The sequence below is a fragment of the Novosphingobium sp. BL-S-21 genome, assembly GCF_055521655.1.
Genome location: NZ_CM145495.1, coordinates 1,011,887 through 1,241,059, shown reverse-complemented (window position 1 = coordinate 1,241,059; position 229,173 = coordinate 1,011,887). Strand labels below are relative to the sequence as shown.

At 65.5% G+C, this 229,173-nt stretch carries 189 protein-coding genes, 1 tRNA gene, 1 pseudogene and 1 riboswitch (2 of these 192 only partly in view); of the genes and pseudogenes, 81 read left to right on the top strand and 110 right to left on the bottom strand.

The features are described from left to right. From ACZ1J6_RS04880 to ACZ1J6_RS04830, 11 genes are all read right to left on the bottom strand, one after another. Window positions 1-2,087, bottom strand: partial view of a TonB-dependent receptor gene (locus ACZ1J6_RS04880; protein ID WP_465127053.1) — the 5' portion only. The gene continues 475 nt to the left of window position 1, outside the view; only the first 2,087 of its 2,562 coding nucleotides appear in the window; its start codon is at window positions 2,085-2,087; its stop codon lies beyond the left edge, outside the window. 459 nt (window positions 2,088-2,546) lie between these two features. After that, window positions 2,547-3,674 (bottom strand): alpha-hydroxy acid oxidase, encoded by a 1,128-nt coding sequence (locus tag ACZ1J6_RS04875; RefSeq protein WP_465127052.1) that lies wholly within the window; start codon window positions 3,672-3,674, stop codon window positions 2,547-2,549. Further along, entirely contained in the window at window positions 3,671-4,351 is a 681-nt protein-coding gene (locus ACZ1J6_RS04870; protein ID WP_465127051.1) for a Fe2+-dependent dioxygenase, read from the bottom strand. Before ACZ1J6_RS04870 ends, ACZ1J6_RS04875 begins: the two co-directional genes overlap by 4 nt. Before the next feature lie 101 nt (window positions 4,352-4,452). Beyond that, complete coding sequence (locus tag ACZ1J6_RS04865) at window positions 4,453-6,858, bottom strand: TonB-dependent receptor (RefSeq protein ID WP_465127050.1); 2,406 nt, start codon at window positions 6,856-6,858, stop codon at window positions 4,453-4,455. Window positions 6,859-6,983: 125 nt separating this feature from the next. After that, window positions 6,984-8,003 carry an FAD:protein FMN transferase gene (locus ACZ1J6_RS04860; protein WP_465127049.1) on the bottom strand — a complete coding sequence of 340 codons (1,020 nt, stop codon included), beginning with the start codon at window positions 8,001-8,003 and terminating at the stop codon, window positions 6,984-6,986. Window positions 8,004-8,020: 17 nt separating this feature from the next. Continuing rightward, on the bottom strand, window positions 8,021-8,905 hold the full coding sequence (locus ACZ1J6_RS04855; RefSeq protein ID WP_465127048.1) for a DUF4198 domain-containing protein: 885 nt from the start codon (window positions 8,903-8,905) through the stop codon (window positions 8,021-8,023). Window positions 8,906-8,962: 57 nt separating this feature from the next. Continuing rightward, window positions 8,963-9,466 (bottom strand): DUF2271 domain-containing protein, encoded by a 504-nt coding sequence (locus ACZ1J6_RS04850; protein WP_465127047.1) that lies wholly within the window; start codon window positions 9,464-9,466, stop codon window positions 8,963-8,965. Window positions 9,467-9,481: 15 nt separating this feature from the next. After that, window positions 9,482-10,261, bottom strand: a complete 780-nt coding sequence (locus ACZ1J6_RS04845) for a PepSY-associated TM helix domain-containing protein (RefSeq protein WP_465127046.1) — start codon at window positions 10,259-10,261, stop codon at window positions 9,482-9,484. A gap of 237 nt (window positions 10,262-10,498) precedes the next feature. After that, window positions 10,499-12,013: a glycoside hydrolase family 27 protein gene (locus ACZ1J6_RS04840; protein ID WP_465127045.1), complete on the bottom strand. Its 1,515-nt coding sequence runs from the start codon at window positions 12,011-12,013 to the stop codon at window positions 10,499-10,501. 56 nt (window positions 12,014-12,069) lie between these two features. Next, window positions 12,070-13,488 (bottom strand): amino acid permease, encoded by a 1,419-nt coding sequence (locus tag ACZ1J6_RS04835; RefSeq protein WP_134095591.1) that lies wholly within the window; start codon window positions 13,486-13,488, stop codon window positions 12,070-12,072. 20 nt (window positions 13,489-13,508) lie between these two features. Then, complete coding sequence (locus ACZ1J6_RS04830) at window positions 13,509-14,165, bottom strand: GntR family transcriptional regulator (protein WP_132265838.1); 657 nt, start codon at window positions 14,163-14,165, stop codon at window positions 13,509-13,511. A 264-nt stretch (window positions 14,166-14,429) separates the two neighbouring features. Here ACZ1J6_RS04830 and ACZ1J6_RS04825 point away from each other — a divergent pair, with 264 nt between their 5' ends. Continuing rightward, entirely contained in the window at window positions 14,430-15,650 is a 1,221-nt protein-coding gene (locus ACZ1J6_RS04825; RefSeq protein WP_465127044.1) for an NAD(P)/FAD-dependent oxidoreductase, read from the top strand. Window positions 15,651-15,662: 12 nt separating this feature from the next. Then, window positions 15,663-16,853, top strand: a complete 1,191-nt coding sequence (locus tag ACZ1J6_RS04820; protein WP_314466536.1) for a Xaa-Pro peptidase family protein — start codon at window positions 15,663-15,665, stop codon at window positions 16,851-16,853. Between the two features lie 15 nt (window positions 16,854-16,868). Here the strand turns inward: ACZ1J6_RS04820 and ACZ1J6_RS04815 are convergent, their stop codons facing one another. Further along, window positions 16,869-18,641: an SLC13 family permease gene (locus ACZ1J6_RS04815; protein WP_132265832.1), complete on the bottom strand. Its 1,773-nt coding sequence runs from the start codon at window positions 18,639-18,641 to the stop codon at window positions 16,869-16,871. A 270-nt stretch (window positions 18,642-18,911) separates the two neighbouring features. On the opposite strand from ACZ1J6_RS04815, the gene ACZ1J6_RS04810 reads away from it, so the two are divergent. The 6 genes from ACZ1J6_RS04810 to ACZ1J6_RS04785 all read left to right on the top strand — a co-directional run bounded on the left by ACZ1J6_RS04810 (window position 18,912) and on the right by ACZ1J6_RS04785 (window position 26,536). Then, entirely contained in the window at window positions 18,912-20,633 is a 1,722-nt protein-coding gene (locus ACZ1J6_RS04810) for a GGDEF domain-containing protein (RefSeq protein ID WP_465127043.1), read from the top strand. Window positions 20,634-20,749: 116 nt separating this feature from the next. Next, complete coding sequence (locus tag ACZ1J6_RS04805) at window positions 20,750-22,351, top strand: hypothetical protein (RefSeq protein ID WP_465127042.1); 1,602 nt, start codon at window positions 20,750-20,752, stop codon at window positions 22,349-22,351. A 101-nt stretch (window positions 22,352-22,452) separates the two neighbouring features. Continuing rightward, entirely contained in the window at window positions 22,453-22,977 is a 525-nt protein-coding gene (locus ACZ1J6_RS04800) for a Csu type fimbrial protein (RefSeq protein ID WP_465127041.1), read from the top strand. 35 nt (window positions 22,978-23,012) lie between these two features. Further along, window positions 23,013-23,738 (top strand): fimbrial biogenesis chaperone, encoded by a 726-nt coding sequence (locus ACZ1J6_RS04795; protein ID WP_465127040.1) that lies wholly within the window; start codon window positions 23,013-23,015, stop codon window positions 23,736-23,738. Window positions 23,739-23,750: 12 nt separating this feature from the next. Continuing rightward, window positions 23,751-26,060 carry a fimbria/pilus outer membrane usher protein gene (locus ACZ1J6_RS04790; protein WP_465127039.1) on the top strand — a complete coding sequence of 770 codons (2,310 nt, stop codon included), beginning with the start codon at window positions 23,751-23,753 and terminating at the stop codon, window positions 26,058-26,060. Then, window positions 26,057-26,536 carry a Csu type fimbrial protein gene (locus ACZ1J6_RS04785; RefSeq protein WP_465127038.1) on the top strand — a complete coding sequence of 160 codons (480 nt, stop codon included), beginning with the start codon at window positions 26,057-26,059 and terminating at the stop codon, window positions 26,534-26,536. The genes ACZ1J6_RS04790 and ACZ1J6_RS04785 overlap by 4 nt, the downstream gene beginning before the upstream one ends. Before the next feature lie 15 nt (window positions 26,537-26,551). Here ACZ1J6_RS04785 and ACZ1J6_RS04780 read toward each other — a convergent pair whose 3' ends face one another. From ACZ1J6_RS04780 to ACZ1J6_RS04765, 4 genes are all read right to left on the bottom strand, one after another. Then, window positions 26,552-27,778 carry a glycoside hydrolase family 27 protein gene (locus tag ACZ1J6_RS04780; RefSeq protein WP_465127037.1) on the bottom strand — a complete coding sequence of 409 codons (1,227 nt, stop codon included), beginning with the start codon at window positions 27,776-27,778 and terminating at the stop codon, window positions 26,552-26,554. 23 nt (window positions 27,779-27,801) lie between these two features. Beyond that, window positions 27,802-30,240, bottom strand: coding sequence for a glycoside hydrolase family 3 protein (locus ACZ1J6_RS04775; protein WP_465127036.1), 2,439 nt, complete (start codon window positions 30,238-30,240; stop codon window positions 27,802-27,804). Between the two features lie 9 nt (window positions 30,241-30,249). Beyond that, window positions 30,250-31,803: a tryptophan halogenase family protein gene (locus ACZ1J6_RS04770; RefSeq protein WP_465127035.1), complete on the bottom strand. Its 1,554-nt coding sequence runs from the start codon at window positions 31,801-31,803 to the stop codon at window positions 30,250-30,252. Window positions 31,804-31,900: 97 nt separating this feature from the next. Beyond that, window positions 31,901-35,017 (bottom strand): TonB-dependent receptor, encoded by a 3,117-nt coding sequence (locus tag ACZ1J6_RS04765; protein ID WP_134095581.1) that lies wholly within the window; start codon window positions 35,015-35,017, stop codon window positions 31,901-31,903. A 216-nt stretch (window positions 35,018-35,233) separates the two neighbouring features. Here ACZ1J6_RS04765 and ACZ1J6_RS04760 point away from each other — a divergent pair, with 216 nt between their 5' ends. Both ACZ1J6_RS04760 and ACZ1J6_RS04755 read left to right on the top strand, forming a co-directional pair. Beyond that, complete coding sequence (locus tag ACZ1J6_RS04760) at window positions 35,234-36,478, top strand: ROK family protein (RefSeq protein WP_465127034.1); 1,245 nt, start codon at window positions 35,234-35,236, stop codon at window positions 36,476-36,478. Between the two features lie 171 nt (window positions 36,479-36,649). Then, window positions 36,650-37,564, top strand: coding sequence for an ROK family protein (locus tag ACZ1J6_RS04755; protein ID WP_465127434.1), 915 nt, complete (start codon window positions 36,650-36,652; stop codon window positions 37,562-37,564). Window positions 37,565-37,568: 4 nt separating this feature from the next. Here the strand turns inward: ACZ1J6_RS04755 and ACZ1J6_RS04750 are convergent, their stop codons facing one another. From ACZ1J6_RS04750 to ACZ1J6_RS04740, 3 genes are read right to left on the bottom strand one after another with little or no spacing between them, the layout of a single operon-like run. Then, a complete protein-coding gene (locus tag ACZ1J6_RS04750) occupies window positions 37,569-39,020 on the bottom strand; it encodes a carboxylesterase/lipase family protein (RefSeq protein ID WP_465127033.1) in 1,452 nt (483 codons plus the stop codon). Further along, window positions 39,017-39,805 carry a GDSL-type esterase/lipase family protein gene (locus tag ACZ1J6_RS04745; protein ID WP_465127032.1) on the bottom strand — a complete coding sequence of 263 codons (789 nt, stop codon included), beginning with the start codon at window positions 39,803-39,805 and terminating at the stop codon, window positions 39,017-39,019. Before ACZ1J6_RS04745 ends, ACZ1J6_RS04750 begins: the two co-directional genes overlap by 4 nt. 2 nt (window positions 39,806-39,807) lie before the next feature. Next, complete coding sequence (locus ACZ1J6_RS04740) at window positions 39,808-43,182, bottom strand: glycosyl hydrolase 2 galactose-binding domain-containing protein (protein ID WP_465127031.1); 3,375 nt, start codon at window positions 43,180-43,182, stop codon at window positions 39,808-39,810. A 248-nt stretch (window positions 43,183-43,430) separates the two neighbouring features. Here ACZ1J6_RS04740 and ACZ1J6_RS04735 point away from each other — a divergent pair, with 248 nt between their 5' ends. The 7 genes from ACZ1J6_RS04735 (at window position 43,431) to cobA (ending at window position 51,940) form a co-directional block, all read left to right on the top strand. Next, window positions 43,431-44,012, top strand: coding sequence for an ANTAR domain-containing response regulator (locus tag ACZ1J6_RS04735; protein ID WP_465127030.1), 582 nt, complete (start codon window positions 43,431-43,433; stop codon window positions 44,010-44,012). Then, window positions 44,009-45,223: an ABC transporter substrate-binding protein gene (locus tag ACZ1J6_RS04730; RefSeq protein ID WP_132265804.1), complete on the top strand. Its 1,215-nt coding sequence runs from the start codon at window positions 44,009-44,011 to the stop codon at window positions 45,221-45,223. The genes ACZ1J6_RS04735 and ACZ1J6_RS04730 overlap by 4 nt, the downstream gene beginning before the upstream one ends. A 276-nt stretch (window positions 45,224-45,499) precedes the next feature. After that, window positions 45,500-46,777, top strand: a complete 1,278-nt coding sequence (locus ACZ1J6_RS04725; protein WP_132265802.1) for a nitrate/nitrite transporter — start codon at window positions 45,500-45,502, stop codon at window positions 46,775-46,777. 67 nt (window positions 46,778-46,844) lie between these two features. Continuing rightward, a complete protein-coding gene (locus tag ACZ1J6_RS04720) occupies window positions 46,845-48,050 on the top strand; it encodes a hypothetical protein (RefSeq protein WP_465127029.1) in 1,206 nt (401 codons plus the stop codon). Between the two features lie 220 nt (window positions 48,051-48,270). After that, window positions 48,271-50,787, top strand: coding sequence for a nitrite reductase large subunit NirB (nirB, locus tag ACZ1J6_RS04715; protein ID WP_465127028.1), 2,517 nt, complete (start codon window positions 48,271-48,273; stop codon window positions 50,785-50,787). 5 nt (window positions 50,788-50,792) lie between these two features. Next, window positions 50,793-51,128, top strand: a complete 336-nt coding sequence (gene nirD / locus ACZ1J6_RS04710) for a nitrite reductase small subunit NirD (RefSeq protein ID WP_132265797.1) — start codon at window positions 50,793-50,795, stop codon at window positions 51,126-51,128. Further along, a complete protein-coding gene (cobA, locus tag ACZ1J6_RS04705) occupies window positions 51,128-51,940 on the top strand; it encodes a uroporphyrinogen-III C-methyltransferase (RefSeq protein ID WP_431567618.1) in 813 nt (270 codons plus the stop codon). The genes nirD and cobA overlap by 1 nt, the downstream gene beginning before the upstream one ends. A gap of 21 nt (window positions 51,941-51,961) precedes the next feature. On the opposite strand, the gene ACZ1J6_RS04700 is transcribed toward cobA, so the two are convergent. After that, window positions 51,962-52,840 (bottom strand): tyrosine-protein phosphatase, encoded by an 879-nt coding sequence (locus ACZ1J6_RS04700; RefSeq protein ID WP_465127027.1) that lies wholly within the window; start codon window positions 52,838-52,840, stop codon window positions 51,962-51,964. Between the two features lie 22 nt (window positions 52,841-52,862). Continuing rightward, entirely contained in the window at window positions 52,863-55,142 is a 2,280-nt protein-coding gene (locus tag ACZ1J6_RS04695) for a TonB-dependent receptor (RefSeq protein WP_465127026.1), read from the bottom strand. Window positions 55,143-55,487: 345 nt separating this feature from the next. Here ACZ1J6_RS04695 and ACZ1J6_RS04690 point away from each other — a divergent pair, with 345 nt between their 5' ends. Beyond that, entirely contained in the window at window positions 55,488-56,540 is a 1,053-nt protein-coding gene (locus ACZ1J6_RS04690; RefSeq protein ID WP_465127448.1) for a TetR/AcrR family transcriptional regulator, read from the top strand. Between the two features lie 70 nt (window positions 56,541-56,610). On the opposite strand, the gene ACZ1J6_RS04685 is transcribed toward ACZ1J6_RS04690, so the two are convergent. From ACZ1J6_RS04685 to ACZ1J6_RS04630, 12 genes are all read right to left on the bottom strand, one after another. Continuing rightward, window positions 56,611-57,459 carry a TorF family putative porin gene (locus tag ACZ1J6_RS04685; protein WP_132265790.1) on the bottom strand — a complete coding sequence of 283 codons (849 nt, stop codon included), beginning with the start codon at window positions 57,457-57,459 and terminating at the stop codon, window positions 56,611-56,613. 264 nt (window positions 57,460-57,723) lie between these two features. Continuing rightward, on the bottom strand, window positions 57,724-59,268 hold the full coding sequence (locus ACZ1J6_RS04680) for a SulP family inorganic anion transporter (protein WP_132265788.1): 1,545 nt from the start codon (window positions 59,266-59,268) through the stop codon (window positions 57,724-57,726). After that, entirely contained in the window at window positions 59,265-59,954 is a 690-nt protein-coding gene (locus ACZ1J6_RS04675; RefSeq protein WP_132265786.1) for a carbonic anhydrase, read from the bottom strand. The genes ACZ1J6_RS04680 and ACZ1J6_RS04675 overlap by 4 nt, the downstream gene beginning before the upstream one ends. Window positions 59,955-60,233: 279 nt before the next feature. Continuing rightward, window positions 60,234-61,553 carry an ATP-binding protein gene (locus ACZ1J6_RS04670; RefSeq protein ID WP_243841167.1) on the bottom strand — a complete coding sequence of 440 codons (1,320 nt, stop codon included), beginning with the start codon at window positions 61,551-61,553 and terminating at the stop codon, window positions 60,234-60,236. Window positions 61,554-61,558: 5 nt separating this feature from the next. Beyond that, window positions 61,559-62,299, bottom strand: coding sequence for a response regulator transcription factor (locus tag ACZ1J6_RS04665; protein ID WP_132266225.1), 741 nt, complete (start codon window positions 62,297-62,299; stop codon window positions 61,559-61,561). A gap of 171 nt (window positions 62,300-62,470) precedes the next feature. Next, the gene (locus tag ACZ1J6_RS04660; protein WP_465127025.1) at window positions 62,471-62,734 is read right to left on the bottom strand and encodes a hypothetical protein; all 264 of its coding nucleotides are present in this window, start codon (window positions 62,732-62,734) and stop codon (window positions 62,471-62,473) included. Window positions 62,735-62,874: 140 nt separating this feature from the next. Next, window positions 62,875-63,948 (bottom strand): cell wall hydrolase, encoded by a 1,074-nt coding sequence (locus ACZ1J6_RS04655; RefSeq protein ID WP_465127024.1) that lies wholly within the window; start codon window positions 63,946-63,948, stop codon window positions 62,875-62,877. A gap of 19 nt (window positions 63,949-63,967) precedes the next feature. Continuing rightward, window positions 63,968-65,275, bottom strand: coding sequence for a type III PLP-dependent enzyme (locus ACZ1J6_RS04650; protein ID WP_465127023.1), 1,308 nt, complete (start codon window positions 65,273-65,275; stop codon window positions 63,968-63,970). Further along, window positions 65,272-65,511, bottom strand: coding sequence for an acyl carrier protein (locus tag ACZ1J6_RS04645; RefSeq protein WP_132265778.1), 240 nt, complete (start codon window positions 65,509-65,511; stop codon window positions 65,272-65,274). Before ACZ1J6_RS04645 ends, ACZ1J6_RS04650 begins: the two co-directional genes overlap by 4 nt. A gap of 28 nt (window positions 65,512-65,539) precedes the next feature. Then, window positions 65,540-67,102: an AMP-binding protein gene (locus ACZ1J6_RS04640; RefSeq protein WP_465127022.1), complete on the bottom strand. Its 1,563-nt coding sequence runs from the start codon at window positions 67,100-67,102 to the stop codon at window positions 65,540-65,542. Next, complete coding sequence (locus tag ACZ1J6_RS04635; RefSeq protein WP_134095567.1) at window positions 67,099-67,701, bottom strand: serine acetyltransferase; 603 nt, start codon at window positions 67,699-67,701, stop codon at window positions 67,099-67,101. The genes ACZ1J6_RS04640 and ACZ1J6_RS04635 overlap by 4 nt, the downstream gene beginning before the upstream one ends. Then, window positions 67,649-68,740: a glycosyltransferase family 61 protein gene (locus ACZ1J6_RS04630; RefSeq protein ID WP_465127021.1), complete on the bottom strand. Its 1,092-nt coding sequence runs from the start codon at window positions 68,738-68,740 to the stop codon at window positions 67,649-67,651. Before ACZ1J6_RS04630 ends, ACZ1J6_RS04635 begins: the two co-directional genes overlap by 53 nt. 213 nt (window positions 68,741-68,953) lie before the next feature. Here ACZ1J6_RS04630 and ACZ1J6_RS04625 point away from each other — a divergent pair, with 213 nt between their 5' ends. Then, window positions 68,954-70,324 carry a glycosyltransferase gene (locus tag ACZ1J6_RS04625; protein WP_465127020.1) on the top strand — a complete coding sequence of 457 codons (1,371 nt, stop codon included), beginning with the start codon at window positions 68,954-68,956 and terminating at the stop codon, window positions 70,322-70,324. Here the strand turns inward: ACZ1J6_RS04625 and ACZ1J6_RS04620 are convergent. From ACZ1J6_RS04620 to ACZ1J6_RS04595, 6 genes are all read right to left on the bottom strand, one after another. Continuing rightward, window positions 70,301-71,614, bottom strand: a complete 1,314-nt coding sequence (locus tag ACZ1J6_RS04620; protein WP_465127019.1) for a glycosyltransferase family 4 protein — start codon at window positions 71,612-71,614, stop codon at window positions 70,301-70,303. The two genes, ACZ1J6_RS04625 and ACZ1J6_RS04620, sit on opposite strands and share 24 nt — an antisense overlap. 17 nt (window positions 71,615-71,631) lie before the next feature. Continuing rightward, window positions 71,632-72,588 carry a hypothetical protein gene (locus tag ACZ1J6_RS04615; RefSeq protein WP_465127018.1) on the bottom strand — a complete coding sequence of 319 codons (957 nt, stop codon included), beginning with the start codon at window positions 72,586-72,588 and terminating at the stop codon, window positions 71,632-71,634. 76 nt (window positions 72,589-72,664) lie between these two features. Continuing rightward, complete coding sequence (locus ACZ1J6_RS04610; protein ID WP_465127017.1) at window positions 72,665-73,477, bottom strand: CpsD/CapB family tyrosine-protein kinase; 813 nt, start codon at window positions 73,475-73,477, stop codon at window positions 72,665-72,667. Continuing rightward, window positions 73,474-75,012 carry a GumC family protein gene (locus tag ACZ1J6_RS04605; RefSeq protein ID WP_465127016.1) on the bottom strand — a complete coding sequence of 513 codons (1,539 nt, stop codon included), beginning with the start codon at window positions 75,010-75,012 and terminating at the stop codon, window positions 73,474-73,476. The genes ACZ1J6_RS04610 and ACZ1J6_RS04605 overlap by 4 nt, the downstream gene beginning before the upstream one ends. Beyond that, window positions 75,009-76,112, bottom strand: a complete 1,104-nt coding sequence (locus ACZ1J6_RS04600; protein WP_465127015.1) for a hypothetical protein — start codon at window positions 76,110-76,112, stop codon at window positions 75,009-75,011. Before ACZ1J6_RS04600 ends, ACZ1J6_RS04605 begins: the two co-directional genes overlap by 4 nt. Window positions 76,113-76,171: 59 nt before the next feature. Continuing rightward, window positions 76,172-76,855 carry a polysaccharide biosynthesis/export family protein gene (locus tag ACZ1J6_RS04595; protein ID WP_465127014.1) on the bottom strand — a complete coding sequence of 228 codons (684 nt, stop codon included), beginning with the start codon at window positions 76,853-76,855 and terminating at the stop codon, window positions 76,172-76,174. Window positions 76,856-77,158: 303 nt separating this feature from the next. Between ACZ1J6_RS04595 and ACZ1J6_RS04590 the strand changes: the two genes are divergently transcribed. The 4 genes from ACZ1J6_RS04590 (at window position 77,159) to ACZ1J6_RS04575 (ending at window position 83,659) form a co-directional block, all read left to right on the top strand. Next, window positions 77,159-78,058, top strand: coding sequence for a WecB/TagA/CpsF family glycosyltransferase (locus ACZ1J6_RS04590; protein ID WP_465127013.1), 900 nt, complete (start codon window positions 77,159-77,161; stop codon window positions 78,056-78,058). A 71-nt stretch (window positions 78,059-78,129) separates the two neighbouring features. Continuing rightward, a complete protein-coding gene (locus tag ACZ1J6_RS04585) occupies window positions 78,130-79,617 on the top strand; it encodes a hypothetical protein (protein ID WP_465127012.1) in 1,488 nt (495 codons plus the stop codon). Beyond that, the gene (locus ACZ1J6_RS04580; RefSeq protein ID WP_465127011.1) at window positions 79,614-81,179 is read left to right on the top strand and encodes an O-antigen ligase family protein; all 1,566 of its coding nucleotides are present in this window, start codon (window positions 79,614-79,616) and stop codon (window positions 81,177-81,179) included. The genes ACZ1J6_RS04585 and ACZ1J6_RS04580 overlap by 4 nt, the downstream gene beginning before the upstream one ends. Window positions 81,180-81,469: 290 nt before the next feature. Beyond that, entirely contained in the window at window positions 81,470-83,659 is a 2,190-nt protein-coding gene (locus tag ACZ1J6_RS04575) for a TonB-dependent receptor (protein ID WP_465127010.1), read from the top strand. A 65-nt stretch (window positions 83,660-83,724) separates the two neighbouring features. Here ACZ1J6_RS04575 and ACZ1J6_RS04570 read toward each other — a convergent pair whose 3' ends face one another. After that, window positions 83,725-84,357 carry a class GN sortase gene (locus ACZ1J6_RS04570; protein ID WP_465127009.1) on the bottom strand — a complete coding sequence of 211 codons (633 nt, stop codon included), beginning with the start codon at window positions 84,355-84,357 and terminating at the stop codon, window positions 83,725-83,727. Further along, window positions 84,354-86,570 carry a marine proteobacterial sortase target protein gene (locus tag ACZ1J6_RS04565; protein ID WP_465127008.1) on the bottom strand — a complete coding sequence of 739 codons (2,217 nt, stop codon included), beginning with the start codon at window positions 86,568-86,570 and terminating at the stop codon, window positions 84,354-84,356. Before ACZ1J6_RS04565 ends, ACZ1J6_RS04570 begins: the two co-directional genes overlap by 4 nt. 181 nt (window positions 86,571-86,751) lie before the next feature. Between ACZ1J6_RS04565 and ACZ1J6_RS04560 the strand changes: the two genes are divergently transcribed. Beyond that, window positions 86,752-87,531, top strand: a complete 780-nt coding sequence (locus ACZ1J6_RS04560; RefSeq protein ID WP_465127007.1) for a helix-turn-helix domain-containing protein — start codon at window positions 86,752-86,754, stop codon at window positions 87,529-87,531. A gap of 15 nt (window positions 87,532-87,546) precedes the next feature. Here ACZ1J6_RS04560 and ACZ1J6_RS04555 read toward each other — a convergent pair whose 3' ends face one another. Further along, window positions 87,547-89,001, bottom strand: coding sequence for a CYTH and CHAD domain-containing protein (locus ACZ1J6_RS04555; RefSeq protein WP_465127006.1), 1,455 nt, complete (start codon window positions 88,999-89,001; stop codon window positions 87,547-87,549). A gap of 306 nt (window positions 89,002-89,307) precedes the next feature. On the opposite strand from ACZ1J6_RS04555, the gene ACZ1J6_RS04550 reads away from it, so the two are divergent. Further along, entirely contained in the window at window positions 89,308-89,787 is a 480-nt protein-coding gene (locus tag ACZ1J6_RS04550; RefSeq protein WP_431567593.1) for a carboxymuconolactone decarboxylase family protein, read from the top strand. Between the two features lie 45 nt (window positions 89,788-89,832). On the opposite strand, the gene ACZ1J6_RS04545 is transcribed toward ACZ1J6_RS04550, so the two are convergent. Both ACZ1J6_RS04545 and ACZ1J6_RS04540 read right to left on the bottom strand, forming a co-directional pair. Next, on the bottom strand, window positions 89,833-90,321 hold the full coding sequence (locus ACZ1J6_RS04545) for an RrF2 family transcriptional regulator (protein ID WP_465127005.1): 489 nt from the start codon (window positions 90,319-90,321) through the stop codon (window positions 89,833-89,835). Window positions 90,322-90,424: 103 nt separating this feature from the next. Then, window positions 90,425-92,740 carry a TonB-dependent receptor gene (locus ACZ1J6_RS04540; RefSeq protein ID WP_465127004.1) on the bottom strand — a complete coding sequence of 772 codons (2,316 nt, stop codon included), beginning with the start codon at window positions 92,738-92,740 and terminating at the stop codon, window positions 90,425-90,427. 259 nt (window positions 92,741-92,999) lie between these two features. Between ACZ1J6_RS04540 and ACZ1J6_RS04535 the strand changes: the two genes are divergently transcribed. Beyond that, complete coding sequence (locus ACZ1J6_RS04535; RefSeq protein ID WP_465127003.1) at window positions 93,000-95,234, top strand: TonB-dependent hemoglobin/transferrin/lactoferrin family receptor; 2,235 nt, start codon at window positions 93,000-93,002, stop codon at window positions 95,232-95,234. A 65-nt stretch (window positions 95,235-95,299) separates the two neighbouring features. Next, window positions 95,300-95,935, top strand: a complete 636-nt coding sequence (locus ACZ1J6_RS04530) for a biliverdin-producing heme oxygenase (protein ID WP_465127002.1) — start codon at window positions 95,300-95,302, stop codon at window positions 95,933-95,935. 15 nt (window positions 95,936-95,950) lie between these two features. On the opposite strand, the gene ubiM is transcribed toward ACZ1J6_RS04530, so the two are convergent. The 6 genes from ubiM to ACZ1J6_RS04500 form a co-directional block, all read right to left on the bottom strand. Then, entirely contained in the window at window positions 95,951-97,126 is a 1,176-nt protein-coding gene (ubiM, locus tag ACZ1J6_RS04525) for a 5-demethoxyubiquinol-8 5-hydroxylase UbiM (RefSeq protein WP_465127001.1), read from the bottom strand. Window positions 97,127-97,207: 81 nt separating this feature from the next. Beyond that, entirely contained in the window at window positions 97,208-98,737 is a 1,530-nt protein-coding gene (locus tag ACZ1J6_RS04520; RefSeq protein ID WP_465127000.1) for an MDR family MFS transporter, read from the bottom strand. 165 nt (window positions 98,738-98,902) lie between these two features. Next, on the bottom strand, window positions 98,903-99,580 hold the full coding sequence (locus ACZ1J6_RS04515; RefSeq protein ID WP_431567705.1) for a hypothetical protein: 678 nt from the start codon (window positions 99,578-99,580) through the stop codon (window positions 98,903-98,905). Window positions 99,581-99,765: 185 nt separating this feature from the next. Continuing rightward, the gene (locus tag ACZ1J6_RS04510; protein WP_465126999.1) at window positions 99,766-101,385 is read right to left on the bottom strand and encodes a phospholipase D family protein; all 1,620 of its coding nucleotides are present in this window, start codon (window positions 101,383-101,385) and stop codon (window positions 99,766-99,768) included. Between the two features lie 34 nt (window positions 101,386-101,419). Then, complete coding sequence (locus ACZ1J6_RS04505; RefSeq protein WP_465126998.1) at window positions 101,420-102,223, bottom strand: DeoR/GlpR family DNA-binding transcription regulator; 804 nt, start codon at window positions 102,221-102,223, stop codon at window positions 101,420-101,422. Window positions 102,224-102,280: 57 nt separating this feature from the next. After that, entirely contained in the window at window positions 102,281-103,825 is a 1,545-nt protein-coding gene (locus tag ACZ1J6_RS04500; protein ID WP_465126997.1) for a glycerol-3-phosphate dehydrogenase, read from the bottom strand. Window positions 103,826-103,968: 143 nt separating this feature from the next. Between ACZ1J6_RS04500 and ACZ1J6_RS04495 the strand changes: the two genes are divergently transcribed. The 3 genes from ACZ1J6_RS04495 (at window position 103,969) to ACZ1J6_RS04485 (ending at window position 107,748) form a co-directional block, all read left to right on the top strand. Further along, the gene (locus ACZ1J6_RS04495; RefSeq protein ID WP_465126996.1) at window positions 103,969-104,733 is read left to right on the top strand and encodes an MIP/aquaporin family protein; all 765 of its coding nucleotides are present in this window, start codon (window positions 103,969-103,971) and stop codon (window positions 104,731-104,733) included. A gap of 94 nt (window positions 104,734-104,827) precedes the next feature. After that, window positions 104,828-106,318 (top strand): glycerol kinase GlpK, encoded by a 1,491-nt coding sequence (glpK, locus tag ACZ1J6_RS04490; protein ID WP_465126995.1) that lies wholly within the window; start codon window positions 104,828-104,830, stop codon window positions 106,316-106,318. Window positions 106,319-106,416: 98 nt separating this feature from the next. After that, window positions 106,417-107,748: an Hsp70 family protein gene (locus ACZ1J6_RS04485; RefSeq protein ID WP_465126994.1), complete on the top strand. Its 1,332-nt coding sequence runs from the start codon at window positions 106,417-106,419 to the stop codon at window positions 107,746-107,748. A gap of 28 nt (window positions 107,749-107,776) precedes the next feature. On the opposite strand, the gene tenA is transcribed toward ACZ1J6_RS04485, so the two are convergent. The 6 genes from tenA to ACZ1J6_RS04455 form a co-directional block, all read right to left on the bottom strand. After that, entirely contained in the window at window positions 107,777-108,439 is a 663-nt protein-coding gene (gene tenA / locus ACZ1J6_RS04480; protein WP_314466435.1) for a thiaminase II, read from the bottom strand. A 44-nt stretch (window positions 108,440-108,483) separates the two neighbouring features. Next, entirely contained in the window at window positions 108,484-109,296 is an 813-nt protein-coding gene (locus ACZ1J6_RS04475) for a S1/P1 nuclease (RefSeq protein WP_465126993.1), read from the bottom strand. Window positions 109,297-109,363: 67 nt separating this feature from the next. Continuing rightward, window positions 109,364-110,146, bottom strand: a complete 783-nt coding sequence (locus tag ACZ1J6_RS04470) for a hypothetical protein (protein WP_465126992.1) — start codon at window positions 110,144-110,146, stop codon at window positions 109,364-109,366. Window positions 110,147-110,206: 60 nt separating this feature from the next. Further along, window positions 110,207-110,596, bottom strand: a complete 390-nt coding sequence (gene gloA2 / locus ACZ1J6_RS04465; RefSeq protein WP_465126991.1) for an SMU1112c/YaeR family gloxylase I-like metalloprotein — start codon at window positions 110,594-110,596, stop codon at window positions 110,207-110,209. Between the two features lie 122 nt (window positions 110,597-110,718). Further along, entirely contained in the window at window positions 110,719-111,237 is a 519-nt protein-coding gene (locus ACZ1J6_RS04460; protein ID WP_465126990.1) for a hypothetical protein, read from the bottom strand. Between the two features lie 69 nt (window positions 111,238-111,306). Next, a complete protein-coding gene (locus ACZ1J6_RS04455; RefSeq protein ID WP_243654207.1) occupies window positions 111,307-111,954 on the bottom strand; it encodes a hypothetical protein in 648 nt (215 codons plus the stop codon). A 251-nt stretch (window positions 111,955-112,205) separates the two neighbouring features. Here ACZ1J6_RS04455 and ACZ1J6_RS04450 point away from each other — a divergent pair, with 251 nt between their 5' ends. Next, window positions 112,206-112,964, top strand: a complete 759-nt coding sequence (locus ACZ1J6_RS04450; protein WP_465126989.1) for an enoyl-CoA hydratase — start codon at window positions 112,206-112,208, stop codon at window positions 112,962-112,964. 6 nt (window positions 112,965-112,970) lie between these two features. Here the strand turns inward: ACZ1J6_RS04450 and ACZ1J6_RS04445 are convergent, their stop codons facing one another. From ACZ1J6_RS04445 to ACZ1J6_RS04430, 4 genes are all read right to left on the bottom strand, one after another. Beyond that, a complete protein-coding gene (locus ACZ1J6_RS04445) occupies window positions 112,971-114,275 on the bottom strand; it encodes a replication-associated recombination protein A (RefSeq protein ID WP_465126988.1) in 1,305 nt (434 codons plus the stop codon). Between the two features lie 27 nt (window positions 114,276-114,302). Then, window positions 114,303-114,602: a hypothetical protein gene (locus ACZ1J6_RS04440; RefSeq protein WP_132265711.1), complete on the bottom strand. Its 300-nt coding sequence runs from the start codon at window positions 114,600-114,602 to the stop codon at window positions 114,303-114,305. Window positions 114,603-114,723: 121 nt separating this feature from the next. Beyond that, a complete protein-coding gene (locus ACZ1J6_RS04435; protein WP_465126987.1) occupies window positions 114,724-116,559 on the bottom strand; it encodes a sensor domain-containing diguanylate cyclase in 1,836 nt (611 codons plus the stop codon). A 97-nt stretch (window positions 116,560-116,656) separates the two neighbouring features. After that, on the bottom strand, window positions 116,657-117,553 hold the full coding sequence (locus ACZ1J6_RS04430) for a LysR family transcriptional regulator (protein ID WP_431567572.1): 897 nt from the start codon (window positions 117,551-117,553) through the stop codon (window positions 116,657-116,659). A gap of 100 nt (window positions 117,554-117,653) precedes the next feature. Here ACZ1J6_RS04430 and ACZ1J6_RS04425 point away from each other — a divergent pair, with 100 nt between their 5' ends. Both ACZ1J6_RS04425 and ACZ1J6_RS04420 read left to right on the top strand, forming a co-directional pair. Next, window positions 117,654-118,454, top strand: a complete 801-nt coding sequence (locus ACZ1J6_RS04425; protein ID WP_431567571.1) for an alpha/beta fold hydrolase — start codon at window positions 117,654-117,656, stop codon at window positions 118,452-118,454. A gap of 94 nt (window positions 118,455-118,548) precedes the next feature. Then, window positions 118,549-119,823, top strand: coding sequence for an MFS transporter (locus ACZ1J6_RS04420; protein ID WP_431567570.1), 1,275 nt, complete (start codon window positions 118,549-118,551; stop codon window positions 119,821-119,823). Between the two features lie 48 nt (window positions 119,824-119,871). Here the strand turns inward: ACZ1J6_RS04420 and ACZ1J6_RS04415 are convergent, their stop codons facing one another. Next, window positions 119,872-120,990, bottom strand: coding sequence for an NADH:flavin oxidoreductase (locus ACZ1J6_RS04415; RefSeq protein WP_314466412.1), 1,119 nt, complete (start codon window positions 120,988-120,990; stop codon window positions 119,872-119,874). A 102-nt stretch (window positions 120,991-121,092) separates the two neighbouring features. On the opposite strand from ACZ1J6_RS04415, the gene ACZ1J6_RS04410 reads away from it, so the two are divergent. Next, the gene (locus tag ACZ1J6_RS04410; protein WP_132265702.1) at window positions 121,093-121,455 is read left to right on the top strand and encodes a winged helix-turn-helix transcriptional regulator; all 363 of its coding nucleotides are present in this window, start codon (window positions 121,093-121,095) and stop codon (window positions 121,453-121,455) included. Window positions 121,456-121,468: 13 nt separating this feature from the next. On the opposite strand, the gene ACZ1J6_RS04405 is transcribed toward ACZ1J6_RS04410, so the two are convergent. Both ACZ1J6_RS04405 and ACZ1J6_RS04400 read right to left on the bottom strand, forming a co-directional pair. Next, window positions 121,469-121,891 (bottom strand): hypothetical protein, encoded by a 423-nt coding sequence (locus tag ACZ1J6_RS04405; RefSeq protein WP_132265701.1) that lies wholly within the window; start codon window positions 121,889-121,891, stop codon window positions 121,469-121,471. A gap of 217 nt (window positions 121,892-122,108) precedes the next feature. After that, window positions 122,109-122,576, bottom strand: coding sequence for an outer membrane protein (locus ACZ1J6_RS04400; protein ID WP_132265699.1), 468 nt, complete (start codon window positions 122,574-122,576; stop codon window positions 122,109-122,111). Between the two features lie 401 nt (window positions 122,577-122,977). On the opposite strand from ACZ1J6_RS04400, the gene ACZ1J6_RS04395 reads away from it, so the two are divergent. Further along, window positions 122,978-125,242, top strand: a complete 2,265-nt coding sequence (locus ACZ1J6_RS04395) for an NADP-dependent malic enzyme (protein ID WP_431567568.1) — start codon at window positions 122,978-122,980, stop codon at window positions 125,240-125,242. Window positions 125,243-125,528: 286 nt separating this feature from the next. On the opposite strand, the gene ACZ1J6_RS04390 is transcribed toward ACZ1J6_RS04395, so the two are convergent. Together ACZ1J6_RS04390 and ACZ1J6_RS04385 are read right to left on the bottom strand one after the other, a co-directional pair. Next, complete coding sequence (locus ACZ1J6_RS04390; protein ID WP_132265696.1) at window positions 125,529-125,792, bottom strand: hypothetical protein; 264 nt, start codon at window positions 125,790-125,792, stop codon at window positions 125,529-125,531. A 173-nt stretch (window positions 125,793-125,965) separates the two neighbouring features. Continuing rightward, the gene (locus ACZ1J6_RS04385) at window positions 125,966-126,580 is read right to left on the bottom strand and encodes a TetR/AcrR family transcriptional regulator (RefSeq protein ID WP_243654205.1); all 615 of its coding nucleotides are present in this window, start codon (window positions 126,578-126,580) and stop codon (window positions 125,966-125,968) included. Between the two features lie 104 nt (window positions 126,581-126,684). On the opposite strand from ACZ1J6_RS04385, the gene ACZ1J6_RS04380 reads away from it, so the two are divergent. From ACZ1J6_RS04380 to ACZ1J6_RS04355, 6 genes are all read left to right on the top strand, one after another. After that, window positions 126,685-127,914, top strand: a complete 1,230-nt coding sequence (locus ACZ1J6_RS04380) for an efflux RND transporter periplasmic adaptor subunit (RefSeq protein ID WP_465126986.1) — start codon at window positions 126,685-126,687, stop codon at window positions 127,912-127,914. Window positions 127,915-127,920: 6 nt separating this feature from the next. After that, window positions 127,921-131,118, top strand: coding sequence for an efflux RND transporter permease subunit (locus tag ACZ1J6_RS04375; RefSeq protein WP_132265692.1), 3,198 nt, complete (start codon window positions 127,921-127,923; stop codon window positions 131,116-131,118). Window positions 131,119-131,120: 2 nt separating this feature from the next. Beyond that, window positions 131,121-132,608, top strand: coding sequence for an efflux transporter outer membrane subunit (locus ACZ1J6_RS04370; RefSeq protein WP_465126985.1), 1,488 nt, complete (start codon window positions 131,121-131,123; stop codon window positions 132,606-132,608). A 131-nt stretch (window positions 132,609-132,739) separates the two neighbouring features. Continuing rightward, entirely contained in the window at window positions 132,740-133,648 is a 909-nt protein-coding gene (locus ACZ1J6_RS04365; RefSeq protein WP_465126984.1) for a LysR family transcriptional regulator, read from the top strand. A gap of 141 nt (window positions 133,649-133,789) precedes the next feature. Further along, entirely contained in the window at window positions 133,790-134,839 is a 1,050-nt protein-coding gene (locus tag ACZ1J6_RS04360) for an NAD(P)-dependent alcohol dehydrogenase (protein WP_134095520.1), read from the top strand. A 259-nt stretch (window positions 134,840-135,098) separates the two neighbouring features. Next, window positions 135,099-136,493: an ISNCY family transposase gene (locus ACZ1J6_RS04355; protein ID WP_431566760.1), complete on the top strand. Its 1,395-nt coding sequence runs from the start codon at window positions 135,099-135,101 to the stop codon at window positions 136,491-136,493. Window positions 136,494-137,125: 632 nt separating this feature from the next. On the opposite strand, the gene ACZ1J6_RS04350 is transcribed toward ACZ1J6_RS04355, so the two are convergent. Then, window positions 137,126-139,363 (bottom strand): spermidine synthase, encoded by a 2,238-nt coding sequence (locus ACZ1J6_RS04350; protein WP_431568972.1) that lies wholly within the window; start codon window positions 139,361-139,363, stop codon window positions 137,126-137,128. A 128-nt stretch (window positions 139,364-139,491) separates the two neighbouring features. Between ACZ1J6_RS04350 and ACZ1J6_RS04345 the strand changes: the two genes are divergently transcribed. Beyond that, a complete protein-coding gene (locus ACZ1J6_RS04345) occupies window positions 139,492-139,827 on the top strand; it encodes a hypothetical protein (RefSeq protein ID WP_431568973.1) in 336 nt (111 codons plus the stop codon). Between the two features lie 216 nt (window positions 139,828-140,043). Here the strand turns inward: ACZ1J6_RS04345 and ACZ1J6_RS04340 are convergent, their stop codons facing one another. Beyond that, a complete protein-coding gene (locus ACZ1J6_RS04340) occupies window positions 140,044-140,802 on the bottom strand; it encodes an SDR family oxidoreductase (protein WP_431568974.1) in 759 nt (252 codons plus the stop codon). Between the two features lie 229 nt (window positions 140,803-141,031). On the opposite strand from ACZ1J6_RS04340, the gene ACZ1J6_RS04335 reads away from it, so the two are divergent. The 4 genes from ACZ1J6_RS04335 to ACZ1J6_RS04320 all read left to right on the top strand — a co-directional run bounded on the left by ACZ1J6_RS04335 (window position 141,032) and on the right by ACZ1J6_RS04320 (window position 143,041). Then, window positions 141,032-141,541, top strand: coding sequence for a hemerythrin domain-containing protein (locus tag ACZ1J6_RS04335; protein ID WP_431568975.1), 510 nt, complete (start codon window positions 141,032-141,034; stop codon window positions 141,539-141,541). Beyond that, window positions 141,541-141,714, top strand: a complete 174-nt coding sequence (locus ACZ1J6_RS04330; RefSeq protein ID WP_431568976.1) for a hypothetical protein — start codon at window positions 141,541-141,543, stop codon at window positions 141,712-141,714. Before ACZ1J6_RS04335 ends, ACZ1J6_RS04330 begins: the two co-directional genes overlap by 1 nt. A gap of 62 nt (window positions 141,715-141,776) precedes the next feature. After that, window positions 141,777-142,457: a guanitoxin biosynthesis heme-dependent pre-guanitoxin N-hydroxylase GntA gene (gene gntA / locus ACZ1J6_RS04325; RefSeq protein WP_431568977.1), complete on the top strand. Its 681-nt coding sequence runs from the start codon at window positions 141,777-141,779 to the stop codon at window positions 142,455-142,457. Window positions 142,458-142,462: 5 nt separating this feature from the next. Then, window positions 142,463-143,041 (top strand): DUF1989 domain-containing protein, encoded by a 579-nt coding sequence (locus ACZ1J6_RS04320; RefSeq protein ID WP_431569115.1) that lies wholly within the window; start codon window positions 142,463-142,465, stop codon window positions 143,039-143,041. A gap of 5 nt (window positions 143,042-143,046) precedes the next feature. On the opposite strand, the gene ACZ1J6_RS04315 is transcribed toward ACZ1J6_RS04320, so the two are convergent. Then, window positions 143,047-144,330, bottom strand: coding sequence for a cystathionine gamma-synthase family protein (locus ACZ1J6_RS04315; protein WP_431568978.1), 1,284 nt, complete (start codon window positions 144,328-144,330; stop codon window positions 143,047-143,049). 90 nt (window positions 144,331-144,420) lie between these two features. Beyond that, window positions 144,421-144,945, bottom strand: coding sequence for a hypothetical protein (locus ACZ1J6_RS04310; RefSeq protein ID WP_465126983.1), 525 nt, complete (start codon window positions 144,943-144,945; stop codon window positions 144,421-144,423). A gap of 151 nt (window positions 144,946-145,096) precedes the next feature. Here ACZ1J6_RS04310 and ACZ1J6_RS04305 point away from each other — a divergent pair, with 151 nt between their 5' ends. The 3 genes from ACZ1J6_RS04305 (at window position 145,097) to ACZ1J6_RS04295 (ending at window position 146,251) form a co-directional block, all read left to right on the top strand. Continuing rightward, window positions 145,097-145,330, top strand: coding sequence for a hypothetical protein (locus ACZ1J6_RS04305; RefSeq protein ID WP_132265673.1), 234 nt, complete (start codon window positions 145,097-145,099; stop codon window positions 145,328-145,330). A 25-nt stretch (window positions 145,331-145,355) separates the two neighbouring features. Then, the gene (locus ACZ1J6_RS04300) at window positions 145,356-145,625 is read left to right on the top strand and encodes a DUF6356 family protein (RefSeq protein ID WP_132265671.1); all 270 of its coding nucleotides are present in this window, start codon (window positions 145,356-145,358) and stop codon (window positions 145,623-145,625) included. Between the two features lie 149 nt (window positions 145,626-145,774). Then, a complete protein-coding gene (locus ACZ1J6_RS04295; RefSeq protein WP_134095510.1) occupies window positions 145,775-146,251 on the top strand; it encodes a MarR family winged helix-turn-helix transcriptional regulator in 477 nt (158 codons plus the stop codon). 34 nt (window positions 146,252-146,285) lie between these two features. Here ACZ1J6_RS04295 and ACZ1J6_RS04290 read toward each other — a convergent pair whose 3' ends face one another. Both ACZ1J6_RS04290 and ACZ1J6_RS04285 read right to left on the bottom strand, forming a co-directional pair. Further along, on the bottom strand, window positions 146,286-147,050 hold the full coding sequence (locus ACZ1J6_RS04290) for a CbtA family protein (RefSeq protein ID WP_431568979.1): 765 nt from the start codon (window positions 147,048-147,050) through the stop codon (window positions 146,286-146,288). Between the two features lie 10 nt (window positions 147,051-147,060). Further along, the gene (locus ACZ1J6_RS04285) at window positions 147,061-147,288 is read right to left on the bottom strand and encodes a CbtB domain-containing protein (RefSeq protein ID WP_132265665.1); all 228 of its coding nucleotides are present in this window, start codon (window positions 147,286-147,288) and stop codon (window positions 147,061-147,063) included. Between the two features lie 196 nt (window positions 147,289-147,484). Between ACZ1J6_RS04285 and ACZ1J6_RS04280 the strand changes: the two genes are divergently transcribed. The 5 genes from ACZ1J6_RS04280 (at window position 147,485) to bluB (ending at window position 154,694) form a co-directional block, all read left to right on the top strand. Further along, on the top strand, window positions 147,485-148,066 hold the full coding sequence (locus tag ACZ1J6_RS04280; RefSeq protein WP_431568980.1) for a histidine phosphatase family protein: 582 nt from the start codon (window positions 147,485-147,487) through the stop codon (window positions 148,064-148,066). A 32-nt stretch (window positions 148,067-148,098) separates the two neighbouring features. Beyond that, a riboswitch (cobalamin riboswitch) is annotated at window positions 148,099-148,341 on the top strand. A 189-nt stretch (window positions 148,342-148,530) separates the two neighbouring features. Continuing rightward, window positions 148,531-149,580: a cobalamin biosynthesis protein CobW gene (cobW, locus tag ACZ1J6_RS04275; RefSeq protein ID WP_431568981.1), complete on the top strand. Its 1,050-nt coding sequence runs from the start codon at window positions 148,531-148,533 to the stop codon at window positions 149,578-149,580. Window positions 149,581-149,725: 145 nt separating this feature from the next. Further along, window positions 149,726-153,448: a cobaltochelatase subunit CobN gene (gene cobN, locus ACZ1J6_RS04270; protein ID WP_431568982.1), complete on the top strand. Its 3,723-nt coding sequence runs from the start codon at window positions 149,726-149,728 to the stop codon at window positions 153,446-153,448. A 2-nt stretch (window positions 153,449-153,450) separates the two neighbouring features. Continuing rightward, window positions 153,451-154,056, top strand: a complete 606-nt coding sequence (gene cobO / locus ACZ1J6_RS04265) for a cob(I)yrinic acid a,c-diamide adenosyltransferase (RefSeq protein WP_134095504.1) — start codon at window positions 153,451-153,453, stop codon at window positions 154,054-154,056. Window positions 154,057-154,058: 2 nt separating this feature from the next. Continuing rightward, window positions 154,059-154,694, top strand: a complete 636-nt coding sequence (bluB, locus tag ACZ1J6_RS04260; protein ID WP_431568983.1) for a 5,6-dimethylbenzimidazole synthase — start codon at window positions 154,059-154,061, stop codon at window positions 154,692-154,694. Here bluB and ACZ1J6_RS04255 read toward each other — a convergent pair. Beyond that, the gene (locus ACZ1J6_RS04255; protein ID WP_431568984.1) at window positions 154,681-155,553 is read right to left on the bottom strand and encodes an ABC transporter substrate-binding protein; all 873 of its coding nucleotides are present in this window, start codon (window positions 155,551-155,553) and stop codon (window positions 154,681-154,683) included. The genes bluB and ACZ1J6_RS04255 overlap by 14 nt on opposite strands. 71 nt (window positions 155,554-155,624) lie before the next feature. On the opposite strand from ACZ1J6_RS04255, the gene ACZ1J6_RS04250 reads away from it, so the two are divergent. Continuing rightward, window positions 155,625-156,650 carry a FecCD family ABC transporter permease gene (locus ACZ1J6_RS04250; protein WP_431568985.1) on the top strand — a complete coding sequence of 342 codons (1,026 nt, stop codon included), beginning with the start codon at window positions 155,625-155,627 and terminating at the stop codon, window positions 156,648-156,650. After that, entirely contained in the window at window positions 156,644-157,423 is a 780-nt protein-coding gene (locus tag ACZ1J6_RS04245; protein WP_431568986.1) for an ABC transporter ATP-binding protein, read from the top strand. Before ACZ1J6_RS04250 ends, ACZ1J6_RS04245 begins: the two co-directional genes overlap by 7 nt. Before the next feature lie 46 nt (window positions 157,424-157,469). Here the strand turns inward: ACZ1J6_RS04245 and ACZ1J6_RS04240 are convergent, their stop codons facing one another. The 3 genes from ACZ1J6_RS04240 to ACZ1J6_RS04230 all read right to left on the bottom strand — a co-directional run bounded on the left by ACZ1J6_RS04240 (window position 157,470) and on the right by ACZ1J6_RS04230 (window position 161,367). Beyond that, window positions 157,470-158,468, bottom strand: coding sequence for a 4-hydroxyproline epimerase (locus tag ACZ1J6_RS04240; protein WP_431568987.1), 999 nt, complete (start codon window positions 158,466-158,468; stop codon window positions 157,470-157,472). Between the two features lie 10 nt (window positions 158,469-158,478). Beyond that, window positions 158,479-159,393 (bottom strand): dihydrodipicolinate synthase family protein, encoded by a 915-nt coding sequence (locus ACZ1J6_RS04235; protein WP_132265652.1) that lies wholly within the window; start codon window positions 159,391-159,393, stop codon window positions 158,479-158,481. A 225-nt stretch (window positions 159,394-159,618) separates the two neighbouring features. Next, window positions 159,619-161,367, bottom strand: a complete 1,749-nt coding sequence (locus ACZ1J6_RS04230; RefSeq protein WP_431568988.1) for a cytochrome c biogenesis protein DipZ — start codon at window positions 161,365-161,367, stop codon at window positions 159,619-159,621. Window positions 161,368-161,521: 154 nt separating this feature from the next. Here ACZ1J6_RS04230 and msrA point away from each other — a divergent pair, with 154 nt between their 5' ends. Continuing rightward, window positions 161,522-162,235, top strand: coding sequence for a peptide-methionine (S)-S-oxide reductase MsrA (gene msrA / locus ACZ1J6_RS04225; RefSeq protein WP_431568989.1), 714 nt, complete (start codon window positions 161,522-161,524; stop codon window positions 162,233-162,235). Next, window positions 162,232-162,732: a peptide-methionine (R)-S-oxide reductase MsrB gene (gene msrB / locus ACZ1J6_RS04220; RefSeq protein WP_132265646.1), complete on the top strand. Its 501-nt coding sequence runs from the start codon at window positions 162,232-162,234 to the stop codon at window positions 162,730-162,732. Before msrA ends, msrB begins: the two co-directional genes overlap by 4 nt. Before the next feature lie 35 nt (window positions 162,733-162,767). On the opposite strand, the gene ACZ1J6_RS04215 is transcribed toward msrB, so the two are convergent. The 12 genes from ACZ1J6_RS04215 to ACZ1J6_RS04160 form a co-directional block, all read right to left on the bottom strand. Then, a complete protein-coding gene (locus ACZ1J6_RS04215; RefSeq protein WP_431568990.1) occupies window positions 162,768-163,730 on the bottom strand; it encodes a glycosyltransferase family 2 protein in 963 nt (320 codons plus the stop codon). A gap of 48 nt (window positions 163,731-163,778) precedes the next feature. Further along, window positions 163,779-164,768 (bottom strand): phosphoribosyltransferase, encoded by a 990-nt coding sequence (locus tag ACZ1J6_RS04210; protein WP_431568991.1) that lies wholly within the window; start codon window positions 164,766-164,768, stop codon window positions 163,779-163,781. A gap of 22 nt (window positions 164,769-164,790) precedes the next feature. Further along, on the bottom strand, window positions 164,791-165,783 hold the full coding sequence (locus ACZ1J6_RS04205; protein WP_431568992.1) for a glycosyltransferase family 4 protein: 993 nt from the start codon (window positions 165,781-165,783) through the stop codon (window positions 164,791-164,793). A 48-nt stretch (window positions 165,784-165,831) separates the two neighbouring features. Beyond that, the gene (locus ACZ1J6_RS04200; protein ID WP_431568993.1) at window positions 165,832-166,779 is read right to left on the bottom strand and encodes a glycosyltransferase family 2 protein; all 948 of its coding nucleotides are present in this window, start codon (window positions 166,777-166,779) and stop codon (window positions 165,832-165,834) included. Between the two features lie 98 nt (window positions 166,780-166,877). Continuing rightward, a complete protein-coding gene (locus ACZ1J6_RS04195; RefSeq protein WP_465126982.1) occupies window positions 166,878-167,792 on the bottom strand; it encodes a hypothetical protein in 915 nt (304 codons plus the stop codon). A 205-nt stretch (window positions 167,793-167,997) separates the two neighbouring features. Continuing rightward, complete coding sequence (locus ACZ1J6_RS04190) at window positions 167,998-168,291, bottom strand: plasmid stabilization protein (protein WP_132265634.1); 294 nt, start codon at window positions 168,289-168,291, stop codon at window positions 167,998-168,000. A 172-nt stretch (window positions 168,292-168,463) separates the two neighbouring features. Then, window positions 168,464-169,111 (bottom strand): YbhB/YbcL family Raf kinase inhibitor-like protein, encoded by a 648-nt coding sequence (locus ACZ1J6_RS04185; RefSeq protein ID WP_431568994.1) that lies wholly within the window; start codon window positions 169,109-169,111, stop codon window positions 168,464-168,466. Between the two features lie 67 nt (window positions 169,112-169,178). After that, entirely contained in the window at window positions 169,179-169,436 is a 258-nt protein-coding gene (locus ACZ1J6_RS04180; protein ID WP_431568995.1) for a hypothetical protein, read from the bottom strand. Between the two features lie 60 nt (window positions 169,437-169,496). After that, window positions 169,497-169,700, bottom strand: coding sequence for a hypothetical protein (locus tag ACZ1J6_RS04175; RefSeq protein ID WP_431568996.1), 204 nt, complete (start codon window positions 169,698-169,700; stop codon window positions 169,497-169,499). Window positions 169,701-169,783: 83 nt separating this feature from the next. Continuing rightward, window positions 169,784-173,944, bottom strand: coding sequence for a molybdopterin-dependent oxidoreductase (locus ACZ1J6_RS04170; RefSeq protein ID WP_431568997.1), 4,161 nt, complete (start codon window positions 173,942-173,944; stop codon window positions 169,784-169,786). A gap of 209 nt (window positions 173,945-174,153) precedes the next feature. Beyond that, the gene (locus tag ACZ1J6_RS04165) at window positions 174,154-174,951 is read right to left on the bottom strand and encodes a transporter (protein WP_431568998.1); all 798 of its coding nucleotides are present in this window, start codon (window positions 174,949-174,951) and stop codon (window positions 174,154-174,156) included. Window positions 174,952-175,033: 82 nt separating this feature from the next. Beyond that, window positions 175,034-176,194: a hypothetical protein gene (locus tag ACZ1J6_RS04160; protein WP_431568999.1), complete on the bottom strand. Its 1,161-nt coding sequence runs from the start codon at window positions 176,192-176,194 to the stop codon at window positions 175,034-175,036. A gap of 203 nt (window positions 176,195-176,397) precedes the next feature. Between ACZ1J6_RS04160 and ACZ1J6_RS04155 the strand changes: the two genes are divergently transcribed. The 3 genes from ACZ1J6_RS04155 (at window position 176,398) to ACZ1J6_RS04145 (ending at window position 178,920) form a co-directional block, all read left to right on the top strand. After that, entirely contained in the window at window positions 176,398-177,465 is a 1,068-nt protein-coding gene (locus tag ACZ1J6_RS04155; protein WP_431569000.1) for an acyltransferase family protein, read from the top strand. A gap of 202 nt (window positions 177,466-177,667) precedes the next feature. Next, on the top strand, window positions 177,668-178,426 hold the full coding sequence (locus ACZ1J6_RS04150) for a LuxR C-terminal-related transcriptional regulator (RefSeq protein ID WP_431569001.1): 759 nt from the start codon (window positions 177,668-177,670) through the stop codon (window positions 178,424-178,426). A 266-nt stretch (window positions 178,427-178,692) separates the two neighbouring features. Then, on the top strand, window positions 178,693-178,920 hold the full coding sequence (locus ACZ1J6_RS04145) for a response regulator transcription factor (protein WP_031342197.1): 228 nt from the start codon (window positions 178,693-178,695) through the stop codon (window positions 178,918-178,920). Here ACZ1J6_RS04145 and ACZ1J6_RS04140 read toward each other — a convergent pair. The 7 genes from ACZ1J6_RS04140 to ACZ1J6_RS04110 form a co-directional block, all read right to left on the bottom strand. Next, the gene (locus tag ACZ1J6_RS04140) at window positions 178,886-179,599 is read right to left on the bottom strand and encodes a 4'-phosphopantetheinyl transferase family protein (RefSeq protein ID WP_465126981.1); all 714 of its coding nucleotides are present in this window, start codon (window positions 179,597-179,599) and stop codon (window positions 178,886-178,888) included. The genes ACZ1J6_RS04145 and ACZ1J6_RS04140 overlap by 35 nt on opposite strands. A gap of 47 nt (window positions 179,600-179,646) precedes the next feature. Continuing rightward, entirely contained in the window at window positions 179,647-180,624 is a 978-nt protein-coding gene (locus ACZ1J6_RS04135; protein ID WP_431569003.1) for a glycosyltransferase family 2 protein, read from the bottom strand. Continuing rightward, window positions 180,621-187,061 (bottom strand): SDR family NAD(P)-dependent oxidoreductase, encoded by a 6,441-nt coding sequence (locus ACZ1J6_RS04130; RefSeq protein ID WP_465127431.1) that lies wholly within the window; start codon window positions 187,059-187,061, stop codon window positions 180,621-180,623. The genes ACZ1J6_RS04135 and ACZ1J6_RS04130 overlap by 4 nt, the downstream gene beginning before the upstream one ends. Window positions 187,062-187,064: 3 nt before the next feature. After that, window positions 187,065-191,765, bottom strand: a complete 4,701-nt coding sequence (locus ACZ1J6_RS04125) for a MupA/Atu3671 family FMN-dependent luciferase-like monooxygenase (protein ID WP_431569005.1) — start codon at window positions 191,763-191,765, stop codon at window positions 187,065-187,067. A gap of 124 nt (window positions 191,766-191,889) precedes the next feature. Beyond that, window positions 191,890-192,804 (bottom strand): glycosyltransferase family 2 protein, encoded by a 915-nt coding sequence (locus ACZ1J6_RS04120; protein WP_465127430.1) that lies wholly within the window; start codon window positions 192,802-192,804, stop codon window positions 191,890-191,892. After that, on the bottom strand, window positions 192,801-193,973 hold the full coding sequence (locus ACZ1J6_RS04115; protein ID WP_465127429.1) for a glycosyltransferase family 2 protein: 1,173 nt from the start codon (window positions 193,971-193,973) through the stop codon (window positions 192,801-192,803). The genes ACZ1J6_RS04120 and ACZ1J6_RS04115 overlap by 4 nt, the downstream gene beginning before the upstream one ends. Then, window positions 193,973-194,836 (bottom strand): 2OG-Fe(II) oxygenase, encoded by an 864-nt coding sequence (locus ACZ1J6_RS04110; protein ID WP_314466319.1) that lies wholly within the window; start codon window positions 194,834-194,836, stop codon window positions 193,973-193,975. The genes ACZ1J6_RS04115 and ACZ1J6_RS04110 overlap by 1 nt, the downstream gene beginning before the upstream one ends. Window positions 194,837-195,000: 164 nt before the next feature. On the opposite strand from ACZ1J6_RS04110, the gene ACZ1J6_RS04105 reads away from it, so the two are divergent. Continuing rightward, on the top strand, window positions 195,001-196,224 hold the full coding sequence (locus tag ACZ1J6_RS04105) for a glycosyltransferase family 4 protein (protein ID WP_431569009.1): 1,224 nt from the start codon (window positions 195,001-195,003) through the stop codon (window positions 196,222-196,224). Continuing rightward, window positions 196,221-197,603 carry an oligosaccharide flippase family protein gene (locus ACZ1J6_RS04100; protein ID WP_431569010.1) on the top strand — a complete coding sequence of 461 codons (1,383 nt, stop codon included), beginning with the start codon at window positions 196,221-196,223 and terminating at the stop codon, window positions 197,601-197,603. The genes ACZ1J6_RS04105 and ACZ1J6_RS04100 overlap by 4 nt, the downstream gene beginning before the upstream one ends. Before the next feature lie 104 nt (window positions 197,604-197,707). On the opposite strand, the gene ssb is transcribed toward ACZ1J6_RS04100, so the two are convergent. From ssb to ACZ1J6_RS04075, 5 genes are all read right to left on the bottom strand, one after another. Next, complete coding sequence (gene ssb, locus ACZ1J6_RS04095; protein WP_132265600.1) at window positions 197,708-198,304, bottom strand: single-stranded DNA-binding protein; 597 nt, start codon at window positions 198,302-198,304, stop codon at window positions 197,708-197,710. A gap of 81 nt (window positions 198,305-198,385) precedes the next feature. Further along, window positions 198,386-200,230, bottom strand: coding sequence for a ferrous iron transporter B (gene feoB / locus ACZ1J6_RS04090; protein ID WP_431569011.1), 1,845 nt, complete (start codon window positions 200,228-200,230; stop codon window positions 198,386-198,388). After that, a complete protein-coding gene (locus tag ACZ1J6_RS04085) occupies window positions 200,227-200,466 on the bottom strand; it encodes a FeoA family protein (protein WP_132265596.1) in 240 nt (79 codons plus the stop codon). Before ACZ1J6_RS04085 ends, feoB begins: the two co-directional genes overlap by 4 nt. Window positions 200,467-200,623: 157 nt before the next feature. Continuing rightward, the gene (locus ACZ1J6_RS04080) at window positions 200,624-201,277 is read right to left on the bottom strand and encodes a COQ9 family protein (protein ID WP_132266196.1); all 654 of its coding nucleotides are present in this window, start codon (window positions 201,275-201,277) and stop codon (window positions 200,624-200,626) included. Window positions 201,278-201,285: 8 nt separating this feature from the next. Next, entirely contained in the window at window positions 201,286-201,843 is a 558-nt protein-coding gene (locus tag ACZ1J6_RS04075) for an ankyrin repeat domain-containing protein (protein WP_243841158.1), read from the bottom strand. A gap of 187 nt (window positions 201,844-202,030) precedes the next feature. Here ACZ1J6_RS04075 and ACZ1J6_RS04070 point away from each other — a divergent pair, with 187 nt between their 5' ends. Genes ACZ1J6_RS04070 through ACZ1J6_RS04045 form a run of 6 tightly spaced genes read left to right on the top strand, consistent with a single transcriptional unit; the run spans window position 202,031 to window position 206,050 of the window. After that, a complete protein-coding gene (locus ACZ1J6_RS04070; protein ID WP_465127428.1) occupies window positions 202,031-202,645 on the top strand; it encodes an SCO family protein in 615 nt (204 codons plus the stop codon). Next, window positions 202,633-203,139, top strand: a complete 507-nt coding sequence (locus ACZ1J6_RS04065; RefSeq protein WP_165921382.1) for a YcgN family cysteine cluster protein — start codon at window positions 202,633-202,635, stop codon at window positions 203,137-203,139. Before ACZ1J6_RS04070 ends, ACZ1J6_RS04065 begins: the two co-directional genes overlap by 13 nt. Before the next feature lie 3 nt (window positions 203,140-203,142). Continuing rightward, window positions 203,143-203,868, top strand: a complete 726-nt coding sequence (locus tag ACZ1J6_RS04060; RefSeq protein ID WP_314466300.1) for a M48 family metallopeptidase — start codon at window positions 203,143-203,145, stop codon at window positions 203,866-203,868. A gap of 33 nt (window positions 203,869-203,901) precedes the next feature. Continuing rightward, a complete protein-coding gene (locus ACZ1J6_RS04055; RefSeq protein ID WP_431569013.1) occupies window positions 203,902-204,399 on the top strand; it encodes a hypothetical protein in 498 nt (165 codons plus the stop codon). Window positions 204,400-204,431: 32 nt separating this feature from the next. After that, the gene (gene ribD / locus ACZ1J6_RS04050) at window positions 204,432-205,430 is read left to right on the top strand and encodes a bifunctional diaminohydroxyphosphoribosylaminopyrimidine deaminase/5-amino-6-(5-phosphoribosylamino)uracil reductase RibD (protein ID WP_431569014.1); all 999 of its coding nucleotides are present in this window, start codon (window positions 204,432-204,434) and stop codon (window positions 205,428-205,430) included. Between the two features lie 2 nt (window positions 205,431-205,432). Then, window positions 205,433-206,050 carry a riboflavin synthase gene (locus ACZ1J6_RS04045; protein WP_134095473.1) on the top strand — a complete coding sequence of 206 codons (618 nt, stop codon included), beginning with the start codon at window positions 205,433-205,435 and terminating at the stop codon, window positions 206,048-206,050. A gap of 62 nt (window positions 206,051-206,112) precedes the next feature. Here ACZ1J6_RS04045 and ACZ1J6_RS04040 read toward each other — a convergent pair whose 3' ends face one another. The 3 genes from ACZ1J6_RS04040 to ACZ1J6_RS04030 all read right to left on the bottom strand — a co-directional run bounded on the left by ACZ1J6_RS04040 (window position 206,113) and on the right by ACZ1J6_RS04030 (window position 208,848). Next, window positions 206,113-206,646: a GNAT family N-acetyltransferase gene (locus ACZ1J6_RS04040; protein WP_431569015.1), complete on the bottom strand. Its 534-nt coding sequence runs from the start codon at window positions 206,644-206,646 to the stop codon at window positions 206,113-206,115. Continuing rightward, window positions 206,647-207,825 (bottom strand): amino acid aminotransferase, encoded by a 1,179-nt coding sequence (locus ACZ1J6_RS04035; protein WP_431569016.1) that lies wholly within the window; start codon window positions 207,823-207,825, stop codon window positions 206,647-206,649. A 207-nt stretch (window positions 207,826-208,032) separates the two neighbouring features. After that, window positions 208,033-208,848 carry a DUF1134 domain-containing protein gene (locus ACZ1J6_RS04030; RefSeq protein WP_431569017.1) on the bottom strand — a complete coding sequence of 272 codons (816 nt, stop codon included), beginning with the start codon at window positions 208,846-208,848 and terminating at the stop codon, window positions 208,033-208,035. Window positions 208,849-209,105: 257 nt separating this feature from the next. Here ACZ1J6_RS04030 and ACZ1J6_RS04025 point away from each other — a divergent pair. Next, window positions 209,106-209,197: transfer RNA gene (locus tag ACZ1J6_RS04025), tRNA-Ser, on the top strand. 248 nt (window positions 209,198-209,445) lie between these two features. Here ACZ1J6_RS04025 and ACZ1J6_RS04020 read toward each other — a convergent pair. Next, a complete protein-coding gene (locus tag ACZ1J6_RS04020; RefSeq protein ID WP_465127427.1) occupies window positions 209,446-209,844 on the bottom strand; it encodes a hypothetical protein in 399 nt (132 codons plus the stop codon). 60 nt (window positions 209,845-209,904) lie between these two features. Continuing rightward, complete coding sequence (locus ACZ1J6_RS04015) at window positions 209,905-211,251, bottom strand: TonB-dependent receptor domain-containing protein (protein WP_465127426.1); 1,347 nt, start codon at window positions 211,249-211,251, stop codon at window positions 209,905-209,907. A gap of 92 nt (window positions 211,252-211,343) precedes the next feature. Here ACZ1J6_RS04015 and ACZ1J6_RS04010 point away from each other — a divergent pair, with 92 nt between their 5' ends. Continuing rightward, on the top strand, window positions 211,344-212,081 hold the full coding sequence (locus ACZ1J6_RS04010; protein WP_431569018.1) for a FadR/GntR family transcriptional regulator: 738 nt from the start codon (window positions 211,344-211,346) through the stop codon (window positions 212,079-212,081). A gap of 133 nt (window positions 212,082-212,214) precedes the next feature. Here the strand turns inward: ACZ1J6_RS04010 and ACZ1J6_RS04005 are convergent, their stop codons facing one another. Continuing rightward, window positions 212,215-212,769 carry a hypothetical protein gene (locus tag ACZ1J6_RS04005; RefSeq protein WP_431569117.1) on the bottom strand — a complete coding sequence of 185 codons (555 nt, stop codon included), beginning with the start codon at window positions 212,767-212,769 and terminating at the stop codon, window positions 212,215-212,217. A 370-nt stretch (window positions 212,770-213,139) separates the two neighbouring features. On the opposite strand from ACZ1J6_RS04005, the gene ACZ1J6_RS04000 reads away from it, so the two are divergent. Continuing rightward, on the top strand, window positions 213,140-213,913 hold the full coding sequence (locus ACZ1J6_RS04000; protein WP_431569019.1) for a methyltransferase domain-containing protein: 774 nt from the start codon (window positions 213,140-213,142) through the stop codon (window positions 213,911-213,913). A gap of 318 nt (window positions 213,914-214,231) precedes the next feature. Here ACZ1J6_RS04000 and ACZ1J6_RS03995 read toward each other — a convergent pair whose 3' ends face one another. Continuing rightward, on the bottom strand, window positions 214,232-215,389 hold the full coding sequence (locus ACZ1J6_RS03995) for an MFS transporter (protein ID WP_431569020.1): 1,158 nt from the start codon (window positions 215,387-215,389) through the stop codon (window positions 214,232-214,234). A gap of 180 nt (window positions 215,390-215,569) precedes the next feature. Here ACZ1J6_RS03995 and ACZ1J6_RS03990 point away from each other — a divergent pair, with 180 nt between their 5' ends. Further along, window positions 215,570-215,992 carry a winged helix-turn-helix transcriptional regulator gene (locus tag ACZ1J6_RS03990; protein WP_431569021.1) on the top strand — a complete coding sequence of 141 codons (423 nt, stop codon included), beginning with the start codon at window positions 215,570-215,572 and terminating at the stop codon, window positions 215,990-215,992. A gap of 28 nt (window positions 215,993-216,020) precedes the next feature. Here the strand turns inward: ACZ1J6_RS03990 and ACZ1J6_RS03985 are convergent. Both ACZ1J6_RS03985 and ACZ1J6_RS03980 read right to left on the bottom strand, forming a co-directional pair. Beyond that, window positions 216,021-216,131 (bottom strand): annotated as a pseudogene (locus ACZ1J6_RS03985) (LysR family transcriptional regulator); the annotation flags it as partial. Window positions 216,132-216,179: 48 nt separating this feature from the next. Beyond that, window positions 216,180-217,085 (bottom strand): DMT family transporter, encoded by a 906-nt coding sequence (locus ACZ1J6_RS03980; RefSeq protein ID WP_431569022.1) that lies wholly within the window; start codon window positions 217,083-217,085, stop codon window positions 216,180-216,182. A gap of 11 nt (window positions 217,086-217,096) precedes the next feature. On the opposite strand from ACZ1J6_RS03980, the gene ACZ1J6_RS03975 reads away from it, so the two are divergent. The 6 genes from ACZ1J6_RS03975 (at window position 217,097) to ACZ1J6_RS03950 (ending at window position 223,163) form a co-directional block, all read left to right on the top strand. After that, window positions 217,097-217,666 carry a helix-turn-helix domain-containing protein gene (locus ACZ1J6_RS03975; protein ID WP_431569023.1) on the top strand — a complete coding sequence of 190 codons (570 nt, stop codon included), beginning with the start codon at window positions 217,097-217,099 and terminating at the stop codon, window positions 217,664-217,666. A gap of 282 nt (window positions 217,667-217,948) precedes the next feature. Beyond that, a complete protein-coding gene (locus ACZ1J6_RS03970; protein ID WP_431569024.1) occupies window positions 217,949-219,337 on the top strand; it encodes a hypothetical protein in 1,389 nt (462 codons plus the stop codon). Further along, on the top strand, window positions 219,334-220,854 hold the full coding sequence (locus tag ACZ1J6_RS03965; protein ID WP_465127425.1) for an acyl-CoA reductase: 1,521 nt from the start codon (window positions 219,334-219,336) through the stop codon (window positions 220,852-220,854). The genes ACZ1J6_RS03970 and ACZ1J6_RS03965 overlap by 4 nt, the downstream gene beginning before the upstream one ends. Continuing rightward, a complete protein-coding gene (locus ACZ1J6_RS03960; RefSeq protein ID WP_431569026.1) occupies window positions 220,824-221,780 on the top strand; it encodes a LysR family transcriptional regulator in 957 nt (318 codons plus the stop codon). Before ACZ1J6_RS03965 ends, ACZ1J6_RS03960 begins: the two co-directional genes overlap by 31 nt. A 19-nt stretch (window positions 221,781-221,799) precedes the next feature. Continuing rightward, complete coding sequence (locus ACZ1J6_RS03955; RefSeq protein ID WP_465127424.1) at window positions 221,800-222,546, top strand: SDR family NAD(P)-dependent oxidoreductase; 747 nt, start codon at window positions 221,800-221,802, stop codon at window positions 222,544-222,546. Beyond that, window positions 222,543-223,163, top strand: coding sequence for an alpha/beta hydrolase (locus ACZ1J6_RS03950; RefSeq protein WP_431569028.1), 621 nt, complete (start codon window positions 222,543-222,545; stop codon window positions 223,161-223,163). The genes ACZ1J6_RS03955 and ACZ1J6_RS03950 overlap by 4 nt, the downstream gene beginning before the upstream one ends. Window positions 223,164-223,410: 247 nt before the next feature. Here the strand turns inward: ACZ1J6_RS03950 and ACZ1J6_RS03945 are convergent, their stop codons facing one another. Next, window positions 223,411-223,692, bottom strand: coding sequence for a hypothetical protein (locus ACZ1J6_RS03945; RefSeq protein ID WP_431569029.1), 282 nt, complete (start codon window positions 223,690-223,692; stop codon window positions 223,411-223,413). Between the two features lie 303 nt (window positions 223,693-223,995). Here ACZ1J6_RS03945 and ACZ1J6_RS03940 point away from each other — a divergent pair, with 303 nt between their 5' ends. Then, entirely contained in the window at window positions 223,996-225,867 is a 1,872-nt protein-coding gene (locus ACZ1J6_RS03940) for an FUSC family protein (RefSeq protein ID WP_431569030.1), read from the top strand. A gap of 21 nt (window positions 225,868-225,888) precedes the next feature. Here the strand turns inward: ACZ1J6_RS03940 and xdhC are convergent, their stop codons facing one another. Continuing rightward, window positions 225,889-226,803: a xanthine dehydrogenase accessory protein XdhC gene (gene xdhC, locus ACZ1J6_RS03935; protein ID WP_431569031.1), complete on the bottom strand. Its 915-nt coding sequence runs from the start codon at window positions 226,801-226,803 to the stop codon at window positions 225,889-225,891. A 346-nt stretch (window positions 226,804-227,149) separates the two neighbouring features. Here xdhC and ACZ1J6_RS03930 point away from each other — a divergent pair, with 346 nt between their 5' ends. Further along, window positions 227,150-229,173, top strand: partial view of a TonB-dependent receptor domain-containing protein gene (locus ACZ1J6_RS03930; protein ID WP_431569032.1) — the 5' portion only. The gene runs 730 nt beyond the window's last position; only the first 2,024 of its 2,754 coding nucleotides appear in the window; it begins with the start codon at window positions 227,150-227,152; its stop codon lies off the right edge, out of view.

Genomic DNA, 229,173 nt, shown 5'->3' with positions numbered 1-229,173 from the left:
TCGCGCAGCACGACGCGGTCCGAGAAGACCCAGGTGTGATAGAGCGAGAACGTCAAGCGTCCGCCGCGTCCGCCGCCACCGCCGAACCCGCCGCCGCCGAAACCACCGCGACCGCCGAAACCACCGCCGCCCGGGCCGCGTCCTTCGCCGCCACTCCGCCCTTCGCCGCCGCCGGCCTCCGTCCCGCCGCTGTTGCCGGGAGCGCTCGCCGCTGCATCGGGCGAGGCGCCGCCCGGCGCGTCACGCCCGGCTGCGGCGGTGTCGCCCTCGCCGGGCGGCGGCGGCGGCGCGTCGTTGTCACCCCCGCGGCGACCGGGAAAGCCGTTCGGGAAGCGCTTGCGCATGCTTTCGCGCATGGCATCGATCTGCGATTGCGGCGTCTTGAGCGACTTCGTGAAGGTGATGCCCATGCGCAGCTGGGACTTGTCCTCGCTGGCGATGTTGATCGGTCGCAAGTCCACGGCGACCAGTTCGCCGTCGGCATCGCGGGCGAAGCGTTCGGGGAAGGCCGCGACCACGGCCGGGGTCGCGCCGGGCAGGGCGGTCACCTGATTGCGCTGCCAGGTGCGATTATAGTCGAGGTTGAGCGTGATGTTGGGATCGTTCAGCCGGAACGTCCCGCCCAGTCTGAAATTGCGCATGCCCGCCGCCTTCAGGTCGGGATTGCCGCCGGTCACTGCCGTCACCCGCACGGATTCGCCGCGCGTATAGTCGAAGATGTCGACATTGGCCGTAGTGATAACGGCGCCGCCGAGCTGTGCGGCCGTGGGGGCGTTCTGGTCGTCGCGGTAGCTGGCGATCAGGCTGAACTGGCTCGTGGGGTTCCAGGTCAGGCCGCCGCCGAACGTGCGCAAGGTCCCGAAATCGCCGATCTGGCGCACGGCGGCATTGGCGTTGAGCGAGATCCGGCCCGCACCCGGGAACAGCGGCACGGCGCGGCTGCTGAGCGGAATGTCGATGTTGATGGAGGCCTCGCCCTGGTCGCGGCCGACGCTGGTGGGCTGGGAGATGCCGAGGCGGGTCACCGTGCCGTCCGAACGGTCGAGATTGCCGCCCAGTTTCATCGTCGTGTTCACGGCGCCCGCGGGCAGTTGCAGGGGCGAGGTGGTGGCGACGAGGTTGAGTTCGGCGCTGTCGGTGGAATTGCGCGTCTGGTTCACCGGCAGGAAGTCGAGGAATTCCCCGGCGACCGGCAGCGAGGGATCGGCCAGCGGATCGCCCGCGGCTACGGCTGCAGCATAGTCGGCCAGGTTCAGCGGCCGCTGCTGGATCGAGCGGGTGTCGCTGTGGTCGTAGTTGCCGATTACGCTCCACTGCCATTTCTGGGTGGTGCCGTTCAGTGTCAGCCCGAGGTGGCCGGTCTGGGTGCTGTTGCTGTTGCGCAAGGGCGAAAGCCCGTCGACGGTCGGCAGGAAGGTCTCGTCCGCGGTGCCGCTGGCATAAGGGCTGCCGCCGGGGATAGTGACGTTGGGCACCGCGCTACCGCGCAAAGCCTGGGTGTCGGTGGTGGTGGCCTCGCCGTTGAGCGTGGCGATCCAGACATGGGATAGCGGCTTGGCCCAGGTTCCGGTGAGCGTCAGCGCTTCCAATTCCGGGCGAAGCGTGCGGTTGTTGCCGTCGCCGCCGCTTGTGGCCAGGCCGCGCTGGGCCTCGGTGATCGGATTGGCGTGCGAATAGTTGGCGTCGATATTGACGCGTTCGCCGCGGCGGATCGCCAGGAAATCGCCCTTGGTATTGACGCCCAGGCCGTCCCCCTGGGTGCCCAGCTTGCCGCCGCCTTCGACGGCGAAGGCGCGGAAACGCTGCCGCAGGATGATGTTGACGACCTTCTGAGTGGCCGAATAACCGTACTTGAGGGCCACTTCCTCGGGCAGGATCTCGACGCGCTGGATCGCCTCGGTCGGGATCGTTCCAACTTCGCGGAAGCTGGCGATGCGACGGCCTTCCAGCAGCACGACCGGCGCACCGCCGCCCGCGCTCTCGGTTTGCGGCGCCAGTTCTTCGAGCAGCTCGGTGACACTGGAAACACCCAGGGCGCGCACGTCGCCGGCATTGAAAGTCACTTCGGGCGCGATATCGCCGATCACCGAGCCGCGCGGTTTCTGCCCTGCGACGACGATCTCGAATTCTTCGCCGCTTTCTTCGGGGGCGGTGTGGACCGGAGCGCTCGTTACAGGAGCGCTCGTAACAGGGGCGCTCGTCGTGGGAGCATTCGCCGCAGGTATATTCGTCGCAGGTGTTTGTTGGGCCGGTGTGGACGTCGAATTCGCGGCAGTGCCGGAAGTCGATTGCGCATGAGCAGAGACGACAGGCCATGCCACCAGGGCGGCCGACGCCAGCAGACCGAAACGGAGTCGCACCACTTTCGTAATTCCCTCATCTTGTTTTGTTGCTGCCATGACAAAGTTCGCGCCCTTTGGGGCGTCTCAATTTGTATTAATTGGTGACAGCGCCGCACCACTTGCCGCCTCGCCTAACCGAGCGGCGGGGGTGGCATGCCTTTGCGGAGATTTACGGGAGATGAGTGGGCGCGGGAAAGCGCGGTATCACGCGCTGGAAAGGGTAATGACTCGCTCCCGCGTGATATCGGCAAGCCTGGGGCAGCCGAGCCCTGCCATGGTCACTTCCAGCTCGGTGCGCAGCAGGTGGATCGCATGGGCGACCCCCGGCATTCCGGCGACTGCCAGGGCGTGCATCTGCGGCCTGCCGATCAGCACGGAGCGGGCGCCGAGCGCCAGAGCCTTGACCATGTCCGTGCCCGACCGGAATCCGCCATCCACCAACAGCGGTATGCGGCCGTCCACCGCGGCCGCCACATCCTCGATCATGTCGAGCGCACTCGGCAGCCCGTCGAGCACCCGGCCGCCGTGGTTCGAGACGATCAGGCCGTCCGCGCCGAGGTCCACGGCGCGGCGGGCGTCTTCGCCCAGGACCATGCCCTTGACCAGGATCGGCAGGCGCGTCGCTTCGCGAAGCCAGGCCAGGTCCTCCCAGCGCGGCGCGGCATCGGCCAGCGGCGTGCCGAGCAGGATGCGCCCGCCTGGGGTGGCGGTATGGCGGGGCATCGGCATGCCGGCGAGGTTCGCCGCGGAGACCCCCGGCGGCAGGGTCATGCCGGAGAGCTTGATCGCCGCATCGATGGTGAGCACGATCGCTTCGTAACCGGCGCCTTCCGCGCGCCGGACCAGATCGAGGCTGTGGCGGCGGTCCGGCTGAAGGTAGAGCTGGAACCACAAGGGCGCTCCGTCCTTGCCGAGTTCCCCGGCGAAGGAACGGCCCGCTTCGGCAATCTCCTCCAGCGTGAAGCTGGCAAGCGTGCTGACGATCATGCCGGTGTCGAGCGCCGTGGCGGCGCGGACGACCGCCAGTTCACCGTCGGGATGGGCCAGGCGCTGATAGGCCAGCGGGGCCAGCATCAGCGGGGCTGCGTGACGGCGTCCGAACAGGTCGAGCGCAGTCTCGCCGCCGCGCAGGTCCGCCATGGCGCGGGGGAGCAAACCCCGGCGGGCGAAAGCGGTGCGGTTGAGGCGCAGCGTCTGCCCTTCGCCCGAGCCTTCCTCCAGATGGCGCCAGGCCTCGACCGTGAAGTGATCGGCCGCGCGGCGGGCATAGTCGGCAAGGCTGCGCAAGTTCGCCGGGATCTGCGTCAAAGGCGGCAAGGGGCCCTCGCTCACGTCGAGGACCATTGGCGCAGGAGGTTGTGGTAGACCTGCGTGAGCGTGTCGACCGAGGCGTGTTCCGGATGATCGACGACGACGCCCTGGATCGCGCCGTCGAGTTCGAGCAGCAGCCGGCGGCGTTCGGGCGAGGCGACGAAGCTCTGGGTCCAGAAGAACGAAACGAGACGCGTGCCGCGCGTCACCGGGGCGACGCGGTGCAGGCTGCTGCCGGGATAGACGACCAGGTGCCCGGCCGGCAGCTTGACGCTGTGGGTGCCGAACATGTCCTCTATCACCAGCTCGCCGCCGTCATAGGTCTCGGGGTCGCTGAGGAACAGGGTGCCGGAGATGTCACTGCGCAAGTGCTCGCCGGTGCCGGGGATCGGGAAGATCGCGTTGTCGACGTGGTTGCCGTAATGCCCGCGCCCGTCGTAGCGGCTGAAGCGGGGCTGGAGCACCCGCTGCGGCAGGGCGGCGGCGATGAACAGCGGCGTCTGCATGAGCCGCGCCAGCACGCGGTCGGCAAGTTGCTTTGCCAGGGGGTGGCCGAGCGGAAGCTGCTCGTTTTCCTTGACCTGCGCCGCGCGGTGACCGGCGGTGGCGCGGCCGTCCGCCCAATCGGCGCCTTCGAGTGTTGTGCGAATTTCGCGCACTTCCTGGGGCGAGAAAAGCTCTGGAATTTCGATGACCATGCGGCTTCTCTTGCCGAATTCCCGGGCGCTGGCAATCGCTGCGAATGAATTGCAGGAACCCGGCGGACGCCCGAAGGCGCCCGCCGGGCCGTTGGGACCTGTTACATCTTCGCGGTGAGGGTCAGCACTGCCGAGCGGGCGTCGCCGGGCGTGGCCCAGCCCACACCGTTGCCGCGGATGCGGGTGTAGTAGAGCTTGTCGCCGATGTTCTTGACGTTGAGCTGCGCCGAGAAGTTGGGCGAGAAGTCATAGGCCAGGTAGGCCTGGTGGATCAGGAAGTCGTCGGACTTGACGGCGCCTGCGGTCGGCGTTGCCACGGCTAGGACGAAGCCGTCCTGGTACGTGAGGCCGTAGCCCACGGTGAGGCCGAAGGGCAGGCGATAGGTGGTGAAGAGGCTACCCGAGTTCTTGGGCGTCTGCGGCAGGTACTGCCCGCCGCCCGGGTTCGGATTGGCGGGGCTGTTGGTGCAGGTTCCGGTTCCGGGGTTCGCGAGGCACGCATCGGAGACGGACTGCAGCAGCTTCGACTTGAGATAGGTATAGTTCGCCGTGATCGTCCAGGCCGGGGTAATCGTGCCCGAGGCGCCGAGCGCAATGCCGTCCACGCGCGACTTGCCATCGAGCTGCTGGTCGGGAACGGTCGGATCGCCGGAGATGACGGCGTATTTGTCGCGCTCGTTGCGGAAGGCCGAGGCGGTCAGCAGCAGGCCGCCGTCGAACAGCTCGCCCTTGACGCCGATCTCATAGTTTTTCGCCGATTCCGGATTGACGTTGCAGGTCGAGGAGGTCGCCCCGTTCTCGCCGGAATTCGTGCAGGCACCGTTGACCGAGTTCTTGGAGGGGGTGCGGGAATTGCCGTAGGCCGCGTAGATGCTGACGTCTTCGACCGGCTTGTAGTTCAGGCCCACGCGGTAGGAGAACAGCGTGTCGGCATTGCGGGTCCTGATGCCCGGCGTCACCTGGCCCTGGGTCACGGTCGCCGTGGTGGAGGGCGCTATCGCATCGGTGCGGGTGGTGCCCACATTGCGCTCCACGCGGGCACCCGCGCTGAGTTCGAACTTGCCCAGCTTCATCGTGTCGAACAGGTAGCCTGCGACGTTGGTCTGCTCACCCACGGTGTGGCCGGTCCGGATGAAATTGACCGGGCCCGTGTAGACATTGCTGCCATACGTGAAGTTCGCGGAGGCCGGACCAGCGATGACCTCGTTAGGATTGTCGATATTCATGAGCGGCAGGCGGGCGAAGGCAGCCGTGCCATCGGCATTGCGCAGGACATTGCCATTGTAGAGGTCGTACTTCTCCCAGGTCGCCGCGCCGCCGATGTCGATGGTGTGCTCGATCGCGCCGGTGTTGAACACCGCCTTGAGGTCGATCTGGTCGAACATCAGCTGGTTGCGGGTATCGCGCGTCGTGCCGCGCGGCCCGGTGGGATAGTAGTAGCCCGCCGGAACCGGTGTCGAGATCCCGGTGACCGTGCAGGCCGCGCCGGTCGGGGTCACGCCGCTGGCCAGGCACCAGGTGCCCTGCGGCGGATCGACTTGCGTCAGCTGGCGCGAATCCTGCCAGCGGGCAAGGTTGCGGACGGAGACGGTGTCGCTCACCTCATGCTCGAAGATCGCGGTGAGCTGGTCGACGTTGATGCGCTGCTTGTCGACATTGCGGAAGCCGAAATAGTCGCTGCGATGAACGCCCGGCAGACCCGATCCCGCGTAGTAGGGCAGACCGTACTGGGGAATGTTCCGGTCTTCCTGGTGGTTGTATTGCAGCGTGAGGCTGGTCGGGCTGTCGATGCCGATCGTGACCGAGGGCGCCACGCCCCAGCGCTTGTAGTCCTCGACATCCCGGCCTGGCACGTCGTTGCGGTGCCACATGGCGTTGAGGCGGAAAGCCACGAGGTCGTTGACGCGCTTGTTGAGATCCACGGTGGCGCGATAGTAATTGTCAGTGCCGATCCCGGCCGTCGCCAAGTACGCATCGTCGGCCTTCGGCCGCTTGGTGACGATGTTGATGTTGCCGCCCGTCGAACCGGCGCCGGAAATCACCGAATTGGCGCCGTTCGTCACCTCGATCTGTTCGAGATTGTAGGAATCGGTGCGGGTGATCTGGGCGCTGTCGCGCACGCCGTCGACCGTAATGTCGTTGCTGGCGCTGTATCCGCGGAAGGTGATGTTGTCGCCGGGGCCGGTGCCGCCTTCGCCGGCGCCGAAGGTGATGCCGGGAACCGTCGAAAGGACGTCGCGCAAGGTGAGCAGGTTCTGCTGCTCGATCACTTCACCCGAAAGCACGGTGATCGTCTGCGGCGTGTCGAGGACGGGGCGGGTGCGCTTCGGCGATTCCAGCACGCGTCCGGGCTTCTCGTCGATTGCGGTATCGCTGACGGTCACGCCGCCCAGCACGCGCTGTCCATCAGCCTGCTGGGCCTGCGCGGCGGGGGCAAGAGCCGGGGCGATACACGAAAGCGCGAGGAAAGTGCGGCGCGCAGCCGCCGACGAAGGCTTGAAAGACATAATTCCCCTCATGACCGGATAATTCCGTTGCTGCTTCCGATAATGAGAGTCATTCGCATTCGCAATATGCTTTGTTACATTTGTATCGCTTTTGTTGCAAACGCGCCCCGGCGTTGGCTGACGCTTCAGGAAGGGGCGGTTTCGTTGTCGTCTACGATGAGTTCTTGAAGCGCCGGGCTGAGCCATTCCTGGATCCCATCGGCACTGCGGATCAACGCACGGACCGCAAGGTTCTGCCGCAAGGCCAGAGCGCGCATGGCCTCCGCAGGCTCGACGCAGAGCGCGGTCGCCCAGGCATCGGCGAGCATGGCGGAGCGATGGATGACGCTGACCGCCATGGCCGTCTCGACCGGAATCCCGGTGCGCGGATCTATCGTATGACGCCCGCGAACGTAGTCGCCCGATGTGGCGACGGCGAGTTGGTGCAGGGCGATGCGCAAAGGCGCGACCCCGGCTGCGGGCATCTCCAGGTCGACCCACCAGGGATCGCCGTCCGGCCGCAGCCCGGCGCCCACCAGCTCGCCGCCGATCTCGACGAGGAAATGGTTGCAACCCCGTCGCCGCAGGAGCGCGGCCAGCGCGTCGACGGCATAGCCCTTGGCGATGCCCGAGAGATCCAGACGCAGGCCGCCCGGTTGCCGGAGCCGCTGCCGATCGTGGTCGAAGTCCAGGCGGCGATAGCCCGAGAGCTGGCGCGCATGGGACAAGGCCTCGGCGGAGGGTGGTCCGGCGACCCCCACTGGCCCATGGCCCCAGAGATCGATGAGGCACCCGATGGCCGGATCGAAAGCGCCCGCGCAGACTTCGGCGACCGCCAAGGCCGCTGTCATCACGGCAGCGAAGTCCTGCGGCAGCGCGGTCCAGGTTCCGGCGGCAGAGCGATTGAAGTGGCCGAGCACGGAGTCCGCCCGCCAGTGGCTCATCTGCGCGAGAATGTCTTCAAGCCGGGCGGCAATGGCGGCGTCCAGTCCGGCCCGGTCGAAGCCGGCGGGAGCGGCGAGGCGCAGGCGCCAGTTCGTCCCCATCGTCTCTCCGGCGAGATCGACGACGGGAGCGTCCTGAAGCCAATCGGCCAGGCAGGCGGCGTCGATCTCGAGCGGAACGGCCAGGCGCGGGATCGTCCCCGCGCCTGGTGCGATCGGCATGGAAGCGTCGTTGCCGATCAGGGCGCGACGACTTCCACGGTGGCCGTGTAGCTCATCCGGCGCTCGCTCGCGCGCTTCTCGCTGGGCTTGGCGTCTGCGGCGCTGGCGTTGATCCAGTACATCCCGGCAACCGGCCACTTGACGTGTAGCACGCCGTCGGCGCCCGTCGTCAGTTCCTGCGCCTGCTCGGCTTCGCGGTACTTCTTGCTGCCCGGAACGACCGTGACTTTCACCCCGGCGGCGGGCTTGCCGTCGACCAGGAAGCGGAACTGGCCTTCTTCGTTGGAGACCAGTTCGTCGGGGTGCGTGATCGGCTCGATCTCGAGGCCCTTGCCGGTTGCCGTGAACACGGTCTTGGTGGGGGCGTCGGCGGTGACGTAAATGTAGTTGGCGGCAAGCGTCTCGACGAGCTTCACGTCGGTGGCATTGGCGGGGATGTCGGCGACATTCTCGACCCGCCGGGCAGGAGCGGCTCCCTGTGCGCCGGGGCCACCGGGGCCACCGGCACCGGGCGCACCCATCGGCCTGCCGCGGCCGCCGAGGCGCCATTCCTCGCCGTTCACCTTGAAGGTGCCCATCACGCCGGAGCGCTGAGTGCCGATCTTCCACGTTCCGGGCTTGTCGATTTTCACGTCGAAGGTCGAACGGTAACGCCCCGTGGCGGGGTTCTCGAGCTTGCCCACACTGCCGTCCGGTGCCCAGACGGTGACCTGGTCGGGGCTCATCGGGAAGTGATCGGGATAGAACAGGTCGTTGGAGACGGCGGCGTCCACGGTCACGTATTCATCGGTTCCCGCTACGGTGGTCGTGGACGGCAGAAGCCACTGACGATGGGCCGAGGCGGGCGAAGCGAGAACCGCAGCGACGGCGGCGGAGGCGATCAGGATATGGTTTCTACGCATTGAAAATCCTTGAAGATCGTATTCCATTATACTGGAAAATAGGGAAAATCGCGTTGATCAGCGTACCGTGACGGCACCCAGCTCGCTGCTGCCGGAGGCCGAGCCGCCCTTCTTTACGGGAACCGAAATCGGCACCGAAACGAGTTCGCGTCCGCCCGTCTCGCGCGCAGCTTCGACCTTGAGGACATAATCGCCGGGGGCAAGGTTGGCGGGGAGAGGGACCTGGTAGGTGCCCGGTGCGCGGGTGGCGCCGCTCAGGCCATCGGCGGGGAGTTGCATCGAGCGGCCGCCCTTGCGCCACCAGGTGCGCAAGTCGGCCAGCCACTTGGTGCCGGACTCGCGACCGGCCTTCTTGACGTCGTACCAGACGAAGACCGTTCGCGCGGCGCCTCCGGCGGCCGGCTCCAGCCAGCCGACCACGTAAGGCCGGTGGTATTCCGCGACCTTGACGCGCGGGATGGTGATGCTGACCGTGGCAGCAGCGGCCGGGGCGGCCATCGTGCCGGCGACGAGCGCCGGGGCCATCAGGGAAAGCGCGGGCATTACCTTCGATGTCGTCATCGGTGCCTTCTTGTCTCAGTGGATGAATATCAGGGCGATCGCGAGCGGGATCAGCAGGCTCAGCCCCACCAGCGGCCAGGTCGAGGGCCGATGCCTGGCGTGAAGCTGGAGCAGGAACAGGCCCGTCACCGTGAAGATCACGCAGGCCGCCGCGAAGAGATCGATGAACCAGAACCACACGGAGCCGGTGTTGCGACCCTTGTGGAGGTCATTCAGATAGGAAATCGCGCCGCGCCGCGTCACTTCGGCGGAAACGGTGCCGTTCGAACGGTCGATGCTGACCCAGGCATCGCGGCCCGGGCCGGGCATGGCGACATAGACCTCGTCTTCAGCCGACCAGTCCGCCGCAAAGCCCGAGGGATCGAGAGGAACGGCTGCCGCCACGGCTTTCGCCACCTCGGGGGGGAGTGCCCCGTTCCCGTCGCCCGGGGGCGGCAGGCGGCGCAGAAGGGAAGGTGCGATCTTGCCCTGGCTTTGCACGACTTGCGGTTCGGCGCCGATCGAGGCGGCGTGGTTGAGCGTGATCCCGGTGATCGCGAAAAGGAACATGCCGGCCAGCGAAACGGCCGCGCTTACCCAATGCCACGTATGCAACTGCTTGAGCCAGAAGGCACGCGCCTTCTTGTTTTTCTTCTTGCTCGAAGCGCTCTGCCGGGCAGGCTTCGTCGAGCGACCGGAAGATGCGTGCGACGCGGGCGAAGATGCTTTGCCGAGACCGTCGGAGGACGCCGGGTCCACTTTGTCCAGCACTTCGAGAGTTTCGCCCTGGCCGCCCAACTCGCTCGTTTCCCTCATGAAGAGGGGGCATGCGCGGCGATGCGAATATCGAATCCCGGCCCCCTCATGGCCGAGCCATTACTGCAAGTGCGAATGCCTCGCAATAACAAAGACTGCTGTGATGATGAGGATCGCTGCTGCGACCCTGGACCAAGGTGACATGCCGACCCACGCAAGGAGGACTTGCTCCTGCGCGGGTCGGCATGTCGATTTAGAAAGTCAGTTAGACACCAACCTGAACCAGCTGATTTAAAGTCATTGTTTAAAAGTCAGCATCACGGCGCCGCGGGGTGGAACCGTGTAGCTGGAGGGCAGCCTGGACGATTTCGCGCCGGTCCAAAGATCCTCGATTTGAGAAACGGTGGCAAGAGCGGCATCGGCCGGGGTAAGGGCCAGCGAAGCGGCGGTATCGCCGCGGTTGAACAGGGCCAGGGCGACCTGGCCATTGGCCAGCGGCTTGGCCCATACTTCCATGGAGCCCACTTTGCGCACGGCCTTGCCCTGTACGCCCTTGGCATCCTGGTCCACCGCGATGACGCGGCGATTGGTAAGCATGGCCAGCGTGGCGGCATCGGTTTCGCGCAAGTCATGGCCCATCATCAGCGGCGCGGCGGACATGGCCCAGAGTGTCATGTGAGTGCGATATTCGTCCGCCGACATCCCGCCATTGCCGACTTCCAGCATGTCCGGATCGTTCCAGCCATGCGGACCGGCCCATTCGGGCTTGCCGTTCTTGTCGAACCCGATCTTCGCCATCGTCGGATAGTCATCGGTAATGTCGCCCGTCGTGCGCCAGAGCTGTCCGCCAACATCGCGGCCCCAGCTGCCCACGTCGAAGCGGCCATATTCGCAGAGCGAGAAAATGAACTCGCGGCCCGTCGCCTGGAGCGCCGCGCCCATCTCATAGTAGCTGCGCTTCACGGTGTCCGCGTCGTCATAGAACCATTCGCCGGAGCACAAGTCGTACTTCAGGTAATCGAAGCCCCAGTCGGCGAACGTCTGGGCGTCGGTCTTGACGTGGCCGTAGCTGCCTTCGAAGCCAGCGCATGTGCGCGGGCCCTGCGAAGAGTAGATGCCGATCTTCAGGCCCTTGGAATGGACGTAGTCGGTCAGGGCCTTCATGTCCGGGAACTTGGCGTTGGGCTGGAGTACGCCATTGGCGTCACGCTTGCCTTGCCAGCCGTCATCGATGTTGACGTAGATGTAACCGGCATCGCGAAGGCCCGATGAAACCATGGCATCGGCCATGGCGCGCACGGTCTTGTCGTCGATATGTTCGGCGAACTTGTTCCAACTGCTCCAGCCCATCGGCGGGGTGGCGGCGAGCGGGCTGGGGATCGGGGCGCCGAGCGGTGGCAGTGCCGCGAACTGGAAGGCGCGGGCTTTCGCCTCGGCAGCCTTGCCGCGACGGCCCTTGCTGTCGACATCGGTTTCCCAGATCCGCCCCTTGAGGTGTGCCTGGCCGTCCTCCAGCGCGACGCTCCAGGGGCGGGCGAGGTGTTCCTTGTCGTTGAGGTTTCGGGCCTCGAACTTCAGCTCGCCGTTCTCGACGCGCGGGTTGATCATCTCGACCGGGCCGTACCACTTGGTGGTGACTTTGCCCTCGATCCTGCCGCCCCGGGAGGTGACTTCCATCATCGTCACGCCGGGCGTGGGCGGGGTATCGTCGAACACCCAGACACCGTCATAGGCGGTCTTCGCCAGGGCAGGCGAGGCAAGGGAAAGACTGGTGCCGAGAAGGGCAGCGGCCATGAAAAGGGCGCGTTTCATCGCGATCTCCTGGAGACTTGCAGGGAACTGTTGAGAAGGATTCGAGGTTTGCCGCGTCAGACGGTCGCGGCGGCTTCCCGGCCTGCCTCGCTGCGGCGACGACCGTAGAGGAAGTAGACCAGCAGGCCGATCACGTTCCAGGCACCGAAGCGGACGAGGGTGCTTTCGGGCAGGCTGAACAGCAGGTAGGCGCAGCCCAGGATCGTCAGGGTGCCGATAAGATAGGGCTGCGGGCAGCGGAACAGGCGGGTCAGTTCAGGCGAACGACGCCGCAGGATCATCAGGCAGGCACCGACCGAGATGAAGGCGATCAGCGTGCCGGCATTGGCCAGCTCCGCGATCTCGTCGAGCCGGAAGATGCCGGCGACGATGGCGATCGAAATGCCGGTCATCAGCGTGATGCGGGTCGGCGCACCGGTGCGGGGGCTGATCTTCGCGAGGCTGCGGGGCAGCAGGCCGTCACGGGCCATGACGAAGAACACGCGGCTCTGGCCATACATCATGACGAGGATCACCGAGGGCAGGGCGAGCACGGCGGCCAGCGCGATCAGGTGCGCGGCGACGGGCTGGCCGAGCTGGCGCAGGACGAGAGCCAGCGGCTCGGGCGAATTGGCGAGCTGCTGGAAGGGAAGGGCGCCGATGGCGGTGATGGCGACGGCCATGTAGATGAAGGTGCAGACCACCATCGAGCCAACGATGCCGATGGTCAGGTCGCGCCCGGGGTTCTTCGCTTCCTCGGCCGAAGTGGCGACCGCGTCGAAGCCGTAGAAGGCGAAGAAGACGATGGCGGCGGCCGCCATCACCCCGCGCTTCTGGCCTTCCACTTCGGTGCTGCCGAAGCCGTAGGGCATGAAGGGCTCCAGATTGCCGCCATGGAAGGCCGGCAGGGCCATGACGACGAAGATCGTCAGCGCCACGAGCTTGATGATGACCAGAACGATGTTGAGCGTCGCGCTTTCCCGCGTGCCGGCAATCAGCATGCCCATCACCGCCAGGGCCACCAGCACGGCAGGCATGTTGACGATGCCGCCGCCATGCGGGCCGACCAGCAGCGCGTGGGGCAGGTGAATGCCTGCCGACTCTATCCAGCCGACCAGATAGCCGGACCAGCCGACCGCCACCGTGGAGCAGGCCAGCGAATATTCGAGGATGAGGCTCCAGCCCACGATCCAGGCAATCGTCTCACCCATGGCGGCATAGGAAAACGTATAGGCGCTACCCGCGGCGGGGATCATCGTCGCCATTTCGGCATAGGCCAGCGCCGCGCAGGCGCAGACGGCCCCGGCGATCGCGAAGGCCAGGATCACGGCCGGGCCGGCACGCTCTGCGCCGACACCGGTGAGGGTGTAGATCCCGGTGCCGACGATCGCGCCGACGCCGAGTGCAATCAGGTGAGGCCAGCTCAGGGTCTTGGCCAGGGAATGCCCGGATTCGCGTTGTGAGAGTTTTTCTATCGATTTACGCGGTCCGAGCATGGATCCCCCTGGTTATGGTCTCAGCCTGTCTGGCTGGCGGTAAAATGAGCGCGCAAGTCGTCGAGCGTGCTGGCGATGTGCTGGGTGAGCAGTGTCTTCACCTGCTCCGCATCCGCGGCGAGCCAGGCGTCGAGCAGGTCACGGTGTTCCATATGCGCGCGGTCGCCGCGCCCGGCCGGTTCGAGGTGCGCGATGACATAGCGCTCCGCGAGCACTTCGAGGCGTTCGACGAGCTGCGTGGTCAGCAGGCGCTTGCCGGGGCGCACCAGCGAGACATGATATTCGCGGTTGCGGACGGCGACGTCGCTGAGATTGTCCTTGGCGGCCGCGTCGAGCACTTCGAAAGCCTTGACCGCGGCCTTGCGGTCCTCGTCGTCGGCCTGGGTGCAGGCATAGGCCGCGGCGGCCGGTTCGGTCGCGAGGCGCAGCAGGTAGATCTCCTCCGCCTGGTCGCTGGACATCGGGCGCACGAACCAGCCGCGATTGGCCTGGCTGGTCAGCAATCCCTCGTGTTCGAGCCGTGCCAGAGCCTCGCGCAGCGGTATCTTGCTGACGCCGAGTTCGGCAGCCAGGGCATCCTGCCGGACCGGCTCCATGACGGGGAGCTTTCCTTCGACGATCCTTTCGCGGATCACGTCGAAAATGCGTTCGGCAAGGGTGCGGACGACGATTGTCACCAGTGAATCTCCATACAGGTCTCGACGGCGCGAAACGCCGTCGATCTAACGTATACGGTAGATGATCGCCAATGGTGCTGCAATCGGACCTTTTCTGCCGAGCCATTGCCTTTTGTTAGTCCCGACCGGACACCGCCCCGGCGAACCGGGGGGCGGAGATTTCGGTGGATCGAGACGTTCATGGCGCGGTGCAAAGCCTTGTGCGAACGGGCGGTGATTGATATATGGTATACGATATAGTCTGACTTATGCAACGGAGTTTTTGTGGCGTCGATTGGAATTGTCGGTGGCGGGGTGGTCGGGCTTTGCGCGGGCATCGAATTGCTCGATGCCGGGCGCCAGGTTGCGATCGTCGATGACGACGCCGCCGGCGCGTCAGCCTCCTGGGGCAATGCCGGGCATATCGCGGTGGAGCAGGTGGAGCCGCTGGCCTCTATGAGCATGGTGCGCAGTCTTCCGCAGCGGCTGTTCCTGCGCGGCGGCCCCTTGGCCTTTCCTCCGTCGGCTCTGGCGCAGTGGGTGCCTTTCGGCTTGCGTTTGCTCTCGGCTGCTCGTCCCGCCAACTTCCGCAAGGGCTGTGAGGCTCTGGCGCCGCTGCTGGCCAGATCGATGCCGGCCTGGGTCGCGACCGCCGAGCGCATCGGTGCACCCGATCTGCTGCGGCAGGACGGGCACTTCGTCGTCTGGCATGACGCGCGCGCCGCACGCGAGGGCCATGCTTCGTGGCAATCGTCCGAGACCGGCTCGGCCGAGGTCCACGCCGCCACGGAGGCCGAACTGGCGCTGCTGTCCGGCTTGACCGATCGACCGGCGGCCGGCGCGATCCGCTTTTCGGGAAGCGGCCAGATCGCCGATCTTGGAGAGTTGCGGCAGGCCCTGCGCAAGGCCTTCACCGATCGCGGCGGTATCCTCGTAGCGCAGCGCGGCGAACTGCGCCTTGCCGGCCAGAGGGTGGAGATCGGCGGGGTCGATGCCGATCAGGTGCTGGTCTGCGCGGGCGTGCGCTCACGCGAACTGATGGAGTACCTTGGCCACAAGGTGCCGATGATCGCCGAGCGCGGTTATCATGTCCGCGCCGATGCCAGCCGCTGGCCCGCGGATCTGCCGCCCGTGGTCTTCGAGGAGCGCTCGATGATCGTCACGCGCTATCGCGGCGCGGTTCAGGCCGCGAGCTTCGTGGAACTGGGCAAGGTCGACGCCCCTGCCGATCCGCGCAAATGGGAGCGCCTGGAGCGCCACGTTTCGGAACTGGGCCTGCCGATCGAGGGACCGTTCCGTCGCTGGATGGGTTGCCGCCCTACTTTGCCGGACTATCTTCCTGCCATCGGCCGCTCGACGAAGGCATCCAATCTCTTCTATGCCTTCGGCCATCAGCACCTGGGGCTTACACTGGCGCCGATCACGGCGCGGCTGGTCGCGGCGATGGTCGCAGGCGGGCAGCCGGAACTGCCGCTCGCGCCCTTCGACATCCAGCGTTTCGCATAAAGGAAGAATGACATGATTGGCGGATCGACCGCAGACATCGAACTGGCCGGCCTCACGGCCTGGGCCGACCGCGCCCCGGCCATCGCCGTGCCGGAGCGCGAGGCGCGGATGGAGCGCGCCCGCGAACTGACCGACCGACTGGGCGCCGATGCACTGCTCGTCAATGCAGGCGCCTCGCTGCGCTACTTCTCGGGGCTGCCCTGGGGGCAGACCGAACGCCTGGTGGCCATGATCGTGGCGCCCGGTCGCCAGCCGATCATGATCTGTCCGCATTTCGAGATCGGTACCCTGGAGGCGGATCTGGCGATCCCCGTGGACATCCGCTCCTGGCAGGAAGACGAGGATCCGGTCGCGCTGGTGGTCGGCGTCCTGGCCGAACTGGGCGCGAAGACGGTGGCGATCGATCCTGAACTGCCGTTCCATTTCGCCGAGCGCATCCGCCAGGGCAGCCCGGCCCGGCCGGTCGACGCCATGCCGGTGATAAAGCAGTGCCGCATGGTCAAGTCGGCCGCGGAACTGGCGCTGATGCAGCAGGCGAAGAACATGACGCTGCTGGTCCATCAGGCTGCAGCCCGCATCCTGCGCCCCGGTATCCGGCAGAGCGAAGTGGTCCACTTCATCGATGCGGCGCACCGCAAGCTCGGCGCCAGCGGCTCCAGCTTCTGCATCGTCCAGTTCGGTGAAGCGACGGCCTATCCGCACGGGCTTCCGGGCGACCGCGAGCTTCAGGAAGGCCAGCTCGTGCTGGTCGATACCGGCTGCACCATCCAGGGCTATCATTCCGACATCACCCGCACTTACGCGTTCGGCGCGGTTTCCGACGAGATCCGCCGCATATGGGATATCGAAAAGGAGGCGCAGCAGGCCGCCTTCGACGCCGTGCGTCCCGGCGAGCCTTGCGAGTCGGTCGATTATGCCGCCCGCTTGGTGCTCGAAAAGGCGGGACTTGGCCCCGACTACGCCCTGCCGGGCCTGCCGCACCGCACCGGCCACGGCATCGGGCTCTCGATCCACGAGCCGGCCTACCTCGTGCGCGGCGACAAGACGCCGCTGGAGCCCGGCATGTGCTTCTCGAACGAGCCGATGATCGTCGTTCCGCAGAAGTTCGGGGTGCGCCTGGAAGACCACATGTACGTCACCGAAACCGGCGCGCAGTGGTTCACCCGGCCGCAGGTCTCGATCGACCGTCCTTTCGCGGCGTGAGGAGAGTGGCTGCGGTCACAGCGGCCAGCAATACATGATGAGGGGCGTCCCCAGCAGGAGCACGAGCACCGAAAGGGGCGCCCCCAGCCGGGCATAGTCGCCGAACCGATAGCCGCCCGGCCCCATTACCAGCGTATTGCACTGGTGGCCGATCGGCGTGAGGAAATCGCATCCCGCGCCGATCGCCGTGGCCATCAGGAAAGCGTCGGGCCGGTAGCCGAGGTCCTTGGCGAAGACGGCCGCGATAGGCGCCACGACCAGGACCGTCGCGGCATTGTTGAGGAAGGGCGTCACCGCCATCGAGGCGGCGAGCACCATCGCCACGGCGCCCCAGGGCGGCATATCCCGTGCCAGGTGCGAGAGTTCGGTGGCCAGAATGTTCGAGGCGCCGGTGGTCTGCAGCGTTTCGCTGACCGGGATCAGCGCCCCCAGCATGATGAGGATCGGCCATTCTACGGCCTCGTAGGCATCGTTCACGGGCAGTGCCCCGGTGATGATCACGGCGCCCGCTGCGGCGAAGAACGCCACGGCCACCGGCACAAGCCCGAGCGCCGTGGTGAGCATCGCCGTGGCCAGGATGACAAGGGCCAGCCAACTGCTGCGATTCATGCCGAGCCGGATCTGCCGCTGCGCCAGCGGCAGGACGCCGAGCTGGCGCAGGCGGCCGGGCATCTCGCTGAGCACGCCCTGAAGCACGATGACATCGCCGGCCTGGATCACGACATTGCCCGGCTTGTTGCGCAGGATTTGCCCGCGCCGGGAAATGGCCACGAGGCGCAGGCCCATCCTCTCCTTCAGCATCAGCCGTCCCGCGGTGCTGCCCACGAAGGCGGATTCCGCCATGATCACGCCTTCGATCACGCCGATCTCGTCTCGGGCGCCGGCATGTTCGTCGTCGTCCTCGTGATCGTCGAGCGTGAGCTGCGAGCGGGCGATGGCGCGTTCCAGGGCGTCTGGATCGCCGGATAGGATCAGCACGTCGCCTTCGACTATGTGCATGGCCGGATGGACGTCGCCGCGCAGTCCCGAACGCAGGACGGCGGTGACTTCGATTTCGTTGTCGTGACTGGCAGTGAAATCCTCGATGGTCTCGCCGATGGCCTTCGATTCCTCCGAGACGGTCGCCTCGGTGGTGTAGTCGGAAATGTTCAGCGCTTCGCCCATGGTCGCGGCGGCGCGGCGGTCGGCCGGGACGAGGCGGTAACCGAAGCGCAGGAACAGCAGGCCCATCACCAGCATGCCCAGGCCGGTGGGAAGATAGTCGAACATGCGGAACGGTTCGCCGGTCATTTCCTCGCGCACCCGGCTGACGATGATGTTCGGCGAAGTGCCGATCATCGTCGTCAGGCCGCCCAGCAGCGAGGCGAAGGCCATCGGCATCAGGAAGCGCGAAGGGTTGGTCTTGCTGCGCCGCGCGAGCTGGGACGCGGCAGGCATCATCATCGCCAGCGCGCCGATGTTCTTGATGAGGCCCGACGCCACGCCGACGGCCGAAGTCAGCACGAACAGCTGCGAGCCCGGCTTGTGTACCCATTGGCTGACGAGCGTGACCGCACGCTCCACCAGCCCGGTCCGCTGCACGGCCGCCGAGAGCACCAGCGCCGAGGCGATGATGATGACGATATCGTCCGCGAAGCCGGTAAACGCCTTTTCCGGTGGCACCAGCCCCAGCGCAAGCGCCGCCATCAGGGCTATGATCGCCGTGACGTCGTAGCGGAAACGACCCCAGATGAAGAGAATCATCATGCCGCATAGGGTGGCGACGGAAAGCCACTGGTTCAGGGTCATTCTATCTCGCTTTGGTTCGGCCGGTCGTCCGGTACAGACGCTAAATGCTCGAAAGCGCAGGCGGTGCCGCATGACGGATCGGCCTTGGCGATATGGCGCAAGGAGGGTGAGGGCCCAGGTCATTTCCGAAGCCGGAACGCAGCAGTCCAGCGTCATCGGCGGAGGCTGACAATTAGCCGAACCTGGTTAATCCGGTAACCTTGTTGAAGGCGCAAATGTGCCATAGGTCGCGGCGCAATGGTTTGCGACTCGCCCTTTTTGCGCTTTTTTATGCGTACCTTGACCCTCCTTTGCGCCGTGGCGGCCATGGGATGGACAAGCGCGGCGTCGGCCGAGGTGCTTCGTATCGGCCATCCCCTGTGCCATGCCGTGAGCCCTGCCGTGCCGGGCAGCGATGCCATTCCCGAAAATTTCGCCTGCGACGGTCAGCCCGAGGGGTACCAGAAGGGCACGCTCTGGCTTCATGCGCTCCTCCCGCCGGGGGCGGACGAGCGCGACGATCTTTCGCTGATCATTCACAGCTCCCGGTTCGACCGACTGGTCGTCTACTTCTCCTATGCCGATGGCGCGATCGAGCGACAGGATGTGCGCAGCGGCGATTTCGGCACGCACTGGCGCGCCGGCGGTCAGCTGGCCTTTCGCGCGCCGCACCGCGACGTGCCGCTGGTCGGCGTGACCATGCGTTTCGACAAAGTGGCGAGCGCCGGGCTTCTGCGGATGCGCCTGGTCGGACGCGGCGAAGAGAGCACGCAGACTACCGGCCTTGCCACGTCGATCGGTGCCGCGCTGGTGCTGCTCCTGGCGGGGGCGATCTACAATGCCTCGCTGGCGGTGGCGGTGCGGCGGCAGTTCTCGGCATGGCAGGCGGGCTGGGCGGCCTGCATGATCCTTTGGGGCGGCTGCTGGTCGCAGCTCCACCTGTTCTTCTTTCCGCGCATGGCCGGCGCGCTTTCCTCACAGATCTGCACGGGCCTGTCGTGCCTGGCGATCTGTCTGGCGACGCTGAGCGCCGTCACCGCGCTTGACAGCCATAGCGTCAACCGCTGGCTGCGGCGCGCCGCACTCTGGCTGACGGGCGGGGTTGCCGCGCTGGGCCTGCCGCTCTCGCTCATGCGCTCCGGGCCGATCGAGACACTCGGCAGCCTGCTGGGGGTGCTGATCCTGGCCAACCTGCTTGCGGTGGCCTGCTGCATCGGCCAGGCCTGGAGGCGCGGAAGCGCCGAGGCGCGCAGCTTTGCAGGCGCCTGGTCGGTGCCGATGCTGGTGCTCGCCTCCACCGAATTCGTCGACACGGACAGGATGTTCTGGGGCGGCGGATCGCAGATCCTCGTGCTTTTCGCCGCAGCCTGGCAGACGCTCTGGCTCTCGATCGCGGCATCGCGCTCCCATGCCCGCCTGCGGATCGAGCGCGACATGGCGCGCCGCGCGGAAGCCCAGGCCCAGGAACTGGCGCGCCGGGATGCGCTGACGGGCCTGCCCAATCGGCGCGGCTTCATCGAACGGGTCGGCACTGTGCTCGAAACCTCGCAGGAGCAGGGGCAGGTCGTGGGTCTGCTGCTGATCGACGTGGACTGGTTCAAGTCGATCAACGACGTCTACGGCCATGAGGCGGGAGACGTGGTGCTCGCAGCAATCGCGCGGCGCATCGCGCCTTACGAAAGCCCCAGTTGCACGGTCGCCCGCCTTGGCGGCGAGGAATTCGCGGTCATGGTCGCCGGGCTAGAGGGTTTCGCGCTGATACGCTTCGCCGAGACGCTGCGCCAGGAGATCTCCGCTTGCGAGCACGGCGATCTCATCGGCCAGCGCAAGGTCACGGTCAGCATCGGCATCGCGGAAGCCTCCACGGGCGGCGATTTTCGCTCGCTCTATCGCCTGGCGGACGAGGCGCTCTATGAAGCGAAGCGACAGGGCCGGGACCAGGTCGCCATTCGCCTGCTGGACGAACCTGAGCCCACAGCAGACGATCTCGGCCAGGTCGCGCTCGGCAGTTGAGCCGGCGCCGCGCAGCCGATGCTGTTCAAACCGGATCCATCGCCGCTTGCATGCCTTCGACGGGTCGGTAAATAACCCACGGATATTACCGGGGGGTGATTCAAGTAATGCGATCGATGATCATGGCCTGTCTGCTGGCCCTGTTCCTGTTTCCGGGCGCGGCGCGCGCGGAATGGCTGGAAGCATCCAGCGACCATTTCGTCATTTATGCCGAGGACAACGAGCGCGACTTGCGCAAGTTTTCCGACCAGCTCGAACGCTACCACGCCGCGATGGCGCTGCTGTTCCACGTCAAGGCGCCGCCGCCCAGTCCATCGAACCGGGTCACGGTCTATGTCGTGGGCAGCGAGCAGGCGGTCAGGAAGATCTACGGCGCCAACAGCAAGTACATCGGCGGTTTCTATCTTCCGCGCGCCGGTGGATCGCTGGCGATCATACCCCGGGTCGATGCCGCGAAAAGCACCACTGACGGGTCGATGACCACACTGCTTCACGAATATGCCCACCACTTCATGATCTCGGCCACGGCGATGCAGCGGCCGAAGTGGTTTACGGAGGGCGCGGCGGAGTTCTTTTCTTCCAGCAGCTTTTCGTCGGACGGCAGCATGGTGGTGGGCCGCCCGGCGCTTCACCGTGCCGGGGAACTGTTCTACGCGCCCGACGTCAAGGTGGCCGATCTTCTGGATCCGACCGCTTACGACAAGCGCACTCATCGCAACTATGACGCATTCTACGGCAAGAGCTGGCTGCTCTATCATTACCTGACCTTCGACCCGTCCCGCCAAGGCCAGTTCTCGCGCTATCTTCAGCTGCTCGATCAGGGGAAGGGGCAGCGCGAAGCCGCAGCCGAGGCCTTCGGCGATTTCGAAAAGCTTGAGAAGGATGTCGAGCGCTACCTCATGCGCCCGAAGATGAGCGCTCTGCCGATAGCAGGGGACAGGCTCATCGTCGGCCCGATCACCGTACGCAGGCTGACTGCTGGCGAAGCCGCCATCATGCCGGTGCGGATCCGGTCCAAGCGCGGCGTGGACGAGGACAGCGCCAAGAGCGTGGTCGCCGAGGCCCGGGCCATCGCTGCCCAATATCCGCGCGACGTCGCCGTGCTGGGTGAACTCGCCGAAGCCGAATATGACGCGGGGAACGACAAGGAAACGATTGCCGCGGCCGATGCGGCCCTGGCGGTCGATCCGTCGCAGACGAATGCCTACATCCAGAAAGGCTATGCGCTGTTTCGCGAGGCCCAGGACACGGATGGAGACAAGGCGCTTGCCTATCGCCGTGCCCGGGCGCCGTTCGTGGCGCTCAACAGGCTGGAGAACGATCATCCCTTGCCGCTGATCTATTATTATCGCAGCTTCGTGGAGCAGGGGGAGCAGCCCCCGAAATTGGCCATCGACGGGTTGATCCATGCCGTGGAACTGGCGCCTTTCGATTTCGGCCTGCGCATGAACCTGGGCTGGGCGCTGATCCGCTTGGGGCGCGTTGATGATGCCAAGATCATTCTGGCGCCGGTGGCCTTCAATCCGCACGGCGGCGGCATGGCCCAGCGCGCCACGGAAATGATCGCGCGGCTGGACAAGGACCCCAGCTGGAAGGGCCCCGAAAGCAGTGCCGGTCTCGATGACGATGGCGAAGACGGAGAAGGCGAGGATTCCGGCGGCGCATCGAAGCCCGGGGCAAGCACACCCAAGGGGGCGACAGCGCCCGCCGGATCGTGAGCCGCGCGCCTTCGATCTGAAGCAAGTCCTACCGGGAACTCCGCAAAAGCCGAAATGCCGGCCCCACGGATTCTCAAGGGCTTTCCAATAGATGCGTCCTCATGAACAAGGACCGCATCTCACTTCGCCGAGGAGCCGGCGCCGCTGCGGCAGCATTCGCGGCCGTGCTCGCTTCCTCGATTTCGACCAATGCCTTCGCGGCGACGGCCACGGCCCCCATGGCCGTGACGGCCACGGTGCAGTCTGCCTGCATCGTCGCCGTCACCCCGCTGGCCTTCGGGGCCTATGACCCCACATCGGGTTCGGCCAAGGACGGCACCAGCACGATAACGGTGACCTGCACCAGCGGCACGTCCTTCACGGTGGGACTGAATGGCGGATCGACCAGCGGCGCCACGGTCACGACGCGCCAGATGGTCAATGGCGCCAGCCGCCTGAACTACGCCCTCTATAGCGACGTCAGCCATTCGACCAACTGGGGCAACACCCCTGGCGGCGACACGCCGACTGCCACCATGGCCACCGCGGTGCCGAGCATTCTCACCGTCTATGGCCGTGTCGGCGCCTCCCAGAACGTCCCGGCGGGGGCCTATACCGACAGCGTTACCGTCACGGTCAATTATTGACGATGAACCCCGCCCCGTCCCGGTACCGGCGTCTCTTGCGGCGGATTCTGGCTGCGCTCGCCCTCGCGGCAGGACTGTTCGCGTCGGGCTCATCCGCGGTCGCCAGCGCCTTGCGGGTAACGCCGATCCGGATCGAGTTGCAGCCGGACAAGCGGTTCTGCGCCCTGACCCTGGCCAACGACGGTGACCTTCCCGTCAGCGTGCAAGTGCGCGGCTTTCGCTGGTCTCGCGGCGAGCAGGGCGAAGACCTGCTAGAACCCGTGGCCGGGTTTTCGATCAATCCCACGATCGTCACCCTGGCGGGACAGGAAACCCGCCTGATCCGGTGCAGTCTGCCGGTGGCCGAAGGGCCGGCGGAGCAGACGTGGCGCTTGTTGTTCGACGAACTCGCCACGCCTGACACGCCCGTCGGGCCGGGTGAAATTCGCACTCTTCTTCGCATCAGCGTGCCGATTTTCCGGGCGCCGCGCGGCGCCGAACCCGCGCTGGACTGGACTTTCCGGCACGATCCCGGTGGCGGGATTGCGGCCGTGATCGTCAATCGCGGCCAGCGTCACGTCAGGGTGCTGTCCATCTCCATGACGGCGACTTCGGGCGAGACAGTCCGTCTCGACCGCGGCGGCTACATCCTTGCGGGCGGCCGCCTCGCCTTTCCACTACCACCTTCGTTCCCCGTCTCGATTGCGGAACTCCGGGTGCAGACGGATGAAGGAAACCTCATTCCGACCCGGCTCGCCGAAGCGACCGGCACGGGCCAGTGAGGGCCAGCCGGCATGCGGCTGCCTTCGCGGCTCTGGCCGGGGCTGGCGGTCTCGGCCCTCGCGCTTGGCGTCGCGGTTCCCGCGGTTCGCGCCCAGGAGAGTACCGGCCCCTTGCCGGTCGACGTCGTGCTGAACGGGCGTGACATGCAGCGGCCAGCGCTGGCCGTGCTGCAAGCGGGACGCGTGCTTGTGCGGATCGAGGACTTACGGGATCTCGGCATCGTAACGGTCTTCGACGATGATCTCCTGATCGAGGGTGAGCGCTATCTCGATGTCGATGGGGAAGCCGGACTGTCGGCAAGGCTCGATCCGCAGGGCACCGCGCTGCTTCTCGACGTCGATCCTCGCCATTTGCCGCGCAGGCATGTTGCCGCGAAGGAACGGGGCGTGCCAGTGGCCGCGGCGGTTCCCGTGGCGTTCATCGACTACGACCTCAACTTCTCCGACCAGCGCGGCCATACCCAGGCATCCGCCGTTCTCGATGCCGGTGTTTCCGGCGCCTGGGGAGTGATCGGCAGCAGCGCACTGATCGACAGCCAGCGTACGCGCGTGGTCCGCCTCGACACGGCTTTCGTCCGGGATTTCCCCGAGCGAAACTTGCGCCTCGCCGTGGGCGATACGTACACCCGCGCTTCGCCCTGGAGCCAGCCCGCCCGCTTCGGCGGCATCCGGTTCGGCACGGACTTCTCGCTGGACCCTTCGCTGATCACTTATCCGGTTCCGTCGCTGGCGGGCAGTGCGCTGTTGCCCTCGACCGTCGAACTGGCATCGCGCTCGTCCCGCCAATCCCTGTCCGTCGAGCCGGGCCGCTTCGCCTTCGACTATCGGCCGCGCTTCACCGGGGCGGGTGAGGTGACCATGATCGTGCGCGATCTCGCTGGAACCGAGCGCACCGTTACCCGCAGCTTCTATTCGAGCACCGCGCTCCTACGTCCCGACATATCCGAATTCTCGCTGGAGGCCGGCGCCCTCCGACAGGACTACGGCTGGAGCAGCCTTTCCTACGGCGCGCCCTTCGTGGCGGCGTCTTACCGCCGCGGGCTGTCAACGGTGGTGACGCTGGAAGGGCGCGCCGAAGCCGGTGCTGCCACGCGCATGGCCGGGGCGGGCCTGACCTGGGTGATTCAGCCGCTCGGCGAACTGCGTGTGGATGCGGCGGGATCGCAAGGCGAGGCGGGGTGGGGTAGGCTCTATCAGGTGCAGTTTCAAAGGCTTGCGCCGGGTTACTCGATAACGGCGAGCTACCGCGGGGCGGGGGCCGGTTTTCGCCAGGTAGGCGATCTGCGCCGGGGTCGAGCGGCGACACGCGAACTGGCCATATCCGGCAGCATCGTGATGGGCCGGTTCGGAGGGTTCAACGCAAGCTATCTGCGTAGTGAGGAAGGCAAGATCCGGCGTTCGATCGCCTCGGCCGGTTATTCGGTCAATCTCGGGCGCGCGTTCCTCTCCATCGGCGCGCAGCGTTTCGATCGCGGGGACGGCACCGACATGTCCGTTTTCGGCAGCCTTACCCTGCCGCTCGGGGGGCGCCGACATGCCGGGTTCTTCGCCGACAACGACCGCATGGCCGCCACGTTCGAGAAAGTCGCTCCGGCGGGGACAGGGCTGGGCTATCGAGCGGCTGTCGGGCGCGAAACGGGAAGGGGGGCATGGTTCGAGGGCGCGGCGACCCTGCGTTCGTCGACCGGACAGCTGGACATGGCGGCGACGCGGCGCAGCGGCGCCGTCATGACGCGCGTGGAAGCGCGCGGCGCGCTCGTGGCGACCGGCGGCGGCCTGCTGATGGCGACGCCCAGTGTCGACGATGGACTGGCGATCGTCGAGGTGCCAGGAGGCGAGCGCATTCCGGTCTTCCTGGAGAACCAGCCGGTGGCCGCAAGAGCGGGCGGCGGCCGGCCGGCGATCGTCACCGGTCTCCAGCCTTATGTCGCCAACCGGATCTCGGTCGACCCGGAAGCCTTGCCGATCACCGGCGAACTGGGCGGGGTGGAACAAGTGGTGGCGCCGGGGTGGCGTCAGGCTGCCCGCGTCGTGTTCGGTGCTCGCGAGGTTCATCCCGCGCGGCTGCGGCTCGTGGACGAGAACGGCTCGACCCTGCCACCGGGCTTGGCAGTGAGCCTGGGATCGGGGGAGGAGCCGACCGTTACGGGCTATGACGGCGAAGTGTTCCTGAACGATTTCGAGCCTGGCGCCCCGCTGGTGGTCCTGCGCAGCGGCGTGACCGCCTGCCGTGCAGTGCTTCCCGCAGCGATGGTGCAGGATCCCCTGGCAAGGGCGACGCAGGTCATCTGCCGATCGTATTCGACGGAGTCGCATAAATGACGCGCAAGTTTATGATGATATTAGCATTTTTTGCCGTCATGGCACCGGAAGGCTCGGCTTGGGCCTTGTGCGTGCTCTGCTCGTGTTCGGCGTCGACACCGGGGCTTGCTTTCGGTCCTTACGATCCGACATCGAACAGTCCGCGCGATTCCAACGCGACGGTCTCGATCAACTGCACAGGCGTGGCGGCCTTGCTGGGGACGATCGATATTGCGCTGAGCCCCGGAGGATCGAACAGCATTCCGAACCGCAGGCTGATCCAGGGCGCGGACAGGCTGACCTACAACATCTATTCGGATTCCAACTATACCACACTCTGGGGTGACGGTTCAGGTGGCACTACCGGCGTGAGCCTCCCGTTCAATGGGCTGCTGACGTATGCCGCCACCGTCACGGCTTACGGGCGCATCCCCGCGCATCAGTATGTGCGCGCGGGGGCCTATACCGATACCGTGACGATCACGGTCACTTATTGAGCGGGCGCCGGCCGATCACGGCGTCAAGGTGACCATCACCACATCGTGGGGGGCGACCGTGGCAGAATAGCTGCCCTTCATCGCGCCCAGCTCCCTGTGGGCCCAGAGATCCCGCAGCTTGAGCGACTGGTCGGCCGGATAGTCCAGCTGCGCCCAGTTCACCGTCAGCTTTACAGGCGCCTCGCCGCGATTGAACAGCAGTGCGGCGCGCTTGCCGTCCGCCAGGGTGCGGACCCAGACTTCGCCGTTCCCATCCCTGGCGATGCGGCGGCCCTGGCGGCCCAGCTTGTCCTGATCGACGGCGATGACATCCCTGTTAAGCAGGATCGCCTTCGTCTCCGGGGTCATGTTTGCCACGTCGTTGCCGGCAATCAGCGGCGAGGCCATCATGGCCCAGAGCGAGAAGTGGCTGCGGTATTCGGTGGTGGTCATGCCGCCGTTGCCGACTTCCAGCATGTCCGGATCGTTCCAGTGCCCCGGCGCGGCATAGGGCCAGAGCGGCTCGTTGAGATCGACGATATCGAGCATGCCCAGCGCATAGCCGTGCTTGCCGGACCACTTGTCGGTAATGTCGCCGGTGGTGCGCCACATGTTGCCGATCTTCGAGGCCCAGAGCCACGGCTTGTTCGTGCCCCATTCGCAGAGCGAGAGGAGCACATCGCGCCCCGTGGAGCGCAGCGCGTCCGACATCAGCGCATAGGCTTCTTCCGCGTTGCGGCTGCCGGTACTGCACCAGTCGTACTTCAGGTAATCGACGCCCCACGACGCGTAAGTGATCGCGTCCTGATATTCGTGGCCCTGGCTGCCGGGGCGGCCGCCGCAGGTCTTAGTGCCGGCATCCGAATAGATGCCGAACTTCAGACCCTTGGAATGCACGTAATCCGCCGTGGCCTTGATCCCCGAGGGGAAAGCCTTGGTATTGGCGGTGATGAAGCCCTTGGCGTCACGCTCGCCATGCCAGCAGTCGTCGATGACGAGGTAGTTGTAGCCCGCGTCCTTCATGCCGGTGGCGACGATCGCGTCCGCCGTATTGCGGATCGTCTTTTCCGAGATATTGCAGGCGAACTTGTTCCAGCTATTCCAGCCCATCGGCGGAGTCTGCACCAAGCCATTGGCCACGCGCGCCGGGTCCTGCGAAGGCGGAAGCCGGTTCTGATCGACTTCCTCCGCCAGAGCGGGGCAGGTGAGCGCCACGGGAGCAAGGCTCAGGGCGAGCGCGGCGAACTTCGCAAAACGCGGCATGATAGGCGTTCTCTCTTTTCGGCTTAATTGGGGCAGATCGCGCCAGTGGGATCGGCATCGAGCTTGACGGTGGCGACCGAGATCGTGTCGCCCGCATTGCCTTGCAGCACGAAGGGACGCGCGATCTTCGTCATGTCCGCGCCAGCCTTGGCGAAGCAGGAGAGCGAGACCTTGACGCTGCTCCATTGGCCGGGCGCGCCGGTGAAGACCTTGCCGCCGTCGAGGAAGGTGGTGCCTACCGCCAGCTTCGGCGCAGCGGCTCCCTTGGCATCGACGCGGTAGTCGATGCGCAGGCTGAGCATCGCATTGCTCTGGCGATTGAGATCGACCGTGGGGCCTTCGATGCGCACTTCGCCGGGGCCGGAGAAAGTGAGCTGACGCGCACCTTCCTGCGTGCCGCCGCCATCGACGTTCTTCACCGCGACCGCACCGCCTGTGGCGAGCTTCCACGGGGCGAGCACCTTGCCCGGCAGGTAGTAGACCGAAACGTTCGAGAGCGAGGCATCAAGCCCGGCCACTTCGCTCAGCTGCGGGACCGCGGTCTTGTCCTTGTAGGTCAGGCCATAGCCATAGGCGAACTGCGGATCGTAACCCGGCTGGCCCACGTTGTTGGCGAACTGGCCCGCGTTCTTCGGCCAGGAGTAGCTGAGTTTGCCGCGGAAATCCTTGTTCGGCGTGCCGTCCTTCCTGGCGACCAGCACGTCGGCCAACCCTTCGCCCTCGGAACCGGGCAGGAACGCGGCGACGAAAGCGTCGGACTGGTTGATTTCCGGATTCACCCAGAGCGCGCGGCCCGAGATGAAGACCGAGACGACCGGAATGCCCGCCGCCTTCAGTGCCTTCAATTGCGCCAGCGCTTGCTTGTCGCCCGGCTGGAATTCCAGCGTGGAGATGTCGCCGACCATTTCGGCGTAAGGCGTCTCGCCGAAGACGACCACGGCGACGTCGGGCTTCGGCCCGGTCGCCTTGCCATCGGCGCTCAGCGTGGCAGTGCCGCCCGCAGCCTCGATCGCGGACTTGAGCCCGCCCCAGATCGAAGTGGCACCGGGGAAGTCGGCATTGGTGTTGCCGGTGCCCTGCCAAGACATCGTCCAGCCGCCGGTCTGCATGCCGATATCGTCGGCATGGGTGCCGGTGACGAGCACTTTCTGGCCCGGCTTGATCGGCAGCAGCGCGCCGTTGTTCTTCAGCAGCACCAGCGATTCCGCCGCAGCCTGACGCGCCACCGCGCGATGCTCTGGTGTGCCGAGTTCGGTGCGCTGCTCATAGGGACGCGCGGGATCGAACAGGCCCAGCTTGAACTTCACGCGCAGGATGCGGCGCACCGCATCGTCCACGCGCACCATCGGGATCGTGCCGTCCTGAACCTGCTTCAGCGTATTGTTGAACAGGTCCTTCCAGTCGTTCGGCACCATCGCCATGTCGAGGCCGGCGTTGAAGGTCTGCGGGCAATTGCCGTTGGTGCAGCCGGGGATCTGGCCATGCGCGTTCCAGTCGCCGACGGTGAAGCCCTGGAAGCCGAGGCGGCCTTTCAGCACATCGGTCAGCAGTGTCTTGTTGCCATGGTTCTTGACGCCGTTCCACGAGGAGAAGCTGGCCATGACCGTCATCGCCCCGGCATCGATACCGCTGACGTAGCCGGGTACGTGAAGCGCGATCAGGTCCTTTTCGGGGATCTGCGCGTCGCCCTGGTCGATGCCGCCATGGGTGCCGCCGTCGGCGAGGAAGTGCTTGATCGATGCGGCGACATTGCCGTTCTGGATGCGGCTCTTGCCGGGCACCCCCTGAAGCCCACGCACCATGGCGGCGGAATATTCGCGGGTGATTTCGGGCCGCTCGGAATAGCCCTCATAGCTGCGGCCCCAGCGATCGTCCTGCGGCACCGTGACGGTCGGCCCGAAGGCCCAATCGAAGCCGGAGGCAGCACTTTCGGCGGCGGTTACTTGCCCGATCTTCTCCATCAGCGCGGGGTCACGCATAGCGCCCAGGCCGACGTTGTGCGGGAAGATGGTGGCGCCGAAGACGTTGGAATTGCCGTGGACCGAATCCATGCCGAAGATCACCGGGATCGGCACATGGCCGGGGCGCTTTTCGATCGAGATCTGGCGGAACGCTTCGGCCGTTGCGATCCAGTCGCTGGCGGGGCCACGGTCGTTGCCCGAAAGCGGCGGATCGTTGCCGCCGCCCAGGATCGAGCCGACCGGATATTCGCGCAGTTCTTCCGGCTTCATCGAGGCGATGCTGGGCTGGATCATCTGCCCGACTTTCTCACGCACCGACATCTCGGCCATCATCCGGGTGATCTTCGCCTCGGTTTCCGGATCGACGAGGCCGGTGCTCCTGGCCTTGGGCCAGAGTTCGGGATGTGCAGTGGCGGCAGGCGATGCCTCCTGCGCGAGCGCGCTGGCGATCGGCAGGCTCGCAGCGCCAAGGGCAAGAAACACGGCAAGAGTACGAGGCATCGAGTGGTCCTAGATTATGGAGACGGGCGCTGGTTGCGCGGATCGTGCAATGTCCGTCTGCATGGCGCAATGTTCGGCGATGAATTCGTCATGCGGAATGCCGAGCGCCGTGGCCCGGCCGATGGCTTCGCGCATCTTGGCGAAAGACGCGCCGAGTTCCTCGGCGCTGAGCTGGTCTGCCAGAGGATCATGGCGTGGGGGCAGGATGTCCAGCCCGGCGTACATCGACAGCCAGCTCGGCGGCTGGAAGGAGTCCCATTCGTAGCGCGGCAGCTTCCCGCCCCCGGCGAAGGCGCGCACGCGGCTGGCCAGGGTCTCGGGCAGTTCCAGCGCGCGGCATGCGTCCCACATCGGTTCGCCATGCCGGCGATTGCCCCAATAGTGCAGCAGCAGAAAATCGCGGATACGCGCATATTCGAGGCTGGTGATGCGGTTGAACTCGTCCGCCAGCGAGGGTTCGAAATCCCGGTCCGGGAAGTGGGCCAGCAGCCGCTCGACCCCGCTCTGGATCAGGGTGATCGAGGTGGATTCCAGAGGTTCGAGAAACCCCGCCGCCAGACCGATCGCCACGCAGTTCTTTTCCCATACGCGGGTGCGATGCCCGGTGCGGAACCGCAGCATGTTGGGTTCGGCCAGTTGCTCGCCTTCGAGGCGCGAGAGCAAGGTGGCGGTGGCCTCGTCGTCGGAGATGTGGCGGCTCGAATAGACGTAGCCATTGCCGACGCGGTGCTGGAGCGGAATGCGCCATTGCCATCCGGCGGACAGGGCCGTGCTGCGGGTATAGGGCGTCAGTGCGTCGCCATGGGTGCAGGGCACGGCCACGGCGCGGTCGCAGGGAAGCAGGTGGGTCCAGTCGTCGTAAGGAACTTCGAGTGCCTGGCCCAGCAGCAGGCTGCGGAAGCCCGAGCAGTCTATGAACAGGTCCGCTTTCAGGGTGTCGCCGCCGTTCAGGGTGACGGAAGCGATGCGTCCGTCTTCGCCGCCGCGATGGACGCCGGCAATGGTGCCTTCGACATGGGCGACGCCCAGTTCCTCGCGGGCGCGCTGCGAGAGAAAGCGGGCGAAAAGTCCGGCGTCGAAATGGATGGCCCAGTCGAACACGCCCAGATCGTTGGCGGGTTGCTCGGGCGGCAGGACCACGAGATTGCGCATGGCTGCCTCGGTCGCCAGGCAATAGGCCGAGAGCGGCGTGTCGTCACCGGCCATGCGCCGTTTGAGCCAGAACTGGTGGAACGGCACCGAGAAGGCATCGACGCCGTAGCGGCCGAAGGGATGGAAGAAGTTCGTGCCCGGCCGTGACCAGTCGCGGAACTCGATGCCGAGCTTCACCGTGCCCTGGGTCGCGCGCATCACGTCGAATTCGCTGACGCCGATGGCGCGGAAATAATCGCGGATCGCCGGGACCGTGGCTTCGCCCACGCCCACGGTGCGGATATCGGGAGATTCCACCAAGGTGATCTGCACGGGGAGGCGCCGCAGCCGGGTCGCCAGGAGATTGGCCGTCATCCATCCGGCGGTGCCGCCGCCGACGATCAGGATGGAACGGATCGCATTGTCTGTCATCGCAGGAAACTCCCCGGGCTGGGTCTACCGTGTCGGGCCGAGCCGGAAAAGGATCCCCCCCGCCCGGAGGAGGTGGGCGGGGGAGAAAGGGAGGAGCCTAGAACTTGACGCGCGCGCCCATGGTGAAGCGGCGTTCGAAGATATTGTTGTAGGCCTTCTGGTCCTTCCAGGTGAGGTAGTACTTCTCGTACTCGCCCGTCAGGTTGGAACCCTGGCCGTAGATCGTGATGTTCGGCGTGATGTCGTAGCTGACCGAGGCATCGACGTAGTTGGTGGGCGCCTGGTACAGTTCGAGCCCGGTGATGCCGCCGAAGTTGGACTGGACCGCACGCTCCGAACGGTAGTTCCAGGCCACGCGCGCCTGGAAATGCGAGTCCTGGTAGAACAGCGCAGCGTTGGTCTGGATCTTCGAGTTGTCCTGGAACGGGATCTTCTTGCCGGCCAGGTCCTTGTCGCCGGTGTTCGAAGGCGAGAAGGTGAAGTTCGTGTCGATGCCGAAGTTCGACAGGAACCCTGGGACGAAGCCGAGATCGGTGAACGAGATCTTGGCGCCGGCCTCGATGCCCTTCAGCGAGCCGCCGGATCCCTGGACCGGGGTGCTGATGGAGACCGTGCGGCCGCGAACGACGCCGTCGTTGTCCGGCAGGTCGGTACGGTTCTCGTTGCCGGCCTGGATGAAGCTGTCGACGTCGATGTAGAAGGCGCCGACGCTCAGCAGGCTTCCCCGGCCGAGATAGTATTCGAGGGAGCCTTCCACATTGGTGGCACGCCAGGGATCGAGGTTGGGATTGCCCGTCTGGCTACCGCCGGTCACGCGGAAGATCGGCGTTCCGGGTACGCTGGTGTCGATGGCGTAAGTGGGGTTCAGGCCGCCGCCCCACTGGTTGAGGTCCAGCAGGGTCATCGTCTTCGAGAAGGCGAAGCGGAACTTCAGGTTCTGCGCGAAGTCGAAGGCGACGTTGAAGGCCGGAAGGATGTCGGTGAAGCTGCGCTTGGTGTCGACCGAGCCTCCCAGCTCGTTGGCCAGACCGTAGGGCTGCGGCCCGCCGGTGACGTACTGGGTGATGTCGAGCCGGGTGTTGATCACCTTGACGCCGCCGTTACCCGAGAAAGGCACGCCGAAGAAATCGCCGTGGAAGTCGGTCTGGACGTAGCCCGAGATCTGCTTGACGCCGACGTTGAAGGAAGCGCCGGGGTTCATGACTTCGACGTTTCCGGGGTAGAACTCGTTCTGGAAGGCCAGCGCGTTGTCCATCGCCTTCGGGTCGAGCACATACATGTTCGGCACGCCGGCCACGCCCGGGTTGAACAGCTTGACGCGGCCGCCCAGGGTCGGGTCGTTGGCAAGGCGCGTCAGGCCCGCCGTGTAGAAGCCGGAAGCGTCGCCCGCGCTGCAGGAGCTGTCGCTCATCGGCACGTCGAAGGCCTTCCACTTGACGAGGCAGCCGTTGGGATCGCTGGCCTGCCCGGCATAGAGCGGTGCCGCACGGTCGAATTCGTAGTCGTTCACCGAACGCTCGGAATAACGGCCGCCGAAGCTGACCGTCAGTTCGGGCGATGCTTCATAGGAGCCATCGGCGCGCACGACCTTGAGGTCGCCGTTGCGGCGATAGTTGCCTTCCGAAGACATTGTCTTCAGCGCATAGTTGCTGATGTCGCCCAGTTCGCTCAGGAGCTGCGAGGGCAGGGTGAAGACTGGCTTGTTGCCGGTGAAGTCCACCACGGCCGGAAGCGAGTTCAGGCCGGCGATGGTATTGACCGTGTAGCCGTTCGGGTTGAACACCCGGTCGCCGCCCGGATAGTGGCCGATGCCGCCCGGCTGCCACTGCTGGCCGTCCGACATGCTGAACTGCAAGTAGCTCTGGTCGTAATACTGGTGAGCCTTGCCATAGATGCCGCGCAGGCTGCCCTTGAAGGGGCCGCCGTTGTCGAACTTCAGTTCCAGGTTGTAGTTCTGCGACTGCGACTTGTAGCGGTCGGTCTGGGCGTAGGAATCGAAGTTGCCGAGGTCGTAGTTGTAGACCTGCGTGGTGTTGAGATTGTAGGTCCGGCCGTCTTTGCCCACCACGGTCGTTCCCGTGTCGCGCGACTGGCCGGGCACGAATTCCGCCGCCTGCCAGTTGACGTCCTGCATCTGGAAGCCGGCCGTGCGGTCATGCTCGGTCTGCTTGGTGAAGAAGGCGTCGCCCGTCAGGGTCAGGGCGTCGTTGATCATCCATTGCGCTGACCCGTTGATGCCCAGGCGCTGGCGCTGGTTGATCTTGTTCCAGCCGGTGAAGCCCTGGGGAACGATGAAGGCGTCGTTGGAATTGCCGTTGCCGTTGACGTCCACGCCGCCGGCCACCACCGTACCGCGCGGGCGGTTCGCGGGCGAGAAGCCGTTCGTGGAGGTGGCGTCCTGCGTGCCTTCGTCATGCAGAGTGGCCCCGTAGCCTTCCTGGATGCCGTTGTGCGAATTGGACAGGCGCACGTCGGAATAGGCGGCCGAGACCATCACTCCGAAGCGGTCGTTGTGCCAGGACAGCAGGCCGTTGAAGTTCGGATCGAACTTGTGCTTGGTCTTGTCCCCGTAGGCGCCTTCCGCGGCAAGAGCGACCGTCACGCCCTCCTTCAGGTCGAAGGGGCGCCGCGTGCGCAAGTTGACCGTGCCGGTGATGCCGGCATTGAGCGAATCGGCCGTGGCGGACTTGATGACATCGGCGCCGGCGAAGAGCTGCGAGGGGATGTCGTTGAAGTTCGGCTGGATCGTGGTGATCGACTGCGCGCCAAGGTAGGCTTCGCCGTTGAGCAGCGTGGTCACCTGCGGCAACCCGCGGATGTTGATGGTCGAGCCTTCGCCCGCGCTGCGCAGGATCTGTACGCCCGGAATGCGCTGGAGAGAGTCGGAAATGGTGACGTCGGGCAGCTTGCCGATGTCTTCGGCGGAAATGGAATCGACCACCGAGGTGGCATTGCGCTTGATGTTGACGGCGCGTTCCTGCGAGGCGCGAATACCGGTGACGACGATGTCGCTTCCCGTGGGCTCGCTGCCCGGTTGGGCGGTGGCGGGGCTGCCGGCCTGTTCCGCCACGGCCAGCCTGGTGGCCGATCCAGTGACGACGGGCGCGCCCTGCTGCGCGGCGTCCTGAGCCAAGGCGCCATGCGCCGAACCCAGGGCGACCATCGACGTCGCGGCCATCAGGACACTGCGACGCACGAAACTGTGCTGATTCATTCCCCTCATTTCCTCTCCTCTCACGCGCTATGCGTGCCTCGCTGGTTCGGAGAGGGGCGTCGACCCAGCGGTCATGAGCGCCGCTTTCCTCTCCTGGTACGAGCATTCTTTGTGACTCGTGTTGCGGTACACATCCGCTCAAAGCAAAAAGCGGTCAACTTAAATTTTTTCTTTTTTGTTAGTTAGGGGACTGTTCCGGTTGTAGTCCTTGGCACCATGAAAAGAGAGGATCGCACTGTAACCGCTCCCGATTCGGGAGAAACCCGCGGCAAGCGACTGGCCGTTTCGCTTTCCGGTACCAATTTGGCCCGGGCCAGCGACTACAATCAGCGCATCGTGCTCCAGGCCATTCGCCTGAGCGGAGAGACTACGCGTATCGCCCTGGCGAAGCAGACCGGGCTGACGGCGCCCACGATCGCCAACATCACCTCGCGCCTCGGGGAGATGGAACTGATCGCGCATATCGGCCGCAAGCATGGCGGCCGGGGGCAGCCGGCGCTGCGCCTTGCCATCAACCCCGACGGCGCCTTCGCCATCGGCCTCAATGTCGATCGCGACCATATTACCCTGGTGGCGCTCGACCTCGCCGGCGAAGTCCGCAGCCGGGTGACTCGGGAAGTCCGTTTCGCCATGCCGTCCGACGTGGTGGACATCATCTCGGCCGAGCTGGAAGGCGTGCTGGCCGCGGGCAAGATCGACCGTGAACGCATATTGGGCGTCGGCGTCGCGCGCCCTGACGACTTGGGCGGGATCGTCCTGCCGCACAAGCCGGAGGGTTACGAAAGCTGGTCGCAAGTCGACTTTTCCGCGCTTTTGAAGGAGGTTCTGCCCTGGCCGATCCACGTCGACAACGACGCGGCGGCAGCCGCACTGGGCGAGGCGCAAGGGGTGGGCGGACAGGAGCGGCCGAGCTTCTTCTATCTGCTCATCAGCGCTGGTCTGGGCGGCGGTCCGGTGGTCGACGGCAGCTACTATCGCGGTGCGCGCTCGCGCAGCGGAGAGATCGGGCTCATGCCGGATGCCGGCGGCGCGGAGCCCGGGGCGGTGGTGCAGGATACTGTCTCGTTGTCCGCCATCGAGGAGCGTCTTCTGCGCGAAGGTCGTCCGCTGAAATCGCTCGATGATCTCCTCGCGCTCGATCCGGTCATGGCGACCACGGTGGATCAATGGATCGCCGATGCCACCCGCGCGCTGACCGGCCCGTTGGTGGCGGTGTCCTGCCTGCTCGATCCCGATGCGGTGGTGATTGGGGGGCGCCTTCCGGTGCCGCTGATCGAGCGGCTCAGCGCCCGGATCGACGCGGCTCTGGCGCAGGTTCCCATGCCCAACCGGGTGCCGGTCCATCCCGGGCAGATGCCCGCGGAGGCCCCTGCGATCGGCGCGGCGATCCTGCCCTTCCTCGATCAACTGCTTCCTTCGGATGCCATCCTGATGCAGGCGGGTCGATCCGAAGAGTTATAAAAAAGAAATTGTCTTATTCATCCGCCATGCCATCATGCCGCGACATCGAAGCGGTGTGGGGCATGACCGGGTGAACCGGCGCGCCAGCTCCATCTCCGTCCCATGACATGATCCAATGCCGGAGAGGAATATGCCGAAGATCCCACCCATGCAGCGGGCTGCTGCGTGACCATGCGGATTGGAATCGATTACGGTGGGACGAAAATCGAGGCTGCCGCTCTCTCGAAGGACGGTGAGGTCCTGCACCGCCGCCGCATACCGACACCCGACAAGTACGATCTGGCGCTGACGACGCTGCGCGATCTGGTGGCGGCTGTGGAGGCGGAAGTTGGCCGCCGGGGGACTGTCGGGATCGGCACCCCGGGGTCTCTCACGCCGGGTACGGGACTGATCCGCAACGCCAATTCGGCGTGCCTGAACGGTCAGCCTTTCCAGCGCGATCTCGAAGCCGCGCTGGGCCGGGAGGTCCGGCTTGCCAACGATGCCAATTGTTTCGCCCTGTCCGAAGCCATCGACGGCGCGGCAGCGGGGAAAGCCTCCGTTTTCGGGCTGATCGTCGGCACGGGTTGCGGCGCGGGTTATGTGCTGGACGGCAAGGTGGTTGGCGGTGCGCATGGGCTGGCCGGCGAAGTCGGGCACATGCCGTTGCCGGACCCCGGCCCGGACGAACTGCCGGCGCCGGCCTGCTGGTGCGGGCTGCGCGGATGCCTTGAGAACTGGGTCTCGGGAACGGGGTTCCAGCGCGCATTCAAGGCCGCGACGGGGCGCGATCTCGATCCTCCCGCAATCGTTGCGGCCGCGCGGGATGGCGATGCAGCGGCGCAGGAAGCGCTGCGGCGCTACCGAGACAGGCTGGCGCGCGGGCTGTCGGTGGTGGCCAACCTCATGGATCCGGACGTGATCGTGCTGGGCGGCGGAATGTCGAATGTCGGCCAGATCTACGAAGGATTGGCCGAAGCGGTTCAGGCCCGAACGTTCTCGCGCGCGTGGGCCGGAGCGGTGGTTCCGGCGCGCTGGGGCGACAGCTCAGGCGTGCGCGGCGCGGCGCTGCTCTGGGATCCGGAGGAAGTACCGGTGCCTTCGTGACGTGTCAGGGCGCCGTGCGAAGGGCGCAGACTTCGGCCGAGAGCTTCTCAACGACCCTGGCCCCGGCGGCGGTGAATTCCATTGAGCGGGCCTCGTTTGAGAAGCGCGGCCATGCGGGCAAGGCGCCGCCGTTGGGATCGCCGCTGCGGGCAAAGTTCACCCAATAGGCGGCCAGCGGCGCGAGGGCCTGATCGGAAGCGCCTTCATCGCCAAGCACGTAGCGGATTTCGGAGCCATGGGTCACGGGCTTGGCGTCCGGCCCATCGAGGTCGAACTGGTAGTGCCACGTTGCGCCGCCCGATCGCCCGCGCTCCGCGGCAACATGGAGCGAAGGGCAACGGAAGGTAAGGTCGTTGGCCAGCCGCAAGTTGAGGTCGGCCGGAGGTGCCTGGCCCTGGACAAGTCCGTAGGTCTCCATGGCCCTGCCGGCATTGGCACCGAAACCCCGTGCGATGGCACGCTCCGGTGCGCCGTAGAGCCCGAGTTCGTAGAGGTTGTTGCCGATCAGTAGAGGAATCTCTCGCCCCACGCCGCGCGACAGGGCGGCCGCGGGCGTCTCGGTCAGGACCGTGCCGTCCGTCACGGCCTGCAGCCAGATGAAGCTCTTGTCGTCCAGGCCGGGAACGTCGGCGGCGTCGCTGGCACGGAGCAGGGCCTCGGCGGGAAGCGCGCGAAGCTGCCGGGCACTGGCGTGAGGCGGCGCTCCGGCCGCGCGCACGATGGTTTCGCCCAGCGCCTCGTTCTGCGCCAGGCTTCGCGGTGGCAGACCGAAGCCCGGCGTGCCGCTTTCGGCAATGGCCTTGGTGAAAAGCCCCTTCGCGCCGGGTGAGAGCATCTGCAGCCCGACATCCTGAGCGCCTGCCGATTCCCCGAAGATCGTGACATTGGCCGGGTCGCCGCCGAAGCGGGCGATATTCGCGCGGACCCAGCGCAGGGCGGCCTGCTGGTCCATGAGGCCATAATTGCCCGAATGCGCGCCCAAGGCGGCATGCGAGAGGAAGCCGAACGCGGAAAGGCGGTATTGCAGGCTCACCAGCACCACACCGCGGCGCACGATGGGAGAGGCCACCGTTCCCGCGCCGCTACCGGCGCGGTTGCCACCGCCATGGATCCACACCATGACCGGCAGCGGCGCCTTCGGTTTCAGGGAAGGCGTGGCGACGTCCAGGTAGAGGCAGTCTTCCGACTGGTTTGCGGCCGCCCCGTGGTTCCACCCATAGTCCACCTGCATGCAGGCCGGAGCCGAGCGCACCGCTTCTCGCACGCCTTGCCACGGCGCGACGGGTTGGGGCGGCTGCCAGCGGAAGTCGCCGATCGGCGGAGCGGCGAAGGGAACACCGCGGAACAGGCTGCGGCCGTCCGGCGTCGCTTCGCCCTGGATCGTCCCGGCATCGGTTTCGACGACCGGGGCGGGGGTGCTCGCAGCCGAAGCCGCGAGCAGCATTGCGGCGATCACGGTATGCGGGCGGCGGCTAGCGGCCGCGGGGCGGGTAGCGCGAGCGCCTGGGTGAAGGCGGCCTCGGCCACCTTGTTCATCACTTCGTAGCCGGCCGGGGTCGGGTGGACGTGATCCGACGTCAGCCCTTCGCGTGCGCCGAGACCGGTGCCTTTCATGGCCGTCCAGTAATCGGCATAGACCGATCCGGTTTTGGCAGCATAAGTCTTGAGCCAAGCGTTGATCCGCTGGATACGCGGACCCGTATCCAGGCCGGGGCGCCAGGGGAACAGATCGGCGGGCGGGATGGAGGCCAGGATCACGCGGATGCCGTGGGCCTGGGCCATTTCCACCATGGAGCGGAAGTTGGCCTGGATCTGCTCGTCGGTCATCGGTCCGGTATTTCCGGCGATGTCGTTGGTCCCGGCCATGATCTGGACGACTTGTGGATTGAGGTCGATCACGTCCTGCCGGAAGCGCAGCAGCATCTGGGAGGTGGTCTGCCCGCCGATGCCGCGCCCAATCCTGCCGGGCGTGAAGAAGGCGCGATCGAGATCGTACCAGCCCTGCGTGATGGAATCGCCCATCAGGACGATACGAGGCTTCACGGTGCCCACGACATCGGTGGCATTCGCCTCGCGGTAGCGCGCGCTCCAGGCCCAGTCCGTACGCAAACGCAGGTCCGCGGCCTGCGCGGCGGTCTGGACCGGCAGGGTCGAAACGGCCGGGGCCTGGGCCAGGGCGGGCGGCGCGATGGCAAGGGCGGCGACGGCAACGGAAAAAGCGGGCAGGGTCTTTAGTCGCAAGGTCATTTTCCTGTGGCGATGGTCCGGGGTGCGACGTTCCAACCGCGGAGCTTGACGGAAGGTGAACTTCCGGCTGCATCCCTGGGGGCAGTGATCGTCACGTTACGCGTCTCGCCTGGCAGGAGCGAGATGTAATTGTCTGAAAAATAGGCCGGAAGGACCTGTTTGCCGGCAGCGTCGAACAAGGTCAGCTTGGTCTGGATTGCAGCCGTCTTGCCCGGATTGCTCAAGGTGACCTCGATTTTCGCTTCGTCGCCAGCTTGCGCGGCCCGCGCTTGCGCCGTGAGCGGGACGGGGGCCATGGTGCCGAGGGCCTGAAGCGCCTCGTCGCTGGCGGCCTGCCAGTAGAAATTGTCGGAAAGGCGTGTTCCCGTTGTGTCGAGCGCTTCGAGGCGGATCAGGACCGGCCCGGATGCCGTCAATGGCGCCAGGTCGAGCGTGAAGGCATCGCCGACTTTGCCGCCGACGAGGTCGAGCTTCTTTTCCTGCGCCGCGAGCTGCCGGCCATCAAGCGCCTGGATCACCGCGCGCACCGTCACGCCGCTCAGTCCCGTCATCCGGTTGTTCACCAGGATCACCTTGTGGTCCGGCAGGTTCATCTGGACGTGGACCGGCTCGGAGGCCTTCTTCATCCCGTAGAATGCGCCATGGGTGTCATAGTCGGAAGACAGGATCTGCCAGGCCGAACTTGGCCATGCGGGCTGCGTCATCCAGAGCATGCGTCCCGAATTCTCGGTCCAGAGTCCGGCATTCATGCCCTCGAAGATCGCGCGGTAGCTTTCGTACTCCAGCATTTGTGCCTTGCGCTCGAAGTCCGGCAGGCTGGTGGCCTTGCCGAATTCACGGTCCATGGCATCGGTGAAGCTCTTCACCGCGCCGTTCCCGGTCTGATGCCAGTCGTGATAGGCCCAGGTATCGCTGATCGGCCAGCGCTCGCTTGCCGGGATGGCGCGTTCCCAGGATTCCAGCGTCGGGAAGGAAGGCGTGCCAACTTCGACCGCGAAGCCCTTGGAATATTCGGTGAAATACTTTTCGGGCGCGCGCCAGTTATAGGGCCCGGAATCGTGCAGGTTGATGCGATTGGAAGAGGCCATGTAGAGCCGGGTGCCGTCTTCCTGGCGCAGCATGGCATCCAGGCCCTCGTTGAGGATCGGCTGCGGCACGCCTTCGTTGCGGCCGAACCACAGGATGATCGAAGGGTGGTTGCGGAAGCGCTGGACCACGTCCGTGGCATTGCGGAGGAACAGCCCGGCGTCCTCGGCCTCGATGTTGTAGTCCTGCGTCGATTCCCAGAAATCGCTCATGACCATCAGGCCGTATTCGTCCGCCAGGTCGAAGAAGCTGGCCTGGGTGTTCTGGCCCACCCAGTTGCGGATGACGTTGACGTGGGCGTCCTTGTGGAGCTTGAAGAACGGCTCCAGCCGCTGGCGGTCGACCCGCTTCATGAAATCGTCCATGCCGATCGAGCCGCCGCGCGCGGCGATCCGCACGCCGTTGACGCGCAGGACGAGGAAGGGCGAGAGCGCTTCGTCGCCCTGGATCGGCGTGACGGCTGGGGACTTGTCGGCGCCGGGAGCGAAGGAATAGGCCCAGCCGCCGCGCACCTGCCGGATCGCCTCGTGTCGCTCGTCGACGATCTGCTGGCCGAGCGCGCGGGCCTTTTCGAAGTCTATGACGACCCGGTCGAGGTTGCCGGCATCGTCCACCAGCGACATCTCGTACGTCACCTGCCGCATGCCGAAACGCAGGTCCTTCGCGTCGGACCTGGCGCCGTCCACCGAAGCGGTCAGATGCAGCGTGTGCAGCGCCGGGTCGCCGTAGCCGTTCGGCCACCAGAGCTTCGGATTGCGTACCGCAAGGGCCGCATCGCTGTCTGGCGAGAAGCGCACCGCCGCGGACTGATGCGCGGGAATGGTGATCGACCGCTCGACCGCCACGTCATCGAAAGCGGCGCGCACGGTTGCGGTGCGGGGCTGGTCGGACAAGTTCTCGACAGGAACCGTGATCTCGACATTCGCCACGGAATTGTCGGCGCGGGGCAGGGTGGTGACGACTTGCGGATCGCCGATCTGGACGTCTCCCGAGGCGCGCAGTTGCACGTCCTGCCAGAGACCTGTCTGTCGGTCGCGAATGGTGGGGATCCAGTCCCAGCCTTCGGAAGCGCCGAAAGTCGGGCCGTCCAGCATCATGGCGCCGCCGTTCTCGCCCACGCCGGACGTCAGCGATTCCTCATGGGCGTGGCCCGGATGGGGCGGCGGCGAAACGCGGATCGCCACGGCATTGCGGCCGGGTTTGAGGTAGGCCGAAACATCGAAGCGGCCGCGCACGAAAGCGCCTCGGGTCGTGCCGACCTCGATGCCGTTGACCCATACCTGCGAACTGAAGTTCACACCGTTCAGCAACAATTCCAGATGCTTGCCCGATGTTTCTGAGGGCAGTTCGAACTCGGTGCGGTACCAGTAGTCCTGCCGTGCCAGCTTCTCGGGAATGACGAGGTTGTTCAGGCCATGGGCCGGGTCGGGATAGACGCCGCGATCGACCAGCGTGGTCAGCACCGTCCCGGGAACGGTTGCGGCGTACCACTTGCCGCTGGTGAAGCCGGGGCGCGAGATCGTGCTGCCGTCACCGGACACGGCCGGCGCTTCGGCGAGCGTCCATTTCTGCAGCGTCCACGCGGCATCGCCTTTGGCGACGAGCGCGGACGTTGGCGCGACGGGCTTCGCGATGGGCTTGTCCGGCGCGGCCGCGCTGCGCGGGAGTGTGGCGGGGGGCTGGGGCGTCAATTGCCCCTGCATCTGTTTCACCTGAAGCGGCCAGCGGGCACTCGTTTCGGTGAACTGGACCAGAGCCGGATCGCGGCCCTCTGCGGCGGCCTTGCGCAAGTCGGCAGGCGACATCACTCCGGCATCGATACGGAGCCCGACGAGGCGCGCGGCAATGCCGCCGGAGGGCTGGGTCGATGGCGCCACCAGCAGCTTGCCGGGTGCTCCCGCAAGCGGCTGCGTCAGGGTCGCAGCCAGGCGTCCGTCCACGAAGAGGCGCTGGCTGCCGCCTGCGGAGACGATGGCGTAGTGGTGCCAGGCGTCCGCTTTGCTCAGGGCGCCGCCCCGCGCAGTCTGCCCGCCGGCGGAAAGAACGGGCCGTCCCGCCGCGATGGAGAGCGAAAGCTGCGCCGCCGTCTCGTCTCCCAACGCGACCAGAGTGCCTTCGCTGCCGGCTTCAAGCGCGGCGCGGAAAGAGAGCGTCCAATCGCCCGCGGGCAAAGAGAGGTCGCTGGACCACGTCGGCGCCGCGGGAATAAGCTGGAGATCGAAGGGGCCGGCCACTTGCGCCCCTGCCGAAGCGGACACCGCCAGCCAGGAAACCGCGCATGCCATGCCCAGAACTGCTTGCGCAGAACGCTTCGTCCGTTTCATCATCCCCTGCCCCTCTATGCCGCTTCGGCCTTGTTTGACCAAGAAACACGGCTTCCGGGAAAAAGACAAATGTTTTTACATATTGCGGGACGGCTTTTTAACGGGAAGACTGTTCGCCGCTATTTCTGCTCTGTCGTTGACGTGGCAAGCCGCCTCGGCAATGTGCGGCGCGAAAGACGGGCTTCACTTCGATGGAATTTGGGCACTCGATGAGAATCGTCATCATCGACGACAGCGGATTGCGCGCGACGGTTCTCGAAGAGGGCCTGCGCGAGGCCGGGTATGACGATATCCATATCGTCCCGCCGCGCGGCGCCTTCGTGGCCCGCCTCGAACGGATGGCGCCCGACGTGGTGCTCATGGACCTTGGCAGTCCCAGCCGCGACACTCTGGAGGAAATGCTCAGCGTCAGCCGTGCGCTCGCGCGGCCCATCGCGATGTTCGTGGACAAGTCCGACGAGGCGATGATCGGTGCGGCCATCGATGCGGGTGTCTCGGCCTATGTCGTCGACGGGTTGCGCAAGGAGCGGGTGAAGCCGGTGCTTGAACTGGCGGTGCGGCGCTTCAATGCTTTCGCCCGGATCCAGGCCGAATTGGACGAGGCGCGCAATGCGCTTTCGGACCGCAAGGTGATCGATCGCGCCAAGTCCATCCTGATGGCGCAGCGCAACCTGTCGGAACAGGACGCCTATACGCTCCTGCGGTCGAGCGCGATGAACCAGGGGAAGAAGATCGTGGACGTGGCGCAGGCCCTGATTACCGCCAGCGACCTTCTGGGAGGGGGACTATGACGACGAACTTGCGCATCGCCTTCCTGCCGCTCACCGACGTGGCGGTGCTCGCCGTGGCGCAGGAGCGGGGCTTTGCCGAGGAAGAGGGGCTTTCGCTCGACCTCGTTCGCACGACCAGTTGGGCGACCCTGCGCGATCGTCTGGTCTATGGCCAGGTGCAGGCCGCGCACATGCTGGCGCCGCTGGCCGTGGCGGTGACGCTGGGCCTCAGCCAGCAACCCGCCGCGCTGGCCGCCCCTTACAAGCTGAACGTGAACGGCAACATGCTGGTCATGGCCAAGGACTTCGCGGCCGCGCTGGACCCGGACCTTGCCGGACGTCTGGCCGATCCGCTGGGCACGGCGCACGATTTTGCCGCTGCGATCGGCCTCTGGCGGCGCAAGCCGGTGATCGGCGTGGTCCATCGTTTTTCGAGCCATGCCTTGATGCTGCGCTACTGGCTGGCCAGCGCCGGTGTCGATCCCGACCGCGATGTCGTCTTGCGGGTGCTGCCGCCGTCGCTGACGGTCGAGGCGCTCCACGCCGGGGAGATCGACGGCTTCATCGCAGGCGAACCCTGGGGCAGCGCGGCGGTAGAGGCCGGGCTTGCCGAAACCGTCGCCGTGGGCGAGCGGATCTGGCGGCGCGGCGTGGAGAAAGTGCTCGCCTTCCGCCAGAACTGGATGGAGGAGAACCCCGAGACCGTCGATCGGCTCCTGCGGGCGCTGGTCCGCGCGGCAGCCTGGTGCGACGAGCCGGACAATCACAGCGCGCTGGCGGATCTGCTCGCCGCGCCGCGCTATGTGGATCAGCCCGCGGACCTGATCCGCCGCGCCCTGGCCGGTGAAATGGTGAACCGGGCAGGCGAACCGGCGATCCCCAATCCCGACTTCATGCTGTTCTCGCGCGAGGCCACGCCGTTTCCCTGGCGCAGCCAGGCGCTCTGGATCTATTCGCAACTGGTGCGTTGGGGCATGGTAGAGCACTCGGCCGACAGCGCCGCGCGCGCCGGAGCGGTGTTCCGTCCCGATGTTTTCCGCCGCGCCCTGGCTGGAAGCGATGTGCCCATGCCGGGTGCGAGCATGAAACTGGAAGGCGCCGTCCATTCGCCGCTGGCCGTGGGATCGCGCAAGGGCGACCTGACATTGGGGCCGGACAGGTTCTTCGACGGGCGCGTATTTGATCCCGAGCGTATCGACGATTACCTTGCGGGTTTTGTGCAACTGCGTTGATCGCCTTACCGAAGGCAGTGGAAAGTGGCGGATTCGCTGCCTGGGCAACGCTGGTCAGGCATCCTTTGACCAGGCGCCGAATTTTGTGCCTTGCAACATGACGCGAATCGCATGATGATGAGGGCCTCACGCGAAGACGCGTGACTACCGGATGCGCTGCTCCAAGGGCGGGGCGCCATCCTCACCGATATTCGCAGCAAAGCCGCTGACCGGGCTCACCCAAGGGTGACGTCCGGCCTGCGGCTTTTTTCGTGCCCGCTCTATGGGGAACCGACGATGGCAACCGCTTACTGGAAACGTGACGCAGAGGGCCGACAGGCCGACAACGCATCGGCCGATCTCGGCGGCGCATCGGAAGCCGGGACCAGCTTCTGGAAGGCCGGTCACGCGCCGACCTTGATCGCAGCCTTCCTCTATTTCGACCTTGCCTTCATGGTCTGGGTCTTGCTCGGCCCGCTGGCGCCGGAAATCGCCAGGACGCTGGGGCTGACTTCGGCCGAAAAGGGACTGATGGTCGCCACGCCAACACTCGCCGGCGCCTTGCTGCGGGTGGTCAACGGGCTGCTGGTCGACCGTATCGGACCCAAGCGTTCAGGCGCGATCAGCCAGCTTATCGTCATTGCCGGTCTGTTCTTCGCCTGGTTCATGGGCGTGAACAGCTTCGCGGGAACTCTGGCGCTCGGCGTGATCCTGGGCTTTGCAGGGGCGAGCTTCGCGATCGCGCTTCCGCTGGCGAGCCGCTGGTATCCGGCCGAGCACCAGGGCAAGGCGATGGGCCTTGCCGGCATGGGCAATTCGGGCACCGTGCTCGCTTCGCTTTTCGCGCCGATGCTTGCCAAGATGTTTGGCTGGAATGCCGTGCTGGGCCTTGCCTGCATCCCGCTGTCACTGGTCTTCGTCGTCTACATGCTCATGGCAAAGGATTCGCCCAACCAGCCGGCGCCGCGAAAGCTGGTCGACTATTTCGAACCGCTCAAGCAGGCCGACGCCTGGTGGCTCATGGCCTTCTATGCCGTGACTTTCGGGGGTTTCGTGGGCCTTGCCGCCTCGCTGCCCATCTATTTCACCGACCAGTTCGGCCTTACGCCGATCGTGGCGGGTTACTGCACGGCTGCCTGCGTCTTTGCAGGTTCGCTCGTGCGGCCGATGGGCGGCGCGCTGGCCGACCGCATCGGCGGGGTGAAGGCGCTGATGGCGGTCTACTTCGTTGCCGCTGTGGCCCTGGCGGGCGTGGCCAACGCCGTGAGCCTGCCGGGCGCACTGGGCATGTTCGTGCTGGCCATGCTGGCACTGGGCACGGGCAATGGTGCGGTCTTCCAGCTGGTCCCGCAGCGCTTCCAGGCCGAGATCGGCGTGATGACCGGGCTTGTCGGCATGGCGGGCGGTATCGGAGGGTTCTATCTCGCCAGCTCGCTCGGCCTTGCCAAGCAGATGACCGGCAGCTTCGCGCCCGGCTTCCTGATCTTCGCAGGACTGGCCGTGATGGCACTGGCGAGCGTGGCCGCGGTCAAGGGCCGCTGGAGAGCGCGCTGGAACACCGCAGCACGCATCTGATCGGAGAGGCGGCGGCGGCCGGGCAAGGCCGCCGCCCCGTTCGTCTCGAAGGGGGGACGTCAACTTCATGCGATATCTCATCGGAACGGCGGCCGCATTGGCCGCCGCGGGGCCGGCTTGCGCCCAGGAAATGACGTTGAAGCCCGTGGCCGAAGCCCGGGCGCGCTACGAACATGTCGATCAGGACGGGCTTTCCCAGGCAGCCGACGCCCTGACCTTGCGGGTGCGAGGCGGCGTAACTGCCGCCAGCGGCGCGATCAGCGCGACCGTCATCGGCCAGGGCACGCTGGCTGCGGTGGATCACTACTACGACGGTTTGAACGGCGCGGCGACGCGGCCGCTGGTCGCGGATCCGCAGAACGTGGCGCTCTATGTCGCGCAGCTGCAATATCGCACGAAGGCGCTGAGCCTTACGGCGGGACGTCAGAAGATCACGCTCGATGACGAGCGCTTCATCGGCAATGTCGGTTTTCGCGACAATGCGCAGACTTTCGATGCGGTGCGCGCCGAGATCACCCCTATCAGGGGACTGAAGCTGGATATCTCCTACGCCTGGAGCGTGCGCACGATCTGGGGTATCGACGGCGCGGGCGCACGTCAGCAGGCAGTCGGAGGCGACAACGTCCTCGGCAATTTCTCCTACGTCACGCCGCTCGGCACCTTGACCGGCTTTGCCTATCTCGTCGATCAGGACGAGGCGGCCGTGCAGGCATTCCGGCAGTCCAGCCAGACCTACGGAGCACGGCTCGCGGGAAGCCATGCGTTCGGCCCGGCGGTGAAGCTTGCCTATCAGGCCAGCTACGCCCGGCAGTCCGACTATCACCGAAACCCCAACGATTACGCGGCGGACTATTGGCTTGCGGACGGCCTGCTCGATGTGAAGGGCTGGAAGCTCAATGCCGGTTACGAGGTGCTGGGCGCCAGCAAGGGCTTGCCTTTCACCAGTTTCCAGACGCCGCTCGGCACCAACTTCAAGTTCCAGGGGTGGGCGGACAAGTTCCTGACGACTCCGGCGAATGGCTTGCGCGATCTCTATTTCGGCGGTGGCTATGGCTGGAAACAGGCGGGGCCGCTCTCCGGCCTGTCGGTTCAGGCGACCTGGCACCGTTTCGACAGCGATCGACTGGACCAGCATTACGGCAACGAGATCGATCTTCTCGCATCTGCGAAGGTGCGCAAGACGGCCGTTTCCTTGCGCTATGCCCATTACGACGCGCGGGAAATGGCAACAGACACGGATAAGTACTGGATTCAGCTCGATTGGGCCTATTGACGTCAGGCGCGACGGAATCGCTTGAGCACCATGCCGTTTAGCCGTATGGTGCAGTGCAAAGGACGACGCTGTCCTTCCAAACCATAGCCGATGCGATCCACTGACGGGCCGCAGAAGCGCGAATGATGGCAAGGCCGCCATCCAGACTTTCGGTTTTCGAACCGAGGGTCCGGATGGCGGCCTTTTTCTTTTTCTCCCTCAGTTTTCTGGAGTCACGGGGATGGAATTTCAGGACGGGATCGAGCGTTCGACGGACTATGAGGCCGCGCTTATCGTGCCTTCGGCCGATGTGCGCGAACATCTGGTGGTGGTCGGAAACGGCATGGCCGGGTGCCGCGCGGTGGAGGAACTGCTGGCGCGCGACGCGGGGCGCTACCGCGTCACCATCTTCGGCGCCGAGCCGCATGTGAACTACAACCGCATCATGCTCTCGCCGGTGCTGGCGGGCGAGAAGACCTTCGACCAGATCGTCATCAACACGCGCGAATGGTATGACGAGAACGGCATCGAACTGGTCACGTCCGATCCCGTCGTCACCATCGACCGTCCGGGGCGGACCGTCACCGCGCAGTCGGGCCGCAAGGTTCGCTACGACCGGCTGCTGATCGCCACCGGCTCCGATCCGTTCATCATCCCGGTTCCCGGCAAGGACCTGCCCGGCGTCATCTCCTTCCGCGACATGAAAGACGTGGACACCATGCTCGAAGCCGCGGCGGACGGCGGCGACGCGGTGGTGATCGGCGGGGGGCTGCTCGGCCTTGAGGCCGCGCACGGCCTGACCCTGCGGGGCATGAAAGTCACCGTCATCCACCTCATGCCCACGCTGATGGAGCGGCAGCTCGACGAAGCGGCGGGCTGGTTGCTCAAGAGCGCGCTCGAAGCGCGCGGGCAGACCATCCTGACCGGCGCGGACACTGCCGAGATCATGGGCGAGGGCAAAGTCGAAGGCGTGCGTCTGAAGGACGGGCGTGAGATCCCGGCCAGCCTCGTCGTCATGGCGGTGGGCATCCGTCCCTCCACGGCGCTGGCGCGCGAGGCGGGCCTCGACGTGGGCAGGGGGATCAAGGTCGATGACCACATGGTCACCAGCGACCCGCACGTCCTGGCCGTGGGCGAATGCGTGGAGCATGACGGCAACGTCTACGGCCTCGTCGCGCCGCTCTGGGACATGTGCCGCAGCTTGGCTGACGGCCTGACCGACCGGCACAGCGGCTATCGCGGCTCGGTAACGTCGACCAAGCTGAAGGTCGCCGGGCTCGACGTCTTCTCGGCGGGCGACTTCTCGGGCGGCGAGGGCTGCGAGGACATCGTGCTGCGCGACGCCTCGCGCGGGGTCTACAAGCGCGTGGTCGTGAAGGACGGTAAGGTCGTGGGCGCGGTGCTCTACGGCGATACGGCGGATGGAAACTGGTACTTCGATCTGCTCAGGAAGGGCGAGGACGTCTCGGAAATCCGCGACCTCCTCATTCTTGGCCAGGCCTTCGCTTCGGGCGGCAGCGCCGACCCGCTGGCGGCGGTCGCGGCGCTGCCTGACGATGCCGAGATCTGCGGCTGCAACGGCGTGTCCAAGGGGCAGGTCGTGGCCTCGATCGCGGCGGGCGCATGCAGTCTCGATGCCGTGCGCGGCACTTGCAAGGCCTCGGCCAGCTGCGGTTCCTGCACCGGCCTTGTCGAGAGCCTGCTGGCGCTGACACTGGGCGAAGAGGTCAAGTCCGGCCCGAAGACGATGTGCAAGTGCACCAGCTTCACTCATGACGACGTTCGGCGCGAGATCGTGGCGCAGCACATGAAGTCGATCCCCGAAGTGATGCACAAGCTCCACTGGTCGACGCCCGACGGCTGCTCTTCCTGCCGTCCGGCGCTCAACTACTACCTGCTCTGCGCGCTGCCCGGCGAATATGTGGACGACCAGCAGAGCCGCTTCGTCAACGAGCGCATGCACGCCAATATCCAGAAGGACGGCACCTATTCGGTGGTCCCGCGCATGTGGGGCGGCCTTACCAACCCGCGCGAACTGCGCGCGATTGCCGACGTGGTGGAGAAGTACGACGCGCCGATGGTGAAAGTGACCGGCGGCCAGCGGCTCGACATCTTCGGCATCAAGAAGGAAGACCTGCCCGCCGTCTGGGCCGATCTCAACGCGGCCGGAATGGTGTCGGGCCATGCCTATGGCAAGTCGCTGCGCACGGTGAAGACCTGCGTAGGCTCCGAATGGTGCCGCTTCGGCACGCAGGACTCTACCGGGCTGGGCGTGAAGACCGAGCGGATGACCTGGGGATCCTGGATGCCGCACAAGTTCAAGATCGCGGTCTCGGGTTGCCCGCGCAACTGCGCCGAGGCGACGATCAAGGACTTCGGCGTGGTCTGCGTGGACTCGGGCTACGAACTCCATGTCGGCGGCAACGGCGGCATTCACGTTCGCGCCACCGATTTCCTCTGCAAGGTCGCGACCGAGCAGGAGGCGCTCGATTACTGCGCCGCCTTCACCCAGCTCTACCGCGAGGAAGCGCGTTATCTGGAACGCACCGCGCCGTGGATCGAGCGCGTCGGCGTGGAATACATCAAGCAGCGGATCGTCGAGGACGACACCGGCCGCGAAGAACTGCGCGCCCGCTTCCTCTACTCGCAGAGCTTCAGCCAGGAAGACCCTTGGGCCGAACGCGCGGCGGGTCACAAGGCCGAACTGCATCAGCACCTTGAACCTTTGGCACCCCAGGAACTGGCGGCAGCGGAGTAACGCATATGAACGACTGGATCGACATCGGCACCCTGTCCGACATTCCCCTGCGCGGGGCGCGCACCGTGCAGATCGCGGGCGAAAAGGAAATCGCGGTTTTCCGCACCGGCGACGACAAGGTCTTCGCGCTCGTCAACGAATGCCCGCACAAGAAGGGGCCGCTCAGCCAGGGCATCGTCCATGGCCACTCGGTTGCCTGCCCGCTCCACAACTGGAACATCGCGCTCGCCAGCGGAGAGGCCCAGGGCGAGGACAAGGGCTGCACGCCGACGATTGCCGTGCGCCTTGAAGGCGAGCGCATCCTGATCGCGCACCCGGAAAGCTTGCGGGTGGCGGCCTGATGGCGGGCGATCCCATGGGGGGCAATCCCATCAGGCCCCATCTGATCGAGCGGGGCGAGGTCTGGCTCGTCGGGGCCGGGCCGGGGGACCCGGACCTGCTCACGCGCAAGGCCCAGAAGCTGATCGAGGCGGCGGACGTGGTCTTCGTCGACGCCCTCGTCGGGCCCGGCGTGCTGGACCTGATCCCGGCCGGAACCGAGCGGGTAAGCGTGGGCAAGCGATCGGGCCGGCACAGCAAGGCGCAAGGCTCGATCAACGATCTGCTGCTGGAAGCGGCGCAGGCCGGCAAGCGCGTGGTGCGGCTGAAGGGCGGCGATCCCTCGATATTCGGGCGCTCGGCCGAGGAGATGGATCATCTCATGGCAGCGGGCATTCCGGTGCGCATCTGTCCCGGCATCACCACCGCCAGCGCGGCGGCGGCGAGCGGGCTGGCCTCGCTCACCTTGCGCGGCGTGGCGCGCGGGCTGACGCTGGTGACGGCGCACCTCAAGGCGGGCGAGCCCCTGAAGCTCGATTGGGAAACGCTGGCCCGGCCGGGCGGTACCCTGGGCGTCTACATGGGCCGCGCGGCGGCGGGTGAGATCAGCCGCTCGCTGATCGCCGCGGGGCGCCATCCGGATACGCCGGTGATGATCGCGGTCAATGTCTCGCTGCCAAACGAACGCATGATCCGCGGCAAGCTCTCGGCGCTGGCCTTCCTTGTCGCCGCGATCAGCGATGATGATCCGACTCTGCTGCTCATCGGCGAGGCCGTGGCGGCGCGCGATGTGCCTTTGCAGGTGGTAAGGGAAAGGATCGGCGCGATGCAGTGACCGCGCCGACCCTTTTCATGCTCAGTCCAGATAGGCCGCGCGCAGCTTGGCGATCTGCGGCTTGTCGAGACCCATTTCGTCCTTGAGGTAGCCCATGGCGCCGCCCCGATGGGCGTCGAGAGCCCTGAACGCCGCTTCGATATAGGCCCGGTCGGCTTTCATGAAAGCGGCTTGCACGGCGGGCGGCAGCGACAGGAAGGCCTGCCCCGTGGCAGCGCTGGCGCCGGTCTTGGCCTTGGCAAGCGCGGCAGGAAGATATTGGTTGGTAAGCAGGTAGTCCTGGATCACCGTTTCGCGCGGCACGCCGAGCGCGGTAAGCAGGAGAGCGGACGATACGCCGGTGCGGTCCTTGCCTGCCGAGCAGTTGAACGCCAGCGGGGCGTTGCCCGCCAGGAGCTGCGCGAACATCCGCTTGAACTGCGGCGCGAAAGTCTTGAGCATCGCCGGGTAGGTCCTGGTCATGACAGCCGTGGCCGCTTCCGGTGTGATCTTGCTCATGTCCTTGGGCATGAGGCCGACCGCCATGCCGTCGTAGTCGTCGGCGAAGATGGTGGGGCCGGTGCCGGCGGCCCAGGGCATCGGCTCGGCCTTGCGCTCGCCCCGGTCGCGGTAGTCGCAGATCGTTCGGATGCCCAGCTTGTTCAGATAGCCCAGATCCTGCGCCGTCAGGTCCACCATCGAACCCGAGCGGAACAGCAGGCCCCACTTCACGGTGTGGCCATCGGCGGTGCGATAGCCGCCGAGGTCGCGGAAGTTGCGGCCGCCTTCCAGCGGCAGGAGCCGCTGGTGCGCCGTTTCAGCGGCAGGAGCCGGCGCTGCGACTTTCGCCGCTGCATGGAGTGCCGGCTGAGCGAACAGGCCGAGCGCGATGAGGGCGCCGGCGGAGAAACGCCAGTTCATATTCTTTTCCAATGTCCTGAGCTTAGTACTTGACGGTCGCGGAGACGCCGACGGTGCGCGGATCGTTGAAGATCCCGTAGTAGCCGAGCGAGGAACCGCCATTGGCCTTCACGAACGTATAGGCCTCGTTGAACAGGTTGCGCGCCCAGACCGAGAGTTCCAGCTTCGGTCCGCTCGCCATGCGGATGTCGGCAAGGGCGACGCGGCCGTTGACGATGAAGGACGATCCGGTCTTGGTGGGATCGCTGGCCATCGAGTACTGACCGGTGGCGTAGTTGCCGTCGAGGTGGAAGCGCAGCATGGCGTCGGCCACCGGCAGTTCGTAGTCGATCGCGGCGCTGGCGGCATGGCTCGGCGTGTAGACGGCATAGACCCGGGTCAGTGCGTCGCCGTTGAAGGGGTTCGGCGCCGGCGGCAGATGGACGTCGGTATAGGCATAGGAGCCGATGAGCGTCAGGCCCTGGAACGGCGTGATCGTGAGGTCGGCCTCGATGCCCTTGATCCGGCCATTGCCGCTGGCGTTGGTGGTTTCCAGCGTCGTGCGGGTGGTGTTCAGGACCGGCGCGATGAAGTCGATCTGCATGTCCTTGTAGGCGGACGTGTAGGCCGCGACGTTGAAGCGGGCATGATTGTCGAAGAACTCGGTCTTCGCGCCGATCTCGAACGTGGAGACCGATTCCGGATCGAACTTGCGATAGGTAAGCGAACGGCTGTTCGCGCCGCCTGCCTTGTAGCCGGTGCTCCACTTGCCGTAGACGTGCACGTCCTGGGTCACGTCGAAGGCAAGGTTCACCATCGGGTCGAAGCGATCCCAGGAGCCGTCCAGCGTGTAGTTCGTGGCGACGCCGTTCACTTCGTCGAGCGCGCCGGTCTTCTTGTCATGCGTGAAGCGTCCGCCGGCCGTGAGGTGGACGCGGTCGTCCAGCATGGCCGGCGTATACGTCGCCTGGCCGAAGACGCCGATGCTCTCCGTGACTGCGTGGCTGGCGCGATCGGGGAAGGGGATCGAGGACGTCGGCGTGGGGAGGATGGTGTAGCTGGTGCCGTCCGCGTTCCACTTGTTGGTGTAAGGCGTCCAGGCGTTATCGCTCACCTTCTCGTGATAGTAGAAACCGCCGACCACGAAGTTCAGCTGCTCCATGGTGCCGATGAGCTGCACTTCCTGGCTATACTGCTTCTGCCAGACGTCGGCGAGGCTGAAGCGGGCGAAATTGGTGTTGTTGCTATATCCCGGGATGAACACGCCGAGGTTGCTGGAACCGTTGTCGTTCTGGGTCTGGGTGAGCTGGCGATAGGAACTGATCGACTTGATTTCGAGTTCGGGTGAAACCGTCCAGTCGAGCGTGAGCAAGTGACCATGCGTCTTGCCGAGCGCCCAAGGCTGCGGCACGCCGATATTGGCGGTCTTGGCACGATCCGACTGCATCTGGAGCAGCGGACCGGTGGTGCGGGTCAGCAGCTGCAGATAGTAAGGCGTGGTTTCATCGCGCGAGATGTCGAAGGAATAGAGCGCGTTGAAGCTGCTGGAGGGCTCCCACAGCACGGCGGCGTGCAGGCCCTTCTTGTTGTAGGCGTTGAAATCGTGCTCGCCGGCCAGCGGATTGTCGACCGTGCCGCCGCGGGTGGTGATCAGGCCGTCCAGCTTGACGGAGATGTTGGCGAAGCTCGGCAGATCGAGGTGCAGGCCGGCCTCGCGGGAATCGTAGCTGCCGACGCCGACCGTGGCGCGCGCGCCGAATTCGCCGCTGGGCTTCTTGGTGACGATGCTGATCGCGCCGCCTTCGGTGTTGCGGCCGAAGAGCGTGCCTTGCGGGCCCTTGAGAACCTCGATGCGCTCGACATCGTAGAGTGCCGAGCCAAGGCCCTGTGCACGGCCCATGAACACGCCATCGATGTAGACGCCGACACCCTGGTCGCGGGCAGGTTGGTTGGCGTCACCCAAGGTGCCGACGCCGCGCATACCCACGGTGAGGGCCGAACTGCGCGAAAACATCGGCGCGATGCGCAGCGAGGGGATGGAACCGTCGGCCAGGGATTCGAGCGAGACGACGTGGCGGTTCTGGAGATCCTCTGCGCCCAGCACCGCAATCGAGATCGGCGTGGTCTGAAGGCTCGTCTCGCGCTTCTGGGCCGAGACGATGATGTCGGTGAGGCCGGAACCGGATTCGGCGCTTTCGGCAGCCGCATCGGCTGCGGCATCGGCGACTTCGGCGGCGTGAACGGAACCGGCCGCGAGCAGCGCGCCGAGCGCGCTGCCGGCCAGGGCTATGGAACGGAAGGTGGATGAGCGGCGGACGGACATGAAACGACCCTCATGGTGATGACGAGGCGTCGGCTAGAACGTCTGTATGTCAACTGTGTTACGCTTGTTGGGAATCGTGACAGGCGCTGGAACGGTTCGCTTGTCTGCGCATTCAGGCTTATGGCAAAGTCATCGAGTCCACGCCCGCGCCTGGCGTAGATCCTGGAACAAGGCTGTCGGCAAGACGTGATAGATCATGAATTTCAAGAGTTTTCGTCGCAAGAGAAGCTGATCCGGGCGGCGTTGGACGTCTGGGCGAATCAGGGCCATTCCGCGATGTCCGCGCGCACTCTGTCACGCGCGACTGGCCTGCCGACCTCCAGCATCTATCATCACTTTGGTTCGATGGAACAGTTGTTGCAATCGGCTCAGGCCTATGCGCGCGATGCCGCGCAGACATGGTGGACCGATCGGCTGGACGATCTTGCGGGTTGGCCGGAAGGCCTCGGAGCGCAATCGATTGCCCGGGCGCTTGCGGTGCTGGTGGACGATTGGACGAGCGAGCGGAGAGAACTGGCCTTCGCGGCAAACCAGTGCCATCTGCTTGCCCAGCGCGACGAAGCCTATCTCGTCGCCATCAATTCGTGGCGTGACCTCTGGGCGGATTTCTGGCGCGAGGTCTGCGGGCGCGCAGGGCTCGGCCACTATGCCGCGTTGACGGCACATGTCTTCGAAGCGACGGTGCAGTTCCATCTCATTCGCTGGAACCGCACCATCGACCGTGCGGCGCTCGATGAATTCTGCACCGGCTGGGGGGAATGGCTGTCGGGCAAACTGGCCGAGGAGGGCCCGTGGCGCCGACATGCGCGTGAGATCGCCCTGGCCTCGGCACCGGAAGTGCCGGCGCAGAACGGCGTTGCGGCCCGGATTTCGGACGCGGCGGCCGATATCGTCGAGGAAGGCGGCGTAAGCGCGCTGACTCACCGCGCGGTGGCGGCGCGCGCCGAAGTGACGCTGGGAGTGGCCTCCTACAATTTCCGCACGAGCGCGGATCTGGTGCGGGCGGCCTTCAACACGATCTATCGCGGGCTCACCGAAGTCTCGCGCGAGGGGCCAGTAGAGCGAATGAAACGGGGCGAATGGACCGCGGCCTGGCGCGATTTCTCCTCGCAGCCGCGCCGGCTCGTCGCGATGGAGGAACTGATGCTGGCGGTTGCCCGCGATCCGGAGCTTCGCGATTTCGCGCCGCAGCTTCGCTACTTGCGCGGCCGGAGCAGCGGGCTGCAGCTTCAGGCGCAGCTGGAGCCGGGTGCCCGGATTTCTCCGCTGGATGCCGCGCTCTATTCCAGCATGATTTCCGGGCAGCGGCGCGCGCTGATCGGCAGGCCGGAGGCGGAAATGCACGACAGTCTGGACCAGGCCGCGCGGATCGTCGCCGGGTTGCGCCGGGACGGCTAGAGGCAAAGGTCGACGCCCGGGCGGCATGGCCGCGCCGGGCGTCTTCCCGAAAGCTCAGGTCAGGTCGAGATCAGAAGCTCGCGCCGACCGAGAACAGCACGGTCGAGCCGGCGATCTGCGAACCGTTCTTGGTCGAAGAGAAATTCGGCTGCAGATAGGCGCTTTGCGACTTCGAGATATCGGTGTCGACATAGGCGACACCCAGCGTGACCGGGCCGAGCGCGAGGTCGGCGCCGAGCATCCAGTCGAGATATTCGCCGGTGGGGGCGACGCTGGTGCCGTTTGGGCCAAGGCCCGAGTTGCCGTTCGAATAACCGAAGTGCGCCTTCACGGTGAGCGGGGTGTCGGGAATGGCGGTGTTGCCGTCCACCCAGAGGTAGATGTTGTCGGTCTTGGCACCGAAGTTGCCGATGCCGTCCGCATAGTCGGCGCCGCTGGCGTAGACTTTGCCGAGGGCCTGCTGCTTGGGGGCGTAGGCCACGCCGACGAGGAGGTTGGCCGGGCCGACGGCACCCGACAGCTTGACGTAGGGCTCGGCAAAGTCGGTATCGTCCGCGCCGCCCGGATACATGTACCAGGTGAGGCCGACGTCCAGCTTCACGCCGCTGGTGATCTCGGTGGCGTAACCGGCCACGAGGTCGAGTTCCATGTTGGAGCCGCCGAAGGTGCCCCAGCCCGACAGGTTCGAGGCCCAGGTGCCGACGTAGATGCCGCTTTCATGCGATACGGTGAGGCCGCCCTGAACGGCCATTTCCTTGTCGCTCTGCGAAACGCCGCGGAAGCGATAGTCGGACACGAGCCCGACAGTGCCGGAAACGGTGATTTCGCTGGGAACCTCTTCTTGCGCCATGGCCGGTGCGGCGAAAGCAAGACCGGAGGCAGCAAGGCCAAGCAGGCCTGCGGCAAGACGGATTTTCATATGGAACGCCCTCATGATTGTTGTCGCGTTCCATCCTGCGGCCTGCAGCCGAACTCTACTTACATGGCGAGTTCGTTTCATGCAGACAGGACCACCAATACGTCCAATCATTGTCCTTAGCGTGTCGCATCGGTGACAAAGTGTTTCTCGAACGAAGCGGCGTCATTCGCGCAAAAAGAAACCGGACGGTCCGCGGGGAACCGTCCGGCAAGGAGAGGGACGCGGACGTGAGGAGGTCCGCGTCTTACGAGATGTGAAACGTCGTCATGCCGCGACAGGCAGCGGGCGCAGGATCAGCTCGGGGCCGGTCACGCGGTCCGCATGGCCGCTCTGGCGGCGGCGGTTGAGCCATTCGCTGATGGTCTCGGCAGTGGTGTGGTCCATGACCTTCAGCTGGCCGAGGTCAAGGTGGACCGGGCGGCCATGCGGGAGCTTTTCCAGGACCTTGTTGAGGCGGGTGAGGCCAAGGAACGTCGCGCCGCCGCCGAGGGCGAGGCGGGTCGATTCGCCGGTGTCGTGCTCTTCCACGTTCAGGCGCAGGTTCTTGAAGTGCGGAGCCAGCTCCAGCACCGTCAGAGCCAGGCCGACGAGGACGCCAGTGAGCAGGTCGGTGGTGACGACCAGCACGAAAGTCACGGCCCAGATCACGGCGGGGAAGGCGCCATAGGCATGGAACAGGTGACGGACATGGCTGAGGCTCACCAGACGGAAGCCGGTCACGACCAGGACGCCGCCAAGGGCCGCCATCGGCACTTCGCGCAGCAGCCAGGGCAGCAGCGCGATGAACGCCAGGATCCAGGCGCCGTGGAAGATCGTCGAAAGACGGGTCCGGGCGCCGGCCTGGACGTTGGCCGAACTGCGAACGATCACGCCGGTCATCGGCAGGGCGCCGAATACGCCGCAGAGCAGGTTGCCGATGCCCTGCGCGCGCAGTTCCTTGTCGTACTTGGTGCGTACGCCGTCATGCATGCGGTCCACCGCAGCGGCCGAAAGCAGCGTCTCGGCACTGGCGATGAAGGCGATGGCAAGCGCCGCCACGATCAGGGCCGGATTGGCGAGCGGGGCGAACCAGCCGGTGCTGGTCGGCAGGGCGAAGGCCGCGCCGATCGATTCCGGCACGGCGATGCGCGCCACGTCGAGGCCCATGGTCCAGGCGACGGCCGTTGCCGCCACGACGCCGAGAAGCGCGCCGGGGACGAGGCCCATGTTCTTCGGACGAACCTTTTCCCAGCCGATCATGACGATCATCGTCAGGACGCCGAGCATGACGGCCATTTCGGTGGAGGCCATGTTGGTGGGGTCAAGGCCGAGAACGCGGGCGGGCATCATCGCCATGTTCTGGAGCCCGCTCGACATCGGCTTCTCGTCGAAGAGGATGTGGAACTGTCCGATCACGATCAGCGCGCCGATGCCGGCGAGCATGCCGTGAACGACGGCCGGACTGATGGCGCGGAACAGGCCGCCGAGGCGCAGCGCGCCGGCCACGAGCTGGAACACGCCGGCCAGAAGCAGGACCGGGCCGAGGGCTTCGAGGCCGTGCTCGCGCACGAATTCGAAGACGATGACGGCAAGGCCGGCTGCCGGGCCGCTCACCTGCAGCGGCGAGCCTGCCAGCAGGCCGACGACCAAGCCGCCGATGATGCCGGTGACCAAGCCCTTTTCAGGCGGCACGCCGGAGGCGATGGCGATGCCCATGCAGAGCGGCATCGCCACCAGGAAGACCACGATCGAAGCCGTGAAGTCTCTGGCGAGGTGGGCGAAGGGCCCACTGCGGGTTTCCTCCGCAGAGGTGGCGGTTGCGGTCGTCATTCTGCTGCCTCTGCGAATTCGGTGGCGATGCGGGTCTTGGCCCGAAGCGCGACCGGAAGCGGTGCATTCTCGCGAAGCGGTTCGAACTGGCCGGTCTCGCCGTCGAGGCCGAGGACCTGGCCGGCGTGGATGTCCACGAACCAGCCGTGAAGCGTCACGTCGCCGCGGGCGATCGCGGCGGCGACCGAAGGATGCGTGCGCAAGTGGGCAATCTGGGCAATGATGTTTTCGAGGCTGATGGCACGAATGCGCTCATTGCCGTCAAGTTCGCCGTGGCAGGTGCTGACGATGTGCTCGGCAGCCGCGCCGTGCTTGAGCCAGGCGGCAACGTTCGGCATGGCTTCGAGGCCGGTCGGGTCGCTGAGCGCCTTCATCGCGCCGCAGCCCGAGTGGCCGCAGACGATGATGTCGCTGACGCCGAGGGCGGCCACGGCGTATTCCACAGTGGACGTGACGCCGCCGTTGAGCGTGGCGTAAGGCGGCACCATGTTGCCGGCGTTACGGCAGACGAACAGGTCGCCCGGCTGCGCCTGCATGATCTGTTCCGGCACGATACGCGAATCGGCGCAGGAGATCATGAGGGCCTTGGGTTCCTGGCCTTCGTTGGCGAGCTTGCCGAACAGTTCGCTGCTGGCGGGGAAGATGGTCTTCTCGAAATGGAAGACGCGTCCGATCAGTTCATTCACTCTCGTCACCTTTCCTTGATTTTAGGTGCTCCGCGCTCTCCGGAGGGGTGGGGGAACGGGGCGCGGAGCTTGATCGAGAAAAGTACGGATCGCTGTTTTCGGCTGTCGTGCGCCTTTGTCAGGAAATGTTGCTGCGCTGCAGCGTAAGGGAACGGCTTTCCGCCGGAATCCCCCGGTCTTCGGTGGTTTTACCGAAGACCGGATGGTGTTGCTGGCTATTGCGGAACGATAACAGGAACTTGGCTGGGTAATTCTGAGGCGCGCCGAAGGCAGGCCGCGTCAGTGGGCCACGATGGGAAGGCGAATCGTGGCGCGCAGTCCGCCTTCGGGGCGGTTCCTGAGGTCGAGCGTGCCGCCCTCCAGCCGGACCGCCTTGCGCACGATCGGCAGGCCCAGGCCCATGCCGGCGGTGTCGCGGGCGCGCGCGGTGTCCAGCCGGACGAAAGGCTGGAGTGCGTCCGTGATGCGCTCTTCCGGGATGCCCGGGCCGTCGTCGTCCACGGTGATCTCGGCCGCTCCGCCGTCGCGCCGCAGACCGACGCGGACGTTGCCGCCATAGTGGAGCGCGTTCTCGATCAGATTGGACAGCGCGCGGCGGATGGAGACAGGGCGGGCCATAATTTCCAGGCTCGGAAGGCCGGAATAAGTCGCATCGGCGCCGCGATCCGCGGCGGTGTCGACCAGGGTTTCGGCCATGATCGCCAGGTCGATGCGCTCGGCCGGGATCTGGGTGCCGCCGGTATCGACATAGGCCTGGATCGAATCGAGCAGCATTCGCATCTCGTCGATGTCATGGTTGATGCCATCGCGCACCACGGGGTCCACGTCGCCGTCGTCCAGCCGCAGGCGCATGCGGGCGAGCGGCGTCTTGAGGTCGTGGCCGATGGCCAGCATCGTGTGCGTACGATCGAGCAGCGACTGGTGGATGCGCTCCTGCATCTCGTTCATCGCGCGGATCAGTTCCCGCATTTCGTCGGGGCCGCGCTCCGGCACGAGGCGGGGCGGGCCGGCACCGAAGTTGCGGGTGGCGCGGATCAGGGAGCGCAGCGGGTGCAGCGCGGCGCGCAGCAGCAGCCAGGCGAGCGAAATGAGCAGGAGCGTCGGCAGGACCAGGCTGGCGAAACGGCCGATGCTGAGTTTCCAGGCGGAGCGGGCATGGGTGCGGAAATCGAGGACGGCGCCATCGGCCAGCCGCAGAGAGCCGCCGATATTGCCGTCTCTCGGGATCGATTCCAGATGCAGTTCGAGATCGCTGTGGGCCAGTTCCGGCGCCATCTCGATCACTTGCGCGCGCAAGTTTGCAAGGCCCAGCGAGCCGCGATAGCGCTTGCCCTGCTCGTTCAGTCTCAGCGAAAACTGCGCCGTGCTGAGCGCGGAAGTCACGATCTGGCGATCGTCGGTCTTTGCATGGTCGATGGCGCGGCTTGCCAGCACCAGGTTTTCGGCGATGCGCTGGGCGTCGTCCCGGCGCAGTTCGAACGTATTGGCGCGTTCGAACAGCACCGTGTTGCAGATCACGTCGATGACGAAGACCAGCAGCAGGACGGCGATCAGTCGCTCGGGCAGGCCGAAGCGCCGGAACAGACGAAACCGGCGCAAGGACATCAGGCGCGCGTGACCTCGGCCTTGAACATGTAGCCGACGCCGCGAACCGTGACGATGGGCGATTCCCCGCCCTCGGCCTGAAGCTTGCGGCGCAGGCGGCTGACGAGCACGTCCACGCTGCGATCCGAGCTGTCGCCCAGGCGCGAGCGCGAAAGTTCGATCAGGCGCTCGCGGCCCAGAACGCGCTGCGGATAGGCGAGAAAGGTGGCGAGCAGGTCGAACTCGGCGCCGGTCAGGTCGACCATGGCCCCGGTGGGCGAGCGCAGTTCGCGGCGGGCCATGGAAAGGTTCCAGCCTTCGAAGCGTATCGATTCCGGCGTGCGTCCGTCGGCAACGGTCTCGCTTCCGGTGAAATCTGCCGTGGCTGGATTGTTGCCGCCGCGGCGCAGCACCGCGCTGACGCGGGCAGCGAGTTCGCGGGTGCTGAAGGGCTTGGCGAGGTAGTCGTCCGCGCCCAGTTCCAGTCCGAGCACGCGATCTTCCTCGCTGCCGCGGGCGCTGATGAAGATCACCGGGATGTCGCATTCGCGGCGCAGACGGCGGAACAGGTCGAAGCCGCTGGTGCCGGGAAGCATGATGTCGAGCACGACCAGGCTCACCGGCCCTTCGCGCAGGGTCACCCACATTTCCGCGCCGGTTGCGGCGGTGAGCACGTTGAAGCCGGTCTGGCGCAGGGCCCGCGCGGTCAGCGTGCGCAGAGGACCATCGTCCTCCACCAACAGGATCGTCGGAGTGGGCATCGGACCTTCGTCGAGATGGCGATAGATGGGGGCTGTTGTGTTGCTCATCGTCTCTTCATGCACAGATGTAGTTTTTCACGCGCCGCTTTGCAAACGACGCCCGCGATTTGCCGGCAATGCGGCAAGGCCCGGCGGCGGCAGGATGGGCCGCAACCGCCGGGCTGCGGGGGGCTATCGGGTGCGAGGGGCTTCCGCTCTGGCCAGTGCCGGCGCGGCTGTCTTCGCTTCGGCCTGGGCATTGTGGTGACGGCAGGCGCGACCCTTCGAGGGGTCGGGATGGCAGACGGCGCGGGGCTTGGCCTTGTTCGTGGAAGGCTTCGCCGGTGCGGCGACCGCGGTGTGGCCCTTGAGGTGCGCAACCGTGTTGTTGGCAAGCGCGGCGCCAGGCAGGGCAAGGGCGCAAGCGGCGGCAATGGCGATGAGGGTGGATTTCATGTCGATCGGGTCTCCAAGCTGTTGGAGCCGAATCTGGTCATGCCAGGTGTCTTGCTTTGTGCGCGATTGTTACGAAAGGTTTCTGACGGGAAATAGTTCGAAACCATCGAGCAAGGTTCCGGCAATGGCGGTCCGCGCGATCAGGTTCCGCGTGTAAGGCACTGCGCGCGCACTGTACGCGCAAACTCGGCGCAGTTCCAGAGGGCCTGGTCCGCAGCGCCGGGGCGGCGGACGAAAGTGAAGGAAATGGCGTCCACCGAACCACCGGGCAGGGGGAGGGCCTGGGCGCGGCGGGCAGGGTCGGTCCAACCGATGAAACGGCATTCCTCCAGCCCTTCGCAGCGCCGTTCGGCCAGTTCCGGGAAAGTGCCGGGCGCATTGGCGGGCAAAGTGACGAGGAACAGGCCGGGATCGGGTGCCGCCCATGCGGTTTCGGGCATCGAGGGTTCGGGCGCTATGACGTCCGATACGGCCGGGGCCGTGCCAGCGGGCAATTGGCCGAGATGGGCGGCGGAAAGCTGCGCCAGTTGCGCGATGCGGGGTTCGCCTCCGGCATAGTGGCGAATGAAAGCGGCGGCCTTGCCGGCGGCTCCCGGCCAACCGAAGAACAAGTGGCTTTTGACGACGGCCAGCTTCTCCATGGTCCGGTCCCACGACGGGCTGACCCAGTCGGTATGGTAATGCGTGGCCTTGCCTACCCCGATTTCGACCCGGCCCAGCAGCATTTCGCCCGCCGTCTCGCGCGCTCTGCGCCAGTCGGCAGCCGAAGGGCGGCGGCGCGTGAGCGATCCGTCGCAAGTGAACGTGAACTGGCAGCCCGTCGCCCGCTCCGCCCCCGCAAAGACGACGCCGCAAATGGTGGCCGGAAAGGCCGCATGGCGCACGCGGTTGAGCACCACTTGCGCCACGGCGCGCTGGTCCGCAGGCTCCCGCCCCGCTTCGTAGTAGTCGGCGGCGGCAAGGCAGTCGATCGCTCTGGCCCGGTCCTCTGCACCTGCATCGAGATGGAAGGGCCGCGCCGGCGCCAGAAACCCTGTTGCAAGCGGTGCGGCGGCATTGATCGCGCGGGCCAGCGCGGCGGCCTTTGGCGCGCCGGAGGGCGGGGGCAGCGTCTCCGGAGCGACAGCGCGCGCCACCGGCAGGCTGCGTCCGGAACCGTGACTTGCCGGAGCCAGCATGACCGCCACGCCGAGCAGCAGGGCACCCGGCCGCATCACGAAACGCGGCCGGGCGTCATGCGTTCTGGTTGGCGGCGGCGGGGTGGGCCGAATCCACCAGCCTCACCGCCTCCTCCACCGGGGCGCGGCACGATCCGCTGAACGTCCGCGTCGCTCGAAGCAGGGCGCCGGACATGACCAGCACTTCTTCCGGCAGGGGATGGCTGATGAAATGGACCGGGCTGGCGGTCAGCCCGTATGCGCCGCTGTTGTGGACGGCCAACAGGTCGCCCTCTTCCAGCCGGGGCAGTTCGATGTTGCCGGCAAGGCGGTCGATCGAGGTGCAGAGGGGGCCGACCACATCCACCGGCTCGACCGCGTCCTCATCGCTCCCCCCGATCCGGTGCATCAGGTAGTTTCGCCGCACGACCATGCCGAAATGGCCCGAAGCGGGCAGGTGATTGTTCATCCCGCCGTCGCAAATGGCGATGCGTCTCCCGCGCGAGAGCTTGGTAGAGACCACGCGGGTGACGAAAAAGCCCGCTTCGGAGACGAGATAGCGGCCGAGTTCCAGCACCATTCTGGTGCGGGCAAATCGCGGATTTTCCCGCAGCACGGCCAGTTCGTGAAGGAGCGGTTCGGCTACTGCGGAAAGATCCAGAGGCGTGTCTCCTTCGTGATAGGGCACGCCCAGCCCGGAGCCCATGACCAGCATCTCGGGAATGACCGCATGAGCCGCGCAGAGCTGGCTGAATATCGCGATCAGGTGCCGATATGTTTCCGCAATGGCATCGGCTTTCAGGCACTGCGTTCCGGCATAGATGTGGAAGCCCGCAAGGTGCAGGCCCGGCAGGGTCTGGACTTCCTCCACGGCGGCGTCTGCATCCTCGATGTCTATGCCGAAGGGCGTGGGGCGGCCGGCCATCTGGTCTCCGAAGCCCTTGGGAAGGCTGTCGGGCGAGATCCGCAGCAGCACCGGTTGCACACGCGCCGCCTGCCGTGCGATCCGGTCGGCAAGCCGTGCTTCCCGCAGGGATTCGATCACGAGGTGGCCGACGCCGGCGCGGATTGCGTCGCGGATCTCGGTCTCGCGCTTGCCCGGCCCCGTGAAGCTCAGAAGTGCGGGGTTCCATCCTGCCTCCTGCGCCAGATGCAGTTCTCCGATCGAAGAGATGTCGAGCAGATCGATCCCGCCGGAGAGCCACGCCAGCAGCGTCGGGTTGGGATTGGCCTTGACCGCGTAGCTCAGTTCCAGCCTGTCTCCGAAATGGGCGCGCAGAAGGGCGATGCGCTGTTCGATCCGCTCGCTGAAATAGACGAAGCACGGCGTGCCGAAACGTTCGGCCGCCTGCTCCAGAAGCCCGTCTTCGCCGTCTGGCGTCATGCCGCCAGCTTCCTCGCGAAATCGAGAATGCGAGTGGCGGTATCGAAGTTCTCCAGCGTCACGTCCTCGGCGCGGATCTCGGTGCCGGTCTCGCGTTCAACGAACATGATCAGATTGAGCATGGCCACGGAATCGAGCGTGCCGCTGGAGAACAGCGGGGTTTCGGCATCGACTTCGCCATGGAGCGCTGCGAACTCCTCGATGCTGCGGATCAGGCTGTCTTCGGTCAGGGCCATGACGGGGAGGTCCTCTTGAACGGGATGCTCAGCGAGCGGGATGAAGGCTGGAAGTGTCGCTGCAGCCGCGAATGACGTCGGGACGGGAGAGCTTGCCGCTGGCCGTGCGCGGCATGGGTTCCGGCCAGACGTGGATGCGCTGCGGTACCATGTAGGCGGGCATCGCTGCCCGGCAGTGCGCCAGCAGCGCCTCGCGGCTCGCCTCGCCCAACAACGTCACCGCGACCTGTACCGACTGGCCGAGCATGTCGTCCTGGACCCCGAAGGCGACGACATCGGCGGCAAGGCCGCTGCGATAGACCAGGTCTTCCACTTCGTCGGGACTGACGCGGTAGCCGCTGGTCTTGATCAGCGCATCGTTGCGGGAGACGAACCACAAGTCGCCGTCCTCGTCGATGCGCACGATGTCTCCGCTATAGACCACCGGCTCGTCGCCGATCCGGTCGCGCAGTTCGGGGCAGGGGCGGATCTTCTCCGCCGTCGCTTCGGGGCGGTTCCAATAGCCCTGGCTGACCAGCGGGCCGCGGTGGACGAGTTCGCCTTGCTCGCCGGGACGCGCGACGCCCTCGCCATGGCGGATGACGAAGACTTCGGCGCCGGGGATCGCCTGTCCGATCGAACCCATCTTGGCGGCGAAGCGATCAGGAGCAAGGTAAGTCGAACGGAACGCCTCCGTCAGGCCATACATCAGGAAAATCCGTGCCTTGGCGAAGATACCTGGCATACGTTCCAGAGTGCTCAGCGGGATCTTTCCGCCCGAGTTGGTGATGAAGCGCAGGCTCGGCAGCGGCGTGGGCGCGCTGGCCAGCAGGCGCACGATCTGGATCCACAGCGGCGGCACGGCCGCCAGGCCGGTGACTTCGTGGCGAAGGATGGCACGCACGATCTCGCTCGCCATGGCCACGCCTTGATGAACCACGCTGCCACCCACCAGCATCATCGTCGTCAGCTGGTTGAAGCCGTAATCGAAGCTGTAGGGCAGCACGCTGAGCAGCCGATCGCTTTCGTCAAGCTCCAGGTATTCGGCAACCGAACGCGCACCTGCCAGGACATTGGCGTGGCTGAGCATGACGCCCTTGGGTTTGCCGGTGGAGCCGGACGTGTAGATGATCGCCGCCAGGTCGTCGGCGCGCCGGGGCAAGGCCTCGAAAGGGAGCGCCGGCAGGTCGGAAAGGCAGGGAAGGCTCTCCAGCCCGCGCGCAGCCGACACCGGCAGGAGGCGGGCGGGGTCGATCCCCTCGGCGGCCAGGATCCGGGCCATGGCCGGCTCGACGATCAGGAGACAGGCGCCGCAGTCTTCTGCGACGAAACGGACCTGCTCGGCCGTCCAGGCCGTGCTGATGTCGACGAGCACGGCGCCTGCCCGCGTCACGCCGAGCAGGGTGGAGACCTCGGCGATGCCCTTACGCACCTGGACCAGCACGCGGTCTCCTGCGCCGACGCCGCGCGCTGTGAGATGGGCGCCGATCGCCCCGGCCAGGGCGTCGACTTCGCCGTATGTCGCCTGGCGGCCGGCATCGATGAGGAAGGTCTTGCCGGACCGCTGCGGCAGATTGGCCGCGAAAAGTTCGTGGAGCGTGTTCGCGCTCATCGCAGCGGCCCCAGTCGCGGATAGATGCGCGCGGGCGATCCGACGACGATGGAGTCCGAGGGTACGTCCGTGGTGACGGCGGTGTTGGCGGCGATCCGCACCCGGTCTCCCACGCGAATGGCGCCGAGCACGGTGGAATTGACGCCGATGAACACGTCGTCCCCGATCACCGGCGCGCCTTCGCGCATGTTGGAGCCGATGGTGACATTGTGCATCACGCCCAGCCGGTCGCCGATCACCGATTCCGGGTGGATCGAGAGCGAACCCTCGTTGTTGACGATGTGGAAGTCCCGCCCCAGCGTGGTGGCGGGCGGTATCCAGATCTTGGTGAGGTTCGCCACGAAGACGTGGGCAAAGCCGTACGTCCTGGAGACCAGAACGCGGCCGAGTGGATTGCGCAGGCTGCGGCCCCAGCGGCCGTAGCGGTAAAGGCTCAGCGCGATGAAGGCACCGCTCGTCAGCGTGCCGCCATGCCGCCGATAGTCCGCTTTCAACGTGGACCAGCCCCCCGGAGCGGCTGCAGCGGGCAGGCGCGGCACGGTGCCGTCAGACGAGGTCGAGCGTGCGCTCGATCTCGTCGATGTGCGCTGTGAAAGCATGGTTGGTTCCTTCCCCGACGACCAGCGCGTAGTCCTGCCCCTGCCGGTCGGTCAGCAGCTTGAGCGCCGCGACCGCGCGCAGCGGCGGTTGAATGACAAAGGCGCAGCCATCGGGCGGCATCATCGCCAGGCCGTGGACCAGATGGCTTCCCTCCACCCCCATGACGACTTTGGCGCCGCCGCAGGCCCGGACGATCTCTTCGAGACCGGCGTGGCTGGGATCGAGCACCTGAAAGCCGCGCCGTCTGGCAAGGGTTTCGGCAATTTCGCTCTCGTTCGTCAGGAACCGTGCATCGCCGCTGCGCCCGCGCAGCAGGAATACGCCGGGGTGCCGTTCGATCGGTCCGCGAATAAGCCGCTGCCGCATGGCCTCGGCCCGCAATCGCTTGTTCTCGTTGTGGGCCGCATCGTCGAACAGCACCAGTTCGCGGAAGAACGCCGATGGGCCCCTGACCGGCAGCATGTCCAGCGCGCGTTCGTAGTCGGGGACATGGCCGCTGGACCCATGGGTGGTGAAGGGAATGCCGGCGTTCTCTGCCAGGCGGTAGGTCAGGCAATCGTCGCTGAGCCAGTTTCCGAACCAGCGATTGCCGAGCCAGGATTCGAACAGGGCCATGCGCGTTTCCTCGCGCGGGGCGCGGGCGACAGGCAGGAACCGCGAACGCCGCTGCAAGTGCCGGAGCGTGCCCCCGGCATAGAGCACGCCGTCGTGAAGCAGCGCGTTCTTCAGCCGGTAACCGATGGTGGCGGACTGCTTGGCTTCGAAGTCGCCCTTGAACTGGCGCACCACCTCGCTGATCGAGGCGAACTCGCTGCCCGCAATGCGCTCGAACTGGCCGGGCAGCACTTTCGCGCGCTTTACCTCCGTGCAGGAGCCCGGCGCCACCTGCCAGCGCTCGACGGCGGCCTGGGCGATGTCGGGGCGCGGTTGCCGCAGCAGTCTGGCAGCGAGCGCCATGGCCGGGCGCAGCGACAAGGCCTGCGGCGGCGCGGGGCGCGGGGCTTCCACGGTCAGGGGCCTGAAGAGGCCGGCGTTCATGACGGGGCCAATTCGCAAGAGCCCTGCTTGCGGGAAGGAGACAGCAGCAGGGGGCAGGATAGTGGCAAGGCATGTCTCCGCAAACTCTGCGCAAGTTCGCATGTCGTGCCCTTCCGGCGCATCCGGGCGATGGGGTTCCCACGCCCCACAGGTCAAATTCCATTGTGAAAACTCGCAATGCCGCGAGGCCCGGGGCTCGGCCATAGTCGCGGCATGACGGAGATTGCGGAACAGGTGGCCCCGAGGGCGTTCGCCTTTCGGGAGCGCGGAACCGGCGGCGCGGCGCCAAGCGCCGAGCGTGTCCCTGCACGGGAGACGGTGGCGGACGATCACCTGAAAGTGGCCTATTTCACCAACGTCTACCCCAAGATCAGCCACAGCTTCATCAAGACAGAGATCGAGGCGCTGGAACGCCGCGGCTTCGTGGTCAGCCGCTTCACGGTTCGCCGGTCGGGCGAGCGCTTCGAGGATGTGTCGGATCGGATCGAGGCCGCCTGCACCCATGCCCTGCTGGAGCATCGCGCCGCACTGGTGCTGGCGGCAATCTCCGCCTGCGTGGTCCGGCCGGGTGCCGCCATGGGTGCGCTCGCGCTGGCCTGGCGAACTGCGGGAGCCGGCGGGCGACGGAAGGCTCTTGCTTATTTCGCCGAGGCCGCCCTGCTGGCGCAGCGGCTGACGCGCCGGGGTATAAGCCATGTCCATGCGCATTTCGGCACCAACCCGGCGGCAGTGGCGCGACTGGCGGCAAGGCTGGCCCCGATCACGTACAGCTTCACCGTTCACGGCCCGGACGAGTTCGACGATCCTCGCGGGCTGGATTTACGAGGCAAGATTGACGAGGCGGCTTTCGTGGCCGGTGTTTCCAGCTTCGGACGCGGGCAACTGATGCGCTGGGCTTCGCCGGGCGATTGGCAGCGCCTTCATGTCGTGCGCTGCGCTCCCTCTCCATCGTTCGTCCCGGCGTCCGAAACCGGGGCTTCTCCGGTTGAGTTTCCGCCGGCGCCGCATTTGCTCTGCGTGGCGCGGCTCAGCGCGCAGAAGGGCTTGCCCTTGCTGATCGAGGCGATGGAACGGGTCGCGGCGCATCGCGCGGTCACGCTCGATGTGATCGGCGACGGCGAGGACCGCGCCGCGATAGAGCGCCAGATCGTGCGAGCCGGGCTGGAGCGCTGCGTCCGGCTGCTTGGCTGGGCCACGCCAGAGGCGATCCGCGCCGCCTTGCAGCAGGCTCGGGCGCTGGTGCTGCCGAGTTTTGCGGAAGGCCTTCCCGTCGTGCTGATGGAGGCGATGGCCAGCGGGCGCCCGGTCATTACCACCGCGATCGCGGGTATCCCCGAGTTGGTGGACGAGCGCGTGGGGTGGCTGGTTCCGTCCGGTTCCTCCGATGCCATGGCCGCCGCGATCGAGGCCGCGCTCGATGCATCGCCGCGAGAACTGGCCGCCATGGGCGAACGCGGGCGCCGGCGCGTGCTGGAACGGCATGATCCCGGCCGCAGCGCCCAGCAGCTTGCCGACCTGCTTGCGCCGCTCGTGCAGGCAAAGTCAGGTTGCAGTCGGGGGTCAGCCCAGATTCGACAGGATTGAGGACAGGATGTCGCCGCCCGTGCGCATGGCCAGGAACGTGGCGAAGCGCCGTGTCGACCCGCTTTCCTCGAAAAGGCGGTCGTAAAGCGCGATCCAGCTGCGCAGGACGCTGGGCCAGTCGTAGCCTACGGTTTCCGCCTTGTGCCGGGCCTTGATGGAGAGTGTCTCGGCGAAGTCCGGATCGCGGGCGAGGCGGGTCATGGCGGTTGCCAGGCCCTTGACGATCGCTTCCTCGCTTTCGGGTGGGATCAGAATGCCGGTCTGGGCATCGAGCAGCATCTGCGGCCCGCCCCAGTCCACGCAAACCGCGGGGAGCCCCAGCATCATCGCTTCCTGGATGACCGTGCCGCTCGCTTCCGCCAGGGTTGGGAACAGGAAGCCGCGAAACTGGCGCAGATGCGCGAAAAGGGCCTCCCGGTCGGTGCTGTAGGGTTTGAAGACGAGCCGCGAGGAGACGCCCTGGCGCAAGGCGAGTTCGCGAAGCCTGCGGCTTTCGGGGCCGTCTCCGATCACTTCCAGTTTTGCCTGCGGCACCCTGGCCAGCGCACGGATCACCAGATCGCAGGCTTTGTAGCGTACCAGCCTGCCCAGGAACACGAAGTTCCAGTTCTGGCTCTGGTGCACGATGCGGCGATGGTCGCGCAGGCGCGGATCGACGCCGCTGTTGATGACCGCGACCATCCGGTCCCTGCGGCATCCGCCCAGCTCCAGCGTGCGGGCAGTGCGTTCGCCGCCCGAGACGAACAGGCGTGCCTGCAGTTTGCCGCGAAACAGCAGGCGGCTCGATAGCTGCACCGGCCGCGTCAGCATGGCGCCCAGCCGTTTGGCCCAGCTCTCTCGGAACATCAGGGTGGGAGGATGAAGGATACTGCCGTTGAGCGGGCCGATCACCACCGGCGCGCCGCGAATGGGGAAGCTGATGCCGCTGGGCGCGATCGGGGCGGTGAAGTGGACGATCCAGGGCTGCACCCTGTCCACCTCGCGCTGGACGGCGCGATGCAGCAGCCAGCTATCCACCAGCCCGAGCAGCCAGTGCAGCCGGTAGCGATCGAGGCCGCGCTGCAGCGGCCCGTCCTTCACATAGACCACGCCGCTGTCGATGCCGTAGGCCGTCAACTCCCCTCGCACGCGGGCATGCGTGACCTGGGTCACGTCCAAGCCCAGTTCGCGGTAGCCCAGGAAGACCGACAGGGCCTTGAGCGCTTCGCCGCCCATCCGCCGGGACAAGTTGGGAGAGGCAAGGACGATGCGGGGGCATTCGCATGGCGCGTCCGGCTGCGGCATCGTCATGAGTGCAGGGCCCGTGTTCACAGACTGGCGGGCGGGATCAGCTTGAGCAGCGGCGGCAGACGGCGGCGCCAGAGCGCTGCGCGCCGCTGCCGCTCCGGCAGACGGCGCACCATCCACTCGATGTCCGCGCGGGAAAGGCCGGTCCGCTCACAAAGAAACGGGTGGCGCGGCGGGTCGGCGAAGTAGCTGTAGAACAGGGCGGCGCGATCGCGTGAGATGGCCGGCTTGCCGCGGTGGAAATAGCGAGCCGTGTCGCAGAAGACCACGGTGCCGCGCGGGCCTTCACAGCTCACTACATCGGCTTCATAGCCCGCGCCAAGGCGCTGCTCCAGTTCACGGTCGTCGGACAGGGCATAGGTGAAACCCTTAAGGTCGTCCTGCAGGGTATCGGGCCGCGAGATCTGCTGGAAGGGCCCGCCCGCGTCATCGACGGCATGGAGATAGACGGCCACTTTCAACATGCGCCGGTCCTCCCAGTCGCGGTGCCACTTGCGGGTTGAGACTGCCCTGCCGTCGGCGACCGTGTAATTGATGGCGACGCCGTCGTAGGCGGCCGGCAGGCCCAGGTAGGCTTCGGCAATGTCCAGCAGGCGGTCCTGAAGGCCCCATCGGAAGATCATGGCGCTCCGCACGATCTTTTCCGGCGGCACGATGATGAAGGAACGGCCCTCACGAGAGAGGGCACGGGCGGAATCCGCAAAGTCCTCCGCCAGCGCCGCGGCGCGCGACAGCACGGCCTCTCCCCCCGGAATGCCGAGCGCGCCAAGCGTGGTGACGTGGATTCCCCGCGTGTCGAGGTCTTCGACGATCCCTGCGTCGGGCAGTGACAGCGGGGGCAGGGAGGCGCGGTGGCGCAGGACGGTGGTGTCGTAGCGATGGCCGAGCCAGTTGCGGACGTGGCGCTGGTTGAACAGCTTCAGCGTCGTGCGCGCGGGCAGGTCGCGCAGCCATTGACTGTCCTTGAGGCCGATCATGGCGCGTCTCCCCGGCGCATGGACGCCTGAACCCGAAAGCCATGTCGCGGCGACAAGGAACCGGCGCGGGCGATGGTCATGTCCGCTTCCGTCCGGTTGCGGGCGCCGTCCTGCCGGACATCTCGCGGTCCGGGCCGCGACCGGCGGGATAGCCGTATTCATTGCGCCGCGTGGGCTGAGAAAGGGACATGTTGAGGATCGAACCGATGATTGGCGTGCCGCCCAGCGCGCCGGTCACTTCGCGCACGCCGCTCTTTCGACTCCGGCCCTCCTGCGCGACCAGAAGCACGCCGTCGATGTTGCGGGCGATGTGGACGAGGTCGTCGCCAATCAGCGCCGGGGGCGTGTCGATGATGCAGATCGCCTCTTCCGCCTCGGCGGCGATGTGCCGCAAGGCATGGGCAAGGCGCGGGGAGGCCAGGAGTTGCTCGGCGCTCGGGTGAGCGCGGCGGACGCGGTGGACGGCTAGGTCGACCCCGTCGATGCGGGTCGCCGTGTCGCTCCAGGCAGCTTCTCCTGCCAGGTAGTCGTCGATCCCCGGCCCGGCGCCCGCCAGCCCGAGGCGCGCGCCGAGGGTGGGGCGGCGCAAGTCCAGTTCGACCAGTATGGTCGGCCGCACGCGGCTGAGTACGGCCGCGAGGTTCGTCGCGACATGGGTCTTGCCGTTCCCCGCCTCGATCGAGGTGATGGCGAAAGTGCGATGCCCGGTCGCCTCGACATGGGCCAGCAGCGTGGAACGGATCATGAAGAAGGGATAGAGCTGCTCGCTCATCTGCCCGAAACCGCAGATGCGGTTCTCTGCAAGGTGCCGCGGATCGAGCAGTGCCGGGGCCTCGTCCGGAATGCCGGCCGTTCGCAGCAGCGGCGGGATACCGGGCTCGGCGTTCATCGGTTCACCTCCGTGGAGAGGCCGGGCAGATAGGCGCGCAGCCTTGTGAGGGTCTCGTCCGCCAGACGCGAGAAGCGGCTCTCCTCGGTCACCAGCGGCACGACGCCGAAGGAGGGCACCTGCATGGTCCGCGCCAATGTATCGGCGCCGTGGATGGTGCCGCTCAGCAGTTCGAAGCCCAGGATCATGCAAAGGCCCACTGCGGCCCCGCCGGCAATGCCCAGGGCCAGGAGTATCGCCGGTTTCAGCCCCAGCGGTTGCAGCGGCAGGCTGGGCTGGTCGACCACGGTAAAGCGCTCGCCCTTGTCTTCCGACTGGAGGTTGGCCGCGACTTGCGCCTCCAGCTGCTTTTCACGCAGGGAATCGTACTGGCGCTTGATGTTGTCGTACTCGCGCTCGATCATGTTGAGTTCGTAGGCGGCCTGCGGGGCCTGCGCGGCGCGCTGGTCGAGATCGGCCATGGTGTGCACCAGATCGGCCCGCCGGCTGGCAAGCACGCCGATCCGTTGCCGTCCGGCGGCGATTTCGGTTTCGATGAGGTTGGTTCCGGCCGGGGGCAGGTGCGATTGCAAGGCCTTCTGCCGCTCCAGTTCGGCCCGAGCCGCCACGACGTCCGGGAAGACATCGGAATGGACCGCGAGCAGCTGCGCCAGCCGGTCCTCTGCCCGGCGCACACCGTCGGCGCCGCTGGGCGGGGCCTGTCGAAGCTCCTGCTGGCGGGCGGCGAGCAGGCCGTTCTGCTGGACCAGCCCTTGCGTTTCCGCATCCGTGCGCGAGACTTCGGCGCGCAGGGCCGAACTGGACTGCGCGCTGAGGGCCACGCTGCTGGGCAGGGCGCCGGCATAATGCGCCTCCACGCTGCGCCGCTTGTCCTCAAGGTCCCGCAGCTGCCGTCGCAGTTCCTCCGAGCGGCTCTCCAGGAACGAGGCCGTTCCCGTCGCCTGTTCGGTGCGGAAGCGCTTGTCCTCGACCAGGAACATGCGCGTGAGCTGCTCGGTGACGTTGCGCGCCTTGAGCGCGTCGGGGTATTTGAAAGAGAGCGTGAAAGCGATCGTGCTGCCGCCGCCGCGTGCCTGGTCGGCGCCGACCAGATCGACGCCGATGTCGCCGCGCATCACGTCCAACAGGCCGGGGAAATCGATGCGGGTGCGCTTGTCGGGATAGAGGTCGTTGCTGCGGATGAGCCCGGCCAGGCTGTCGCGGCTGACGATCTGCTGGCGGATCTTCGCGATCCGCTCGTCCGCGATATCGGTCAGCGGCGAGGCGATGAGGCTGGTGGGGATCTGCGGGGAATCGATCAGCAGCGTTGCCGCCGACTGGTAGACCGGCTTGCGCAAGGCCACGGCAATGCCCGCGGCCAGAAGACCCAGCACGATCGGCGCGATCATCCAGCGCCAGCGCCGGCGGAACATCGCCAGGATCTCGCGCGGGTAGATGCCGATGCTGTCGGGATCGACGCCAAGCACTGAAAGGGCCTGGTCGCTGCTTCGTGCAGGTGCCGGGCCTCGTGAAGGCGAGGGTGAGGGCCGGTTCATGGCCGGGGTATCCGGTAGAGCAGCCCGGTGCGGAACGTCAGCGAGTTCAGCCTGATGTCGCTCAGTCCCGTCCTTTGCTGAAATTCCGCGCCGCCATAAAGCAAAAACTGTCCGTCCAGCCGGTGCTCGTAGCGGGAGGTGAGGCTGAGGACTTCGATGTCCGGCAGGTTGCCGGCCGGGCCGCCGCTTTGGGGAGAACGGCGATATTCCCCGCGCGCGATGAGCCGCCCTCGCTCGCTGCTGCGCCAGTCCAGGCTGGTCGCGGCGGAGACTTCGCGCTGGATGCCGCCGAAGCTGCTGACCACCGAGGCGACGGCGGCGGAAGCGCAGAAGCGGATATGTCCCGGCTCGTGGCAAAGGCTGCCGTTCCCAGAGAATTGCACCGGCCCGCTCTCGCGCCCGCTGCCCGGCGTGAGGCGCGAGAGCCGGGTTACGCCGATCTCTATCTCGGCATTCCAGGCACGGGGAAAGCGCCGGATCGCCTTGGCCTGGACGGCCCAGGCGTGCGGATCGCCGCCGCTGCTCGAGCGGCTCGACGTGATCTGTCCGCCCAGGCCGAGCGTGGTGGCGGCATCGATCCGGTTATCCGCGCCGAAGTCGAGCGAAACGGCGTCGGTCGGCGTCAGCAGCAGGGAGCCGCGCGGATCGATGCGGCTCCAGCCCAGCCTGGCATTCAGTGCGGTGCGGGCGTCGGTATGGACGGTCACGCCTTGGGCCACCTCGTAGCGGTCCTGAAGGCTGACCGGGTCGATCGCGCTGTCGAGGCTGGAGGCCACGGCCTCCACCGGCAGGACACGCTCGAAGGAAAGTTCGGTGCGCAGCGACAGGTATTCGTTGCGGCGGTGGACCAGCGCCAGTTCGGCGCTGCCGGTCAGGAAATTTCCGTATTCGCGCGTATATTGGCGATAGGCCAGCGAACCGCCGGTCTCGATCCTGGTGCGGAAGTCGAGTGGCCATTCGGCGCTGGCCTTTCCGGCGATCTGCCCGCCCAGGGTGACGGCATCGTCACCGGGCCGCAGGAAGGGATTGCGGGCGGCGAACAGGCTCATGTCGACCTCGATACGGGGCTGGTTCTGCGCCGCAGACCGTGCCGGCAGCATTGCGGCGAGTGCGAGAGCGCCGATCGCGAGAGCAGGAAGCGGACCACGCTGCCGCGCCTTCACGGAATGACGAGGACGTCGCCGCTCGACAGGGTCGGCAGCGGCTTGGCGAGATTGCCGGGATCGAGGCTGCGACCGCCCTTCAGCAGGCGCTGGAGCTGCACGGGTTCCACCACCTGGCCTTGCCCCGTCTGCCGCAGGATCACGGCATGACGGACATCCGCGAACTCGGCGGTGCCCCCGGCCATGCTGAGGGCCTGAAGGACGTTCGGCGCGGTGCCGCTGGTGAAGCTGCCGGGCGTGCGGACTTTGCCCAGGACATAGAAGCGCATGCCCGTCGCCCCGCGCAGCGAGACGGTGACATCGGGCGGCGTCGTGCGATAGTTGAGGGAAATGCGCTCGCGCAGCTCCGCCGCTATGTCGGAGACATTGCGCCCGCTCGCCTTGATCGTACCGGCGAGGGGGAACGCGAAGGTTCCGTCGGGCTGGACCAGCACCTGCCGCTGCATCCGCTCCTCGCCCCACACGAAGACCTCGAGTTCGTCGCCCGCGTTCACGGTATAGCGGGTGGAGGCAGCGGACTGCGGCTGGGCGCCTGCCGCCGATACGGCCGCCGCCGTCACGGCTTCACCGGCCTCCTTGGCCGCAAGGTGACCGCACATGCCCCATGACAGGAGCGCCAGGCATGCGGCGAATGCGCGAAGAATGCGCGCGGCGCGGCGGCCTGACTTTCCGGAACGCATGGACGACGCGCGGGCAAAGGACACGATACCTCCCTGGACGCGGGCTCTCTCCCGCAGTCCGGTCAGGAGGGTATCGGTCGGGCCAAACGCCCGTAATCGTTCGATCGGGGGGCGGGCTTCACGGGTAGGAGAATTCGCCAGTGGCCTCATCGGCGCCTGCATCGACAGGACGGCGGAAGCGGATCGGCAAATGCGGATGGCGGAAAGGGGGACCGGAATCTTCGCAGGCGGATGCACGGTCCCGGTAGCCACAAGAGATCGGCGACCGCCCCTGCGGCATATTCGTCCACGGGGAGAAACACCATGTACCTCGACAAGTTCCACAAGACTTCGGGAGAATTCGCGCCGGCTGACATGCGCGAGCTGGCTGCTCTGGTGGCGGCCACTTCTGCAACTCTGGCAGAGCCTCTTTCGGCACTTGAGCGGCCGGATCCCGGTTCCGTGGAATTTCTCGAACTGGCTTTCACGCGGATCGACATGGCAGGGGCGCTCGACGCCATCGTTTCGCGCCCACCGTCCGCACCGTTCGCTTATGTGGTGACGCCCAATGTCGACCATGTGGTTCGGCTGCAGCGCCGCCGCTCGGACCTCTGGCCCGCTTATCGCGGCGCCTGGATGACACTCTGCGACAGCAGGATCCTGGCGAAGATGGCCAGGGCCGTGGGGCAGGACCTTCCCGTCGTGACCGGCAGCGACCTCACCGCCGCCTTGTTCGACCACCACATCGATCGGAACGACAGGGTCGCGATCCTGGGCGGCAGCGAGGACATGGTGGCCCGGATCGCCGCCCGTTACGGGCTCTGCGATCTGCACCACTACAATCCGCCGATGGGCTTCATCCGTGATCCGCGCGAAGTGACGCGGGCCGTAAGGTTCCTGGCCAACACCAAGGCTCGGTATGTCTTCCTGGCGGTGGGATCGCCGCAGCAGGAGATCATTGCCCGGCGCCTCGCCAGGGCCGGTGCGGCCTGCGGTATCGGCTTCTGCGTGGGAGCGGGACTGGAGTTCCTCACCGGCGACCAGGAACGCGCGCCCCGCCTGATGCAGCAGATGTCTCTGGAGTGGCTCTACCGCCTGGGATCCGATCCGCAGCGCTTGTGGCGGCGCTACCTGATCGATGGGCCGCAGATATTCCGCATCCACCAGACCTGGCGGAGGATGACCCTTGGGCTCCAGAACGCGGCCGGGGGACTGACACCCTGAAACGGACCGCGATCGCGCTGTCGCTATGCGCGGTCGCGGCAGCGGCCGTGGCGGTTTTCGGACCTCAGGCCGTGCGCCGCCATTCTCTCGTGGAGCAGGCACGCTCGGCGCAGGATGCGCTGCGGTCCAACATCGTTCCGGCAGCCGCACCTCCCACCGCCCTGGGCATCAATCTGTTCGGGCTTCAGACCTTCAATCGGCAGCAGGTCTTCTCCAACATGATCCTGCAAAGCGAGTGGTTCTCCTCGCGCGGGGATGGCTGGACGCCGATGCCTTCCCAGCAGCTCGATGCCACAGGGTGGGTGCGCAGCCTGGAACCGGGGCAAACGGCGCCGCGTCCGCTGGTCCTGCCTGCTGCGCCGTTTCGGGCAATGGCGGTGCGGTGCACTTTTGCCGGCCGCGGCGGGCTGGAGGCTGGCGGTGTGGCACGCGTTCTCGGCGCTTCTGCCGGCGCGGTCGATCTGGAACTGCGGCCAACGGGAGCGGAAGGCGAGGGCGCCTGGGTCGAGCTGATTTCCACCGACCCGGCCGATCCCTTGCGCGAACTCGATTGCCGCAAGGCGGGCGCTCCGCGCAGCCAGCGGTTCGACCCGGAATTCCTCGCCTTCCTCTCCGGCTTCAAGGTCGTTCGCTTTCTCGACTGGCAGCGCACGAACGACAATGCGCCAGCCTTGTGGGCGACCCGCAGCCTTCCCGGCAGCGGGTCTCAGGTTGGCGTGGCGGGCGCCTCGGTCGAGGACATGGTCGACCTGGCCAATGCCGCCGGCGCGGACCCGTGGTTCCTCATGCCCTATGATGCCGACGCGGATTATCTGCGCGGCTTCGCGGCGCTCGTCCACGCGCGCCTCGATCCGGGGCGCAAAGTCTATGTCGAACTTGGCAACGAAGTGTGGAACGACATCTTCGACGCCTCGGGCCAGGCTGAGCGGGAGGGACTGGCCCTCGGGCTTGGCGGCGGCGATCCCATGCGGGCACGGATGGAGCGCTATTCCCAGCGCATGGTCGCGGCCATGCGCATCTGGACCGCGATCTATGCCGACCGGCCGCAGGCGCTGATCCGGGTATGCGCCAGCCAGCATGCCAATCCCGAGCTTGCGCGCATGGTCCTGAACTATGGCCATGCGGACCGCTGGGTGGATGCTCTGGCAACCGCGCCTTATCTCTGGCTGGAACTTGACGGCTATCGCAAGCGGGATCTCGATCGCATCTTCACGCAGATGCCGGGTTCGATGGAGCGGACGCTGGCGATGGCGGCGGCCAATCGCGCCGTGGCGGCCCGGCATGGCCTGCGCTACATCGCCTATGAAGGCGGCCAGCATCTCGTCACCACCGATCTGGACCTCGCGCGCGCCGTGCAGCGCGATCCGCGCATGGGCGAGGTCTATCTGCGCTACCTCGAAGGCTGGCGCCGCCGTTTCGGCGATACCCTGGTACTCTACGCGGCGACCGCGCCGATCGGCGAATATGGCTCATGGGGCCTGCGCGAATATGCCGGCCAGCCTGCGGCCGAGACGCCGAAGCTCTCGGCCGTGCGCCGCTTTCAGGCGGAAGCGCCGTGAACCGCCACGCGGTTCAGTCGATGATGGGGACGGGCGGGCTCTTCGCCTTGCTGGCGGTCGCCTATTACAGCATCCATTCGGCGCTCTATGTCGCTTGTGCCAGCGGGGCGGGCGTCGCGCTGTTCCTGATTTGCCTGCGCCGCGTCCACCGCGAGGAAATGGCCATGCGCAGCCTGTTCTGCGTGATGGCGCTGCCGATGCTGGCCTGGTCGCTCCCGGCGGTGCGGCTGCTGCATCTGGCGATGTGTTTCTGGGTGCCGGTGGTGGCGGGGCGGCGCGAACGTATCGCTCCGCTCTATCTGTTCAGCATGCTGTTGCTGCCTCCGCTGGACGCCCCGGTGGAAATCGGCGGGTTGAAGCTGTTCGATTTCGGGGTGCAGGACGGGCTTGCCATTGGCGCGGCAGTGGCGATCTGGTTGAAGTTCCGGAAATCGGAAAGCGCGCCGCGGCGGCTGACCAGCGATGGATGGGTCGCCGCGTTCCTGCTCATGCTGGGCCTTGCCCTCTCGCGCGAGACCACGGCAACGAATTTCCTTAGAACGACGGTCAATCTCGTCCTCGACCTGGGCCTACCCTATTATATCCTCAGCCGCGGCGTAACGAGCACCGAGGGGCAACGCATGGCCCTGCGCTGGCTGGCCTGCGGGGGCGTGGCGCTGACGGCAGTGCTGGTCCTGGAAATCTGGCGCAGTTGGCCGATCTACAATGAGCTTTACGGCCAGTATAACGTGCCGATGATGTTGCTGGTGAAGGCCCGGGGCGGTTTGATGCGGGCCGGGGGACCGTTCGTGGAGCCGACCTCCATCGCGCTCGTCCTGGCGATGTGCTTCGCTGCCCTCAGCCTGCTGCGGGAGGATTTTCGATCTGCCCTGCGTCATTCCGGGCTGCTGGCGATCACGTTCCTCGGGGTATCGGCGCCGCAATCGCGGGGCGCCTGGATCGGGCTCGCGCTCGCATCGGTGGCCATGGCGATCTACCGGGGGCGTTGGCGCTCGCTGCTGGCCTGTGCCGGTGGGATCGGCCTGGCGCTGGGCATCGTCTTCGTGACGGCCCAGCTTTCCCCCACTTTTGCCGAGGCGCTGGGGCTGTCCGACGGGGGCGCCAACGAGACCACGACCTATCGCCGCGATCTTTTCGAAAAGGGCAAGGAAGTGTTCTGGCAAAGCCCGATGTTCGGGCATTCGATGCCGCGGCTCAATGTGCTGCTGGCAGACTTGCGGCAGGGAGAGGGAATCATCGATTTCGTGAACACCTACCTCTGGATCGCGCTGATCGCCGGATCGGCAGGGCTGGCGATCTTCATCGGCAACTTCCTCGACCCTCTCGTTTCGCTGTGGAAGCGCCGCCGCGTCTTGCGCCGCACGCCGGGAGAGGCTCCCGCGGCCTTCGTGTTCGGGGTGCTGGTGATGCTGAGCGAGATGCTGTTCTTCACCTCCTTCGGCGGGCGTCCCGCTTTCCTGACGCTGGGGCTGTTCGGACTGTCTGCCACTATCCTGGCGAAACCGCAGGCCCGGCGTGCGCCGCTGCAATGGATGCCGGACGGCGCCCCGCTGCGCGCATGAACCGCGGATCGACTTTTTGCTGGACGGCACTTCTGGCGCGAAAACCCGGCAGCACCATGCGACTCTGCCGAGGGCGAGAAAAAGCCCATCGAAGTCAACGACGTTGATGGTGCGCCGCAAAAACATCGGAGAGCCACGCAACGAAGCGGCACCGTGATATTTCTACAACATTTCCGCCCGATCTTATTTCTGCAACGCAGCATCGAAAACAATGCGTTTGCGAGTGCACCCGCAAGTCCCTACTCCGCGCGACAAACAAGGTCTCAGGGTAATCAGGGTTTCATAAAAACATGACTCAGCGTCGATTCCGCCATCGTGCCGCCGTTTCGCTCATCGCTCTTGCTTGCGCCGTGCCGGCCGCAGCGCAGGCGCAGAGCGTCGCCTCGCCCGCCAGCGAAGGCGCCAGCAGCACCGATATCGTGGTCACCGCGACCCGCCGCGAAGAACGCGCCGTCGACGTGCCGATCGCCGTATCGTCGCTGAGCGGCGACAAGCTCGCCGCGATCAATTCCAGCGGCCAGGATATCCGCTTCCTGTCCGGCCGCGTGCCCAGCCTCCTGGCGGAATCGTCGTTCGGCCGTACTTTCCCGCGCTTCTACATCCGCGGCCTGGGCAATACCGACTTCTCGTCGGACGCGGCCCAGCCGGTCTCGGTGGTATACGACAACATCGCGCTTGAAAGCCCGTTCCTGAAGGCTTTCCCGGCCTTCGACCTTGAGAACATCGAAGTGCTCAAGGGCCCGCAGGGTACCCTGTTCGGCCGCAACACCCCGGCCGGCGTGATCAAGCTGACCTCGGCCCGCCCGACCGACCATTACACCGGCCACGGCAGTGTTTCCTGGGGCACCTACAACACGATCAACAGCGAACTCGCGCTGAGCGGCCCGATCACCGAAACCCTGCGCTTCCGCGTTGCCGGCAACCTGCAGCACCGCGACGACTGGGTGAAGAACGACTACGCCGAGACGATCAACGAGCGCCGCTTCGACGGTTACGACGATCTCGCCGGCCGTGCCCTGCTGGAATACGACAACGGCCCGCTCAACGTCCTGGTGAACCTCCATGGCCGCCACTTGCGCGGTTCGGCCCGCGTGTTCCGCGGCAACACCATCAAGCCCGGCACCAACGACTTCGTGGACGGCTTCGACGTCGAGCACACCGCGCAGAACGGTTCCAACCCCCAGCGCCTTGAGGGCTGGGGCACCAACGTCCAGGCCAGCTACGATTTCGACGGCCTGGGCACCCTGTTCTCGGTGACCGGCTGGGAAAAGGTGAAGGTCTTCTCGCGCGGTGACGTGGACGGCAGCTATCCTGCCGCGGTGCCCTTCTCGGTCGAGAGCGGCAGCAAGGCCAAGCCGCGCGAATTCACGCAGGAACTGCGCTTTGCCTCGGAAAAGTTCGGCGACGTCAGCTTCCAGGCCGGCGCCTACTACTTCAACCAGAACCTCGACACCGAGGCCCTGAGCTGGAGCACCACCAACGTCCAGACCAATGGCAACACCAGCCATCTCGACAACGAGACCTATGCGGTGTTCGGCTCGGTCGAATATACCCCGGTGGAATCGCTCATCCTGCGCGGCGGCCTGCGCTGGTCGCATGACCGCAAGTACGGCAACCTCAACGCCGCCGATGGCGTGCTGCTTTCCGAAGGCCGGGCCAAGGGCTCGAAGGTTTCCTGGGATGGCAGCGCCACTTACAAGCTGGACCCGGACCACTCGCTCTATGCCCGCGCCGCTTCGGGCTACCTGGGCGCTTCGCTGAAGAACGACGCGGTCTCGGGTGTCGCCTCGGAAGCCAAGCCGCAGACCACGACCTCGTTCGAAGTCGGCTTCAAGGGCGAAGAGCGCGGACTGGTCAGCTACTCGGCGGACGTGTTCTACATGAACACGCGCAATATCCAGCTCACCGCCGTGGGCGGCGCGTCCAACACGACCACGCTGATCAACGCGAAGAAGGCGATCGGCTGGGGCGTCGAGGGCGAAATGGCGATCACGCCGGTGGAGGGCCTCTCCCTGACCGCAGGTGGCAGCTACAACTTCACCAAGCTCAAGGACTCGGACCTGAGGGTCGAGCCTTGCTCGGGCGGCTGCACCGTGCTCGATCCGGTCGTGGCGGGCACCTCGCTCGTCTCCATCGACGGCAACCGCCTGCCGCAGGCGCCGCGCTGGATCGCCAACTGGACGGCCAGCTACACGGTGCCGATCAGCGAGAACCAGGAAGTCTTCGCTTACACCGACTGGGCCTACCGCAGCTCGGTCAACCTGTTCCTCTACGATTCAGTGGAATTCACCGGCAAGGCATCGCTGGAAGGCGGCCTGCGTGCAGGCTGGCGTGACAATGCCATGGGCATCGAAGTGGCCGCTTTCGCGCGCAACATCACCAACCAGATCCGCATCGTCGGCGCCATCGACTTCAACAACCTGACCAGCATGGTCAACGAGCCGCGCATCATTGGCGGCGAAGTGAAGTTCCACTTCTGATGTAACGGCCTCGCCGGTCCCGGTTCATGGAACCGGCCGGCGAGGCATTTCATCTGCGGTGCGGTTCACCGGCTGACCGCTTCGGCATGGACGACGTAGCGCCACGGGCCGCTCCGGATCGCGTCGAAGGGAAAACAGGTCACCAGATCCAGCCTTTCGCCGAGCGGCGCATCGGCCACGGCGTAGCCGTCCCATCGCACCACTTCGGCACCGGTGACACGGTAGCGCCGTTCCAGGCCTTCGCGGGTCTGGACGAAGATGAGATCGCCTTTCTTCATATTACGCAGAAACCGGAAATGGGTGTCGCGATGGGCGGCGACCACGGCGGTTCCAGCTTGTCCCAGCGCCGCTCCACCCGGCAGCAGCGTCGGGCCGAAAGCCAGAGCCTGGCCCGATCCGCTGTCCAGCACGATCCTTGAGATGCCAAGGCCGGGAACCACCAGCCGGGCCGTGGGGGTCATGTCGGCCCAGGGCCAAGGCTTGCGCGGGGCGTGATCGACGCGACTGCGGTCGAAGGCGCGGTCCAGCAGGACCTGGGCCACTGCGGCTTTGGCGGGGATGTAGAGCCCGCATGCGATCTGCGCCAGGCCGGTCAGGCACAGCCCGAGCAGGAGGATGACCAGGAGGCCGCGTCCCCGCGCGACCTCCTTCAAACGGTTGGACCAGAGGGGCGCCGTTCGCAGGATTGCGACGTTCATGCCGCCCTCCGGCGCAGGAGCAGGGCGAAGCCGGTCATGCCCGCCAGCAGCAGCGCCAGCCCCTTGCCGATCAGGCCTAGGAAGCCGGTCGCGGTCTGCGGCAGTTCCAGGGCCTGGGCCTGCATGGCGGCGAGACTGCCGGTTCCTGCCTGTCCGGGCGCTGCCTGCACCGCGTCCTGGCCGAAGAGGGCTTCGAAGTCCCAGCCGGCCGGCAGGTTGATGGGCAGTTCCTCGCGCGTCAGGCGGGCACCGGCAGGCCGCGCAGGCGTCTCGTCGACGGCGACCAGGCTGGTCTGGCGCGTGACGATCGCGTGCTCCATGCCGATCCTTTCGATCTCGGCATCGGCGCGGTCGTCCTCCAGCTTGCCGAGGGCGCGGTCGGCCTCGACATCGGTGATGCGGCGATGGGCCCAGAGCTTCTCGATGGCGGGGCTGGGCAAAGCAGCCGAGAGATCCACCCGCTGTACCCAGGGCTTGCCGCCGATGTTGCCGGAGACGGTGAGCGTTCCGGAAAGCTTGTCGCTGCGGCCGACGAGCACCAGCGGCCGTCCGGCGTAGACGTCCGGCAGGCGCGAGGGGGTGAGATCCAGCGATCCGCCTTCGACCCGCACCGAGAGATCGCGCACCGCCGGATGGCTGAGCACATCGAGTAGCGGCATCATCTTGGCAGCCACTTCGCCGGGCGCGCCGACATGGGTATAGACCCCGCCGCCGATGGTCGACATGCGCTCCATCAGGAAGTCGTTCGGTGCGGAGCCGATGCCGACCATGAAGACGTGGCTGCGCCCCCCGTCGTCCCCGATCGCGGCCATCATCTCGCGCTCGTTGGAAATCTCGCCGTCCGTGAGGAACACGATCTGGCGCAGCACCTCGGGACTGGTGCCGCCTCCGGTCCCGGCATCGTCCAGCGCGGCCTTGAGCGCGGGGAGCATCTCGGTGCCGCCCTGCGCCTGGAGCGATTCCGCGAAGCGGGTGGCGAGCGCCACCTGGTCCGAGGTGGCGGATACGCTGTGCTCGAACAGGCGCGTCATCGTGTCGTCGAAGCGGATCACGTTGAAGTGGTCCTGCGGGCGCAATGTGCCGAGCGCGTGGATGAGGCTGGCCTTGGCCTCCTCCATGGAGTCGCCGCCCATCGAGCCGCTGTTGTCGATCACGAAGACCATCTCGCGCGGGGGGCGGGGAAGGCCGTCGAGATTGGCCGGCGGCGTGATTGCGGCCATGACGTAGTCGCCCTTGTCCGTATGCTGGGCGAACAGGCCGAGCGCGGGGTCGGCCGAAGCGGAGCGCCAGTCGAGCACGAAATCGCGGTTGGCGGGAACGGTGGTGTCCGCAAGGGTCACGGTGCGGTTGTCGGTGGCCCCGGCTACGTTGATCCGGTGATAGCGACTGATCAGGTTGGCAACCTCGAAGCCGGGCGCGAGATGGACCGAGATCGAGGTGGGATTGAGCCCTTCGCCCCGCCTGCCTCCCAGTCTGGCGCCAAGCGCGGGATCCAGAACCGGTGCGGCGGTCACGGCATGGGCGTCCTCGACAGCCGCGGCCGAGCGCAAGGTATGCGGCGGCGTATAGCGCGGCCCCACGACCAGCGGCAGGCGCAGCGAGAACGTGCCGTTCGCCTGGCTGACCGGTGCCTGATATTCGATCGCGATCAGCACGGTCTCGCCGGGGGCGACATTGGCGACCATCGTGCTGAACATGTTGGGGCGCTGCTGCTCGACGAGACCGGCCTTGCGGCCGCTGGCCTTGGCGGCCTCATAAGTTTCGCGGGCTTTCGCGCGCGGTTCGATGTGGCCGACGATCACGCGTTGGCCGACCACCATCTTCAGCGAGTCCACCGCGCCGTCCTGAGGCAGGGGGTAGAGATAGCTGGCCTCCATCCACTTGTCAGAGGTGTTGCGGAAGGCCTGGGTTACGCGCACGCGGGCAACCTGTCCGGTCACGGCGACGTCCATGTCAGTGCCGAGGCGGACCGCCGGAAGGCTTTTCGCCACGCCTTGTCCGCGCAGCATGAGCGTGCCGGCGGCGGGGCCGTCATCCGGAGCGGCATCGTCAACGGCGGTTTCGTCGGCGACGGCGGCCGTCGAATGGATCGCCACGGCAAGCGGGGCGCCGAGCGCCAGGACGATTGCCGGGACCAGGGCGCGGCGGATGGCCAGAATGCCGGGGCCGGAATGGCTGGAACCGAGAGGACGAGGGGCGGGGGACTGCGGCATGGCGGGGCTCCATCTGCTAGGGGAGCCCTTCGTCTATGCGCATGCCATGCCGCACAGCCACGAGCAGTTTCGGCCGGTTCCGGCACGAGATGTGCGGAAATGCGGAATGCATGTGTGGGAATGCGGAACGCGCACGAAATGATTGACGACATGTGCGGATTTGTGCGGAAAGAGACGCACGATGACAGTGACCGAAACAGAGCCCGCCGATTCCTCACCGCTTTCGGCCGAGGGCGCCGAGACCGCTCGCCTCGTGCGCGAGGAGATCGCCCGCCGCCGCATCTCGCGTCAGGCGCTGGCGGACATGGCGCGCATCAGCCTGTCCACTCTGGAAAAGGCGCTGGCAGGCAAGCGCTCCTTCACGCTGGCAACGCTGCTGCGCATCGAGGAGGCGCTGGGTGTCGACTTGCGCGCGGGCCGTCCTGCGCCTGCCGCGGCGCCGGTCCTGGGCGACGTGGCGCCGGAGTCCATGGGGGCCTATGCCCGCTCGGCCGTTGCCTGGCTCGAAGGTCGCTATCTGACGATCAGGCCGAGTTTCGGCACGCCGGGCGGCCTTTTCGCCTATCTCACTACCGTGCGCTGGGTGCCGGAAAAGGCCTTCCTCGGCTTTGCGGAATCAGGCCGTTCGGATTCCCGGTTCGAGCAGGCCGGCCATGTCTCGATGCCGAACCTGTCCGGACATATCTATCTGGTGACGAACGAGCAGGGCCAGTACCGCCTGGCCATCCTGTCGCGGCCCACGATCGATGGTCAGCTCTTCGGGATACTGACAACGCTGGAAGTGGGCAGCGGGTCGCAGCTCGTACCCGCCGCCGCACCGCTCGCCTTGCGCAAGTTGCCGGAGGGAGAGGGTCCGCCGCTAGGCCTCGTCACGGACGCCATGCCGCATTTCGCGGACTACCGAGCGATGCTGGGCCGCTCGACCGACGGGGACTTCGCGCGTCTCCATCTTCCCTGCTGACCTGGACGACGCCGCTTAGCGCCAGAAGCGTTTTGCATCGACGAAAGTCTCGTAAGCCTCTGCGGCGGCTTCCAGAAGGTCCGCCTTCTTGTCGTGGCCCAGCAGGTGAGATGCCTCGGGCGCATCGGCGAGACCAAGGTTGTCGAGCAGTTCCGGGGCGCCGACAAGATCGTTGAGCAGACCCAGGCGATCCTGCAGTTCCTCCAGCGCGGAAACGAAACGCTTGTGGCGGCGGCGCTCGCGCTTCTCGGGGAAAAGCGCCACGAAGAAGTCCGTGGCATAGCGCAGCTTCTTGGCGGTCTTGCGCACTTCATGGCGCGCATGATCGTCCAGCTTCTCCAGCCGGCGCCCACCTTTCTTGACCTTGCGGCGGAAGCGTTCGAGGGCATTGGCGGCAAATTCGCGCGCCGTGGTTTCGCGTAAGGCGCGGCGATCCTCGTCGGTCAGCCAGTCTCCGATAACGAGCCATTCCGACAGGTCGAGCATGAGCATGCGCGCGCGCCGGGAATCGAGCGCGGCGATGGCCCCCAGATAGGCCTCATCCCGTGCCGTCGTGATGCGGTCGAAAAGCGGCCCTTCGCTCGCCTGGTCCGCAAGCACGTCCAGGTCTCGCGCCTTGCCCAGTTCCCCGGCCAGCCAGCGCAGTTCGCCATTGAAGCGGCGGCGCGTCTCGTCGGAGAACAGGGTCTTGAAGAGCGTCAGTGCGGAGCGCAGGCGGCGGATGGCGACGCGGGACTGGTGCAGGGCTGCGCCGTCGCGGTGATCCAGTACCAGTGGCTCGTTGAGCCGGAAATGGCGCAGGCAAGCCGCTGCAATCGCCTGGAATGCCTTGCCGGCGTCCATCTCGGTTTCGAGCACGACACGGGGCGCCTTGGTCGCGGTGGGGGCCGGGCCGAGCAGCCGATAGCCGCGCTCGGCCTTGCTCGATACGCCGATGCGAACGGGAGCTATCGCATCGATCCGGCGCGCCAGGGCGAAGAGCGCGGCGGCGCTGCCTTCCTTCAGTTCCAGTTCGACTTCGCAGACCGGGGTTTCACGCTCGGCCGCAATGACATGGCCGCGATCGAGCGTGATCTCGATGCCGTCCCGGACCCAGAGGCGGCGCTCGTTGTCCACCGTGAACACCGGGGCGAGCGAGGCAATGCGGTCTCCCAACAGCGCGGGGATCGGCGTGGTATGGTCGATGATCGGCTCGTCATCCGGAACGGGACGCTCCCATTCGGGCCGGATGAACATGCCGGCCGAGGGGCCGTCGGCTTTGACTGTCTGCACCCGCTTCGAACCGTCGCGACGCACGCGCAGCGATAGCCCGGCCTTGGACAAGTCGTGATCGGGGGTGTCGAAATAGATGGCATGTTGCGGGATGAGGGCGGCCTCGCCCGCGAACAACCCCGAGGCTTCGAGCTGATCGGCGCTGTCCGGGGCCAATTCCAGCTTGAGCTCGGCTTCCTCGTTCGCGACCGCTGTCATGGCAGGCCCTCCGGTTGACAGGCCGCGGCCGGCGGCTCGGGAGACGGCGCGCTGTCGGAGAGGAGAATGTCCCGTCCGGCGACTGCCATCGTGATGGGGATAAACGCATGAAGGCACCGATCGTTCTCGAAGCGGGCGATGGTGCGGGGAATCGGAAGGGTCACAGCCGCCTTATGGCCTGTCGACGTGACTGCCCGACGACACCGGCGGCACGGATGAGACGCCCTTGTCAGGATAAGGGCGCTTGACGGAATTGCTAATACGGATATTTAATATCCGTATTAGCAATTCCCAAGGATGAAGCGAATGTCCCAGCGTATCGATTATGCGAAGCAGGCTCCCGAACTCGTTCGCAAGATGATGGATCTCTCGGCAGCGGTGAAGAACGGCTCGATCGAGCGGAACACGTTGACGCTCGTGGACATCCGCGCATCGCAGTTGAACGGATGCGCGTTCTGCCTCGACATGCACGTCAAGGAAGCGAGAATTCACGGCGAGCGGGACCTGCGCGTCCATCACGTCGCGATCTGGCGGGAATCGCCGCTGTTCAATGCGCGCGAAAGGGCGGCTCTGGCCTGGACCGAGGCGGTGACCCGACTGGGTGAGGGCGGCGTCCCGGACGCGGTCTATGCCGAGGTTCGCGAGGCGTTTTCCGAGAAGGAGATCGTCGACCTGAACTTCGCGGTGATGACGATCAACGCCTGGAACCGACTGGCCATAGCGTTCCAGGCCGTGCCCGGTTCGGCAGACAAGCTCTACGGCCTCGAAAAGGCCAATCTGGCCTGAACTGGCGCGGGCAGCCTTGCGCGAAAGGGGCGGTTTTCGCCCCCTTCAGCCTGCCCGCTCCATCAGCCAGTCGAAGCTGCGCTTGAGCAGGTCGGCGGGCACGTCCTCCTGCAAGGTTTCCTGCAGGTCTGCCAGAGTCACGGCCGCCAGCGTCTGGCGCCAGGCCTCATCCGCGCGCCACATGATGCGGGCGACGGCACAAGGCTTGTCGTCGCAGAGGCCTTTCGGACGGCAGGGGTTGTTCGCCCTGATCTCGCTGCACTGGAATGTCGACTTGCGGCCTTCCACCGCCTCCACCACTTCGAGGAAGGTGATGGCTTGCGCCGGCCTGGCGAGGCGGTAGCCACCGCTTGGACCCAGCGTCGTATGCACAAGCCCGGCCTTGGACAGGCCCTGCAAGGCCTTGCCGAGATATTCCTTGGGCACGCCGTGAAATTCGGAAAGGCTGCGGGTGGAGAGATAACGGCCTTCGGGCAGACCGGCCATCACGGCGCAGCAATGGAGCGCCCATTCCACCTGGTTCTTGAGATTCATGCGCCGGCCGGGTCAATCATGGACATTCGATATCCTAGATTGACCCGGCCGATTGCGCAACGAAAAGGCGTCGCCTTTCAGGCAGAGGCGCTTCCGCGCCGGATCAGTATTTCACCCCCAAGGTGAGGCCGTAAGTGATCGGATCGGCCCAGATGCTGCCTACGCCGAGCGAGGCGTAGTTCACGGCGGCGCGGTAGCGATGGTTGGTGACGTTTTCGCTGAACAGCGCGACCGAGATCTTGTCCGAAGGATCGACCCATTCTGCGCGCACGCCGAGGAGCGCGTACTGGCTCTGCTTGAACTGCTCCGCGATGCCGAAATAGAAGGAGGACGTGTAGTAGAGGTTGCTGGACAGGTTCAGCCGGCCGCCCGCCAGGTCGATGCCGTAGGACACCGCCAGGTTGCCGGTCAGCGCAGGGGTACGCTGCATCTTGAAGCCGCTGGCATCCGTGGTGGTCTCGACCAGGGCACCGGGACCAAGGCCGCCAAGGCTTGGCGGCGTGCAGGCCACCGGCGAGGTACCGAAGACGGCCGCGGGGTCGCAGAATTGATAAAACGGTGCGTTGGGGAAGGTCTTGTAGCGGGCGTGAGTCCAGGCAAGCCCGCCGCTGACGGTCAGGTCGTTGGTGACGCGGGCGCTGGCCTGGCCTTCGATGCCGTAGATCTCCGAGCTGGCAGCATTGGTGATGCGGGCGGTTCCCGCCTGGAAGCTCGACACCTGCAGGTTCTTGTAGTCGTAGTAAAATCCGGAAAGTTCGGCGGTGAAGCGGCCATCGCCGTACTTGTAGCCCAGTTCGTAGGCATTGATCTTCTCGGGCTTGACCGGGCGGTAGGAATAGCCGCCGACGTTCAGCAGCCCTGCCTTGTAGCCTTGCGTGAACGAGGCGTAGACGCTGGATTCCTCGTTAGGTTTGTAGCGCAGGACGAAACGCGGGGTGACGCGGTTGTTCGTCAGCTTGGGCACGTCGAAACGGGTGTAGAGAGGGGTTGTCGCGAAGGATCCAAAGGGCACGGCGTTGCCGTTCTCATCCTCGTAGACCGAGGCGGTAAGCGCGCGCAGGAAGTACGCCTGGTCGACCCAGTCGTGGCTGTAGCGCGCACCGGCCGTCACGAAGAACTGCGGGGTGACCTCGTATGTGGCGTCGCCGAAGACGGCGATGGACTGAGATAGCGTCCCGGATTCGCCGTTGCGGGCAAAAGGCGCGGTGCCCAGCTTGGCATCGGTGGGCCAGGTGTCCCGGTTACGGAAGTAGTAGACGCCGGTGGTCCACTGGAGCGGCGATCCGGCCTTCGAACTCAGCAGTACCTCCTGCGTGAAAGTCTTGCTGTTGGAACCGATGCGGATCGTGAAGATCGGCAGGGCCGTCGCGTCGAGGTCCTGCACGCTGGTGACGCGTTCGTCGCGGAACTGGGTGTAGGAAGTGAGGTTGGCAAACCCGAGATCGGCCTTGATCGTGCCCTGGATCACGTCGGTGTTGGTACGGGCGCCGATGCCGTCCGCAGGATTGAGCGCCACTTCGTTGGGTTTCGTGGCGTAGAGACCCGCAGGCGTGAACTGGTAGATCCACGGGGTGCCCTGTTCGTCCACGAAGGCATTGTGCATCAGCGACGAGGGATCGTCCGTCTGCGCATGGGTGTAGCGCAGCAGCACGCTGATATCCGGTGTCAGATCGGCCTTCAGGCCGGTGCGGATCGACCAGCGGTTGTATTTGCCGACCTGATCGTTGCCGTCGATGATGTTGCGCTGGAAGTTGTCGCTGCGCCGATAGAGGCCCTCCACATCGAAAGCGACGCCCTCGGTAATGCCCGAGGTTGCATAGGATTGGACTTCGACCGTATCGAACCGGCCGTAGGACACGCGGAATTCGCCCGCTGCGTCCTGGCTGGGCTCGGCCGTGGTGACCAGGATCGCGCCGCCGGTGGTATTGCGGCCGAACAGAGTACCCTGCGGCCCTTTCAGAACCTGGATGTTCTGGACCTTGAGTAGCTGGAAGTCCGTTGCGGCGGCGCTGGGCAGGAAGAAGCCATCGACGTAAGTCGCCACGTTGGGGCCGCCGCCGGACGTGGTGATCGCCGTTCCGACGCCGCGGATCGTGGGCTGGGTGTAGACGCCCGCCTTGTCGAAGCGCAGGGCCGGGACGACCTTGGACATGTCGGAAAGCTGCCGCACACCGGTGTCCTTCAGCGTTTCCTCGCTGAGCGTCGTCACCGTGATCGGCACGTCCACGGACCGTTCGGCACGGCGTTGGGCCGTGACGATGATTTCGCCGTTCTGGCCCAGGGGGTTGGAACCAGCCGAGGCCGGTGCGGCAGCGGGGGCGACTTCGCTTCCTGTTTGCGCGCTGGCCGATCCCGCGACCAGGGCCGATGCAAGCGCCCCCAGCGACGCCATTCGTTTCAGCTTCGAAATTCGCGGCATATGTGTCCTCCCGTTCCCCATCCGGCTTTCCTGCCGGTTGCCGCCATTTTCCACGATCCTGCGAGCAGGTGAAATCTCCCCTGGGCATCATATCGCGGTGGCGGTTCGGAAACGTTCCGGCGACGCACGGCGGGATTGCGAACGAGGCTGGCGGGAAAGTTCCGATCTCCACCGTAAATTGAAAAGGCGGATTGAAATTTCGCTGTGACATTGTGCAAGTAACGCTTCTGCGAATCATTAGCAGTAGGATCTTGCATCAATGACTTCTCCCAAGCGGCGTGCGCTGTTGCGCGCGCTGAAACAGACTTCCGCCCTTGCCGCCGCGGCGATCCTCTGCGCCGGTGCACAGGCCCAGGCGGCCGACGGTGCCGCCAACTCCAGCGAAGACCCCGTCAAGCTCGGTTCCGTCCGCGTCGAGGATACGGCGATCGGCAATCAGCAGCAGGGCGTCGATCGCAATGCCGCCGGCAAGCCGGCCGTCCTCACCACCACCACCACGGCCGAGACGCTTCGTGACCGCATGGTCGACAATATCGCCGATTACGCCCGGCGCGTGGATGCGGGGGTGAACTTCAACACCAACAACCAGAGCATCAACATCCGCGGCCTCGACGCCAATCGCGTGCTGACGACGGTGGACGGGATCCGTCTGCCGTGGATGAGCGACGGGGCGCGGGGCGTCCAGGGCGGCGTCGCGGCCTTCGATTTCAACTCGCTGAGCGCGATCGATGTCGTGAAAAGCGGGGATTCCAGCTACTTCGGCCAAGGCGCGCTCGGCGGGGTCTTTGCGGTGCGCACGCTCGATCCCGAAGACCTGCTGACGGATGGCAAGAAGCAGGGCGCGCTCGGCAAGGCCACGTATGACAGCGCCAGCGACAGCGTCTATCTCAACCAGGCTGCCGCTTTCCGGACCGGAGACACGCTGGTCCTGATTCAGGGCGGCTACCAGAACGGCCACGAAACCGAGAACCAGGGCAAGATTTATGGTACCGGCACGACGCGGACCGCCCGGAACCCTGCGGCCTATGACCAGGAAAACCTGCTGGTGAAGGTCCACCAGTACCTGGGCGGCGGCCACCGCATCGGCCTGACGGGTGAGACCTTCAAGCGCAGCTACGACGAGGACACGCTCACCAGCATCGGGTCGACCTATTCGTCCTATGGCACTCTGGAGCAGAACAAGCGCAAGCGCATTGCCGGTACCTACGATTATCAGGCCGAAGGCGAGGGCTTCGTTCAGGAGGCTCACCTCGTAGGCTATTGGCAGCGCCTGAACCTGCGCACGTATACGCAGGCCATGCGCAAGACCGCGCCGATAGGGCAGTATGACCGCGACAGCGACCTTCAGGACGAATCCTGGGGTGCGAACGGCTCCATCGTCGGGCGCGCGGCCACCGGCGCGGTGCAACATGCGATCAGCCTCGGCGGCGAAGTCTATGCGACCAGGACGACGCAGTATGCGTCCGGCGTCGATAACTGCACGGCGGCGATCTACTCGTGCTCGTTTCTTCATGTGAACCAGTCCGACATGCCCGATGTCGACGGCATCGATCTTGGCCTGTTCCTGCAGGACCGGATGACGTTCGGCGCCTTCCACCTTACGCCGGGCCTGCGTTTCGACTGGTATCGCCGCACACCCCAGGACACGCCGAGCTATACGGTGAATGCGGCCTATGAGGGCCTTCCCGAACGCTCCAGCGACTCCCGCTTTTCGCCCAAGATCATGGCCGAATACGATGTCGTGCCGGGGCTGACGGCCTATGCGCAATATGCCCAGGCCTTCCGCGCGCCTTCCGCCACGGAACTCTATCTGACCTATGGCGGCACCGGCAGCTACGTCAGCATCGGCAACCCGGACCTGAAGCCGGAAACGAGCAAGGGCTACGAACTGGGCCTGAAATTCGGCGATGCCAAGCGCGGCGCCAAAGTCAGCTTCTACGACAACTACTATCGCAACTTCATCGACACCATCACCACGACGGCCTCGGCCGCAGGGCTTAGCGGCAGCTATCCCTTCGGTGTGTTCAAGTACGTCAACCGCGCCCATGTCCGCATCTACGGCATCGAGGCCAGTGCCCAGTGGGCGCTGACGGAAAACTGGCGCGTCTGGGGTTCCATCGCCTATGCCCACGGCAAGGACACGGACGAGGACACTTACCTGAACTCGATCCCGCCGCTGCGCGGCATCGCCGGGTTCGGCTATAGCCAGGAGCGCTTCGGGGCCGACCTTTCCGCCACCGTGGCCGCCAAGCGAAACAAGGTCGAAGACCCGACATCGACCATCAACAAGACGCCGGGCTACGGCATCGTCGACTTTACGGCATGGGTTAAGCCGGGGCTGTTCGAGGGCCTGCGCCTCCAGGGCGGCGTATACAACATCCTCGACAAGACCTATTACAACGCGCTCGACATTTCGGACAGCGCCACGGTCTCGCAGAGCTATTACAGCCAGCCGGGACGGACCTACAAGGCCTCGATGATACTGGCGTTCTGACATGACATGCCGGGGCGCTGAGGCCGCGCCCCGGTTTTCATGTGGCAATCGAAGAAGGACTTCCCATGAATACGACACTTCAGACCCCGGCTAAAACCGGCCCCGAAATCGGAGCCGGTAGCGGATCCGAAGTCGGAAGGGCGAAGCGTCTCAAGGCGGCTACCACGCAGGCGCACGACCAGCTCGACAAGCGGATCATGGCGGGCGAGCCCTTCGCGGCATTGGCCAATTACGGTCGCTTCCTGGCCGTGCAACACGCCTTTCACCGCGACATCGACGCGCTCTACGACGATCCCGCAATCGTGGCTCTGGTGCCCGATCTCGCCGAGCGTCGGCGCTTTGCGCAGATCGGGCAGGATCTGGCGGACCTGTCGCTTGCGCCGGCAGAGCCGACCGAGGCATCCCGCTTCGCGCGCGGAGAGATCGACGTGCCGACGGCGCTGGGCTGGCTCTATGTGGCCGAGGGATCCAACCTCGGCGCGGCCTTCCTGTTCAAGATGGCCCGCGCGCTGGGGCTCGACGAGAACCACGGCGCGCGCCACCTGGCCGGTCATCCCGATGGCCGAGCCCAGCACTGGCGCTCGTTCACCGGGGCGCTGGACGAGGTGGCGCTGGACAAGGCGGAAGAAATGCGGGTGATCGACGGTGCCAATGCCGCGTTCCGCCGCGTTCATGGGCTGGTGGAACAGCAATACGGGTGATGGGGCAAGGGGGGCTCAGCGCTGCATCAGCAGTCTGCTGACGCTCCTGGAGACGAGCGGCAGCCGGACCGCGGCCCTCAACCCGGCATGGCGCGCCGCGCGCGCCGCGGGATGCTCGGCCGTGTAGAGGCCGACGATCAGGTTGGTGGCGGTGTAGATCGGCCGGGTAGCCAGCCGGTGCGCAGCCTCGTAGCGGCGGAGCAGCATGCCACCCCCGATGTCGCCGCCTTGCAAGGCCGCCTGAGCGACCAGCTTGCCCAGAGAGCAGGCGCTTGCCAGGCCCAGATTGAAGCCGTGAGCGGTCACCGGGTGCATGCCGACGGCCGCATCGCCGATCAGCGCCGCGCGCCGGGCCGCGAAGTGATGGGCATAGGTCGTGGCCAGGGGATAGACATGAGGGCTACCGATGGCCTGCATCCGTCCCAGTCGGCTTTCGTAGCGGCGCGTCAGCTCGGCGCCCAGCGCCTCGGCATCGAGCGAGGCCAATTGCGCGATCTCGGCCGACGCCAGCGTCAGCACGGCGGAAGACCGGCGGCCGTTCAGCGGCAGCATCGCCATCGTCTGGCCATGGTCGAACCATTCCGTCGCGATGCCCTGATGATCGCCTTCATGCGCGACCCGGCAGACCAGCATGGAGCGGCCCAGACGGTTCACTTCCGCGCCGATGCCCAACTGCTCGCGCACGAAGGATAACCGGGAATCCGCGCCCACCAGCAAGCGCGCTTCGAGCCGGTTGCCATCTTCCAGGCTGACGGATACGCCTTGCGCGCCGTTGCCGATTGCGCCGTCCATGGATGCAACACTCCGCCCTGCCAGCACCTCGACCTCTGGCAAGTCCGCCACGACCCTGAACAGCGCGCGGCGGATGAGGTGGTTGGGGACGAGCTGCCCCAGCCTTTCCGCATCGCCGCTCCCGAAGGAGAGCGCGAAAGGAGAACCGCCGTTCAGCACACGGGCTTCGCGCAGCGGCGCGATCGCCTCCGCGTCGATGAGCGGCCAGGCGCCCAGTTCCTGCAAGGCGCGGATCGAACGATGGGTCAGGGCGATCTCGCGCCCGTCCATGGGCGGATCGGCCAGTACCGAGGCGGGCTGTCGCTCGATCACGGCGATGCGCAGTCCCGATCCCGCCAGCGCGGCGGCGAAAGCGAGGCCTGCGGGACCGGCACCCACCACCACAACGTCATGCGTCATCATCGCGCTTTCTCTTTTCCATTCCTCGCCGGGAGTGCCTGCACTATTGGAAGGCAGGGCACCATGATCGAGGTCAATTCGTCAGGCGTGCTCTTCCCGGCGCTCGGGCTGTTCGGTTTCGGCGTGACCGCTGATCTCGGACCCGGCGTCGGGCGCGAAGCGCAGGTTCCAGAACGAGGCCGTCAGCGAGATCGCCGTCACCACCCAGAAGGCGATGGAGAAATCGGCCAATGACGGCGCGAAGTGATCGTTGGCCATCATCGCGAGGTGCAGCGCAAGTGCGGCCACGCAGATGCCCAGCGAGAGCATGAGCTGCTGGAAAGTGGAGTAGAACGCGGTGGCGCGGCTCATCTGCGTCTTGTCGATGCCGTCATAGGCGATCGTATTGTAGGCGGTGAACTGGAACGACATGAAGAAACCGGACAGGCCCAGCACGCAGAACATCGCCCATACCGGCCAGCTCGGATTGAACAGGCCGCAGATCGCATAGCCGGCCGTGGCGATCACGCCGTTCCATACCAGCGCGCGCCGGAAACCGAAGCGGCGCAGCACGCGCGGGGCGAAGCTTTTCATGGCCAGCGAGCCGATCGCCGTGGCCACCGTGATGGTGCCGCTGCGCGCTGCCGAGAAACCGAAACCGACCTGCATCATCAGGGGCAAGAGGAAGGGCTGCGCGCCCTGCGTGATGCGCGTGATCGAACCGGCGATCACCGACAGGCGAAACGTCTCGTCACGCAGCAGCGAAAGGTCCAGGATCGCGCTTTCCCGCTTGCGCGCGTGAAGGACATAGAACGTCCCCGTCACGAGGCCCACAACGATCAGCGCGGCCGCCAGGGCGCCTTCGTTCGGACGACTGGCCATCTCGAAACCGAACAGCAGGCAGCCCAAAGAGAGCCCGCTCAGCACGAAGCCCAGCGTGTCGAACGGCGCGGGCTGGTCCTCGCGGATGTTGGCGATGAAGCGGCCGACCAGCCAGAAGCCGAGCACGCCCATCGGCAGGTTGATGTAGAAGATCCAGCGCCAGTCGAGGTAAGTGACGATGAAGCCTCCCAGCGGAGGGCCGATGATCGGGCCGATCAGGGCCGGCACCAGCAGCCAGGACATCGCATTGACCATGTCCTGCTTCGCCACCGATCGCAGCAGGACGAGCCGGCCGACGGGGATCATCATGGCCCCGCCAACGCCCTGGAGAAACCGCGAGACGACCATCATCTCCAGCGTCCAGGACTGGCCGCAGGCAAGGCTGCCGAGAACGAAAAGCAGGATGGCGGCGCGGAACACCGTTCGCGATCCGAAGCGGTCCGCGATCACGCCCGAAGCCGGGATGAAGACCGCCAATGCTAGCAGGTAGGAGGTGAGCGCCACGCTCATTTCCTGCGGCCGCACCCCGAAGTCCCGCGCCATGGTCGGCAAGGCGGTTGCCAGAACGGTTGCGTCCACGAATTCCATGAACAGGGCAGAAGCGATGATGAGCGCCACCAGCCGATAGTTCGCACCCGAAACCGCGGGGCCTTCATCGCGTGTCTTGGCGAGCGAACCTGCGGCGGGGACGATACCGTCGCGCACTTCCGCGTTGACCGAGGCCATGCCGCGACGGCGCGGCCTCAACATGGGGCCTGCGAGCTGGGGAGGGGAAGGGACATGGGCAACTTTCGAATTCGCGGACTTGTAAGATCCCCTCCGTCGAATTGGCCGTCCATCTGTCACGCGGGCGTGCCGACAGCAGGCATATAGGCATTCGGCCGCGAAATGAAACCCGCGGTTTGCCTTTCCAGCCTAGTCCGCCAGCTTGCCGAACGGCAGCAGCTTGCGGGCGAGCCGGGCGGCGGCCTTGCCGTCGTTGGCGCGAAGGGAGGGGAGAATGGCTGCCGCGGCGCGCTTCATCTGGGCGTCGAGCGGTGTCGGCGCGGAAGCGCTGGCCGCAGCCTCGGCCCAGCGGCGGGCCTGCGCGACATCGGCGGGGTCCTTGCGGATGTGCATCATGGCGGCCAGGCCGAGGTAGAACGCCCTGTCTCCCCCCAGCGAAACGGCGCGGGAAAGCGCGGCCTCTCCGGCATCGGCCCTGGCACCGACCATGGTGCGGGCCATGAGCCCGCCAAGCTGGTCGATGGCGTCGAGATGCCAGCCGGCGATGACCATCTGTGCTTCGGGATCGCGGGGGTTCTGCGCGGCGAGGCGCTGGAAGATCTCCAGCGAGGTGCGTGCGTCGGTTCGGCTGCGCGTGAGCTTGGCGCGGTAGCCGATGGCGACGCCGCGCTGGAGCGTGGCTTCCCGGTCACCCGGGCGCGCGGCGAGTATCCGGTCCGAGGCGGCGATTGCCTGTCCTATGAGCGTAAGCGCCTTCTTCTTGTCAGGGGCCTGGAATGCCGCGGCGGTCAGGATCTCGCGCGGTGTATCCGCCAGCGCAGCCGGAGCGGCGGCGGTAGCGGCGATCATGGCGCCCACGGCAAACATCGTCGGTTGGTACACGCAGTCTCCTGAAAGAACCGGGCCTGAAAGAACCGGATCCGCAGGATGACCGAACATGCCGGACAAGACCAGAGCCTATCTCCGATCCTCAGGCAGCACGCCGGTCAGCGCAGTTGGTTTGTCGTACTTTCCGGGTCATCAGGCGATGCCACCCGGTTGGAAAATGCCCTTTAGAGCAGCCAGCCGATCGGAAGATGGCTCGCCACGCCGACCAGCAGGTGATCGAGCGAGCCCATGCCCGGCTCGTTCCGCTGGACGGTGCGTTCGCTCCCGGTGCCGCAGCTCCACGTCAGGGCGCCGTCCGGCCCGAGCGTCACGGCATAGGCGGCATCGGGCACGATCGTTTCGAAGGCGTCCGCAACCTGTCCCGCGATGAGCGGGCTGTGGATGATGAAGCCCAGTTCGGTGTTGAGCTTCAGCGACCGCGGATCGAAGTTGAACGATCCGATGAAGACACGCTCGCGGTCGGCCGTGAAAGTCTTGGCGTGGATCGTCGAGGCACCCGAGCGCAAGGCCGCGAAGGATCCGCTGCCCGATGCCCGCAACCGGCTGCCGATGCCGAGCCGATTACCCTCGCGGCGCTGTTTCTTGGACGGCGCATCGCGGACCTGGGCCGCCGTTTCGAACAGGCGCACGCCAGCTTCTAGCAACGTCTTGCGCCAGGGTGCGTAGCCCGCGTGCACGAGCGCCACGTCGGTCGCCGAATAGCCATTGGTGAGCACGGTCACCTGGACGCCGTCACGGGCGAGGGCGCAGAGCTGCTGGGCGCCCTGTTCGCCGGGGACGAAGTATCCCGAGACGATGGCCAGCTCTCGGTGCGGATCGCCGATCGCGCCGTCCAGCTTGCCTGCAAGCAGGCGCTCGTGATCGAGGTCCGCAAGGGTCTTGGCGGGATCGTCGCTGATCAGCTCGACCTCGGTCCATTCGAAATCAAGCTCGCCGGCAACGAATTCACGGACCAGCGGCAGGCTGCGCAGACGTTCGACATAGCGGCGCGCCGAAGGGTCGCGCTCGACGATGGAGGCGCGCGACCGCAGCTTGGCAAGCTGGCGTGCACCGACGCGTGGAAGGATCTGGCGGGCGGGATAGGCGGACTGGCAGTCCCAATAGCGCTGGAAATCGGTTTCCACGTCGCGGGTGACCGGCCCGATGGCCAGTACGTCCATGTCCGCGAACAGCGCACCGTCGCCTGCGCCAAAATACTCGTCGCCGATATTGCGCCCGCCGACGATGGTAACGGCCCCGTCGACCGTGAAGCTCTTGTTGTGCATCCGGCGGTTCAGCCGGCCGAAGTCCACCGCGAAACCGATCGCCTTGGGATAGCGGATGCGAAAGGGATTGAAGAGGCGCACTTCGATGTTGGGATGGTCGTTCAGCGCGGAGAGTACGCGGTCGAGCCCGGCGATGCCGTTGTCGTCCAGCAGCAGACGCACCCTGACCCCCCGCTGGGCCGCCTCGAAAGCCGCTTCCAGCAGGAGGGTGCCGGTACGGTCGCCGTGCCAGATGTAATATTGCAGGTCGAGCGTGCGCTCTGCGGCGCGGGCGAGGAGCAGACGCGCGGCAAAGGCATCGACCCCGTCGGTCAAGAGATGGACGCCGGACTGTCCCGGATTGCGCGCGGCGCGCTCGCTGGCCGCGCGGGCCAGCGGCGGTTCGCCACGATGGCGGGCAGGGGGTTCGGAAGGGACGTCGCGCCGTGGCAGCCGGTTGGCGCGCATCAGGGCGAACCCTGCCGCTGCCACGCCCAGCGCGGCCGGCAATACCGTCTTCCACCGTTTCGCGCGGGACATCTTCACTCCTGGATCCTGAAACCCTGAGAGCCTTTCAGGCGCCGGGCAGCTGCGTTTCGATCAGGTTCACGCCGTTACGCTCGCAGGCGCTGCGCAACTCGGGATCGGAAATACGGTCGCAGACGAAAAAGTCGATGGCTTCCATCCCGCAGACCCGCACCGGGGCGGAACGCCCGACTTTCGAGGAATCGGCCACGAGGATCACCTTGCGGGCGTTGCGGATGATCGTCTGCGAAACTTCGACCTCGTCGATGGCGAAGTCCAGCAGGCTGCCATCGGCATCCAGTGCGGAAATGCCGATCAGGGCATAATCGACGCGGAAATTCTCGATGAAGCGCATGGCGAGCGCGCCTACCACGGCCCGGTCGCCGGTCCTGACCTTGCCGCCCACGCTGACCAGCTCGAGCGCGGGATGGCTGGAGAGAGTGTCGATCACGTTGAGATTGTTGGAGATCACCATCAGATTGCGATGGTGTGTGAAGTTGGCCGCCACGGCTTCGGTGGTCGTGCCGATGTTGACGAAGAGCGAGGCCCCGTCCGGGATCAACGCCGCAGCGGCAGCGCCGATCCGCGCCTTGGCATCGGAGGCGACATCCCGGCGCTTGTCATAGGCCAGGTTGTCCACGCCGGAAGTGATGAGCGCGCCGCCGTGAACGCGCGAGAGCAGAGACTGCCCGGCCAGGACGTTCAGGTCCTTGCGGATGGTCTGCGGGGTCACGCTCAGGCGCTCCGCAAGATCGTCCACGCTCACGCTGCCGGCACCGCGCGCGATCTCCAGGATATGTGCGCGGCGCTGGGCCACGATGTCGCCGTTGCTCTCCGCCGTGCTCTCGATCATTTCTTGCGGTCTCGCCCCTGGATGGATCGAACCCTTAGCGCGGCCGGGCCGCATCGATCAATCGCGCGCGAGCCAGGTATCGATCGCTTCGGCGGCGCCGGAGGGCACATGAAGGCCCAGCTTGCTGCGGCGGAACAGGATATCCTCCGCGTCGCGCGCCCATTCCGCGGCCTTCAGATAGTCGATCTCCCGGGCATGGAGGCCGCCGCCGAAGTCCTGGCCCAGATCGGCAGGGGTGCGGGCATCGGCCAGGATCGTGCGGGCGCGCGTGCCGTAAGCGCGAGCGAGGCGGCGGAGAAGCGCAGACGGCATCTGGGGATAAGTGCTCTCCAGTTCGCCAAGGAAGCCCTCGAAATCGCCTTTCGCAATGTCTCCGCCCGGCAGCACCGCGCCTGCAGTCCAGGGCTTGGCGGCCTCTGGGAAGAGCTCGGCGATGTGCTCCATCGCATGTTCGGCCAGTTTGCGGAACGTCGTGATCTTGCCGCCGAAGATCGAGAGCATGGGGGCCTGTCCCGCATCGCCCTTCTCGAAATCGAGCACGTAGTCGCGCGTCACGGCAGAGGCGTTGGCGGCATGGTCGTCATAGAGCGGCCGGATTCCGGCATAACTCCAGACGATGTCCCGCGGGGTCACGCCCCGGTCGAAGTAGCGGTTGACGGTTTCGCACAAGTAATCGACCTCGCCCGGGCTGATCGAGGGCTTGCCGGGGGCTTCGGTCCAGGGCTCGTCGGTCGTGCCGATCAGCGTGAAATCCTGCTCGTAAGGGATTGCGAAGACGATCCGCCGGTCGGGGTTCTGCAGCATGAAGGCATGGTCGCCCTCGTAAAGGCGCGGCACGACGATGTGACTGCCCTTGACCAGGCGCACGCCCCGGTCGTCCTTCGCCCGGCCGAGGTTGCGCAGGACCGCATCCACCCAGGGACCGGCCGCGTTGACGAGCATGCGCGCGCGGACCTGGCGCGGGCCGTGGGCATTCTCGACCGTGGCCAGCCACTCGCCGTCCTGAGTGACGGCGCCGGTCAGGCGCGTGCGGGTCTCGATCCGGGCTCCGCGCGCGGCGGCGTCCATCGCGTTGAGCACGACCAGGCGGCTGTCTTCCACCCAGCAGTCCGAATAGACGAAAGCCTTTCCTTTGCCTTTCGAATTTTGCGTTTTCAGCCCATTGCCCTGCTGGCCGCGATCGAGGTCGATCGTCTCGGTGCCGGGCAGGTTCTTGCGGCCGCCGAGGTGGTCGTAGAGGAACAGGCCCAGGCGGACCATCCAGGCCGGGCGCGGCGAAAGCGATTGCGGCAGTACGAAACGAAGCGGCCAGATGATGTGCGGCGCCATGCCCAGCAGGCGCTCGCGCTCGATCAGTGCTTCGCGCACGAGCCGGAACTCATAGTACTCCAGATAGCGCAGTCCGCCGTGGATGAGCTTCGTGGAGGATGAGGAGGTGTGGCTGGCGAGATCGTCCTGCTCCACCAGCAGCACCGAGAGGCCGCGCCCCGCCGCATCGCGCGCGATCCCTGCGCCGTTCACGCCGCCGCCCACGATCAGAAGGTCATAGACATCGTCCGGGGCGGGGGGCTGCATGGCGACTTCTCCCTGGGGCTTGGGCATTTCGGTTCTCTGGCAACTTCACGGGATGACTTTCGTTTTCTGAAAATAGAGTTCGAAATACGAAAATGCAAACGAAACTGTTGACGTTCGTTCGAAAGCGTGTGCAGATGCCCGAACCAAGCAGAGTTGCGAGAGGATCCATGGTGGCAGATGACCTGCGCGCGCTGCGCGGCGAACTGATTTCCGAAATGCTGGCAGTGATCATCATCATCACGATCGGCGATTCCGCCGCTGCCATGATCACGCTCTACGATCCCAGCCCATACGCCCAGGCCTATTGGGGCGTCTGCATCGCTTGGGGCCTTGCCGTCACCATGGCGATCTATGTGACGGGCTCCGTCTCCGGCACTCACGCCAACCCGGCCGTCACGCTGGCGCTCATGCTGTTTCGCGGATTTCCGAAAAGGAAAGTGCTGCCCTACTGGGCCGCGCAAGTGCTGGGCGGGATGATCGGCGCGGCATTGGTGCTGCAACTCTATCATCCCGTGATCGACGCCTATAACGCCGCCCACGGCATGACCCGCGCCACCGGCGGCGCGGCGGGCGTGTTCTTCACGCATCCCGGTGAACATATCACGCCGATCCACGCATTCTGGGATCAGGTCATCCTCACCGGCATGCTGCTCCTGGGCATTTTCGCCATTACCGATGAGTTCAACGACATGGCACCGCGCGCCAATTCGGGCGCCTTGATGATCGGCCTGCTGGTTGCCATGATCGGCGCTTCGGGCGGTTACCTCGAAGCCTGGGCGATCAATCCGGCGCGCGATTTCGGCCCGCGCCTGTTTGCCTACTTCGCCGGTTGGGGCAGTTCGGCGCTGCCCAGCCCCGGCAATTACTGGTGGGTTCCGATCGCGGGGCCCTTGTGGGCGGCGTGGCCGGAGCGGGCCTCTACCAGATCGCCATAAAGCCCTACCTGCCCTCGGGTCGCAAATCGGGGCAGGACGCCGCCGCATCTGACGCTTGACTGAAACGACAAGATACCCTCGGAGAGTCCCCGCTATGACCCAGCCCCGCCACGTTCTCGCCATCGACCAGGGCACCACTTCGACGCGCGCGATCATCTTCGATGACGCCGCTCGCCCGGTCGCGACTTCCCAATGCGAGTTCGAGCAGCACTACCCCGACCTGGGCTGGGTCGAACACGATGCGGAGGACATCTGGCGCGACACCGTGAAAGTGGCGCGTGAGGCTATCGAACGTAGCGGCGTCGGTGCGGCGGCCATAGCCGGGATCGGCATCACCAACCAGCGGGAGACCGTGGTCGTCTGGGAGCGCGAAAGCGGCAAGCCGATCCATCGGGCGATCGTCTGGCAGGACCGGCGCACGGCCCGGCTCTGCGCCGAGCTCAAGGCCGACGGCGCCGAACCCGACGTGCGCGCCCGCACCGGCCTGCTGATCGATCCCTATTTCTCTGCGACCAAGCTCGCCTGGATCCTGGACAATGTCGACAATGGCCGTGCGCGCGCCGAACGCGGAGAGCTGGCCTTCGGTACGATCGACAGTTTTCTGCTCTGGCGCCTGACGGGCGGGAAAGTCCACGCCACCGACGTCACCAATGCCGGGCGGACATTGCTCTACAACATTCGCGAACAGCGCTGGGACGAGGAACTGTGCCGCCTGTTCAGAGTGCCTGTGCAGATGCTTCCAGAAGTGCATGATAATGCACATATCTTCGGGATGACCAGCAAGGACTTGTTCGGCGTGGAGATCCCGCTGGCCGGTGTCGCCGGGGACCAGCAGGCCGCGCTCTTCGGACAGGCCTGCTTCGAAGCCGGCATGGCCAAGTCGACCTACGGAACCGGATGTTTCATGCTGCTCAACACCGGATCGGAAGCGGTGGCATCGGAGAATCGCCTGCTCACCACCCCGGCCTACCGCCTTGACGGCAAGATGACTTATGCGCTGGAAGGCTCGATCTTCGTGGCTGGCGCTGCCGTGAAGTGGCTTCGCGACGGCATCGGCGTCATCACCCATGCCCGCGAAACCAACGATATGGCCACGCAGGTTCCGAGCAACCACGGCGTCTACATGGTGCCCGCCTTCGTCGGCCTCGGGGCGCCCCACTGGGACCCGGACGCGCGCGGCGCGATCTTCGGGCTGACGCTTGGCGCCACCCAGGCCCATCTCGCGCGCGCGGCGCTGGAGGCGGTGTCCTACCAGACCATGGACCTCGCCCGCGCCATGGTCTCGGACGGTGGTGAGGAACTTGCGAAGCTGCGCGTGGATGGCGGCATGGCGGCGAACGACTGGCTCTGCCAGTTCCTGGCCGACATGCTCGACGCCCCGGTGGAACGGCCTGTCCATCTGGAAACGACCGCGCTGGGCGCCGCCTTCCATGCCGGTCTGGCAACGGGCGTCTGGCCTGACCTCGACGCATTGGCGGCAACCTGGACTCAGGGAAGCCTGTTCACCCCGCAGATGAGCGGCCAGACCCGCAAGGTGCTGATCGACGGTTGGCACGATGCCGTGCGGCGAACCTTGAGCAAGTAAACCGCGGGCAGCCGAGAGAGAGGGAGTTGCGCGAGCGGGGCGCGCCTGCGATAGGCGCGGCGCTCCGTTTTTTCGCGTTTGCAGCAAGGACCTCCCAGATGCCGGCCAGCACGGTCACTTCCCGTTCCGATGGTCCTCGCTCGGTCGGTATCGACTTCGGGACCACCAATTCGGTCATCGCGCTGGCAGACGATGCCGGAGGGGCCGAACTCGTGGAGTTCGCCGCGCCGGGTGGCCCCGGTTCGGTGTTCCGTTCGGCGCTTTGCTTCTGGCAGGAAGAGGGCGTGCCCGGCGGGCTGGCGCATGAGGCCGGCCCCTGGGCGATCTCGGAATTCCTCGAATTCCCGCAAGGCTCGCGCTTCCTGCAATCCTTCAAGTCGGTAGCGGCCAATCCTGCTTTCGAGCAGGCCACGCTTTTCGAGAAGCGCCTGCGTTTCGAAGAGTTGGGCCAGGTATTTCTCAAGCACCTCGTCGCCCATGCCGGGGATGCCCTGCGCGCCTTGCCCGAGCGCGTGGTGGTCGGCCGGCCGGTGCGCTACGTCGGCTCCCGGCCGGATGAGGCCCTGGCGCGGACACGCTACGATGCGATGTTCAAGCTGCTCGGGCGTCAGGTTCACTACGTCTACGAGCCGATCGGCGCGGCATTCAGCTTCGCGTCGCGCCTGACGGAACCCGCGACCCTGCTGGTGGCCGACTTCGGCGGCGGCACCAGCGACTTCTCGATCGTGCGCGTGAACGCACCGGGCACGGCGCGGCGCTGCGAGCCGCTGGGCTCTGCCGGTATCGGCATCGCCGGCGACCGCTTCGACTACCGCATCATGGACCATCTGGTGCTGCCGCTGCTCGGCAAGGGCGGCACCTATCGTTCCTTCGACAAAGTGCTGGAAATCCCGCCCGGCCACTTCGCCGACTTCGGCGACTGGTCGCGCCTGGCGATGATGCGTAACCGCCGCACGCTGGAGCAGTTGGCCAAGCTGAAGCACGGAGCGACCGATCCGGCCGCCATCGATCGCATGATCGCCGTGGTGGAGCACGAACTCGGCTTCGGGCTTTACGAGGCTGTCGGCCGCTTGAAACGAGCGCTATCAGGCGCGGACCACGGCGCTTTCCACTTCGAGAGCGAGGCACTGACCATCTCGGCCGATGTCAGCCGCGATGAATTCGAAAGCTGGATCGCGCCGGATCTCCAGCGCATCGGCGAGACCGTCGACAGTGCTCTGGCTCAGGCCGGGCTGCTCGCCGATGAGATCGACCACGTTTTCCTGACCGGTGGCTCCTCGCTCATTCCCGCGGTGCGCGCTCTGTTCGAGCAGCGTTTCGGGGATGGCCGCATCGCCACCGGCAACGAATTGACCTCGATCGCGCATGGCCTTGCGCTCATCGGGCAGTCGCCGGATCTCGACGAATGGGTCGCCGCGGAATCCGCCTGACGCGTTTGAAGCCCGGCGCCGGGAAGGCCTAGATCGGCCACTGCTCCTGGCGGTGGGCGGAATCCCAGAACATCCATTCAAAGCGCGTGGCGTTGCGGAAGGCCGTTGCCATGGCTTCTCGGGTCGCGGGCGAGGCATGTGCTGCGGCTTCATCCACCAGCCTGCACACGCGGTCGGTCGCCTCTCCGAAGGACGGCGCGGCATATGTGTCGATCCAGGCGGCATAGGGATTGGGAGAGGCCGCGCGCGGCTTGATCGCGCAGCCGACTTCCCAATAGACCCAGAAGCAGGGCAGGATTCCGGCGATCAGTTCTTCGTAGCTGCGGGTCGCAGCCAGGCTTGCAAGGTAGCCGGTATAACCCAGGCACGCGGGCGAAGCCTCGCTGCCTGCCGCCGTTTCCGCCGTCACGCCGAACTGGGCGAAGAAGGCCTGGTGCAGCGCTTCCTCGACCTGAACGGCCACTTTGGCGCCATCCGAGAATTCCAGTCGACCTGCCGCCGTGGGCGCGCGGGCCGCGGCGATTGCCAGCACGCGGGCATATTCGGCAAGGTAGAGGCTATCCTGTACGATGTAGTGGCGGAAGCTCTCGGGCGCGAGCGTGCCCTCGGCCAGCTCGTCCAGAAACGGATGAGCCAGGATCGCACGGCGCAGGGGCGCCACATCGGCCCAGATCGTTTCGCAAAAGCTCATGGTGTCCCCAGGTTTCGATGTCCGCACATCATTGGCCCCGCCCGTCACTTTGCGGCGGGCGCTTCCTGATCGAAGATCCAGTTCAGGTAGGCCGCGATACGGACACCCGCGCGTTCGAGGCGGTCATCGATTTCGGCGCGGTGCTGATATGCATAGTCCCAGGAAATGGAGGGCTGCTTCGGATAGATCGTCTTGCGCAGGGCGATGCTCTCCGAGGTCCAGACTTGCGGGTCGCGGACGTTCCAGGCAACGACCTGCTCGGGCGTGATCTTGCGCGACAGCCAGTGCGCATATTCGGAGTAGGACAGCGAGCGCTGTTCGATCATCCCGGAATCCCACACCGAGTGCAGGTTGGTTTCCTTGCCGAACCACGTCACCTTGAAGTCATTGCCGCCGCGGTCCGTGCCGCCGCCGACATGGAGAGGCTGGTGCAGATCGCCGATGATGTGGACGATGAAGCGCAGGGCCAGGCGCTTGTCCTCGATCGATGCCTTCGGATCGCGCAAGGTGGCGGCAAAGCGGGGCAGGGCGGTCAGCGCATCGCCTTCCGGCGGCGCGTCGGAAGCCTTGTAGGCATCGCCTTCGCGCACGGTGACATAGTGCCAGGGACTGGCCTTCTTCTGCCAGAAATCGGAAGGGTCGGACTTCATGTCGTCCGGCCAGGTCGCTGCTTCGGCCAGGTCTTCGTTGCCGAGCAGGAGGCGTACTTGAGCCCGGGCGACGCCGCTCAGGTTCTCGTCCGCGATGGCGCCGGTGATGCGGTGCCCAATCGCGCCCCAGGCCATGGCCGGCGCAGTGGGGGTGAGGGCGACGCCGAGGGCAGCGAAGAGCGAGGCGGCAAGAGTCGGATAACGCATGGTGCACTCCATACAGCAACCGGAGGCTCTTGCCAGTTGCCGCAAGCAAATCAATCGCCTGCGGCTGCTATCTGCACCAGAGTGCCATTTTCACGAGACGAGGCTGCGGGCACCCAGAGGCGGGCAGCGGCAGAGGCTGGCCCGCGCGCCACAGGCCGAGCCGATTGTAGATGTTCGGCATTTCGGCATCTATGACCGCGAGAGGATTTCCGTCCCCATAGGTCGTCGCACTGCGGAACCGCAGGACCTGCCGATAGGGGCCTTGCGGAGAGGGGCGATCGACGGTGATCCAGTAGCCATAGGGTGCATCGCCAGTAGGCTCGGCAGCGATCACGGCGCCCTGCAGCGGTCCCGCCTCGACATAGCGCAGCTCCTGATTGTTGTTCCGGCCGGTTCTCCGCGCAAATACCAGGGCGAAATCGTCTTTCACCCGGTCATAGGCGTAGAGTTGCAGGCCGATGCGCTGGTCGTTGTTGCCGGCGTGGAAACTTGCGAACTGGACCAGCAGCAGCGGATGTTCGCTGCCCGGCCGGACCACGTCCGCACGTTGGAGATAGTGCGGGACGGAGAACGCGTCGTCTCCAGCAGGAAGCCGCAAGGCCGCAGAAGTCGCGGGATGGCAGGACCGTTCCCGATCCCGGGAGATACAGGCTGTGATGGGTCCGGGGGCCATTTCGCCGGAAGGGTCTTCCTCCTCGCCGCCCTGCCTTACGGTCAATTGCCAGGGCGAGCGCGCTTCGAAAGGAGCAGCCAGGTCTACGGTCCGGATGACCTTTCCGGGGGTGGCATAAGCGGGTGCCGGCAACAGGCCCGCCATACAGAGCCATGCCGTCAAACCAAGCCGGTTCATGTAAGTTCTCGTCCTCACTATCAACAACAAGTCACTGTTTTAAAACACGATCATCCTTCGCTATCCAACCGGATCGACCTCGTAAAGTTCGAGCGGAAGCCCGTCGGGGTCGGTAAAGAATGTAAAGCGCTTGTCCGTGTAAGGATCGATACGGATCGGTTCGCAGGCCACGCCCCTGACTTCAAGCCTGGCCACTTCGGCATCGAGGTCGGCTACGGCGAAGGAAAGATGGCGCAGCCCGCAGGCTTCCGGCCGCGACGGACGTGGCGGCGGCTTGGGGAAGGAGAACAGTTCGATCTGGGCGTTGCCCGCGTCGAGGTCGCATTTCCAGGAGGCGCGCTCCTCGCGAAAGACCTCGCGGATGATCGGCAGGCCCAGCGTCTCGTGATAGAACGCTCTGGAGCGTTGGTAGTCCGATCCGATGATGGCGATATGGTGGATGGCGCGCATGGCGGCCCCTTAGCATCGCGCCGAACCGCTGTCCTCCTTCCGACTTTCGGTGAGGGTCCGGCTTGCGACAAGCTGCCCGGCAGCTTCGGCGGATCCGTGCCCTTACTGGCCGGGGGCCAGGGTCAGGGTCTCCCTTGGTCGTAGGCTTCCAGCGCCGCGCGGTCTTCATTGGATACGAATTCGCAGGCCAGCAGCGTCTTGCCCGGCATCGCCGGACCCTCCCGCGCCACGATGGAGATCAGGCCCAGGTCGTTCATGCCTTGCTGTTCTTCAGGCAGAACCCGCGCAAAGCCAGTCGTGGAGGCGCCGAAAAGGTGGCTCTTCTCGGCCGACAGAGCGTACCGCTTGCCCAGTTCCGCCGCCACGGCGCCCTCCAGCAGCACGCCGACCGACATCCCGGCAAAGACGACATCCTGTGTCTTGAAGCCGTCCCGCTCGATCGGCGCAGGCAGATGATAGATCGCGGCGCCGAGCGAAGAAGTGTCGGGCTTGGCAAGCTTCTCCGCCGCTTCGTAAAGGTCCATGGCGTTGCTGGTGGAATAGGGCGGTTCACAAAGGGCAGCGGCAAGGAAGTCCGGCGTCTGCGCCGCAGCGTGGGAAGGTGCGGCCAGCGCGGCGACGAGCAGGGCAAAACGATTCATGACCGGGAATTGCACCATGTTTTCAGCAATTTCAACGGTTTGATGCCGCCTCGAAGAAAAGACCTGAGATCAGTTCTTCGGTGCCATCGGTTTCTGGGATCGCACTTCTCCCAGCAGCAGGCCGAGGTATTTCTCGGCTTCGGCCGACTGGCTCTTGGGGAAAGCGGCCGTCATCCGCCCGCTCCAATAGCCGTAGTTCACCGTGGTCAAGCTGAACAGCCAGGGCTGGTTGTCCCGATAACCGCTGAACGTGCCGCGATAGGCGTCCAGCTTGCGGTTGGTCGGGATCTTGGTGGGACCTTCCGAGACGATGGCGGGGGCAGCGAAGTGCGCCATCGCGGCTTGGCGCATGATCATGTAGTGATCGCGCGCAGACATATCGTCGATATGGAGGATCGCCATGCGCACGGCGATCTTGTCGCTTCCGCTGCCGATCTGCCGGTCGTAGCCGATGGCGACATATTCTCCGCTTGGGTCGTAGGCTTTCTCGCTAAGCCGTTTGAAACCTTGGAATTCTGCCGGGAAACGCAGCCCGCTGGCGGTGTGGACAAGCGTGGTCCCATCCGCCGCGAGGGTGAAGCCTTCGGGAACGTCCACGGAGGGGACAGCCGCCATGGGCGAAACGGCCGGGGAAGGCTGGGCGAGGGCCGGCGCAGCAATGCCGGCGGCCAGCAGCACGGCCAGCGCGCCAATAGAGGAACAGATGGTTGAAGGCATCGGCGTCAAATCCCCTGGTCACGGCGGCGCTGCGGTAAATGACGCCCCCGTCGCACTCAAGTCTAGGACCATTCACAAGTTGCAATCAACATTTGAATTGCGGGTGAATCTCTCGAATGTCGATAAACGTGCTTAACAAAATCCATGCGCGACTTCGAAGGCAGGCTGATTTCACGGAGGCTTGAGGCTTGGCGGTAATCGGCTAGAGCTTGGCCTCCTGCATGGAATTCGGGCAGGCGTTGGAGAGAAACATGAGTGAAGGCATTTTGGTGATCGATAGCGGCGGCGTTCTCGAGATCCTGATCGATCGGCCCGAAAAGAAGAATGCCCTCACCGCGCCGATGTACCGCGCGATGACGGCCGCTCTGGCTTCGGCGTCGGCGCGGCCGGACATCGGTGTGGTGCTGGTCGGCGGGCTGGGGGATGCCTTCTGCGCCGGGAACGACCTTGCCGATTTCATGTCCGGGCCGGATGGCGCCGAGGCCGCGCTCAATTTCATCCGGGCGATCGCGGTCTTCGAAAAGCCGCTGGTTGCGGCCGTGCAGGGGCTGGCCGTGGGTGTCGGCACGACGATGCTGTTTCACTGCGACCTCGTCTATGCCGCCCCAGACGCCGCCTTCGTCATGCCCTTCGTGAACCTGGGTATCGTGCCGGAAGCGGCATCCAGCCTGCTCGCGCCTGCCACTCTGGGCCATGCCAAGGCGGCGGCCATGCTGCTGCTGGGCGAACCGCTGGATGCGCAAGGCGCGGAGCGTGCGGGCCTGGTCACGGCGGTAGTGCCGGCAAACGCCTTGCTCGGCCATGCCCGGGCCAAGGCGGCGGCACTCATGGCCAAGCCGCCGGAGGCCCTGCTGGCGACGCGCCGGTTGATGAAAGGCGATCCGGCGCTCGTTTCCGCCCGGATCGAGGAGGAGGCGCGGATCTTCCGAGAGGCGCTGCAATCGCCCGAGGCGCGCGAGGCCTTCATCGCCTTTTTCGAAAAGCGTCCGCCCGTGTTCCGGCGCGGATAAGCCCGGTTACCCGGGCTCGCGTCGGGGCTGCTCGGCGCCGGTGACACGGCGCCAGTGCTCGTCTGCGCGGCGCTCGAACGTGCCGCTTTCGCGTGCCTCGCTGCGGTAGAGAGAGCCTTTGGGCATGGGCGAATAAACCTGATCCACCCAGCCGCGCGGATCGTCGTGAGGCCAGATATATCCGACGTGGCCGAGCTGGCTGGCGCCCTTGTAATGGGCATCGCGCAAGTGCAGCGGCACTTGCGCGGGCGGCTGCCCGGCCACGAATTGCAATGCGGCCGAGATGCCGCGTGATGCGGAAGCCGATTTCGGCGCGCGGGCGACGTGCAGGGCTGCATGGGCCAGGACGATCTGGGCTTCGGGATAGCCGATCTTCTCGACGGCGTGGAGCGCTGCCACGGCTGTCTGCAAGGCGGTGTTGTCGGCCAGGCCCACGTCTTCGGAGGCGTGGATCATGATCCGCCGCGCTATGTAGCGGGGATCTTCGCCGCCGTGGACCAGGCGCGCCAACCAGTAGAGGGTGGCATCCGCATCGGAGCCGCGCATGGACTTCACGAAAGCCGAAACGACATCGTAGTGGGCGTCGCCCGACCGGTCGTGGTTTACCGGCGCGGCGGCGTAGGCCTCTTCCAGCATGGCATCGGTAACTTCGAACGCCGCGTCGCCATGCCCGAGTGCCAGACTTTCGAGGGTCGTCAGCGCACGGCGGGCATCACCGCCGGACCGCCCCGCGACCATGCGTACCTGCTCGGGCGTCATGGCGATGGCAGCGCCCTCGGCGTGGAGGTGCTCGATCCCCCGGCGCACCACCTTTTCCATGTCCTCTATCGAGAGCGGTTCCAGTTTGAGGATGGTCGAGCGGGAGACCAGCGCCGGAGTGAGGACATGATAGGGATTGCCGGTGGTCGCGCCGATGAAGTCGGCGATGCCGTCTTCGCAGATCGCCAGCAGGTCGTCGGTCTGGGTGGCGGAAAAGCGCTGCACTTCGTCCACGAAGATCAGCAGGGGATGGACGCGCGCTTCATCCGCCAGCTTGCGGATTTCCGCGACTCCGGCGCGCGTGGCATTGAGCGGGCGGAAGGTCTTGCCCAGCATGGCGCCCACGGCCCGCGCGATCGAGGTCTTGCCGATGCCGGGCGGCCCGTAAAGGATCACGCTGCCCAGCGCTCCCGCCTTCACGCGCCGCCGCAGGATCGAGCCTTCGCCCACCACATGGCCCTGGCCGATAACATCGTCCAGCGAGGCGGGGCGGAGCAGGGCGGCAAGCGGCATCCTGCCGGCCGGCCCGGAACCTGCGAAGAGATCAGACATCGGTCATTTGAAAGTGCAGGCGGACGATCAGACCGTCAGCAGCAGCGTGTCGTCGCTTCGCGGCGCTGCAGGCTCGAAATCGGGGAGCGGTTCGAAAACCTCTTCAAGCAGTTCGGTCACTTCCAGGCCGGCGAGCTTGAACTGGCCGAGGCGGCGTTCTTCGGGCGAGCGCCATGCCTTGCTCAGGTTCAGCGCGCTGACGAAGAGGTCTCCGTGGCGCTCGAACATCAAATGCGGGGCGAGCTTGATGATGCCGCCGTTATAGCGGGCATTGACGGTGCGGCGAAACGAGATCGCTTCCATGAGAGAGAGACGGGTATCGATCATGCGCGTGTAGAAGCCAGTTCGGTATTCGGTAGATTTTGCATTGCAGCATTGTGAAGGCGACAACGGTTCGGCGCAAGAGCCTAGCGCATGACGAGCCACAGTTGATGCAGTGCGGTTGCGATCAGGCGCTGCGTCGTTCCTCGGGGTCGGTGGGGAGCGGCAGGCCCGTCCGATTGCGGCCGCCCTGCTTGGCCCGGTAGAGCGCGTCGTCAGCCTGGGTCATGATCGTGCGGCTTTCTTCGCCCCGCACGATCAGCGCAATTCCCACGCTTACGGTCGCTTCCACGGCGTTGCCGAGGGGATCGCGGATCGTCGTTTCCTCGAACCGCATGCGGATCCGCTCGCAGACCAGATGGGCCTGGTCGACGCCGAGACCGGCCAGCAATACGGCAAATTCCTCACCGCCAAGGCGGGCCACGAGATCGCCCTCGCGAACAGCGCCGCGCAGAATCGAGACGAAGCGCACCAGCACATCGTCTCCGGTGGCATGGCCGTGGCGGTCGTTGATGCGCTTGAAATGATCGAGATCGAACAGTGCCAGGCATCCCGTCGGGGCTTCGTCGGCAGCGGGTTCCGCAAGGGACTGGCCGAGCACGGCGAGAAGCGCCTCGTCGAAGGCGCGGCGGTTGCAGGCGCCGGTCAGGTGGTCGGTCATGGCCTGAGCGGTGAGGCTTTCCACCAGCTGCCGTCGGCGCGTTATTTCGCGGATGATGCTGACGGTGCCCGAAGTCTGCCCGTCCTCGTCGAGGATGCCGCGGATATGGCTTTCCACCCAGACGATGTCGCCGTTCTTGCAGCAGACCCGATATTCGAGGATCGCCGTCTGGTCAGGGTCGGCCAGCGCGCGGCTGCGTGCTTCGAGGATGGTGGGCACGTCGTCCGGCAGGATGAGCTTGAACATCGAGCTTCCCACCAGTTCGGCAGGCGCATAGCCGGTGACCTGCCTGGCCGAAGGCGAGGCGTAGCGCACCGTACCGTCCGCGCTCACGCGCACGACGATGTCGCTCATGCGGTCGAGCACTGCGCGGTGCAGCGCCTCGGCGGCGTGCAGGCGGTCCACCAGGCGGCGGCGCGAGCGCAGTTCGGCGGCCAGCGGCAGGATGATAAGCACGATGGAGGCGAAATAGATCTGCAGGACCTGGAGCTTCATGGCCATTGGACCATGAAGCAGGGTCGTCGGCCCGCGTCCTGCCAGGGAGAACGACAGGCCGATGCTCACCAGGATGACGATGGAGGAAATCGCACCGAACCGCCCCAGTCGCAGAGTGGCCGCGACCATCGGCACGAAGGGAATGATGACCAGCGGTATCACGTTCTGACCGAAGGTGATCAGCGAGGCCGCCACCACCAGTCCGAGCAGTATGGCCGCTTCGCCCACCCGCTTGCTTCCGGCTGCGGCGATCCATTGGCGGGTTTCGCCGCGCAGGGACAGAAGCACCGGCGGTGCGAAAGTCACGAAGCCGAGCGCATGGCCGGCATACCAGTCGAGCCAGGCTTTCCAATAAGGGATGCCGCTTGCGGCATGGGCGCATAGGGCCGCGCCGAAAGCTGCTGCCGCCGGGACCAGCAGTCCTGCGACAAGCAGGAACATGCCGACTTCGGGCAGCGACTGGAACCTGCCGAAACGCGGATAAAGCCGGCGCACCAGCCAGGCGGCGGAGACCGCCTCGGCAATGCAGAGCAGGGAGAGCGGCACGGCCACCAGGCCGTGGAAGCCGAAAAGCATGGAGGCGCAGAACCCGACCGGCGCGCATGCCAGCGCGATGCCCGCCCAGCGCCAGCGCGGCGTGCTGCTCAGCCTTGCGAAAAGGATCGGCCCTGCAAGCCACACGATGGCGATGCCGGCGTCGAAACGCGTCAGCTGCAGGGCGATGGCCGCGCAGACGAAATAAGTCGTGGCTGTCAGAACGGCCTCGCGCAGCGGCAGGCGAAGTCGTCTGGGGAACGAACGGGGCATCGCGCATGGCTAGTGGAATATGGTTAGCATCCTGTAAATGGGTAACTTGCCTGACCGCGGGTTTCCGCCGGGCGCCATTTCGGCCTGGCTCGGCCTCTCATCCGGGCTCCGCTTCCGAGGGGAAGCGCGCTTCCGCCACGAAGGCCGCGACGGTTGCCGCCTGCTCGTCGTTTCGCGTTGCCAGGGCCAGCGCGACTTTGGGGGCGTTGCCCGTAAGGTCGTGATAGGTCACGCCCCTGAACGAGGCGTCGCGCATGGATTCCGGCACAAGCGCCACACCCAGTTCGGCCGCGACGAGGGCCAGAACCGAAGCGACCTGCGGCGCCGACTGGCCCAGTATCGGTTCGAACCCGGCGCGGCGGCAGGCCTCCAGCGTGGCGTCGAACAAGGTGGGTCCGAGCGCGCGCGGGGTAAGGATGAAGGCGTCTTCGGCAAGCTGCTCCAGCCGGATCGGCTCGCCATGCGGCATTCGCGCCGAGGCGAGGGCGGCAATCAGGGGCTCGTCGGCCAGGTGAAAGAGGCGCAGCCCCTGCTTGTCCACGGCGTCGGGACGCAGGAAGGCTGCATCGAGCGAACCGTTCTTCAGGCCCTCCACCAGGCCGATGGAATTGTGCTCGGCCAGGCTCAGTTCGACGTCGGGGAAGCGGCGGCGATAGATGCGGATTGCCTGAGGAACGCGGGGATTGAACGCGGCCGAGCCGGTGAAACCCACCCGAATGCGGCCGGTTTCACCGGCGGCGGCGCGCTGGGCGGCAACGACGGCCTCTCCGACGAGACCGGGAATCTGACGCACACCGGCTTCGAAGGCCCGCCCGGCCTCGGTCAATTCCGCGCCTTGCGGGATGCGGTGGAAAAGGGGTGTGCCTACTTCGCGTTCCAGATCCTTGATCTGATGGCTGAGCGGCGGCTGTCCGATCCCCAGGCGCTGGGCGGCGCGCGTAAAGTGGCGTTCCTCAGCCACGGCCAGGAAATACCGGATGTGTCTGAGTTCCATCTGCCGCCTTCGCTTCATATCTAAAACATATTGAGATCGCCTTCATCATGAATTGGACAGATGGAGCGCACAAGCCCATTTCGGCCTCAGGAGATTTGAAATGGCTAGTTTGGCAACCGACACTGCAGAGTTCACGACCGAGGCGCATTCCGCGCCGGGGCAGACCGCATGGAACCGCGCCAGCGCCGACCATGTGCCGGCTCTGGAGCCCGTGGTGTTCCTGCCCGGCCTGCTCTGCGACCAGTCGCTCTGGCGCCGACAGGTCCATGCGCTGGCCGATGTCGCTGCGCCGATGATCGCCGATCTTACCCTCGACGACACGATCGGCGCCATGGCCGAGCGCACCCTGGCTGCCGCGCCGCGCCGCTTCTCGCTGGCGGGTCTCTCGATGGGCGGCTACGTCGCGCTGGAGATCATGCGCCGGGCGCCCGAGCGCGTTTCGCGCCTGGCTCTCATCAATTCCAGCGCTCGCGGCGATACGCCCGAACGCAGCCGGCAGCGCAAGGCCGGCATCGAGTCCCTGCGCCGCGGCAAGTTCGTGGGCATCACGCACCGCCTGCTGGGTGATCTGGTCCATGCGGACAACACCGTCGGCCCGGTTGCCGACGAGATGCGCGGCATGGCCTCGCGCGTCGGCGGTGATGCCTTCATTCGCCAGCAGCATGCGATCATGATGCGTCCGGATTCGCTGGACAGCCTGGGAGCCATCCGCGTTCCGACCATGATCGTGGTAGGCGAGGGGGACCGCATCACCCCGCCCGATCACGCCCGTGAGATCCATTCGCGGATCGAAGGCTCCAGCTTCCACATGATCGGCGCCTGCGGCCATATGGCGGCGCTCGAACATCCCGAGCAGGTGAACTTCCTGCTGCGGAACTGGCTCCAGCGCCAGGCAGCCTGAACGGGGGCAACCCGTTTTGAGCCGATAGGACGCGAAAAGCTCTCGGGCATTTTCGCAAATGCCGCTAACGAACTCTCCATGGGGGGAGTTCGCCATGTCCGCACCTGATCTTTCGCTGCTGGCGAAGCGGCGGTTCGCGCCGATGTTCGTCGTCCAGTTTCTGGGCGCCTTCAACGACAACCTGCTGAAATTCGCCATGCTGTTCCTGGCGAATTTCGTGATCTTCGCCGGTGAGGCCGACAAGGCGGGAATGCTGGCGGCCATCGCCAGCGGGGTGTTTATCGCGCCCTATTTCCTGTTCTCCGCCCTCGCCGGACAACTTGCCGACCGGATCGACAAGGCGCGACTTGTCCGCTGGATCAAGCTGGCCGAGATCGCGATCATGGCCGTGGGCCTGGGTGGGTTCTGGCTCCAGTCGATCCCCGTGCTGATGACGGCGCTGTTCCTGATGGGGCTTCATTCCACGCTCTTCGGACCGGTGAAATATTCGATCCTGCCGCAGCATCTTGCCGCGCACGAGATCATGGGTGGCACCGGCCTGATCGAGGCGGGAACATTCCTGGCGATCCTTGGCGGGCAGCTCGTGGCCGGCGTGATCCCGGCCTGGGAAGCGGGCCTGGCCGCCATGGGCATTGCATTTCTCGGCTACCTTTTCGCTCGCGCCATCCCGCCGGCGCCGCCGGTTCGCGGCGAGCATCCGGTCGACTGGAACCTCTGGCGCGGGACTATGGAGGTGCTGCGAACCGCGCGAAGCGGCCGGGCCGTCTGGCTCTCGGTCCTGGGCATAAGCTGGTTCTTCGCGGCAGGCGCCGTGCTCGTGTCGGAATTCGCGCCGCTGGTGAGTGGTACCCTGGCGGCCCGGCAGGAAGTGGCGACGGTGTTCCTGGTGATCTTTTCGGTGACGATCGCGCTGGGCTCGCTGGCGGTCAACAAGCTGCTGGGCGGCGAAGTCTCTGCGCGATATGTGCCGATCTCGGCATTGGGGCTGGCGATCGGCCTGATCGACCTCTGGCTCTCCACCAGCGGTTTCATCCCCGCCGCGCAGGAGGCTTCGTTCCGTCAGTTCCTGGCAAACCCCGGCGCGCCGCGCATCCTGGCAGACCTGGTGCTGGTGGCCTTCTCGGGCGGCATGTTCATCGTGCCGCTCTACGCGATCCTGCAAATGTACAGCGCCGCAGAGGAACGCTCCCGCATCATTGCCGCCAATAACATCGTCAATGCCGCGGTGACGGTCGGGGTCGTGCTGGCGATGACGGGGCTGCTGGCAGCGGGGCTCGACGTGCCGGAATTGATCGGCGTACTCGGTTTCGCCTCGCTGGCTGCCGCGCTGTTCGGGCTGCGCCTCGCGCGGGAGACGGCGACAGGGTGATGAGGAGCGCTGCGGGGACTAATCCCCGAAGCGCTCCCCGTCGCAGTGTCAGACGAGTTCGCCCAGAGTGGCGGCGTCGAAGCCCTTGAGCTTGCCGGATTCGCCCTTGCCGATCTTGCTGACCCAGTCCGGATCGGCAATCAGCGCGCGGCCGACCGCGATCAGGTCAAATTCGTCGCGCTCCATGCGCTCGACCAGATCGTCCAGCGCAGTGGAGGTTGAGCTTTCGCCGCCGAAGGCTGCCAGGAATTCGCCGGAAAGGCCGACCGAGCCGACGCTTATCGTGGCTGCACCCGTGAGCTTCTTGGCCCAGCCCGCGAAGTTCAGGCCCTTTTCGCCGTCGATTTCGGCGAATTCCGGCTCCCAGAAGCGGCGCTGCGAGCAGTGGAGCACGTCCACCCCGGCATCGACCAGCGGCTGCAGCCAATCGGCCATGAGATCGGGCGTCTCCGCCAGACGGGCGAGATAGTCCTGCTGCTTCCACTGGCTGAGGCGCAGGATGATGGGGTAGTCGGGCCCGACGGCCTCGCGCACGGCGGAGACGACCTCACCGGCAAAGCGCGATCGTTCGCGGATCGTGGCGCCGCCGTAGCGGTCCGCACGCTCGTTGGTGCCGGACCAGAAGAACTGGTCGATCAGGTAGCCGTGCGCGCCATGGATCTCGACCGTGTCGAAGCCGAGGCGCTTCGAAGCCGCTGCGGCGCGGGCGAAGGCGGAGACGGCATCGGCAATGTCTTCCTCGCTCATGGCCGAACCACGCGGCTGACCCGGCGCCAGCAACCCGGAAGGGCTCTCGACCGGCACGCCCGGATCCCAGCCATCCGGCCCCACCGTGGAGCCGGTGTGCCAGATCTGCGGGCCCATCTTGCCACCGGCGGCATGGACCGCGCCGATCACGCTTTTCCAACCCTCCAGTGCTTCTTCGCCGTGGAACAGCGGAATACCGGCCATGTTGCGAGAGGCGGGGCGGTCGATCACCGTGCCTTCCGAAAGGATCAGCCCCACGCCGCCTTCAGCGCGGCGCTGATAATAAGCCGCTTGCGGAGCACCGGGGATGCCCTCTGGCGCAAATCCGCGCGTCATCGGCGCCATGACGATCCGGTTCGGCAGGTCGAGCGAACGGATGCTGAAGGGGCGGAACAGGACTTCGGTATTGGATGCCGACATGCAGGCAGGTCTCCATTGAAACAGGAAGGCCCTTAGGTATAAACTGGAAACCTAGTGTCAATGAGGCACCTTTAATCGCCTAGGTATACTGGAGGATACCGCTTGCCCGAATGCCAGCATTTCGACATCGGCTGCCCGAGCCGGCAACTGTTCGACCAGATCGCGGACAAGTGGTCGATGATGGTGCTGACCGTGCTCGTTCCGGGGCCGATGCGTTTCAACGCCATCAAGCGGCACATGGAGGGCGTGACGCAGAAGGCGCTCACCCAGTGCCTGCGCAAACTGGAGCGCAACGGCCTGCTTTCCCGCCGGGTGATCCCGACTTCGCCGGTCGGCGTGGAGTACGAGATCACGGCCTTGGGCCAATCGCTCCATGCACCTTTCAAGGCGCTCTACCGGTGGACTCTCGACAATCTCGACGAAGTGGAAGAATCGCGGCGCGCTTTCGACCTGCGGGCCGCATAGGGCAGGGCGAGGCTCAAAGCTTGTAGGGGTTTCCGGGAAGCAGGCGGGCAGTCAGCGGTTCGTCGAGGTCCGGCACGCTCATCTCCACGCGGTCGCCGCTGATGGAGATGCTGGCGCATTCGCTGTCGCGGTTTTCCGGGCCGCCGACATCCTTTGCGCGGCGCTCGGAAACGCAAAGCAGTCCTTCGGGGCTGATCGCCCAGCGCTGCTGCATCACCCTGTGACCCTGGCCATGCTCGCGCATGCGGGCGATGCCGCCGGGCTTGAGGAAAATGACGTGCTCGCCCGGAAGCTGGGAATCGTCTTCTTCCAGCGTGTTGCCTGCAAGCCGCTCCACGGCGGCGCGCCCGGTGAGTGCTGCGGGGTCCTCGCCATCGGTCAAGGCGGGCAGGCTCGCGGCGGCGAGGATTGCAAATCCCAGTGCAATGTCCGTCATGTCCGTGTTCCTGTCTGGTGATCCGAAAATCCCACCCACCCCGATTTGATATAGAAACAGAAGCGGTTGCGGAATGGGGTTGGATGAAAATGACCGTCTTCGGCAGCCCGACACGGCCGTAACGCAAAAAAGGCGGCTCTCGCGAGCCGCCTTTTCCTCGTCCTCGTCCGGCCTTCCCGGTGGCTGGCCGTGATGCCGGCCGGACGAAGGCGTCAGATCAGAACTTCATGCCGACGCCGACCAGGCCGACATCCGCATCCGGCGTGTTGTCGCCGACGAGCAGGTGCTTGTATTCGACCTTGCCGTAGAACTTGTCGTTCAGGTCCTGCTGCAGGCCGCCGCCCACGCCGACGGCGCTGTTGCCGTACTTGGTGAACTTCGACTGCCAGGTCGAGGCGGCATAGAGCTTGGTCGAAGGCGTGACCTTCACACCGGCGCGGCCGCCGACGCCCCACGAGACGCGGGTGTTGTCGGTCAGCACCTTGTCGGCCGAACCTTCCACGCCCACGAAGAACTTTTCGCCGAGATCGTAGTCGTAACCGGCAGCGACGCCAGCTACTGCATCGCTGTCGCTACCGTCCCAGATCACGCCGGTGCGCGCTTCCACGCGGGCCTCGTTCGCGAAAGCGGGCGAGGCGGCAGCGACGGCGGCAACCGCGGCGAGCGAAACAAGTGCAATACGCATATTCAAACTCCAGTATCTTTCTTCCCCGGCCCTCTTCCGGGCAGCCACCGAGTGGAGGCCAGGGCCTTGCACCGAAGTGAACAAGTCATTCTGATGACAGTCAGAATTCCGGCCCGTCTCGCCTTTGCAGGGCTGGAGGAGCCAGGTTTCCTGCGGGCTTCGGCTTGTTCTGCGTGGCTCTGCGGGTGCCGCGAACGGTCAAAAATGCTCTGTGGATAAAATCGGCAAAACCGCGGGATAGCGAGTGGATGGGGCGGTAAAACCCCCGTGCACGCGGCACATCTTCGCGAGGACCGGGCCGCCGCGCCGTCCATTGTATAAGGATGCTTCTGGAAGGAGAGGAAAAGATGCTGGTCCGGAAGGCATAGGCAAGCGCGAATCCTTTGCCTATGAGGGCCGCCATGGACGACAATCTCCGCCGCGCCGCCCTCGACTACCACCTCCATCCGCAGCCGGGTAAGCTCCGTATCGAGCCGACCAAGCGCATGGTAAACCAGCGCGACCTGGCGCTGGCCTATTCGCCGGGGGTCGCCGCACCCTGCGTCGAGATCGCTGCCGATCCCGACAAGGCGATGGACTATACCGCGCGCGGCAATCTGGTGGCCGTGATCTCCAACGGCACCGCAGTGCTCGGCCTGGGCGCGATCGGTGCGCTGGCCTCGAAGCCGGTGATGGAGGGCAAGGCCGTCCTCTTCAAGAAATTCGCCGACATCGACGTGTTCGACCTGGAAGTGGACACCACCGATCCGGACAAGTTCGTCGAAGCGGTGGCTCTGCTGGAACCGACCTTCGGCGGTATCAACCTCGAAGACATCAAGGCTCCCGAATGCTTCGCCATCGAGGCGCGGCTCAAGGAACGCATGAACATCCCGGTGTTCCATGACGACCAGCACGGCACGGCCATCGTCGTCGCCGCCGCGGTCCGCAATGCGCTGGTGCTTCAGGGCAAGACCCTGGCTGAAGCCAAGCTGGTCACCTCGGGCGCGGGCGCGGCAGCGCTGGCCTGTGTCGACCTGCTGGTTTCGATGGGCCTCCAGATCGAGAACGTGACGCTGACCGACAAGGACGGCGTCATCCACTCGGGCCGCGAGGGCATGTTGCCGAACATGGCGCGTTACGCGCGCGAGACCAATGCGCGGTCGCTGCCGGAAGTTCTGCCCGGCGCGAACCTCTTCCTCGGCCTTTCGGCGCCGGGCGTGCTCAAGCCGGAATGGCTGCCGCTGATGGCGCCGAACCCGCTGATCTTCGCGCTCGCCAATCCCGAGCCCGAAATCCGCCCCGAAATCGCTCGCGAAGTTCGCCCGGATGCGATCATCGCCACCGGCCGCTCGGACTATCCGAACCAGGTCAACAACGTCCTGTGCTTCCCCTACATCTTCCGCGGCGCGCTGGACGTAGGCGCGACGGCGATCAACGAAGAAATGAAGGCGGCTGCGGCAGAGGCTATCGCCGCACTCGCCCGCTTGCCCGCGCATGACAGCGTTGCCCAGGCCTACGGCGGTCGCAAGCTGGTGTTCGGCCCCGAATATATCATCCCGACGCCCTTCGATCCGCGCCTGATCGGCGAGATCGCGGTAGCTGTTGCCCGGGCGGCCATGGCCAGCGGCGTCGCCCGCAAGACCGTCGACCTCGACGAATACAAGCGCAAGCTGACGCGCCAGAACACGCGTTCCGGACAGCTCATGCTTCCGGTGTTCCAGGCGGCGCGCGGCTCCGGCCGCCGCATCGTCTACGGCGAAGGCGAAGACGAGCGCGTGCTGCGCGCCATCCAGGACGTGCTCGACGAAGAAATCGCGCGTCCCACCATCGTCGCCCGCCGCCGCGTCCTGGAAGAAAAGCTGCCCGGCCTCGGTCTCGGCTTCCAGCTCGACCGCGACGTGGAAGTGATCGACCCCGAAACCGACCATGAGGTCATGGGCGAGCTCGTCGAGGCCTATCGCGCGGTGGCTTCGCGCAAGGGCGTGCCATCCGACGAGATCCCGCGCCATGTCTATCGGCGCCCGACACTGACCGCGGCGCTCCTGCTGCGCACCGGCCGGGTCGATGCGGCCCTGGTCGGTGGGCGCTCCGAATATTGGGGCCAGATCGAGCACGTCCTGCGCGTGATCGACCGCGAGCCGGGCAGCAGCCGCGTCTACGCACTTTCAGGTCTGATCCTGGATGCCGGCGCGCTGTTTATCACCGACACGCACATGGTGCCGGATCCCACACCGGAGCAGATCGCCGAAATGGCGCAGCTCGGTGCCACCCAGCTCAAGCACTTCGGCCTGCGTCCTCGCGTCGCGTTGCTCTCGCACTCCAATTTCGGCGCTTCGCATAGCCCGAGCGCGCGCAAGATGCGCGCCGCCCTGGACATCGTGAAGGCCGCAGCACCGGATCTGAAGATCGACGGTGAAATGCATGCCGATGCCGCGCTCAGCCAGGCCCTTCGCGATCGCCTGGTGCCGGATGCCCGGTTCGAGGGACCCGCGAACCTGTTGGTGATGCCAAACCTCGATGCGGCGAACATTACGCTGACGGCGCTCTCGGCTTCGTCCAGTTCGCCTACTGTCGGCCCGATGCTGATGGGCCTTTCCCAGCCCATCCACGTCCTGACGCCTGGCGTCACCGCGCGCGGCATCCTCAATCTCACGGCTATCGCAGCCGCTCAACTCGAGCAGGTCTGAACCCGATACCTGCGGATGCGGCGCCTGAAGGCGCTGTGTCCGCAGGAAACTGATCCCGATCGGAACCACTCGGCCGAAGTTCGATGACGTTCTGCACGATGATCGAAGAATCGGGTCTGAGGAGCACCTCGATTCTTGGCTCCTGCTGAGCCAGATGATTTGCGTAAGGCGCAACTAAGGGCGCTCAAGGCCTCGGCAAAGACTGCAACCTGAGTTGCATCTTTCACATCAGCCTTGGCTTATCACCTTCGCATCCGACGCCAAACGCGATCGAAGATCGCGTGCGTCAGTTGACCCGGTGACGGTGCTTGCCGCCGAACTTCTTTCCGCAGAATTGTTCGAGCTGGCGCATTTCCGTGGCGGCGGCCGTTGCCAGCGCACTGGCGCAGGGCAGGTGGCTCTCGGCATCGGCGATCCGCGCTTCGACCTTGTCGCGCAGCTCTTCGATATCGGCACGCGTGAGGACATTCTTTTCACGCAAATAGCAGATCAGGCTCTGCAACAGGATCATCGCCTTCTCGCCTGAGTCCACCTCGTTCTTCTCGATCATTATCGGCATCCTCCGCGCGACTTTTCTGGAGGGTCGCGTCTCGTTGGAGGATGATACGATTCGAACGGCCTGTCCAGTCATCATGACAGGTTTGCGCAATGATCGGTCTCGAAACCGACCATCTTGCGAAACAAACGCAATATCACTTGGCTGCCGGGAATAATGTCCGTCCCTCAATCGTTTAAGGCGGCCAGCTCTTTGCGGAGCACCGAAACGATGTGATCCCGCACCGGCGCATGCTTCTTGTCGGGCGACAGTTCCATCATCGCCATCATCCCCCACGAGAGCAGGAAGATGAGATCCACGACCAGCGACCGGCGCTCTCGCGACACGCCGGGCAAGAGGGATTCAAGCGCTTCGTCCAGCCGCAGCCGCACGCGGTCGTCGGTTTTCTGGTTTATGGCGGCAATGATGGGGTTACGACCGACTTCTGCCAGGAGTTCTGCCATCAAGCGGCGGTCTTCCAGGGTCGGCTCGTCCAGGCAGAAACGCTCGATCCAGGCGCGGATTGCCGCCGTATCGCGGGCTGCCACCGCGGCTTCCAGCTTGTCTTCCTCCAGCCAGGCGAGAAGGTTGATCTCGCAGATGGCAGCGATGATCGCCTCCTTGTTCTCGAAGTCCCGGTAGATCTGGCCGACCTTGATCCCGGAGGCCAGGGCGATCTGCGCCATGCCGGTGCGATGGAACCCTTGCTCCACAAAGAGCTTTCTGGCCGTGTCCAGAAGATGCTCGCGGCGGGCGACCGAACGCGCCGCTCGCGAGCGATCCATAATTGTGTCATCTTTCACTGCATCCTCCTCACCTTGCAATCGTTCTAGCGACCCAATACACATCGCGCGAATCAATGAGTGAACATTCACTCACGTTTTAACTCTCATTGCGGGCTTGCTCCATGAAAAAGATCACCCCGGCTCTTGCCTTGCTTCTGACCGCGTGCGGCGGCGGTGGAGAGCAGCCGGCTCCTGCCGGTCCCCCGGAGGTCGGAGTCGTGACTGTGAAGGAGGGCGCGGTGACGCTCAGCTCCGAGCTTCCGGGCCGTACCACGGCCTACGAATCCGCAGACGTCCGCCCGCAGGTCAACGGCCTGATCCTCCAGCGCCTGTTCCAGGAGGGCGACATGGTGCGCGCCGGTCAGCCGCTCTATCGCATCGATCCGGCGCCTTACGAGGCCCAGGCCGCCAGCGCGCGCGCCGCGCTCGTCCGTGCCCGTGCCAATATCGCCAACACTGCTGCGCTGGCCCGCCGCTACGGCGAACTGGTCAAGATCAACGCGATCTCGCGGCAGGAGGCGGAGAACGCATCCGCCAGTGCCGCGCAGGCGAGGGCGGACGTGGCCGCACAGGAAGCGGCGCTGCGTAGCGCTCAGATCGATCTCGGCCGCACGACCATTCGCGCACCGATCTCGGGCCGCATCGGCCGCTCCACTTTCACGACCGGAGCGCTCGTCACCGCCTCGCAGGCCGACGCGCTGACCACCATCCAGCGCCTCGATCCGATCTTCGTAGACATCCAGCAGTCCAGCGCCGACGTGCTGCGCCTGCGCCAGCAGTTGCTCTCGGGCGACCTTTCGCAGAGCGGCGGCGCCGCCCGCGTGCGCCTGAAGCTTGAAGACGGCAGCGACTATTCCGAAGAGGGCACGCTGAAGTTCACCGATGTGACGGTCGATCCCTCGACCGGCAGCCAGGTGGTGCGCGTGCAGTTCGGTAATGCGCGCGGCCTGCTGCTGCCCGGTATGTATGTCCGGGCCGAGCTGGTCGAAGGCACCCGGAGCAACGGCATCCTGGTCCCGCAATCGGCAGTCAGCCGCGATGAGAAGGGCAATCCGACGACGCTCGTGGTCGGCGCCGGCAACAAGCTGGAGATGCGCAAGCTCACCGCGCCGCGGACCGTCGGCAGCAGCTGGCTGGTGACGTCGGGCCTGAAGGCTGGCGACAAGGTGGTTCTCGACGGTGCGCAAATGCTGCGTCCCGGCGCCGCCGTGAAGCCGGTGGCCGCACAGGCCGCCAAGCCCGCAGGCGCGGCACCTGCCGCACAAGGCCAGGGTGCCGGTCAGCCGCAGGCCGGCCAAAATCAGGCCGGCGAAACTCAGACTGGCCAAAATCAGGCCGGACAGGGTCAGTAACCGATCATGGCACGCTACTTTATCGACCGACCCATCTTCGCATGGGTCATCGCCATCGTGCTGATGATGTTCGGCGCACTGGCCATCCGCAGCCTGCCGATCTCGCAGTTCCCGGAGATCGCGCCGCCCACCGTCACCATCAGCGCCACTTATCCCGGCGCCGACGCGGAAACGCTGGAACGCACGACCACCCAGATCATCGAGCAGCAGCTCAAGGGCATCGACCAGCTCCGCTACTTCTCGGCGCAGTCGTCCTCGGCCGGCAATGTCACCATCACCCTGACTTTCGAGCAGGGCACCGATCCCGACATCGCCCAGGTTCAAGTCCAGAACAAGCTGCAGGCGGCCACCGCACTGCTGCCGCAGGAAGTCCAGCGCCAGGGCGTCACCGTCGCCAAGTCGGCGGCGAGCTTCCTGCTGGTTGCGGCGATCTATTCGCAGGACGGCAGCCATAGCGCCAACGACCTGTCGGACTACATCGTCAGCCAGGTGCAGGATCCGGTCAGCCGCATCAACGGCGTTGGCGAACTGCAGATCTTCGGCACCCAATATGCCATGCGCATATGGGTCGATCCGCTGAAGCTGCGCAGCTACAACCTGACCATCGCCGATGTCAGCACGGCCGTTCAGGCGCAGAACGCGCAGGTTTCCGCCGGCCAGATCGGTCAGCTTCCCGCTTCGAAGGAGCAGGAACTCAACGCCACCGTTTCCGTCCAGTCCCGCCTTCAGACGCCCGAGCAGTTCGGCAACATCCGTCTTCGCCAGGGCCAGAACGGCTCGGTCGTGCGCCTGCGCGACGTCGCCCGGGTGGAACTCGGCGCCGAAATCTACGGCTTCGACACGCAATACAACGGCAAGCCCGCATCGGGCTTCGGCGTCAGGCTGGCATCGGGCGCCAACGCGCTCGACACCGTCGACCTGGTGAAGGCCGAAGTCGAACGCATCGCCAAGAACTTCCCGCAGGACGTGAAGGTCGTCTATCCTTACGACTCCACGCCGTTCGTTCGCCTCTCCGTCGAGCAGGTGGTCCACACCCTGTTCGAAGCCGTCGTGCTCGTTTTCCTCGTCATGTTCCTGTTCCTGCAGAACTGGCGCGCGACGATCATTCCCACGATCGCGGTTCCCGTGGTCCTGCTCGGCACCTTCGGGGTCATGCAGGCACTGGGCTACTCCATCAACACGCTCACCCTGTTCGGTATGGTGCTGGCGATCGGCCTGCTGGTCGATGACGCCATCGTCGTGGTCGAGAACGTCGAACGATTGATCCAGACGGAGCACCTGACACCGAAGGAAGCGGCGCGAAAATCGATGGACGAGATCAGCGGCGCGCTGATCGGCATCGGCATGGTGCTTTCGGCGGTGTTCCTGCCGATGGCCTTCTTCGGCGGCTCCACCGGCGTCATCTACCGCCAGTTCTCGATCACGATCGTTTCGTCGATGGCGCTTTCGGTCATGGTCGCACTGATCCTCACCCCCGCGCTCTGCGCCACCATCCTCAAGCCGCACGATCCCACGAAGAACGAGGGCAACGGACTGCTCTCGCGCTTCTTCCGCTGGTTCAACGACAAGTTCGACCGCGGCACGGAGAAGTACGAGAAGGGCGTGCGCTCTTCGGCACGCAGCTGGAAGCGTTCCGGTCTCGTCTACCTGCTGATCGTGGTCGCCATGGGCCTGATCTTCTGGCGCCTGCCGAGCGGCTTCCTTCCCGAGGAAGACCAGGGCACGATGTTCGCGCTGGTCCAGGCGCCTCCGGGTGCCACGCTGCCGCGTACCCAGCGCGGCCTGGACGTGGTGCGCGACCACTTCCTCAAGGATGAGAAGGCCAACGTCGAATCCGTCTTCACCATCAGCGGCTTCTCGTTCAACGGCCAGGGTCAGAACGCGGGCATGGCCTTCGTGAAGCTGAAGGACTGGAAAGACCGCAGCGGTGCCGACAACCGTGCTCCGGCCATCGTCGGCCGCGCCATGGGCGCCTTCTCCAAGTACCGGGATGCCATGATCTTCGCGCTGGTTCCGCCGGCGGTGCAGGAACTCGGCAATGCGACCGGCTTCGACATGTGGCTGGTCGACCAGAACAACATCGGCCATGACAAGCTGATCGCGGCGCGCAACCAGCTTCTGGGCCTTGCCGCTCAGGACAAGCGCGTGGCGCAGGTTCGCCCGGTCAGCCTCGACGACGCCCCGCAGCTCGACGTCAACATCGATCAGGACAGGGCGGGTGCGCTCGGCCTCGACCTGAGCGCGGTGAACAGCGAAATCTCGACCGCGTGGGGCGGCGCCTATGTGAACGACTTCCTCGACCGCGGCCGTACCAAGCGCGTCTACCTCCAGGCGGACGAGCAGTATCGCTCCTCGCCCGAGGCGATCGAGAACTTCTACGTTCGCAGCAGCGACGGCCAGATGGCACCCTTCGGTTCCTTCTCCAACCTGTCGTGGAAGACGGCTCCGGTCATCCTCACCCGCTATAACGGCCGGCCCGCCGTGCAGCTGCAGGGTGCACCGGGCGAGGGTGTCAGCACCGGCGCCGCGATGGAGGCCATCACCGAAATCCAGCAGAAGCTGCCCGCGGGCACTTCGCTGGAATGGACCGGACTGTCCTACGAGGAACGCCTGTCCGGCGGTCAGGCACCCTCGCTCTATGCGCTGTCGCTCTTCGTGGTCTTCCTCTGCCTCGCGGCGCTTTATGAAAGCTGGTCGGTTCCGATCGCAGTGCTTCTGGTGGTTCCGCTGGGCGTCATCGGTGCCGTTCTTGCCGCCAAACTTACCGGCCTCAACAACGACATCTACCTCCAGGTCGGCCTGATCACCACGATCGGCGTCTCCGCGAAGAACGCGATCCTCATCGTCGAATTCGCCGAGGAACGCGTGCAATCCGGCATGAATGCCTTCAGCGCAGCCATCGAGGCGGCAAGGCTTCGCCTTCGCCCGATCCTCATGACCTCGCTGGCCTTCGTGTTCGGCGTGCTGCCACTGGCGGTTTCGACAGGCGCAGGCGCAGGCGGTCAGAACGCCATCGGCCGTGCGGTCGTCGGCGGCATGCTTTCGGCCACGATCCTCGCGATCTTCCTGGTGCCGATGTTCTTCGTGGTCGTCAGCCGCCTGTTCAAGCACGGGCAGACCGACCGCCACGAGGAAACCGAGGCCCATGTCGAGACCGAAGCCGGTCCCCGCTCCTCCGACGGCACCGAGCCGCAGGGAATCTGAACATGAAAAAGTCCCTTATCGCCCTGATCGCCGGCACCACGATGCTGGCAGGGTGCAATCTGGCGCCGCGGTATGAGCGGCCCGTGGGTGCGGTTCCGGTGGCGCTGCCGCAAGGCGGTGTCTATCCGGTCGCCCCGACCGACGCCCTCGACGTGACCCGTATCGGGTGGCGCGATTTCTTCCTCGATGACCGGCTGCGGCAGGTCATCGAGACCGGGCTTGCCAACAACCGCGACTTGCGGATCGCGGCCGCCAACGTGCTCCAGGCCCGCGCGCAGTTGAAGGTCCAGCGTTCCTCGCTGTTCCCGACCGTGAATGCGGGCGGCACCGCGACGTATACCAACAATATCGCGGGCGCCGTCGGCGGCGGCACCGGCGCGGGTGTCGTCGGCGCTCAGGACGTGGAGATCTATTCGGCGACCGCCGGGATTTCCGCGTTCGAACTCGACCTCTTCGGCCGGATCCGCAACCTGAGCAAGGCCGCGCAGGAGCAATTCTTCGCCAGCGAGGAAGCGCAGCGGTCCACCCGCATCAGCCTGATCTCGGAAATCGCCACCGCCTGGCTGACCATGGCCTCGGACAATGAGCGGCTCCGCCTCTCGCGCGAGACGCTCAAGACTTTCGAGGAAACGCTTCGCCTGACCCGCGAGCAGTTCCGCATCGGTGTCGGGTCCGAACTCGAAGTGCGGCAGGCCGACACCAACTATCAGGGCGCGGTGAACGACATTGCCGCGCTGGAAGCCAGCGTGGCGCTCGACCAGAATGCGCTGAACCTTCTGGTGGGCACCACGGTGCCGCAGGAGCAGTTGCCGACAGGGCTCTCGTCGACCCCGGTGACGCGCGATGCGCTGCCGGCGGATATCTCGTCCGATGTCCTGCTGCGCCGCCCGGATGTGCTTCGGGCCGAGCATCTGCTCATCGCGGAAAACGCCAATATCGGCGCGGCCCGCGCGGCGTTCTTCCCGACGATCTCGCTCACCGGTACCATCGGCACGATCAGCACGGCGCTGTCGGGCCTCTTCAAGAGCGGCACTTTCACTTATACCGCCTCTCCGGGAGCGACCCTGCCGCTGTTCGACGGTGGCCAGCGGGCTGGCAACCTGGCTTATGCCAAGGCTTCGCAAGTGGCGGCCGTCGCCACTTACGAAAAGTCCATCCAGACCGCGTTCCGCGAAGTGGCGGACGCTCTGGCGCAGCGCGGCAAGATCGGCGACCAGGTCCGCGCCCAGTCGAGCCGCGCCGAATCCGCCCAGGTTGCCGCGCGCCTTTCCGACGCGCGCTTCAAGGCCGGGGTGGACTCGTTCCTGACCTCGCTCGACGCCCAGCGCACCGCCTACGCGGCGGAACAGCAGTTGGTCGGCACCCGCCTGACCCAGGCCAGCAACCTGGTGGAACTCTACCGCTCGCTGGGCGGCGGCCTCGCTGACGAACAGCAGGCGGCAGGACAACGATCGGGCGGAGCAGGGGCCTCCGCCACGCCGCAGAACTGAAACCCTGCAGGGGTCCGGCCGGTCTCGATGGCCTCGATACCGGCCGGACTGCCCTTGCGAGGCGAATTTCTCTCAACTTCCCTGCACGGCAGGGCTGGACATGGCGGCAGGCTCGACCAAGAACGGTCGGCATGAAATTCAGCCGTTCCGATCTCGCGGACTTCGCCTACTTCCTGGCGATTGCGCGTAACCGCAGTTTTCGCCGTGCCAGCCTGGAACTGGGCATCAGCGCCTCCGCGCTCAGCCATGCGCTTAAGGGCCTGGAGGATCGCCACGGCGTGCGTCTGCTCAACCGCACCAACCGCAGTGTAACCCTCACGGCCGCGGGCGAAGCCTTTCGCGATGCGATTTCCGACCATTTCGATGCCATCGACAATGCCGCCGAAGTCCTCAACCGCTTCAGGGACGCACCGGCCGGGCGCATCCGTCTCAATGTGCCCGAAGATGCGGCCGAACTCCTGTTGGCGCCGGTCCTGCCCACGTTCATCGACCGTTATCCCGACATCGAGATCGACCTTTCGATAGACAACCGCATGGTCGACGTCATCGAACAGGGTTTCGACGCGGGCATCCGCTATGGCGGCACCGTGCCCGAGGACATGATCGTCCAGAGGCTGTCCCCCACCATGCGCTGGGTCGTGGCAGGATCGCCGGCCTATTTCGAGCGTTTCGGCGTGCCGGAAGTGCCGCAGGACCTGGAACGTCACCGCTGCATGAGGATCAGGCTCGGCAACGACCGCATCTACAACTGGGAGTTCGAACGCGGCGAAGAGGCCTACGTCATTGCCGCGCCCGGTCCGGTGACGATCGGCAATTCGCGGATCGGCATGCAGATGGCGCTCAGCGGCGCGGCGCTCGTCTATTCGGCGGAACCGTCGATCGCCGCCGAGGTGGCTGCCGGCCGTCTTCGGGTCGTTCTGGAGGAATGGGGCTCGATGGGCGAGGCCTTCCACATCTACTATTCCAGTCGGCGGCAGGTGCCTTCGGGACTTCGCCTGCTGATCGACCTGATCCGGGAGATACGCCCGATGGGGCTCTAGGGCGTCCCGAGGCGATCAAGCTGAATTTCATTCATCGCTGCGTTCGACGCGCGCGGGGATGATATGCATTCGTTTGCGCACTAATTGGGAGCTGGTGGCGGACCGTCACCACATTCTCTCAGCATCAAGGATTCAGCAACGATGACGAAAGCTTTCGGAGCCGTCACCGAAAAGACGCCGCTCGTGGCGCTCGATATCGAGCGCCGCGCGCCTGGCGCGCACGACGTCGCAATCGACATCGCCTATTGCGGCGTTTGCCATTCCGACCTTCACCAGGCCCGCGGCGAGTGGGCAGGGACCCTCTATCCCTGCGTACCGGGCCACGAGATCGTCGGCACGGTCAGCGCCGTCGGCAGCGAAGTCTCTGCCTTCGCCGTCGGCGACACGGTCGGCGTCGGCTGCATGGTCGACAGCTGCCAGCATTGCTCGGCGTGCGACGAAGGCCTGGAGCAATATTGCGACAATGGCTTCGTCGGCACTTACAACGGCCAGACTGCGGATGCGCCGGGTCACACGCTTGGCGGTTACTCGCAGAACATCGTGGTCAGCGACAAGTTCGTCCTGAAGATCAACCATCCGGCCGAACAGCTCGCCGCCGTGGCGCCGCTGCTCTGCGCCGGCATCACCACCTGGTCGCCGCTGCGTCACTGGAATGCCGGACCGGGCAAGAAGGTCGGCATCGTCGGCATCGGCGGCCTTGGCCACATGGGCGTCAAGCTCGCCCATGCTCTCGGCGCGCATGTGGTTGCCTTCACGACTTCGGAAAGCAAGCGCGACGCGGCGCTGGAGCTGGGCGCCGATGAGGTCGTCGTCTCGCGCAATCCCGACGAGATGGCAGCCCATGCCAACAGCTTCGATCTGATCCTGAACACGGTCGCCGCCAGCCACGATCTCGATGCCTTCACGGCCTTGCTGAAGCGCGACGGCACGATGACCCTGGTGGGCGTTCCCGAGCATCCGCATCCGTCGCCGAACGTCGGCGCGCTGATCTTCCGCCGCCGCACCATCGCCGGTTCGCTGATCGGCGGTATCGCCGAGACGCAGGAGATGCTCGACTTCTGCGCGGAAAAGGGTGTGGTTTCCGATATCGAGATGATCGACATCAAGGATATCAACGAGGCCTACGACCGCATGCAGCGCAGCGACGTGAAGTACCGCTTCGTGATCGACAACGCGACGCTGGCGAACTGACGTTTGCCGAATGGCCCTGGAGCTTCGGCTTCAGGGCCATTCCGTAGCGCCCGCATGAGAGCCGCACGGGAGGGGCCTCGAAAGCGCCGTGAAAACCGTGCGTTAGTCACTCCCATAGTTTAACATAATCTATATTATCGATCCTACACAAGTGTAAGCGCAACTTAGAGATGTCACTGCCCGCAATTTAGAGACGTCACTAACCGGGACGGCTCGCGATCCTGGTGGCATGGTCTCCTGCCAGTCAGGAGATGCGCTTATGACGGTGGTGGCTATGAGCCATGGCGAGCTTTCAAGATACGATACCCTGCGGCGCTTTGAGCGCGGCGAACTGCGAATAGAAGACGCAGCCATGTTGCTTGGCGTCTCGCGCCGGCAGGTCTACCGCTTGCTTGGTCGATTACGAAGCGATGGTCCCGAAGCGCTGGTTTCCTGGAAGCGTGGCAGGCCTAGCAATCGGACCTTCAGTGCCGAGTTTCGGACGCGCGTCGTCGATCTCGTCAGAGAGAACTATAGCGATTTCGGGCCGACGCTTGCGGCCGAGTATCTGGCGGAGCGACACAAGATCACCATTTCGCACGAGACATTGCGCAAATGGATGATCGCGGAAGGTTTTTGGAAGGACCGTGACGCGCGGCGCCCTCGTCCCTACCAGCCTCGCTATCGCCGGGATTGCCGGGGCGAGCTGATCCAGATCGACGGCTCGAAGCACTGGTGGTTTGAGGATCGCGGGCAGCAATGCACCCTGCTCGTCTATATCGATGATGCGACCAGCGAACTGATGCATCTCAAGATGGTCGAGAGCGAGAGTACGTTCGCCTACATGGATGCAACTCGGGAATACATCGAGGCACACGGCAAGCCTGTGGCATTCTATTCGGACAAGCACTCGGTATTCCGCAACAATACAGCGTCAGCCAAGGGCGATGGCATGACGCATTTCGGCCGTTCGATGGAGGCGCTCAACATCGAGATCATCTGCGCGCATTCCCCGCAGGCCAAGGGCCGTGTCGAGCGTGCCAACGCTACGCTGCAGGTCCGTCTGGTCAAGGCGATGAGGCTGGAAGGTATCTCGACCATCGCCGCAGCGAATGCATTCCTGCCGGGCTACATGGTCACGCACAATGCCAGGTTCGCCAAGGCGCCTTTCGACGAACGCGATGTTCACCGCCCGCTGGCATTGCATGAGAATCTGCGCACCGAGATGGTATGGCGCGAATGGCGCTCGGTTACGTCCTCGCTGACGCTGCACTACAACAAGGCGATGTTCATTCTGGAGCCGACCGAGATCAGCCGCCCTCTCGCCGGCAAGCGGGTCGAGGTTTGCGAGTTCCCGGACGGCGCGCTGGAGATCCGGCACGGGGAACACTCCCTGCCCTACCGCGTGTTCGACAAGATCCGGCAGGTCAACCAGGCCGCGATCGTCGACAACAAGCATCTGGATGCGGCGCTGGCGATGGCCAAGCTGCTGCAGGAGCAGTTGCCGGCCCGCAAGCGCAACAACAACGAGCCGTGCCGCAGTTCTCAGGGACCACACATATTTCCTGCCCCGCCGGCATCAGCTGACGCAGAGCCGGCCAAGCGCCGCCGTGGTCGACCGCCTCTCGCTCGCCGCAATCCAACGGTGGCTTACATGAAGGAGCGGACGGGATAGCCAAGCCCGCGCTAAAAGCGGCCTGTCGGCTCACGCCCCATTGCGGACATTGCGGTCCCACCGTCACGTGATACGTTGTAATGATGGAATGGCTTGCAATCATAACGCCTCCGGCGCTTTGGCTGAAAGCCGCGTACGCTTCTCCGTATATAAAAACATATCGGGATGGAATGTCGCTCGCGTTGTCCATCGCCTCAGGCTTGCTCGCTTTTGCAGCGCTCAGATGGAGCTATTTGCCGCTTCTAATCTGCTCGGGTGTCGCGATGGCAGCTATGCTCGCCGCCATGCTTTGGCCGCCCGCCAACTCTGCGGAAGAGCAAAGGAGAGTGGCTAAGCGGAAGGTCCGCTAGCCACCCCTTCTCGCCATACACCCGAACCATTGTGGATCGCGAAAGCGGCCATTGAGGGGGCCCACTGCAGGGCAGCGGGTCCGGGGTGCACCACCCACAAGCCTGTGCACCAGCAGGGTCAGCGCTGCGCAAGATGGCGGGGCTGCGCGCTGCCCCTGCTGCATCAAGCGGTGACATTTCTATCTTGCACAACAAGTGACTTTTCTAAATGGCAGGAACACACAAGGGCCTTCGAGCTTGGCGCGTTTCGCCGCCCTGTCTCGGATCTACGGGACGGCCCCTTCATGGTTGACCGGTCATCCGGTCCCATCGAACGAATGGCAGGATCGAGGCGTGATCGTCGGTCCAGGATCGAGCCGCCCGCTCGTCGAGCGGCGCCCAGGGCGCGTCGGCGCTGATCCGGCTCAGAGCCTTCAACACGCCCCCATCCCGAGACAGCGCGATCCAGCGTGACGGTGTGTAGTGATCCGTGTCCGTGGGATGGTCCAGGCGCGACATCGCCGCCATTCCGCTGACGGCCGCATTCGTGCCCACCACGGGCGCCAGATTGATGTAGCGGTTGGAGATATGGAGCAGAAGCAGGCCGCGCGGCGTCAATGCCCGCGCATAGACCTGCAGCGCTTCCGTCGTAAGCAGATGGACCGGAATGGCATCGCTCGAAAAGGCATCGATCACCAGCACGTCGAAAGCGCGGGCCGGCATATGCGACAGTTCCAGACGCGCATCGCCAAGGACGACCTTTGCCTGAGGCGTGCAGTCACGCAGGAACGTGAACCGGCCCTCGGTCGAGAACCGCAGGATCACCGGGTCGATCTCGAAGAAAGTCCAGTGCTGCCCCGGCGCCGCGCGGCAGGCCAGCGAACCGGTGCCCAGCCCGACGACACCCACGCGGGCGCCCGTCCCTTCCAGGTGCGGTGCCGCGGCCAGCGCCAGGGCGACACCCGAAGTCGGGCCGTAATAGGTCAAGGCATCCCGCGCGCGGCCGGGCTCCAGCGATTGCTCGCCGTGGAGCGTCGTGCCGTGCGCCAGCGTGCGCAAGGTGCCGTCGGCCGTGTCGCGCACGGTATAGATGCCGAAATAGCTGCGGGTACGCTCACCGCCCAGCGTCGCACGGATCGTCCAGATGCCGCCCTGCGCGACCATCGCCACGGCCAGGACAGCTACGAAAGCCCAGCGCCAGGCCATGACCATGACGCCGGTGCCCACCAGGAAAACCGTCAGCAGGACCGCCGCCAGCCCTTCTTCCGGACGCAGGGCAAATTGGTCGAGCTGCCAGCCCAGAAACGCCGCGAACGCCAGCAGGAGCACAAGCGCCACGCGGGCCATGCCCGGCTCGATCCCCTCGCCGCTACGCCAGCGCAGCAGCGGTTCGAGCGGCATGAGCATGGCCGCGGCCAGAACCAGCAGCGGATGCTCCCATGCCCAATCGAAAACGAGCGGTGCGACCAGGGCCGTGAACAGCCCCCCCAACGCTCCTCCCGCGGACATCACGAGATAGAAGCGGGTCAATTGCGCCGGTCCCGGCCGGAGGTCGTAGAGCCGCTTGTGGAGGGAAACGGCGATGCAGAACAGCATGAGACAGGCCCCGCCCGCGATCCACAGCGTGCCGGAACCATTGGACAACATGGCATAACTGCCCGCGAAAAGGACCACGACAGGCGCTATCCGGGAAATCGCCAGCGCCGGCCCGCGCCGATCAGCGAAGGCCACCACGAAACTCAGGAGGTAGAGACCAAGCGGAATGACCCAGAGCAGCGGCATGGCGAAGATGTCGGTGGTCAGATGCGTCGTCGTAGAGAGCATGAGGCCGGAGGGAACCGCCGCCAGCGCCAGCCATCGCAGCGTGGTCCGGCCGTCGATCCGGGGCGCGGGTTCCTGGACCTCTTGCGCTAGAGAGATCGGCGGCAGCCCTCTCCGGCTCGCCGCGGCGACCGCGACGAGCAGTACGAGCACGCCGAAGCCGAGCGACCAGGCAAGGCTCTGGCTGCGCAGCGTCAACATCGGCTCGGCCACGAGCGGATAGGCCAGCAGTCCGGCGAAGCTGCCGAGATTGGAGGCCGCGTAAAGCGCCCAGGGCGCTCCTGCCGCCGGGTCTGCAGCGAACCAGCGCTGCATCAGCGGGGCTTGCGCGGAGACGGCGAAGAACACCGGGCCGATGCTCAGGCCCAGGAGTACCGGCACCCAGAGGGCTTCGGGCAGACCCCTGGGCTGGGCGAGATCCACCAGTCCGACCGGCAAAGTCAGGCCTGCCAGAACCAGCACGCCGAGATGAACGAATGCCTGCTTCGGCAAGGACAATCTGCCGAGCAGATGGGCATAGGCGTAGCCTGCCAGCAGAAGTGCCTGGTAGACCAGCATCGCGCTGTTCCAGACGTTGGGTGCGCCGCCGAGACGGGGCAAGGCCATCCGCGCGACCATCGGCTGCACCAGAAACAGCAGGAAGCTGCCTGTCAGAATGGTCGCGACGAACAGTCCGCGCGCGGCACGGCTGTTACCCCGGCCCTTCGTTTCAGCTTTCACCTGTCGTCCTTGCTCTCGTCCAGGATGCGCGCTCTATCCCACGCCGGAGAAACGATAAAGCCGCAACGATAAATCCCTCGGGCCGCTGCTCGGGGAAACCCTGCCCTCTTCTGCGGGTTTGGACGGGAATGAGCGAAGGAGGGCAATATCCCGAGACACCGGACGGTCGCTACTTCGTGGTGCGTGGGCGGTTGTGGCGCAAGTCCGACCCCTCGCTGACAGAGGAGCACCGCAGCGCCCTGGTGAAGGAGCTGATGCGCGCGCGCCGGGCCGTGGGAACAGCCATGCGGACCGGCGATGCCGCGGGGGAAGCCGCTGCGCGGCAGGACGTCGATCACGCTAAACGCGCCCTGGGCGAGCGAGGACCGGTATGGTGGAAGGACGGCGAACCGGACCTCAATCGACATCTGGTCACGAACACACCTTATGCCGAATGGTTCGCAGGCCTGCCTGCGAAGTCATGACGGAAGCCGATCACAGATAACGGCTTTTCGCGATCCTTCCTGAAGCCCAGGCGCGCTAGTCTGGCGACATGACAAAGCTTGAACAAGACCTCGCCCTGCCCCTTCGCCAATGGGTCGGCCCCGTCCAACTCGGCCTCGGTGCCGCCATAACCTGCGCAGGAATTGCCCTCGCGCTGGGCCACCTTGCGGTGTCGTTGTAACGGAAGGCGCGCGCGGTCACTCCTGGGCCTGAGCACGGGGCGCGATGGTGAGCTGTTGCACCACCGCACGGCGTGGCTGCGTCAGCAGGTAGTGAACGCCCACGGCGATGTCCTCCGCGCGCAGCATGGTTTCCTCGGCGATCATCTCGCGCTGCTTTTCCGCCGGAATGTCGGGGTACTGGAAATCGGCGCCGGTCTTGCCGGGCTCGACCAGTGCGACCTTGATCCCCTGCGGTCCGAGTTCGCGGCGAAGTGCCTCCGAAAAGCCGGCGATCCCGGCCTTCATCCCTGCATAAACGGTCGAGCCGGGGCCGAGCACATGGGCTGACATGGAGCCGATGAGGACGATGTCGCCCTGGTCCAGCAGCGCTTCCTGCGCGGCTTTGGCACTCAGGATATAAGCCGTGAAGTCCACGGCCACGGCATAGCGGATTTCGTCCGAGGTCATGTCCGAGAGGGCGCGGGCGGGCACGGCGGCATTCACCACCACGATGTCCGGCTGCCCCAGACCGGCGCGCGCCTCTGCGAAGAAGGTGTCCAGCTGTTCGGGGTCTGCAAGGTCCAGAGCAACGCCCTCGCCCTTCCCCACTTCCCGGATCCGCTCCAGAGCATCGGCAAGGTGTTCCGGTGAGCGACCGCATATGAACACGTCCACGCCCTCGCTGGCCAGTAGCACGGCGATGGCGCGGCCGATGCCGGTCGTTCCCCCGGTGATGATCGCCTTGCGACCCTTGAGGCTGGGCGTTTCGGTGTGAGCGTCGGCCTGGTTCTTCATGGAGCGGTGCGTCCTTGCTGGAAGTGCGGGCTAAGCCGCTCAGCCAGGACAAGTCGCGAGCCCGCGTACTCGTTCCGCTTCAAGCGCACGAATACGGGAAATAACGGTTCATCGCACTATTCAGGTCTCTTGCAGCAAGCCCAGACAATCGAAGAAACATAGATCAATAGAGCGGGAACGCGTGGAACATCTGCGAGCTTAACAGGGCAAATCCGACAAGGAAGACGCCATGACAGAATCCTTCACCGACGCCATTGCCCTTCTCAAGGCCGATCATCGCAAGGTCGAAACACTGTTCGATACCTTCACCGCAGCGAAGTCTTCGTCGCAAAAGAAGAAGATCGCGCATCAGGTCTGTATCGAGCTGAAGATCCACACCCTGATCGAAGAGGAAATCTTCTATCCGGCATTCCGCGGCAAGATCGAGAATGACACGCTGGACGAGGCCTATGTCGAGCACGATGGCGCAAAAGTCCTGATCAACGATATCGAAGCGGCCTCTCCCGAGGACGATTTCTTCGAGGCAAAGGTCAAAGTGCTGTCCGAAGAAATCAAGCACCATGTTCACGAGGAAGAGATGCCCTCCGAAGGCATGTTCGCGCAATGCCGAAAGGCCGGTGTCGATCTTGTCGACTTGCGAGACCGCATGTTGGCCCGCAAGCAGGAACTGATCGCCCAAGCCAAAGCCGACGGCCTTCCCCCGGCACGGCCGACCGTTCTCAATCTGCTGGCGGCATGATGAGGGACCGCGACAAGCCCAGCCCGCGCCGCCTGCAACGCGCCGGAATCACCGTTGTGGTGATCCTGCTGGCCATGATTGTGCTGATCTTCGTCGGCCGCAATATCTGGCACGCGGAGCGCCTCGATCAGGATGAACGTACCGGTGTTCAGGAACGCAAGGGCCTGAACTGAAACGCAAAATAATCGAAGCATTGGTTCACTGCCACCGAAGCCGAAGCTGGAGAGGAAGTAGCGTGTTTTCCGAAGAAGATCGTTCGCCCTGGGAAGAGCGTTTCAGGGCATTCATCGAGTCCAGGGCGTTCCCCTGCGTTGGCGCGAAGTCGGCGCTCTCGCGCGGTACTCTGGCGATTGCCGTGTGCCATTCGATCGAGAGTTCGTGGGACGATCTCGTCATCTATGAAAAGCTGCTGGACTGGTCGGGCAGCTATCAGGAGGACCCGTCGCTGTTCCGCAGTCTGGCGGTGATCTTCGCGGATGACGGCCCCCTGAGCGAAGATCGGTTCGAACATGCCTTGTGGAACCGCGTCCAGTCCCTCACGGACAAGGATGCCTGGCTCGGTCTGCCTTATGATCGCCGCGTCAGCAGCGATCCCGACGACCCGCATTTCTCGCTGAGTTTCGGCGGCGAGGCGTTCTTCGTCGTCGGCATGCACCCGCAGGCCAGTCGCCCTGCCCGTCGTTTCGAGCGGCCGGTCATGGTATTCAATCTCCATGACCAGTTCGAGCAGCTTCGCGCGCAGGGAAGCTATGAAAAGATACGCGAAACGATCCTGGAGCGTGATGTGAAGATGGCCGGTTCGATCAATCCCATGCTCGCGCGCCACGGTGAGGTGAGCGAGGCGGCGCAATATAGCGGCCGCCTGGTCGGCCCGGAATGGCAGTGCCCTTTCCAGAACCCCCGCTCCGCACGGTGAGCGACATGAACCGCATCATGCCCCGCAGCGGCGCGGCATTCCCTTTGGCGCGTGGACAATTGCTCACGGTGGTCGACCCGCTCGGCACGCAAGTGTCCGACCTGCTGGCTTTCTCAGCCAGTGATGTCCGCGAAGTGATCAGCAATGGCCGGACCTTCGATTATGAGGAGACCCTCAGGCTCACGCGCGGCAACCGGATCTGGTCAAACCGCTCCCGCGTCCTGCTCACGATCGAGGAAGACAGCGTGGGCTGCCATGATTTCCTGCTGACCCCATGCAGCGTCGATACCTTCAGGCATTTCTATCCGGACAAGCCGGAACATCGGGGCTGCTTCGGCAACCTGGCGGAAGCGCTGGCGCCCTACGGTGTCTCGTCGGACGACATTCCGGTAGCCTTCAATTGCTTCATGAACGTGCCGGTAGACAGCACCGGGGGCATTTCCGTGCTGCCGCCGCCCAGTCGTGCCGGTGACAGCGTGTCGTTCCGTGCCGAACAGGACCTTGTCATCGGCCTCACCGCCTGCTCGGCCTATGCGAGCAATGGCGGGACGTTCAAGCCGATCGACTATCGCATCGACGACTGATCGCGCTAGCTGGCGTCCAGCGCCTGGGCGAGATCGGCCACGATGTCGTCCGGGTGTTCGATGCCGATGGACAGGCGAATGGTCGATTCCATCACCCCGATCCGATCGCGGACTTCCACGGGAACTCCGGAATGCGTCGTCGTCGCCGGATGACTGGCCAGGGACTCGGTACCACCCAGGCTCACCGCCAGCTTGAATATCTCCAGCGCGTTGAGGAAGCGGAACGCGGCCGGCTGTCCGCCCGCGATATCGAAGGCGAACGTGGAGCCCGCGCCGCTGCATTGCGCGGCGAAGACCTCGGCTTGCCGGGTTCCTTCGGGGTAGAAGGGCGGATAGGCCACGCCCACGATCTTGGGATGGGATCGCAGGAAGTTCGCCGCCGCCGCGGCGTTGGTATTGGCCCGCTCCATGCGCAGGCCCAGCGTTTCCAGCGACCGGCCGAGCATCCAGCAGCTATGCGGATCGAGCTGGGTGCCGATGGCACTGCGCAGCAACCGCACCTCGCGCATCAGCTTGGCCGACCCCAGGGCCGCACCCGCCACGAGGTCCGAGTGACCACCGACATATTTGGTCAGCGAATAGAGAGAAATATCCGCGCCGAGCCGCAGGGGATGCTGGAAGACGGGACCGAGCAGCGTATTGTCGCAAACCAGCAGCGGGCGGTGCCCCTGCTGTCGCTCGATGTCCTCGCACAGCCGCCTCAGCAGCGCGATGTCGACAAGGCTGTTGGTGGGATTGGCCGGCGTTTCGATCAGCACCAGTGACACTCGGCCATTGGCGATGGCCTGCCTGGCGGCGGCGGCTGTGGCTTCTTCGTCCAGCCCGTCGCTGAAACCCATCGCCTTGATGCCGAGGTTGGCCAGTGTCTTGGCAAGAAGCGTTTCAGTGCCGCCGTAAAGGGGCTGGGAATGGAGGATGACATCGCCGGGCCGGGCGAACGTCAGGATCGTGGTCGTGATCGCGCCCATGCCCGAGGAGAACACCACCCCCGCTTCCGCCCCTTCGTAGACCGCCATGCGGTCCTCGACGATCTCGCTGTTGGGATGGTTGAAGCGCGAATAGACCAGGCCCCGCCCCTGTCCCGGCGGCGGTTCCTTGCGGCCCGCTACATAGTCGAAAAAGTCGCGGCCTTCTTCGGCGGTGGGAAATACGAATGTGGAAGTAAGGAATACCGGCGGTTTCACCGCTCCTTCGGAAAGGAGCGGGTCGTAGCCGTAATTGAGCATCAGGGTATCGGGATGAAGCCGATGGTTGCCGATGGACGTCTTGCTTTCGCGCGGTGCCGTCATGTCCCTCTCCTTTCCAATGCTCGCGGAGCATGGCTTTTTCCGAAGAGGTTAAACTGACAACTCTTCCGTGGGTTGCAGCAGGAGCCGGTGCTATCGGCGAACTTCGGAGGTTCGCGCCGAACCACTCGAATTCGGGCTGAAACCCATCTGGCTGAGCAGATCCATCAGCCGTTGCCCGTCTGCCCGGACGCGCTCTATCCAGTTCTCGTGGTCCATATGGCCAAGCGCGGAGCGCTGGAACTGCCCTGCGGCGCGCACCGAATCGCCCAGCAGATGTACCTGAAGAACGGCCGCGTCGCTGCGCCCCTGCTTGCCGAGCGACTCGTCCTCTCGCGAAGCGGGCCTTGCGACATGGCTCCGCGGTCCTGCGTAGATATCCACTTTTCCTGGCTCCCAATGGTGCCGGCGGCCGGTCAGCGGCGCGCCGAACTTGTCCTGTCCTGAAACGCGCCGGACGCGTTCGAGTTTCGGATGACACCCTTGTGAAGTGCGAAAAATGGCAGTTTTCCGCTTTTGCAGATCGCCTCGTCGGACGATCGTTTGCAGCCGGTCGCAAGGCAGCCGCCATTCACCGCCAGATGCACGGGGATGGGAACACCGGGCTTGACGATGCATTCTCAAGTAAATAAGTTGACAAACAAGGCCGCGAGCCGGCCTCCAAGAACTACCGCCCCTCAAGGGGCAGATTGACAGCGATCGAGCCAACCGCGACGCTACGTCACAAACGGGATTGGCCAGTGTCAAAATCGAAAGGGAGTATGGTTTCATGCCTCACAGCGATTTCCACGTCGTCCGCAAGGGCCTCGACTGGGCGGTAAGCCTTCATGGCGTGTTCCTGGCCGCATTCGAAAGCCAGCGAGCCGCACTCAACCGTGCCATCGATGCCGCGCATCAGGTGGGCATGAAGGGGCACAGCGCCAAGGTCCTCCTGATTGACGGTCAGGCCGATCCGCGAACGCACTGGGTCTTCGGCCATCACCCCTATCCGCCCACCGCGTAATCGAAGGCGGAAAGAGGAAGCCAGGATGTTCAAAGCCCTTTTCATCGAGCACCCGCGAAAAGTAAACGAAAGCTATGGGGAGCACTGGCTGGTCGCCAATCGCTTCGGCCTGCGCATGGTGGTGGCCGGCCTTGGGACCATGCTGCACGGGTTCGTTCCCGGCCTGCTCACCCATGCCGGCAGCGACATGGTTCGCAAGCTTCATGGCGAGATGGCCCGCCGGCAACAGGGGCTGCCCGTGAAGAAGCAGGAACGCGTCGCCGCCAAAACATGGCAACCGGAATACGAAATCTAGACACGTCGCCGATTTTTACCGCTCAGGACCATGCCGGAGAACGATCCTGACCGCCGGGGCGGATGAAATCCTTGTAAATAACGCCGACAACCCCTTCCGGCGCAACATCATCTTGAGCAGGCGGCGGTTCTCACGCTAGGTGGCTATCCATGAGCGACCTCGAGACAATGCCCGGACATCTGATCCGCCGCCTGCAGCAGATTTCCCTTGCGCGCTTTGCCTCGCGCATGGCGGAAGCCGGTCTCGATCTCACGTCCGTGCAATATGCGGCGCTGCTCACGCTTCGCGACCATCCCGGACTGGACCAGCAGACCCTCGCCGGCATGATCGCCTACGACCGCGTGACCATTGGCGGCGTCATCGACAGGCTGGTGCAGAAAGGCCTCGTAGACCGGGAAGTCAGCCCCACCGACCGGCGGGCGCGAGTGCTCATGCTCAGCAGTGCCGGACTGGTGACGCTCGATATCGCGGAGCCCTGGGTCGACAAGGTTCAGGACGATCTCGTCGTCCACCTGTCGCGCGACGAGCGCGATGTCTTCTTGAGAGTGCTCCAGAAAGCCACGCAGGCGGGCAACGAGATGAGCCGTGCGCCGCTCCGTCTCGTGGCCAAAGTGCAGAGTTCCTGAACCAGGCAGCTCTGCACTCCAACCGATTGAACGATCAGCACTTTGCCTTCTGCAGCACGCGCTCGGCCCAAAGTCCGAAAGCGAGGCCAATCGTCGCCCATAGCACCAGCTGCGTGCCGATGGAGGCCACGCGGAAGTTCCACAGAAGCACGGCCGGGAAGTCCGTGGGAACCTCGTTCACGGCAGGCAGCAGGAACTGCCCCAGGCCCACCAGGCCCAGATAGATCACAAGACCGAGCAGCGTCGCATCGAAACCGCGTCCCGGTCGTGCAAGGGCGCTCCTGATACGCGCTGCCACGACGGCCGCGCCGAGCGACAGCGCGATCATGCCGAAATAGGCGGCAGTGCGCAGGGCCACGGTTTCGTGCTTGCCTACGGCTGGCGGGGTCTGGGGATATTTGATCGCCGGTACCAGCACCACCAGCGCGAACGTCAGCGCGGCCAGCATGAGTGCGAAGCTGCGCGGGCCCAGATTTCCCATGCGGCCGTAGCCGTAAGCGAAGACGAGCGAGAAGATCCCGCCCACCGCAGCGCCGTACAGCACGAGCGCGGTCACCAGTCCCGCACCTTTCTGCGTATCGCGGCTGACGAGTTCCTCTTCCTGCGGCTCGGCCGGCGTGCCGGCGTGGGGCATGGCCATCCCGGCATGGCCGGACGGGGCATCATGCGCGGAGTGGCTTTCCTCGTAACCGATCGCCAGATCGATCTGCGGTTCGGCGAAGCCACGCGCAAAAAGCGTGGCGAGAAGCGCGCCCAGAATGCCGGCAAGCATCCCGCGCCAGAGCAAGTCCCTGGTCATGTGCACCGCCTCAGTGGCAGGGGAAGCCGAGGAGGTGACGCCCGTCGTGGACGAATTCGTGGACGTACATGCCCTGGAACAGGGAGAAGGCGCCCTGTTCGGTGCTGACGAAATAGATGAAGATGACGGCCAGCAGCGTGCCGAGCACGGCCCAGGGCGCGATGTCTTCCAGGGGAATGGCGTTACCGCCCTGCACGGGAATGAAAGCGTCGTCGAAAACTGCGGTGGAAACAGCCATTGTCATGCTCCTTGGCGGGATTGCGCGTCCCCGGAAAACCTGTTGCCAAGAAGGAAGGTCTGGCTCTCGACGGGACGGTTCCCGTGCGATTACAGTGGCGCGACCGCGCCGGATTCTCACCGGCTTCTTCGATACTCGACGCCGCTTCCTTAGGACCGCGCGGGCCGCGGCGTCAACGACCCCCCGGAATTTACCCTTGGCGACACCCCTCCTGCTGATCTGCATTGCCGCCACGGCGTCGAGCCGCGAAGGCCGGTTTCCCGAACCGGCGGAACCGCTGGATGCGGCAGGGCGACGCGATGCCGCCCTGGCCAGGTTGCCCCAACGCTACCACGCCGCGCTGCAAGCCAGCCCCGCCCGCGCCGCTGCCGAGACCGCCTCGGCGATGAGGCTTACGGCCAGGACCGAACCGGCGCTTGCCGATATCGATCATGGCGAGTGGCAAGGCTTGTCCTTCGCGCAGATCGAGGCGAGCGATCCCGGACAGCTCGGCCGGTGGCTGGCCGAACCCGCGCAAGGCGCGCTTGCGGGTGAAACACTGGATCAGGTTCGCACGCGGATCGGGGCATGGATGGACCGCGCTGCCGGCTCCGATGCGCCGACCTGCGCCATCACGCACCCGATGACGATCCGCGCCGCCCTCTCCCATGCGCTGGATCTGCCGCTGCGCGCAGCGCTTGCCATCGATGTGGCGCCGCTCTCCTGCACCGTTCTTTCCTTCAACCGGAGTTGGCGATTGCAGTCTCTGGGTCTTGCGGTGCGGGGCGTCCCCGGCTAATCGCCTCCGGGTTCGGGATGCCTTCTGGCGACCGGACGAAGATCGCGCCGGTGCCCCGCAAGGGGCTTAATACCGGAACGCGGTAAGGACGGTTCGCCGTCCCGATCCGCGGCTGTCCCTGCAACTGTAAGCGGCGAGCGCGATGCACATTCGCGGCGGGGCAAGGCCCCCACCGCAGCCACTGGGCCGGACGCTAAGTCATGCGAGGCCTGGGAAGGCCGTGCATCGCGTGATGACCCGCGAGCCAGGAAACCTGCCGGCGTCGATGTCGCTCTTGCCCGGGTCCAGGGAATGGCCAAGGCACGGTAACTCTTCCGTCTGAGCGACGTGATGCATGCGGCCGGGGCCGCAGCGGCATATCGCGTCGGGCGCCCGTGCGCCGGTCCGTCGCGGCGTGCCGCCATCGTCGCGCCCGCGACGGGACGTCCCGCCGTTTCAGGTCGCTGGCGCACGGGAGACGAGATATGAGCAAAGTTCCCACCACCGTCATCACCGGCTTCCTCGGCGCGGGCAAGACCACGCTGATCCGCCATCTGCTCCAGAACGCCAAGGGCCGCCGCCTCGCGCTCATCATCAACGAGTTCGGCGACGTCGGCGTCGACAGCGAACTGGTGAAGGGCTGCAATGACGAGGCCTGCCCGGAAGACGACATCGTCGAACTGGCCAACGGCTGCATCTGCTGCACCGTCGCCGACGATTTCCTGCCGACCATGCAGAAGCTGCTCGACCGCGAGAACAAGCCCGATCACATCATCATCGAAACGAGCGGCCTCGCCCTGCCCAAGCCGCTGGTGAAGGCGTTCCAGTGGCCGGATATCCGCACCCGCGCCACCGTGGACGGCGTGGTCGCGCTGATCGACGCCGATGCCGTGGCCGCCGGCCGCTTCGCCACGGACGAGGCCGCGCTTGCCGCAGCCCGCGCCGCCGATCCGATGCTGGACCATGAAAGCCCGCTGGAAGAACTGTTCGAGGAACAGCTCGGCTGCGCGGACATGGTCGTGCTCAACAAGACCGACCTCGTCGACGCAGACGCCCTCGCCCACGTCGAGACGCTGGTCTTGGCCGAGACGCGTCCCGGCGTGAAGATCGTGCGCGCGGACCACGGCGCGGTCGATATCGCCGCGCTGCTGGGCATCACCGCCGCTGCCGAGGACGACCTCGATTCCCGCCCCTCGCACATCGACGGGCTGGACGAGGATCACGACCATGACGACTTCGACAGCTTCGTTGTCTCCGGCGGTGATGTTGCCGATCTCGACGCCTTGCTCGCCCGCCTCGAGGACCTGATCGCGGAGCATGACGTGCTGCGCGTGAAGGGCATGGTCGCGGTCGGCGGCAAGCCGAGCCGCCTTGTCGTGCAGGCCGTGGGGCCGCGCATCCAGCACTTCTACGACCGCGCCTGGCTGCCGCAGGAAGCGCGCCGCACCCAGCTTGTGGTGATCGGCCAGAACGGGCTGGACCGCGCGGCCATCGAGGCCGGGCTGGCAGACGTTCTCGGCGCCGTGGCAGCGTGAAGCTTAGGCTCCCCTCCCCACTTCGTCATTGCGAACCCGCAAAGCGGGTGAAGCAATCCAGAGCCACGCAGAGCCGCCCTGGATTGCTTCGCTTCGCTCGCAATGACGAGGAAGAGTTCTGTCGCGGTGTCGGGGGGAACGCCTGATGCACCTGCTGTCCGCCACGCCGGGGACGATCTCCAACGGCGAGGAGGCGATCGACCTCGACCAGTCTCCCGGCGACATGGTGATCCTCACCGTGGCGGACAGCGAACTCGCCTGCTTTGCAAGCGCGGCGGCGCGGTTGCCCTCCGATGCTCCCAGCGTCCGCCTCGCCAACCTGCTGCAATTGCGCCATCCCTACTCGATCGACCTCTATGTCGATAAAGTGATCGCGCACGCCAAATTCGTGTGCGTGATCCTGCTCGGCGGCAAGAGCTACTGGGGCTACGGCATCGACGAGATCGCCCGCGTCGCGCGCGAGAACGGCATTGCCTTCGCCGCGATAGCCGATGGGCGAGAGGCCGATCCGGCGCTCGACCGCGCGTCCACCCTGCCCGCCGAAATGCGTGAGAAATTGCGCGACTATCTGCGGCAGGGCGGCACCGCCAATGCGCTCTCCTTCCTGCGCACCGCCACACGGGCCATCGGCCATGATGCGGGAGAGCCGGACGATCCCGTGCCGGTGGCCGATGCCGGGCTCTATCTTGCAGGCACGGAGCGCGCCGGGCTTGCCGAGGTGCAGGCCGGATGGGTCGAAGGCCGGCCGCTGGCGCTGCTGGTGTTCTACCGCGCGCTGATGATCGCCGGCACGCTCGACGCGGTGGACGCCATGATCGCGGCGCTTCGGGAACGCGGCTTCAATGTCGCCGCCGTCCACGTCCGCGCCTTGCGTGAGCCCTTCGCGGTGGATTGGCTGGGCGGCCTGCTCGGCGAAGTGGCGCCCGATGTGATCGTCAACGCCACCAGCTTCGCCTCCTCATCCGCAGGCGACGACCGCAAGCCCGGCATTCTGGAAAAGGCCAACTGCCCGATCCTGCAAGTCGCCTTCGCGGGCGTCGAGGAAGCCGATTGGCAAGGCGCCGCGCGCGGCCTTGGCCCACGCGATCTGGCGATGAACGTGGCGCTGCCCGAAGTCGACGGCCGCATCTTTACCCGCGCCGTCGCCTTCAAGGCGGCCGAGCGCTTCGACGAAGTGACGCAGTGCGGCATCGTCGTCCCCCGCGTCGCGGCGGACCGCGTGGATTTCGTCGCCGACCTCGCCGCCGGATGGGCCAGTCTGCGTCGCAGCGCCCCGGCCGAGCGCCGCGTAGCATTGGTGCTGGCGAACTACCCCAACCGTGACGGACGTATCGGCAACGGCGTCGGTCTCGACACCCCCGCCAGCGCCGCCGCCATCATCGCCGCGCTGGCCGCGGCCGGTTACGACATCGGTGACGCCCCACATGACGGCGCCGCGCTGATGCGGATCATGACCGGAGGCGTCACCAACGACCTCACCTCGCTCGACCGCGCCGGCGAAGTCTCCTTGCCGCTCTCGGCCTACCAAGCCGCCCTCGCCGCAGTACCGGAAAGCGCGCGCAAGGTCATGCTCGAACGCTGGGGCGAACCTTCCGCCGATCCCTTCATGCGCGACGGCGCGTTCCGGCTGCCCGTTCATCGCTTCGGCAAGCTCGCCATCGCGGTGCAGCCCGCGCGCGGCTACAATATCGATCCCAAGGCGAGCTACCACGATCCGGCCCTGCCTCCGCCCCACGCCTACCTCGCGTTCCATATCTGGCTGGCGCAGGACTTCGGCGCGCAGGCCCTCGTGCATGTCGGCAAGCACGGCAATCTGGAATGGCTACCGGGCAAGGCAATCTCGCTTTCGCGCGATTGCTTTCCGGAGATCTGCGCCGGGCCGCTGCCGCAGCTCTATCCCTTCATCGTCAACGACCCTGGCGAAGGCACGCAGGCCAAGCGCCGCATCAGCGCGGTGGTCATCGATCACCTCACCCCGCCGCTCACCCGCGCCGAGACGTACGGCCCGCTCAAGCAACTGGAAGCGCTGGTGGACGAATACTACCTCGCGGCCGGCATGGACCCACGCCGCCTCGATCGGCTGCGGCGCGACATTCTCGACCTTGCGCGTAGCCATGGCCTCGACCGCGATGCCGGCGCCAGCGGCGATGATGACGACGCGCTCTCGGCCATCGACAACTACTTGTGCGAGTTGAAGGAATTGCAGATCCGCGACGGGCTGCATGTCTTCACGCAATCGCCCGAGGGCCGGCTAAGGCGCGATCTGTTGGTGGCTCTGGCCCGCACACCGCGCGGCTACGATCACGCCGGCCAAGCCTCGCTGCTGCGGGCGATGGCGGCGGATCTGGGGCTGGACTTCGATCCGCTCGACTGCCGCATGGGCGATCGCTGGGACGGCGCGCGGCCGCAGACACTCGCAGCTGTTTCTGACGAGCCATGGCGCACGCATGGCGATACCGTCGAGCGGCTCGAACTGCTGGCGGCGGATCTGGTCGATACGCCGAGCGGAAACCTCGGCAGCGAGACCGCCGCCGTCCTTCACGCCATCGGCAGCGACCTCGCCCCCCGCATCGACCTTTGCGGCCCGCGCGAGGCCGAGGCGTTACTGGCCGGTCTCGATGGCCGCTTTGTCCTGCCCGGCCCCTCCGGCGCGCCGACACGAGGCCGCCCCGATGTGCTGCCGACCGGCCGCAACTTCTATTCGGTCGACACCCGCGCCGTGCCCACGGCGGTTGCCTGGGAACTCGGGCGCAAGTCCGCCGATCTGCTGGTGGAGGACTACCTCCAGCGCGAAGGCGAATACCCGCAGGCCATCGCCCTGTCGGCCTGGGGCACCGCCAACATGCGCACCGGCGGCGACGACATCGCCCAGGCTCTCGCACTGATGGGCGCCCGCCCACGCTGGGACTGGACTTCGGGCCGGGTGGTCGGCTTCGAGATCATGACCGTGGCCGAACTCGGCCGCCCGCGCGTGGACGTGACCTTGCGCGTCTCCGGCTTCTTCCGCGATGCCTTCCCCGAGCAGATCGACCTGATCGACAGCGCCGCGCGCGCCGTGATGGCACTCGACGAGCCGCTGGGTGATAACCCCGCCGCAGAACGCCACCGCGCCGAAGCCGCCGCTCTTGTCGAGGGCGGCGAGGCCGAAACCCAGGCTACCCGTCGCGCCGGTGCGCGCGTGTTCGGTTCGAAGCCTGGCGCCTACGGAGCCGGCCTTCAGGCCATGATCGACGAGAAGATCTGGCACGAGCGCGGCGATCTGGCGGACGTCTACCTTGACTGGGGCAGCTACGCCTACGGCAGCGGCGTCGAAGGCAATGCCGAGCGCGGGCTGTTCGCAGCCCGCCTCGCCTCGGTCGATGCCGTGGTCCAGAACCAGGACAACCGCGAGCACGACTTGCTCGACAGCGACGACTATTATCAATTCGAGGGCGGCATCGCCGCCGCCGTCGAGCATCTGAAGGGCCGCGCGCCGCTCAGCTATCACAACGACCACAGCCGCCCCGAACGCCCGGTGATCCGTACCCTGGAGGATGAGATCGGCCGCATCGTGCGCGGGCGCGTCACCAACCCCAAGTGGATCGCCGGCGTGATGCGGCACGGGTACAAGGGCGCGTTCGAGATCGCCGCCTCGGTCGACTACCTCTTTGCCTTTGCCGCCACGACCCATGCGGTGAAGGACCACCACTTCGACGCCGTCCACGCCGCTTTCATCGAAGACGAGACGGTGCGCACCTTCATGGCCGAGGCCAACCCCGCCGCCTTGCGCGAAACCGCCGCGCGGCTGGCCGAAGCGCAGGAGCGCGGCCTTTGGAAACCCCGATCCAACAGTGCGGGCGTGATGCTCGCCGAACTCTCTGGAGCATGATCATGGTGCAGCGTACCGACGAACAGCACGCCGAGAAGATGAAGAAGAAGCAGGCGGCGCATGACAAGATCATGGCCGGCAAGACGGTCGAAAAGGGCCTTCTGGTTGTCCACACCGGCAAGGGCAAAGGCAAGACCACCGCTGCTCTCGGCATGGTGGTGCGCATGATCGGCCACGGCAAGAAAGTGGGCGTCGTCCAGTTCGTGAAGGGCGCGATGACCACCGGCGAGAAGGTGGTCTTCGATGCCTTTCCCGATCAGGTGGAATTCAAGCCGATGGGCGAAGGCTTCACCTGGAACACGCAGGACCGCGCCCGCGACATCGAGCTTTCACGTGAGGCGTGGGAGGAAGTGAAGCGCATGATCGCCGACCCTGCTTACGACATGGTTCTGGCGGACGAACTCAACATCGTGCTGCGCTACGACTACCTGCCGCTGGACGAAGTGCTGGAAGTGCTGACTGCGCGCGGCGAGATGAAGCATGTGATCGTCACCGGCCGCAATGCGCCCGAGGGGCTGATGGAGGCGGCGGACCTCGTGACCGAGATGACGCTGGTAAAGCACCCGTTCCGTTCCGGCGTGAAGGCGCAGGCGGGCATCGAGTTCTAGAAATGCCGCCCCGGTTCGACCCCGATTTTCAGGATAAACTCTCCGCGTTGCTGGCCTGGCGGCGCGATGTGCGCCATTTCCGCCGGGATCCGCTGGACGAGAACATGGTGGCCGAACTGCTGGCAACAGCGCAACTCGCGCCTTCGGTGGGCAATTCGCAGCCCTGGCGTTTCGTCCGCGTCCGCTCGCCGGAATTGCGCGAGGCACTGGCCGCCCATGCGGATCGGGAAGTCACTCGCGCCGGCGCGGCGATGGGCGAAGAGCTACGCGCGGCCTATTCCGCGCTGAAGCTCCACGGGATCCGTGAAGCACCCGAGGTCGTGGCCGTGTTCTGCGACGAGGCGACGACGGCCGGGAGCGGCCTTGGCGCAGCGACGATGCCGGAAACACGCGGATTTTCAGTCGTGCTGGCGATCCATACGCTCTGGCTTGCGGCCCGCGCGCAGGGCCTGGGACTGGGCTGGGTATCGGTGGTGGAAGCCGATTTCGTCACGGCCCTGCTGGACGTCCCGGAACATTGGCGCCTGATCGCGCTGCTCTGTCTTGGCCATCCACGGGAGCCGGACCTGGTGCCCGAACTCGAACGGCGCGGCTGGCAAGCACGGCTCGGCTGGCGCGAAAATGTCAGCGAGCGCTGATCTGTTCCGCCAGCGCCTTGGCAGCCTTGACGTAGGCAGGGCCGCCGCAGACCGTCCAGGATTGGGGGATGGCGATGCGCGGAATGTCCTGCAGGATCGGATGATTGATCATCTCGGTCCCCTGATCGCTCACTCGCTGTGTGGCACTGTCGATCACGATGAAGTCCGGATGGGCTTCGGCCATTTCCTCCAGGCTCATCTGCGAGAGCGCCGGTTTGCCGAGCTTCCCGGCCAGATTGACGAGGCCGACGCGGTTCATCAGGTCATCCACGAGCGTGCCGGTGCCGGTCATGTAGCCTCGGCGCTGGTAATAGGCCGCAACCTTTCCATGCCCCCGAGTGCCCAGGCCGGCCAGCCCGGCATTCATCCGCGCGATCATGGCCTCGCCGCGCTCGGGATGGCCGACCGCACGGGCGACCTCGCGGATCGATGCCAGGATTCCAGCATAGTCATGCGCGGACTTGAGATCGACCGAGGTGTAGTGCTGGCTGGCCAGCACGGCGATGGCCGAATTGCGCCTTGCGGGCATGCCGATGACGAGATCCGGATCGGCCGCCATGACTTCCTCGGCGGAGCCGCCGAATACGGGCAGGCTCCGCGCCCTGTCTGCCACGTCGGACATGTCGGGATCGGAGGCATAGCGGGTCAGTCCGGCGATCTGGCCGCGATCCGCCAGCGCCACTATCAACTGATCCGCGCAAAGGTTGAGCGAGACGATGCGCTGCGGCCTGGGCTTCGCTGCCGCGATGGAACGGGGCGCGGCAGGCGGAACAGCGCCCTGCACGCCTGCGCCGGCCATGCCCGCCAGCAGCAGGCAGGGGACAAGCCGAAGATAGCGATGGATTTTTCCGATGCCCATGTCATGGGCTCCTTACCAACACGGACCCGGGACACAAGCGTGACGGGTAGCCGATCGCATGCGAGGTTATCGTGCAGAGCCCCAGTTCGTCGCCCCTCGCTTCACCCCCCGCGCGCCATCCCGCGCTGATCCCCCTTCTGGCCGCGGCGCTGGTTCTCGTTGCCGCCGCATCGCTTTGTATCGGTCCGGTGGCGCTGGGGTGGAGCCGGACGATCGCGGCCTTCGGCGATCACGGAGACCGCGTCGCCCAGGCGATCCTGTTCGAACTGCGGCTGCCGCGCATGGTGGTCGGCGTCCTGGTGGGCGCCATGCTTGGCCTCGCGGGCGCGGTCCTGCAAGGCTATTTGCGCAATCCGCTGGCCGAACCTTCCGTGCTGGGCGCCTCGAACGCATCCGCACTCGGCGCGGTGATCGCGCTCTACTTCGGCATTTCCGAATGGAGCCCGGTCATGCTCCCCCTGCTGGCCATCGTCACGGGTCTGGTGTCCATCACCCTGCTTTTCGCGCTGGCGGGGCATTCCGAAAGCCCGCTGAGCCTCATCCTTGCAGGGATCGCCGTCTCGACACTGGCGGGCGCCGGGATCAGCCTGGCGCTGAACCTTTCGCCCAACCCTTTCGCGGCGATGGAGATCATGTCCTGGCTGCTCGGTTCGATCGAGAACCGGTCCATGCAGCACGTCTGGATCGCGCTGCCCTGTGTAGCGGTGGGTGCCGTTCTCCTGCTGGCCCATCCGCGCGCGCTGGATGCCCTCTCGCTGGGCGAGGACGGCGCGCGTTCGCTCGGCGTCGATCTTCGCCGCACCCGCCGCCGGTTGATGCTGGGCGTGGCGATCGGCGTGGGCGGGGCCGTGGCCGTTTCGGGCTCGATCGGCTTCATCGGCCTGATCGTGCCACACCTCATCCGCCCGATGACGGACCGCAGTCCTTCGGCGCTGCTCCTGCCATCCATGCTGGGCGGCGCGGTGCTGCTTTCCGCCGCCGACATCCTGGTTCGCCTCATTCCCACCGGCGCCGAACTCAAGCTGGGCGTGGTGACGGCATTCCTCGGCGTTCCTGTGTTCCTCTTCCATCTGCTTCGGGAGCGCCGCCTGTGGTGACCATCGCCATCGAGAACCTGGCCGCCCGCCTCGGCCGCCGCGAGGTCCTGCGGGGGATCTCCGCCACGCTGCGGCCCGGCGCGCTGGTGGGCGTTATCGGACCCAACGGGGCAGGCAAATCGACACTCGTGCGGGCCATGCTCGGGCTCGTACCGGCAGAGCGCGGCGGCGTGTCGCTGGATGGCGAGCCGTTGTCCCGACTTCAGCCGCGCGATCTGGCGCGGCAGGTCGCCTATCTGCCGCAAGGCCAGACACTGCACTGGCCGCTCACCGTGGAGCGCCTGGTCGCGCTGGGGCGGTTGCCGCACCTCGGGCCGATGTCGCGAATATCCGCGGCGGACAGCGCAGCGGTCCAGAAGGCCATGGCGCGAGCCGATGTCACGGCGCTCGCCGCACGCGTCGCCACGGAACTCTCGGGCGGCGAGCGCGCGCGCGCCATGCTGGCCCGGGCGCTGGCTGTCGGCGCCACGGCGCTGGTGGTCGACGAGCCGCTGGCCTCGCTCGATCCCGGACATCAGATCGACGTCATGGACCTGCTGGCCCGCGAAGCCCATGACGGCAAACTGGTAGTCGCCGTGCTGCACGACCTGACGATGGCCGCGCGCTATTGTGATCGCCTGCTGCTGGTCGATAACGGTGCGCTGGTCGCCGATGGATCGCCGCGCGAGGTCCTGACGGCCGAACGGCTTCGCCAGGTCTACGGGGTGACCAGCCATGTCGACATGACCGGGCCGTTGCCGTTCGTCGTGCCCCTGGAGCGCGCGCCGCAATAAAGCGCGAGGACGGGAAGGCGCGCTTTGCGCCTTCCCGTCCTCCGGATCAGGTGACCTGGAAACCGGCCCAGAACGGGTCGGCCTGGTCGATCCAGATCGTGTTGAAGCCGGTGGCAATGGCCGAACCCTCGATAGAGGGAATGATGGCCGGCTTGTCGCCCAGCATGACTTCCTGCTCCACCCGGCCGATGAAGCGGCTGCAGATGTAGCTCTCGTGCACGAAAAGCTCGCCCACCTTCAGGCGGCCGGTGGCGTGCAAATGCGCGATGCGAGCCGAGGTGCCGGTCCCGCAGGGGCTGCGGTCGATCGCCTTGTCGCCGTAGAACACGGCGTTGCGGCCATCGGCGCCGTCATGCTTGGGCTTGTCGGCCCAAAGGACGTGGCTGACGCCGCGGATCGTGGAATCGAGCGGGTGGACCGGCTCGTACTTCGCGCGAACGGCTTCGCGAATGCGTCCCGAAAGCTCGACGATGCGCGAGGCGCCCAGGTCGTCGAGGCCGGTGTAGTTGCCCTGCGGTTCGACGATCGCGTAGTAATTGCCGCCGTAGGACACGTCGATGGTGAGCGGGCCAATGCCCTCGACATCCACCGCAATGCCGCGTTCGGCAACATAGGCGGGCACATTGGTGATGCGCACCGAAGTGACCTTGGGGCCATCGGTTTCGTAGGCGATCTCGATCACGCCCGCGGGAACCTCCACGCGCAGCTTGCCGGGCGTCGCGGGTTGGATCAGCCCGTGTTCGAGGCCGAAGGTCACCATGCCGATGGTGCCGTGGCCGCACATGGGCAGGCAGCCGCTGGTCTCGATGAAGAGGATGCCAATATCGTTGGCGGCATCGGTCGGCGGATAGAGGAAACCGCCCGACATCATGTCGTGCCCGCGCGGTTCGAAGCACAGGCCGGTGCGGATCCAGTCGAAGCGGGACAGGAAGTCCTGCCGCCGTTCGGACATGGAGGCGCCCTTCAACAGCGGAGCCCCGCCCGCCACTAGGCGAACGGGGTTACCGGCTGTGTGGCCGTCGATGCAGAAAAACGTGTGCCGCATCGACGCTCCCTTAGGCTGCTGCCGCGACCGAAAGGTCGGGGCGGGTTGCGGCGGCCTGTTCGACCATCGCGATCACTTCGGCGCGGCGTTCGCCCTGAAGGACGTAGCGCGGAGGCAGGACGCGCTCCGAACCGCGGCCCATGACCTGTTCGGCCAGCTTGATCGACTGGACGAGGTCGTGGTCGGCATCGAGGTGGAGGAGCGGCATGAACCAGCGATAGATTTCCATGGCTTTGGCGTGATCGCCGCGCTCGAATGCCTTGACCAGCTCGACCGATTCCTTCGGGAAAGCGTTGGTGAGGCCCGAAACCCAGCCCTGGGCGCCGAGGTAGAGACCTTCCAGAGCGACATCGTCGAGACCTGCGAACAGGGTGTAGCGATCGCCGAAGGTGTTGCGGAAGTCGGTGAAGCGACGGGTGTCGGGAGCCGATTCCTTGACGGCAACGATGTTCTTCACGTCGACCAGGGCGGTGAGGACGTCCTTGTCGATCACCGTGCGGTAGGCCGGCGGGTTGTTGTAAAGCATGATCGGCAGGGCGGTCTGGTCGGCCACGCCCTTGAAGTGGGCGACGAGTTCGTGCGGCTTCGTCACGTAGACCATCGGCGGCAGCAGCATTAGGCCATCGGCGCCGGCCTTTTCAGCGGCCTGGGCATAGCGAACGGCGCGGCGGGTATCGAATTCCGAAACGCCGGTGACGACCGGAACGCGGCCGTTCACGGCTTCCACGATGGCCGAAAGAACCTGGACCTTTTCGTCGTATTCCAGCGAGTTGTTTTCACCAACCGTGCCGAGCGCGATCACGCCGGTCACGCCGTCGTTGATGAGATCGTCGACGACGCGCTGCGTATCGGCGAGGTCGATCGACAGGTCCTCACGGAGCTGCGTGGTGACCGCCGGGAACACACCCTTCCAACCAATTGCCATGTAAATCTTCCTACTCTCTCTGAATTGAGATATCGTATACGATATTACGAAGTATGCGACAATTGCAAAATTCGCACACGATGGGAAAATTTGTTCATCTGCTGATTTCCCGCATTTTCGGACGGTCAGGCGCGGCAGAGACCCGCTCCACTCTGACAGATAAAATGCCAGGGGCGGGAGACTTTCGGTCCCCCGCCCCAGTTTCATGTCCGTCCTCAGGCTGACCTATCCGAACGTGAACGCGAAAGCCTGCACGCCGGGATCCTCGAATTCGATCTCGAACGTGCGGTCTCGCACCGGGCCCTTCTGGCGAACCAATTGATAGAGCCGTTCGCTCTGGACCACGCCTTGGCCTTCGGCATCGATATCGACGCCATGGTCCTTGCCGGGAGCCTGCCCATCGACCGTCACCCGAAAGCGAACCGGACGGCCGCCTTTTGCCGGGCCGAGCACGAGGTGCAAGTCGCGCGCATGAAAGCGGAAGGCGATCCGTCCTCGGGCCCGGTCCAGCGTGGCTTTCTCGGCACTCACCGTCCACGCGCCCGAGAGACCCCAATCGTTCAGCGTTCCCAACCGGGGTAACACATAGTCCTGGGACCGGTTACGAACATAGCCGCCGGCAGAGACGAAGCGCTCGCCTCGGGAATGGCCGATGTAGGTTTCGGGCGAGCGGTTCGCGTTGCGGTCGGCCGGTGCGGCGATGCCGGTACCTTCCACAAGTACCATGTCGCTGTCGCTCTTGCCGGTGCCGTTCTCGGCGAGCAGTTGCCGGATCACGCGTTCCGATTGGGCATAATCGCCTTCGCCGAAGTGGTGGTAGCGAATGCGACCCTGGCCATCTATGAAGTAATGGGCCGGCCAATAGAGGTTCTGGAACGCGCGCCAGATGGTGCGGTCGTTGTCGAGCGCCACCGGATAAGTCACCCCAAGGTCCCGGACCGCCTTGCGCACGTTCGCGGGGTCTTTCTCGAAAGCGAATTCCGGTGCGTGAACGCCGATGACGACCAGACCCTGATCCTTGTATTTCTCCGCCCAGGCCCGGACATAAGGCAGCGAGCGAAGACAGTTGATGCAACTGTAGGTCCAGAAATCGACCAGCACGACTTTTCCGCGCAGCTGTTCGGGCGTGAGCGGCGGGGAGTTCAGCCACTCCGTGGCGCCGGATAGCGAGGGGAACTGGCCCTCGATGGCGAGTTTCCCGTCGCTGCGCGGCCTGGCCGACTGGCCGGCACTCGCGCGGAAACGGTCGAGCAGCCCTTGTTCGACCGTCGATGTGCTCGAGAGCGAAAGGCGCGTCAGCAAGCCGGTATCGAGGCCAAGCGCGATCGCTGCCACGGCCACGAGAACCGCCAGCCCGAGCAGGCGCCGGATCCACTCGCCCGCGCCGATCGACCGCTTCATGGCGGAAAATACTTTGCCCCCGACCAGAAGCGCCAGCGCCAGCGAACTGGCCGCACCCAGGGCATAGGCCAGCAACAGCAGGGTACTCTGCCCGCTGGCCCCTTGCAGCGCGGCGCCTGTAAGGATCAGGCCGAGGATCGGTCCGGCGCAGGGCGCCCAGAGCAGGCCGGTTGCCACCCCCAGCAGGAGCGACGCCGCGAATGGAGAGGCGCCGCCCTGCCCCGCTCCCGCGACCGGCCCCGCGGCCGATTGCGAGAGCCGCGCCCCCAGAGCGACCAGCGGCCGAGTCGCGCGTTCGGCAATGGCAGGAAACAGCAGCAGCAGACCGAAGATCGCCAGGATCACCAGCGCCGCGGCGCGACCGTAGCTGTTGGCCTGGACGACCCAGCCTCCGCCGACCGACGCCAGCGTCGCCACGCCGGCGAAAGTGACGGCCAGCCCCAGCAGCAGCGGCAACCCGCTGCGCAGGAATGGCTGGTCGGCGCGGGCGAACACGAAGGGCAGGACCGGCAGGATACAGGGGCTGATGATCGTCAGCGCGCCGGCCAGGTAGGAGAGGAGAAACAGGATCATGGTCAATCTCCGCCATGGCCGAAAGAAGGGATCAGATCGCCCCTCAGCATGAACGCAAGCTGTCCAAACGGCAAAGCACGAATATTCCGTTCGGGGTGCATCCGTCCGGCTTCCTGGCGCGTACTATGAGGGCCAAGGCTGTGGAAAGCTCGACATGCAACCGATAATCGGCAAGCGCCTTTTGATGATCGCCGGCCTCGCGACCGTGCTGGGAGCATCGCTCCATGGGCAGTGGGAACAGGCCGTGGCCGTGCCCGCGCAGGCAAGGCCTGCCGTGCCCGCCCCGCTCGTAGACACGCCCAACCCCGCGCGCAGCGAAACCGCCGTACTGGCCGGAGGCTGCTTCTGGGGCGTGCAGGGCGTGTTCCAGCATGTGAAGGGCGTGAGCAGCGCCGTGGCAGGCTACTCCGGCGGAGCCTCCGGGACCGCGCGCTATGACAGCGTGTCGGGCGGCAATACCGGCCATGCCGAAGCCGTAAAGATCACCTTCGATCCCCGGCAGGTCAGCTACGGCACCTTGCTCAGGATCTACTTCACGGTCGTGGCCGACCCCACGACGCGCGACTATCAGGGCCCGGACCACGGAACCCAGTATCGCACCGCCCTCTTCCCCCAGAGCCCCCGCCAGCGCGACATCGCCCAGCGCTACGTTGCGCAGCTTGGGCAGGCCGGTGTCTGGAAGCGCCCGATCGTCACCCGGATCGAACCGTTCAAGGGCTTTTACCCGGCCGAGAGCTACCATCAGGACTTTCTGACCCGCCATCCTGAATCGAGCTATATCCGCATCAACGACCAGCCCAAGGTCGACGCCCTGAGGCAGGCGTTCCCACGTTCCTATCGGAACAATGGCGTGCTGGTGAGGCCATGACGAACCTTGGCATCAGGCAGGCTCGGCGGGCGTTCCTGGCGAAGTGCGGCATGGCGGCGGTCGCCGCGGTGATCTGCGACTTTTCCGTTTTAACGCCGCGCGCCGATGCGGCGAACTGGAACCTTCCGGACGCGGAATGGCGGCGTCGGCTTTCGCCGCAGGCTTATGCCGTCCTGCGCCAGGCTTCCACCGAACGCGCCTATTCCAGTCCGCTCCTGAAAGAGCACCGGAAGGGGCAGTTCGCATGCGGAGGCTGCGCATTGCCGCTCTATGCCTCCAATACCAAGTTCGAGAGCGGCACGGGCTGGCCAAGTTTCTGGGACCACCTGCCCGGCGCGGTCAATCTGCGCCGGGACGGCAGCCTCGGCATGGTTCGCACCGAAGTCCGCTGTGCCCGGTGCCTGGGCCATCTGGGCCACTTGTTCGATGACGGCCCGCGTCCCACCGGCAAGCGCTATTGCATGAACGGCGCAGCCCTGACGTTCAAGCCGGCCTAGCGGCAAGACCGGCCTCGCGAAGGCCGGTCTCGCGTTCAGATCCCCGCCGCGGAATTGTTGCCCCCCCCGCCGGTCCGGAACACGCGCGAGCGCGACACGAAGCGCCAGAGAGCGCGCGGATGGCGCAAGGCCAGCGACAGGAACTCCCCCCACTGCCCCGTCCGGCGTAGCTCGCCAAGGCGGTGGGCATCGGCATAGAGCACTTGCCATTGCCGCCCTTGCCGCAGGGCCGCCATCGTGGAAGGCGGCGTGCTGGCGGCGTAGTCCGAGATCAGCCCGTCCATGATATCGACGCGGGTCTGCGGCGTGAAACGGGTTCGGGTTCCCTGCGAGCGGGCACCGCTCACTTGCCCGAGCTGCGTGGTATAGACATAGTGCGCCCGGCGATCGAGGATCCCGCGCGCGCCGGAAAGCAGGCACCGGGCGTAAAGATCGAAGTCCTCTGCAAAGCGCAGGCTTTCCGAATAGCGCAGGGCCTTGTCCATGATGAAGCTGCGCCGCATCATCGGCTTGAGGAACCCGAATTTCAGCGGAGAGCCGGGCCGTTCGGCATCGATCAGTTCGGCAATCGTTACCGTCGAAATGCCCCCCTCCTCGAACGAGCATCCCGTTTCCCGGCGTTCCTGATCGTCGTAATAGATCAGCCCGTCGAAGACGAGGTCGGCGGCGCGCTCGTCTCCCAGGGCGGTCAGGCTGGCGAGGCGGGCGGGCTTGAAGGCATCGTCGGCATCCAGGATCGCCAGCCAGTCGCCCAGGCTTTCCCGGATCCCGATATTGCGCGCGACGCTGGGCCCGCCGTTCTTCACCGTCTGCAGGCAGCGCACGCGCGGATCGCGGCGCGACCATTCCTGCAGCCGGGCACGGGTGTCGTCGGTCGAGCAATCGTCGATAGCCAGGAGTTCCCAGTCCTGCAGCGTCTGGTCCAGCAGGCTGCCGATCGCGCGGTCGAGAAAGGTGGCCGCATTGTAGCAGGGCATGATGACGGAAACCTGGGGCATGAAACCTCCACTTGGGCAGGTGCGAAAGGGACGCGGGCTCGGCCGGGCCTAGCGGCGCAGGCTTCGCTTGATCTTCGCGATCGTCCGGTCTCCGAGAATGCCGAAAGCCACCGCCCGCACCAGTCGTTTCGCGGCACCGCCGCTGCTTTCGCCGCGCCGGACATAGCTGCGCCGCGCCGCCGTGGCGTTGCCGGGCCAGACCATGCGCTGGCCTTCGATGCTCAGTACCGGGCGCTCACTGAGCTGGGCAATCTCCTGCGCCTGCTTGTCCTCGCTCTCCACGAACAGACCGGCGCCGGTCTTGATGTAGACCGAGGCCTTGAAACTGGCATGGGCACGCTGGCGGCGCCGTTCCTCCGCGGATGGCAGATCCAGCATCCAGAGGTTTTCGTACTTCACCCCGTTGGCCGCGAGCCATTGCTCGGTCTCGGGACGGTATTTCTCCAGCCTGCTGGTCACGAGATGCTTGATCGGCACATTGGCCCGCAGGAGCGGCTTGGCCGTCAGCAGGAAATCGCGGTATTTCTCGCCATCGTCATTCTGGGAGCTGTGCGGATCGTGGCAGAGGATGCCGTCGATGTCGAAACAGGCATCGGCCAGTCGCTTGTGCCGCATCAGGTTCCACTCGAAGATGCGCGGCGACGGTACGGCCTCGAAGATCAGATCGGCATCCTCATGGGCGGCGCGGGTGCCGTATACGGCAAGGTAGGTTGCCGGAACTTGCGGCGCCGCGGCCTGCACCCGCTCGCGCACCGCGCGCATCGATTGGCCCGAGGCGATGCTGTCGTCCACGATCAGCACCCGCCGCGGCCGGACTTTCTCGTCGATCGTCTCGCGCGCTGTTCGCCCGACGGTGGGCGTCCGCCCCTCAAGATAGCTTTCCAGGTCGAGCAATGGCTTGTGCAGCTGAACCGCCAGAAGATTGGCCGGCAACAATCCGCTGCGAGGGACGCCCACGATCAGGTCGACGTCTTCCGGAATGGCGTGGGCGTTGAAGAACACGGTCTCCGCCAGGTCTGCGAACGAGCGATATTCCATGTCGTCTTCCTCGAATTGGCGGTCAGGTCGGCGCATCGGGTTGGAGGTAGAAGGCCTGCACTTGCGCGCGCACCTCGTCGCTGAGCAGGCTCTCCGCGGTGGACCGCGCGGCCTGACCGAGCGACTGCCGCAGCGCAGGGTCATCCTTCAGCCGCATGAGCAGTTCGAAGGCCTCTTCCGTCGTGTCGAACAGCAGGCCGTTGCGGCCGTGCTCGATCACGGAGGATGCGCCCGAAGTGCGATCGGTCACCACCGGCAGGCCGCTGGCCATGGCCTCGATGATCACGCGTCCCCAGGGTTCGGGCCACTCCGGAGCGGTCCGGTAGAAGAAACAGTCGAGGCCCTGCAGGAATACCGGCGCCTTCACGCTGCCGATCGCGCGCATGTGAACCTGTTCGGGGGCGAGGCCAGCGGCCTGCATTTCGGCGGTCGCGCCCAGAACGTCGATCTCGCAGCCCTGCTCCGCAAGGCGGGCGTAGAGGGCCATGTCTTCCGGGTGGTGCTTTTCGGGCGCATCGCGGCTCAAGCGGCCGATACGGAAGCCCTCCCGCCCTGTCCTGTCGGAAGGGGCGAAGGCATCGAGGTCCACCAGCGAAGGCTCCACGATGCCGCGATAGGGGACTTGCGCCGCCAGTTCCCTGGAGCAGAACACGATCTCGGGCTCGATCCCGCAGGTCTTGCGGATGAGGTCGACCCTGGCTGCAAGGCGTTCGGCATCGGGCGTGTTGTAGGTGAGGATCACCCGCTTGGGCCGGGCGAGCCGGATCCAGTGGCTGATGTTGAAATAGACCCCCACGAAAACCAGCGTGCCCCCGCGCGGAAATGACAGGCGGCGCGTGTCGATTTTCCCCAGGCTGATGCCCGAGAACGCCTCGGACGGGGCTTCCCGGAAATGCCAGATCTTGACGTCGGCAGAAGGCTGGAGCTGCCGGTACAGGCTGACCGTCCGCCATTCGCTACCGCCCGAAGGGTTGAGCATGGGGTTTACCAGATGGACTTGCGGCTTCCGGCTCATCGCAGCGCGATCCGCATGGGAACAGGCATGGTCATCTCCTCATGCCGCCTAGGCCCTGGCCGACAGTTTCTTGAGGCGTACCCCGAGCTGGGCCAGCGGATGGCCGAGCGGCGAGGACAGGCCCAGCAGGACCGCGAACTGCAGCGGATTGTACCAGGGCTTGAAGTGCTTCCAGCTGGCGCGCCGCACCCGCTGGCTCTTGGCGGTGCGCAGCGCGTATTGGAAGGTTTCGCGATTGGCCAGGCGAACCAGCAGGTTCCGCGTCGCCGACGGCTCGCTCTGCTCCATGGTCATGATCGTCTCGATCATGCAGTGGCAGACGTTGTCGTGAGATAGGGACGTCACCATGTTCTGGGAGTCCTTGAAGTAGATCGCCGTCGGCACCGGATTCACGCAGGTGCCGCCCTGCCGCGCGAGCCGAAGCCACAGGTCCTTGTCGCCCCCGCGCCGGCAGCGCTTGTCGGGGAAAAGCCCCGCCTCGATCAGCGCCGTCCGCCTCGCCGCAATGGCCGAGGTCCAGACCGGGCATTCCCCGCAATCCAGCCAGGCGCTTACGAAATCCGCAAAGGAGAGCACTCTCTCCCGCCCGCCCGAGCGCCGGTAGACGTCTGCGATCGTTCTGCCGCCGGGATGGATCTCGTCATAGCCGGTGCCGAACAGGACGGTGTCCTGCGGGGAACTGCGGATCATGCGGTCCAGCGTTTCGAGGTGGGCGTCATCCCACTCGTCATCGGCGTCGAGGAAGGCGATGAAGTCGGATCGTGCCGTACGGATACCGAGATTGCGCGCCGCATAGCCTCCCGGGCCCGGCCGATCCCGGCTCAGGACCTGCACGCCGTCATAGCTGCGCGCGATCTGCGGACCATCGTCCTTCGATACGTCGTCTACCACGATGATCTCGGCCGGCTGCACCGTCTGACGCAGGACGGAATCGAGGGCGCGCGCAATATGCGGGCCCTTGTTATGCAATGGAATGACGACACAAATAGAGGTCACGCGACCATCCCGTCCTTGTGGTGGAGCCTCTGTTAGGCTTGGCGTCGAAAGGCGATCAATGACCATAAATGGCTAGCGCGGCTCCCATCGGGGCAGCTCTACCCGGCCGGTGCCGGATAGGCGGCTGCATCCTTGCTCGCCGCTACCGGCATGCGCAGGGGATTGCCGAAATCCCGCACGAGAGAGGCGATCTGAAGGTCGTTTTCCCGCTGGTTGTGATCGTAGAGCCGCTCCTTCTGCGAAGACCACCAGGCCGTCTGGTCGAAGCGCCCGCCCACTTTCCGGTAGGCCGTCCCAGCACGCCTTGCGCACCAGTAGAACCACAAATCGTCCGCAGAAGGGGCATAGCGCTCGAACAGGTCCTGCCGGATGGCATCGGGATGAAGTGCGTGCGGCGGGTAGAGAATGCCGCCGATGCCGGTGGGCATCAGGTCTACGCTGGGGCGCCGTGCGCGGGCGTCCTGAACGTCCCATTCCCAATCGTGATAAGGCACCAGACCGCCGCCTTCCTGCGCAGCGAGGCGATGCGCGCGGTGGCAGGTAATCACCGGGTCGCCGCCGCGCTGCCCCTCGACCAGATCGGTGAGCCAGTCCGGCCGGTAGAACACGTCGTCGTCGGCCGTCGCTACATAGGCCGCTGGGAAGGCCGGCAGCGCGAAGATCAGCTTCTTGTAGCTGCGGGCATCGCTGACGATCCGCATTTCGATACCCTGGCGCAGCAATTCCCGCGTTTTGCCGGGAAGCGCTGCGTCATCGCCCTCGGCGATCCACAGGACGATCCGGTCGGGCGCCGTGTCCTGCCGCAGGAGGCTTCGCAAGGTAAGATGCAGGGTGGCGTAGCGCGCCGGATAGGAGGTGAGCGAGACGATCAATTCGCCCGGCAGGCCATGAGGTTTCGGCGCGCCGGCAGGAAACGCCCTGGCAATCTGCCGATACTGCGCCTCGCTCCAGAGCCGGGTCGCCACCGGCCGTGGCAGCAGCCTGTTCACGATGCGCTCTGCTAGGCCGCTCAAGGGTCTTTTCCCGGATAATTGGCAATCCGTGGACGAACTTAGGCGAAGTCACCGAGACCCGCCATTATACTATAGAGATCGTCCAGCGCCCGCCTCCGAAGGCGCGCTCGCCCTTTGTGCCCGGCAAGCAGCAACAAGGGTTAGTGTGGATTCTGAAAGGATTAGAGCGGGGCGTGTCGGCGCAGATCCTTCATCACGCAACGCTTCAGCCGTTCCCGTTCCGCCTGCGGGTTTCCCAGCCCTTGCGCGCGGCAGCGGAGCGCTGCTCCGGCGAACCGGACTTGTGCGCCTTGCCCCCGCGCGATGACGAGGCATGGGTGTCGGGCTTGCCGCGACCGGAGCCCGACTTGTTGCCGCCGCCCGATTCCTTGTTCACGGTAGCCCAGGCGCGCCGTTCTGCTTCCTTGTGGCTGACGCCGCGATCTTCGTAGCCTTCCTCGATATGTTCGGCCTTGCGCTTTTGCTTGTCGGTGTAGCTGCTCTTGTCACCTTGCGGCATGACATTCTCCGGATGCTGGGGCGCCGTGCTGCGCCAGTCTCTGAGAACAACGGCGACGCCCCTTATGCGTATCCCGAATTTGGCCGGTGACACGCAGTTCCCGGAGCAGCATCAGATGCGCGACGGGCGCACTCCCCTTTCGGAGAGCGCGCCCGCTTCGGTTCTACAGGCGTCAGGCGGCCTGGATGCCCGGAGTGCCGGCCATCAATGGCGCTTCGGCAGCATCCTCCACCTGGGCCGGCTCATCGCGCGAATAGTTCCCTACGAGCATTCCGGCGGCAAGCACGCGGCCGCTGATCGCACTGACCACTTCCGACCGTCCGGGATTGTCATCCACGTCGATCACCTCGGAAAGCGCGAAGAGCTGGAAGACATAATCATGCAGCCCATGACCCGGTGGCGGGTCGGGCGGAAGCCAGCCTTCCAGGAAATAGCTGTTACGCCCCACGTCGCGGCCGTCAGGGCCTCCGATACCGTCGGCTACGATCTCCCCTTCCGTCAGGCGGCGTTCCGTGGGCGGGAGGTTCCAAACCAGCGCGTGGACCAGCGGACTGGCTGCCGGAGCGTCCGGATCCTCGACCAGCAGCACCAGGCTGACCGTTCCCTCCGGAACATCCCCCCAGACCAGCGGGGGAGAAACCCCTTCGCCATCGGCGGTGAAACGCAGGGGAAGCCGTGTACCGTTGGCGAAGGCCGGGCTGGACAGGTCGATGAACCCGGCGCCGCGCGTCACTTCCTCCTGGACGATGGCGAGCTTGGAATGGCCTGCCCGCACGTTGGTCATCAGCGCGCCGAGCCAGCGGGGAACATGTTCGAGCATATCATCTCCAGAGTTCGCGGGAAGCGCCCTAGGGCGCTTCCCCTTAGTCAGTCGCTGTTATCGGCCGTTATTCGGAGTCGCTTTCGTCGTCGTCATCGTACTCCTCGGCGGGCTCGTCGTCTTCGTCGGGATCCACGAAATCGAGCGGGTCAAGGCCGAGTTCCGCGGCCACTTCCAGCCGCGTCGCCACAACAACGACTTCGTCGCCATCGTCCAGTTCGATGATGGTCGTCTCGTCCTCGCGGCCTTCGGAAATGTTGACCACGTCGGCCGGATCGACCTCGATCTCGTCACCGTCTGGGGTTTCAAACTTCGCAATCGGCATGATGCACTCCTTGTCGAGAGAACCACCGAACTCGCCATTCGCTCGCTGGTTCCAGCAGGCTCAGGAAGCGAGTTCGGGCCAGTCCACTGCCAAGTGGCCACGGCGGGCATCGCGGCGGGAGAGCATCCACACGAGGAAGGCCCGCGCCTTGCCGCTGACTGGCTCGGGAATGGGGGTTTCCCCAGCGCAGAGCACGACGAGTTCCGATGGCGGGGTATCCGGGGATGCCTCGTCAAGCCGCGGTCGGAATTCCCTTGCTGTCATCACTGCTCTCCACACGCTTGCCAAGGCAACGCGCGGGGTCCGGCAGAGGTTTCCGCCTCCGGGCGGCCACCTTTCAATAGCGCTCAGTAGACATCGCGGAGGTATCGCCGATCCTCGCGCATCTGGGCGACATAGTCCTCGGCCGCGTCGGGCTTCATTCCGCCATGCGTGGCAACGATGCGACGAAGCGCGAGGTCGACGTCCTTGGCCATGCGCCCCGCATCGCCGCAGACGTAGAAGTTGGCGCCGCCCTCTATCCAGCGCCACAGCTCCGCACCTTCTTCCACCATGCGATCCTGCACGTAGATCTTCTCGGCCTGGTCGCGGGAGAACGCCAGGCTCAGCCGGTCGAGATGGCCAGAGCGGCGCCAGGCGTCGATCTCCTCCCGGTAATAGAAATCGGTCGCTTCGTGCTGCTCTCCGAAGAACAGCCAGTTGCTGCCGGTCGCGCCGGTCGCCAGACGGTCCTGCAGGAAACCCCGGAAAGGTGCGATCCCCGTGCCCGGGCCGACCATGATTGCGGCGCGCGAGGGATCGGCAGGCGGCCGGAAGTGCGCCGAGGATTGCAGGAACAGCCCCGCCCCCAGCTCTTCCGCCCGGTCCGCCATGAACGCCGAGCAAACCCCGCCGCGCCGCCGCCCCTTGTTGGCGTAGCGCAGCACGGAAACGGTCAACTGCACTTCATCGGGCTGGGCATGAGGGCTGGAGGCGATGGAATAGAACCGCGGCTGGATCGGCCGCATGACTTTCATGAGATCGCTGAGCGTCAGGCGCGCTCCGGTCTCATGCAGCACGTCGGCGATCTGGTGTTCGCGAAGGAAGCGATCGTATTCGGGCTTCCTCTCGGGATCGAGCAGCGGCACGAAAGCCGCTTCGGGCAAGCGCTCGGCAACGAGTTCCAGAATGTTACGCGTGGGCTTGGCGATGTCCCAGTGCCGCAGGAGCGCTTCGTAGAGCGGCACGTCCCCAACATCCTTGACAGTTACCAAGCTATCGGGCGCAAGTTCCAGTAAATCCAGGATTTCCGAAGACAGGGCGGGACAGTTGACGGGCCACACGCCAAGAGCATCCCCGGCTTTGTAGGCGAAGTCATGGCCCGTCAGGTTGAACCCGAACTGGCGAACTTCCTTCGCGGCGCCAAGGCCGCTCAGCATGGAGTTGCGCACCATGCGGGTGCGCAGCGGTGCTTTCCGGCTATAGGGAGCGCCGGGTCCGGTCACTATGGGCGCTGCTGCAGGAACGGCGGGTGATGGTACAGGCGGGACATCCGAAAGCATGGCGCCGATGACCGTTTCCAGCCACTGGCCGGCCACTTCCTCGTAGTCCGGCTCGCAGTCCGCACGGGCGGCGATCCGCTGCGCGCCCAGTTCCTCCAGTTTCGCATCCAGCTTACGGCCAAACCCGCAGAACTGGTCGTAGCTCGAGTCCCCGAAGGCCAGCACCGAGTAACGCAGCGCGTCCAGCCCGGTCGGCGCCCCGGCTTCCAGCGCCGACCAGAAGGTGCCGCCGTTGTCGGGCGCATCGCCGTCTCCGAACGTGCTGGCGATGATGAGCGCCCTTCCCGCCTCGGCCAGTTCGGCGGGTTTCACGCTGTCGAGCGAGGCCAGGCGCACCCGGCACGATCTGGCCTCCAGCTTCCGGGCGCATTGTTCCGCGAATCCTTCCGCCGTTCCGGTCTGCGAGGCCCAGAGCACCATGACGTGCGAGGCCGGCATCGCGCCCGCCGTGTCGGAAACGAGCGCCGGGGAACCGGCAATCTCGTCACCGGCCAGCGGCACCCGTGCGAACAGGCCCGCTAGCAGGCCATTGACGTAGTGCAGCTTGCCGCCTTCGAGCGGCGCCCCAGGGGGAAGAAGGGGCACGGCATGAGCCGGTTCGCTGGCGCGAAGGCCGGTCATGAAGCCGCTCAGATAGCCTTCCTCTGCCGCCGTGAGAACGGGCGGAACCCCCGGAGACAGCCCCATAACCTGCGCGAAAGCATCGATGGCGGCCGCCTGCGACGGCAGAAGGCGCGGGGCGGCGGGAATGGCCGCGGAATAGGGCTTCGTCATGTCTTCCGGTGCCGCAATCGAGGGAGCCTGCTCGACCGGCCCCGACAGCCGGGTGAGCGCCACGGCCGAGAACTTGAATTCCGGCTGCAGCGAGATCGGGTCCACGGCGTCGTTGGTCACGGCATTGACGCAGAGATCCTCGCCGAAAACGTCGTTCCAGTGGAAAGGCGCGAAGCAGTTTCCGGGGCGGACCCGGTCCGTCACCACGGCGGGGAGCACGGCCCGTCCCCGGCGCGAAGCCAGTTCCACCATGTCCCCCTCGCCGATGCCGAGGGCGGCGGCATCTTCGGGGTGGATTTCCAGGAAGGGACCGGGATTGAGCTTGTTCAGCGTCGGCACTTTGCCGGTCTTGGTCAGGGTGTGCCACTGGTGCTGGAGACGGCCAGTGTTAAGCACCAATGGGAAATCGACATTCGGCATCTCGGCCGGGTCCATGTGCGGGCGCGGCAGGAAGTGCGCCTTGCCGCTCTCGGTCGGAAACGCGATGGCGGGACGGCTGCCGTCGGTCTCGATCCGGGCGGATTGGCTCACGCCGTCGTTGAGGTAGCGTATCGGATTGCGATTTTTTCCCGCTTCGGGCGGACAAGGCCACTGCATCGGCGTTTCGCGCAGGCGGTCGTAACTGGCGCCGCGAATGTCATAGCCGGTCCGCGGGTTCCAGAAGGCCCGGATTTCCTCGAAGACATCGGCAGCCGAGCCATAAGTGAAGGCCCGGGCATAACCCATTTCGCAAGCCACGCGGGCGATGATCTCCCAATCCGCCATCGCCTCTCCGGGAGGATCGACGGCTTTCTGCATCAGGGTGAGGTTGCGCTCCGAATTGATCATCACCCCTTCCGCCTCGGCCCAGAGCGCACCGGGCAGGATCAGGTCGGCATGGCGATTGGTCTCGGTATCGACGAAGACATCCTGCGCGATCACGAGTTCGGCGGCTTCGAGCCCGGCAACCACCGTCTTGCGGTTCGACACACTGGCGACGGGATTGGTACAGATGATCCAGCATGCCTTGATCCGGCCGGCGGCCATGTCCTCGAACATGGAAACCGTGCCTGCTCCAGCCTCCACCCGCAGCGTGCCGCGCGGAATGTCCCAGGCATCCTCCACGAAATGCCGGTCCGCCTCGCTGGGGGTGGCGCGCTGGCCCGGAAGACCGGGCCCCATGTAGCCCATCTCGCGACCGCCCATGGCGTTGGGCTGGCCGGTCAGCGAGAACGGCCCGGCGCCCGGGCGGCAGATCGCGCCGGTCGCCAGATGCAAATTGCAGATTGCATTGGTGTTCCAGGTGCCGTGAGTGCTCTGGTTGAGCCCCATGGTCCAGCAGGACATCCATGCCCCCGCGGTCCCGATCCACTGCGCGGCCTGGCGCAAGTCCGCTTCGGCAATCCCCGTCAGCGCGGCAACCGTCGCCGGGGGATAATCGGAGAGGAACGTCGCCATGGCCTCCCAGCCCTCGGTATGCGCGGCGATGAACGCCGGGTCGATGTGGCCCTGCTCGGCGATCAGATGGAGCAGCCCGTTCAGCAAGGCGAGATCGGTGCCCGGTCGCACCTGCAGGAACAGGTCGGCCTTGTCCGCCGTGGCATTCCGGCGCGGATCGACGACGATCAGCTTTGCCCCAGCTTTCACCCGGTCCATCATCCGCAGGAACAGGATCGGGTGGCAGTCTGCCATGTTGGCCCCGATCACGAAGAACAGGTCCGCCTTGTCGAAGTCCTCATAGGATCCGGGAGGCCCGTCCGCGCCGATGGAAAGCTTGTAGCCGCTGGCCGCGCTCGCCATGCAGAGGCGCGAATTGCTTTCGATGTTGTTGGTGCCGATGAAGCCCTTGCAGAGCTTGTTGGCCAGATATTGCGCCTCCAGCGACATCTGGCCGGAGACGTAGAAAGAGACTGCATCCGGCCCGTCACGATCGATGATCGCGCGCAGGCCCTGCGCCGTTCGTGTGATCGCCTCTGCCATCGGGATCGCGCCCTGGTCGCGGCTGCCCTCGATGCGGGCATAGGCGGTTTCCGCCCTGCCGGGGGCGGTTACCGGGACATGGCAACTGCTGCCTTTGGTGCAGAGCCGGCCGAAATTGGTCGGATGGCTCTTGTCGCCCGACACCTTGACGATGCGCCCATCCGCCACTTCCATCACGATGCCGCAACCGACGCCGCAGTAGGGACATGCGCTCTTGACCTTGCTGCTAGCCACGTCTTCCCCAAACGAAAAAACGCCACCGGCCGGAACCCTTTTCGAGGTTCGACCGGTGGCGTCGTTGCCTTGTTAGCCAGCCCTTGCGGACTGCTGGAGAGAACCCCGCGCCTTTGCGGGTCTCGCTCCGATTTGACCGTTATCTTGCCGTAAGGACCGGGCGGCTGCAAGCCCCTGTTTCGCAGTGCAGCATGGAGCGCTGCCGCTCGTCAGAACCTGCGGGAGATACCCATGTAGATCTCGAGATCTTCGGCATCGCGGTCCAGGCCCGCGTTGGCGCCGAGGTCGATCTGGAAGCGATCGGAAGTCTGCCATCCCAGCGACAGGCCCGAGAGATGCTCGGAGTGATGCTCGCCCGGCTCCCGGACGGTGCGGTACTGATACTCGGCCGTGGCGGTCAGGGCATCGCTCAGCTTGGCCGCCACACCGACGACGTCTCCGAATGCGAAGTGGCGGCCATGCCCGTCCTCGTTCACGTCGGCGTCGAATTCGGGAACCATCTCCAGCGAAATTGCGGACGTCACTTCGTAAGACAGCGGGATACGCAATCCAGCGCCCCAGTCACCCGCGCCGATCGGCTCGCGCCCCGTGGGCAGCGACACGAAAGGCATGACGGCGGCCGAGAAGCCCGACCCGTCAGGATTGGCAAGATTGCGCCGCAGGGCGAGCGTCAGGTCGCCGGTGCCGCTGCGATGCTCGACCTCGCCCGTCGTCCGGTCGCGGCTGCGCGAAAAGCCCAGGCTGGTCCAGCCGACCTGGACTTCCGCATGATCGGCAATGCCCATGCGCAGCAGGAAATCGCCGACCACGAACACATCCTCGCGCTGCGTGGAATCACGGTTGAGCGTCCAGTCGCCAAGGCCGGTTTCCAGCGAGAAGCGGCCCGCGTCCATGGTGCAGGCCGGGGTGCCGATGCCGGGGCGATCGGGGCAATAGTCACGGCCCTGCGCGGCGGCCATCGTCGGGGCGGCCATCAGGGCAACGAACAGGAAAGCGCGAAATTTCATAACAGCCCTTATAGACGACTGCCGTGCAAATCGTCCGCTACGGGCGCTTGTTCCCGCGCGCCTCCGGCCGGGTGACGATTGATCAGCGGGTGTAGCGTCCGCGTCCCAGTTCGTCCGGCAGCAGCGCGTCCCCGTCGATGCGAAGCGTCATCCGTTCGAAGGGTGGGTCCATGATCTGTTCGATATCGATGGAAAACCGCACCACGCCCGAGCGGACCGGCGGAACAGGCACTTCGATGTCTCGCCCCGGAACATAAGGTGCGCTCAGGGTGGCGGAGACGAGGTCTGCGGACGCCCCCTCAGGCACCAGGGTCAGTCCTTCCCCGGCGGTGGTCACTTCGCTCTCCCGGCCGTCCGCGAACCGAAGCGCCACCCGCACACCGCGCGCATCGTTACCGGACTTGGGGTCGATCACCAGGACACCCAGGCCGCCCTGCCATTGGTCGGGCGACTGCTCATCGACGGCAACCGGCTCGGGCATTCGGCACATATCGGGCAGCACCGGGTCGGGCAAGTCCGGGCGGGACCTTCCGGCGGCGCTCGCTGTGCGTTCGGCCCCGTCGCGCGCCTCGTGCCAGGCCAGCGTTACCTGCCGCGCCTCCTGCGCCGCATCGTCGGCGACAGGCGTGCCGGCCGACAGGATACGGCTTGCCGCTTCCTCCATGCGCGCCCGGGCCTCCTCTGCCGCGGTCAACGCGGCATCCGCTGCGGCATCGCGCTCTGACTGCGGCACCTGTACCTGACTGCCCGGCGCTTCGACCGTTTCGACGACCGGCTCGGCGGCGGCGATGGAATCGACCAGGAAAGGGCAGCGCGCCTCCACCGCATCTTCTGCCGTAGCGCGATCGCGCGCCAGCCGCTCCTGCTCGGCCAGGGCCGACCAGGGCTGGGTGTCCAGATAGGCGAACAGCGGCCGATCCCGCACCGGCCGGTCGGCTGACAGGACGATTTCGGCGCCATCCCGGCGCCAGGTCCCGTGCGCGAACTGGTCCAGCGCGCCAACCGAGATGTACCATTCGAACGTGCCGTCGCGGCGCAGGAGCATTTCGGACCCTGTCTCCATGACGCCCGACAGATAGTAATGCCCGACGAAGTCCGTATCGACGCCTGTCCCGGTCCTGCGGCTTTCGTCAGTCCCGGAAGTCGGCGCTTCGGCTTCCGGGACATTCCGGTCCTGCGCGCCGGCAGGCACCATCGGTGTCGTCAGGGCCAGTCCGGCAGCAATAAGGAAACGTGTCCGCATCCGGCGATGTTTACCGCAGCGACTTGGCCCGACAACCACAAACTCCCGCGCGCAGCGGCGAGAACGTGGCACGAACGTGGCAAGAACTCAGGGGGCGATAGCCCGGATTACCCGCGCGGCCATCCGATAGGACAATGCCGAAAGGCAATGCGAATAACCGGGTAGCGGATGCAATGATGACGCCAGCAGCGGAAATCAGGCCGATGACGGGCATACGCGGCGCCGCCGCGCTGTTCGTCATGCTCTATCACTTCCACCTCAAGATGATCGCCACCGGACCGCTTTCAACCATGCTGCTGCATGGCTATCTGGCGGTGGACCTGTTCTTCATCCTGAGCGGCTTCGTCATGGCCCATGTCTATGGCCAGGCGCTGGAAGCCGGGACATTCCGCCAGCGCAGCTTTCTCCTCCACCGCCTGGCGCGGGTCTATCCGCTCTATCTCCTGGCCACGCTGGCATGCCTGGTGCTGGCGCTGGGTCGCAGCGGCAGTCCGGGCGCGCCGCTGTCCGCGCTGGCGGCCAATCTCGTGATGCTGCAAGCGCTCGGCAACTGGCCCAGCATGGACCCGCCCGCATGGTCGGTGAGCACCGAGATGGTGACCTACCTTCTGTTCCCCGTGATCGCGATGGCCTGCCTGCGGTCGAGCCGCCGGACCGCACTCATCACGGGCGCCGCCGCCTTGCTGGCCGTACTGGCGATGACATTCGCCGCAAGCCGCCACTATATCGGCGCACCTGTCGCGAAAGGCGAACTCGACTTGTTCTTCTCGCCTTACACCCTTGTGCGGTGCCTGGCCGGTTTCACCATCGGGCAATTGCTCCACCGGCTCTACCGCAACGGCGTTCTCAATCAGGTGCTGTCGGGCAACCTCATCCAGTGTGCGGTCCTGCTGATGGTACTGGCGACGATGGCGCAGGCGCTCTCGGACTTTCCCGCCTATCTGGCATTGATCGCGTTGATTGCGACCCTGGCGCAGGACCGCGGCGTGATGAAACGGCTCTTCGCCTCGCCGCCGTTCATGCTGCTGGGTAAAGTGTCCTTCGGCATCTACCTGCTGCATTTCCAGGCCATCGGCCTTGTGGAGCGCCTGCGGACTGCCGCGCTGCACCGGGGCCTGAGCGCCGACGCCAGCGACTGGATCGCCTCGCTCACGGCCTGCGCCATGGTGATCGCGCTCGCCTGGGTGCTGCACCGGGGGTTCGAAAGCCCGCTGCGCCGCATGATCCGGCGCCTCGAAGCGCGTCCGGCAACGCCGGCTCTGGCGAGATGAGCCGGGCGTGAGCGCATGGTGAGAATTACCCTCCCCAAAAGGAGGAACTGTCAAAATCGGCCTGTTCGCAGTAGGTTCATCTAAGAATTAGCGAACGAGGCTTAGCACTCGTATTTTCCGGGTTCTGTTGGGCGGAACGGATCTTCTCGGACCTCAGGCATCTTCCCAGGATGCGACCAAGACGAGAGGCCTGCGAACGATCATGACGACGGGTACATCGGTGGTGGTCTCGGTGGCCATCAGGAATTCGCTGATACGGGAAGGGGTTCGGCGCATTCTTTCGGACTCCGGGTTCGATCTGGCGGAGTCGGTCGACGCTCTGGAGCGCTTGTCGCCGCGCAGCGAAACGGAAGCCGCGCATGTGATCGTGGTAGGCGGCTCCCTGCTGGGCGACGAGGGCGCCACCGTCATCACCGGTGTCCTCCACCATTTCCCGAACGCGCGAGTGGTCGCGCTCGTCTCCTCTTTCGATTTCAACGAAATGGCCGCAATCTACGCCGCCGGAGCTTACGCTTATTTCCTCGATCAGGTGCCCTATCAATCGCTCGTGGCGATGATGCAGATGGTGGCCGTCGGCCAGAAGGTGGCCCCGCCGGAGATTATCGCCCTGCTCGACAACCTGCTGCTCATCACGGAATTTCCCGCGCAACAACGCACCGCGCAAGGGTACGATCTCAGCGACCGGGAATGGGACGTGCTGGGTGCCCTAGAGCGCGGGCTGCCCAACAAGACGATTTCGCGCGATATCGGCATCAGTGAATCGGCCGTAAAGGCGACGGTCAAGTCCTTGCTTAAAAAGCTTTCCGTGAGCAACCGAACGCAGGCTGCCGTGCTGGCGCGCGAGCTGGCCAACCAGGGGCGTGCCCGGATGATATGCGGCCGCCAGATCGCCAGCGCCCTGCCCGGCCTTCCCCACCATCTCAACGGCGACAGCACGCGGCGCGACATCCTGCAGTCGTGATCCCGGCACGCGATTGCTTGCTATGTGCAATCGTGAACATAACTCTCCCGGATTATACGAATGAGTATCCAGTCGAATCGGGATAGTCCCCACGCTCATGCGATCGTCCCTGAACCCGGTTTAAATCCAAACGGCCGCCCCCCGTCGCCAAAATATAGCGTGACTCGAATCTTCGCCAATGCAACATTTGCCATTGAGGCTCGGTAAAAGTCTCAATGGAAGGTAGGGGGGTTCGATAATCATCATCGAAATGTAGGGGGAAATTCATGTACAGATTTGACAATGAAGCTGTGCAACTTACCGCTCGTGAATTGGATGTCTTACGCTTTGTGGCCATGGGACGGTCTGCAAAGGAAACGGCGATAGAGCTTAACATTGCGCCCTGCACGGTCGAACGGCATGTCGAAAACGTGCGCCTCAAGACCAGAACACGTAATCGTGCGCATATGATCGCTCATGTCATCCGCGAAGGGCTCCTGCAGCTCCACCAGTAACGGAGCCTGCAGGAACAAGCCGATGGTTCCGATCAGACCGGCTCATCCGGATGCATCGGGCCCAGGCGACCAGCAGGTCGTCCTTCAGGTCGTAGACGTGACTCTCCACAGGAGAGCCGTCGATTTCAACGAGAGCTGACCCCGGGTCAACGTCGCAATCGAATGACGAAGGTGCTATCGCAAGACCGCGTCCCAGCGCCTTCACGCAGGCTTCCTTGCGTACCCACACCGTCAGGAACGCGCGGCTGTAGCTGGACGCGTCCTTATCGGAGAGCCGCTGCCGCTCGCGCGCGGTGCAATGGAGATCGGCCAGTTCGGCCGCTTCGGCAATCGGCCGCAGACGCTCGGCATCGACGCCGATGTCATGGTTCCACGACCAGCCCACAACGATACTTTCGCCGCTGTAGCTGAGACTGCACTTTGCCTCCGGGGCATTCGTGAGCAGCGGCTTGCCATGAGCATTGGCTTCGTAAGTCTGGCGGGCGGCCGGGATGCCGGTCCAGTATTCCCCCAGCAAGCGCAAGGCTCCATGCGCGAGACGGTAGCGGTTGGCGAGTTCGGGAAAGCGGAACCGTGCTGCCCGGGCCTGTTCCTCGTCGGAGAGGCAGGCCGCGAGCCGAGGATCGACGCGGGCCGGGACCGTGATCCGCCAGAGGCCGAATGGCGCTGAAAGCCTCACGGCCGCAAGCCCCAGCGAACGCGCATCCCTTTCCCAGCCAGTTCCGTTCATCTGCGGCGCGGGAAGAAGGCACTGTGCCGCGCGAAATCGGCCAGGAGTCGCGGCGGGTCCAGGCTCTGCTCCCGGCGCAAGGCCTGTTTGGCGAGAAACACCGAATGGGATGCCATCCAGGCGAGATCGGCGAGGAGCGCATAGATCCGGCCGTGGTTCTTGCGAAAATAGCGGCGACGGGATTCGAACCAATATGCCGGCAACCGCCGCGGCTTTGCCTGCGGGTCGGTGATCCCGGTGCTCTGGCCGGAGATGTGAAGCACGCAGGCCTGCGGCAGATACCAGCACTCCCACCCTTGCCCGCGGACCGTGCGGCACAAGTCCGTTTCCTCGTAGTAGAGAAAATAACCCTCGTCGAAGCGCAGGCCTTCCCACAGCAGGGCAGGCCGGATGGCGAGGCTGGCGCCGCTGACCCAATCCGCGCGTTCCGGCCGGTCCCCCATCCTTCGCAGCAGGGCGTGGCGCGCCAGCAGACGGGAACTGGCCTTCCATCGCAGCCCCCGCTCGATCTCGCCCAGGATCGAGGGAAACCGGAAGGCAAAAGGCCAGGGACTTCCATCGGCTTCGAGCAGCGCCGTTCCGACCAGCCCGGCCGCCGGCGTGCTCGCCATGAAACGCGCCAGCGCGCGCGCCGCGCCGGGCATGACGCGGGTGTCGGGATTGAGCAGCCAGACCAGATCCGCCGGTCTTTCCTGCGCCAGGGCAAGGTCGATCCCCTGGTTGTTGCCCGCCCCGAAGCCGCCATTGACCGGGGAGCGGACGACGCGCGCCCAGTTCCAGTCCTGTTGCAGGAGGGCGGCCTCTATCGCGTCGGCCGATCCGTCGCGGGAATCGTTGTCGATCACGAAGGCCCTCAGCTGCAACCCTTCTCCCGCTTCGGCCGCCAGGCTTTCCAGGCACGAGACGACCAGTTGCGCCGTCCGGTAGTTCACGATGACCACGTCGATGGCGTGAAACGGCCGGTAATCACTCATTCGGCCGCGACCCCGATGAGGTCCTGGGCCAGTGGTTCGAAAGAGGCCAGCGCGGCATCGAGCGCGTCCTGGAACAAGGGAGCAAGGCGCTCGACGTAAGGTTCCTGGAGGTTGCTGCTGTGTCCGCCCGGAATGTCGACGATCACGATTTCATCGCGTACGCGCTTGCCCCAACCGAGCGCATAGTCGCGGTATGTCAGGCTGTAGGGCGTGTCGTCGACCAGGCCGGTATCGTCGCCGGCCTTGAACAGGGCCACGGTGCCGCCCTCGAAGATCCCGGCAGGACGATGCTCCTTATGAGCGACTTCATAGAGCTTGAGGAAGGGGATCGATGCCGGTCCGCCCGGCTCGCTCGCTCCCGCCGTGTGCGCGCGCATCGTTCGTACCGTGCGGCGATCCTCGGCCTGCCGCAGGCGGGAGCCGACCTCCCAGCGCGCGGCGTTCCAGGCCCGCCGTCCGATGTCCGGCAGCACGCCCAGGGCTCCCGTCCGCGTCACGAGGCCGCGCAGGCGGGCAAGACGCAACCGGGTCGTGAGGAACCGGAACTTGCGCGCTTCCACGTCGGCGGCATCGATAATGCCCACGAAGGCCACCTGCTCCCCGCTATCCTGGAGCTGACGGGCCATTTCGAAGGCAATGACACCGCCCGCGCAGAGCCCGGCGAGAAGATAGGGCCCGGCGGGCTGCACCGTGCGCAGCCTCGCCACGTAATATGCCGCCATCTCGTCGATCCGGGTATGGGCATAGGAGCCGTCACTGCGCCGGAGCGGCTCCATGCCCACGACGTCACGGCTCCTGTCCAGCCTGAGGGCCAGTCCGCGATAGAGCAAAGTCTCGCCCAGCCCGTCATGAACGAAGAACAGCGGAGTGCGCGCCCCGCCCTTGCGGATGGTGACGAGGCCGACCGGCGCCTGATCGGCATTCGCCGCCTCCGCCGGTCGATCTGCCAGGCTGCCGGGATCGACGATCGCCGCCAGGTTGGCGACGGTCGGCTGTCCCAGCATCGCCGCCAGGGGCAGCGTCTTGCCGGTGCGCTTGCGCAGGCGATTGGTGAACTGGACGGCCAGCAGCGAATGGCCGCCCATGTCGAAGAAGTTGTCGTTTCGCCCGATCGCAGGCACGCCCAGAAGATCGCACCACAAGTCCGCGATGACCCGCTCGGTTTCGGTTCGGGGAGCATCGGCGGGATCGCAGGCCACACCGGTCGCGGCGGCCTTCGGCGGCTGCCGCAGGGCCGCGAGCACCGCGTGGAGATCGTAGGGCGAAATCACCAGATGCGGCCGCCCTGCCCCCGAAAGCAGGCGCGAGATGATTTCCGCGCCTTCCTCGGGACGGATGCCCACTCGGGGTCCTGGTTCGGGCACACCTGCCGCATCGACGGAGCCTGACGAAGACGCCGCAGCGGAAAGGTTCATCGCCGTGCGGATCATCGTGAAGTCGCTGGCCTCCGCCAGCACCCTTCCATCGGGATCGGTGATCGTGACATCGAACACGGCCGTCTGGCCGCCGTCGTTCGCGTTCGGACGATGGCGCACATGGCTGACGATCCGCGCCGGCAGCGGTGCATGGAGCACCAGTCGGCGATAAGTGAAAGGCGCAAGGAAATCGCGCTCGGGGTCGCGTCCGGGAATCAGCGACTGCGCGCCCGCCGTCGCGAAATCGAGCATGGCGGGGTGCAGCAGGATCTGTTCCAGCTCGCCTTCGAAGGCTGCCGGCAAGTCGATATGGAGCAGCGCTTCGCCGTGTCCGATCAGTGTCTTCGAAAGGTTCTGCCAGCGCGGCCCGAAGCGGAGACGGGGCTGGTCTTCACTGCCACCCCGGCCCGGCCGACACCGAGCCGCGATCGCATCGAGGTCCAGCGTGGCGCGGAGCGGCGCTGCCGCATTACTGCTGACGGTCCCCCGGGCATGCTCCGTCCACGCCCCACGATCCCCAGCAGAGCGACCGAGCACGGCGACCCGCCAGCCCTCCTCCCCCGTGGGGCCATCCTCCTTGCGCACATGAACCCTGAGATCCCGCGCTTCGCCGTCGGCAACGGAGAAAGGTTCGAGAAACGTGAAATCGCTCAGCTCCAGCGGCCCCGGCTCGACCATGGCCACCGCGGCACGGGACAGCTCCAGGTAAGCCGTGCCCGGCAGCAAGGCGCCTGCCGATTGCTGCTCGCGGATCATCCGGTGCTCATCCAGCACCCAGTGTTGTTCGGGCGAGAGCGTTCCGACCAGCACGAACTCGCCGTGCGAAAGGGAATGCGCACGCGTCAGGAACGGGTGCGCGAAAGGACGACCCTTGCCGAGATCGTCTGCGAGTCCGGTTCCGACGCCCTGCCCCGGCCCCTGCCGTCCGCCCTGCGCGGCCGCCATGCCTACTTCGGCCCATTGGCTCCAACCGGCAGATACCACGCGCGTGACCGGATCGTGCCGCCGCGACTGGGCATAGGCATCCAGGAAAGCATTGGCCGCGGCATAGTCGGTCTGCCCCGGCAGCCCGGCAAAGGCACTGATCGACGAGAAGAGCATCAGGAATTCGGGAGGCCGCCCCGCCATGGCCTGCTCGAGGGCCAGAGTGCCCGCGATCTTCGGCCGCAGCACGGCCTCCATGGCCGAGCGGCTGCGGGTCTCGACCAGTTCGTCATCCAGCGCGCCCGCCGTGTGAAAGACGCCGGATATCCTGCCGAACCGGGCTTCGACGCGGCGCACGGCGCGGCGCAGAGCGCGCAGATCGCCGACATCGGCAACCACGAGTTCGACTTGCGCGCCTGCCGCCTCAAGGGCCGCGATCTGCCGCAGCTTGTCTTCCACGGCCAGTGGCAGATCACCCGCCTCCAGCAAAGCGCTCCAACGCGCGCGTTCGGGCAAGGCGGTGCGGGAGAGCAACGCGATGTTCGGCGTGCAGGTCCGCGCGAGGCGGTGCGCGATGGTCAGGCCGATGCCGCCGAGACCACCGGTAATGAGATAGGTTCCGCCTCGCGCGAGCCAGGAACCGGCACCCCCTGCGGGCGCGCCGGAAGAAGCGGCGCGATGGCCCAGCACCCACCGCTCGCCCGCCCGAAAGGCTACGTCCCGGCCATCTGCCGACACCGGCTCGCGGATCAGCGCGTCCACGGTTCCTTCCAGCGCCAGAGCGTGCTGCGTTGCGGGTTCGATATCCACGGCGCGGAACAGCAAGCCGGGATACTCGGTGGCGAGGCTTCTGCGCGCGCCGAGTGCCGTGGCCTTGATCGGCGCGACATCGCGGTCTCCGGCGATGCGCTGCGCGTGGTCGGTGATCAGCAGGACTTCCACTTCGGCGCCGTCGCAAGCCGCGGCAAGCTCCGGCGCCATCGCCGCGAGCGCGAAAAGACCGTGATCCAGCAGTGCATCGTGGGGGGCGCCGGTCTCCCCGGTCACGAGCCAGGCGTGATAGATCCGGCCGGGCAGCAGGCTGCGTTCCGCAAGAGCCGCGAACAGCCAGTTCCAGTCCTCGCGGTGTGAAGGGCGAACGACGAAATCCTCAACATCGCGTTCCGCGCGGCGCCGACCGGCGCGCACGGTCACGACATCGACGCCCGCACCGCGCAGCCGCGCGACCAGACGGTCGGACAGGCCGCGATCGTCGCAAAGCACCATTGCCGGCTGTTTCGCGGGTTCTCGGTCGGGAGCGTCCTCCCGCGCCCAGACCGGCTCGTAGATCCAGTCCGCAAGCTCCATCCGCGTATCGGGATCGGCCTCGGCCAGATCGTGAGCCCCGGCGCTGCCGATAGCGGCGGACGGCTCGATCCAGTGGCGCTGCCGGTCGAAGCGGTATGTCGGCAGCGGCAGGCGCAAGCGGCGCTCCCCGCTCCAGAAAGCGGTCCAGTTCACCGCGACGCCCAGTGACCACAACTCGCCCAATGCCTGCAGGAAGCGGGCGTCGTCGGGGATGTCCTGATCGGGGTGACGCATCGAATTGACGACGGGCTGCAAGGCTCCGCGTCCCGGATGCTGCCGCGCCAGGCTCGTGATAGACCGGCCGGGGCCGACTTCCAGAAGAACCCGCTGGGGATCGCTCAGCAGGCATTGCAGACCGTCAGTGAAGCGCACCGGTTCGCGCAAGTGGCGGACCCAGTACCCGGGATCGGTCGCTTCGGCCGCCTGCACCCAGTCTCCGGTGAGATTGGAGGCGAAGGGAATGCGCGGCGCGTGGAAGGTGATTGCCGCCAGCATAGTGCGGAACGCGGGCAGGATCGGATCGAGCATGGGCGAGTGCGCGGCGACCGTGATCGGGATTGGCTGGGCTTCGATTTCGCGCGCGGCCAGCGTCTCGCGAAACTGCGCGATCGCCGGTGCCACGCCGGAGACGACGCATAGGCGCGGACCGTTGATCGTCGCGATCGACAAGTCGGGCGGCAAGAGCGGTGCCAGTTCCTCTTCCGCCATCGCGACGCCGAGCATGGCTCCAGCGCCGGTCTGCTCGAACAGCATGCCGCGCGCCTGGACGATGCGCAGTCCGCTTTCGAGGTCGATCACCCCGGAAATGTGCGCCGCTGCATATTCGCCGCAGCTGTGGCCGATCATCGCGGCCGGCTCGACGCCCAGCGAGATCCAGAGCCGTGCGAGTGCGGTCTGGACGATGAACAGCGCGGGCAAGGCGAGCGAGGGCCGCTCCAGTTCGGCGGCGGCATTCGCGCGGTCGGCCTCGTTGGGAAAGAGCCAGCGGCGCAGCGCGTTCGGGGCGATCCGGTCCAGCAGGTCCAGCCCGCGATCGACCTGAGCGCGAAATAGCGGCTCGCTTTCGTAGAGTCCGCGCGCCATGTCGACATGCTGGGGACCGCCGCCGCAGAACAGAAAGGCCACGCTCCGGCCGGGAATTGCCGCTCCCTGGCCCTTGGCCTCGGCCGCTGCGGTCAGCGCCGCCGCCATAGCCTCGGGCGCCTCACCGGCGGCCACGGCGAAACCGCGCATGGGCAGCTCACGCCGTCCAGTGCTCAGAGTGAACGCCGCGTCGGCCAGAGAAAGGTCCGGCCTTGCGGTAACATGCCCGGCCAGCGCCGCGAGGTTCGCGGCCAGCGCCGCTTCGCTCTGGCCCGAGGATATCAGCAACTGGTGACGGCGGCCCGGCGTGCCTTCCCTGCGCAGCGGGGCTTCTTCCATCACGACATGAGCGTTGGTCCCGCCCACGCCGAGTGAACTGACCCCGGCGCGACGGGGGCTGTTATCGCGCCGGGGCCAGGCTTCCCGCGAATCCTGGATGCGCAGCGGGCTCGTAGCGAATGCGCAGTCAGGATTGGGCGCCTCGAAATGAGGCACTGCGGGAAGTTCCTCGTGACGCATCGCCAGCGCCACCTTGATGACCCCGGCAGCACCCGCTGCCGTGTCGGTATGACCGATATTGGCCTTGACCGAGCCGAGCCCACAGGGCCTTGTCCGGGGGGCGGATTGCCGGAAGACTTGCGTGAGCGCGGCCACTTCGATGGGGTCGCCGATAGGCGTGCCGGTGCCATGAGCTTCCACGTAGTCGACCTCGGACGGATCGACACCGGAGACCGCCAGCGCCTCTGCAATCACGGCGGCCTGACCTTCGACGCCCGGCGCGAGATAGCCCACTTTGCCGCTTCCGTCGTTGTTGATCGCCGATCCGCGCAGCACCGCGTGGATATGGTCGCCGCTTTCGATGGCGTCGGCCAGGCGGCGCAGGGCCAGTATGGCGACGCCGCTGCCGAACACGGTTCCTTGCGAGCCGGCATCGAAAGGCCGGCACTTTCCGTCGGGTGAGAGAATTTCGCCGGGCTCATAGAGATAGCCCTGGCGGTGCGGCAGTTCGATCGAGACCCCGCCCGCCAGCGCCATGTCGCATTCGCCGGAGAGCAGGCTCTGCGCGGCCATGTGGATCGCCACCAGCGAAGTCGAGCACGCGGTCTGGACATTGATGCTCGGCCCCTTGAGGTCGAGCAGATAGGAGGCGCGGGTCGTCAGGAAGTCCTTGTCGTTCCCGGTGTGGCGCAACAGGAACAGGCCGGTGTCCCGCACCAACCGCCGGTTGCCGAGCAGGTTGTACGGCATGTAGGCGTTGTGCCCGGACCCCGCGAAGACGCCGATCACCCCGCCGAAGCCCTGGGGCGTGTGCCCGGCATCTTCCAGTGCCTCCCACGAGCATTCGAGAAAATGCCGGTGCTGCGGGTCCATGATCGCGGCGTCGCGCTGGCTGAGACCGAACAGCGCGGCGTCGAAGCATTCCATGTCTTCCAGTGGGGCCCCGCGCCGGACATAGTGGGGATTGCGCAAGAGTGCGGGACTGACACCGGCCGCGATCAGTTCGTCCTCGCTGAAGGTCTCGATCCCCTCGCGCCCTTGACGCAGCATGTCCCAGAATGCGTCCGGGCTTCGTGCGCCCGCAAATCGGCAGGCCATGCCGACGATGGCGATGGAGCTGGCGTCAGGCGCGCCGTCCCGGTCTTCGAAAGAACCGAATGCCTGGTCCATCGTTCAGGTCCTTGCCACGGTGCGAACGGCGCCCCGGCGTGCCAGGGCGGCACGGCGGGCCATCGCCCGATCCTGGCCCTCGCGCGTCGCGGCCGCGTCTTCGGCCTCGCCCGAGAGATGGGTCCCCAGCGCCGCGATGGTCGGGAAGCGGAAGATGTCCGTCAGGACCACGGGGCGCGACGCCGCGGCGGCCAGGCGGCGGTGAACCTGGATCGCCAGCAAGGAATGCCCGCCGATGTCGAAGAAGTTCTCCTCGCGCCCGACGTGCGGCACATGCAGCAGATCGCACCAGATTTCCCGGATCTGCGCCTCGATCGGACTGGCCGGCGTTTCCACCGGATCGCGCCGAGGTTCGCTCTCTCGAACGGCGCCCGGCTCCGGCAGGGCCTTGCGGTCGATCTTGCCGTTTGGCGTGCGCGGCAAAGCGCCCAATAGGACGAGGCTTCCCGGCACCATGAATTCGGGCAGTTGGCGCCGCAGGTGTTCGCGCAACCGGTCCCGCAGCGCATCGAACGGGGCCGCGGTGCTGGTACCGGCGACATAGCCGATCAGACGCGTGGCCGCGCCTTCGCTGCGGGCCACCACCACGGCCTCCGCAACTTCGTGATGCGCGGCCAGGGCGGCCTCGATCTCACCCAATTCGATCCGGTACCCTCGTATCTTCACCTGGTGGTCGAGCCGACCAAGGAATTCCAGCGTTCCGTCGGCCCGCTGCCGTGCCAGGTCCCCGGTGCGATAGGCGCGCGCGCCGGTGACGAACGGATGAGCCACGAAGCGCTCGGCGGTCAGTTCGGGCCGGCGATGATAGCCGCGCACCACTCCCGCGCCGCCGATCACGAGTTCGCCCGGCGCCCCGGGCCTGACAGGTTCCAGCCTGCGGTCGAGAATGTAGATCTGTTGGTTGGCCAGCGGACGGCCGAGCGGCGGCGCGTTGTCCTGCGCGGTCACGTCATGGACGGCAGACCAGACTGTCGTTTCCGTCGGCCCGTACATGTTCATCACGGAGCCGCGCACAAGCCCGCGCATGTCCTGCGCGAGGTGGGGCGGGAACGCCTCGCCCCCCACCATGAGCCGCCTGAGACCGGCCAGGGCAGGACGCGCCGCCGGGTCGCTCGCCAGGGTCTGGAGCAGCGACGGGGTGCACTGGAGATGGGTCACGCCGTGACGAGCCATGAGGGCGTGCAGCGCCGGTTCGCCGGTCCCGCTCGATACGTCCGCCTGTGCCAGCCCCCGAAGCCGGTCGATGGCCGGAAGATGCGCAAGGACGCGTTCGGTCTCGATGCCGAAGTCGATCAGGCAGCCGATCTCGTCGACGCCCAGTTCTCCAAGACGCCGGACCAGCGGCAGGTTGTCCTCCGGCGTGCCGAACAGGCCGCTCGTCTCGAAGTAGCGCTCGAAAGCATGTTCGAGCAGCGCCTCGGTCTCTTCTTCGCTGAGGGCACCGAGATCGACCTGGGTATCGGCGGCAACCCCGCCGGGACGCCGGAACGCGGGGAAAGCCCAGGCATGCTGGTGCAGCAGCGCGGTGGAAGTCCGCAGGTATTCGATCAAAGGCCCGCGCACGGCGTCGCGCACTTGTGCTTCGTCCTCGCCCAGGAACGTATGGAGCATCAGGGTGGCGTGGCCCTCGCCGGCATGTCCGGCCTCGCGCCAGGCCTGACGATAGGCGGCTATCTTCTCGGCCACTTCCTCGATCGACTGTCCGAGCAGGTGAGTGAGGACGTAGGCACCCACCCGTCCGGCTTCGATGAAAGTCTCGACGTTTCCGGCCGAAGTGATCCAGCATGGCAATTCGCCCTGCACCGGACGCGGGTACGTGAGCACTTCGACGTCGCTCCCCAGCGGCCCGGGGAAACGTCGCGCTTCCCCGCGCCAGAGGGCCCGCACGTCTTCCATGCAGGCCTTGAGCGTACCGGGCCGGTCGGCGAAAGCCGAAGGGTTGAGCACGAAGTCGTTCGGCTGCCAGCCGGAAGCGAATGCCAGTCCGACGCGCCCCCCCGAGAGATTGTCCACCACGGCCCATTCCTCCGCGATCCGCAGGGGATGGTGGAGCGTACCGACGACGCTGCCCGCCCGAATGCCCACGCGAGAGGTGACGGCGGCGATCGCAGCGGAAGCTACCGAGGGGTTGGGATAGGGACCGCCGAACGCGTGGAAGTGGCGCTCGGGCGTCCACACGGCCTCGAACCCGTGCTCGTCGGCGAACCGCGCGCCCTCCAGCAGGAGCTGGTAGTTCTCGGCGGCGCTGCCCGCGCTCGAACTGGCGAAGTAGAACAGGCTGAAGCCGGTGCGGCGTGTCGGCGGGGCAAGGGAAACATCGCCCCTCACCTGCCGCTCGGACGCGATGACGACATGATATCCGTGCATCAGCGGCCAGAGCAGTTCGAGCGCGGAGATGTCGAAGCTCAGACTGGTGACCGCCAGCCATGTCCCCTCCGGCTCGATATGGCCATCCATTCCGGCGAAGAAGTTGAGCAGGTTGCGATGCTCGACGACGACGCCCTTGGGCAGCCCGGTCGATCCCGAGGTATAGATCATATAGGCGAGACTGTCCCCGCCCACGCCGCTCTCGAAGACTTCGGGCGAGAAGGACACGCTTTCGCGGCGCAGATCCTCCATGCAGAGCACTTGCGCTTCGCCGTGCGGCAGGGCGTCCTTCAGCGCCGTTTCACTGACGATCAGGGTCATTCCGGAATCCGCAACCATGTGCGCAAGGCGGTCTTTCGGGTAGGCCGGGTCCAGCGGGACGTAGCCGCCCCCCGCCTTGTGCACGGCGATCAGGCAGGCGAGCATTTCCACCGAGCGGGAGAGGTGCAGGCCCACCAGGGTTTCCGGCCCTACGCCCCGTGCCGTCAGGAGCCGTGCCATCCGGTTCGACAGAGCTTCCAACTGGCCATAAGTGAGAGAGGTAGCGCCTGCGGTCACTGCCACGCGGTCGGGCGTCGATGCGGCCTGATCGGCGAAGGCGCTGTACCATGTCGCCCTATCGGCAAGCGAGGCAGGCCGCTCGTTCCACACTTCGAGCAGGCACGCACGCTCCGCATCCGATAGCAGCGACAGCCGTCCCAGATCGGTCTCCGGCGCCGCACGGAACGCCGCCTGGAATATCTCGAACGCTGTCAGCAGATCTTCGGCATCTGTTTCCGGCAGCCGCGCCGCGTCGTATGTCCAGCGGCAGGCGCCGTCCGAAGTGCAGATCGCCAGTTCCAGCACGGTCTCCCCAAACGGCACCGCATCGTCGAACTTGTCTACCAGACGCACCGCGATCGGGTGTTCGATGCTGGCCTTGCCGCGCAATTCGGGGCAGCGGGCCAGAAGGTCCGCCGAATAGCCGACATGGCGGTGCAGCGCGGCGATCTCCTGCTCGACACGCTCGACCAGCAAGGCCAGCGGCGCGCCGAAATCAACCGCGACCTTGAACGGCAGTTCGTGCGCGAACCAGTTCGAGACGTCTTCAAGCCGTGCCTGGCTGACCGCATCGGCAAAGCCGATTTCCACGCTGTCCCGGTCGGCCAAGCGCGCCAGCCAGCCGATGACGACTGCGAGCGCCTCGGCTGCGGGTCCGGTCGGGACCGTAGCGTCCAGCCGGTTCCATCGCGATGGCTCGCCTTCGCGGAGCGGGCGAAATGAAGGCAATTGCAGGCTGTCGCGCTGCCGCAGCCGGCGGCGCCACCATGCTTCGTGACGCCCGGCCGCCGCATCGAGCAAGTCGAGACGAGCCCGGCGGGATGCATCGAGCGACTGGAATGCACCGGCAGCGTAGCCGTCCAACCCCGACAAGACCGATCCGTCGAGCGCCGTCATGCGATCGATCCGCAAGTCCCGGTCGCCGGTCGCCACCACCGGCCGCTCGCCGCCGGATAACAGCGTACCCGGCGCTCGTCCGGAACGGCCGGCCAGCACGGTGACCTGCTGAACGAGCACCAGGCCTTGCGCCAGCACCGCCTTGGGCAGGCCCATGGGGTTGGCATAGGGCCCGAAGTCCAGCGCCGACACGAGCCGGGCGATTTCCTCCGCGGAACGGGTCCAGTCGATCGTCCCGGCCGCCGATGGTCTATGCGCGCGCCCGAACATGCGGACCGGAGCATGGGGCTGCGGTGCGGCAGCGACAACCGCGCCGTCCAGGTCGTCGACCATACGCGAGAAACTGCGCAGCCCCGCTTCGAAGCAACGCGTGTTAAGCGAAAAGGCGGTTTCGCCGTCACTCACGGTGATGGGCTCGGCAGCCAGCACCGCACCTTCATCGACGGCGCCCGTCATGAGATGCCAGGTGACGCCGTGGTCCCGCTCGCCTTCGAGAAGCGCCCAGACCGGCGTGTTGAGGCCGCCCCGCGCGGGCAGCGGGCCGTCGTGGAAATTGATCGCTCCGCGCGCCGCAAGCGACAGGACTTCGCCGGGCAGGATAGCAAGGTTGGAAATGCTGAAGATCCAGTCGAGCGGAGCGTTCCCCTTGGCCAGCAGGTCGCGCGCGCGGGTCAGCACCCGAATGCGGCTGCGACGCGCCCAGGCCGCGGCGGGCGATCCTTCGGCAGCCACCACGGCCACGATCTCGTGCCCCCGTGCCCGCAGCAATTCGCCGCATTCGACCAGCAGAGTTTCCTCGCCGATCAGCACGGAGCGATATCCGGTGTCAACGCCGCCCGCGCCTGGCGCCGAGATGTCGACGATAGTGCCCGCCACCACCGGATCGAATGTCGCATCCATGGGTATTCTCCTTAGGTTCCGAGCGTAACGGCTCGCCGGCAGCGAAGCCATTTCGTCAACTCGGTGCGGAAATTCATGGTGCTGGAAATTGTGGTGGAAAGTTCGGTAATCTCGTCCCGGCGTTTTACTTGTATTCGATCAGACGCGTCTCTCCAGTCGGAGCCTTTCGGCGCATCGATCGCCACCAATATTGCAATTGCCCCTGACAATGCGGGATCTTCCCGAGGGTGATGAAGCTCGCCACCAGTGGCCCGCCGCGCCGACATATCCGCGCCCAGAGCAAGGGCCAGAGCAGCCACATCGGCGGCATCGCCCATATGACGTTGCTCGCCACGGCATGGCGCAAGCAGACATTGCCCTCCCCACGCAAGGCGAACGCCTCGGCCGTTGCATAGCCGCTGCGGCGGTTGCGCTGCCACCATTGGGCGAAGCGCGTCATCGCCGCATCGTGGACCGTCATTTCCGCATCGACCCGGCGGATAAGCCAGCCTTGCCTGCGGATCCGGTGGCACAAATCCGGCTCCTCACCGGCGATCAGGTCTTCGCGAAAGCCACCGACGCCGCGAAAGGGCGTAACGCGAAACAGGGCATCGCCGCCGCATGTCTCGCGCAGACCTACCGGCGTGTTCCACTCGTGATCGCAGAGGCGGTTGTAGGGGCTGGCACCCGGTGCCCGCTCGCGCCGACGCCCACAGACGGCGGCGAGCCCCGCGTCTGAGCGGATCACGGCCAGGGCCCGGTCCAGCCAGCCTCTGACAAGTTCGCAGTCGCCATCGATGAAATGCACCAGCTCCAGTTCGGGATGGCGGCTCGTCAGCCAGGCGAAGCCGGCGTTTCTCGCGCGCGCCGCCGTGAAAGGCACGGTGGGATCGAGTTCGACCACCGGCAGCCCGCGCGCTCCGGCCAGCGCCACGCTGTCATCGGTGGAACCGGAGTCGACATAGACCGCCAGCGATGACTGGCGCAGCACGCTGTCTATGGACAGGCCGAGCCGCGCCCCTTCGTTGCGGCCGATGATGACGAAGCCGACGACGCTCATGGATCACGCTCCGTTCGCAGCCAGACCCGCTCGCGCCGCGTGACGAACTGCGCGAGAAGCGGCATCTTCCAGATGACATAGCCAGGTATTCGCAACAGGCTCGCCAGCGGCAGCATCGCGCGTGCATGATACCACCATGCGGCGAGCAATGCCGATCCCAGACAGGCTTCCACGCCCAACAGAACCTGCAACGGCAGGCCAAAGCCACCCGCAGCCGCCACCAGGATCGTGGCGAGCATCAGCAGAAGCAGAAGCAGCACGGTGGGCGGCACCAGCAGGTCCAGCGCGACCAGCGCCAGCCCCCCGCGCCCGCGGCGCAGCGCGGCCGCAAGCAGCCGGGGCGCATATCGACAGGCCGTCTGCATCATGCCGTGCTCCCAGCGTCGACGCTGGCCCGCGGTCGCCTGACGCGAGCTGGCCGCACTGGTGAAGCGAGCCGTTTCGGCAAAGACGACCCGGCGCCCCGCCAGGAGCAGATCGAGGCCCATGTCGAGATCTTCGACCAGCGAGGATGTCCAGTGCATCCGCTCGAACGTCGCCCGCGGAAAGGCCATGCCCGAACCTTGCAGCAGCGTCATGCCCGCCAGACGCTGGAGCCCGGACTGGCGGACGAGGTTCTTCACGAGAAAAGCGAAGCAGGACACCCGCACCATGGCATCTGCGCCCGGCGGCGGTTCCATGAGATAGGCGCCCTGGACGACGGCGCGGCGCGCTTGCGATAGGGACGCCAGCGCCGCCAGAGCGCCGCTTTCGGGAACGCAGTCCGCATCCAGCACGATGACCACGCGCGGTCCCTGGAGTGATGGTGCCGAGGCCAGATAGTCCCGCCCGAATTCGAGCGCATGGCCTTTTCCGCGCTCCGCCGGATCGGTCCGCTCCACCACGACGGCGCCAAGGCCGCGGGCGATGGCGGCCGTGCCGTCGGTGCAGTTGTCGGCCACCACGACGAGCGCGTCGCAGGCCCGCAACTGAGCCATGACAGCCGCGACGACCTGCGCGATCCCCGATGCTTCGTCATGGGCGGGCATGAGCACGATGAAAGGCGGCGGCGCCGCGGTCATGTCCCGCCCGTTCCGACGCGGCAACAGGCCCAGCACGCATTCGATGGCGAGCATGGCGGCGGGAACCGAGATCCCCAGCGTCACCGCCCAGATGCCCGCCTCGATCATCAGGACGCCGCCGTGGCGGGGTCGATGGGCACCGTTTCGAGCGGCTCACGGTTGCGGCGCTGGAGGATCGGTGGAAGCCAGTCCGATTTGAGATTGTGAAGCCGAACTCTCCAGTCGGCCTTGTCGCCGCTGCCGGGGCGCGCGCGAAAATCCGTGGTCCGCTCGATCGCCGGCAGGCTCGCGCCGATCGCTGTATAATAATATGTGGCGATCGAACGGCGGGAGCGGCCCGCGGGACAGGCCAGCGGATCGGGATGGCCGTGGTAAGTGTCGCGGTCGGTGCTGAAGATCACCGCGCGGCCGAATTCGGGCTGGATGCTGCGCTCGGCGCGGGTCATGCCCCGGTCCCAGAGTTCCAGCGCCCCGCCGTAGCCCGGCATCCATTCCTCGTTGAGGTAGATCAGCAGGTTGAGCCGCCGCTCCACTTTCATGCCGCCGTGGTGCGGAAAGTCGGCATGAATCCCCAGATGCCCCCCGCGCCGGGTCTCATGCAGTCCGGCGCCCGCGTGATAGGGATCGGCGATCAGCCCCCGGATCCCGGTCAAGGCCGAGAGAAACGCCAGGAAAGCCCGGGAGTTCAGCTCCGCGAAAAGCATGCGCGTAACCGGCCCGCTGCACTGGTCGGGTCGGAACTGGAACTTCAGGCGCTCCTGGTCCCGGTCGAAGAAGTCGCGCCCCTCGCTGTCCGGGAATTCCTCGCAGACCTTGCGCAGTACTTCCGGCGCCAGAAAATCGTCGAGCATGACATGTGGAAAGGGCTGGTTTCCGCGATATTCGGCCGCCTTCGCCATGCCGGCGGCCTTGCACGCCTCATGGTCGAAGCACTTGTAGCCGCCAAGGTCGGTCATCTCCAGAAACGCCATTGCACCCCTTTCCGCGCCGCCGCGCCCCATCGGAGCCCGCCGATCGAGGATAACCGCGCACACCCGCGCCCGGCAGGCAGGAAACTCCCTTGGAAGTTCTCATGATCGACAGCTTTCGGTCGGCTCCGTAGGCTTTCCAGGAACCCGCAGCGGGAGGTATCTGCGTGCACATCGGGCTTTGCTCTCCCCATTGGCCGACTTCGCTGGGGGCCAATGGCATCGTCAGTTACGTTGCCGCCGTGCGCGACCATTTCATCGCCCGCGGGCACGAGGTATCGGTCATCTCGCAGGAGCGGCTCTACGCGAGCGACGGCAGCGCCGTCCCGCTGGCGGCACGCGGCGCGGGCAGGATCATGGCGTCGATCGGGGAGAAGTTCGCCCGCCTGCGCGAGGATGCGCAAGGGGCCCTGCCCGAAGTCGGCCGGAACGTCGCGCGCCAGATTGCCGCGGCCCACCAGATCCGGCCTTTCGACATCGTCGAGATGGAAGAGAGTTTCGGTTGGTCCGAACGTGCCGGCCGCGCCATCGCCGCGCCGGTCGTGACGCGGCTCCACGGGCCACAGGCCCTGAAGCCCCCGCGCCATCTGACCGATGAGGAACTGCGCGACGAACGCGATCGCTGCGCGGCGGAGGCGCGCGCCGTGCGCAGCGCCCCGGTCGTCACCGCGCCCACGCAGGCGATCATGGCCGGCGCCTGCCGCAGCTACGGACGCGATCCGGCGCAAACTTCGGCAGTGATCGCCAACCCTATCCGCCTGCGCGCCAATACGCCGCGATGGAGCCTGGAGGGGGCCGATCCCGACCATGTGCTGATGGTCGGCCGGTTCGACTTCTGGAAAGGCGCCGATACGATGCTGCTCGGCTTCGAGCACCTGCTCCGTCTTCGCCCCCATGCCCGACTGACGATGGTCGGCCCAAATGAAGGATTGGAGACCAGGCCGGGAGAACGGCTGAGCTTCGAACAATTCGCCGAAGCCCGGCTTTCGCCGGAGGTCCGGGCCCGGATCACCTATCGCGGCCTGCTGAAGCCTGCCGAGATCCTGCCGCTGCGGATGAGCGCGATGGCGACCGTCATCAGTTCGCGCTGGGAGAACTTCCCCTACATCCTGCTGGAAGCCATGGCCGCCGGAAGCCCGCTGGTTTCGACCGATTGGCCGGGCGCCGACGAGATCGTCCTCGACGGCCGAAGCGGCCTGCTCTCGCCGGTGGCCGATCCCGCACCCCTTGCCCTGGCGCTGGACCGTCTTCTGGGAGATCCCCAGCGCGCCGCGGCAATGGGCCAGGCCGCCCGCGATCGCTGCGCAGCGGAGTTTTCGCTCGAAGTCGTGGGGGACAAGCTGCTCGACTGCTATGCCCGCACGATCGCCCCCGCCGGGTGCCGGCCATGAACGAGCATGCCGCCAGCCCGGGCTGGCAATCGTTCGCCGCGCCGCGCGGGCTCTGGAGCCGCCTGCGCGAACTGGCGGCGCGCGACACCAATGTCGTCATAGTTTCAGTCATCCTGAACAATCTGCTGCGCGCCGTTTCCGGCATGGTGCTGACGCGGCTGCTGGTGCCGGAAGTCTTCGGCATTTCGGGCGTCATCGCCTCCGTCCAGTTCACGGTCGCACTGGCCACCGACCTCGGCTTTCAGGCTTTCGTCGTCCGTCAGGAAAACGGCGAGGACAAGCGCTTCCTCGATACGGTCTGGACGGTTTCGCTGATCCGTTCCCTGTTGCTCGCGCTGACGCTGGTCGTGCTGGCGCTGCCTTTGTCCCACGCCTTCGGAAAGCCCGACCTGGCGCCGTTGATCGCGGCTTCGGGGCTGACGTTCGTGATCGAGGGACTGACCTCCACGAGCCTGCTCACCGCCCTGCGCCATCGGCAGATCCTGCGCCTCTCGGCTCTGGAACTGGCGGCGATGGTGGCGCAGATCGCCGCCAGTGCCGCGCTGGCCTGGGCCTGGGGGTCGTACTGGGCGATCCTGGGCGGGCTTTTCGTCAGCGGGCTGCTGAAAGTCCTGTTCAGCTACACGCTTTTCGCCGATTCCCGGCGCCGGCTCCGCCTCGATCCCCAGACACTCAAGGCGCTCTGGGCCTTCTCCCGCTATGTCACCGGATCGAGCATCATCTTCCTGCTGATCTCGCAATGCGACAAGTTCGTGCTGGCAAAGCTCATGCCGCTGGATCGGTTCGGCTTCTACATCCTGGCCGGTAACCTCGCCTCCGCACCGCTCGGCTTCGCCGCCAATTATGCGAGCCGGGTCCTCTATCCGACATATGCCCAGCTCTGGCGAGACGGCGCGCAGGACCTGCGCCGTCAGTTCTATGAAAAGCGCCGGCTGCCCGCCCTGCTTTATGGCTTCGCCACCGGCGGCATCATCGGCAGCGCACCGCTGATCGTGGGCGTGCTCTATGACGACCGCTATGCCGACGCGGCGGGCTATCTGCAGATCCTGTGCCTGTCCTCGCTCCTCGCACTGCCGTCCAACGCCGCGAACGAGGCGCTGACGGCCACCGGCCGGATCCGCGCCACCCTGGAAGCGAGCGTGGTCAAGCTGGTGTGGCTGTCCGGCGCTGGATTTGCCGGTTATCTCCTATGGGGACAGCTCGGCCTGGTCCTGGCCGTCGGCCTCATGGAAGCGCCCGCTTTGGTGATGAAATGGGTGCGCCTGCGCTTTGCCGGGCTGCTCGACATGCGCGAGGAGCTTCTGTTCCTGGCGGCGGGACTGGCCGGAACGGGCTGCGGCTTCATCGGCACACGAGTTCTGGCACCCTTCCTGACATGAGGTCCCGCGTCGCGTATCCCCTGCTTGGCACTAACGAAAAACCCCGAGAGCGACAGGCTCCCGGGGTTTTCGATTTTCATGTCGTCCGGCAGAGGCCGAAACGATCAGAACGGAATGTCGTCGTCCAGATCGTCGCCGAAGCCGCCGCTGCTGCCGGTCCGGCCCCATTCGCTACCGCCGGAAGCACCGCCCGAGGACGAGCCGCCGGAAGACGAGCCACCCGTGCTGCCCCATTCGTCACCGCCGCGCGAACCGCCGCCCGAACGCGAACCGCCGCCCGAGGAGCCGCCTTCGCCCCAGCCGCCGCCACCACGAGCGCCGCCACCACCGGCGCCGCCGCTGCCACCCTGGGCACCGTCGAGCATGGTCAGCACGCCGCCGATGCCGCCTACCGACACTTCGGTGGTGTAGCGATCATTGCCGTTCTGGTCCTGCCACTTGCGGGTGCGCAGCTGGCCTTCGATGTAGATCTTGGAACCCTTGCGCAGGAACCGCTCGACCACGCCGACCAGGCCTTCGCTCTGGATCACCACGGAGTGCCACTCGGTACGCTCCTTGCGCTCTCCGGTGGCGCGGTCCTTCCAGTTTTCCGAGGTGGCGATGCGCAGGTTGGCGATGCGCCCGCCGTTCTGGAACGACTTCACTTCGGGATCGGCTCCGAGGTTGCCGATCAGAATGACCTTGTTGACACTGCCTGCCATGATGGAATCGCTTTCTTCTGAATCTCGGCGAACGGGTTAGCGAATGGAGCGGCCCTGCGCGAGTCTGCCGCCCGGGGTTTTCTACAATCCCGCGCCCACCGCGATCCAGTAGGTCACCCCCGCCGCCAGGTATGCCAGGCCGAAAAGGTAGACCAGCATGAACGTGGGCCACTTCCAGCCGTTGGTCTCACGCCGGGTCACGGCGATGGTGGACATGCACTGCGGGGCGAAAACGAACCAGGCCAGGAAGGCCAGCGCCATCGGCAGGGTCCAGCGGCCCTTGAGACGGTCGCCCAGTTCGACGGCCTGCTGGTCCTCGTCGTCGCCCGCGTCCACCGCATATGTCGTCGCCAGCGAGGATACCGCCACTTCGCGCGCAGCCATGGCGGGGATCAGCGCCAGCGCCATGTCGCGGTTGAAGCCGATCGGTTCGACCACCACGGCCAGGCCGTTCGCCAGCTTGCCCGCGATGGAGGCATCGACCTGGCTCTCGCCGGGCTTGGCCTGCGGGAAGTTCAGCAGGATCCAGAGCACCACGGTGACCGTGAAGATGATCGTACCGGCGCGGCGCAGGAAGATCCACGCGCGCTGCCACAAGCCGATCGCCATGTCCTTGAGGCGGGGCATCTGGTACTTCGGCATTTCCATGATGAAGCCGGAAGCGGCGCCCTTGGTGATCGAGCTGCGCAGCAGCAGCGCGACGACCATGGCCCCGACAATTCCCGCCACATAGAGCGCGAAGAGCACCACGCCCTGAAGGCCGATGCCCCAGCCGAGGTTGGTGTTCGGAATGAAGGCGCCGATGATCACGGCGTAGACCGGAAGGCGCGCCGAGCACGTCATCAGCGGGGCGATCAGGATCGTCGTCAGGCGGTCCTTGGGATCCGTGATCGAGCGCGTCGCCATGATCCCGGGAATGGCGCAGGCGAAGCTGGAGAGCAGCGGAATGAAGCTGCGTCCCGAAAGCCCGACATAGGCCATCAGTCGATCCATCAGGAACGCCGCGCGTGCCATGTAGCCGGAGGCTTCCATCGCCAGGATGAAGGCGAAGAGGATGATGATCTGCGGCAGGAAGACGACCACCGAGCCGACGCCGGAAATGACGCCGTCAGTCAGCAGGTCGCGCACCAGGCCGGGCGGCATGGAGGCCTTCACCGTATCGTGAAGCCAGCCTGCGCCCGCGTCCAACCCGTCCATCAGCGGCGCGGCCCAGGCGAACACGGCCTGGAACACCACGAACAGGAACGCGAAGAGAATGAGCGGCCCCAGCCAGGGGTTCAGCAGGACCTGGTCCAGACGCGCGTGAAGCCGGTGCTGCTTCGATTCCGAGAGGATCGCGGCATTGGCCATGGCGTGGGCGGCGACGCGGCGCTCGGTCGGCCCGAGGTCGGTCAGGCCTGGTCCGGCGTGGCGCGTTTCGGCCGAGGCGATCGCCTCGCCCAGTTCGGCGAGCCCGCGGCGGCGCACGGCCACCGTCGGCACCACGCGAACGCCCAGTTCTTCCTGCAACACGGCCGCGTCGAGCACGAGCCCGTCGCGTTCGGCAAGGTCCACCATGTTGAGCGCGACGACGGAAGGCTTGCCCAGCGCCAACAGTTCCTGCGCAAAGATCAGATGCTGTTCGAGGTTGGAGGCATCGAGCACGATAACCAGGACGTCCGGCTCCGCCTCGCCTGCGAACTTGCCGGCGATGACCTTGGAGGTCACTTCCTCGTCAGGGCTGGTGGCGTCGAGGCCGTAGGCGCCCGGAAGGTCGGTCATCTCCACCGGCTCGCCCGTCGGCAGGACCATGCGGCCGGACTTTCGCTCCACGGTCACGCCGGGATAGTTCGCGATCTTCTGTCGGGCGCCGGTAAGCGCGTTGAACAGCGCGCTCTTGCCCGCATTCGGGTTGCCGACGAGGGCGATCTTGCGCTGGCGGCTCATAACGGCGAAACTTCCATGGCGACGGCGTGGGCACGGCGCACGGCAATCGTCATGCGCCCGATGGTGATGGCGATCGGGTCGCGCCCGCCGGCGACGCCCCGGTGCGCCACGGAAACCGTCGCGCCTTCCTCCAGGCCGAGCGCGCGAAGGCGGCGCGCCTCTTCGGGAACCAGTGCATTCCAATCCACCGCAACGATTCGAGCGCGCTGGTCAATGGGGAGAAGATCCAAAGTCATGCCGCTCCGCTGCCAGATCAGCGCAGCGATTGCAACTTGTTCGCAATAACTAACAAGCCTTGATCCGATTGCCGACACCCTCTCCCGATGCCGAAGCGCGTTTCATCAGCCCATAAGCCCCCAGGGAAGGCTTCAGCAACCCAGCCCGGCCGGCCGGTCAGCGGGCCGGATAACGCAGCCGCCCGAGCAGGCGCACCAGGCTGATGCGTTCTTCCGGCGCGCGCAGGAACTGGGCCTTCGTCTTCTCGAAGCGAATGATACCCTCGATCCGGCGATCCAGGAAAGCACGGGTTTCCGCCTTGTCGGCGCTCTTGTCCGAAGCGAAGACCCGCAGAGTCGCCGCATAGATCCCGCCCAGGATCGTGCGTTTGGTATAGTGGTTGTAATCTGTCGCGGTGTCGCCCGCGAGCCGCCACATGGCGTCCGCGCTGTTCCACCCCAGACGCAGCGAAGTACGCAGGTTCTGCGGCATGGCCATGATCGTCAGCGCCCGGTTCAAGGCTTCCTCGCGGCCCGCCACGGCATCGAGACGGGCCATGACCAGACGGCGGATACGCTCGCGAATGGAGACGCCCTGCAGCGACGAGGCCGGGGTGGAGCGCTCCATCTGCTGGTCGACATGGCTCACCCAGGCCGAGATCATCGCCATCGGACCTTCGCGGAAGGCGAATTCCGCCAGCGCCGCGTCGATGCCGGCCAGACGCGCCGCCTGTCGCACGGCGTCCATCGTCCAACCGTCGAACACGGCGGCATCGGCAATGGCCGGCGCAAGCTGGCGGCGCAAACCTTCGAGTGTTTCTGGCTCTTGCATCATCGCGCTCAGAACGTCGGGCCGTAGACGGCCTTGCCCTTGCCCGAATTCTTCTTGGCATAATCGTCCAGCAAGGTTGCCAGCGTGCTGCCACGCGCTTCCTGCGCGGCATAGTCGCGCGCGCTGCGGCCGGAATTATCGGAGCGGCTGGGATCGGCACCGGCTTCGAGCAGCGCCTTCACCATGTCGGTATCCTTGCGGTGCACCGCGAAGATCAGCGGAGTTTCGCCGGCATCGTTCGACGTGCTCGGGTTCGCCTTGTGATCGAGCAGCACCGAAACGCCGTCGCGCCAGCCCAGGCTGACCGCAACCGAAAGCGGGGTCCGGCCACGGTCGTCGGAAGCGTTGACGTTGGCGCCCTTGCCGATGAGGTAGCTCAACCAGGTGATGTCCCGGCGGTTCGTGACGATCAGCAGCGCCGTCTCGCCCGTCGTCACGTCCTTGGCGTTGACGATCTGGCCATTGTCGGCAAGCGCCTGCTCGACTTTCTCGCCTTCCTTTTTCTTCACCGATTCGAGGAACTTGTACCCCTCGGAAAAATCGGCGTGAGCTGGGGAAGCGAACATCAGGCCTGCGGCCAGTGCGGCCAGGAATGCCCTGACAGGACGCGCTCTGAGGATTCCACGCGAGCGCTGGGACACGTTCCCGGACATGGTCTTCGACACCTTCATTACCTCCAGACAGACAAGGGCGCCCTGAAAACCGGCCTTCCCTTCCGGCATCGCACCCTTGCGCCAGAGGCTCTAGCAGAGCATGAAGCGCGGCGCCATGACATACCTGCTGCGCCGTATCGCCCCCCTCGCCCTGGCCCTTTCGCTGGGCCTGCCGCTCGCTGCCTGCCAGCAGTCCGCCACCGAGGCGCCGCCGCTGGAAGGCGCGCAGATCGGCGGGCCCTTCACGCTGACGGACAAGGACGGCAAGACCGTTACCTGGGAGAGCTTCAAGGGCAAATGGCGGATCGTCTACTTCGGCTACACCTTCTGCCCGGATGCCTGCCCGATGGATGTCCAGGCGATGATGCGCGGCTTCTCTCTCTACGAGAAGGCCCATGCCGCGCATGCCGCCAAAGTGCAGCCGATCTTCGTGACCATCGATCCCGCGCGCGACACGCCCGAAGTCGTGGGCCAGTGGACCGCCGCCTTCGGACCGCGCCTCTATGGCCTCACCGGCAGCCCCGCGCAGATCAAGCAGGCGGCCGACGCTTTTGCGGTCTATTACAAGAAAGGCGAATCGACGCCCGGAGGCTATCTCATGGATCACAGCCGCACGGCATTCCTGATGGACCCGGACGGCAAGCCGATCGCCATGCTGCCGGTGGACAAGGGACCGGAAGCCGTCTCGGCCGAACTGGCGAAGTGGGTGAAGTGAACGCAGCCAAGCCTTTCTGGGAACGTCCGATCGACACGCTCAACCGCGAGGAGTGGGAAGCCCTCTGCGACGGTTGCGGCCAGTGCTGCCTGCACAAGGTCGAGGATGCCGATACCGGGGAAATCTACCACACGAACGTCGCCTGCAAGCTGCTCAACCTCAAGACGGCGCAGTGCAGCGACTATCCCCGGCGGCACAAGTTCGTGCCGGACTGCCTGAAGCTGACGCCCAAGACGGCGGGCAACCTGGCCTGGTTGCCGCCCAGCTGCGCCTATCGCCTGCGCGCAGACGGCGAGCCCCTGCCGGAATGGCACTATCTCGTCTGCGGCGACCGCGAGGCGGTCCACGCGGCGGGGATCTCCGTTGCGGGCAAGGTCATCAGCGAGACGGTGGCCGGGCCGCTCGAAAACCACATTGTCTGGCCCTATGGCGACGATGAGGACGCTGAGGAATATCTGGAACCCGAAGGCCCCGCGCCCTGGGAGAGCAAATAGCCCGTGCTCGACTGGCTTCGCCGTGACCCTCGCGAAGAGCCGGTGCTCGAAATCGCCGGCCGTCAGGTTCCCGTCGTGATCCGCAGGCTGGCACAGTCCCGGCGGATGACCATGCGGCTCGCGCCCGACGGCAGCGAAATCCGCATTTCCGTCCCGCGATGGACGCGCACCGAGGACGCTGTGGCCTTCGCCCGCTCCAAGCAATCCTGGCTGGCGATCCAGATCGAGGCCCTGCCCAAGGCTCAGCCGCTGGGCGACGGCGCCCTTCTCGACTTTCGGGGCCACCGCTTCACGATCCGGCACGATGCCGCCCTGCCGCGCCGCCCCGTGCCGGATGACGGATTGCTCTTGGTCGGCGGCCCGGAAGGCTCGCTGGCCGCGCGGCTGAAGCGCTGGCTCGAAGGCGAAGCGCGCGACGTGCTCGCGCAGGATCTGGCGGAATACTGCGACCGTGCCGCACAAGCGACGCCGGCGCTGGCGCTGTCGGGCGCACGGCGGCGCTGGGGCAGCTGCGCGGCGGATGGATCGATTCGCATCAACTGGCGGCTCATCATGGCGCCGGACCCCGTGCGCCGCTCGGTAGTGGCGCACGAAGTGGCGCATCTGGTGCACTTCGACCATTCGCCGGCATTCCATGATTTTCTGGGACAAATCTTCGAAGGCAGCGTGCCCTCGGCCAACAGGTGGCTCAAGGAAAATGGCCGCTCGCTCTATGTGCCGTTCGGGTAGCGTTCCGCCCTTTTAGCGACTACATAGCCCGGCATGGCACTGTTCAAGCGTTCTGGTTACTGGAAAGACGTCAGCCCGGTCGGCATGATTGCAGACTTCCGCGCGGTGTGGAAGCAGGCGGGCAGCAACCGCTGGCGCATCGCCGCGGTTTCGGCAGCATGCACGTTCTCGGTCTTCTATCTCATGTCGACCCAGGAAGGGCGCGGCCCGCATCCGCCGCCCAAGGTCGTCTATATCTCGGTGCTTCCGGCCCATCGAACCGAGGAACAGATCCTCGCCTCGAACATCGAGAACCAGAAGCACAAGGAAGCCTGGGCGGCCGAGCAGGCCCGGCGCGAGAAGGACGTTCGCGAGATCTACAAGACGATCGGTCGCTACTCCGGGATGGACGTGGACAAGATCGCGCGTGAGGCTGACGCCGAGGAAGCCGCGCGCAAGAAGGCCGAGATGGACCGTATCGGCAAGCCCCGCCTGCCCGAAGGACGCACGCTGCCACAGGTCGATCAGGTTCCGACCCAGCCTGCCCAGTGAAGACTGCTGGTAATGTGATAACTGCGGGTAATGTGAAGACTGCCGCCGGTCACGATGCGCGCTGGCTTGCCGCGGCCGCCGCGATTGCCGCGCGCGCACGGCCTTCCAGCAGGCCAAACCCCGGCGTCGGCGCGATCCTCGTAAAGGACGGCAAGGTCGTCGCCCGTGGCTGGACCCAGCCCGGCGGTCGCCCCCACGCCGAGGCGATGTGTCTTGCGCTCGCGGGCAAAGCTGCGCGAGGCGGCACGCTCTACGTCACATTGGAGCCTTGCGCCCACCAGTCGGCGCGCGGCCCCGCCTGCGCCGATCTCGTCTGCGCGGCCGGACTGGCCCGCGTGGTCATCGGCTGCATGGACCCCGATCCCCGCACCTCCGGCGCCGGCCTTGCGCGCCTGATCGCGGCCGGAATCGAAGCGATTTATCTGCCTTCAATGGCCTGCCAGCGGAGCCTTTCCGGCTACCTGATCTCCAAGCGCCTCGCCCGTCCCGAAGTGACGCTCAAACTGGCGCTGTCGCTCGACGGCTGCATCGCCCTTGCCAGCGGCGAGAGCCAGTGGATCACCGGAGCCGAGGCCCGTGCCCATACCCATGCCATGCGGGCCAGGGCCGATGCCATCCTCGTTGGCGGCGGAACGCTGCGCGCCGACCGCCCTCGCCTCGATGTCCGTCTGCCGGGGCTCGAAGCGCGCAGCCCGGAGCGCTGGGTGCTGACACGCGGCAGCGTTCCCGAAGGCTGGAAGGCGCTGGCAAGGCCCGAGGACGTGACCGGCATGGCGGGCATTCAGCACCTCTTCGTCGAGGGTGGCGCCGGCGCTGCGACTGCCTTCCTGCGCGCCGGCCTGGTCGATCGACTGCTGATCTATCGCGCACCGATCCTCGTCGGAGGACGTCCCGCTCTTTCCGACTTCGGGCTTGCAAGCCTTTCCGAAGCCCACGGCCGCTGGCGCCTGGCCGAACGGCGGCGGCTTGGCAGCGACACGCTGGAAGTCTACGAAACCGCACATTCATCAGAGCACCCGCTCGAAAGGTAGCCATGTTCACCGGAATCGTCACCGCCATCGGCCAGATCCGCGAAGCCCGCCAGACGGGCGATTTGCGCGCGGTCATCACTTGCCCCTTCGATCCGGCCGGCATCGCCATGGGCGCTTCGATCTCGTGCTCGGGCGTGTGCCTGACCGTGGTGGACAAAGGCGGCGTGGCCGGCGACGCCTGGTTCGCAGTGGACATCTCGGCGGAATCGGTTTCCCGCACCGTGCCGGGCCGCTGGACCCAAGGCACCAGCCTCAATCTCGAACCTGCCCTCAAGCTGGGTGACGAACTGGGCGGGCACATCGTGACAGGCCATGTCGACGGCGTCGGCACCATCGTCAGCGTGACGCCGGAAGGCGATTCGAAGCGCTTCGTGATCGCCGCCCCGAAGGAACTGGCGCCCTATCTCGCCCCCAAGGGATCGATCACCGTCGACGGCGTATCGCTGACGGTGAACGACGTGACCGACCAGGCGGACGGTAGCTGCCATTTTACGCTCAACATCATTCCCCACACCTCCGAAGTGACCACGATCGGTGCGTTCAAGGCAGGAGACAGCGTGAACCTGGAGATCGACGTGCTTGCCCGCTACCTGCAGCGGATGCAGTCGCTGCGGAACTGAGGAAAATCAAAGCCGCGGAAGGGTCGTTCGGAGACCCTTCCAAGGCCTCCAGCCAGAAATCCTCAATCCGCCAAAGGCCCATGGGCGAAGCTCTCGCGGGTGATTTCGAAAAGCACATGCGGAACGATCACGCCGCATAGTTCGCGTTCGAAAACGCGATCCGTCAGAACGCCGCCGATATGGCCCATGGCCTTGCGTGAGATCACGTTGTTTGCGCCGACCATGAAGGTCACCCGCGCGAAATGGACCAGCGCATGGGCAAGCATCAGGCGCTTCATCTCGGCATTGCAGCCGCGGCCCCAATACGCGCGCGCCAGGAAAGTCCAACCGATCTCGATCTCGTCGCCATCAGGCTGGCCGTAACGGCTGGAACCAATCAGCGCCCCGCCTTGCCTGTCGACAACCGCGAGAGCCCCGCCGCTGGCCATTGCCTCGGCAAAGAAGCGCCGGAACACCGGCTCCTGCCAGCGATCGTGAGCGGGATGGCCCGCCCAGATCTCGCGATCGGAAGCCACGGCAAGCAGCGCGTCCCAATCGTCGGCACGAAGCGGACGAAGGACCAGCCGGTCCCCTTCAAGGACCGGCTGGCGATCCATTCAGGCCGTCACGTCCGCCACTGCGGCGATGAACTTGTCGATATTGCCCATCGTCAGGCCCGCCACGTTGATACGGCCCGAACCGGCCATGTAGATCCCGTGCTTCTCGCGCATTTCAAGGACCTGGTCCTTGCTGAGCGGCACAATCGAGAACAGGCCGTTCTGGCCGCCCATCGGCGTCAGGTCGACTGCACCGGCAGTTCCGGAAGCGGCAAGCTTGGCGCGAACCTGGCGCATGCGGTCGCGCATCTCGTCGAGTTCGGCGAGCCACTGCGCGGTCAGCGCTTCATCCTCAAGGATCAGGCGAACCGCGGCACCGCCGTGATCTGGCGGCTGCGACCAGTTGGCGCGCGCCAGGTTGTGGCCGTTCGACATGACCTTGGCGAGGTCGGCCGGATCGGAGACCATCGCATAGAGAGCGCCGACGCGGTCGCGATAGAGGCCGAAGTTCTTGTCGCACGAATAGCAGATCAGGGCTTCCGGCACGGCCACGAGCACGCGGCGCAGGCCGTAGGCGTCTTCTTCCATGCCCATTCCCAGGCCCTGGTAGGCAAGGTCGAGGATCGGCAGTATCTTGGCATCGGCGATGAGCTGGGCAATCTCGTCCCACTGCTCGTTGGTATAGTCGATACCGGTGGGGTTGTGGCAGCAGCCGTGCAGCAGGATGGCATCGCCTTCCTGGGCATCGGTGATCGCGGCGCGCACGGCGTCCATGTCGGGGTGGCCCGAGGGCAGTGCGTGGTTGAATTCAACGACGCCCAGATCGAGGTCGGCGCAGATCTGCGCATGGTTCGGCCAGCTCGGCGTGCCGACGATGATCCGCTGATAACCGGCGCGCTTCACCATCGCGAGTGCGAGGCGCAGCGAACCGGTGCCGCCGGGGGTCTGCATGCCTTCGATGCGGCCGCCCATGTCGGGGCTGTCCTTGCCGAAGACGTAGGGCATGAGCGCTTCGACGAAGCCCATGTCGCCCTCAGGACCGAGATAGGCTTTCGAGTCCTGCTCGGCGACGAGTTTCGCCTCGGCCGCCTTGATCGAGCGGAACACCGGGGTATCCCCCTCGCCCGTGCGGTAGACGCCGACGCCGAGGTCGATCTTGTCTGCGCGCGGATCCGCGTTGTGGAGCTTGATGAGCGCGAGAAGCGCATCGGCGGGCTGTTGCTGAAGGTTCGTAAGCATGGCGCGCGGGGCATTAGACCGAGCAGGGACAGCGCGCAATGCCGGATCGACCGACAATTGCCGAGAACTGCAAATTTATCGCGCCCGGCGATGCCGGATGCCCTTCAGGGCGAAATTTTGTTTGAATTGAACGAAAGATGCAAAGCCACGCAGCGCCGAATGGAAGCCGACGCCGCATGGATCCAAAACCGGAGAGCTGAACGCGCCTTAGAAGGGCATCCAGCTCTGCTTGTGAGTGAACTTCATGTAACCGATGTTGGCCCCGAGACGCAGGCCCGCACCGGCGCGAACCGGAATAAGCACAACGTTGCCGCGGCGCAGATAGCTGATGTTGAAGCCGCCCACGAGATAGGCCTGCCCCTCGCCCGCACCGAATCGGTGGTAGAGGTCTTCGGTGTCGTAGAGGTTGTAGACCAGCACGAAGGCGTTGCCCGCGTTGGCACCGGCATCGAAGCCGATCGAAGGGCCAGTCCAGTAGACCGGCTGCTCGCCCTCCACCTTGTGATAGAGGGTGCCCGAACCATAGCGCAGGCCCACGGCGATCGCGCCGCCGCCTTCACGGCCGATGATGTAGCCATTCGGCTCGCCCTGCTTCTTGAGCAGGTCCTCGATCACGCCGGCGAGCCCCTTGGCACCCTTGCCGAAGACGCCCTCGGCGGCGCCGATCAGGTCGTCCTGGCGATAGGTCGTCGATCCGTCGGCAGGCGGCGTGGTCTGCGAGGGGCTGGGGGCAGGCTGGTAGGTCGAACCGTTAGCCGACGAATCGACCGGCGTTCCGTTGCCCGGATAAGGCGAAGGCGCGTCCACCGGCGGCGCTTCGGCCGGGGGCGCATACGTGTTGCCTGAGGCGTTTCCGCCGTTGAGGTCGCTGTCGATCGCCGCATCGGGATCGACCGTGGTCACTTGTGCCGTGGCGGACCCTATCGGAGCGAGCAGGACCAGCATGGCCGCAACGGCGCCGCCGACCCTTCGAGACAGGCGAACCGTCGCCCCCCTGGCGGCGATTTGCGTGGTGAATGACATCTGGTGGCCCTCCAATGGCGATCCCGAATTCCATACGACAGGTACGCTCCCGAGCGCACACTGCGACATGCCACTAAAGAATCCAGAGCGCATGACCCCGCAATGAACGGTCGACAGGACGACTCGGTTTTGCGGCAGATCGAATCCCCGCGAAACCCCACGCCTCGACAAACATTTCCACAGGCGTAAAAAACTACGACAAGACCCTCTTGCCGACACAAACACCCCTCGTTATACGGCGCCTCCTAGGCCGCTACGGAGACGTGGGTGAGTGGCTGAAACCAGCGGTTTGCTAAACCGTCGTACCCTTAAGGGGGTACCGAGGGTTCGAATCCCTCCGTCTCCGCCACGGCGCCGCAGTTTTCTGCGCTTCGTGGGCCTAAGTTTCAGCCCGGGTCCACGATAGGGACCATGATAGACACTTCGCTTGGAAGAGTTTTTCATGGACTATCGTGGACCTCGGGCTAGAAATTTTTCCGGGAAATTTGTAGATTTTCATGACGCCGGCGAATGCATTTACGTCGGGTGCCGTGATTTGTTGAGATCGGTAAAGTCGCGGCGAGCCCCGAGTCGCCTTGGCCGGCGAAGGACTATATCTCAGCGCCTCACCGTTTGCTGATTAGATCGCTGCTGCTGCTTTAGCGTGATGTCACTCTTCTCGCTCGTCGCGGCCGGGCTAGCCGCCGAGCGATTCCATGGCAACGATATCAACGTGTCCGTTAAGGCTAAGGTGAAGACCGATACGGCAACGTCGTGGATCGATGTTCGCGATGATCGACCGTTTGCTGGCCCGATCCACTGCCAGCGCTGTGCCATTGTCACGCGATCGGCGCGGTAAACAATCCAAGGCCGTGCCTGGCGTTTGGTCAACCCATCCTGCAAGCCAATGCCTATGTCCGCTACAGCGAGCTTGACGACCAGCCGAGATTTGCGGGGCCACTTCACGAGCATCACTGGAACAACCAGAGTGGTCGCAAGGAAAAGGCGGGGCGCCATCACAGCGCCCCGCCCTTGTTTCGGCTCTTTCGGAAACGATCCCCTGGCGGTCGTCCGAACTCAGTACTTCAAGCGAATGCTTGCACCGTAGAACTTGTCGTCGATACGGATGTCGTGCGGGAAGGCTGGCGTATCGAAGTAGCTGTAATACTTGCCGCCGTTCACATTGACGCCATCGAACGTGACGGTGATATTCGGTGTCACGTCATAGCCGATCGAGAAGTCGAGACGGCCGTTGGACTTCACCTTGTTGAACTGCACCGAGTCTGTCGAGCCGGTCAGCGTACCCGCTCCGAATGCCGTCTCGTTGTAGCCCGAGCGCCAGGTGTAGACCACGCGCGCGGTGATGCCGTACTTCTCGTAAAGCGCGCCCGCGGTGTAGCTGTACTTTGAAACGCCGAGCAACTGCTGGCCTTCCAGAAGATCGCCCTTGGTCGTCACCTTGCTGTCCGCATAAGTGAAGGTACCCATGAGACCGAAGCCGTCGAAGCCTTCGGGCAGGAAATCGAGGAAGAACTGGCCGGCCGCCTCGATGCCCTTGAGGTTCGAGGAACCAAGGTTGCGCGGCTGGGTGATCTGGTAGGTCTGTCCATCGATCACCTGGATCGTGGTGTCCGGTGCCACGCGATCCTTGAGCTTGCGGTAGTAGCCCGCCAGCGAGACATAGCTCGAACGGCCGAAGTAGTATTCCGCAGTCACGTCAAAGTTGTGGGACTGCTGCGCCTTGAGATCGGGATTGCCGCCGGAACCTGCCAGGATGACGTTCGGGTTGCCGCCCGGCGCTGCCAGCGACAGGCCGGGGTTGAGATCGCCGAACGTCGGCCGCGACATCGTCTTGGCATAAGTACCGCGGAACTGAAGTTGGTCGTTCGCCTTGAAGCGGATGCTGGCGTTGGGCAGGACGTAGACGTCCGAGGTGTCGCGGTTGACGGGTACGAACAGGTCGCTGCCGTCCGTTGCCCCGCCGATCACGCGCGAGGTGCCGTCGATCGTGCGGTTGGTCCGTAATACGCGCAGGCCGACAAGGCCGTCGATCATCGAGACATCGCCGATATCGAGCTGGTACTTGCCCTGCATATATGCCGCGAAGGTCTTCTCCGCCGCATCGTAGTTACGGGTCGGATCCCAGTCCGGATCGCCGGCGGGCGCGCCGTAAAGCGCACGCAGGTCATCGGTGTTGTTGAGCAGGTAATCCGCGTTGGGCGTATACCAGTGCGATCCGCCATTGATGTAGGGGATGGAATCGGGCGAGCGCACCATGAAGTCCGAAGGCAGGCCAACGGAATCGACCAGTGTGCCGCGGTTCGGTCCGGGGAACGAAGGACCGCCTGCCACGGCCCGGAACGTGCCCTGGCGATCGCTGTAGCGTGCACCGACCTGGACCTGGCGCAGGAAGCTGCTGTCCACGTCGAACGCGGAGTCCAGCTTGAAGGCATACTGGCGGCTGTTGGACTTGTTGAGGTCCTGGAAAAGCGGGATGACAACACAAGGACGGCTTAGTGACAGGCTCCTCCCCCCTCATCGTCGATGAGCCCGTCGCTCAGCTCGGCCGCAATCTGACATATGGCCTGCTCGACAGCATGGGCCGTGCCATCGTTACCGGGCAATTCGATAACAAGGTTTTTCCCACCGAAGCCGAGCTTGCCAAGCAGCACGGCGTCAGTCGCTCGGTAACGCGCGAGGCGGTCAAGATGCTGACCGCCAAGGGACTGGTCAGTGCCCGCCCGCGCCAGGGTACCATCGTGCAGCCGACGTCGTCCTGGAACCTGTTCGATACCGATGTCCTGCGCTGGATGCTCGAACGCCAGCTTTCGGTCGAATTGCTGCGCCAGTTCAATGAGTTGCGTGTCGCGGTAGAGCCTGAGGGTGCCGCTCTGGCGGCGCAAGTCGCGGGAGAGGAAGACATTTCGCGGATCAGAGCGGGTCTTCTGCGGATGCGCGCTGCGGAGAACGGGCTGGACGACCCTCTGGAAGCCGACATCGCTTTCCATGTGGCGATCCTGCGTGCCTCGAAGAACCCGTTTTATATCCAGCTTCGAGACATCGTCAGCACGGCTTTGCGCACTTCAATCCGTTTCACCAACCGGATCAAAGGCCGCACCGCCGATGTCGACGAGCACGCAAAAGTGCTGGACGCCATCATTGCACGAGACTCCCACGCGGCGCGTATCGCCATGCGTACGATCATCGGCGACGCGCTCGGCCTGATCGAAAAGCGTCATCCCGCCCCGGAATGATCCGCGCTCGTCGTCGGTCGCCCTTCGATGGCTGGATGATCGGGAGTGCGGTGCAGATGGCGCGCAGCGTCTAGTCAGGTGCCTTCCTCGCTATAGACGAATCATCGCCAGTAGCGCCGGTTCGCTCGAACGTTCATGGCGATTTACTTACCATCTCTTTAAGCTTCGCCTGTTGTTGGTGGATCGACGGTACTCCACTGGCCTCACGAAGCGCATCAGAAAGCAAATCGCTTCGATAAGGTTCCTGAGTCCACTTTTTCCCATCATGCCGCTGATACTGGGTGCCGTAAATTTGGGGTTGCCCGATACGCACGAGGTAGCGATCAAGTGTCGCAGCCGCGATCCATGCAGCCTCGGATTTGCCGCGCGCTGCCGCTATGACTGCAAGTGCGTGAGCCTTCAAACAATCTTCGGGTAGATCGCCATGCTGAAAGACGAATGCGGCATGATAGAAATCATCACCGCTGCTCAATTTGCCATCATCTAGCAAGGCTTGGGTTTGAAGCCGCCTTTGTTGGTCGTCCTCATGGATTTTAACCCAATCGATTTCAGGGTCTTTTCGCGACGCCTGGTCCGCCTCAAAAATAACGGTCATCTCGGCGCTACTCGACCGACCCGGTCCCAACGCCTTCTCGCCGGCCGCGCCGACGGCAGGTGCGCCGCATAAAAGCAACGCCAGTATCGTCATCGAACGCACCCAGTAGCCTCCTCCAAAATCTCACATTTATATAACCAACTATTTATGACTTAATTGCATTTTATATTATTTTAATATTCATCTTAAATCGGAATTTCAATTTTCATGGTTAAATATCGACACCTATTTAAAGTTAAATCTTTGAAATATGGTCGGTTGACTGCTGGTGTCCGGCCTTACGCCGCTCAATGTTCTGGACGCGCGAAAAACCTGCCCGTCCAATTCCGGGAGAGGAGATCGCAATAGCGACAATTTGCATTGCTCTTAGCTCTCATCAAGGCATTAATCCGAACCGATCGAGAAGAAGTCCAGTACCGACTGATGTCTTGTTCTCCAGCAGATTGCGTCATAGGATGTGATAATGTCTCATCACAAACTTGCACCAGCTAATCCCGCTAATGCCCCCAGCGGTCGATTTTTCCCCCACATCGGTATCGAAGCAGGGATGCGCGTGCTGGATGTGGGTTGCGGCAACGGTGACCTCAGCCGTGTAATGGCCTCGCTCGTAGGCTTGGAAGGCGAAGTCATTGGCATCGATAGCAGCGAAGAAGCCCTAGCCATGGCGCGCGCCGTTCAGCCCACTTCGAAAAGCGCTCAGGTCCGCTATCAGACTGCCGATCTAAGCAGCGAGTTACCCGATCTAGGTCAATTCGACGCCATCGTTGGCCGGCGGGTGCTGATGTACCTCCCCGATGCCGCTGCAACGCTGACGCAGCTTGCACGACTGGCAAAAGCTGGCACGATCCTGGCGTTCCAAGAACATTCGCGCGCTGATCTGCCGGCAGGCGCAAACGATCTCCCAGTACACCGGCAGTGCTACCGTATGGTGTGGGATACAGTCACGGCCGAGGGCGGCGACACCACTCTTGGGTATCGCTTGGCCGGCCTGATGCAAGCCGCCGGATTCGCGATCGATCAGGCGCGGAGCGAGGGCGTGCTAATCCAGCCGTGGGAGGAATCGTTTCTGCCGACACTAGCGCGGGTCATGCTGCCACGCATGATCGAACAAGGCCTAACAACCGAAGACGAGTTCGATCTGGATTCACTCGCACAGCGAGTTGATGACGAGCGCCGGACTGCCAAGGGCACAATTTTCTGGGATCTTGCTTTTCTAGTCTCGGGTCGGTTCGGCTGAAGGCGGAGAAAAAACTCAGCGGACAAAACCAAAGCGGACCTTTGCCGTCAGTTCGAGAATGACCATACCATCCCAAAGCGAGGCGTTACCCAGCGTCCCGTCTGCTCGGAAGCCCCAACTGGCATACGGCGAGGGCTGGCTACCGTCTGTGAATATTATGGGCCGTCCTAGATCCAGTTTCCCCAACATCATCGATGCTGCGGCTGGAGCGCCGCCCCAGACTGATCAGTGGCGACCTGACCGGCGCCGCCCCGCGAACGGCAGGATTGTCACACTTCTACGCGCTTTAGGCTGAGGCCGCACCGAAGTTCAGCCATTCTAAAGCGAAGGTGGAAATGACGACTGTTCCTGGAACCTGCCGCTCGCAGTCCATACCAGGAGTCCGGTGACGCTGATGACACCGCCGGCCATGCACACACCGGCCCAGCCCCAGAGGCTGTACATGAGGGGCGCTATAGCGGCCCCTGTCGCGCTGCCGAGTGAATAGAGCACCATGTACGCGGCGATCGCGCGGCCGGCGGCATCGGGATGACGATCGACGATGAGTGTCTGGCTGGTAACATGCACGGCCTGAACCGCCAGATCGAGGAGCACGATACCGGCGACGAGCCACCACAAGGACAAGGGCAACATGGCGATGATGCCCCAGGCGAAGCAGAGCAGCAGGAGAGAAGCTCCAGTTACACGCCTCGCATGACCCAAATCGGTGAGGCGACCGGCGCCGCGGGCACCGATCGCGCCTGCTATGCCGACCAATCCGAACAGGCCGACCTGCGTATGTGACAACCCCGAACCGGGAGCCGTCAGCGGCAGAACCAGGGCAGTCCAGAATGTGCTGAAGGCTGCAAAGATGAAGAAGGCAAATGCAGCGCGAAGCCTCAATGTGTGGTCGCCGACGAAAAGCCGCGGCAATGATCGCAGTACCTCGCCGTAGCGGTGTTTGCCTGATTGCCTGTCATCTGGAGGCAGCATCCAATTCAGCGCCAGCGCCGCGATCGCGCTGGCTGCAGCGGCCAGCAAATATACCGCGCGCCAGCCGAGAAGATCGCCGACGCTGCCCGAGATCACCCGTGCAGCCAATATTCCCACGACGACCCCACTCGTGACTTTCCCTAAAACGATGCCGCGTTCCTGCGGCGGTGCGAGTGCTCCGGCGTAGGCCACCAGCGTCTGAACCGTCACGGCCAGCGCGCCGACCATCGAAAGTGACGCGAGCAAGACGGCCGGTGTCGGAGCACATGCGACGGCAACAAGCGCCACAACGGAAAGCCCACTCTGACCCAGGATCAGTCGTCTTCGATCCATGATGTCAGTGAGTGGCACCAGAAAAATGAGACCGATGGCATAGCCAATCTGCGCCAGGGTAACCGCCAATCCGATCTCTGCAGGACGGAAATCAAGGCTCTTGCCGATCAGGTCGAGCAGCGGATGCGCGATATAGACGTTGGCCACCGCGAGACCGGCTGCAAACGCCATGACAGTGGTCGTCCTGCTTGAGAGCGGGGATAGCCTTTCAGAGGCCACGAGAATTCCAGAGGTTGTCATGGTCTTATATCAAGACCAGATAAGGGCTTCGATCCAGTTCGAAATCCGGACCACATCTGCAGGACCTTGCCCTTGGTGAAGCGCGTCAGCCTCTCTCATGCCCCATGCCCCGTGGCTCGCGCGCTGGATGTCATCGGCGATTGGTGGTCGCTGCTGATTATCCGCGATGCACTGGAGGGCGTCCGCCGCTTCAGTGCGTTTCAATCCAGCCTTGGTATCGCCAAAGGCATGCTGGCCACCCGTCTGCGGGCATTGATAGAGCGCGGCATCATGACGCAGGCGCCCGCATCCGATGGGAGCGCTTACAGGGACTATGTGCTCACCCCGAAAGGCCAGGCGCTCCATCTGGTGATCGCGGCCCTGCGGCAATGGGGTGAGGAAGAACTCTACGAAACTGACGAAGCCCATTCTGTTCTCGTAGACAAGCACGACTCTTTACCTGTCGCTCCGCTTATATTGCGCAGCGCCGATGGTCGCATGCTCGACTGGAGCGACACGCAGGTTCAGCGCGTAGGAGACTTATCAGGTTGCTGAATGACCATTCCCGACAAAAGCAGCCGAACAGGGCCTTGAAAGCGGCCGAGGGTTTTCGTCGGTTGGGATAATAGAAGCACAAAGGCGCCAGCGGTGGTGTCCAGTCTTCCAAGACCCGAACAAGGCGCCCTGCCGAGATGGCAGTACTGCAAACAGGACATGATCGGCTGAGTACTCTCCGCCCTTCTTACTCGACCGACAGTTCGCCGTTGCTCCTTCGGCGCGGCTTGAGTTCGCTGACGATCACACCGGCTATGATGAAGGCGGCACCGAGGATCGCCAGCGGGGCGAGCCTGTCGCCCCCGATCCGGCCGATGACGCCGGCCCAGACAGGCTCGCTGGCGTAGATGATCGTGGCGCGCGTGGGCGATACGGATTTCTGTGCCCAATTCATCGTCAGCTGGATCAGAGCACTTGCGATGCCCAAGCCGATTCCGGCGACCAGCCAGACCCAGGAGAACGCCGGAACGCCCTCACCCACAATGGGCATCGTCGCGAAGGAGAGCAGTCCGCCTACGAGCAGCTGCACGACGGTGATCCTGGAACTGACCACTTCCGACGCGAACCGCCCAATCAGGAGTATCTCAGCGGCGATCGCTGCGGCGCTGAGGAGCGTGGCGATTTCGCCGCGTCCGAGCCCGAGCTGCCATGCATCCGGGCCAGCAAGGAAGACCAGACCGACGAATGCAAGTGCGATACCGGCCCATGTCAGCGCGCGCGGCGGTCGACGCACCACCAGCCATTGGATGAGTGGCACCATCGGCACATAGAGCGCCGTCAGGAAAGCCGATGTACTGCTGCTGATCGATTGCAAACCATATGTCTGCAATCCGTAGCCCAGGAAGATGGTTACGCCGACGGCCGACCCGGCCACCAGCTCCTTCTTCGTGATGCCGCGGAGCGCGCGGCGGAACGCGACCATCGTAAGCAGGCCTGCCACGACAAAGCGGAGACCGACGAAGAACAACGGGCCGGAGTGTCCAACAGCCAGATGCACGATCAGAAACGTCGCCCCCCACATCAGGGTTATCCCGATAAGCGCAGCCTCTTCGCGGCTGAAAAAGGGTTTGTGCGTGGTGGATTTGTGCAACATACTGCGCATCTATGAGCAATATACTGCGCAGTCAATCCGATCGTTCCGACGTGCTTTCCCACGTCTCGGATAATCTCAAGCGGCTCCGCCGATTGGCAGGCCTTAGCCAGGCGGCACTCGCGGAGGCGTCAGGCGTAAGCCGCCGGATGATCGTCAATCTGGAGGGGGGCGATACCAATGTCAGCCTGTCCAGCCTGGACAGGCTGGCCTGGGCGCTCGGCGTCGACTTCGTGGCGATGGTTGCCGATCCGCAGGTCAGTGCCGAGCGAATTGAAGCATTGACCTGGAGGGGAAGTGACGATGCCAGCAGGGCAGTGCTCCTCGGCAGCGTCCCTGCTGCAGCATCGGCTCAGCTTTGGTCCTGGTCACTCGGGATTGGCGAAAGATATGTTGCCGAACCGGACCCGGCAGGCTGGCACGAGATGATCTTCGTATCTGCAGGACGACTTCGAATCGACAAGGCTGACGGGGCAGTCACCATCGATGCGCAGGACTTCGCCATCTACAGCAGCGCGCAGCCGTTTTCCTACACGAACGCGGGCGACGAAATCGTAAGGTTCACGCGCGTCGTCGTCTGTTGAGCATGAACGAGCGGCCAATGCGAGTCATTCCCGTCTCATCGAGCGGTCTGGCGGCCGGGCAAGAGTTTCTGTCCGGCCAGCTTGACGAGAGCAGGTTTCCTCTGCGCTTGACCTATCGTCATCGTTCCTTCTTCGGGAGCTTCGATCGATCACGACGGTCGCGGATATCGATAGGAGCCGAGCGATAGGACTTTCCTATGACCGCGATACAGGAATGACGCCTTCTATGCGGAAATGACTGCATTTATCTTACCGACAACAGATCGATGAGAGGATGCAGTCATGACTATCAGTCTCCTGCCGGACAATCCGGGAGCCTGGACTTATCGCCGTTTCGAGGATCTTTACGCGATCCCGCGCGAAGAACGCGAGACGTTGCAACTCGAAGCCGTCCGGATCAATTTCGCAAAGCTGCGCAACCGCATCCCGGCCCTGAAGAAGCTGGCTGACCGCCAGGGCGTGGAGGCGATCGATAAGCTGGAAGACGTCTTGCCGGTCTGCTTCGACCACCGCGTCCTCAAGAACTATCCGATCCAGATCATCGAGAACCGCGATTTCGCCAAGCTGACCGGTTGGCTCGACAAGCTGGCCGCGCATGACCTCACTCGTGTGGACCTCGCGGGTGTCACCACGATCGAGCAGTGGCTGCGGAGGCTCGAAGCTTATGGCATGCTCGTCACTTATTCCAGCGGGACCACCGGCAAACTGTCGTTCGTGCCCCGTTCCTACGATGAACTCGGGCCGTGGAAGTATCATTTCTTCAGCGTCAATCGCGCGTCGAGCGGCGTGGACCCCTGGACGACCAAGCTGCCGACGTTCTTCCCCAGCTATCGCGGCGGCTATCAGACGATGCTCAAGATGATGAGCCTGTTCAATGTCGAGATGGCAGGCGGCGAGGAGCACTACCACACGCTCTACGACACGCATATTCCGGCCGATCTCATGGCCCTTTCCGGCCGCCTGCAAGCGGCGGAGGACAAGGGTGAGGTGATGAACCTCGGCCTCGACCCTGCACTGCTCGAACAACGCCAGCAGATGCTGGCCCAGGGGCGTAGCCGCGAAGGCGACATGGAAGCCTGGTTCGGCAAGCTCATTCGCGATTATCGCGGGCAGAGAGTGAAGATCGGTGGCACTTTCGCCGATCTCTACCGTGTCGCCAGAGCGGGCCTCGACAAGGGCATGACTTGTGAATTCGCGCCGGGCTCGATCCTACAGGGCGGGGGCGGCATGAAGGGCTACAAGGACGCGCCCGCCGATTGGGAGGAACAGGTGAAGACCTTCTTCGGGGTAGAGCACCTCGGCAACCAGTACGGCTTCTCCGAATGTATCGGCAATGCGCCGCTTTGCGATCACGGCTACTTCCATTTCCTGCCCTACACCGTCCCCTTGCTGATGGACGCAGCCGGCAAGGCGCTGCCGCGCGAGGGGGTGCAGAAAGGCCGGCTGGTACTCGTCGATCCCATTCCCACCTCCTACTGGGGCGGGTTCACGTCAGGCGACGAAGTGACGATGCACTGGGAGGAGGATTGCCCGTGCGGTTGGGGCGGACCACGCGCTTCTAAGGCGATCCGACGCTTCGCCGAGAACGAGGGCGGGGATGACAAGATCACCTGCGCCGGATCGCAGGCGGCTTACAACGAATTCATGGAATTCGTGGCGGGAGAGGCATGATGGAGCCGATCCTCGAAATACCCATCATTGCGCGCGGCCGGGTCATAATGCCCGGAGACGATGCCGTGCAGTTCAAGGGGCGCGGTGGCGCCGACTTCCGCCAGGCGGACCCGCACAAGCACATCCACGATCTCGTGCTGGGCGACACGGCGAAACTGCGCGATCTGCACGACACGCCGATGCTCGAGATCATCGATCTCTTCGTCGAGCTGGGCAAGCGCCTGCGACTGGTTGACAACGAACTGCTGCAACAAAGCTTCGCGCTTGCGCTGAAGGCGGGCGGTCTTGCCGAACCGATCCTGCGGGGCGTTTACGATGCGCTTCCACGCATGTTCGAGCGCGGTATGATGACCGGCCTCGTCGATAAGACGATCGGCCTCGATTATATCGACGGGTGGGTTCCCGGCAGCGGCCCCTACGGTAACGTCAGCATTCGCGCGGTCGGCACCCGTCAGTTGCACATCACCGCCGGCAACGTGCCGGTGGTTGCGGCCATGACCGTCGCCCGTGCCGGCCTCACCAAGTCCGACATACTGATCAAATCGCCATCGAACGACCCGCTGACGGCCAATGCCATCGCCCGCACGCTGATCGACCTGGCGCCCGATCATCCGGTGACGAAGCATATCGCGGTCGCCTATTGGAAAGGCGGAGACGAAATCATGGACTCGCAGATCGTCAGGACGAGCCGGATCGACAAGATCACTGCCTGGGGCGGTATGAGTTCCGTGCGCCACATCCAGAAGTTCCTCCAGCCGGGCATCGATCTCACCGCGCTCAATCCGAAGTACTCGATGTCGATGATCGGCCGCGACACTTTCGCCAGCGAAGCGGCCATGGACGAGGCGGCGATAGGTCTCGCCACGCTGGCTGGCTTCTATAACCAGACTGCATGCGCGAACACGCGGTTGGTCTATGTCGAAAGCGACACCGATGACGCCTCGCTGGAGCGCGTCGCCGAACTCGGCCGACGTATGGTCGCTGCCTATGGGCTGTTACCACCGCTGCTCTCCGTGCCGTTCACCACGCCGAACCGGGAGCTTGAAGCCGAGATGGCAGCCGTCGCACTTGAGGACGATTTCTACCATGTCGAGGGCGACACGCTGAACGGCGGCTTCGTCGTCTCCAAATTCAACGACCGGGTCGAATTCTTCGACAAGCTGAACAACCGCGTGGTCAATTTCGTGCCGGTCCAGAACCTGACGAAGGTCCTGAAATGGTGCGACGACACCACTCAGACCGTTGGCATCTATCCCGAGAGCATTCGTCCCCGCATCCTCGATGCCTTCGCGCTGGCCGGCATCCAGCGCCTCGTCTCGCTCGCGGGCGGCGATCCGATGACAGTCTACGCCAATTCTCACCACATGCCGCCGGGCCCCCGCACGACGGCATCGAACCGATGCGGCGATCTGTTCGCTGGGTCGTCGACATGCGTCCCGCCGATCAGGGCGCCGCGCTTGAAATCGCTGCCGACTAACCAAACCGGATGGAAACCGCGCATCTCAAGGCCTTTCTGAAGATCTCCGAATACGGCTCGATCACGCGGGCCGCGGAGTCCCTGGGCATTGCCCAGCCTTCGCTCAGCCAGCAGTTGCCGAGACTTGAGGACGAACTGGGCTTCAGTCTGTTCGATCGGTCTGCGCGGGGCATGGTTCTTACCGAGGCCGGCCACATTTTCCGGGAACGGGCGCGCCACATTCTCCAAGCCGCTGATGAGGCGATTGCAGACGGGCGGCACTTACGCGGAGACCTTCGCGGCCAGGTTGTCCTCGCCATGCCGCCGTCCATGGGCCGGCTGATTGCCGTCCCGCTGATCGCGGCGCTGGGCGAACAATCGGCCGCTGCCAGCGTGAGAATCGTCGATGCCTATAGCGGCGCCATCCGGGGATGGCTGGAGACCGGCAAGATCGATCTCGGGATACTCTACGAAAGTCAGAGCATGCGGCATCTTTCGACCCGGCGGCTGTGCCGAGAGACGTTGTTCGTCGTGGGCAAACCGGGCATCCTGGCACTTCACGGAGTCCACCATGGCGCCGACCCCCATGAAAGCTCCATGACTTACGAGGCGCTTTCCCGCTTGCCGTTGGTCCTTCCCGGCATGCAGCACGGTTTGCGGCAACTTCTCGATCGGGAAAGCAGTCACCACGGCATCGATCTGCCCGTACGGCAGCAAGTCGATTCGCTCGAAATCACGCTGGCCCTGCTGGAGAGCGGCGCGATGTGCAGCGTACTGCCCTGGTCGGCGATCGGTGACAAGGTCGCCTCCGGGGCCCTGAGCGCGGCTCGCGTCGGCGCGCATGCACTGGCCCGCACAATGGTCATCGCCCGTAATCCATCGATCGTACTCACCCATGCTTCGGTGCGGATCGAGATGTTGTTGCGGCAACTTCTGGCATCGATGGCGAGCGATGGCTCCTGGTCGGGCCAGGCCATCGAAGAATGACGAGCGAGGTTAGAACCTGATGACGAGCATACCTCTGTCCGGGAAGGTGGCCCTGGTTACTGGCGCAGGCCGGGGCATTGGAAAGCAGATCGCACTTCGGTTTGCCGCCGCGGGCGCGAGCATCATCGTCCATTTCAGCGGCAGCGAAGCCGGCGCCGCCGCGACGGTGGATGAGATCGTCGCAGCCGGGGGCAAGGCAATCCGCGTGCGCGCCGACATCAGCAAGCGGAGCGAAGTCGAGCAGCTTTTCGGTGCGATAGACCAGCACTTTGACCGCCTCGACATCGTGGTGAACAGCGCGGGCGTCAGCGGTGGCGGGAGTCTTGCCGATCTCGACGAGGAGCAACTCGAATGGATGCTCGGCGTCAACTTGCGCGGCCCGCTCTACATTGCCGCGGAAGCGGCAAGCCGGCTGCGCGACGGCGGGCGCATCATAAACCTCTCCTCCAGCCTCGGTGAATTTCCGATGGCGGGCGCAGGCATCTATTCGGCGACGAAAGTGGCTATCAAGAGCTTCACCGAAAGCTGGGCCAAGGAGCTTGGCCGGCGGGGCGTGACGGTCAACACGGTCATTCCCGGCGCCACGGCTCCGGGCATGATGGACCGAGCACCGCAGGAAACCCGTGCCTTTTTTGAGCAAGCCTCCCCGTTCGGACGTATCGGCACAGCGGGCGAAGTCGCAGCGGTGGTGGCGTTTCTCGCCTCACCGGAGGCAAGCTGGGTATCAGGCGCACATATCCTCGCGAATGGCGCAGCCAGCACATGACGACTTTCGTCCTCGTGCACGGCGGCGGCCACGGCGGATGGTGCTGGGCTCCGGTCAGGCGCGGGCTGCAGAACGCCGGCCACGAGGTTTTTGCGCCGACACTCACCGGATTGGCGGACCGCAGCCATCTGCTGTCCCCGGGGCTGGGTCTCGGGACTCATATCACTGACATTGCCGCTTTGCTCAGGTTCGAAGACCTGTATGACGTTGTTCTGGTCGGTCACAGCTACGGCGGCATGGTTGTCACCGGCGCCGCAGATCGCGAAGCGCATCGGATAGAGCGGCTCGTCTACCTCGACGCAGCGATCCCTCAAGATGGTGAAGCGCTGATCGATGTATCGCCCGGCCTATTGCTATTGGCCGGGACCACTCGCATGGTCGATGGCGTTGAACTGGGACTTTGGCCCGACGCGGCAGCGGGGGAGATATACGGGCTCGGCACTTGTCCGCTCAAGGATTGGGCCTTGGAACGCCTTACACCGCATCCTTGGAAAACCGTTACCGACAAGCTGATCCTGAACGATCCGGCCCGCCTCGCTCAAATTCCCCGGACGATCGTAAACTGCCCAACATCATTGGCCAATCGGCCGGAAGCGCTACGCCACCGCTGGCTGTAAGCTAAAACGGTATTGTCGCTCGACACGGGTCATGACGTCATGCTGACGGCGCCGCAGAGCGTGATAGATATCCTGCTTAAAGCCGGATAACGCGCCCGATACATCGTTCTATTTCCCTGGATCACCAGGTTTCTGATCCCCGTACGAGCGAAAATCGAGCCTTGGGATGGGCGGTTTGGGTGTTAGAATGGCTTTGCTCAAAGCCTGGTCGCTCATACGGGAACGCTTCAGGTGGTGAGCGCCCTTTTCAGAAAGCTGACGTGACGCCGAACTCGGCGACGACGCGTCGATAGTCGTAGATTTCGATGGTGGAGCGGTTGCGCTCCCACTTGAGACGGACCAGCGGCGCGAAACTGCCCAGGTGAAGCGCGCGCAAGGTCGCGGCAATGCTCGCGCTGTAGCGATTTTCGATGCGCCGCTCAGGATAGAGAAACAGGCGCTCGTCCGCTTCGAGATGACTATAGCCAAGCGTACCGACCAGCGTGGTGCGCCCCAGTTCCCGGAAAAGATAAGCCGAGCTTCCACCCATCGCCAGCGAGTACCGTCAGCCGGGCCTCGCTGGTGGTGGTCGCCGCTAGGTGGTGCAAGTCGATCTGCCGGTCGAGGGCGTGGCTGTCATCCTGGCCGTCGATCCCTTCATGCACACGTATCGCTGAGTTACCCATCAGTTGCCAACGCCATCGCCGCGTCCGTGATCACGCAGTGGAAGGGCGAACCGGCCTCCCCGGCCCCTGTCCTGCCGGAAGACATCCGCATTGCGCGGCCTTCGATGAGGCGTGCTTAAATCGCAATTGATGCGGGTGACCGAAGTGGGCAGGCTGGGCGGAGCGTGATGACCGACAAGCCTGATCCTCGCCGGCCTCGGCCCCATACCAGGACGATCGTCCGAAGAGCCGCGCGACGTCTCGAGCTGCGCTCTTTCGGCCTGCTCCCAGAGCTCTTCAACCATGTCGAAGGCCTGCGTGCCGCCGTCGCCGTCGCGCTCCCCCTCGTGCTGGCCGTGGCGACCGGACGCGCCGGGTTGGGGTGGGCCGTCTTCGCGGCGTTCTGGACATGCCTTTGCGACAGTCCCGGACCGGACACCCAGCGCCGCCGCCTGCTGGCTATCTTCGTGGGCTGCGGCACCGTCATTTCCTTCGCCGGTTCATGGATCGCCTCGTTCGCGCCCATGGCAGGCATGATCGCGGGGCCGACCATCGTTTTCTGCGCGGTCCTGTGGTCGGCACGTATCCGGTTCGGTGGACTGCTCGGTACGCTGCTCGCGGTCGTCGGCGTGGTGGCAGTCGGTTTCCCGCATCCACCGGCGCAGGCCGCGGTACAAGCCGCCGCCTTCCTCGGTGGCGCGGTCTGGGCCTATCTGCTGATCAATGCAATATGGCGGATCGACGCCGCCCTGCCGCTTTCCCGGGCATCGGACGCCGTCGTCGTGCGCCTGCTCGACATGGCCGAAAGCCTCGTGCAGCTGGGAGACGCGCAGCACCGCGACGATCGCTGGCACCGCGAACATGCCGAACACCGACGCGCGGTACGGCTCGCCATCGAGCGTTTCCGCAGCATGCTGGAACGCTATGGCGAAGACCCTTCCGCCACCGCCCGGTTCGAGCAGGCCTGCGAAGCCTGCGAGACGCTGTTCGGCGCCTTGATCGCGCTGGACCAGGCCTACATCATCAGGGCCGGATCGATCGAGGAGCGCGCCGCCGTCGCCCATGCCTGCAAGACGACACTGCTGGCCTGGGCCCTCTGTTCCCGCTCCGGCGGACGTCGGCGCGACCCGCTCGATTGGGCCGCGGGCCGGCTGCGGCGTCTTCAGGGCCAACTCACCGATGACCTGTTCATCGGCTGTCTGCGGGCATTCGAGAGCGCACTGGAAGGATTGGCCTGTCGCCAATCCGGATCCCCCCTACAGGGCAAGGCTGGGCAGGCACGGCCCCTCCCTGGAGCTTCCCCGGTCGCCCTGCGCCAGGCCGTGCGGCAATCGGTAGGATTGGTCGTCGTCTATCTGTCGGCCATCGTCTTCAAGCTGGGTTACCCCTATTGGGCGGCCATGGCGCTTGTCGTGGTATTGCAGGGCGGCGCCCGGGTGACATGGGCGCGCTGCCTTGAGCGCATCCTGGGCAGCGTGCTGGGCGGGATGCTCGCATGGCTGTTGGTGACGGTAAGCAGCGCTTCACCAGTCCTCGTCATGCTGGCGGTCATCCTGGCGGGCGCGGCGATCGCCATGCGTTCGGTGAACTACACCATCTTCGTCATCTTCCTCACCATGCTTTTCGTGATCGTCGCCGAAATGCTCCAGCCCGGCGCGGGCATCGCCTCATCCCGCATGCTCGACAACGTGATCGGCAGCGTGACGGCGCTGATCGCCGTATTCACCTTGTGGCCCGATTTCGGCGCTTCTCTGAAGAACCGCATCGACGAAGGCATCGACGCCAATCGCCGCTATTTCGAGGCCGTGCGCCGGAACGAGCCGGTTGCCGAAATCGAACAGGCGCGCCGCGGGGCGGGGCTTGCCAGCGTCGAGGCCGAAATAGCCCTGCACGATGTCGGCGGCATGCTGCGCCGACTGTTCCAGTCCGGGCATGGCGGCGAACCGTTGCAGGACCTGCGAAATACCGCGGGCGAAGCCGCGATGGCATGGCACCGGCGGCTCGGCGCTCAGGTCCAGTCAACACCGATATTCGACGAAGGGCGCTTCAATCAAGTTTAGGCATAGCCGAAAGAAGAACTGCTAGGTGTTCAGTTGAAGCACCTGGGCCAGTACAGCAATGGCGATGACATCCGGTTCGCTACCGGTCACACTGGGAAGCCCGATCGGTGCGGTGAGGCGCGCCAGGGCATCTTCGCTCACCCCCTCCGCCAGAAGACGCGCCCTGACGCGTGCGATCTTGGTCGACGATCCGATCAGGCCGACGAAGGCCAAAGGCGCTCGCGTCAGGGCGGCAAGGGCCAGACCGTAGTCGAGCGAGTGGTCATGGGTGAGGATGGCGACGGCCGCATCGTCCGGCGCCTCTTCGAGACATTTTGCGATCTGCTCTTCAGAGATCGCCGTGACCCCGTCAATTTCGGCCGATTCCGGTCTCGTGTCGAACCAGGCGAGTTGCAGCGGCAGGCCGATCGTGTGCCGGGCGATCGCCCTGCCGATGTGCCCCGCACCGAACAGGTAGAACGGCCTCGGCCGCCTTCCCAGCGGCTCCACCATGCGCGTCCCGGCGCCGGGCAGCTCGCCGCGCGCCGACTGGCGCGTGGCCGTTTCACGGCGGAATACCGCGCGTTCGACCCGAGTTTTCTCCAGTGTGGTCACCAGCATGCGCCAGGGCTCGGCATCATGCAGCCAGTCGAGATCGCTCGGATCCAGATGCTCGATGAGTATCCGCATCCGCCCGCCGCAGCACGCATCGAGCCGCGAACCAAGAGGATGATCCTCCACGCGCCAGTTGCCGGGCGGCAGCATCAGTAAGGCGCGCGCCTGTTCCAGCACCAGGCGTTCGAGCTCTCCCCCACCGATAGTGCCAAGCTGGTCGCCGGTGGTCACAAGCATGCGCGTCCCTGCCCCGCAGGGTGCTGCCCCTTCCGTCGCCAGTACCGATACGAGCGCAGAGGGCGGCCCGGGAAGGCGCCGCAGCCAGCCGATCCACTGGGTCATGCCGATACCAACCCGCAGCCGGATCGACCGTCGGACTGCCGCATTTCCCGGTGTCCGAGAGAACTGTCATCAGACATCACGCCGCATGTATCCTCTTGGCGAACGTTGCGTTTTTGTCACGATGTTGCGCTTTTGTTTCAAAAATGTGGCACTTTCAAGAATTCTTGTTGCAGTGCGGAGGCAGGCAAGAGAGCTTTCATTTCACCCGAGTTCAGGCGACTTACGAAAGGGTGAAATAATGAATTCCATGCGTTTTCATTTGCATTGCAGCATGGCCGTAATGGCCTTTGTACTTCCTGCCACCGCCTTCGCACAAGATGATCCCGCTTCGACCGACGCTATTATCGTGACCGGTTCGCGCATTCGACAGAACCCGCTCGACAATCCCAGTCCCGTCGTCACCGTCAGTAACGAGGACTTAGCCAAGACCGGCCTTTCCTCCGTCGCCGATGTGCTGCAACGCCTGCCCAGCGCGGCGGGCGGCCTCAATACCAAGGCCAACAATTCGGGCAATATCGGCAACCCGCAGGACGGCGGCGGCGTAGGTGCCGGCACCAGCGAAATCGACTTGCGCTACCTCCTGGCCAAACGCACACTCGTGCTGGTGGACGGCATTCGTTACGTGAACGCCACGGCGGCCAGCGGCATCCCCTCCACGGTCGACCTCAACACCATTCCCGCCAGCCAGATCGAGCGGATCGAAGTGCTGCAATCGGGGCAGTCGCCGCTCTACGGATCGGACGCGATCGCCGGTGTCGTCAACATCATCACCAAGTCCGAGCAGGAAGGGCTGCGCGCCTCGGGCCAGTTCGGCACCTATCGGCAGGGTGACGGGCATACGCAGGATTACAACGTCAGCTACGGGGTGAAGGGCCCGACCACTTCGGTCGTGTTCGGCGCCAGCTACGTGAAGCAGGACAAGGTCAGCACGGCGGACCGTTCGATCTCGCAATTCCCCAACCCCGGCCAGACTTCGTGCCTGGATTCGCGCGGCGGCTGTTCGTCGGCAGCCGTGAACGGGCGCATCGTCTTCAACGAGGGCAATCCATCGCTACCGGCAGGGGGCAGCATCACCCCCCGCAACCCTCCGCTCACCACCCAGGGCGTCTACGATCCGACGCTTGCAGGCGGCGATTTCCGCGCCTTCACCGATGCCGACCGCTTCAACTTCTCTCCCTACAACTACTTCCTGACGCCGCAGGAGCGCTATGGCTTCTGGGTCAGCGCCAAGCAGGAACTCACCTCCAACATCACCTTCCGAGCCAAGATGGTCTACAACCATCGCAATTCGCAGAACCAGGCCGCCTTCCTGCCGCTGTTCATCGGGCCTGACGCAGGCAACGGCAACTTGCTCGACACCGTCTCGGTCGATGTGACCAACCCTTACAACCCCTTCGGCATCACGCTGAATTCGGGCGCGAACGGGGGACCGGCAACTTACGGTTTCGTCGCCCGCCGCCTGGTCGAAGCCGGGCAGCGCACTTACACGCAGCGCGTCGACACGATGACCGCCAATGCCGGGCTGGATGGCAGCTTCCAGGTGGGCTCGCGCAAGTTCTACTGGGATGTCAACGCCGCCTTCGGCTGGAACGACGCCAAGCAGATCTTCACCGGCAACGTCAACGCCGCGCGGGTGGCGCAGGCACTGGGCCCATTGGCGGACTGCACCGGAGCCTGCGTGCCGCTGAACATCTTCGGCGGCGAAGGCTCGATCACGCAGGCCATGCTCGACTACATCTCGTTCACCGAGCGAGACAGGTCCAGCCAGCGCATGCAAGACTATACCGCCAACCTCACCGGTGACTTATTCGACTTGCCTGCGGGCCCGGTCGGCATCGCGGTCGGCTATGAGCACCGCTACCAGTTCGGCTCGTTCACGCCCGATCCGATCATCCAGGCGGGGCTCGGCGCAGATATTCCCGCGCAGGCCGCGGCGGGCAGCTACAATTCGGATGAGTTCTACGGCGAATTGCGCGTGCCGATCCTGAAGGACACCCCGTTCTTCCAGCTGCTGGAAGCCGACGGCGCGGTACGCCACGCCAATTACTCGACCAGCGGATCCAGCACGACGTTCACCGCGACCGGCCTGTGGAAGCCGGTCTCCGACCTGCTGCTGCGCGCCAGCTATGCCGAAGGGTTCCGCGCTCCGGCGATCGGCGAACTGTTCGGCGCCCAGTCTCGCGCCGACGCCCCGATCGACGACCCCTGCACCAACGTCGCCGGATCGCTGTGGCAAAGTTCCGCCACGGTGCGCACGAACTGCATCGCCAACGGCGTTCCCGCCAGCGGCAGCTATCAGGAGCCGCAGGGCGGCCAGATCGGCACGCTGACCGGCGGCAACGACCAGCTCAAGCCGGAAACCAGCAAGAC

Excerpts from the sequence above, each read along its gene's own strand:
- ACZ1J6_RS04870 (WP_465127051.1), bottom strand. The coding sequence starts at position 4,351 with ATGGTCATCGAAATTCCAGAGCTTTTCTCGCCCCAGGAAGTGCGCGAA.
- ACZ1J6_RS04865 (WP_465127050.1), bottom strand. The coding sequence starts at position 6,858 with ATGTCTTTCAAGCCTTCGTCGGCGGCTGCGCGCCGCACTTTCCTCGCG.
- ACZ1J6_RS04860 (WP_465127049.1), bottom strand. The coding sequence starts at position 8,003 with ATGCCGATCGCACCAGGCGCGGGGACGATCCCGCGCCTGGCCGTTCCG.
- ACZ1J6_RS04855 (WP_465127048.1), bottom strand. The coding sequence starts at position 8,905 with ATGCGTAGAAACCATATCCTGATCGCCTCCGCCGCCGTCGCTGCGGTT.
- ACZ1J6_RS04850 (WP_465127047.1), bottom strand. The coding sequence starts at position 9,466 with ATGACGACATCGAAGGTAATGCCCGCGCTTTCCCTGATGGCCCCGGCG.
- ACZ1J6_RS04845 (WP_465127046.1), bottom strand. The coding sequence starts at position 10,261 with ATGAGGGAAACGAGCGAGTTGGGCGGCCAGGGCGAAACTCTCGAAGTG.
- ACZ1J6_RS04840 (WP_465127045.1), bottom strand. The coding sequence starts at position 12,013 with ATGAAACGCGCCCTTTTCATGGCCGCTGCCCTTCTCGGCACCAGTCTT.
- ACZ1J6_RS04835 (WP_134095591.1), bottom strand. The coding sequence starts at position 13,488 with ATGCTCGGACCGCGTAAATCGATAGAAAAACTCTCACAACGCGAATCC.
- ACZ1J6_RS04820 (WP_314466536.1), top strand. The coding sequence starts at position 15,663 with ATGATTGGCGGATCGACCGCAGACATCGAACTGGCCGGCCTCACGGCC.
- ACZ1J6_RS04815 (WP_132265832.1), bottom strand. The coding sequence starts at position 18,641 with ATGACCCTGAACCAGTGGCTTTCCGTCGCCACCCTATGCGGCATGATG.
- ACZ1J6_RS04810 (WP_465127043.1), top strand. The coding sequence starts at position 18,912 with ATGCGTACCTTGACCCTCCTTTGCGCCGTGGCGGCCATGGGATGGACA.
- ACZ1J6_RS04805 (WP_465127042.1), top strand. The coding sequence starts at position 20,750 with ATGATCATGGCCTGTCTGCTGGCCCTGTTCCTGTTTCCGGGCGCGGCG.
- ACZ1J6_RS04800 (WP_465127041.1), top strand. The coding sequence starts at position 22,453 with ATGAACAAGGACCGCATCTCACTTCGCCGAGGAGCCGGCGCCGCTGCG.
- ACZ1J6_RS04790 (WP_465127039.1), top strand. The coding sequence starts at position 23,751 with ATGCGGCTGCCTTCGCGGCTCTGGCCGGGGCTGGCGGTCTCGGCCCTC.
- ACZ1J6_RS04785 (WP_465127038.1), top strand. The coding sequence starts at position 26,057 with ATGACGCGCAAGTTTATGATGATATTAGCATTTTTTGCCGTCATGGCA.
- ACZ1J6_RS04780 (WP_465127037.1), bottom strand. The coding sequence starts at position 27,778 with ATGCCGCGTTTTGCGAAGTTCGCCGCGCTCGCCCTGAGCCTTGCTCCC.
- ACZ1J6_RS04775 (WP_465127036.1), bottom strand. The coding sequence starts at position 30,240 with ATGCCTCGTACTCTTGCCGTGTTTCTTGCCCTTGGCGCTGCGAGCCTG.
- ACZ1J6_RS04770 (WP_465127035.1), bottom strand. The coding sequence starts at position 31,803 with ATGACAGACAATGCGATCCGTTCCATCCTGATCGTCGGCGGCGGCACC.
- ACZ1J6_RS04765 (WP_134095581.1), bottom strand. The coding sequence starts at position 35,017 with ATGAATCAGCACAGTTTCGTGCGTCGCAGTGTCCTGATGGCCGCGACG.
- ACZ1J6_RS04760 (WP_465127034.1), top strand. The coding sequence starts at position 35,234 with ATGAAAAGAGAGGATCGCACTGTAACCGCTCCCGATTCGGGAGAAACC.
- ACZ1J6_RS04755 (WP_465127434.1), top strand. The coding sequence starts at position 36,650 with ATGCGGATTGGAATCGATTACGGTGGGACGAAAATCGAGGCTGCCGCT.
- ACZ1J6_RS04740 (WP_465127031.1), bottom strand. The coding sequence starts at position 43,182 with ATGGCATGCGCGGTTTCCTGGCTGGCGGTGTCCGCTTCGGCAGGGGCG.
- ACZ1J6_RS04735 (WP_465127030.1), top strand. The coding sequence starts at position 43,431 with ATGAGAATCGTCATCATCGACGACAGCGGATTGCGCGCGACGGTTCTC.
- ACZ1J6_RS04730 (WP_132265804.1), top strand. The coding sequence starts at position 44,009 with ATGACGACGAACTTGCGCATCGCCTTCCTGCCGCTCACCGACGTGGCG.
- ACZ1J6_RS04725 (WP_132265802.1), top strand. The coding sequence starts at position 45,500 with ATGGCAACCGCTTACTGGAAACGTGACGCAGAGGGCCGACAGGCCGAC.
- ACZ1J6_RS04720 (WP_465127029.1), top strand. The coding sequence starts at position 46,845 with ATGCGATATCTCATCGGAACGGCGGCCGCATTGGCCGCCGCGGGGCCG.
- nirB (WP_465127028.1), top strand. The coding sequence starts at position 48,271 with ATGGAATTTCAGGACGGGATCGAGCGTTCGACGGACTATGAGGCCGCG.
- nirD (WP_132265797.1), top strand. The coding sequence starts at position 50,793 with ATGAACGACTGGATCGACATCGGCACCCTGTCCGACATTCCCCTGCGC.
- cobA (WP_431567618.1), top strand. The coding sequence starts at position 51,128 with ATGGCGGGCGATCCCATGGGGGGCAATCCCATCAGGCCCCATCTGATC.
- ACZ1J6_RS04700 (WP_465127027.1), bottom strand. The coding sequence starts at position 52,840 with ATGAACTGGCGTTTCTCCGCCGGCGCCCTCATCGCGCTCGGCCTGTTC.
- ACZ1J6_RS04695 (WP_465127026.1), bottom strand. The coding sequence starts at position 55,142 with ATGTCCGTCCGCCGCTCATCCACCTTCCGTTCCATAGCCCTGGCCGGC.
- ACZ1J6_RS04690 (WP_465127448.1), top strand. The coding sequence starts at position 55,488 with ATGGAACAGTTGTTGCAATCGGCTCAGGCCTATGCGCGCGATGCCGCG.
- ACZ1J6_RS04685 (WP_132265790.1), bottom strand. The coding sequence starts at position 57,459 with ATGAAAATCCGTCTTGCCGCAGGCCTGCTTGGCCTTGCTGCCTCCGGT.
- ACZ1J6_RS04680 (WP_132265788.1), bottom strand. The coding sequence starts at position 59,268 with ATGACGACCGCAACCGCCACCTCTGCGGAGGAAACCCGCAGTGGGCCC.
- ACZ1J6_RS04665 (WP_132266225.1), bottom strand. The coding sequence starts at position 62,299 with ATGCCCACTCCGACGATCCTGTTGGTGGAGGACGATGGTCCTCTGCGC.
- ACZ1J6_RS04660 (WP_465127025.1), bottom strand. The coding sequence starts at position 62,734 with ATGAAATCCACCCTCATCGCCATTGCCGCCGCTTGCGCCCTTGCCCTG.
- ACZ1J6_RS04655 (WP_465127024.1), bottom strand. The coding sequence starts at position 63,948 with ATGCGGCCGGGTGCCCTGCTGCTCGGCGTGGCGGTCATGCTGGCTCCG.
- ACZ1J6_RS04650 (WP_465127023.1), bottom strand. The coding sequence starts at position 65,275 with ATGACGCCAGACGGCGAAGACGGGCTTCTGGAGCAGGCGGCCGAACGT.
- ACZ1J6_RS04645 (WP_132265778.1), bottom strand. The coding sequence starts at position 65,511 with ATGGCCCTGACCGAAGACAGCCTGATCCGCAGCATCGAGGAGTTCGCA.
- ACZ1J6_RS04640 (WP_465127022.1), bottom strand. The coding sequence starts at position 67,102 with ATGAGCGCGAACACGCTCCACGAACTTTTCGCGGCCAATCTGCCGCAG.
- ACZ1J6_RS04635 (WP_134095567.1), bottom strand. The coding sequence starts at position 67,701 with ATGCTTTCACAGCGCACATCGACGAGATCGAGCGCACGCTCGACCTCG.
- ACZ1J6_RS04630 (WP_465127021.1), bottom strand. The coding sequence starts at position 68,740 with ATGAACGCCGGCCTCTTCAGGCCCCTGACCGTGGAAGCCCCGCGCCCC.
- ACZ1J6_RS04625 (WP_465127020.1), top strand. The coding sequence starts at position 68,954 with ATGACGGAGATTGCGGAACAGGTGGCCCCGAGGGCGTTCGCCTTTCGG.
- ACZ1J6_RS04620 (WP_465127019.1), bottom strand. The coding sequence starts at position 71,614 with ATGACGATGCCGCAGCCGGACGCGCCATGCGAATGCCCCCGCATCGTC.
- ACZ1J6_RS04615 (WP_465127018.1), bottom strand. The coding sequence starts at position 72,588 with ATGATCGGCCTCAAGGACAGTCAATGGCTGCGCGACCTGCCCGCGCGC.
- ACZ1J6_RS04610 (WP_465127017.1), bottom strand. The coding sequence starts at position 73,477 with ATGAACGCCGAGCCCGGTATCCCGCCGCTGCTGCGAACGGCCGGCATT.
- ACZ1J6_RS04605 (WP_465127016.1), bottom strand. The coding sequence starts at position 75,012 with ATGAACCGGCCCTCACCCTCGCCTTCACGAGGCCCGGCACCTGCACGA.
- ACZ1J6_RS04600 (WP_465127015.1), bottom strand. The coding sequence starts at position 76,112 with ATGCTGCCGGCACGGTCTGCGGCGCAGAACCAGCCCCGTATCGAGGTC.
- ACZ1J6_RS04595 (WP_465127014.1), bottom strand. The coding sequence starts at position 76,855 with ATGCGTTCCGGAAAGTCAGGCCGCCGCGCCGCGCGCATTCTTCGCGCA.
- ACZ1J6_RS04590 (WP_465127013.1), top strand. The coding sequence starts at position 77,159 with ATGTACCTCGACAAGTTCCACAAGACTTCGGGAGAATTCGCGCCGGCT.
- ACZ1J6_RS04575 (WP_465127010.1), top strand. The coding sequence starts at position 81,470 with ATGACTCAGCGTCGATTCCGCCATCGTGCCGCCGTTTCGCTCATCGCT.
- ACZ1J6_RS04570 (WP_465127009.1), bottom strand. The coding sequence starts at position 84,357 with ATGAACGTCGCAATCCTGCGAACGGCGCCCCTCTGGTCCAACCGTTTG.
- ACZ1J6_RS04565 (WP_465127008.1), bottom strand. The coding sequence starts at position 86,570 with ATGCCGCAGTCCCCCGCCCCTCGTCCTCTCGGTTCCAGCCATTCCGGC.
- ACZ1J6_RS04560 (WP_465127007.1), top strand. The coding sequence starts at position 86,752 with ATGACAGTGACCGAAACAGAGCCCGCCGATTCCTCACCGCTTTCGGCC.
- ACZ1J6_RS04555 (WP_465127006.1), bottom strand. The coding sequence starts at position 89,001 with ATGACAGCGGTCGCGAACGAGGAAGCCGAGCTCAAGCTGGAATTGGCC.
- ACZ1J6_RS04550 (WP_431567593.1), top strand. The coding sequence starts at position 89,308 with ATGTCCCAGCGTATCGATTATGCGAAGCAGGCTCCCGAACTCGTTCGC.
- ACZ1J6_RS04545 (WP_465127005.1), bottom strand. The coding sequence starts at position 90,321 with ATGAATCTCAAGAACCAGGTGGAATGGGCGCTCCATTGCTGCGCCGTG.
- ACZ1J6_RS04540 (WP_465127004.1), bottom strand. The coding sequence starts at position 92,740 with ATGCCGCGAATTTCGAAGCTGAAACGAATGGCGTCGCTGGGGGCGCTT.
- ACZ1J6_RS04535 (WP_465127003.1), top strand. The coding sequence starts at position 93,000 with ATGACTTCTCCCAAGCGGCGTGCGCTGTTGCGCGCGCTGAAACAGACT.
- ACZ1J6_RS04530 (WP_465127002.1), top strand. The coding sequence starts at position 95,300 with ATGAATACGACACTTCAGACCCCGGCTAAAACCGGCCCCGAAATCGGA.
- ubiM (WP_465127001.1), bottom strand. The coding sequence starts at position 97,126 with ATGACGCATGACGTTGTGGTGGTGGGTGCCGGTCCCGCAGGCCTCGCT.
- ACZ1J6_RS04520 (WP_465127000.1), bottom strand. The coding sequence starts at position 98,737 with ATGTTGAGGCCGCGCCGTCGCGGCATGGCCTCGGTCAACGCGGAAGTG.
- ACZ1J6_RS04515 (WP_431567705.1), bottom strand. The coding sequence starts at position 99,580 with ATGTTTGCCGTGGGCGCCATGATCGCCGCTACCGCCGCCGCTCCGGCT.
- ACZ1J6_RS04510 (WP_465126999.1), bottom strand. The coding sequence starts at position 101,385 with ATGTCCCGCGCGAAACGGTGGAAGACGGTATTGCCGGCCGCGCTGGGC.
- ACZ1J6_RS04505 (WP_465126998.1), bottom strand. The coding sequence starts at position 102,223 with ATGATCGAGAGCACGGCGGAGAGCAACGGCGACATCGTGGCCCAGCGC.
- ACZ1J6_RS04500 (WP_465126997.1), bottom strand. The coding sequence starts at position 103,825 with ATGCCCAAGCCCCAGGGAGAAGTCGCCATGCAGCCCCCCGCCCCGGAC.
- glpK (WP_465126995.1), top strand. The coding sequence starts at position 104,828 with ATGACCCAGCCCCGCCACGTTCTCGCCATCGACCAGGGCACCACTTCG.
- ACZ1J6_RS04485 (WP_465126994.1), top strand. The coding sequence starts at position 106,417 with ATGCCGGCCAGCACGGTCACTTCCCGTTCCGATGGTCCTCGCTCGGTC.
- tenA (WP_314466435.1), bottom strand. The coding sequence starts at position 108,439 with ATGAGCTTTTGCGAAACGATCTGGGCCGATGTGGCGCCCCTGCGCCGT.
- ACZ1J6_RS04475 (WP_465126993.1), bottom strand. The coding sequence starts at position 109,296 with ATGCGTTATCCGACTCTTGCCGCCTCGCTCTTCGCTGCCCTCGGCGTC.
- ACZ1J6_RS04470 (WP_465126992.1), bottom strand. The coding sequence starts at position 110,146 with ATGAACCGGCTTGGTTTGACGGCATGGCTCTGTATGGCGGGCCTGTTG.
- gloA2 (WP_465126991.1), bottom strand. The coding sequence starts at position 110,596 with ATGCGCGCCATCCACCATATCGCCATCATCGGATCGGACTACCAACGC.
- ACZ1J6_RS04460 (WP_465126990.1), bottom strand. The coding sequence starts at position 111,237 with ATGAATCGTTTTGCCCTGCTCGTCGCCGCGCTGGCCGCACCTTCCCAC.
- ACZ1J6_RS04455 (WP_243654207.1), bottom strand. The coding sequence starts at position 111,954 with ATGCCTTCAACCATCTGTTCCTCTATTGGCGCGCTGGCCGTGCTGCTG.
- ACZ1J6_RS04450 (WP_465126989.1), top strand. The coding sequence starts at position 112,206 with ATGAGTGAAGGCATTTTGGTGATCGATAGCGGCGGCGTTCTCGAGATC.
- ACZ1J6_RS04445 (WP_465126988.1), bottom strand. The coding sequence starts at position 114,275 with ATGTCTGATCTCTTCGCAGGTTCCGGGCCGGCCGGCAGGATGCCGCTT.
- ACZ1J6_RS04440 (WP_132265711.1), bottom strand. The coding sequence starts at position 114,602 with ATGATCGATACCCGTCTCTCTCTCATGGAAGCGATCTCGTTTCGCCGC.
- ACZ1J6_RS04435 (WP_465126987.1), bottom strand. The coding sequence starts at position 116,559 with ATGCCCCGTTCGTTCCCCAGACGACTTCGCCTGCCGCTGCGCGAGGCC.
- ACZ1J6_RS04430 (WP_431567572.1), bottom strand. The coding sequence starts at position 117,553 with ATGGAACTCAGACACATCCGGTATTTCCTGGCCGTGGCTGAGGAACGC.
- ACZ1J6_RS04425 (WP_431567571.1), top strand. The coding sequence starts at position 117,654 with ATGGCTAGTTTGGCAACCGACACTGCAGAGTTCACGACCGAGGCGCAT.
- ACZ1J6_RS04420 (WP_431567570.1), top strand. The coding sequence starts at position 118,549 with ATGTCCGCACCTGATCTTTCGCTGCTGGCGAAGCGGCGGTTCGCGCCG.
- ACZ1J6_RS04415 (WP_314466412.1), bottom strand. The coding sequence starts at position 120,990 with ATGTCGGCATCCAATACCGAAGTCCTGTTCCGCCCCTTCAGCATCCGT.
- ACZ1J6_RS04405 (WP_132265701.1), bottom strand. The coding sequence starts at position 121,891 with ATGACGGACATTGCACTGGGATTTGCAATCCTCGCCGCCGCGAGCCTG.
- ACZ1J6_RS04400 (WP_132265699.1), bottom strand. The coding sequence starts at position 122,576 with ATGCGTATTGCACTTGTTTCGCTCGCCGCGGTTGCCGCCGTCGCTGCC.
- ACZ1J6_RS04395 (WP_431567568.1), top strand. The coding sequence starts at position 122,978 with ATGGACGACAATCTCCGCCGCGCCGCCCTCGACTACCACCTCCATCCG.
- ACZ1J6_RS04390 (WP_132265696.1), bottom strand. The coding sequence starts at position 125,792 with ATGATCGAGAAGAACGAGGTGGACTCAGGCGAGAAGGCGATGATCCTG.
- ACZ1J6_RS04380 (WP_465126986.1), top strand. The coding sequence starts at position 126,685 with ATGAAAAAGATCACCCCGGCTCTTGCCTTGCTTCTGACCGCGTGCGGC.
- ACZ1J6_RS04375 (WP_132265692.1), top strand. The coding sequence starts at position 127,921 with ATGGCACGCTACTTTATCGACCGACCCATCTTCGCATGGGTCATCGCC.
- ACZ1J6_RS04370 (WP_465126985.1), top strand. The coding sequence starts at position 131,121 with ATGAAAAAGTCCCTTATCGCCCTGATCGCCGGCACCACGATGCTGGCA.
- ACZ1J6_RS04365 (WP_465126984.1), top strand. The coding sequence starts at position 132,740 with ATGAAATTCAGCCGTTCCGATCTCGCGGACTTCGCCTACTTCCTGGCG.
- ACZ1J6_RS04360 (WP_134095520.1), top strand. The coding sequence starts at position 133,790 with ATGACGAAAGCTTTCGGAGCCGTCACCGAAAAGACGCCGCTCGTGGCG.
- ACZ1J6_RS04355 (WP_431566760.1), top strand. The coding sequence starts at position 135,099 with ATGACGGTGGTGGCTATGAGCCATGGCGAGCTTTCAAGATACGATACC.
- ACZ1J6_RS04345 (WP_431568973.1), top strand. The coding sequence starts at position 139,492 with ATGAGCGAAGGAGGGCAATATCCCGAGACACCGGACGGTCGCTACTTC.
- ACZ1J6_RS04340 (WP_431568974.1), bottom strand. The coding sequence starts at position 140,802 with ATGAAGAACCAGGCCGACGCTCACACCGAAACGCCCAGCCTCAAGGGT.
- ACZ1J6_RS04335 (WP_431568975.1), top strand. The coding sequence starts at position 141,032 with ATGACAGAATCCTTCACCGACGCCATTGCCCTTCTCAAGGCCGATCAT.
- ACZ1J6_RS04330 (WP_431568976.1), top strand. The coding sequence starts at position 141,541 with ATGAGGGACCGCGACAAGCCCAGCCCGCGCCGCCTGCAACGCGCCGGA.
- ACZ1J6_RS04320 (WP_431569115.1), top strand. The coding sequence starts at position 142,463 with ATGAACCGCATCATGCCCCGCAGCGGCGCGGCATTCCCTTTGGCGCGT.
- ACZ1J6_RS04315 (WP_431568978.1), bottom strand. The coding sequence starts at position 144,330 with ATGACGGCACCGCGCGAAAGCAAGACGTCCATCGGCAACCATCGGCTT.
- ACZ1J6_RS04310 (WP_465126983.1), bottom strand. The coding sequence starts at position 144,945 with ATGCATCGTCAAGCCCGGTGTTCCCATCCCCGTGCATCTGGCGGTGAA.
- ACZ1J6_RS04305 (WP_132265673.1), top strand. The coding sequence starts at position 145,097 with ATGCCTCACAGCGATTTCCACGTCGTCCGCAAGGGCCTCGACTGGGCG.
- ACZ1J6_RS04300 (WP_132265671.1), top strand. The coding sequence starts at position 145,356 with ATGTTCAAAGCCCTTTTCATCGAGCACCCGCGAAAAGTAAACGAAAGC.
- ACZ1J6_RS04295 (WP_134095510.1), top strand. The coding sequence starts at position 145,775 with ATGAGCGACCTCGAGACAATGCCCGGACATCTGATCCGCCGCCTGCAG.
- ACZ1J6_RS04290 (WP_431568979.1), bottom strand. The coding sequence starts at position 147,050 with ATGACCAGGGACTTGCTCTGGCGCGGGATGCTTGCCGGCATTCTGGGC.
- ACZ1J6_RS04285 (WP_132265665.1), bottom strand. The coding sequence starts at position 147,288 with ATGGCTGTTTCCACCGCAGTTTTCGACGACGCTTTCATTCCCGTGCAG.
- cobW (WP_431568981.1), top strand. The coding sequence starts at position 148,531 with ATGAGCAAAGTTCCCACCACCGTCATCACCGGCTTCCTCGGCGCGGGC.
- cobN (WP_431568982.1), top strand. The coding sequence starts at position 149,726 with ATGCACCTGCTGTCCGCCACGCCGGGGACGATCTCCAACGGCGAGGAG.
- cobO (WP_134095504.1), top strand. The coding sequence starts at position 153,451 with ATGGTGCAGCGTACCGACGAACAGCACGCCGAGAAGATGAAGAAGAAG.
- bluB (WP_431568983.1), top strand. The coding sequence starts at position 154,059 with ATGCCGCCCCGGTTCGACCCCGATTTTCAGGATAAACTCTCCGCGTTG.
- ACZ1J6_RS04255 (WP_431568984.1), bottom strand. The coding sequence starts at position 155,553 with ATGGGCATCGGAAAAATCCATCGCTATCTTCGGCTTGTCCCCTGCCTG.
- ACZ1J6_RS04240 (WP_431568987.1), bottom strand. The coding sequence starts at position 158,468 with ATGCGGCACACGTTTTTCTGCATCGACGGCCACACAGCCGGTAACCCC.
- ACZ1J6_RS04235 (WP_132265652.1), bottom strand. The coding sequence starts at position 159,393 with ATGGCAATTGGTTGGAAGGGTGTGTTCCCGGCGGTCACCACGCAGCTC.
- ACZ1J6_RS04230 (WP_431568988.1), bottom strand. The coding sequence starts at position 161,367 with ATGATCCTGTTTCTCCTCTCCTACCTGGCCGGCGCGCTGACGATCATC.
- msrA (WP_431568989.1), top strand. The coding sequence starts at position 161,522 with ATGCAACCGATAATCGGCAAGCGCCTTTTGATGATCGCCGGCCTCGCG.
- msrB (WP_132265646.1), top strand. The coding sequence starts at position 162,232 with ATGACGAACCTTGGCATCAGGCAGGCTCGGCGGGCGTTCCTGGCGAAG.
- ACZ1J6_RS04215 (WP_431568990.1), bottom strand. The coding sequence starts at position 163,730 with ATGCCCCAGGTTTCCGTCATCATGCCCTGCTACAATGCGGCCACCTTT.
- ACZ1J6_RS04210 (WP_431568991.1), bottom strand. The coding sequence starts at position 164,768 with ATGGAATATCGCTCGTTCGCAGACCTGGCGGAGACCGTGTTCTTCAAC.
- ACZ1J6_RS04205 (WP_431568992.1), bottom strand. The coding sequence starts at position 165,783 with ATGAGCCGGAAGCCGCAAGTCCATCTGGTAAACCCCATGCTCAACCCT.
- ACZ1J6_RS04190 (WP_132265634.1), bottom strand. The coding sequence starts at position 168,291 with ATGCCGCAAGGTGACAAGAGCAGCTACACCGACAAGCAAAAGCGCAAG.
- ACZ1J6_RS04185 (WP_431568994.1), bottom strand. The coding sequence starts at position 169,111 with ATGCTCGAACATGTTCCCCGCTGGCTCGGCGCGCTGATGACCAACGTG.
- ACZ1J6_RS04180 (WP_431568995.1), bottom strand. The coding sequence starts at position 169,436 with ATGCCGATTGCGAAGTTTGAAACCCCAGACGGTGACGAGATCGAGGTC.
- ACZ1J6_RS04175 (WP_431568996.1), bottom strand. The coding sequence starts at position 169,700 with ATGACAGCAAGGGAATTCCGACCGCGGCTTGACGAGGCATCCCCGGAT.
- ACZ1J6_RS04165 (WP_431568998.1), bottom strand. The coding sequence starts at position 174,951 with ATGAAATTTCGCGCTTTCCTGTTCGTTGCCCTGATGGCCGCCCCGACG.
- ACZ1J6_RS04160 (WP_431568999.1), bottom strand. The coding sequence starts at position 176,194 with ATGCGGACACGTTTCCTTATTGCTGCCGGACTGGCCCTGACGACACCG.
- ACZ1J6_RS04155 (WP_431569000.1), top strand. The coding sequence starts at position 176,398 with ATGACGGGCATACGCGGCGCCGCCGCGCTGTTCGTCATGCTCTATCAC.
- ACZ1J6_RS04150 (WP_431569001.1), top strand. The coding sequence starts at position 177,668 with ATGACGACGGGTACATCGGTGGTGGTCTCGGTGGCCATCAGGAATTCG.
- ACZ1J6_RS04145 (WP_031342197.1), top strand. The coding sequence starts at position 178,693 with ATGTACAGATTTGACAATGAAGCTGTGCAACTTACCGCTCGTGAATTG.
- ACZ1J6_RS04135 (WP_431569003.1), bottom strand. The coding sequence starts at position 180,624 with ATGAGTGATTACCGGCCGTTTCACGCCATCGACGTGGTCATCGTGAAC.
- ACZ1J6_RS04130 (WP_465127431.1), bottom strand. The coding sequence starts at position 187,061 with ATGGACCAGGCATTCGGTTCTTTCGAAGACCGGGACGGCGCGCCTGAC.
- ACZ1J6_RS04125 (WP_431569005.1), bottom strand. The coding sequence starts at position 191,765 with ATGGATGCGACATTCGATCCGGTGGTGGCGGGCACTATCGTCGACATC.
- ACZ1J6_RS04120 (WP_465127430.1), bottom strand. The coding sequence starts at position 192,804 with ATGAGCGTCGTCGGCTTCGTCATCATCGGCCGCAACGAAGGGGCGCGG.
- ACZ1J6_RS04115 (WP_465127429.1), bottom strand. The coding sequence starts at position 193,973 with ATGATCGAGGCGGGCATCTGGGCGGTGACGCTGGGGATCTCGGTTCCC.
- ACZ1J6_RS04110 (WP_314466319.1), bottom strand. The coding sequence starts at position 194,836 with ATGGCGTTTCTGGAGATGACCGACCTTGGCGGCTACAAGTGCTTCGAC.
- ACZ1J6_RS04100 (WP_431569010.1), top strand. The coding sequence starts at position 196,221 with ATGAACGAGCATGCCGCCAGCCCGGGCTGGCAATCGTTCGCCGCGCCG.
- ssb (WP_132265600.1), bottom strand. The coding sequence starts at position 198,304 with ATGGCAGGCAGTGTCAACAAGGTCATTCTGATCGGCAACCTCGGAGCC.
- feoB (WP_431569011.1), bottom strand. The coding sequence starts at position 200,230 with ATGAGCCGCCAGCGCAAGATCGCCCTCGTCGGCAACCCGAATGCGGGC.
- ACZ1J6_RS04085 (WP_132265596.1), bottom strand. The coding sequence starts at position 200,466 with ATGACTTTGGATCTTCTCCCCATTGACCAGCGCGCTCGAATCGTTGCG.
- ACZ1J6_RS04080 (WP_132266196.1), bottom strand. The coding sequence starts at position 201,277 with ATGCAAGAGCCAGAAACACTCGAAGGTTTGCGCCGCCAGCTTGCGCCG.
- ACZ1J6_RS04075 (WP_243841158.1), bottom strand. The coding sequence starts at position 201,843 with ATGTTCGCTTCCCCAGCTCACGCCGATTTTTCCGAGGGGTACAAGTTC.
- ACZ1J6_RS04070 (WP_465127428.1), top strand. The coding sequence starts at position 202,031 with ATGAAGCGCGGCGCCATGACATACCTGCTGCGCCGTATCGCCCCCCTC.
- ACZ1J6_RS04055 (WP_431569013.1), top strand. The coding sequence starts at position 203,902 with ATGGCACTGTTCAAGCGTTCTGGTTACTGGAAAGACGTCAGCCCGGTC.
- ACZ1J6_RS04045 (WP_134095473.1), top strand. The coding sequence starts at position 205,433 with ATGTTCACCGGAATCGTCACCGCCATCGGCCAGATCCGCGAAGCCCGC.
- ACZ1J6_RS04040 (WP_431569015.1), bottom strand. The coding sequence starts at position 206,646 with ATGGATCGCCAGCCGGTCCTTGAAGGGGACCGGCTGGTCCTTCGTCCG.
- ACZ1J6_RS04035 (WP_431569016.1), bottom strand. The coding sequence starts at position 207,825 with ATGCTTACGAACCTTCAGCAACAGCCCGCCGATGCGCTTCTCGCGCTC.
- ACZ1J6_RS04030 (WP_431569017.1), bottom strand. The coding sequence starts at position 208,848 with ATGTCATTCACCACGCAAATCGCCGCCAGGGGGGCGACGGTTCGCCTG.
- ACZ1J6_RS04020 (WP_465127427.1), bottom strand. The coding sequence starts at position 209,844 with ATGGCGCCCCGCCTTTTCCTTGCGACCACTCTGGTTGTTCCAGTGATG.
- ACZ1J6_RS04005 (WP_431569117.1), bottom strand. The coding sequence starts at position 212,769 with ATGACGATACTGGCGTTGCTTTTATGCGGCGCACCTGCCGTCGGCGCG.
- ACZ1J6_RS04000 (WP_431569019.1), top strand. The coding sequence starts at position 213,140 with ATGTCTCATCACAAACTTGCACCAGCTAATCCCGCTAATGCCCCCAGC.
- ACZ1J6_RS03995 (WP_431569020.1), bottom strand. The coding sequence starts at position 215,389 with ATGGCGTTTGCAGCCGGTCTCGCGGTGGCCAACGTCTATATCGCGCAT.
- ACZ1J6_RS03980 (WP_431569022.1), bottom strand. The coding sequence starts at position 217,085 with ATGTTGCACAAATCCACCACGCACAAACCCTTTTTCAGCCGCGAAGAG.
- ACZ1J6_RS03975 (WP_431569023.1), top strand. The coding sequence starts at position 217,097 with ATGAGCAATATACTGCGCAGTCAATCCGATCGTTCCGACGTGCTTTCC.
- ACZ1J6_RS03970 (WP_431569024.1), top strand. The coding sequence starts at position 217,949 with ATGACTATCAGTCTCCTGCCGGACAATCCGGGAGCCTGGACTTATCGC.
- ACZ1J6_RS03965 (WP_465127425.1), top strand. The coding sequence starts at position 219,334 with ATGATGGAGCCGATCCTCGAAATACCCATCATTGCGCGCGGCCGGGTC.
- ACZ1J6_RS03960 (WP_431569026.1), top strand. The coding sequence starts at position 220,824 with ATGGAAACCGCGCATCTCAAGGCCTTTCTGAAGATCTCCGAATACGGC.
- ACZ1J6_RS03955 (WP_465127424.1), top strand. The coding sequence starts at position 221,800 with ATGACGAGCATACCTCTGTCCGGGAAGGTGGCCCTGGTTACTGGCGCA.
- ACZ1J6_RS03950 (WP_431569028.1), top strand. The coding sequence starts at position 222,543 with ATGACGACTTTCGTCCTCGTGCACGGCGGCGGCCACGGCGGATGGTGC.
- ACZ1J6_RS03945 (WP_431569029.1), bottom strand. The coding sequence starts at position 223,692 with ATGGGTGGAAGCTCGGCTTATCTTTTCCGGGAACTGGGGCGCACCACG.
- ACZ1J6_RS03940 (WP_431569030.1), top strand. The coding sequence starts at position 223,996 with ATGACCGACAAGCCTGATCCTCGCCGGCCTCGGCCCCATACCAGGACG.
- xdhC (WP_431569031.1), bottom strand. The coding sequence starts at position 226,803 with ATGACCCAGTGGATCGGCTGGCTGCGGCGCCTTCCCGGGCCGCCCTCT.